The organism is Chitinophaga deserti (assembly GCF_003149455.1).
Classification (GTDB): domain Bacteria; phylum Bacteroidota; class Bacteroidia; order Chitinophagales; family Chitinophagaceae; genus Chitinophaga; species Chitinophaga deserti.
Map to the genome: position 1 here is coordinate 1 of NZ_QFFK01000011.1, position 177258 is coordinate 177258.

General features: G+C 50.4%; 156 protein-coding genes, 2 tRNA genes and 1 riboswitch. Of the genes, 80 read left to right on the forward strand and 78 right to left on the reverse strand.

The features are described from left to right. Positions 1-587 precede the first annotated feature (587 nt). The 4 genes from ispE to DEV76_RS22030 all read right to left on the reverse strand — a co-directional run bounded on the left by ispE (position 588) and on the right by DEV76_RS22030 (position 3928). Positions 588-1394 (reverse strand): 4-(cytidine 5'-diphospho)-2-C-methyl-D-erythritol kinase, encoded by an 807-nt coding sequence (gene ispE, locus DEV76_RS22015; RefSeq protein ID WP_109700114.1) that lies wholly within the window; start codon positions 1392-1394, stop codon positions 588-590. Between the two features lie 6 nt (positions 1395-1400). Then, positions 1401-2003, reverse strand: coding sequence for a bifunctional nuclease family protein (locus DEV76_RS22020; protein WP_109700115.1), 603 nt, complete (start codon positions 2001-2003; stop codon positions 1401-1403). 161 nt (positions 2004-2164) lie between these two features. Next, positions 2165-3136, reverse strand: a complete 972-nt coding sequence (locus DEV76_RS22025) for an electron transfer flavoprotein subunit alpha/FixB family protein (protein WP_109700116.1) — start codon at positions 3134-3136, stop codon at positions 2165-2167. 51 nt (positions 3137-3187) lie between these two features. After that, the gene (locus DEV76_RS22030; protein WP_109700263.1) at positions 3188-3928 is read right to left on the reverse strand and encodes an electron transfer flavoprotein subunit beta/FixA family protein; all 741 of its coding nucleotides are present in this window, start codon (positions 3926-3928) and stop codon (positions 3188-3190) included. 114 nt (positions 3929-4042) lie between these two features. Between DEV76_RS22030 and DEV76_RS22035 the strand changes: the two genes are divergently transcribed. Continuing rightward, complete coding sequence (locus tag DEV76_RS22035; RefSeq protein WP_109700117.1) at positions 4043-4348, forward strand: tetratricopeptide repeat protein; 306 nt, start codon at positions 4043-4045, stop codon at positions 4346-4348. After that, positions 4335-5702 (forward strand): tRNA lysidine(34) synthetase TilS, encoded by a 1368-nt coding sequence (gene tilS, locus DEV76_RS22040; RefSeq protein ID WP_109700118.1) that lies wholly within the window; start codon positions 4335-4337, stop codon positions 5700-5702. The genes DEV76_RS22035 and tilS overlap by 14 nt, the downstream gene beginning before the upstream one ends. On the opposite strand, the gene DEV76_RS22045 is transcribed toward tilS, so the two are convergent. Then, positions 5703-6305: a rhomboid family intramembrane serine protease gene (locus DEV76_RS22045; RefSeq protein ID WP_109700119.1), complete on the reverse strand. Its 603-nt coding sequence runs from the start codon at positions 6303-6305 to the stop codon at positions 5703-5705. 31 nt (positions 6306-6336) lie between these two features. Then, complete coding sequence (locus DEV76_RS22050) at positions 6337-6810, reverse strand: 23S rRNA (pseudouridine(1915)-N(3))-methyltransferase RlmH (RefSeq protein WP_109700264.1); 474 nt, start codon at positions 6808-6810, stop codon at positions 6337-6339. 127 nt (positions 6811-6937) lie between these two features. Between DEV76_RS22050 and DEV76_RS22055 the strand changes: the two genes are divergently transcribed. Further along, a tRNA-Arg gene (locus DEV76_RS22055) sits at positions 6938-7011 on the forward strand. An 85-nt stretch (positions 7012-7096) separates the two neighbouring features. On the opposite strand, the gene DEV76_RS22060 is transcribed toward DEV76_RS22055, so the two are convergent. From DEV76_RS22060 to DEV76_RS22095, 8 genes are all read right to left on the reverse strand, one after another. Next, the gene (locus tag DEV76_RS22060) at positions 7097-7306 is read right to left on the reverse strand and encodes a hypothetical protein (RefSeq protein WP_109700120.1); all 210 of its coding nucleotides are present in this window, start codon (positions 7304-7306) and stop codon (positions 7097-7099) included. A 109-nt stretch (positions 7307-7415) separates the two neighbouring features. Next, entirely contained in the window at positions 7416-7886 is a 471-nt protein-coding gene (locus DEV76_RS22065) for a DUF5018-related domain-containing protein (RefSeq protein WP_109700121.1), read from the reverse strand. Positions 7887-7911: 25 nt separating this feature from the next. Then, positions 7912-9777, reverse strand: a complete 1866-nt coding sequence (locus DEV76_RS22070) for a RagB/SusD family nutrient uptake outer membrane protein (RefSeq protein WP_109700122.1) — start codon at positions 9775-9777, stop codon at positions 7912-7914. Positions 9778-9804: 27 nt separating this feature from the next. Next, positions 9805-13095: a TonB-dependent receptor gene (locus DEV76_RS22075; protein WP_157963039.1), complete on the reverse strand. Its 3291-nt coding sequence runs from the start codon at positions 13093-13095 to the stop codon at positions 9805-9807. Between the two features lie 185 nt (positions 13096-13280). After that, entirely contained in the window at positions 13281-14339 is a 1059-nt protein-coding gene (locus DEV76_RS22080) for a FecR family protein (RefSeq protein ID WP_109700124.1), read from the reverse strand. Positions 14340-14411: 72 nt separating this feature from the next. Beyond that, the gene (locus DEV76_RS22085; RefSeq protein ID WP_109700125.1) at positions 14412-14984 is read right to left on the reverse strand and encodes an RNA polymerase sigma factor; all 573 of its coding nucleotides are present in this window, start codon (positions 14982-14984) and stop codon (positions 14412-14414) included. 361 nt (positions 14985-15345) lie between these two features. Then, a complete protein-coding gene (locus tag DEV76_RS22090; RefSeq protein WP_109700126.1) occupies positions 15346-15987 on the reverse strand; it encodes a response regulator transcription factor in 642 nt (213 codons plus the stop codon). After that, complete coding sequence (locus DEV76_RS22095) at positions 15968-17929, reverse strand: ATP-binding protein (protein WP_109700127.1); 1962 nt, start codon at positions 17927-17929, stop codon at positions 15968-15970. Before DEV76_RS22095 ends, DEV76_RS22090 begins: the two co-directional genes overlap by 20 nt. 365 nt (positions 17930-18294) lie before the next feature. Between DEV76_RS22095 and DEV76_RS22100 the strand changes: the two genes are divergently transcribed. After that, positions 18295-18368 (forward strand) — tRNA-Arg (locus DEV76_RS22100). A gap of 171 nt (positions 18369-18539) precedes the next feature. On the opposite strand, the gene DEV76_RS22105 is transcribed toward DEV76_RS22100, so the two are convergent. From DEV76_RS22105 to DEV76_RS22145, 7 genes are all read right to left on the reverse strand, one after another. After that, the gene (locus DEV76_RS22105) at positions 18540-18782 is read right to left on the reverse strand and encodes a hypothetical protein (RefSeq protein ID WP_109700128.1); all 243 of its coding nucleotides are present in this window, start codon (positions 18780-18782) and stop codon (positions 18540-18542) included. A 460-nt stretch (positions 18783-19242) separates the two neighbouring features. Continuing rightward, a complete protein-coding gene (locus DEV76_RS22115) occupies positions 19243-19839 on the reverse strand; it encodes a hypothetical protein (protein ID WP_109700130.1) in 597 nt (198 codons plus the stop codon). Positions 19840-19848: 9 nt separating this feature from the next. After that, entirely contained in the window at positions 19849-20679 is an 831-nt protein-coding gene (locus DEV76_RS22120; protein ID WP_109700131.1) for a hypothetical protein, read from the reverse strand. 81 nt (positions 20680-20760) lie between these two features. Beyond that, on the reverse strand, positions 20761-21474 hold the full coding sequence (locus DEV76_RS22125) for a DUF2589 domain-containing protein (protein ID WP_198652172.1): 714 nt from the start codon (positions 21472-21474) through the stop codon (positions 20761-20763). 43 nt (positions 21475-21517) lie between these two features. Then, entirely contained in the window at positions 21518-21979 is a 462-nt protein-coding gene (locus tag DEV76_RS22130; RefSeq protein WP_109700132.1) for a DUF2589 domain-containing protein, read from the reverse strand. A gap of 324 nt (positions 21980-22303) precedes the next feature. Further along, positions 22304-26800: an alpha-2-macroglobulin family protein gene (locus tag DEV76_RS22140; protein WP_109700134.1), complete on the reverse strand. Its 4497-nt coding sequence runs from the start codon at positions 26798-26800 to the stop codon at positions 22304-22306. A gap of 3 nt (positions 26801-26803) precedes the next feature. Continuing rightward, on the reverse strand, positions 26804-29356 hold the full coding sequence (locus tag DEV76_RS22145; protein ID WP_157963040.1) for a hypothetical protein: 2553 nt from the start codon (positions 29354-29356) through the stop codon (positions 26804-26806). 131 nt (positions 29357-29487) lie between these two features. Here DEV76_RS22145 and DEV76_RS22150 point away from each other — a divergent pair, with 131 nt between their 5' ends. From DEV76_RS22150 to DEV76_RS22160, 3 genes are all read left to right on the forward strand, one after another. Beyond that, positions 29488-31263 (forward strand): response regulator, encoded by a 1776-nt coding sequence (locus tag DEV76_RS22150; RefSeq protein ID WP_109700136.1) that lies wholly within the window; start codon positions 29488-29490, stop codon positions 31261-31263. 88 nt (positions 31264-31351) lie between these two features. After that, positions 31352-32260 carry a UbiA family prenyltransferase gene (locus DEV76_RS22155; protein ID WP_109700137.1) on the forward strand — a complete coding sequence of 303 codons (909 nt, stop codon included), beginning with the start codon at positions 31352-31354 and terminating at the stop codon, positions 32258-32260. 95 nt (positions 32261-32355) lie between these two features. Then, positions 32356-32538, forward strand: a complete 183-nt coding sequence (locus tag DEV76_RS22160; protein WP_109700138.1) for a YtxH domain-containing protein — start codon at positions 32356-32358, stop codon at positions 32536-32538. A 79-nt stretch (positions 32539-32617) separates the two neighbouring features. Here DEV76_RS22160 and DEV76_RS22165 read toward each other — a convergent pair whose 3' ends face one another. Beyond that, entirely contained in the window at positions 32618-32977 is a 360-nt protein-coding gene (locus DEV76_RS22165; RefSeq protein WP_109700139.1) for a DUF6496 domain-containing protein, read from the reverse strand. Positions 32978-33057: 80 nt separating this feature from the next. On the opposite strand from DEV76_RS22165, the gene DEV76_RS22170 reads away from it, so the two are divergent. Further along, positions 33058-33489 carry a DUF2141 domain-containing protein gene (locus DEV76_RS22170; protein WP_109700140.1) on the forward strand — a complete coding sequence of 144 codons (432 nt, stop codon included), beginning with the start codon at positions 33058-33060 and terminating at the stop codon, positions 33487-33489. A gap of 91 nt (positions 33490-33580) precedes the next feature. Continuing rightward, entirely contained in the window at positions 33581-34354 is a 774-nt protein-coding gene (locus tag DEV76_RS22175) for a DUF2490 domain-containing protein (RefSeq protein ID WP_109700141.1), read from the forward strand. 1 nt (position 34355) lies between these two features. On the opposite strand, the gene DEV76_RS22180 is transcribed toward DEV76_RS22175, so the two are convergent. Next, a complete protein-coding gene (locus DEV76_RS22180; RefSeq protein ID WP_109700142.1) occupies positions 34356-36779 on the reverse strand; it encodes a cation-translocating P-type ATPase in 2424 nt (807 codons plus the stop codon). 85 nt (positions 36780-36864) lie between these two features. Here DEV76_RS22180 and DEV76_RS22185 point away from each other — a divergent pair, with 85 nt between their 5' ends. Then, complete coding sequence (locus DEV76_RS22185; RefSeq protein WP_109700143.1) at positions 36865-37908, forward strand: NAD(P)-dependent alcohol dehydrogenase; 1044 nt, start codon at positions 36865-36867, stop codon at positions 37906-37908. A gap of 115 nt (positions 37909-38023) precedes the next feature. Then, a complete protein-coding gene (locus DEV76_RS22190) occupies positions 38024-39307 on the forward strand; it encodes an acetyl-CoA hydrolase/transferase family protein (protein ID WP_109700144.1) in 1284 nt (427 codons plus the stop codon). A gap of 63 nt (positions 39308-39370) precedes the next feature. Here DEV76_RS22190 and DEV76_RS22195 read toward each other — a convergent pair whose 3' ends face one another. Next, positions 39371-40207 (reverse strand): alpha/beta hydrolase, encoded by an 837-nt coding sequence (locus tag DEV76_RS22195; protein ID WP_157963041.1) that lies wholly within the window; start codon positions 40205-40207, stop codon positions 39371-39373. 80 nt (positions 40208-40287) lie between these two features. After that, positions 40288-40489, forward strand: a riboswitch (cobalamin riboswitch). A 172-nt stretch (positions 40490-40661) separates the two neighbouring features. Here DEV76_RS22195 and DEV76_RS22200 point away from each other — a divergent pair. The 6 genes from DEV76_RS22200 (at position 40662) to DEV76_RS22225 (ending at position 47903) form a co-directional block, all read left to right on the forward strand. Continuing rightward, entirely contained in the window at positions 40662-41978 is a 1317-nt protein-coding gene (locus DEV76_RS22200; RefSeq protein WP_109700146.1) for a DUF5074 domain-containing protein, read from the forward strand. Positions 41979-41980: 2 nt separating this feature from the next. Beyond that, positions 41981-43975 (forward strand): TonB-dependent receptor, encoded by a 1995-nt coding sequence (locus DEV76_RS22205; RefSeq protein WP_109700147.1) that lies wholly within the window; start codon positions 41981-41983, stop codon positions 43973-43975. Positions 43976-43989: 14 nt separating this feature from the next. Beyond that, entirely contained in the window at positions 43990-45126 is a 1137-nt protein-coding gene (locus DEV76_RS22210) for a YncE family protein (RefSeq protein WP_109700148.1), read from the forward strand. A gap of 36 nt (positions 45127-45162) precedes the next feature. Further along, on the forward strand, positions 45163-46338 hold the full coding sequence (locus tag DEV76_RS22215; RefSeq protein ID WP_109700149.1) for a PKD-like domain-containing protein: 1176 nt from the start codon (positions 45163-45165) through the stop codon (positions 46336-46338). Positions 46339-46405: 67 nt separating this feature from the next. After that, positions 46406-47311, forward strand: a complete 906-nt coding sequence (locus tag DEV76_RS22220) for a mechanosensitive ion channel family protein (protein ID WP_109700150.1) — start codon at positions 46406-46408, stop codon at positions 47309-47311. Between the two features lie 43 nt (positions 47312-47354). Next, positions 47355-47903 (forward strand): hypothetical protein, encoded by a 549-nt coding sequence (locus tag DEV76_RS22225; protein WP_232827022.1) that lies wholly within the window; start codon positions 47355-47357, stop codon positions 47901-47903. Positions 47904-48009: 106 nt separating this feature from the next. Here DEV76_RS22225 and DEV76_RS22230 read toward each other — a convergent pair whose 3' ends face one another. From DEV76_RS22230 to DEV76_RS22240, 3 genes are all read right to left on the reverse strand, one after another. Then, positions 48010-48792 carry a hypothetical protein gene (locus DEV76_RS22230; protein ID WP_157963042.1) on the reverse strand — a complete coding sequence of 261 codons (783 nt, stop codon included), beginning with the start codon at positions 48790-48792 and terminating at the stop codon, positions 48010-48012. Positions 48793-50030: 1238 nt separating this feature from the next. Further along, complete coding sequence (locus DEV76_RS22235; RefSeq protein ID WP_157963043.1) at positions 50031-51011, reverse strand: DUF481 domain-containing protein; 981 nt, start codon at positions 51009-51011, stop codon at positions 50031-50033. A gap of 179 nt (positions 51012-51190) precedes the next feature. Further along, positions 51191-51448 (reverse strand): hypothetical protein, encoded by a 258-nt coding sequence (locus tag DEV76_RS22240; RefSeq protein WP_109700153.1) that lies wholly within the window; start codon positions 51446-51448, stop codon positions 51191-51193. Positions 51449-51702: 254 nt separating this feature from the next. Here DEV76_RS22240 and DEV76_RS22245 point away from each other — a divergent pair, with 254 nt between their 5' ends. Both DEV76_RS22245 and DEV76_RS22250 read left to right on the forward strand, forming a co-directional pair. Next, positions 51703-53883 (forward strand): S9 family peptidase, encoded by a 2181-nt coding sequence (locus DEV76_RS22245; protein WP_109700154.1) that lies wholly within the window; start codon positions 51703-51705, stop codon positions 53881-53883. Positions 53884-53979: 96 nt separating this feature from the next. Continuing rightward, positions 53980-54372 (forward strand): hypothetical protein, encoded by a 393-nt coding sequence (locus tag DEV76_RS22250; protein WP_109700155.1) that lies wholly within the window; start codon positions 53980-53982, stop codon positions 54370-54372. Between the two features lie 71 nt (positions 54373-54443). On the opposite strand, the gene DEV76_RS22255 is transcribed toward DEV76_RS22250, so the two are convergent. The 3 genes from DEV76_RS22255 to DEV76_RS22265 are packed head-to-tail and all read right to left on the reverse strand — an operon-like array spanning position 54444 to position 56580. Then, positions 54444-55079 (reverse strand): VIT1/CCC1 transporter family protein, encoded by a 636-nt coding sequence (locus DEV76_RS22255; RefSeq protein WP_157963044.1) that lies wholly within the window; start codon positions 55077-55079, stop codon positions 54444-54446. Further along, positions 55076-56311 (reverse strand): ornithine--oxo-acid transaminase, encoded by a 1236-nt coding sequence (gene rocD / locus DEV76_RS22260; protein WP_109700157.1) that lies wholly within the window; start codon positions 56309-56311, stop codon positions 55076-55078. The genes DEV76_RS22255 and rocD overlap by 4 nt, the downstream gene beginning before the upstream one ends. An 8-nt stretch (positions 56312-56319) precedes the next feature. Then, complete coding sequence (locus tag DEV76_RS22265) at positions 56320-56580, reverse strand: acyl-CoA-binding protein (RefSeq protein WP_109700158.1); 261 nt, start codon at positions 56578-56580, stop codon at positions 56320-56322. Positions 56581-56755: 175 nt separating this feature from the next. On the opposite strand from DEV76_RS22265, the gene lepA reads away from it, so the two are divergent. Then, on the forward strand, positions 56756-58549 hold the full coding sequence (gene lepA / locus DEV76_RS22270; RefSeq protein ID WP_109700159.1) for a translation elongation factor 4: 1794 nt from the start codon (positions 56756-56758) through the stop codon (positions 58547-58549). Next, positions 58542-59201, forward strand: a complete 660-nt coding sequence (locus DEV76_RS22275; protein ID WP_109700160.1) for a Dph6-related ATP pyrophosphatase — start codon at positions 58542-58544, stop codon at positions 59199-59201. The genes lepA and DEV76_RS22275 overlap by 8 nt, the downstream gene beginning before the upstream one ends. A gap of 72 nt (positions 59202-59273) precedes the next feature. On the opposite strand, the gene DEV76_RS22280 is transcribed toward DEV76_RS22275, so the two are convergent. Then, positions 59274-59867 carry a DUF6580 family putative transport protein gene (locus tag DEV76_RS22280; RefSeq protein ID WP_109700161.1) on the reverse strand — a complete coding sequence of 198 codons (594 nt, stop codon included), beginning with the start codon at positions 59865-59867 and terminating at the stop codon, positions 59274-59276. A 35-nt stretch (positions 59868-59902) separates the two neighbouring features. Then, positions 59903-61117, reverse strand: a complete 1215-nt coding sequence (manA, locus tag DEV76_RS22285) for a mannose-6-phosphate isomerase, class I (protein WP_109700162.1) — start codon at positions 61115-61117, stop codon at positions 59903-59905. A gap of 39 nt (positions 61118-61156) precedes the next feature. Between manA and DEV76_RS22290 the strand changes: the two genes are divergently transcribed. Next, positions 61157-61513 (forward strand): YraN family protein, encoded by a 357-nt coding sequence (locus DEV76_RS22290; RefSeq protein WP_109700163.1) that lies wholly within the window; start codon positions 61157-61159, stop codon positions 61511-61513. A 208-nt stretch (positions 61514-61721) separates the two neighbouring features. Then, positions 61722-62009 (forward strand): hypothetical protein, encoded by a 288-nt coding sequence (locus tag DEV76_RS22295; protein WP_157963045.1) that lies wholly within the window; start codon positions 61722-61724, stop codon positions 62007-62009. Between the two features lie 424 nt (positions 62010-62433). On the opposite strand, the gene cdaA is transcribed toward DEV76_RS22295, so the two are convergent. Together cdaA and folP are read right to left on the reverse strand one after the other, a co-directional pair. Beyond that, a complete protein-coding gene (gene cdaA / locus DEV76_RS22300; protein WP_109700165.1) occupies positions 62434-63243 on the reverse strand; it encodes a diadenylate cyclase CdaA in 810 nt (269 codons plus the stop codon). A 29-nt stretch (positions 63244-63272) separates the two neighbouring features. Beyond that, entirely contained in the window at positions 63273-64133 is an 861-nt protein-coding gene (gene folP / locus DEV76_RS22305) for a dihydropteroate synthase (protein ID WP_232827023.1), read from the reverse strand. A 92-nt stretch (positions 64134-64225) separates the two neighbouring features. On the opposite strand from folP, the gene DEV76_RS22310 reads away from it, so the two are divergent. The 7 genes from DEV76_RS22310 (at position 64226) to DEV76_RS22340 (ending at position 69263) form a co-directional block, all read left to right on the forward strand. After that, positions 64226-64756, forward strand: coding sequence for a DUF1599 domain-containing protein (locus DEV76_RS22310; RefSeq protein WP_109700166.1), 531 nt, complete (start codon positions 64226-64228; stop codon positions 64754-64756). A gap of 20 nt (positions 64757-64776) precedes the next feature. Continuing rightward, positions 64777-65865, forward strand: coding sequence for a BT_3928 family protein (locus DEV76_RS22315; RefSeq protein WP_109700167.1), 1089 nt, complete (start codon positions 64777-64779; stop codon positions 65863-65865). A gap of 5 nt (positions 65866-65870) precedes the next feature. Beyond that, positions 65871-66929, forward strand: coding sequence for an ABC transporter permease (locus DEV76_RS22320; RefSeq protein WP_109700168.1), 1059 nt, complete (start codon positions 65871-65873; stop codon positions 66927-66929). Between the two features lie 115 nt (positions 66930-67044). Next, a complete protein-coding gene (locus tag DEV76_RS22325; protein ID WP_109700169.1) occupies positions 67045-67560 on the forward strand; it encodes an RNA polymerase sigma factor in 516 nt (171 codons plus the stop codon). Next, the gene (locus DEV76_RS22330) at positions 67547-68041 is read left to right on the forward strand and encodes a hypothetical protein (protein ID WP_109700170.1); all 495 of its coding nucleotides are present in this window, start codon (positions 67547-67549) and stop codon (positions 68039-68041) included. Before DEV76_RS22325 ends, DEV76_RS22330 begins: the two co-directional genes overlap by 14 nt. Positions 68042-68097: 56 nt before the next feature. Then, positions 68098-68655 carry a DUF4252 domain-containing protein gene (locus DEV76_RS22335; protein WP_109700171.1) on the forward strand — a complete coding sequence of 186 codons (558 nt, stop codon included), beginning with the start codon at positions 68098-68100 and terminating at the stop codon, positions 68653-68655. Beyond that, on the forward strand, positions 68652-69263 hold the full coding sequence (locus DEV76_RS22340; protein ID WP_109700172.1) for a DUF4252 domain-containing protein: 612 nt from the start codon (positions 68652-68654) through the stop codon (positions 69261-69263). Before DEV76_RS22335 ends, DEV76_RS22340 begins: the two co-directional genes overlap by 4 nt. On the opposite strand, the gene DEV76_RS22345 is transcribed toward DEV76_RS22340, so the two are convergent. Further along, positions 69260-69547, reverse strand: a complete 288-nt coding sequence (locus DEV76_RS22345) for a DUF721 domain-containing protein (protein WP_109700173.1) — start codon at positions 69545-69547, stop codon at positions 69260-69262. The two genes, DEV76_RS22340 and DEV76_RS22345, sit on opposite strands and share 4 nt — an antisense overlap. Positions 69548-69582: 35 nt before the next feature. After that, positions 69583-70020, reverse strand: a complete 438-nt coding sequence (locus tag DEV76_RS22350; protein ID WP_109700174.1) for a DUF6841 family protein — start codon at positions 70018-70020, stop codon at positions 69583-69585. Positions 70021-70100: 80 nt separating this feature from the next. On the opposite strand from DEV76_RS22350, the gene DEV76_RS22355 reads away from it, so the two are divergent. From DEV76_RS22355 to DEV76_RS22365, 3 genes are all read left to right on the forward strand, one after another. After that, positions 70101-71039, forward strand: a complete 939-nt coding sequence (locus DEV76_RS22355; protein WP_109700175.1) for a carboxylesterase family protein — start codon at positions 70101-70103, stop codon at positions 71037-71039. A 54-nt stretch (positions 71040-71093) separates the two neighbouring features. Continuing rightward, a complete protein-coding gene (locus DEV76_RS22360) occupies positions 71094-71678 on the forward strand; it encodes a PhnA domain-containing protein (RefSeq protein WP_109700176.1) in 585 nt (194 codons plus the stop codon). Positions 71679-71766: 88 nt separating this feature from the next. After that, complete coding sequence (locus tag DEV76_RS22365) at positions 71767-72186, forward strand: DUF3995 domain-containing protein (protein ID WP_109700177.1); 420 nt, start codon at positions 71767-71769, stop codon at positions 72184-72186. A 21-nt stretch (positions 72187-72207) separates the two neighbouring features. On the opposite strand, the gene DEV76_RS22370 is transcribed toward DEV76_RS22365, so the two are convergent. After that, a complete protein-coding gene (locus DEV76_RS22370) occupies positions 72208-72963 on the reverse strand; it encodes a class I SAM-dependent methyltransferase (protein ID WP_109700178.1) in 756 nt (251 codons plus the stop codon). Positions 72964-73084: 121 nt separating this feature from the next. Between DEV76_RS22370 and DEV76_RS22375 the strand changes: the two genes are divergently transcribed. Further along, entirely contained in the window at positions 73085-73861 is a 777-nt protein-coding gene (locus tag DEV76_RS22375) for a nuclear transport factor 2 family protein (protein WP_109700179.1), read from the forward strand. Here the strand turns inward: DEV76_RS22375 and DEV76_RS22380 are convergent, their stop codons facing one another. The 3 genes from DEV76_RS22380 to DEV76_RS22390 form a co-directional block, all read right to left on the reverse strand. Further along, complete coding sequence (locus DEV76_RS22380) at positions 73862-74254, reverse strand: DoxX family protein (protein WP_157963046.1); 393 nt, start codon at positions 74252-74254, stop codon at positions 73862-73864. A 19-nt stretch (positions 74255-74273) separates the two neighbouring features. Next, positions 74274-74813: a GNAT family N-acetyltransferase gene (locus DEV76_RS22385; RefSeq protein ID WP_109700181.1), complete on the reverse strand. Its 540-nt coding sequence runs from the start codon at positions 74811-74813 to the stop codon at positions 74274-74276. 131 nt (positions 74814-74944) lie between these two features. Continuing rightward, positions 74945-75334: a hypothetical protein gene (locus tag DEV76_RS22390; protein WP_157963047.1), complete on the reverse strand. Its 390-nt coding sequence runs from the start codon at positions 75332-75334 to the stop codon at positions 74945-74947. A gap of 253 nt (positions 75335-75587) precedes the next feature. On the opposite strand from DEV76_RS22390, the gene DEV76_RS22395 reads away from it, so the two are divergent. Then, entirely contained in the window at positions 75588-76223 is a 636-nt protein-coding gene (locus tag DEV76_RS22395; RefSeq protein WP_109700183.1) for a response regulator transcription factor, read from the forward strand. A gap of 72 nt (positions 76224-76295) precedes the next feature. Here DEV76_RS22395 and DEV76_RS22400 read toward each other — a convergent pair whose 3' ends face one another. The 5 genes from DEV76_RS22400 to DEV76_RS22420 form a co-directional block, all read right to left on the reverse strand. Continuing rightward, positions 76296-81356, reverse strand: coding sequence for an HYR-like domain-containing protein (locus tag DEV76_RS22400; RefSeq protein WP_157963048.1), 5061 nt, complete (start codon positions 81354-81356; stop codon positions 76296-76298). A 538-nt stretch (positions 81357-81894) separates the two neighbouring features. Then, on the reverse strand, positions 81895-83067 hold the full coding sequence (locus DEV76_RS22405; RefSeq protein ID WP_109700185.1) for a TlpA disulfide reductase family protein: 1173 nt from the start codon (positions 83065-83067) through the stop codon (positions 81895-81897). A 12-nt stretch (positions 83068-83079) separates the two neighbouring features. After that, entirely contained in the window at positions 83080-84324 is a 1245-nt protein-coding gene (locus DEV76_RS22410) for a TlpA family protein disulfide reductase (RefSeq protein ID WP_109700186.1), read from the reverse strand. Positions 84325-84345: 21 nt separating this feature from the next. Next, positions 84346-85671, reverse strand: a complete 1326-nt coding sequence (locus DEV76_RS22415) for a RagB/SusD family nutrient uptake outer membrane protein (protein ID WP_109700187.1) — start codon at positions 85669-85671, stop codon at positions 84346-84348. A gap of 11 nt (positions 85672-85682) precedes the next feature. After that, positions 85683-88736 carry a SusC/RagA family TonB-linked outer membrane protein gene (locus DEV76_RS22420; protein WP_109700188.1) on the reverse strand — a complete coding sequence of 1018 codons (3054 nt, stop codon included), beginning with the start codon at positions 88734-88736 and terminating at the stop codon, positions 85683-85685. 223 nt (positions 88737-88959) lie between these two features. Between DEV76_RS22420 and DEV76_RS22425 the strand changes: the two genes are divergently transcribed. Genes DEV76_RS22425 through DEV76_RS22440 form a run of 5 tightly spaced genes read left to right on the forward strand, consistent with a single transcriptional unit; the run spans position 88960 to position 93289 of the window. Further along, positions 88960-89949 carry a histidine kinase gene (locus DEV76_RS22425; protein WP_109700189.1) on the forward strand — a complete coding sequence of 330 codons (990 nt, stop codon included), beginning with the start codon at positions 88960-88962 and terminating at the stop codon, positions 89947-89949. Beyond that, complete coding sequence (locus tag DEV76_RS22430; protein ID WP_157963049.1) at positions 89933-91027, forward strand: sensor histidine kinase; 1095 nt, start codon at positions 89933-89935, stop codon at positions 91025-91027. The genes DEV76_RS22425 and DEV76_RS22430 overlap by 17 nt, the downstream gene beginning before the upstream one ends. Then, positions 90996-91691, forward strand: a complete 696-nt coding sequence (locus DEV76_RS22435; RefSeq protein ID WP_109700191.1) for a LytR/AlgR family response regulator transcription factor — start codon at positions 90996-90998, stop codon at positions 91689-91691. The genes DEV76_RS22430 and DEV76_RS22435 overlap by 32 nt, the downstream gene beginning before the upstream one ends. 43 nt (positions 91692-91734) lie before the next feature. Next, positions 91735-92130, forward strand: coding sequence for an MFS transporter (locus DEV76_RS26300; protein WP_262509834.1), 396 nt, complete (start codon positions 91735-91737; stop codon positions 92128-92130). Then, entirely contained in the window at positions 92087-93289 is a 1203-nt protein-coding gene (locus DEV76_RS22440) for an MFS transporter (protein ID WP_262509835.1), read from the forward strand. The genes DEV76_RS26300 and DEV76_RS22440 overlap by 44 nt, the downstream gene beginning before the upstream one ends. Here the strand turns inward: DEV76_RS22440 and DEV76_RS22445 are convergent. The 3 genes from DEV76_RS22445 to DEV76_RS22455 all read right to left on the reverse strand — a co-directional run bounded on the left by DEV76_RS22445 (position 93274) and on the right by DEV76_RS22455 (position 96687). Beyond that, positions 93274-94335: a hypothetical protein gene (locus DEV76_RS22445; RefSeq protein ID WP_109700192.1), complete on the reverse strand. Its 1062-nt coding sequence runs from the start codon at positions 94333-94335 to the stop codon at positions 93274-93276. The genes DEV76_RS22440 and DEV76_RS22445 overlap by 16 nt on opposite strands. A 610-nt stretch (positions 94336-94945) precedes the next feature. After that, positions 94946-96082 carry a serine hydrolase gene (locus tag DEV76_RS22450; RefSeq protein ID WP_109700193.1) on the reverse strand — a complete coding sequence of 379 codons (1137 nt, stop codon included), beginning with the start codon at positions 96080-96082 and terminating at the stop codon, positions 94946-94948. Between the two features lie 167 nt (positions 96083-96249). Then, a complete protein-coding gene (locus DEV76_RS22455; protein ID WP_109700194.1) occupies positions 96250-96687 on the reverse strand; it encodes a VOC family protein in 438 nt (145 codons plus the stop codon). A 129-nt stretch (positions 96688-96816) separates the two neighbouring features. Between DEV76_RS22455 and DEV76_RS22460 the strand changes: the two genes are divergently transcribed. Next, the gene (locus tag DEV76_RS22460; protein WP_109700195.1) at positions 96817-97293 is read left to right on the forward strand and encodes a DinB family protein; all 477 of its coding nucleotides are present in this window, start codon (positions 96817-96819) and stop codon (positions 97291-97293) included. A gap of 89 nt (positions 97294-97382) precedes the next feature. Here the strand turns inward: DEV76_RS22460 and DEV76_RS22465 are convergent, their stop codons facing one another. Further along, positions 97383-97958, reverse strand: a complete 576-nt coding sequence (locus DEV76_RS22465) for a hypothetical protein (protein WP_109700196.1) — start codon at positions 97956-97958, stop codon at positions 97383-97385. A 56-nt stretch (positions 97959-98014) separates the two neighbouring features. Next, entirely contained in the window at positions 98015-98776 is a 762-nt protein-coding gene (locus DEV76_RS22470) for a hypothetical protein (protein ID WP_109700197.1), read from the reverse strand. 155 nt (positions 98777-98931) lie between these two features. Here DEV76_RS22470 and DEV76_RS22475 point away from each other — a divergent pair, with 155 nt between their 5' ends. Next, entirely contained in the window at positions 98932-99576 is a 645-nt protein-coding gene (locus DEV76_RS22475) for a response regulator (protein WP_109700198.1), read from the forward strand. Between the two features lie 76 nt (positions 99577-99652). On the opposite strand, the gene DEV76_RS22480 is transcribed toward DEV76_RS22475, so the two are convergent. The 3 genes from DEV76_RS22480 to DEV76_RS22490 form a co-directional block, all read right to left on the reverse strand. Next, entirely contained in the window at positions 99653-100975 is a 1323-nt protein-coding gene (locus DEV76_RS22480) for a DUF3472 domain-containing protein (protein ID WP_198652173.1), read from the reverse strand. Positions 100976-101157: 182 nt separating this feature from the next. Continuing rightward, a complete protein-coding gene (locus tag DEV76_RS22485; protein ID WP_109700199.1) occupies positions 101158-102387 on the reverse strand; it encodes a hypothetical protein in 1230 nt (409 codons plus the stop codon). A 180-nt stretch (positions 102388-102567) separates the two neighbouring features. Further along, on the reverse strand, positions 102568-105111 hold the full coding sequence (locus DEV76_RS22490) for a TonB-dependent receptor (RefSeq protein WP_109700200.1): 2544 nt from the start codon (positions 105109-105111) through the stop codon (positions 102568-102570). A 491-nt stretch (positions 105112-105602) separates the two neighbouring features. On the opposite strand from DEV76_RS22490, the gene DEV76_RS22495 reads away from it, so the two are divergent. Further along, the gene (locus DEV76_RS22495) at positions 105603-106475 is read left to right on the forward strand and encodes a DUF6624 domain-containing protein (protein ID WP_157963050.1); all 873 of its coding nucleotides are present in this window, start codon (positions 105603-105605) and stop codon (positions 106473-106475) included. A gap of 16 nt (positions 106476-106491) precedes the next feature. Then, a complete protein-coding gene (locus DEV76_RS22500) occupies positions 106492-106956 on the forward strand; it encodes a hypothetical protein (RefSeq protein WP_109700202.1) in 465 nt (154 codons plus the stop codon). On the opposite strand, the gene DEV76_RS22505 is transcribed toward DEV76_RS22500, so the two are convergent. Next, on the reverse strand, positions 106934-107329 hold the full coding sequence (locus DEV76_RS22505; protein ID WP_109700203.1) for a barstar family protein: 396 nt from the start codon (positions 107327-107329) through the stop codon (positions 106934-106936). The genes DEV76_RS22500 and DEV76_RS22505 overlap by 23 nt on opposite strands. 157 nt (positions 107330-107486) lie before the next feature. Between DEV76_RS22505 and DEV76_RS22510 the strand changes: the two genes are divergently transcribed. After that, complete coding sequence (locus DEV76_RS22510) at positions 107487-109877, forward strand: ABC transporter permease (protein WP_109700204.1); 2391 nt, start codon at positions 107487-107489, stop codon at positions 109875-109877. A gap of 224 nt (positions 109878-110101) precedes the next feature. Here DEV76_RS22510 and DEV76_RS22515 read toward each other — a convergent pair whose 3' ends face one another. The 3 genes from DEV76_RS22515 to DEV76_RS22525 form a co-directional block, all read right to left on the reverse strand. Continuing rightward, positions 110102-111109, reverse strand: coding sequence for a bestrophin family protein (locus DEV76_RS22515; RefSeq protein ID WP_109700205.1), 1008 nt, complete (start codon positions 111107-111109; stop codon positions 110102-110104). A 137-nt stretch (positions 111110-111246) separates the two neighbouring features. Continuing rightward, positions 111247-114840: a TraB/GumN family protein gene (locus DEV76_RS22520; RefSeq protein WP_157963051.1), complete on the reverse strand. Its 3594-nt coding sequence runs from the start codon at positions 114838-114840 to the stop codon at positions 111247-111249. A gap of 23 nt (positions 114841-114863) precedes the next feature. Then, the gene (locus tag DEV76_RS22525; protein ID WP_109700207.1) at positions 114864-116105 is read right to left on the reverse strand and encodes a hypothetical protein; all 1242 of its coding nucleotides are present in this window, start codon (positions 116103-116105) and stop codon (positions 114864-114866) included. Between the two features lie 191 nt (positions 116106-116296). Here DEV76_RS22525 and DEV76_RS22530 point away from each other — a divergent pair, with 191 nt between their 5' ends. From DEV76_RS22530 to rph, 12 genes are all read left to right on the forward strand, one after another. Beyond that, entirely contained in the window at positions 116297-116590 is a 294-nt protein-coding gene (locus tag DEV76_RS22530; RefSeq protein WP_109700208.1) for an Rrf2 family transcriptional regulator, read from the forward strand. 149 nt (positions 116591-116739) lie between these two features. Then, the gene (locus DEV76_RS22535) at positions 116740-117210 is read left to right on the forward strand and encodes a hemerythrin domain-containing protein (RefSeq protein WP_109700209.1); all 471 of its coding nucleotides are present in this window, start codon (positions 116740-116742) and stop codon (positions 117208-117210) included. Between the two features lie 225 nt (positions 117211-117435). Beyond that, positions 117436-119712 (forward strand): catalase/peroxidase HPI, encoded by a 2277-nt coding sequence (gene katG, locus DEV76_RS22540; RefSeq protein ID WP_109700210.1) that lies wholly within the window; start codon positions 117436-117438, stop codon positions 119710-119712. Between the two features lie 139 nt (positions 119713-119851). Continuing rightward, the gene (locus tag DEV76_RS22545) at positions 119852-120175 is read left to right on the forward strand and encodes an ArsR/SmtB family transcription factor (protein ID WP_109700211.1); all 324 of its coding nucleotides are present in this window, start codon (positions 119852-119854) and stop codon (positions 120173-120175) included. Positions 120176-120181: 6 nt separating this feature from the next. Beyond that, complete coding sequence (locus DEV76_RS22550) at positions 120182-120652, forward strand: SRPBCC family protein (RefSeq protein ID WP_109700212.1); 471 nt, start codon at positions 120182-120184, stop codon at positions 120650-120652. Positions 120653-120660: 8 nt separating this feature from the next. Next, positions 120661-121044: a DoxX family protein gene (locus DEV76_RS22555; RefSeq protein ID WP_109700213.1), complete on the forward strand. Its 384-nt coding sequence runs from the start codon at positions 120661-120663 to the stop codon at positions 121042-121044. A 10-nt stretch (positions 121045-121054) separates the two neighbouring features. Further along, on the forward strand, positions 121055-121636 hold the full coding sequence (locus DEV76_RS22560; protein WP_109700214.1) for a YdeI/OmpD-associated family protein: 582 nt from the start codon (positions 121055-121057) through the stop codon (positions 121634-121636). A gap of 541 nt (positions 121637-122177) precedes the next feature. Beyond that, complete coding sequence (locus tag DEV76_RS22565; RefSeq protein WP_109700215.1) at positions 122178-122330, forward strand: hypothetical protein; 153 nt, start codon at positions 122178-122180, stop codon at positions 122328-122330. A gap of 91 nt (positions 122331-122421) precedes the next feature. Continuing rightward, entirely contained in the window at positions 122422-122919 is a 498-nt protein-coding gene (locus tag DEV76_RS22570) for a GNAT family N-acetyltransferase (RefSeq protein ID WP_109700216.1), read from the forward strand. Positions 122920-123040: 121 nt separating this feature from the next. Beyond that, complete coding sequence (locus DEV76_RS22575; RefSeq protein WP_109700217.1) at positions 123041-123622, forward strand: helix-turn-helix domain-containing protein; 582 nt, start codon at positions 123041-123043, stop codon at positions 123620-123622. A 79-nt stretch (positions 123623-123701) separates the two neighbouring features. After that, positions 123702-124649, forward strand: coding sequence for a hypothetical protein (locus DEV76_RS22580; protein WP_109700218.1), 948 nt, complete (start codon positions 123702-123704; stop codon positions 124647-124649). Between the two features lie 229 nt (positions 124650-124878). Continuing rightward, positions 124879-127476, forward strand: coding sequence for a rifamycin-inactivating phosphotransferase (gene rph / locus DEV76_RS22585; protein WP_232827024.1), 2598 nt, complete (start codon positions 124879-124881; stop codon positions 127474-127476). A gap of 45 nt (positions 127477-127521) precedes the next feature. Here rph and DEV76_RS22590 read toward each other — a convergent pair whose 3' ends face one another. Further along, positions 127522-128460 carry an alpha/beta fold hydrolase gene (locus DEV76_RS22590; RefSeq protein WP_109700219.1) on the reverse strand — a complete coding sequence of 313 codons (939 nt, stop codon included), beginning with the start codon at positions 128458-128460 and terminating at the stop codon, positions 127522-127524. A 250-nt stretch (positions 128461-128710) separates the two neighbouring features. On the opposite strand from DEV76_RS22590, the gene DEV76_RS22595 reads away from it, so the two are divergent. After that, positions 128711-129049, forward strand: coding sequence for a winged helix-turn-helix transcriptional regulator (locus tag DEV76_RS22595; protein WP_109700220.1), 339 nt, complete (start codon positions 128711-128713; stop codon positions 129047-129049). A gap of 98 nt (positions 129050-129147) precedes the next feature. On the opposite strand, the gene DEV76_RS22600 is transcribed toward DEV76_RS22595, so the two are convergent. The 3 genes from DEV76_RS22600 to DEV76_RS22610 all read right to left on the reverse strand — a co-directional run bounded on the left by DEV76_RS22600 (position 129148) and on the right by DEV76_RS22610 (position 134910). Continuing rightward, the gene (locus tag DEV76_RS22600) at positions 129148-132516 is read right to left on the reverse strand and encodes a chondroitinase-B domain-containing protein (RefSeq protein ID WP_109700221.1); all 3369 of its coding nucleotides are present in this window, start codon (positions 132514-132516) and stop codon (positions 129148-129150) included. A 140-nt stretch (positions 132517-132656) separates the two neighbouring features. Next, complete coding sequence (locus tag DEV76_RS22605) at positions 132657-133310, reverse strand: alpha/beta hydrolase family protein (protein ID WP_109700222.1); 654 nt, start codon at positions 133308-133310, stop codon at positions 132657-132659. Between the two features lie 85 nt (positions 133311-133395). Continuing rightward, on the reverse strand, positions 133396-134910 hold the full coding sequence (locus DEV76_RS22610) for a choice-of-anchor I family protein (protein ID WP_109700223.1): 1515 nt from the start codon (positions 134908-134910) through the stop codon (positions 133396-133398). A 511-nt stretch (positions 134911-135421) separates the two neighbouring features. Here DEV76_RS22610 and DEV76_RS22620 point away from each other — a divergent pair. Beyond that, a complete protein-coding gene (locus tag DEV76_RS22620) occupies positions 135422-135784 on the forward strand; it encodes a response regulator (RefSeq protein WP_109700225.1) in 363 nt (120 codons plus the stop codon). Between the two features lie 73 nt (positions 135785-135857). On the opposite strand, the gene DEV76_RS22625 is transcribed toward DEV76_RS22620, so the two are convergent. Beyond that, on the reverse strand, positions 135858-136865 hold the full coding sequence (locus tag DEV76_RS22625; protein WP_109700226.1) for a DUF6528 family protein: 1008 nt from the start codon (positions 136863-136865) through the stop codon (positions 135858-135860). Positions 136866-137272: 407 nt separating this feature from the next. Here DEV76_RS22625 and DEV76_RS22630 point away from each other — a divergent pair, with 407 nt between their 5' ends. After that, positions 137273-138463 (forward strand): hypothetical protein, encoded by a 1191-nt coding sequence (locus DEV76_RS22630; RefSeq protein ID WP_109700227.1) that lies wholly within the window; start codon positions 137273-137275, stop codon positions 138461-138463. Between the two features lie 126 nt (positions 138464-138589). On the opposite strand, the gene DEV76_RS22635 is transcribed toward DEV76_RS22630, so the two are convergent. The 4 genes from DEV76_RS22635 to DEV76_RS22650 all read right to left on the reverse strand — a co-directional run bounded on the left by DEV76_RS22635 (position 138590) and on the right by DEV76_RS22650 (position 140639). Then, the gene (locus DEV76_RS22635; protein ID WP_109700228.1) at positions 138590-138985 is read right to left on the reverse strand and encodes a VOC family protein; all 396 of its coding nucleotides are present in this window, start codon (positions 138983-138985) and stop codon (positions 138590-138592) included. A 52-nt stretch (positions 138986-139037) separates the two neighbouring features. Next, entirely contained in the window at positions 139038-139424 is a 387-nt protein-coding gene (locus tag DEV76_RS22640; RefSeq protein WP_109700229.1) for a helix-turn-helix domain-containing protein, read from the reverse strand. A gap of 20 nt (positions 139425-139444) precedes the next feature. Beyond that, positions 139445-140002 (reverse strand): hypothetical protein, encoded by a 558-nt coding sequence (locus DEV76_RS22645; protein WP_157963052.1) that lies wholly within the window; start codon positions 140000-140002, stop codon positions 139445-139447. A 70-nt stretch (positions 140003-140072) separates the two neighbouring features. Continuing rightward, entirely contained in the window at positions 140073-140639 is a 567-nt protein-coding gene (locus DEV76_RS22650) for a Crp/Fnr family transcriptional regulator (RefSeq protein ID WP_109700231.1), read from the reverse strand. A 165-nt stretch (positions 140640-140804) separates the two neighbouring features. Here DEV76_RS22650 and DEV76_RS22655 point away from each other — a divergent pair, with 165 nt between their 5' ends. Together DEV76_RS22655 and DEV76_RS22660 are read left to right on the forward strand one after the other, a co-directional pair. Beyond that, entirely contained in the window at positions 140805-141647 is an 843-nt protein-coding gene (locus DEV76_RS22655) for an oxidoreductase (protein ID WP_109700232.1), read from the forward strand. Then, positions 141631-142443: a helix-turn-helix domain-containing protein gene (locus tag DEV76_RS22660; protein ID WP_109700233.1), complete on the forward strand. Its 813-nt coding sequence runs from the start codon at positions 141631-141633 to the stop codon at positions 142441-142443. Before DEV76_RS22655 ends, DEV76_RS22660 begins: the two co-directional genes overlap by 17 nt. A gap of 9 nt (positions 142444-142452) precedes the next feature. Here the strand turns inward: DEV76_RS22660 and DEV76_RS22665 are convergent, their stop codons facing one another. Next, positions 142453-142788 (reverse strand): four-helix bundle copper-binding protein, encoded by a 336-nt coding sequence (locus DEV76_RS22665; RefSeq protein ID WP_109700234.1) that lies wholly within the window; start codon positions 142786-142788, stop codon positions 142453-142455. A gap of 272 nt (positions 142789-143060) precedes the next feature. Between DEV76_RS22665 and DEV76_RS22670 the strand changes: the two genes are divergently transcribed. Beyond that, on the forward strand, positions 143061-143819 hold the full coding sequence (locus tag DEV76_RS22670; RefSeq protein WP_109700235.1) for a DUF72 domain-containing protein: 759 nt from the start codon (positions 143061-143063) through the stop codon (positions 143817-143819). Between the two features lies 1 nt (position 143820). On the opposite strand, the gene DEV76_RS22675 is transcribed toward DEV76_RS22670, so the two are convergent. Next, positions 143821-145086 (reverse strand): Na+/H+ antiporter, encoded by a 1266-nt coding sequence (locus DEV76_RS22675; protein ID WP_109700236.1) that lies wholly within the window; start codon positions 145084-145086, stop codon positions 143821-143823. A 320-nt stretch (positions 145087-145406) separates the two neighbouring features. Between DEV76_RS22675 and DEV76_RS22680 the strand changes: the two genes are divergently transcribed. The 3 genes from DEV76_RS22680 (at position 145407) to DEV76_RS22690 (ending at position 150004) form a co-directional block, all read left to right on the forward strand. Next, the gene (locus DEV76_RS22680) at positions 145407-147647 is read left to right on the forward strand and encodes a trypsin-like peptidase domain-containing protein (RefSeq protein WP_109700237.1); all 2241 of its coding nucleotides are present in this window, start codon (positions 145407-145409) and stop codon (positions 147645-147647) included. 422 nt (positions 147648-148069) lie between these two features. Then, positions 148070-148975 carry a lysophospholipid acyltransferase family protein gene (locus tag DEV76_RS22685; protein ID WP_232827025.1) on the forward strand — a complete coding sequence of 302 codons (906 nt, stop codon included), beginning with the start codon at positions 148070-148072 and terminating at the stop codon, positions 148973-148975. Positions 148976-148984: 9 nt separating this feature from the next. Further along, positions 148985-150004: a fatty acid desaturase family protein gene (locus DEV76_RS22690; RefSeq protein ID WP_109700238.1), complete on the forward strand. Its 1020-nt coding sequence runs from the start codon at positions 148985-148987 to the stop codon at positions 150002-150004. 78 nt (positions 150005-150082) lie between these two features. On the opposite strand, the gene DEV76_RS22695 is transcribed toward DEV76_RS22690, so the two are convergent. Then, positions 150083-151171: a hypothetical protein gene (locus DEV76_RS22695; RefSeq protein ID WP_109700239.1), complete on the reverse strand. Its 1089-nt coding sequence runs from the start codon at positions 151169-151171 to the stop codon at positions 150083-150085. 5 nt (positions 151172-151176) lie between these two features. Beyond that, positions 151177-151542 carry a hypothetical protein gene (locus DEV76_RS22700; protein WP_109700240.1) on the reverse strand — a complete coding sequence of 122 codons (366 nt, stop codon included), beginning with the start codon at positions 151540-151542 and terminating at the stop codon, positions 151177-151179. Positions 151543-152044: 502 nt separating this feature from the next. On the opposite strand from DEV76_RS22700, the gene DEV76_RS22705 reads away from it, so the two are divergent. The 3 genes from DEV76_RS22705 (at position 152045) to DEV76_RS22715 (ending at position 156688) form a co-directional block, all read left to right on the forward strand. After that, complete coding sequence (locus tag DEV76_RS22705) at positions 152045-155662, forward strand: M43 family zinc metalloprotease (protein WP_109700241.1); 3618 nt, start codon at positions 152045-152047, stop codon at positions 155660-155662. Between the two features lie 41 nt (positions 155663-155703). Further along, positions 155704-156093: a hypothetical protein gene (locus DEV76_RS22710; RefSeq protein WP_109700242.1), complete on the forward strand. Its 390-nt coding sequence runs from the start codon at positions 155704-155706 to the stop codon at positions 156091-156093. 79 nt (positions 156094-156172) lie between these two features. Beyond that, the gene (locus DEV76_RS22715; protein WP_109700243.1) at positions 156173-156688 is read left to right on the forward strand and encodes a putative immunity protein; all 516 of its coding nucleotides are present in this window, start codon (positions 156173-156175) and stop codon (positions 156686-156688) included. Between the two features lie 6 nt (positions 156689-156694). Here DEV76_RS22715 and DEV76_RS22720 read toward each other — a convergent pair whose 3' ends face one another. From DEV76_RS22720 to DEV76_RS22730, 3 genes are all read right to left on the reverse strand, one after another. Beyond that, entirely contained in the window at positions 156695-158038 is a 1344-nt protein-coding gene (locus DEV76_RS22720) for an SWIM zinc finger family protein (RefSeq protein WP_109700244.1), read from the reverse strand. A gap of 64 nt (positions 158039-158102) precedes the next feature. Beyond that, positions 158103-158858, reverse strand: coding sequence for a LytR/AlgR family response regulator transcription factor (locus tag DEV76_RS22725; protein WP_109700245.1), 756 nt, complete (start codon positions 158856-158858; stop codon positions 158103-158105). Beyond that, positions 158821-160647 carry a tetratricopeptide repeat-containing sensor histidine kinase gene (locus DEV76_RS22730; protein WP_198652174.1) on the reverse strand — a complete coding sequence of 609 codons (1827 nt, stop codon included), beginning with the start codon at positions 160645-160647 and terminating at the stop codon, positions 158821-158823. The genes DEV76_RS22725 and DEV76_RS22730 overlap by 38 nt, the downstream gene beginning before the upstream one ends. A gap of 170 nt (positions 160648-160817) precedes the next feature. Between DEV76_RS22730 and DEV76_RS22735 the strand changes: the two genes are divergently transcribed. After that, a complete protein-coding gene (locus DEV76_RS22735) occupies positions 160818-162017 on the forward strand; it encodes a vWA domain-containing protein (protein WP_109700247.1) in 1200 nt (399 codons plus the stop codon). A gap of 94 nt (positions 162018-162111) precedes the next feature. Here DEV76_RS22735 and DEV76_RS22740 read toward each other — a convergent pair whose 3' ends face one another. Then, positions 162112-163368, reverse strand: a complete 1257-nt coding sequence (locus DEV76_RS22740) for an NAD(P)/FAD-dependent oxidoreductase (RefSeq protein WP_109700248.1) — start codon at positions 163366-163368, stop codon at positions 162112-162114. A 151-nt stretch (positions 163369-163519) separates the two neighbouring features. Further along, positions 163520-165946 carry a glycoside hydrolase family 95 protein gene (locus DEV76_RS22745; RefSeq protein ID WP_109700249.1) on the reverse strand — a complete coding sequence of 809 codons (2427 nt, stop codon included), beginning with the start codon at positions 165944-165946 and terminating at the stop codon, positions 163520-163522. A 271-nt stretch (positions 165947-166217) separates the two neighbouring features. On the opposite strand from DEV76_RS22745, the gene DEV76_RS22750 reads away from it, so the two are divergent. From DEV76_RS22750 to DEV76_RS22765, 4 genes are all read left to right on the forward strand, one after another. Further along, positions 166218-166838 carry a Crp/Fnr family transcriptional regulator gene (locus DEV76_RS22750; RefSeq protein ID WP_109700250.1) on the forward strand — a complete coding sequence of 207 codons (621 nt, stop codon included), beginning with the start codon at positions 166218-166220 and terminating at the stop codon, positions 166836-166838. A 206-nt stretch (positions 166839-167044) separates the two neighbouring features. Beyond that, entirely contained in the window at positions 167045-168214 is a 1170-nt protein-coding gene (locus DEV76_RS22755) for a hypothetical protein (RefSeq protein ID WP_109700251.1), read from the forward strand. A gap of 20 nt (positions 168215-168234) precedes the next feature. Beyond that, positions 168235-168969 (forward strand): hypothetical protein, encoded by a 735-nt coding sequence (locus DEV76_RS22760; protein WP_157963053.1) that lies wholly within the window; start codon positions 168235-168237, stop codon positions 168967-168969. After that, entirely contained in the window at positions 168911-169564 is a 654-nt protein-coding gene (locus tag DEV76_RS22765) for a P-loop NTPase family protein (protein WP_109700253.1), read from the forward strand. The genes DEV76_RS22760 and DEV76_RS22765 overlap by 59 nt, the downstream gene beginning before the upstream one ends. A gap of 61 nt (positions 169565-169625) precedes the next feature. Here the strand turns inward: DEV76_RS22765 and DEV76_RS22770 are convergent, their stop codons facing one another. Both DEV76_RS22770 and DEV76_RS22775 read right to left on the reverse strand, forming a co-directional pair. Further along, the gene (locus DEV76_RS22770; protein ID WP_109700254.1) at positions 169626-169832 is read right to left on the reverse strand and encodes a hypothetical protein; all 207 of its coding nucleotides are present in this window, start codon (positions 169830-169832) and stop codon (positions 169626-169628) included. Positions 169833-169877: 45 nt separating this feature from the next. After that, a complete protein-coding gene (locus DEV76_RS22775; protein ID WP_109700255.1) occupies positions 169878-170636 on the reverse strand; it encodes a hypothetical protein in 759 nt (252 codons plus the stop codon). A 15-nt stretch (positions 170637-170651) separates the two neighbouring features. Between DEV76_RS22775 and DEV76_RS22780 the strand changes: the two genes are divergently transcribed. The 3 genes from DEV76_RS22780 to DEV76_RS22790 all read left to right on the forward strand — a co-directional run bounded on the left by DEV76_RS22780 (position 170652) and on the right by DEV76_RS22790 (position 171959). Next, positions 170652-171029, forward strand: a complete 378-nt coding sequence (locus DEV76_RS22780) for a hypothetical protein (protein ID WP_109700256.1) — start codon at positions 170652-170654, stop codon at positions 171027-171029. Between the two features lie 249 nt (positions 171030-171278). Further along, positions 171279-171458: a hypothetical protein gene (locus tag DEV76_RS22785; RefSeq protein ID WP_109700257.1), complete on the forward strand. Its 180-nt coding sequence runs from the start codon at positions 171279-171281 to the stop codon at positions 171456-171458. Between the two features lie 6 nt (positions 171459-171464). Next, positions 171465-171959, forward strand: coding sequence for a hypothetical protein (locus DEV76_RS22790; RefSeq protein WP_109700258.1), 495 nt, complete (start codon positions 171465-171467; stop codon positions 171957-171959). Positions 171960-172024: 65 nt separating this feature from the next. Here DEV76_RS22790 and DEV76_RS22795 read toward each other — a convergent pair whose 3' ends face one another. Next, a complete protein-coding gene (locus tag DEV76_RS22795; protein WP_109700259.1) occupies positions 172025-172363 on the reverse strand; it encodes a helix-turn-helix domain-containing protein in 339 nt (112 codons plus the stop codon). Positions 172364-172555: 192 nt separating this feature from the next. Between DEV76_RS22795 and DEV76_RS22800 the strand changes: the two genes are divergently transcribed. The 3 genes from DEV76_RS22800 to DEV76_RS22810 all read left to right on the forward strand — a co-directional run bounded on the left by DEV76_RS22800 (position 172556) and on the right by DEV76_RS22810 (position 177150). Beyond that, a complete protein-coding gene (locus DEV76_RS22800; RefSeq protein WP_109700260.1) occupies positions 172556-172795 on the forward strand; it encodes a SymE family type I addiction module toxin in 240 nt (79 codons plus the stop codon). Between the two features lie 241 nt (positions 172796-173036). Then, complete coding sequence (locus DEV76_RS22805) at positions 173037-176162, forward strand: sacsin N-terminal ATP-binding-like domain-containing protein (RefSeq protein WP_109700261.1); 3126 nt, start codon at positions 173037-173039, stop codon at positions 176160-176162. Beyond that, positions 176140-177150: an AlbA family DNA-binding domain-containing protein gene (locus DEV76_RS22810; RefSeq protein ID WP_109700262.1), complete on the forward strand. Its 1011-nt coding sequence runs from the start codon at positions 176140-176142 to the stop codon at positions 177148-177150. The genes DEV76_RS22805 and DEV76_RS22810 overlap by 23 nt, the downstream gene beginning before the upstream one ends. Positions 177151-177258: the final 108 nt, after the last annotated feature.

A 177258-nucleotide genomic window follows, 5' to 3' on the forward strand; every position in this document is an offset into this window, starting at 1 on the left:
TATCGCTATGCGCTCTGAATCTGAATATTGGCTTTTTCTGCCCTGCGTCTTCTTCATAAAGGAAATTTAATTTAAACGTTATTAAATCCCTAAACTGTAAAGCCAATTTTGAAATAAGACAGGAATCGAAGTTTAAAGTTGCCCGAACAGCCATTTCCATGCTATCGCTTCAGCAGGATTTGACATAAAGGGCGTTAAGCCATATCATGACCAGGGCAGGTATACAAAAGCACCACTACTTCAGGGTTACTCCGTAGTTACTTCACGTTTACTTCAGGGTTACTCCACAGTTACTTCAGGGATACTGTACAGGTAATGTACCTTTTCGGCATTTGCAAGTTTTTAGAAAAACGAAAACCAGCCACAGTAGCTGGTTGCGACAGAAAACTTCGAAATTATACACGGAAAATGGTACACTCCCGACAAAAAACCGGCAAAAAGTGGGACACGGGAACACTTAGAAAAGTACTAAACACCTCTCAAACAACAAATTATGCAATAAATGATGGTGGAAAAAGAGAGTAGAATAAAATGGTAATATAGTATCATAGTGAAGTAGACAGCCGTAGGATTCCTGTAAAATGAATTTACCCCCTGAACACCGCGTACCCTTCCTGCCATTTAAGATCCGGTACTTGCCCCGCCTCAAAGATCCCGAATACCGCGGAACCACTCCCGCTCATACTGGCATAAACTGCCCCTGCATCATACAGCCTGTCGCGTATCGCAGCAATCTCCGAATGTTTCGTAAAGACGGGCGTCTCAAAATCATTCTTCAATCTCCCTTTCCAGCTTTTTACATCCTTCCAGTTGATCTCACTCAACGGTACTTCCGGACTACCGGGCTGCAGCTGGCTAAACGCCCATCCCGTGTTCACATGAATCCCGGGATGCACGAGCAATATCTCATAGCCGGATAAATCTACCGTAAAAGGCTCCAGTATCTCCCCGCGGCCTTTGGCCAGGCTCACGCGGTTCTGAATGAAAAAGGGGCAATCACTCCCCAGCTGCGCCGCATATGCTTCCAGCCGGGCATCGGTAAGCCCCAGGTTGTATTTTGTATTGAGCAGTTTCAGGGCAAACGCACCGTCGGAGGAACCTCCGCCCAGTCCGGCCCCGGTAGGGATCACTTTATGTAAATGCAGCTGTACTGCCGGCAATTCCGGGAAGTCCTGTTTCAGCAACAGGTAAGCCCGCATGCATAAATTATCGGCAGCATCGCCGGGGATGCTGATACCAGACTGGCTAAACGCAGTTTCCTTTGAAGTTATTACCTCCAGCGCATCGCGAACGGGCAGTGGGTAGAATACGGTTTCCAGGTCATGAAAACCATCGTCCCGCTTACGCAGGATGTGCAGGCCCAGGTTAATTTTGCAGTTGGGAAAAACGATCACGTCCGGTTATTTGCTTTTACGGCTGTTGATCTCATCGCGGATGGCAATGGCACGGATATAGTCTTCCTGCTCCAGCACCTCCTGCAGGAGCGTGTTCAGCTCATCGATGTTGAGGGCTTTCAGGTCGTCTTCCACACCTTTCTCATGTTCTGAAATGGAGGGAGTGCCTGCCGCCTTGGTGGTTTTCTTACCAGCGGGATCGTCCAGCAGGATGCCGGCACTGTTGAGGATGTTCTCGTATGTGTAGATGGGGCATCCGAACCGTACGGCAAGTGCCAGGGCATCGGATGTACGCGAATCTATTTCTATGGTATCGTCGTTATTGGAGCAAACCAGTTTGGAATAGAAGATACCTTCCTGCAGGTTGCTGATCACCACTTCATGCAGCTCTATACTGAAGGCATTCATGAAGTTCTTCATAAGATCGTGGGTTAACGGCCTACTCGGTTGCATCTTCTCCAGCGCTACCGCAATGGCTTGTGCTTCAAACCCGCCAATTACGATGGGAAGCCTTCTCAATCCATTGACTTCTCCAAGTACAACGGCATAAGAATGGGTTTGTGTAATACTGTGCGACAGTGCGACTATTTCCAATTCTATTTTTCTCATACGGTCATTATGCGTAAGCGCTCACAATTAAACGTGTATAAGACGTGAAGTTAGAAAAATATTCGATATAGAAAAAGGATTGACTGCCGTAGTATGCGAAGGAAGCCGGTTTTATTTTCCGGGCATCGCCTCGCACACAGGCGGCAGTCAACAGATTATCATTAATTTCCTTTATACTTCTTTACAGCTTCGGTCAGCTTAGGCACTACATCAAATGCATCGCCTACTATGCCATAGTCTGCCGCCTTAAAGAATGGCGCTTCAGGGTCTTTATTGATCACTACGATGGTCTTGCTGCCATTAACCCCTGCCAGGTGCTGTATGGCCCCGGAAATGCCGATGGCGATGTAGAGATTGGGGCGCACGGTGAAGCCTGTTTGTCCTACGTGCTCATGGTGCGGCCTCCAGCCGGAGTCTGCAACGGGACGGCTGCACGCAGTGGCAGCGCCCAGCGTATGTGCGAGATCTTCCACGATACCCCAATGCTCGGGGCCTTTGAGGCCACGCCCGCCACTTACCACGATCTCTGCTTCCGTTAAAGGCACCTCGCCGCTAACGGTCTCCACTTTCAGGGATTTAATACGGAAATCGGCGTCTGTCAGTCCGGCTGCGAAAGCCTCTACAGCAGCGCTCCCTTCTCCGGGAGCGAGCGAGAAGGAGTTGGGCATTACGGATACGATCTTCTTATCGGTGCCGATGCTTACGTTGGCGAAAGCCTTACCGGAAAACACGTTCTTCTTCACTACAAATCCTGCGGCGGTATCCGGCAGTCCGATAGCGCCTGCCACGAATCCGGCTTTCAGTTTGGCGGAAAGCTGCGGGGCAATGGAGCGCCCGGCGAAGTTGTGGGAGAATACGATTACGGAAGCGTTCTCTTTCGCTACTGCTTCGGCAATAAGCTTTGTGGCAGCGCCTGCTTCCGGCTCATTGAGCCTTGCATCGGCCACATGGAGTACTTTGGATGCGCCGTATTGCCCCAGGGCGGAAAGCTCTGCAGCGTCTATCTCACCAACGGCTATGGCGATGGCGGGCACGCCCAGCTGCTGTGCTACTTTGGAGCCGTATTGTACAGCTTCGAGTGCTGACTTCTTAACTTTTCCCTGGAACTGATCGGCAAATATGATGACTGACATTTTCTTCTTTTTTAATGAATTTGAAATGATGGAATAGGGGAGCGGTGTGGTTTAGAATACCTTGGCTTCTTCATGCAGCAGGCGGGCAAGTTCTTCCACCTGGTCGGCCGCAATCATTTTCACGCCTGCTTTGGCAGGGGGCAGCTCAAAGGAAACCACGCTGGTAAGGTGCTCTGCCGCTACGGGCTCCACCACTTTCAGGGGCTTTGTACGTGCCGCCATGATGCCGCGCATATTGGGGATGCGGGCTTCAGCCATGCCTTTCTGGGCACTCAGTGCCAGGGGCAGGCTCACTTCCACCGTTTCCTCACCACCTTCGATCTCACGCACCAGCGTGGCGGTAGTGCCGTTTACGTCCAGCTTGCTGGCGATAGACACGAAGGGAAGCCCCAGCAGCTCCGCTACCATGCCGCCTACAGACGAGCCGTTATAATCAATCGTTTCCTTACCGGTAAAAATCAGGTCGTATTGCTCCTGTTTCGCCACCGCAGCTATCTGGGAGGCAATGTAAAAACTATCGTGGCTGTCGGCATTCACCCGGAACGCTTCGTCACCGCCCAGTGCAAGCGCCTTGCGGATAACGGCCTCCGTATCGGCACCGCCTACAGTAATCAGGTGAACCGTTGCGCCCTGCGTTTCCTTCAGTTCCAACGCTCTTACCAGTGCATACCACTCATCGTACGGGTTGATGATGAACTGCACTCCCGCCTCACTGAATTTCGTGTTGTTGTCCGTGAAAGCTATTTTTGCAGTTGTGTCTGGCGTTTTACTGATACATACTAAGATCTTCATATCCGTTTTTTCTGGTTTTGGTGAAAAATGCAGTATGTACAAATATATGGGATTTAGGGTTTCAGCCATCAGCCACGGCATCAGCTTTAACATATTGAAAAGATATCCGTCAGCATGGACAGAATAGAACAAATAAAAGCATTTCTCCAGAGTTCCCCGGGCGACAGCTTCCTCAGGCACGCACTGGGACTGGAATACGTGAAGCGCGACAATGATCAGGCAGCCCGGGAAGCCTTCGAACAGCTGCTCGCCGCCGACCCCAATTATGTTGGCTCTTATTACCACCTCGGGAAAACACTGGAGCGCCTAGGCGAACGCGACGCCGCGGCCGCCACATACGAGAAAGGAATGGAAATAGCCCGCCAGCAGCGGGATATGCACGCTTATAATGAACTGCAGGCCGCTCATGAAGACATTTAACCCTTTCGACCCCGAAAGCTTCCGCACCGCCCTGCGCGCTTATATCCATGAGGAACAACTCCTGCCTCCCGGCGCATCGGTACTGGTGGCAGTCAGCGGCGGGCTCGACTCCGTTGCCCTCGCACATATGCTCATTACTTCCGGCATCCCGGTGGAGATTGCCCATTGCAACTTCAGGCTGAGGGGAGAAGAATCGGAACGCGACGAGGCTTTCATCCGTAAACTGGCAGCACAACACAACGTCCCTTTCCATATCACCCATTTCGACACCAACGCGTATGCGAAGGAGATGAAGCTGTCCATCCAGGAAGCAGCCCGCCAACTGCGCTACGCCTGGCTCGAAGCTACAAGGCTCGAAAAAGGGCTGACCGCACTCGCTACCGCGCATCATATGCAGGACAGCGTTGAAACCCTCTGGATGAACCTTTCCAAAGGCACGGGCATAGCCGGACTGCATGGCATCCTGCCCAGGCAGGGCGCACTCATCCGCCCGCTGCTGTTTGCTACCCGGGAAGATATTGCAGCATATGCCGCCGCGGAGCAGCTCCCTTTTGTGGAAGACAGCTCCAACACCTCCGATAAATACACCCGCAATTACCTCCGCCATCACGTATTGCCTTCCCTGCGGGAAACGTATCCCGATGTGGTGCGGCAAACCGGCGCATCCATAGAAAGGTTCCGCGAAGTGGAAATGATCTACAACGAAGCGCTGGAGGGCTACCGCCAGAAATTACTGGTACAGAAAGGAGCCGAGTACTTCATCCCCGTTGTGCGTTTCAGTCAGGTGCAGCCACTGGCCACTATTGCTTATGAGCTGCTGAAACCTTTCGGCTGCAACACACATCAGGCGGCACAGGTGACCGACCTGCTGCAGGCAGGGCCGGGCAAGTTTGTAAACACCGCCACACACCGGATTGTGAGAGACAGGAAATGGCTCATCATCACCCCGCTGGAAAAGGAATCATCCGCACACTTTCTCATTGAAGAAGGCCAGCGCACGCTGGATATACCGGGTTATGCTATTACCATCCGTGAAGTAAAGCACGAAGGCGGCGCCATACCAGCAGATGCAAATGTGGCATACATCAATGCGGCGGAAGTAACGTATCCGCTGATGGTGCGTAAATGGAAGGTGGGTGACTACTGTTATCCGCTTGGCCTCAATAAAAAGAAGAAGCTCAGCCGCCTTTTCATTGACCAGAAGCTATCGCTGCCGGCAAAGGAAAAGATGTGGGTACTGGAATCGGGCAAAAGAATTGCCTGGGTAATGGGCATGCGCCTCGATCACCGTTTCCGGGTTACGGAGCATACGGATAAAATGCTGGTCATTAAAATGGAAGAAACGCCCTCCTGATTATGGGTTCAGGAGGCGGTTGAGGAAGAATGGCAGCACCTGCGGATTGATAACGATGGGAAAGATCAGACCCAGTAATGCACCATAGAAGTGGGCAGTATGATCGATCCCGTCTCCACCGCGGCGAGACATGTATACTGAATATATCAGGAACAGTACGGCGTACAGGATGAACCAGATGGGGATGATAAATACGTAAATGGTTTGCCAGGGCGCAAACAGCACACAGGAGAAAACCACGGCAGAAACTGCACCGGATGCCCCGATGGAAGACCAATGGGAATTGTTCTTATGCTTAAAGAAGTTGAACATATCCGGCAGCACCAGCCCCAGTACATACATCAGCGGATAATACCACTTGCTGCCCAGCATTACGGTAAAAAACTGCTCCACCGCATCGCCCATAAAGAACAATGTGATCATGTTGAAGAACAGGTGAATGAAATCCCTGTGTACAAGTCCGGAAGTGAGGAAGCGGTAATATTCGTTGCTGCGGTGCATCTGGTAAGGCCAGAAACTCAACTTATCGATATCGCCCGGGCGGTTAAAAGCCGTGATGGAAACTAAGCAGGTAATGATAACTATTATAAGCGTGATACTCATGGTTTGCGCGGTAATTAAGCTGTAAATATAATCATTGATGGTGATACTTCTCGTTGTTCAGGACGGTGTAAGCCCTGTAGAGTTGTTCCGTCACGATAAGACGGACGATCTGGTGGGGGAAGGTAAGGGCGGAAAGAGACATTTGTAAATTGGCGCGTTGCAGCACGGCACTATCTATCCCGAAAGCCCCGCCTATCAATACGATCAGCTGACGGGTGCCGGCATTATCGCGCTGGCGGATGAAGTCGGCCATCTGCAATGTGGTCATTGTTTTACCGCGCTCATCGAGCGCCAGCAAATAATCCTGCGGCTGTAAAAGATCGAGAATGATTTTGCCTTCCTGCTTTTTTAATTCCGGGATGGAAAGACTGGCAGCTTGTTTTACCGTAGGGATAAGGCGGATATCGAAATCCGTATAGTGTTGTAATCTTTTCCGGAAAACCTTTATTCCTTCCTCAATCCATGCATCATTTTCTTTTCCAATACTCCAAAGCTGTATTTTCACGGGTTTCAGCATTTTGTTACTGCCGTCAAATGTAAATGTAAAATCCTATTGCTGAAAAAAAGAGGAGAAAGATTTGCAGAAATGAAAAAACTCCCTACATTTGCATCCCGTTCAACACGAATGGCATGGCTCCGTAGCTCAATTGAATAGAGCATCTGACTACGGATCAGAAGGTTTCTGGTTTGAATCCAGACGGGGTCACGAAAGAGGAAAATTGTTGTAAAACAGTTTTCCTCTTTTTTTATTTGTACGCTATAAAACGAACACCGGTACCGGTAAGCGGTGGTTAATGATGCGTTTGCGGATGCAGCAATTTGAACAGTTCCTTTTTCATCTCCTCTTCTGATATCCCGTTCATTGCCTGGGATTCCACTTCATACCATTTCTTCTTATTGCCTAATACACCAATAACATAGGTGTGACCCGCCTGCACTGGCTCGCCGGTTTCGGGGTGTTTTTTAGAGAGTGTTACCACTACATCTTTATATTTTGACATTTCAGTAAGTTAACTAAAATAGTTGGTAGTGCCTGAAAGAAAGAATCGCTCCGGCTATGGGAGCGATTCTGCGGCATGGGAACCGTAATATATCAATCAGTGAACAGTATCAGAATTTCAGGTTCAGCGTCCAGTTTTTCTGCTGCCCGTTTGCTGCCGTTACCGTATACGTCAGTGATTTGGAAGCATTCGCCGGATCACCGGGAGCAGGCGTACCATTCGTACCTTTCATAGTAGCAGCCGTGGATATATCGAAATACACCCAAAGCTTATTAATACTCACTTTCGCACGCTCTGCATCCGTAAAGGAACCATTGGCAGCTGGTACAGCCAGCGTAATACTGATCGTATTCGTTGCCGCATCCACCGTTTTGGAAGCTACCGTCAGCCGCTGGTAAGCCACAACGGGCTTGCCGTTGTAGATCTGACCACTTTCGTAACGGTGCTCCACGTACACGTTGTCGATTTCGCTTTTATCCCACAGCGGATAATCCGGCAGGTCTTTCTTCAGGCAGGAAGTAAACATAAAGAGTAGCATCACAAGGCATCCTGCAGGCCATTTAAATCGGTTATTATACATACAATATCATTTTTCGTTATCAAGATTACCAGTTAGCATTCTGCGGTCCGAACTTCGGGTTCTGATCGATGTAACTCTGTGCGATAGGGAACAGGTAACGCCGCGTGTGATCGAAGTTGCGGATGTGGTTGGAGCTGTAGAACTGTCCTGTTACTATAGAAAAAGCAGTCCTGTCTTTACTGATGTCCATTACCCGGGGCACTTCCGTAAGCTCAGGAATAGTACCGCCGGCAACGATGCCGTGGTTGGCGTTGCCACCATAACGGCCCCAGCGCAGGAGGCTCCAGTAATAATCGTTCTCCAGCACCAGGTCTACCCGGCGCTCACGCTTGTAGTCCGTCCAGGCCGCCAGCGGGGTAGTTACCACTGCTGCAGGAAGTTTTCCATGTGCTTCGCGGGTTTTATTCAATGCTGCCACAGCATTGGCCACATCGCCTTTCAGCAGGTAGGCTTCCGCCAGGTTGAGGTACACACGGCCGAGGCGCGTCACCACATAATGATAATCGGTAGGGATACCTACATAGGGGCGGGGCGATACATTGGTGTACATCCCTTTGCGCCAGTACATATTGGACAGACTCACATAATACGCCATGCCGTTGATCTTCATCCAGCGGGTGGTATTACCCTTGATGCAGGTAGTGAAGGTTTCGCCATAGTGCTTGTCTGTAGAATCACTGATGATGGATGCCTTCCAGCGGGCGTCTCTGCCGATGTTGGTGAGCGTCCATACCGTTTCCGTGCTGCCGGGTTTGATCATACCGGTCTGCACCGCGGTTTCGCCACCCGCCACAGGGATCTTATCCGTAGGGATGCTCACGCCTTCGTTCATGGCCATCTTGAACTGGGAGGTTTCATCCCATGGCAATGCCTTTGCAGGATCGGCCTGATCTACCACGAGGTAATCGTCTGCAATATTCTGAGTAGGCCCGTGCTGCACCCATGCTTCAAAAGTGGTATTGGAATTGAATGCAGGGCTGCCGCCATACTGGCTGATACGGTCGTTATTCACGTTGGGCGTATACAGCTGCATGGGCGTACCATCTACCGTAGTGTTGATGGATTTGCGGTAGATGCCGAAGATGATTTCGGGGGAGGTAGCCTTCACTTCATTGAACATCCCGCCATAATCACTTTCCATTGCATAACCTCCCTGCGTGATCACAAACTGTGCGTTAGCGATCGCTTTATCCAGCAGGGGATCGTTAGCAGCCACGGCCGGAGCAGCGGGATAGTTCTTATAGGCGAGCGCCTGCAGGCAAACTTCAGAAAGCAAAGCCGCAGCGGCATATTTATTTGCCCTGCCTGCTACTTTGGTAGTGGGCAATCCTGCAATGGCGTCTTCCAGATCTTTGATGATATAAGCGTACGTTTCTGTAGGATTGGCCGTGCTGGGCAGGCGCAGGTCATCTTCCGGCGTCAGCAAACGGTCGATCCAAACGATCCTGCCGATGCTTCTGGCCACGGAAAAGTAAGACATGGCGCGGAGGAACTTGCCTTCTGCGATAAGCGCCGTTTTATCGTTCGCAGAAATCTCTGCAGACTCGGCCACTTTTGTGATGATCTGATTACACCGGCGAATGGCAGCCCAGTTGTTGAAGCCCATATCGGTGTTCCGGTCCGTCAGCTCATTGAACACGGCGGAAGCACCGCCGTAGATTCCATCGAAGCCCAGTGTGTTGGTGGTTCTGGGATCAGTGGCAGGACCTCCGGCAAAATTGTTCATGATGCTGTAGGTGGAGAAAATGAACGTTTCCGCATTGGCCTTCGACCGCCAGATAACATCTTCACCGATCTTGTCATATGGCTTGGTATCGAAGTCAGTTTTGCAACCCGGCGCAGCCGCCAGGAGCGATAATATAGTGATGGCTGTAAGTGTGTTTTTCTTCATGTTGCTATTTTTAACTTGCCGTTACGATCAGAACCCTACATTTACGCCGAGGGCAAACGTACGCTGGATGGGATATCCGTAGTTATTGGTTTCTGATTCGGGATCAATGAAATACTTCTTGCTGCCGGAACCTGTGAGCAGGTTGGTACCGGAAGCAAACAGCCTGAACTGGCGTACCGCGGTATGCTTCAGCAAACGTGCTTTAAGGTCATAGCCCACCTGCAGGTATTTAAGGCGCACAAAGCGGGATTCCAGTACCCAGAAGTCGCTGTCAGTATAGTTGTTATTACCATTCACACCTGCGGCGGAAACCTGGCGGGGATAACGCGCATCTGTGTTATCGGGCCTCCAGTAATCGGTCTGGAAACCATATACCAGGATGCCCTGTGTAGAGGAGCCCATGATCACATCACCGAGGTAACGGTCGCGTTTTCCGGAACCCATTACCACTGCACTGAACGTAATGCCTTTGTAACCCAGATCAACGGTTACGCCGTAGTTGATGCGCGGGAAGGTATTGCTGCCCAGCGGACGGAAGTCGGAACCATCAATCTTACCGTCTCCATTGGTATCCTCATAAGCGAGATCACCACCCACAACGCCGATAGATGAAATCCTGCGGGGCCCCATGAGCAGATCGCTGTTGTTCTGGTAAAACCCTCTGTTGGTATACCCCTGACGGAGGTATGAGCTTTGTCCGGATGCACGGGTGTATGGGTTCTTCATAGCCGTGGTATCTTCAATGGCACGTTCCCACAGTTCGTTGAACTTAGTGAAGTTTACGCCAATCTTATAGGTGAAGTCTTTCCCGATCCGGTCGCTCCAGGTCAGGTTAAACTCTGCACCTTCGCGGCGCATGGCGCCATCTTTAAAGTTAACGGGGGGCAGACCAATACCCAGTGTGGAGGAATACCGCGTGTCTCCCGTAACATAACCCGTTGTACGCATGTAGAAGTAATCCACCGTACCGGTGAGCCTGCTGTCAAGAGTAGCGAAGTCCAGACCGATGTTGCGGCTTTTAATGCTGTACCAGGAGAAGTTGGTGCTGGGGAGCGATCCCGGTTCGGAGCTGCCCTGTACGGGTTGCCCGTTCACCACCCAGGCGTTGGCGTTTACATTATAGCCGGGTACGTACTGGAAGGCGCCGATGCCGTCGAGGGTACCGGTATAACCATAGGAGCCGCGCAGCTTGAGGTAATCGAGGTATTTACGGTTGCGGATGCCCTGCAGGAAGTTCTCTTCGAGCAGCGACCAGCCTGCGTCAACCGCATAAAATGTACCCCATTGCTTTTCTTTCGGCAGCAGGTCGTTACCATCGTACCGCAGTGTACCATTTGCGTAGTATTTGCTGCCGTACGACCAGCCCAGTTTACCGATCCATCCCGCACGGGCATTTTCTGATTCGGAACCGCTGGCCAGCTGGTCTACCGTAGGACCGGCAACATACTGATCGAACATAAGCTGGTAGCGCTGGCGGGTAGCGGAAAGTGATCCGCTCTTATCTTTCGCCTGTTCATAACCGGCCGTTGCATCAAAGTTGTGGCCTTTAAAGGTTTTGTTATAAGTCACAAACGCCTGGAGCAGGATGGTGCTGCCATCTCCGCGGCCCGATGTAAGGGAGGGAGGATTGGCCATCAGCGGCGTGGTGCTTCCGTTGGTATATGAAGGCGCCGTGGCGTTCCAGGATTTGCTCATGGAGTTCCACATGTTAAAGTTGCCGTTCACTTTAAAGTGAAGATCCTTCAGGAAAAGCGCTTCCCAGTCCAGCCCAATGATGCTGTTAAAAACACGGGAAGTGTTACGTCCGTAACCTGAAAGGGGAGAAAGCTCCACGGCAGGATTGTCTGTGGTATTGATGGATGGAAGGCCAAACTCGTTATAGGCAAGCTGGTTAGGCTTCTTGTTCTGTATATGGGAGTAGATAGCAGAGTAGCTCCCTGCGGTAGAGGAATTGGGGATACTGTTCTTCTCCACAAACCCGTCTATCCCCGTATTCACTTTCAGCTGGATCTGGTCGAACTCACTGATGGTGTTGAGGCGGTAAGTAATCCGGTCGTTGTAGTTATTGTCCGTCCGCAGGTTGGTACCCTGGTGATAGTAGGAGCCGGATGCATAGTAGGTGAGCAGTTTAGTGCCGGAAGAAAGGGAGAGGTCGTGCCGCTGTTCATTGGCGAAATCCTTCAGGGCAAGCGCCTGCCAGTCCGTATTAGGATAAATGAAAGGCTTCGACTGATCCTTGTAAAACTGCAGGGTGGTATCGTGGGTGGGAGGAGTTTTCCCTTCCGCGATGTATACATCGTTGATGGCTTTCAGGTTTTCATAAGATCCCAGCTTTTTCTGGAAAAGGGTAGGCTGGGAGAAGATGGTGTTATAGGCATAGTTGATATTCACCTGTCCTGATTTGCCTTTTTTGGTGGTGATGAGGATTACCCCGTTACCACCACGCGCACCGTATACCGCTGTAGCCGCTGCATCTTTCAATACCGAATAGGTTTCGATATCGTTGGGGTTGATGTTCTCAAAATCGTTCTGGGAACGCAGCATGTTATCGATCACATAGAGCGGGGTGCCACCGCCACGGATGGAGATGGAGCTTTTAGCACCGGGGGCACCACTGCTGCGTGTTACGATCACACCATGTACGCGGCCGGCAATGGCATCGTTGATGGACTGTACAGGCAGGGAAGCCACGTTATCCATGGAGAGTGTGCTCACGGCACTGTTCAGCTTCCGGCGGGTGGTGTTGCCATAGCCTATCACTACCACGTCAGAAAGGCGGTCTACCGACGATTGCATCACTACCTCAATACTGGTGCGGCCATTTACGGCCACTACCTGCGTCAGGTAACCGATGTAACTGAAGGTCAGCTGCCCGTTTTCATCAACAGGAATCACGAATTCACCTTTTTCATTGGTGGTGGTACCTACGCCCTTACCGGCAGCTACCGTAACACCCGGGAGGGGAACACCTGTACTGTCCGTCACTTTCCCTTTTACGGAAATGAGGGCCAGCTGTGCACCCGAAGCCCGGATCACGATGAGCTTATTGTCCATCCGCTCAAAGTCAAGCCCTGTGTTACTGAGCATTACTTTAAGCAGTTCTTCCAGCGGTATATCCTTGGCCGACACGGATATCCGCAGGTCGTCAGAGATCACCTGGTTGCTGAAAGCGAACCGGTACTCGGTTTTTTTCTCTAGTTCTTTAAGCGCTACCGCGAGTTTCTTCTCTTTGAAATCCACATTCAGCCGCTCCTGCGAGTAAGTTTTCGCTGAAAGCTGAAGGGCGGTAAGCAACATCAGTATACCGCTGATTTTCATTGTACGTAAAATTTTTGTCCACCAGAATGGTAGAGGCGGACTGGTAAACACAGGCATTTTTTTCATACCTTCGATCTTGGTTTATTTGATAAAATACGGGCATAGCTTCCCCCTCAGGAAAACGCGCCCTGTTTTTGGAACCATGGAGGAATGGCCGGAATCCATTTCTCCATTTTTATTTTTAGTTACCTGGAAATAATTATTGTGTTACCCGCTATCTGATAATTGAAATAATAGGAGTGCTGCAATATTTTCAGTATTTCTCCAATGTTCTCATGTGTAAATGTTGCTGTAAACGTGTAATTTTCTACTGCCTTGTCTTTTATATCAATCTTTACATTATACCATCTTTCCAGTTTTCTGCGGATATCCCCGAAGCTTTCATTTACGATCTCGAGCCTGCCCATGGCCCATACGGTTTCTATGACCGCACTGTCTTTAGCGCTGTATGATAATGGCTGCAAACTGATGCGCTCAGCAGTATCGCCGTGCTGCAGATGAACGGAACCTGCTTTGGAGATGATCATTTTCTGATTAGGCGCCAGTGGCAGCCGGTGCTTTTTACCCGGCAGTGCAATTTCCACTTTACCGCGCAGCAGCGAGGTTTCGCTATAGGCTTCTTCGGGATAAGCTTTTACATTGAACAGGGTGCCTAATACGTTTACATCATATCCTTTGCTGTGTACGATGAAAGGGCGGGAGGGGTCGGCAGGCACATCGAAGAGTGCTTCTCCGCTGAGGTGTACCTCGCGGTTGGTCACAGCAAACCCTTCACATAGCTGCAGTCTTGAACCCGCACCAAGGTAAATACGGGTACTGTCGGGCAATACAAAGAACTTCCGTTCGCCCAGTCGGGTAATGTACAGGGCTGCACTGTCTGCAGATACGGCATAGCCACCGGCCAGGGAATTACTGTTACCGGAATTTTGATCCCCTGCCATATGACGGAAGAACCAGGCGAGGGCTGCCACGGTAATCAGCACTGCGGCATAGGGGAGCAGCCTGCGGTACAGGGGCGTTTTCTTTTCGCGGAACAGGGATTCAAAACCATCACCATCCTTTACTTCGTTACGCAGCATCACATGCAGGCCTAATACGATCTCTGCGGCTTCCTGCATGCGGGGAACCATTTCCGGACGGGTAAGCATCATCTCTTCCCAGAAATGAACATCGTCCGCGTTGCGGCCTAAGCAATAATTAATAAATGAATCGTTGATGACGAGCTCTTCTGTAGTATACTCCATGTTAATAACGCGGCCTTTCCCATATAGACGGATGGCCTTACCGGATTTACCGGTTTTCCCGGAAATATTTTTTTACAGCAGGGGGAGGATGGAAAGAATCGTGGAGAACTTAATGCCGGCAGCGCCCTCACTCAGCTCTTTACGGAGGAATTTAATACCCTCGTGCAACTGGTTGTATACCGTTCTTTTTTCGAGTCCGGTGCGGAGTGCTATTTCATCGGTAGATAAGCTTTCGTAGAATTTGAGGTAAATAATCTGGCGGGACCGGTTGGGTAATTTATCGAAAGCCCGGCGGATCTTCGAGATCAGTTCGGTGTTGGACTGTACCGCTTCGAGGGTATCCTGCACAGAGGGTACGGTCACTGTTTCTTCTACGGAGGCCGTGTCGCATACTTCGGTAACACGTTGCCGGCTCCGGTAGTGGTCTACCAGTTTGCGGCGGAAGGCCGTAGATAAATAAGTTTTAGGATGCTGAATGCTGCGGGGGTCAATGTTCTTTTCCAGCAGGTCAAGGAAAAACTGGGAAATGATGTCGCCCAGCTCTTCTTTTCCAAAGCCAAGCCGTAACCCCATATGGATAAAATGAGGCCTGTAGGCGCTATAACATTCCTGTACCCAGGTGGATGTGTTCACTGATGTCTCCATGTACCGTGGCTCGTTTCTACTTACATCAAATCAGACCGATAAAGATTGCCGGTCAAACTACAATGAACATACATATTTTCAAAATTAAGTGTACAGGAAAATCGGTTGCACGAGAAGATTATATGCACTTCCGTTAAATTCCGCTCAGTTTGTGAGCAGGAGAGGGGTACCAGCAGCTTTACTCCATATCAAATGCAGGGATAACTGTCATATACCGAATGTATATATTTAGGCACCTTTTGCAGTACAGTATTGGGTTTGAGTACTATTTATATACATTAACCCTTCTTTATACCTTCTTTAAACCTTTAGTAAAGCATGAATATGCCTGCCGTATAGCCCGGTTAAACCAATCTACGGACTACAACAGTTTCCGCTGTACGGCCGCCATAATCAGTTCTGCGGCATTTTTAACCTCTAATTTCTGCATCATATTGCGGCGGTGGGTTTCTACCGTCAGGGGGCTTAAATGCAGCTCTTTGGCGATTCCAGTGGTGGTTTTGCCTTCTGTTACCAGCTGGAGGATCTGTTTTTCCCTGCGGGTGAGGGCGGCAGGCGCTTTTAGTTCTGCGCGCCCCGGGCGGGCAAGGATTTCCCGTACTTCCCGGCTGAAAGCCACCCCGCCACTGAGTGCTTCTTCCAGGCAACGCCTGAACTCCGCGGCAGAGGCATTCTTCAGGAGGTAACCGCTGGCGCCGTTCTGCAGTATCTGCAGGATCATACTCCGCTCTGCCTGGTTGCTAACGGCCAGCACAATGGTTTCCGGAGCCGCCAGCTTAATATCCTTACACAAGTCCAGCCCGTTCACATCCGGGAGCATAATATCCAGCAGCACAATGTCGGCAGTATGATGCTCCAGCCAGTCCATAAACTCACCACCGGTGGTAAAGGCGTGCATGCTGGAAATACCGGGCACGCCCTGCAGCAGGGTGCGCAGCCCTTCTATGACCACAGGATGGTCATCTACGATGGCGATGGAATATTCAGCTGTCTGTTTCAACATGTAATTCTATATTGATGGCTGTGCCTTCGTTAATAACGGATGTAATGTCCAGTTTGCCTTTCAGGTAATGCACACGGTTGCGGATATTGGCAAGTCCGGTCCCACCGGATTTTTCTTTTTCGGATAATACAAACCCCTTCCCGTCGTCTTCAATGGTAATGAAAAACAGGGGGCCGTCCTGGCTGCATTGCAACAACACCTCGCGGGCTTCGGCATGCCGGATGGCATTGGCCAGTGCTTCCTGCACGATGCGGTAAACGGTCACCTGTGTTTGCACAGGCATTCCGGGTGCCATACCGATAGACTGGTACCGGATATGGGTGGCAGGGGTGGACATGGACTCGCAAAGGTCTCCCAGTGCAGTGTCCAGCCCAAATTTCAGCAGGTTCTCCGGCATCATGTTCCGGGCTATCCTTCGCAGTTCGTTCACCGAATGATCGAGCTGCCCGATTACTGAAAGGAGCGGGTTATCTTCCCCGCCGGCAGCCATACCGGATAACCGGATCTTCATGCCCGCCAGCATACCGCCCAGCCCGTCGTGCAGATCTCTCGCCACACGCCTGCGCTCGCGCTCTTCACCTTCCAGCATAGCCTGCGAAGTAGCCAGCATCTGGCTTTGCTCCATTTCCTTCAGCTTCTGCCGCGCCACCTTCCGGCTGTTGCGGTACTGGAATACGATCAGTACGGCAGATGCCAGTACGATAAAGCTCACGGCAGCAAGGAGCCAGAACGACAGCCGCGCGTTATGACCAGCCAGCTGTGCCTGCCGGTTCTCTGCTTCCAGCCGGGCAATCTGCTCCTGGTTCTCTGCATTCCGGTACCGTACTTCAAGGGCGCTGATCTCATTCTTCAGCCGGCTGGCGTGAAAACTGTCGCTAACGTTACTGTACTGCTTCTGCCATTCATATGCACTTCGGGTGTTGCCCAAGGCAAGGGAAGTATTGGCCATGCCTTCATATACCAGCAGCCGGTTGGTAACAATGCCCATCATTTCCGGCTGGCGCATGAGGTATTCCAGCAGGTGAAGGGCTTCCTTGTAGGAGCCCAGGCGATGAAGTGCATAATATTGTTGTAACTGCAGCCGCTGCTTCTCGTAAACGATGTGCAGCCTGTCGGCCACGGCAACGCCTTTTTCGAGGCTGGCGAGGGCCGACTTATAATCTTTCGCTTCGTTGAAGTAAAGTCCTTCTGCGGCATAGAAATCCACCCAGTGGTCCGACTCCGGGTAGGGGGCCAGCAAGGCGCGGGCGCTGTCCAGCATGGCGGGAACTTCATTATTCCGGTCCCATTCGCTGAGGTTTTCCGCCAGTGCTATGTAGGTGACGATCTGCTGCTCCGGCGGGGCATTTCCTTCGCGAAGTACCCTTATGGCGGTACGCATGTAACCATCCGCCACGTCGTACTGCCCGTGATTGTAAAAAACGTATCCTATACCGAGGAAGTGCTTGCCGATGAGGGTACTGTCGCCCGAGCGGCGGGCGAGGGGGATGGCTTTGTTGAGGATGATGTCTGCAAACTTCCCGGGATCATCCTGGCGGAGTAGCTGGGCGCCATAGCGGTGGAGGGCCTTGGAGCGAATGGCGAAGGCGAGACTGTCATCGAAAGGCTGGAGCAGTGAATCGGCAAGGCGGTACTGCTGAATGGCTCCCATGCCATTATTACGGGCCATTACTACGCCGGAATAGTAGGGGTTAAGGGCTTTCAGCAAAGGTATTTTCCCCGACCAGCGCTGGGCCTGATCGAGGTAATGGGCAGCCTGAACGGTATCGCGGGTAGCAAGGGTTTCCGACAACTGGAAGGCCAGTACCGCACGGGCACTGTCTGTAGTGGCGGAGGCAATAGCGGTACGCAGGCTGTCCTGATAAAGCCTGCTGTTCAGATGTTGTGCTTCGACAGATGTGCCGCCTGCAAGCATCAGGAAGCAGGCGGTGAGTGATCTCATCAAACGGGTAAATTCCACACTACGAATCTACGGTATGGAACCAAATCACCCAATACCGGTTTACCGGTAGATGAAATCACCTGTTTTACCCGATTGTCTTCCCAATGGGATGTAGCTATTTTTGAAGTCCATTCAAAAAAGAAGGTTGACAGGCGTGTAAGCCCGCCTAATTAACATCCGCAATCTCATCTGAACCGACAGTTTTGTCTTATCAGGCAAACGCTTTATGTCAGCGGAACACCCGCCTGGAAGTATCTCCGGGCGGATTTCCTGTTTCCATCCTAAAAATAAATGCACGCGATTGTAAAAAAGATTTGCGCAATTGTAAAAAATCCCTACCTTTGCATCCCATCAAACAAACAAATGGCTCCGTAGCTCAACTGAATAGAGCATTTGACTACGAATCAAAAGGTTTCTGGTTTGAATCCAGACGGAGTCACAGAAAAGGTTTTCAGCATCGCTGGAAACCTTTTTTCATTTAGTCCGGGGCGCACGGTAAATGTTGCCGTCGAGAACCTGATCCATTTTGAGAAGGTGTATAAAACGCAGCGCCCGCAGGGTATTTATTCCCGCGGGCGCTGACTTTATATAGATGATGTATGATGCCTGTCTAATTATAAACCGGGCGCTGATGTACGATCTCGCTACCCAGCATATAGAGGAACTGTGAATCGAAATCCTCTTCATGGTTCAAGGCTCTCAGGCCGCAATGACGGTCACGTGTGAATGTGATCTCGGTGCCGTCTACCACTACACTAATCTTGCAATAAGGGCCGGTTTGCATGATTTCCACTGGTAGTTCGAAAGTTCGGCCGTCGTATTGCACGCGTATGTGATATTGCTCGCTTTTCATAGAAAAATGGTTTGAATTTTTAAATGTCAGGCATCCCTCATCCCAGGAACATCCAATATAAACGCATCAACAAAGATGCCAGCAGCTCACGCAAAACAGGGAGCGCTAAATACAACAATACAAGTGTAACAATCCACGAAACAGTGGAAGAAGATAAAATCCAGCGGGCCGGTGAGGCATGTGCCTTAGGAGGATGTGCGTAAATCATGGCTGTCGGGTTTACTGGTAAAGTAATCGGCTAATGATTCACTGGAGCATATACAGTTGCAGTTCAGGTCTATCCAAATATAACCCGATTTCCCGTCAATTCCATGTAAAAAATAAGCGCCCCTCAAAATCAGGACGCTATCTGATAGCTTTTATACGTATGTATAAATTCCGCATGTTTGGTTTTGTGGAAGGTTTTCCACGTCTCCACAGTTGTACCGTGTAATGTTGCGGACAATACCCTTACTGCTGATTACCGTAATACCGCCACACCCTTCACCATCGGGGGCACTACCTCTTCCAGTAACAGGAATATGTCCGGCATACTCACCATAGTTAACAGCCGTTTTTGCCCGAGGGCAATGTTAGGATCAGCGCCCAGTAGTTTCCAGAGCTGCAGGTATTCGGTTTCAGTATTTACAGCCTGTAACAGCTTATCGTTTAAAATCCCTTCCTGGTACCCGGCAACAATAATCTGCCCGATCATGGCAGCAGCTTCTTCCAGTTTAGCGCGGGAGGTGGTATAATCTTCCCGCAATACGGTTTCCAGGCCGCGAAGGATCTTCAGCATGGCGGAGGCTTTCATTTCTCCCCTGCGTACGGTCACCTTTTCTCCCGAGCAGGGATCGATGCCTTTCTCCGCCGCACTCCATTCTGCACGCAGCAGCTGTAACTGGCTTTCACGGTCGGGAAGGCCCTTATCTTTATAATCGGCATTTACCTTATCCAGCAGCGAGCGCAGGGCGGAATCGGTATCAAAGTCTTTACGGCTGTATTTTTCAGTCACGGTATTGAGTGCGCCTAGCAGAACGGCCAGGTCTTGCCGGATCTGATGATGGAACCTTTGCATGAGGGCAGTTTATTCGAATTCTACAATTTGCTGATCGGCACCCGTTTCTTCGTTGCGCACTGTTCTAACGAACAAGCCTTCTTCCTGGATCTTCGCTTTAATGGTAAACACGGTGGCATCACTGCTTCCATTTTTTACAACATTCGTTTCGGGGTCTACCAGCAGGTTCTCCATTTTACTCTGGGTCACCATCGTATACTCTTTAATACGCGCCACTACTTCGGCCACCATCTGGGTAAACAATTCGTTGCCGGGATATTGTTCTTTATAAAAAGCCACGAGGGCGTATTGTTCAAGTTTAAGGTTGAAGATCTCGGCCAGACAAACCTGGGCAATGTTCTCCGGTTTTGAAGGCTCACTGTTCTCTTTCAGGAGACGGTAAAACTTATCGAGGGGATCTTCAGCAGGTACCGCCGCAGCCAAAGCCTTCCGGCTGGTTTTGCTTTTACGCACCAGTGAAGTTTCGTAGTTGGTGGGCTGGCGGAAGATGGGAATATCAAAGATATCGTCTTTCACATTAACCGGGCTCTGATCCAGCTTCGACTTGCGGATGATAAGCGTCTGGATAGCAGAATTAACGCGGTTATTGATATACTTCTTAAAGTCTTCCGCCGGCATGGTAAAAGACATGGCGTTGGAGAACTTGGCGGAAGAAATGAGTACGGGGATGGTGAGCTCCATTTCCGGGATCTTAAACCGGGGAACGGAGAAATGTTTCAGCACTTCGTCTTTGGAATATGCGATAGCCATATCTTTCGCCACACGGTCTGCATGATCGCGGGCGCGGGTGATCTCGGAGAAGATGAAGCCGACGTAGTCTGCCAGAGTGATGTTTGACATGTTGCGGTAGGTTGAAAGCAATGGGAGTGGAAAAAAGCGGCGCCCGTAAGCCGCTTTCCGGAAACGGGCGCCGGTATGATATTATGCGGAAAGCATACCGAGGATTCTTTCCAGGCCGGCGGGCATTTCGTCCTGCACGGCTTTTACATTTACGTTGATCGCGAATTCTTTCTTCACTTCCACACCGGTAACTGATTTACGCTGGTAGGAGGCGGAAACTTTGAAGTTTACCGGTCCCCAACCCACTTTCAGTTCGGCATTCACACCAATATCTTCACTCACTTTGGAAGATTCCACGGAGTTCAGTTTGGCGTTGAAATCGATCACCACGTGTTCGATGCGGAGGCTCGGAACGGGGAGCATGGCGATGAGGGGTACTTTTACGTACACTTTCTTTTTCACTTCTTCACCGGCATCGTTCACATCGCTTCTTTCGTGGGTGAAGTCTACCATGATGAGTTCTTTCTCATCGCTGCCTTCTGCCTTGCTGAAGCCTACTTCGTTGATGAAGTTTACGGTAGCGAGGGCGCTGGCAACCTGTGCATCTACTGCTGCCTGGAGGGGGCCGCCGATCATCTTCTTAAAGTCGATGTTGTTCAGCTGGGAAACCAGGTCGGTGTTGATACCTTTTGCCATGGGGGCTCTTCCGGAGGATACTGCCCGGCCGAGTTTACGGGCGGAATCTGCAGCTACATCTGCTGCTTCGGCTACTGCGGGTACTGAGGGGGTAACAGCGCTTGCGGGCGCTACGCGGGGCCGTGGGGTTGTGCGGCTCTTCGGATTAATCTTTGCCATTTTTTGACATTTAATTATTGAATAAATAGAGGGTACGGAGGGGTTAAACTGGCGTTACGCCCAGTTCTGCAAGGAGGGATGCGGGCAGCTCGTCCTGCACGGCAGTTACCTGCATATTCATTTCAAAATGCTTCCTTGTTTCACCGCTGCGCTGATAGGCAGGCATGGCTTTTACACGGCCGTTATGCTTTTCGATCTGCACCATTTTTACATTGAAGGAAAGCTTTGCTTCCGCGATGCGCATGGATTGTACCGGCACCAGCGAGATAAGCGGAACACTGATCTGACGGGTTTCTCCGTTGCGCTGGTGACTGAAATCCGCCATAGCCATTTCCCGCCTGCCGGGCTCGGGTTCATAGAAGCTGATCTTCTTTACCAGTTCTGCAGATGCCAGTGCCGAAGAGGCCTGCGCTTCCATCATGGCGCTGAGGGGTGCTGAAATCATTTGCTGCAATGCCAGTTGCGAAACGGGCAGCGCTTGCGCGGGTTCGTTTACCGGGGTCATAACGGTGTGTTTACAGGGAGCCTGTCTTGCAGGCCGGGGTTACTTTCTAAATACGCTCATGCGCTCATCCGTGCATACAAATTGTTGCATGCGATATGGGCCGGACGGCTGATGAAAAATAATGTGCTTAAACGATATCAGTATCTGGACGGCGCTCACTTGTTTGGGGCTTACTCACTATATTCCGGGGTTACTGTATTGATGTGCGCTACCGCCGTATTTCGAATGCAAGTTTACAGCGGAATTTTGAATCACGCAAAAATAAAATCTACGAGAAAAGGAGCGGCCGCGGCCTGAAAGCTTTACCGCAGCCGTCCTTCTTTTCTACCGTGCGGGCAGCACCGTAATAACGGTACCCGCCTGCCAGTTTCTTTGTTCAGGTGTATAATACAATCCCGCACAACCCGCCTGTGCATTGTATTTGCCGGCGAAGTTCGCTTTCAGATCAAGATACAGCACCTTCTGTTCTCCGGCTGTAAATTCTCGCCAGTACAATACAAGATACCCGTCGAATATTTCGTAATACGCTACCTGGTTCCTCTCGGTCCATTCCTTCAGTTGCCAGGGCTGCAGTTCCAGTCCGCCGGGTATTCCCACCTTCGCAATTACCATGGGCTGGGACTTTGCGGCTGTATTGCGCAGGGTGATTTTCATGCGTACGGTAGAGCCGGTGGATACGGTATCCTGCTCCAGTAAAGTATTGAACTGGATGGGAGAGGAGCCTTCACTTTCCGGAGTCAGTGAACGCCAGTCGGCTTCCAGTAAATAGGTTTTCCCTTCAGCCGTACCGGGATACTGAATCCGGAAGATATGCCTGCCATCTGCAAGCGATGCTTTCGTTTCTGGTAATTCCATCTTTGCCCCGTCCATATCTGCAGATAATGGATCTGCCTGTGGGTGCTTCAATAGTTTTGAATAAGCCATGAATGCTTTCAGGGCCATTACGGTAGCCTGTGTGGAGCCATAACCCCAGGAGCGGCGGCTCTTCATTATAGCCGCTATTTCCCTTGCTATTTTGGCTACCGGAGGTTCCGGCAATTTACACATGGCCAATGCACGGAGTGCAGACACTTCCACATCGAGAGACATGCCGGATGAATAGAAAGCGGAGACATTATCTGCTGCAGGCTGTTCCAGCAATTTCATGAGGCGAAGATAATCATCCGTTTTACCCATTTTATGCGCCGCCAGTGCCATCATAGCGGTTTGATAATCGCTTTTAGCCGAGAGCGCATATCGCAGACTGGCTTCGTATTCTTTCAGAATGGAATCTCCCATACCCGCCTCAGCCATGGCATACACGATGTAGGTATTGCTGGCACCGGTAAATGAAGTGTTCTGTTCCGGATTCCAACTGTGCCGGAATCCGCCATTTCCGTTACGGTGCGAAAGGAGGTAATCCCGCGTGCGCTGCATCATTTTAGGGTCTACATCCACATACCGCTGCATCTCTGCAAATTCCATCAATCCTAATGCGGTAAGGCGCAGGTCTGCAGGCGATCTGCCAAACCATTCAAAGCCACCTTCGGTAGTTTCGTATTTAATCAGTTTCTCATAACCATCTTTCAGGTAGCGTATGGCTTTACGACGTACACCATCACGGGCATTGCCGGTTTCATCGAGATAGCGGAGGATAAGGGCATTGGGATATGCCGTGGCAGACACCTGTTCGAAGCACCCGTGCGGCTCACGCAGCAAAGCGGTCATCCCTTCCTGCAACTGCTCGTCGGCATGCTGGAACACCTGTAAACTGTACCGCATACTTCCCGGCACTATACTGCCCGGATTAATGGTATGAGTGGCAGACTGCGACCCTGAAATACTCAACGACCGGGGGAAGCCCCGTTCCCTTGCAGTAATGGGAAGTGTGTAATGCCCGAGGCGGATATTGTGGCGTAAGTAAACAATTACATTTCCATATCCCGCCTGCAGCACCTTTACCGGTATCTCCACCAGTTTTGATGCTCCCGGCAGGAGGGTTTCCCGGTATTCATTTTTCTGCAGCTCCAGGAAAGAAGGCACTTCTATTTTGAATTCGGCATTCACTTCCTGCGCCCCGTTATTCTTCATGTGCAGCTGAAGCACGGTGAGATCTCCCGAAAGAAGTTCCTTAGGCAGCACTAAGTTTATTGCCAGCCGTGGAATGGCAGCATAGGTAGCTTCTGCCCGGCCGGGAACACCATTATAACCGATGCCTTCTGCCACCATGCGGAAGGTGGTGGCCGCGTCAGAATTGTGGAAGGAGATTCGGGCTTCTCCTTTTTCATCAGTGAATATATCCGGCTTCCAGTAGATGGTTTCCCTGAAATCGTCGTGCTCCCAAACTCCACCGCGGGAATAGCGCGGTTCGTAGAATTTAGTTACATAGGTGAACTGCTCATTCGCGTATATATTATCCCACACTACAAGATTGGCTGGTTTAGTGAGAGGTAGGGAAAACGAGCGCTGTCTCCAGTACCGGTTATTGATGAATAATACGCCATTTGCAGACCGGGCGCCATACCGGGTAGTGGATACATTATCCCTGATGGCATATGCATCCATGATTTCCGGTGCAACAAAATCCAGATCCGCCATCGATGAAAACATGCCATTGTAATACACCTGCGGCTGACCATTACCTGCCAGCGAAGCAGTACCCCGCATATGCAGTAAACTACCCGTAAGCGGATTGGCGGCCTGTTGTATTAAAATACCGGGTGCTTTGCCCTGTAACTGTCCGGCGAACCCATTTCCAATGGTAGTGGTGGTAACAACATGGACCGCACCGGTGAGCATTTCCTTTTTCTGCGAAACACCATAGCCCAATGTTACCACTTCCTGCAATTGCTGTGTTCTTTCCAGGCTGAGAGAAAGATCTCCGGATAGGGGTACTGTTGAAGGAGCTGCAGCCGGTGCAGAAGCAACCGTATCCGCAGGAGGTACAATTACAGTGCGCACATTTGCTGTATCCGCTGCTGCAATGGCCTCCCATGCCGCTACTTCACTTTTCTCCATCATACGTATGACCAGGTTTTCCGCATCCTTGCCCGGTGCCGCCACCACGGTGTAATACCTGTGAAGCGATAAACCTTCAAACCGGAAGAACCCATTTGTATCTGCCATTGCATACGCCACCTTTCCGGGCTGGTAAGTATCGTACAGGTATACAGGGAAGCGCAGCGGGAACTTCACCCGCCTTCCTTTCTTATCTATCACCATCCCTGCAATACCGTGATCATCATAATAACTGTATTCCAGCTTTCCCGACTGCATTACGGAAGGGATGGGCGCAAAGTAACGGTAACCATGCGTGAGCATAACAAGATCCAGCGCCGGGAGCGCCTGTGGTTCATCATCTTTGAAATAGAAGGAAGGCTCTTCCACCTTACCGATTAGCTCGGAGCTGAAGAGTAACCACGACAGCAGATTGTTCTGCCGGTCGTCTGCAAAAGTCCACAGCTTATCATCCACCACTGCCAACGATACATTGGCAGGCAGAGGCTTCCCATCCGGCCCGGTGGTACGGATCAGCAGCTCCACCTTTTCCCTCGGGGCATATTTATCTTTAGCGGTTTTTAATTCAATTTTCATTTGCCGGTTGTGCCGGACAAATACCAGCCTTTCCGCCAGCGGGGTCCCTTGCATAGAATGCAGGGAAATACGTACTATGCCTGCAGGCAAATCATGTGTTGGGATGGATGCAATTTCATTACCACCTTTGATCTGTACAATCTGAGAATTCACTTCCCTTTCCCGGAAATGCACACTCATCCGGCAGGGCAGACCATTGTTTGCAGCCAGGTAAACAAACACCTGCCGGTCGTCCTGCCAGCAACGCATGCTTATTCCATTGGGTGATGCAGCGGGCAGGGGGTATTGCCGGGTGATGCCTGCAGGGGCCATTATCCGTGCAGTGTATCGTTTCCCTGCCTCCGGTGTGAATCCGAATTGCCCCATACCAAACCGGAGGGCCGTAAAGCGGGCTGCTATTGTACCGTTCTGGTCCAATATCTCACCCTGCACATCCGCAGGCTTGCCATGCTCGTCTACGGCACGGAATGCTATATTGGAAGGGATTCCGGTAATCAGGGAGCCGCCTTCAGGCATAAACTGCAGGTCAATATCATTCAGCACTACCGGCACACTGCGGGAAATACTTTCGGTATACTGGTCGTGCTTCATCCTTATACGCAACAGCACATCGGTAGTATGCAGGGAATCCGGGAGTCGGAAGCGGATAGTAGCTTTTCCGGTAGCATCCGTCACGAAGGTGCTTTCATTAACCGGCTTTCCGCTGACCAATACTTCATAACGTACCTCACGGCTGGCAAGGGGCTGGTCACTGATGCTGCGTACCTTGAAATTGGCCATCACTTCACTGCCAGGGCCATAGCCTTTCTGCGGAAAATCGAGCTGTAACAGGATGCGCGGGGCTACTACCTTTTGCAGTGTGATATCTTTCGAAAACCAGGTGGAGTCCGATTCGTTGCGCATGTACTTTGTATAGGCCTTCACTTTGTAAATACCACCCTTTGCCTTGCCATCGAAGTAAAAAGAGCCTTCCGCAAATCCGTCTTTTACCCGAAACCGCTGCTCCTTCATCTTTTTACCATCCGGCCCATACCAGTCCACATACACCGCAGATGCCTGCAGTGAAGGCCGCAGATCGCTGCCCCGGGTAATATATGCCTTGAAATACACCAGATCGCCCGGCATAAAAAAATTATGGTTGAAATGGATATATACTTTCTCTTTTGATGCCGCATATTCCTTCAGCTGCCCGGTACTATTGCCGGCAATCAGGATCAGGAATGTAATGAGATATAAGCAGTGACGCATGCTTTAGAATTGAAGGTGAAGGGAACCGCCGTATTGCCTGTTGGAAGGAAGCCGGAAATAATCGAGGCCGGAGAAGCGCGACTGGTCATAAAGCTCCAGTCCGGGTGCTGACCCTGAATAGGCCTGCCATAGGAATATGTTCTCCGCAAAAAGGGAGAAAGTAACCTTGCACAGTTTGTATTGTATGAAAATCCAGTCGTAGGAAATGGCCGCTTTGCGCAGGTTGAGGAAAGAATTGTCTTCTATATAATTTTCTGCCACACCGCCCGGCCCATATCTTACCCAGCGGTTATCTTCCACCGGCTGCTGCGGGTCATAGAAACGTACTGCCTGCTTATTTGGATGCCCTGATAATGTGACACCGGGAAACACATAGTCCGTCACTTCCCGCATTTCTCCTGATTGGGCAGAGCGCCCGTAATAGTCCAGTGTAGCGACGGTACCATTCCATACATCTCCGCCTTTCTGCCATTCTAATACAGTTTCCAGCCGGATGTTCCGGTACTTCACACCATTGTTCAGCGTAAATACGAAATCCGGCTTTGCATTGGCGATGATGCGTGTACCCGGCCCCCGTAGCGGGAAGCCGTCTTCCCCGATCACCATTCTCCCGGCACCGTCGCGCAACCGGTAGCTGCCTGCAATGGCATCAATAGCATAGCCTTCCGCGAATATTTTATATACATCCCTGAACCCGGCCACTGGCAATTCATTACTCCCGGGGTAGGCTTTAGTGACCAGGTGTTGCCAGGTGGAGAATGTTAGCGTATGGTAGGTAACGGGCTTTCTCTTCTCCCAGTAATCATATGGGTTGTGGTTGTAGGAGATTTCAATATCCAGCCCTTCGCGGGTATGATTACCCAGTGTGCGGAGTGCCAGTGCTCCGTTTAAGGGTATGGCCGCCACATCTCCTTTCGTTTGTAACTGCAGCAGGGTAACCCCGAGCCTTAATTTGTGCTCTATGTTCACCGTCAGCTTACCGATCCATTCCGATTTGCGGATGGCTGATTGTCCGTCGAACGCAGGCACTTCCGTGCCGGCGGTAAAAGCGGCGGAGTTGTAACTTTCATATGCCAGAAGCCCCCCGGCTGCCAGCGACTCACTGATGTTCTTCTCTGCTGCGCTGCGGCGGTGGGAGAGGGAGGCTTCAAATACTACTCCGTCGGGGTCCCATTTAACGAACCCTTTAAAGAAGGGCAGCAAGGGAGCACGTTTGGCCAGTGTATTAGACCCGTACATTTCAACTCCCGCATCCAGTCCGCCGTTTAATTCATATCCTTTGAACTGAAGATGAGTAGTGGCTGCCGCCTGATGTGTGCTGCGCTGGTATTCATATAAACCGGCCGGTGCATTTCCCTGATAAGCGATACGGGTTTTATCATCATTAAAAGTATAGTTAAGCCGGAACTGCAGTCCTACGGTTTGATAAGACGCAATGGCTTCGAAATGCGCTTCGGACCTGAACTGCCAGCTCCTGTCGCGCTGATTGCGGTAAAGCGACTGACCACCGGGGAACACCACGCTCCCTGCCTTCCATATTGCTGCATTGGTATCGTCTCCTGAGCTGTATATCTGATCGGCCTCCACGGTAAACTTCCCCATTTTGCCCTGTGCCATTACATTGGCCGACTTGTTATGATACCAGGCATACTGTCCGTTATCCGCCAGTAAAAACCAGGGGTTATCCATTCCGGTGCCGGGTGCATTGTTTGTGGCGGTAATTCCGTGGCGGAGATCGAAGGTAGGCGGGGAGAGGAGGCTTTGCCGGTATACATGCTGCAGGAAGCCATGGCGGTTGGGATTGGATTGCCGTCCGCCGGAATACATGAATCCCGCCCCCAGTGTCCAAAAACGGGGATATACCGAAGCGGCAGCCATAAACCTGTTATGGTGGTTGCTGTTTTGAGGAATAACCAGCGCCTCAGCCTCCTGCTCAGCTTCAAGTGAAAAGGAGGCTATCCGTCCACGGGCGGTTTGCAGTAAACCATCGGCTGTTAGACGATGGCCAATAGCTGTGCCTGTTCTGAATATTCCGTTATCATATGTCCGGGCAGGCATTCCATTCCCTGTACCTTTAGGTACCAGCCTGCCGTTACCATCGTAAGGATAGGGAAGGCCATTGAATTCCAGTGTACTGATAGCAGGACCGTAGCTGAAAGGTTCCCCTGTTTCGGCTCCCTGCCATCGGAGGCTTCCGCCGGAAGCACTGCCCTGCGCATATTTGGTTTGCAGGGCAGGCTGCCTTCCGGCACGGCGGATACCTGCAGTAATGAGGTAACTGCCGCCCAGCGAGAGAGTATAGGGATGAAAGCGGTCGAAATGTATGGTACTGTCCACCACCTGGATGCGGCGTATTTCCGAACCCTGCTTCAGCTTCAGGCGGTATGGACTAAAGCGCAGGTTGGAAGGATCACCCGCCGGTTGTTGGGCTCCCACCGTATCCTGCCTGATGAGGCGCAGGTAAGCCGGGGTTTTATCCTGTGCCGTGGCCAACACAGGAAATAGCATTAATATGTACAGGGCACGCATGGTCAGGGAGTTAGTTATTGGTTGCATCCTGTGGATGCGGGTAATTTCCCGTTTCCATAACCGCAGTTAAAAAAGATTTGTATCTTGTACGGAAATGTTACTACAACTGTTTACCGGCATTAGCGAGACAATTGAGCCGACTTTTTAACCCTCAGTGAATGAAAAACTGGATCCCTGGCCGACGATCCCTCCTGAAGAGAATCCTGCAATATTGGATCAACACAGGCACAGAAGGGGTAACCAATCCCCGTGTGCGTCGTGGTATCGTCATTATCAATACCCTGTCGCTGCTCACTGCATTTCTGATTGCCGTGATAGCTTCCCTGCTGTACTGGTTTACCGGTTCGCTACTGATACTGATACCTTCGGGTATTGAATGCCTGTGCTGGCTGGGCGTTATATACCTCAATCACCTGGGCAGGCACTCCCTTGCCAGCGTTGCCACCCTCGTTATCCACTGTACATTCGCAGTTTATTTCGGAGCCGTACTGGGCAATGCCATGCCAATTGAGATGATCACGGCATTCCTGCTGACCTTCCTGATAGGGGCTTCCTTTATCGTATTTAAGCAGAAGAACCTCCGGCTCATTACCCTCTGCTCCGCCATTGCCCTCCTTGTGGCCGTGGAAGCCAACTACTTCTTCAATATTGTAACGCCCATATACGTACTGCCCGCCAACATGCCCATCCTCAAAATGGCCTGCTGGGCAGGGATGCTGGCATTGATGGGATATGTTACTTTCTTCATTATCCGGCAGAACGATATGTTCCTCCGGGAAAACGAAGTACTCCTTTCTGCCTTACAGAAGGCGGATGCTGCCAAAACCAAGTTCCTCCGGGAAACCAGCCACGAGATCCGTACCCCGCTCAATGCAGTATTCGGCATCGCCCAGCTGCTGAACGAAAGGAAGATGCAGATAGGAGACCCTGCTCTGCGGGAAGAGATCGAATACCTCTATGCCGCCAGTTACCTCTCGAGGGAAATCATCAATAACGTGCTGGACCTTGCCAAGATAGAGGCCGGTATGCTCGATGAGCCCCATCCCGCACCGCTACGGCTGCGCGACTCTCTGGAAGCCAGCGTGGCCATCAACCGCTACGTGGCCAATACCCGTAATGTGCGCATCCAGCTGCAGATAGACGCCGCCCTGCCTGAATGGATCATTTCCGACCGTATATTCCTCGCCAAAATCATCAATAACCTCCTTTCCAATGCCGTGAAGTTCGCCCCCAACGGCTCCCCCGTGGATGTGCGACTTACCCTGGAAGATGGCCGTATTGCAGGTACCATCCGGAACGAAGGCACCATCCGCCCCGATAAGCTAGCCAGCATGTTCCAGCCCTTTGTAGCGGAAAGGAATGGCGAAGTGGAAGGTACCGGCCTCGGCCTGCAGATCACCCGGCAGCTTACAGAGCGCCTGGGTGGTGAGGTATCTGCCCGTAACAACGGAGACCATACCGAACTATGCTTCTTCCTGCCCCTGGTTACCGCCAATGGCGCTGCCAAGGAACATGAAGGCAACAGCCGCAGGGCAGCACGCTTTGAGGGCTATACCGTACTGGTGGTGGAAGATGATGTGATCAGCCGACATGTGCTCCACCGGTATTTATCTGATGCCGGAGCCACCGTGCTTGTTGCAGAAAACGGAGAGGAGGGCCTCCAGCTGCTGGGCGTCACCATCCCCGACCTCGTAATCTCCGACAGTCACCTCCCCGGCATACAGGGGGCCGATGTACTGCAGCATATCCGTAAACAACCCGCTTTAAGCCACCTCCCCGTCATCATCGCTTCGGGCGATGCCTTTAATGAAGCCCGCGAAAGCATGCTGGGCCTGGGTGCCAGCGATTATCTCGTGAAACCTTTCCTGTATACCGACCTCCAGTCTATGCTCGAAAAACACCTTCCGGCCCGCAAGCGCCAGGCCGTAGGATAGCCGATTCCACACATTCCCAATGATTTGCTGCTGAAATATTCTAATTTTAGTGAGACACTTTTTTCTCCACCTGTCTATCACTAATATTATGATTTACCTATGCAAATCGGCGGTTTCCGCCTCCATGCGCGAATTGTACCTTATCTGGCGCTTCATCAATAATGATATCTGGGACACCGTCATCCCCTGTATGATCACCTTTATTGCGGCCTGGGTATACGTGGGAAAGCCCATGTCGGAGTTCCCCCAGTATTTCTTTTATTCGGCCGTATATACACTGCTGTATATTCTCACTTTCTGCATCGCCAACCAGGTGAACTCTGTGGAAGAAGACCGGATCAATAAGCCCGACCGTCCGCTGGTACAGGGTCTTATCTCCGAAGCAGAAACACGCAAACGCCTCCGGATCTATAATATCCTTTTCCTGATAGTGGCCGCCTTTCTCCACGTGCTGCCCCTGGCCGCCGCCTGGATGGTGGTTACCCAGATGCTATGTAAATGGGGCTGCAGCAACCATTGGTTCACCAAAAACGTGGTTTGTATTTCCCTCGGCACCGTTACCCTGCTGGCTGCGGAATGGAGCATTGTAGGGGATGTGGGCGCCAAAGCCTGGTACTTCATTATTGCCATCAGCCTGTGGGCCGGCTTCGGCCTCCCTGTTCAGGATATGCGTGACCAGACGGGTGATGCCATCATGGGCCGTAAAACACTCCCCCTGGCCGTAGGCGATAAAATGGCCAGGGTATTACTGAGTGCATGGTTCTTAGCAGGTTCTCCGTTCGTGTACTTCTGCATCTTCTGGTCGCAGGCGCCGCTGAGCGAGATCTTCGGGAGCATTGTGCTCACAGGCATCCTCATCGCACAAACCTTATGGCATTGGGGCATAGCCCTCCGGCTCTGGCTCTATAAAACACCGAAGGCCGATGATCAGACGTACCACTGGTTCGTGTACCTGTTCATCGTCACCATTCCCATGATATGCCTGTTCCCGCACTGACGAAGATCATCTGCCGGCTGTCCGTAATCATTCCCGGGCAGGGCAGGGGGCTGTACTTTTGTGTTATCAATATGAACGATTAAAAACGCAACACTATGAAGAAGACTTTGAAAACTGCAGCCGTGCTGAGTGCCGGTATGATAGTAGGAGCAGCATTAGGTGTTTTGTACGCCCCTTATAAAGGCGCTAAATCGCGCAGAAGGATTGCAAAATGGACGACAGAAAATAAGGATCTGCTGATGGCTAAACTCCGCCAGCACGATCTGTCACATAACTAGCATAATATTTCGGGGTTTGTTTTAAACAAGGATCGCCGGCCTGAGAAGGTCGGCGATCGTCTTTTCATGGGATAACGGCTCAGGATGCGGCAGACGCTTTCTTAGCGGTAGCGCGTTTAGCCGTAGATTTCTTTGTGCCGGATTTTGCGGTGGACTTAGTACTACCTTTCTTAGGGCCCGGTTTAGATGCTGCTTTACGCGTTGTTTTCTTAGCACCGGTTTTAGCAGCAGCCTTTTTAGGAGATGCAGCTTTCTTTGCAGCGGCTTTCTTCTTAGGAACTTTCCCGCCTTCTTCCCTCGCTTCGCTTAAACCGATAGCGATGGCCTGTTTAGGGTCGGTTACCTTCTTGCCGCTACGGCCGCTTTTCAGCTTGCCTTCTTTCATCTCATGCATGGCCCTTTCCACCTTCTCCACACTCTTTTTACCATACTTTGCCATATATTTGAGTTTAGGGAATCCGCTTCAAATTACAGGCCATATCGTGGCATGCCTTTTTCTTTACTACCCAAAATTCATATATGACCCAAAAAAGTTACTTACTCACCGGAATCGCATCCCTGCTGGTTCATATCGGCGCCTCCGCACAGGCCATTTACAAAATCAAACTCACGAATCTCGAAAACAAAAAAGGTGATGTCTATATAGGATGGTACACCAATTCCTCCGACTTCATGAAGCCCGCAAAGGCCACACTGGCGAAGATAGTACCGGTTAACGGGAAAGGGGAAGTAACCGTAACATTCGATAAAGTACCCTCCGGCAAATATGCCATCAGCGCATTTCTGGATGAGAACGGCGACAAGGATCTCAACCTCAGTTTCTTCGGTAAACCTGTCGAAAAATATGGTTTCTCCAACAGCATACGCCCTTCCATGCGGCCCGCGTTTTTCAGTGAAGCGGCCTTTGATGTGAATGGCAAGAACGGGGAAATGACGATAGAGCTGAAATAAAGGCTGTGGAAGTATCACCCCATCCTGCGCAGGATTACCGCAACCAATCTGCCCCAATGGTTGTTGTAATGGGTAAACCCGAACTTCTGTTATGCGAAATGCCGTTCTCTGGCTCTTTATCTTTTGCTATCTGCCCGCGGCCGCCCAAACGCCCGCCAAACAAATCACGGACAACCAGCACGTGTGGCTCTCCGTAAATTCCACCATGCGTTTCAGCGAACGCTGGGGCGCCATTGCAGACGTTCACGTAAGGCGTAACAATTACATCGCCGATCCTTCTTTTTACTTCGTGCGCGCAGGCGCCAGTTACTGGTTGGTCGATAACCTCACACTGGTTGCAGGCTATGGCCATATGTGGCTCGCATCCAATGTGGGCGGGAAAACAGGATATGCCGATGAGAACCGTATTTACCAGCAGATCATCTACAACAGCCGTATGGGCAAAGTAAGCGTGCTCAACCGCTTTCGTAATGAACAACGCTGGCGGGAAACACTGGCTAACCAACAGTCCACCGGCGATTTTACTTTCTCCAACCGGCTCCGTTATCTCATCAGCCTCGGCATCTCCGTTTCAAAGAACCCCAGGTTCCCGCAGATCAGTATTGCCAATGAAGTAGCCATTCAGTTCGGGAAGTCTGTCGTCTATAACACTTTCGACCAGATCAGGCTTTTCGGGGGCATAAGGCAGGGCTTCGGCAAAGGATGGTCTTATGATCTGGGATATATGCTACTCTACCAGCAGGGCACCGGCGGCAATTCCTATTCCCGCAACCATACCGTGCGCCTGTTCTTCTACTACACCCTCGATACCCGGAAGAAAGCCACCCGGCAGCAGGAGCCGGCACACCATTTCGAAGACGAGTGAGTCAGGACAGATCAAATGGCCTCCTGATAGTCTTATATACTTCAAACCAGGCTACACTGATAAAAGCTGTACCGAGACAAATCAATCCATCCTTCAGAGTGATCTGCGTCATGCCGAACAGATCCCTGACTGCAGGTATAAAATGTATGACGGAAAGGAAAAGTACGGAAGCAATTAATACTACAGGTGTCAGGTTATTTTTATAACGGATTGTATGGAAGAAATTTTCAGAGAATGAACGGTTAGCAAATGTCAGGAAAATATTGGCCATCACCAGGGTTGTAAATACGATGGTTCTGGTTGCCTCAAGGGAATAATCAGGCATGTAATACCAGTATAGTCCCAACACCCCGGCAGCAATCATCAGTCCCTGAACAACACTGATCCATAATTCCCTTTTTTCAAACAGGCTGGTATGCGCTCCGCCGGATGGGCGCTCCATCAGGTTTTCTTCGGCAGGTTCCCTTTCATAGAAGATGGAACATGTGGGGCCCATGATCAGTTCAAGAAATATAACGTGGATGGGCGTGAAGATGTTAGGATATGCCCATCCCAGTATTAATGGGAGAGTAGCAGTAAGGATGATAGGGATATGAATAGAAATGATATACCGGATGGCTTTCCTCAGGTTGGTAAATACTTTCCTTCCCTGCTGAATAGCTACGCCTATGTTAGCGAGGTTATCGTCAGTGATTACAAGATCTGCTGCCATACGGGCTATGTCTGCTCCTTTTTTACCCATGGCGATACCTATATGCGCAGTTTTGAGTGCCGGCCCGTCATTCACGCCATCTCCCGTCATGGCAGTAATATTTCCTGCATTTTTAAGTGCTTCCACCACTCTCACTTTTGCATCAGGGAACATCCGTACAAAGAGGTTTACTGTCTTTACTTTCTCCTCCAGTTCGGTATTACTCATGGCCATTACCGCTTCTCCCGATTCAGCATTTTCCAATTCCCGGATGCCTGTTTCCCGTGCAATATACCGGGCTGTGGCAAGGTAATCGCCCGTGATGAGTTTTACACTGATGCCTGCACGATATAACATTTCAATTACCTCACGGGCATTTTTCCGGGGAGGGTCCTGCAGGCTTACCAGCCCTTCGAACTGCCAGTTGAAATCATCCTGTTCTGCCGGGAATTCACCGCCTGTATGCACCGCGCTGGCTACTCCCAGCACACGGAATCCTTTCTCTGCCATCCGGTTGGCATATGCTGTTATTTCAGCATTCTTCTTATCGTCTAACTTACATACACGGGTGATCCGCTCCACCGCACCTTTAGCGGCGGCGGTAATAACACCGCTTATTTCATAAACATGCGTCATCATAGGGGGGCGGCCACCCAGCGGATATTCATGGATCATATCATCTACCGGCCGGCCATATGCTTTCAGTATAGCTTTCTCCATACTGTCGAACGGATGCTTTTCGCTGGCGAGTGCAGCATAATACAGTGCTTTTTCGCCAAGCACATCGGATACTTCCATAATATTCTCCGTAATGGTACCTGTTTTATCGAGGCAAAGCACATTAATGGCTCCAAGATTCTCTATTACCTGCGGGCGGCGCGGGATGATACCCCGGCGGCTCATATACAGTGCGCCCAATGCCATAAACGATGAAAAAGCCACCGGAATTTCTTCAGGTATGGCGGCCATCGCCAGCGTAAGCCCCATGAGGAGGCTTTCAGCCCAGGCGCTCGTACGGATGTAATTGAGGATACATACCATGGCAAAGGCTAACAAACCAAATACGGCGAGGCGCTTCACATAACCGCGGGTCTGTTGCTGTATAATAGTTTCCGGATTGGCGGTTTCGCTTACTTTCTTTCCCAGTTTGCCAAGTTCCGTTTCGTTACCGGTGGCAGTCACTTTGGCAACGCCATACCCGGTATTTACCTGGGTACCCCTGAAAATCTGATGGTTTGCATCCCTCGCAACGGGTAAAGACTCACCGGTTACCACTGATTCATTGATCGTAAAATCGTTTGCCAGCAGCAGGGTGCCATCTGCCTGCACCAGGTCACCTTCGCTAAGTACCAGCAAATCTCCCGGTACTATCAGTTCCGTATCCACTTCCTGAAACCCGCCATCCCTTATTACCCGCGCGCGGGGAGCGGTAAACTGTTTAAGCGCCTGCATGGCCCGGTTACTGCGGGCTTCCTGGAATATTTCAATGGCAGATACCAGCAGGATAGCCCCCAGCATCAGCATTCCTTCGGAAATACTGCCAAGGATAAAGTAAAGCAGGCAGGCCGCCAGCAATAACAGGAACATCGGCTCCCTCACCATGCTCCAGAGCATTATCAGGAACCGCGGCGGCTGTTTTATCCGGAATATGTTCTTCCCGTACTGACCCAGCCGGGCTGCCGCTTCTGCGGATGTAAGCCCATGCAGCCCTCCTGTTTCCGGAACTTGTTTCATCTTGCTGTATTTAGTTATCTTTAAATATTCTTCTTCAACAAACCTAACCAATCCATTGTTAACTTTATTCTAATCAACATACCGTATGACTACAGTTAAAGCTTATGCCGCTAAGGACGCAGCTGCCCCCGTGGCACCCTGGCAATTCGAACGCCGTAATCCCGGTCCGCACGACGTGGAATTCGATATCCTTTTCTGCGGCGTATGCCACAGCGACCTTCACCAGATCCGTAACGAATGGGGTAATTCCATTTACCCCATGGTGCCCGGCCATGAGATCGTAGGCCGTGTTACCCGCGTGGGCGATAAGGTAACGAAGTTCAGGGTGGGCGACCTTGCCGCCGTGGGATGCCTGGTAGACAGCTGCCGTAAATGTACCAACTGTAACGACGGCAACGAGCAATATTGCGAGAACGGCTCTTCCGGCACCTATAACTCCTACGAGCAGGATCATACTACCCCTACTTACGGCGGCTATTCCAGCATGATCGTGACCGATGAGGCATTCGTCCTCAAAGTATCCGACAGGCTGCCTCTCGCCAATGTAGCCCCCTTACTGTGCGCCGGCATCACTACTTACTCGCCGCTGCGCCACTGGAAAGTAGGCAAGGGGCATAAGGTAGCCGTAATGGGCCTCGGTGGCCTCGGCCATATGGCGGTGAAGTTTGCCGCCGCTTTCGGGGCGGAAGTTACCATGCTCAGCACCAGCCCAAAAAAGGAAGCCGATGCCAAAGCGCTGGGCGCCCATAAATTTGTACTCACTTCCGATAAAGCACAGCTCAAATCCGTTAGGGGATACTTCGATTTCATTATCGACACCGTATCCGCCCCGCACGATTATAACATGGCGCAGAGCCTTCTCCGTACCAACGGTGTGCAGATCTGTGTTGGCGTGCCTCCCACACCTATGGAGATAGCAGGCTTCAGCCTCATCGGCAACCGCCGCAGCATCGCAGGCTCCATGATTGGAGGCATCGCCGAAACACAGGAAATGCTGGACTTCTGCGCCGAGCATAACATTACCTCCGACGTGGAAGTGATCAATATGGATTATGTGAACGAAGCATATGAACGCATGCTGAAAGGGGATGTGCGGTACCGTTTTGTGATAGATATGGCCACTTTGTAAATTAATTCTGCTTTTCGTCAACTCCCTGCATGATCCCGGCCATATTCCCGGCAACGGAAATCATTGCGGCAGCACAGGCCTTCGCCTACTTTTGTTTAAAATCTTCACACTATTCATGGAACTACGGTATACCGACGCTGCCACTGCTGTGGCACCCATACAATCCGGACAGCGCGTTTTCATTCACGGCAGCGCAGCCACTCCTGAATTACTCGTTAAAGCCCTGCAAAGCAGGCATGCCGAACTGAAAGATGTAGAACTGGTGAGCATTACCACCCTTGGCGATGTACAGTTCGACCAACCGGAGCTTCGCAACTCCTTTTTCTTCAACTCCCTCTTTGTTTCCGCCGCCACCCGCGCTGTGGCCAATAGTGAGTCCGGCGATTATGTGCCCATCTTCCTCAGTGAGATCCCCCAACTCTTTTACCGCAACATCCTCACGCTGGATGCCGCCTTCATACAGGTATCGCCTCCTGACGCGCATGGCTATGTGAGCCTTGGCACATCGGTAGATATTGCCCGTGCGGCAGTAAACACCGCCAAATATGTGGTGGCACAGGTGAACCCCAATATGCCCCGCACACATGGCGACGGCTTCATCCACATCAGCCGTATCCACAGCCTCGTATGGCACGAAGCACCGCTTCCCGTGGTAGATTACTCCGCAGGCGTTACCCCGGCCGTGGAAAGCATCGGAAAGCATATTGCAGCCCTCATAGAAGATGGGGCTACGCTTCAACTGGGCATCGGCACCATACCGGACATGGTATTGCGCAACCTGGTTCACCACAAGGATCTGGGATTGCATACCGAAATGATGTCTGACGGCGTAATACCTCTCATCGAAAGCGGGGTGATCAACAACTCCCGCAAGAGGCTCAATGCCGGCAAAACCGTTACCTCGTTCATGACGGGCACCGAGAAGCTGTATAAATTCGTGCACGACAACGTATCCATCCGCGTGATGGACATCGGGTATGTAAACGATACCTCCGTGATCAGGAAAAACCCCAAAGTGGCAGCCATCAACAGCGCCATAGAGATCGACCTCACCGGGCAGGTATGTGCGGACTCAATCGGTGCTTATCAGTATTCAGGTATTGGCGGGCAGATGGACTTCATCCGCGGCGCATCCCTCTCCGAAGGCGGCAAACCCATTATTGCATTACCCTCCGTCACCAATAAAGGCATATCGCGCATTACGCCCTTCCTGAAAGAAGGCGCAGGCGTTGTAACCACGCGGGGGCACATCCACTGGGTGGTAACGGAATACGGATCAGTTGACCTGTTCGGGAAAAACCTGAAGCAGCGTGCCAAAGCACTCATCAGCCTCGCTCATCCCGATCACCGGGAAGCGCTGGAGCGTGCGTACTTCGACAGGTTCGTAAAAGGGAAATAATCAGTTGAGCATAGCGGTTGCTGCTGCACCATGCCCCCGAGAGATCGTATGGAAAGTAACAGATCAATCCAAAGGATGCAGCTGCACCGCGCTCAGCCAGCCCGCCATAAACTGGAATACTTCCTGCCGCTGGGGCTCGTTATGCATTTCGTGGTACAAGCCTTCCCACTCTTTATACGTCACTAATTTATCCGGCGCTTTGGCTGCAAACTGCCGCGAGCCGTCTACACTCGTGAACTCATCGGCATTGCCATGCATGAGCAGGGAAGGGATCTGCAGCCTGTTGGCATGCGATAGGCACCATTGCCCGTTGCTGACGAGGATATTCATCAAACGGAGGCTGGCATAGGGATGGCGCAAAGGGTCGTTTTCAAACTTTTCCACTTCACTTTTATCGTGCGAAATCTTATTAATATCCAAAGGTGTCTTTACACGCAGGCGGGGCAGGAGAGATGCGCCCGCACGCAATATCCCACGGAGGAATGCATTGGGCTTACTGGCTACCAGCAGGGCAGGAGCGGATATAATTGCAGCCTGCACATCGGGCTGGCGGCGTAAGAGTAACCCGGTGAGCAATCCGCCTCCCATGCTGTGCCCGTATAAAACCATGGGCGCGGGGTAGCGGTCCCACGTTTGCTGCAAAAATGCTTCGAGGTAATTAAAGATTTCTTCCAGCTTCAGTATATCTCCTCTTTTACCATCGCTTTTGCCGTGGCCGTAATGATCGATCCCTGTTACGAGATAACCTTCCGCATTAAAAAATGCTGCCAGCGGCGCATATCGTTCCACATGCTCGCCGATGCCATGGATGATGACCATTACACGCTTGTAATGTTCCGGCTGCCAGGTGATGCCATGGAATTTATGGCCGTTGAATTCCCAGGAGAAATCGTGTTGCATACCTAAATATAACCCCCAATCTGCAAATTTGTTGGAGAGGGCGATAACTGGAATCATTTGTTTTATTCCAACCATAAGCGTAGGTTTGCATCGCATTTGGTTGCAGACCCCTCACCAGGGGCGCGCATTAAAAGGGAATCCGGTGCAATACCGGAGCTATCCCCGTAGCTGTAATCCTGCATTCGTTTTTATCGGCACACTTCAGCCACTTTCCAGTCAGGAAGGGAAGGCCAGCCGGTAAAGCAGGAGAGCCAGAAGACCTGCCTCATGTATTTTACCATTCAACGCTTTCGGGTGAAAAGCCAGGAATGTAAAGCCTTTCAGGCGTTATATTCTCATTAGTCGAACCCACTTTGCGCCAGTGGATTGCTATGCGCAGTTGTCAGCAACGTGATGTTGCTTATCAATGCATTTGCATCCCGGATGGGTGTTTTTGCTATAAAACGACCTACATATGAAACTACATGTACGCATTGCGCTCGGAATGGCCATGATGGCCGCCGTTGCCGCCTGTAACAAATCGAACGATGTAAAGCTCTCCGGCCCCAAAGTACACGCCGCCAAACCTGAGCAAACCATCGCCATGGGGCAGTCCCTCGAACTGAAACCTGAATTCACACAGGAATCAGGCATCTCTTTTAAATGGACCGTTAACAACGAACCCGCAGGCACCGAACCCTCCTTCACTTTCAAGCCCGGCAAACTGGGCGACTACAAGATCACTTTCACCGCATCTACCACACGCGGCAAGGATTCTGCCGTATACCGCATCAATGTACTGGGCCAGTATGCCAATGGCTTCTATGTGCTCAACGAAGGCTGGTTTGGTACTGAAACCGGCAGCGTATTCTTCTACACCTATGGTGCAGACACCCTGCTACCCTGGGTTTACCATGCCGTGAACCCCGGTAAAGACCTCGGCGGCCTCGCTAACACCCTGCAATACGGCGCCATCCACAACGGCAAACTGTATATGGTAGTTAAAGCCGGCGGTCCGCTGGTAGTGACAGACGCTACCACCCTGGTAGAAACCGGCCGTGTAAACAACGTGGTTTCCGGCAAAGGCATGTCCTTCACCGGTCTGGATGCTACCCGTGGACTGATAGGTGCAGACGACGGCATTTATCCCATCAATCTTACCACCCTCGCCATAGGCGCTAAAATAACCGGCGTTAGCGGCGCAACCGGCAATATGGTGAAAGCGGGCAACTACGTGTTTGCGCATAACCAAACCAGCGGCATGGTGGTACTCAATGCCACCACCTATGCAGTGGCAGGCAATCCTTTCAAAGCCACTATCGGTTTTGTTCAGGGGAAAGACGGCAGGATATACGGCGCGAAAGACTCCCTCCTCATGTCTGCCCATCCCACCACACTGGCCATCGATTCTGTAAAGATGCCCTTCAAAGCCGTAACACCTTTCGGCGCATGGAGAAGCGTACAGATGACGGCTTCCACCATCAATAACCACATCTTCATCGCGCAACCCGGCGCAGGATGGGCTTACGGCACCAGGCTGTACCGCTATACCATCGGTACGCCTTCCACACTGGCAACACCGTTTATCACCCTGCCCGCAGGCCAGTACTTCTATGGCTCCGGTGTAAACTATGATCATCATACCGATGAGCTGGTGATCACCACCATCAACGGGCCCTTCTCCGGCAACGTGAACCGCGTATTGTTCTACAACGCTCAAACCGGCGCCCTGAAGAAGACAGTAACTTATAACGGCTGGTACTTCCCTGCCATGACTGTGATGCAACCATAACTATGATATCCTCCTGGAAAATCCGCTGCTTCGGAGCCTGCCTGCTATTTGCAGGCAGTGCCTCCGCGCAGCAATTGTCCGATTCGGTGAAGATCCGCGAGCTACAGGAAGTGAGGGTATACGCCCCACGACCCGTCCGCGAGATCTCACCCGGACAAACATTACACGGCAAACAACTGCAAAGACTGGGTGGCCAGTCAGTAGCAGATGCCATCCGCTTTTTTTCCGGTATGCAGATTAAAGATTACGGTGGCGTAGGCGGCCTCAAAACCGTTGACGTACGCAGTATGGGCACCAACCATACCGCTGTATTCTACGACGGCATACAACTGGGTAATGCGCAGAACGGGCAGATAGACCTTGGCAAGTTTTCTCTTGAAAACATGCAGGCCGTTTCCCTTTACAACGGGCAAAAGAGCAACACCTTCCAGCCCGCCAAAGACTACAGCGCTGCTGCCGCCATTTACCTCACACCCCTTAAACCGGTGTTTGCGGAAGGCGAGCATATGCACCTCAAAGGAACCGTGAAAACAGGATCGTTCAGCCTGTTCAACCCATCCGTCCTTTACCAGCAGCAACTCACCAAACGCACCGTGATGGCCCTCAATGCCGAGTGGCTGAACACAAACGGGCAATACAAATTCAGGTACCGTAAAATAGGCGGATACGATACTACGGCCATGCGGAAGAACGGAGATGTAAACGGCTACCGTGCCGAAGCATCGTTCCATGGCAATATCCCTTCGGGCGACTGGCAAACGCGCTTCTACTATTACAATTCCGAACGCGGCCTGCCGGGCTTTGTGGTGAACGGGGTATTCGGGCATATCGACCGGCAGTGGGACCGTAACTTCTTCTGGCAGTCGCAGTTCCGGAAAGACCTTTCGCGCCGTTACAGTATCCTCATCAATACCAAATACGCCAACGATTACACGCGGTACCTGGCGCCGGATACGCTGCTGCTGTATGTAGATAATAACTACCGCCAGCGGGAGGCTTATGTATCACTGGCGCAGGAATACAAGATCAGGAACTGGTGGACGGCCGGGCTTTCCACCGACTATCAGTACAACACCCTGCATGCCAACCTCCGGAATTTCTCTTTCCCGAGGAGGCACACCCTGCTGGGCGCACTCAGCACATCGGCTACCCTGCAGCGCTTCAGCGCACAGGCGGCCTTGCTGATGACGCTCATGAACGAAAGCGTAAAACTGAATACCGCATCGGAACCTAAAAAGGAATTCACGCCTTCACTGGTATTGTCGTGGCAACCGCTGAAGAACGAAGACTTCAGGGTGCGGGGCTTCTACAAGCACATCTTCCGCATGCCTACGTTCAACGATCTGTACTATACCGAAATCGGCAACTCACGTCTTGATCCGGAATACACCCGCCAGTATAACGCCGGCCTTACCTATAACAAATCTCGCACAGGCCATACGCTGGAAACTATTTTCCTCGAAGCTGACGCATACTACAATGAGGTAACGGGTAAGATAGTGGCCGTGCCTACGGTAAGCCAGTTTCGCTGGACGATGATGAACCTCGGCTTTGTAAAGATCAAAGGAATGGATGTTCGCGCCGGGGCCTCGGTAAGCTTATCCGACCGCCTGAAAACAAACGCCCGCCTGAGTTATACCTATCAGCAGGCGCAGGATCTCACCGATCCCTCAGACAGTTTTTATGGCGATCAGATCGTTTACACCCCCAAACATTCCGGGTCACTGATTGCAAGCGCCGATTATGGAGACTGGGGCATGAACTACAGTCTTATTTATACCGGTGAGCGTTACAATGCCAAAGCAAATATTCCGGAGAACTATCTGCAGCCCTGGTATACCAGCGATTTATCGTTAAGGCGGGCCATGCGTTTCGGTAAAACGGAGCTGTCGGTCACCTGCCAGGTCAATAATGTTTTCAACCAGTACTACGATGTAGTGCTCAACTATCCCATGCCAGGAAGGAACTACAAAGCCATCCTGAGCGTGCAACTGTAATAAAATAACGAACCATGCATAAAATACTGTTCCGGATACTGTGCTGCCTGTGGCTGCTGGCTACGGCCTGCCGCAAGGGCGATCATATTGTGCCTCCGGTGGTAACACCGGTAGATGAAGCAGGGGAAAACGGATACCTCGGGTTCTACCTGCTCAACGAAGGCAATATGGGCAGCAACAAGGCTTCCCTCGATTATTATGACTACACCACCGGTAAATACAACAAGAACATCTACGCCACCATCAACCCCAATGCCGTAAAGGAACTGGGAGATGTGGGCAACGATATCCGCATCTATGGCAGTAAAGTATACGCCGTAATTAATGTATCCAATAAGGTGGAGGTGATGGATGCCCTTACCGCCAAACGCATCGGCCAGATCGATATTCCCAACTGCCGGTACCTCGCATTTGCCAATGGTAAAGCCTATGTGAGTTCTTATGCCGGTCCGGTAGAAATAGATCCCAACGCACCCATCGGGTATGTGGCGGAAGTGGATACCGCCACGCTGAAAGTGATCCGCAAAGTAATAGTAGGCTACCAGCCGGAAGAAATGGCCGTAGTAGGGAAGAAGCTGTATGTAGCCAACAGTGGCGGGTACCGCGTGCCGGACTACGACCGCACCGTTTCCGTTATTGACCTGGAAACGTTTAAAGAAACCAAAAAGATCGATGTGGCCATTAACCTCCACCATGTGAAGGCCGATTCTTACGGCGATCTCTACGTAAGTTCCCGGGGCGATTATTACACCGTACAACCTTCCCTGCATATCATTGATACGAAAACGGACCAGGTAAAGAAGATGTTTGACCTCGCTGTCAGCAACCTCTGGTTATCAGGAGATACCGCCTATATCTACGGCTCCGCCTTCAACTACAACACCGGCGACTGGACCATCAGCTACAACATGCTCAACGTTAAAACGGAAACCGTTTTACCCGGCAGCTTCATTACCGACGGCACAGACAAACAGATCAAAATGCCCTATGGCGTTGCGGTTCACCCCATCACGAAGGAGATCTATGTGACCGATGCACGCGATTATGTTTCGCCCGGAACACTTTACTGCTTTGATAAAGCGGGTAAGAAGAAGTGGTCTGTCGTAACCGGAGACATCCCCGCACATATCGCTTTCCTCCCTGTACCATAAAGCAATAATTATTTATCAAAAAACAACCTTAAACATATGAAAAGACATTTATCATGGCCCACGCTGGCACTGATCCTCGGTGTGGCCGCCTGTTCAAAGAACGACGACGCCACAGAACTGAAAAAGATCCCTGCTATTGACCTGAAAGCACCGGCAGGCGGCTTCACCATCGACCAGTCGCAGTGGCTCCGTATTGCTCCCCAGCTCACGAATGCCGACGGCGCCACCTATGTATGGCTTTCCGGGGCAGATACCCTTTCCACCTCCCGCGATCTGCTGCATGTATTTGCTGCTCCCGGCGAAACGAGCCTCGAGCTGAAAGTGAAAACTGCAGCCGGTGAAGCAAAGCAAACCGTGAAAGTTACCGTGAACGCTCAGGTTTATACCAACGGAGTATTCAAAGTATTCGATTATGTACCCGCCCCCGGCCAGTTCACAAACGTACTCCCTTCCTGGGCTGAAGGCGACGATGCCGCGAAAATGATCGCTAAAGCAGAGGAATCCCTGAAGAGCAACCGCGCCATCTCTCTCGGCGGCTTCGGCGGTTATGTGGTAATGGGCTTCGACCATACCATCATAAACATCCCCGGCGCTTATAACTTCCAGGTTACGGGCAATGCTTTCAATAACTGGGCAGAACCCGGTGTGATCCAGGTATCTGCAGACGTGAATCGCAACGGTTTGCCCGATGATACATGGTACGAGATCGCAGGATCGGATTACAACCACGAGAAAACCGTGCATAAATACGAGATCACGTATTACAAACCGGCTGCAGACAAAGTACCTACCCCCAACAACGATTATCCCTTCATCACCGATTCCACTTACATTAAATGGACCGACAACCAGGGCAAATCAGGCTACTACTCTAAAAACTCCTTCCATGCCCAGAACTATTTCCCTAACTGGAAAGGAGATAAGCTGGTACTAAGCGGCACCAAGATCCGTGAAGACCATCTCAGGGACCAGTCGGGCACCGGTTCCTATTACGTACTCCCTGCGCTGGATTTCGGATATGCCGATAACTGGAGCAATGGCGACGAGAAATCCGGTATCAAAATCAGCTGGGCGGTTGACGATAAAGGCAAACCTGCCAACCTGAAAGGCATCGATTTTATCCGCGTACACACGGGTATGCGGGCTGAAGGCGGATGGCTCGGCGAAGTGTCTACCGAGGTAGGCGGCGTGAAGGATCTCAATCTGAAATAATATTTAACAAATTGTCCCGGTGGTATTTTGCCGGGACAATTTCCATTTTGCGTAAATTTGTAGCCGAATGGTAATAGATCAGGCTACATATAACAGGAAGAAAGTCCGCAGACAGGTATTGATATTCATCGCCAAAATACTGGTGTATGCGGCCGTTGTTTATATTAATCTTACACAGAAGAAGCTCTTCGACAAGTATGAAGTACTGGGCAGCATCTCCAACGCCCTTTCCCTTTTCCTGGGGGCTAACCTCCTGATTTCCATTGGCTGGCTGGTGATGATCAGCTGGTATCTCAAGAAAAACCACCTCCAGCGCCTCACCCGCGACAACTTCGTGCTGGGCATCAACCGCATCAGTTCCGTACTCAATACCATCATGGCCCTCGTATCGGTCATGGTTCTTTTCGGGGTAAACCCCGTGAACATGTTCGTGAGCGTCAGCATCGCCGCGGCTGCCTTTGCGCTGCTGACGAAAGATTATGTAACGAATATGATCAATGGCCTCATCATCATGTTCTCCGACCAGCTGTCGCTGGGCGATCAGATCAGGGTGGGAGAGTATCGTGGTAAAGTGCTCGATATTACCCTCATCAACGTAGTGCTGCAGAACGATGATGATGACCTGGTGCTCATTCCCAACTCGGTCATATTTTCGACCATGGTGCTGAACCAGAGCAAGCAGAATATTAAGAAGCTCACCATCGAGTTTGAGCTTGATCTCAAGTACCAGTCGTCGCCCGACGAGCTGGAGCAATCCCTCAAAGCCGTGTTGCGCCCCTTTGCCTCCAATATCACCGAAAACAGTTTTTCGCTGAAGATCCTGGAGATCAAAAAAGACCTCGTGCATTACAAGGTGCAGTTCCTCATACCGCGGCCCGATAAGGAAACGGAGCGTAAAATGCGCCGTAAGCTGATCAATACCATCCTTTCTTTTTCCGGACGGGAAGTGAATGCCACTGAAAACGACGGTTGATATCCGGGCATTTATTATCTTAGGCCACCTAAAATCAAATGACATGATGGAAGAACTGACCGCAGGCATCGGCTCGCGCGTGCAGCATGCGCGCTACGGGCCGGGCGTGATCATCGGCGTGAAATACGCACAGTATGTTGTGACATTTATCAATGAAGGCGTACTGGAAGTAGATAAAACCGATCCTAAGTTTGAAGTGCTCTATTCCGAGAACCGTACCGCCGAAATAGAAACCGCTTCCGAGCTGGAAACCTCCCTGCTCAAGATCCTCCGCCTCTGGAACGGATTCTCCGAAGTAGTACCCCTTGGCGACCGCTGGACAGGCGGCACCATGACCCTCACGCCGAAAGACAGCAGCCAGAAAGGGAAGGATGTGCCCATTGAAGTGTTCTTCCACAAGATCGTGATGGTGCGCGACAGGCTGCGCGTACTGGAGCAGCAGATCAACGCTCACAAACTCCTCAGCGATGAAGACAAGGTGAATATGCAACAATACATCACCCGCATATACGGCTCCCTTACCACCTTCAACGTCCTGTTCCGGGACAAGGAGCATTGGTTTACGGGAGAGAAAGGGGGGAAAGAAGATTAAACAAAAAAGCCTGCCGCTAAACAACGACAGGCCCTGGATAACACAATGGATACCGGCCCGGGCGATTAAAGTCCGGGCCTATCTTTTTCATGCAAAAAAAACAAGATCAAAATACCCCTAACACCTTCGCACTACCCGCCCTCTTCACGGTCCGGGTTTCGTTGAACGGGTCTTTTCTGCCCATTTCAACGCCTATCGCCAGCAACAGTGACATGCCTTCTGTCAGTTCCGTTTCCAGCTGCAGCTCAATATTAGTGGCCGGAAATGTGGCGCCGCGGTTGGTCCAGTCGGTATAGTGAATCTGCACCTCCTGCGTGTCTTCCTTCACTGGCATGCCGTGCTGAAATACCACATCGCTCACAATCCCCAGCGACAAAACCAGCCGGTAATAGGGGTCTTTCGTAACGGGGAACAGATTTACCTCCGGAATGAGGGCCGGGATGCTGATGCCGGAAGAACGCTCTTCGCGGTTATTCCTTACCGTTACCGGGTGGCGGACGATGCTGTCGAACACCTGGATATCATTCAGAGAGAAGCCCTGCAGCATGTGCCTGCAACGGGAGAAATACATATTCCTTTTACCGCGATCACTGATGGTGTCCTGTACCTGCACGCGTTTTCCCAGTGCATTGAGGCGCCCGGTAAACTGCGGGTCGCCCAGGTGCATTACCGGGAAAAGGGCATGGCGGATGCTTCCGGTCAATAGCATACCGGCCTGATGTTCGGTATTCAGCTCACGCGTCCGCACAAACGCAGGGTCATTTTTAATCTGATCCCTGGTGGGGCCGCCTTTCTGGCGGAGAATTACTTTGTCGGAACCATACATCTTATAGGCCGACATACCGCCCAGCGGTCCCTCGAAGTCAAATGGTCCATTTATGCTTGCCATATAATAAAAGGTTTAAGCCATAGATGCATGAACCTGCGGAAAGGGTGAACCGCCTATATCACTATTTTTTTCCGGGGATATCCCGGGGATAAGCCGCCCTTATATAGGGGCGGCTTATGGGCGGCTTAAGGGCGGGATATAGGCGGCTTAAGGGCGGCTTATCTCTACCGGAAGATAGCCGCATCTATGAAGAAAGACCGGGGAAGTGATGCATGAAATCTGTGGAAATTGGTAATCAGACTACCTGGTTATATACTCCAAACCGGTAAATAGTAACCACTGGAACATCGGAATAGAAGAGTGACCTCTTATGTGAGGTAGTCGGGCAGTACAGGTAATTGGGGTTTAACCCATCATTCCCTTCGATAGGAGTACTGCATTTATAGGGATGACCTCTTTTATGAGGTCGCTTCATAAGGTGGGAAATTGGGTTATATCCCAGCTGCCTACCGGGAACAAATGCTTCTTTTGAAAGGATGACCTCTTTTGTGAGGTCACTTAATACTGCAGGAAATTGGTCTTTGACCCAGCGGACTTCCGGAAACTGACGCTTCTCTTGAAAGGGCGACCTCTTATGTGAGGCCATTTAATACTGCTGGAAATTGGGGGTTGACCCAGCGGACTTCCGGACACTGATGCTTCTTTTGAAAGGATGACCTCTTTTGTGAGGTCACTTAATACTGCAGGAAATTGGGTATTGACCCAGCGGTCTTCCGGAAACTGATGCTCCTTTTGAAAGGGTGACCTCTTTTGTGAGGTCACTTAATGCTGCTGAAAATTGGGGTTTGACCCATCGGGCTTCCGGAAACTGACGCTTCTTTTGAAAGGGTGACCTCTTTTGTGAGGTCACTTAATAATGCCCAAAAATGGGGTTTGGCCCATCGTTTTTGATCCGGACCATCTGTCATTACACCATAATTGAAGGCTCAGAAACTGGTCTTTTCAATCAGGGGAAACCTCAATTTCAGTTCTTCGAACCGCCCGCGTCCCCCTTTTTTCCCGGAGCTTTAGTGAGAAATAAACCACCAGGCAGCTGAAATACGCATCTAAACAGGGGAAAGGGGCTTTTCTCCCTCAAAACCCTATTTGTGTAAATATTCCCGGAATAGGCAGGGGAATTCACCAAGCAGGAAGTCAATTCGTTATGTATACGTACTAACGGCAAAGGGTACACTCCGCTGAATAATTTGCGTAAAATGGACGGAATTATAAAACCCCATGGTAAGGGGCGAAATACGTCAGAAAGTATAGCCAATACCGAACACCATACTCAGATCGGAGGTGCCGTTGGCGGATACCGACGGACGGCTGTCGTACGAATTATACACCGCGATATTGACGTTGAAATCCGTGATGATTTCCCAGGCTAAACGTGTTTCGCCTTCCAGGCGCGTTCGGCCATGTTGGCGGATACCGAAGTAGAGGGTTTGGGTGGTGGCGAGGCTAACGGCCGGCGCGGTGTACTTGAATGCATTGAAGGTAAAAGCAACCGGCACTTCGGCAATGTTACCGCTTCGGCGGCCGTCGATATAACGCTCCTGGTTCATGACGATGCCCGCTACTACCCGGGCATGGAGGTGGGGGCTGAGCAGTACTTTGGTGCCTAGTCCCACGCTTTGGGAGAAGCGGCGTATCAGTCCGAGTTGCAGGTTTCGTTCATAAGCCACCGTTATGGCGGGGAAGATGAAAGGGGTAAGATCATAGAGCACCTGTATGTTCACATCCTCCCGTTCCCGGCTCACGGAATCATCCTTATTAAAGCTGGTGATGCTGGAAATGGTAGGGCGTACCTCGTAGTGGCGCTCCTGCATCCGGAGGGCGGCGTCGGTATTCAGGCGGCCCGTGCCGGAGTTCTTCGTGAAAGAATACCCTGCTGAAAAGCTGCCCTGCACCTGCCTGAAGATGCCGCTCCGGAAGTAATACAGGGTAAAGATCTCCGTGATCTTTACATCCTGCCCCATCATATGGATATAGCCGCTTTGGGCGGAAGGGAGAATTTTACCGAAATACATCTCGCCGTTGAGGGTTTCCACTTTAAAGTCGTGAACCGTGGCGGAAAGGGTGCGGATGTTGTGACGGCGGATGTTCAGCACGGCACTGCCATTGGCCTTAAACTGAACGATGCCCACGGTGATGCTGCGCAGTTCCCCTATGATACGGGTGCCGTTAACCATCCACAGCGTGTCGATCCTTTGGGAATGGGCTTTAAAGCAAAGCAACAGGAAAAGGGTAGTGGCGATATGTATGCGGGTGAGGATAGCTTGCGGTTTACAGTATTACAAGCAGGCCCCGGAAAAGGTTCGTAAACAGGCAGTTGGGAGAAACAAAAAGCGGCGCCATGGGAGGCGCCGCTTCATATCAGTAGTTAAATTGTAGCGTATTCAGTGTTCGGAAGGGATCAGTAGTATTCAAGCTCTTCCCCCCTTAAAGTGCATTCGATCTGATGTTTGACAGGCGCACTAAAACCTTCCAGTTCAATGTTTGGCCGCTCATCGAGGCAGATACGGATCTTACCGTTCTCCTGTACAATCACTTCGTGGATTGGCTCGAGCAACGCAAACAACATACGCCGGCCGCTTTCAGCGATCTGGTTCATGATGGAATCTTCCAGGTTCACGAACTCTCGGTTTTTGTAAGAATAAGATACTGTTACCATTTTCTTAGTTTTTCAATAGGATCAAAGTTTCATAAAAATACGACAATTTATAAATTGTCAAAATTTATTATGAATAATTTCATTAAAAGTCATGCTTCTATGTCACAATAGCAAGCTCCTAACTGATCAAATGACATTTTACACCCATGGAATGCAATAACCGGGCCGGTCAGTTGCCGCTTACATAATTGCTTCTGGCGCATTAGCCCGGAACCCTTATTTTTATGGCTTCAACAATTACCTCAAACCTATCTATGCGTCCCATTCGTTACTTTTTATTGATCGGCGTCTGCTTCCTTTACAGCGCCGTAACCTTCGCGCAAAAACTACAGTGGAACAAAGCCGGCACTGCCTTTTACCAGGAAGAAGGCCACCAGATCTATTCCATCCCCGTTCCCGGCCTGGAGCCCGCTCCGTTCATCACCGCGGAACTGCTCACGCCCGCAGGCACCCAATCACCCTTATCGGTTAAGAGCTTCCAGCTGTCAGACAACGAAAAGCTCGTGCTCCTTTTCACCAACACCAAGCGTGTATGGCGCTACGAAACCAAAGGAGACTACTGGCTGCTGGACCGTACCACCCGCAAGCTCCGTCAGCTCGGGAAAGGGCTCCCGGAAGCTTCTCTTATGTTCGCCAAATTATCGCCGGACAATAAACAGGTGGCATACGTAAGCGGGCATAACCTCTATACGGAAGACCTCGCCACCGGTAAGATCTCCCAGCTCACCAAAGACGGTAACCGCCGGCTTATCAACGGTACCTTCGACTGGGCTTATGAAGAAGAATTCGGCTGCCGCGACGGTTTTCGCTGGAGCCCGGACAGTAAAAGCATCGCCTACTGGCAGATTGATGCCCGGCAGATCCGCGACTTCCTCATGATCAATAACACCGATTCCATCTACTCTTTCACCATTCCGGTGGAATATCCCAAGGCAGGTGAAAGTCCTTCCCCCTGTAAAGTGGGTGTGGTAAACCTCGCCACCAAAAAAACCGTATGGATGCAGGTACCCGGCGACAGCCGCCAGCACTACATTCCCCGTATGGAATGGGTGCCCGGCAAGCAGGAGCTCATCATCCAGCAACTGAACCGCAAGCAGAATACTTCCAAAGTAATGCTGCTGCAACCCGCTACCGGTGCCGCCAAAACCATCCTTACTGAAACCGACAATGCCTGGATCGATGTGAAATCGTACTGGGATGATGGCGACATCACCGGCTGGGACTGGCTGCAGGGCAATAAATCCTTCGTATGGGTGAGTGAAAAAGACGGATGGCGCCACCTGTACCGCGTCTCTGCAGACGGTACGCAGGAATCCCTGCTTACCCCCGGCGATTATGATGTGATCTCTGTTTCGAGCATCGATGAAGCCAACGGCCGCATCTATTTCCTCGCTTCTCCTGAAAACGCTACGCAGCAATACCTGTACTGGGTACCCATCGCAGGCGGCAAGGCTACCCGTCTTACCCCCGCCAGTCAGCCCGGTACACATGCTTACGATATTGCACCCGGTGGTAAATATGCCGTGCATGGTTACCAGAACCACCAGTTGCAGCCCGACAGAGAAGTGGTTTCCCTCTCTTCGCATGAAAGCCTGAGCAAGAAAACCGACTTCGCAGCAAAGGCGGCCGCCGCTATAAAAGAAGGCAGCCATCTCCGCTTCTTCCAGGTAACTACGGAAGATGGTGTAACACTCGACGGATGGATGAGCCTGCCCGCGCGGTTCGATTCCACGAAGAAGTACCCCGTGGTATTCTATGTATACGGAGAGCCTGCTTCCTGCACCGTAAAAGACACTTACGGCAATGGCATCAACCCGCTCTACGGCGGCTCCATGCCCGACGACGGATACATCTACATTTCCCTCGACAACCGCGGCACACCAGCTCCCAAAGGCCGCACCTGGCGCAAGAGCATCTACCGCAAGGTGGGTATCCTCAATGCCCGCGATCAGGCGATGGCTGCCAAAGAGATCCTGAAATGGAACTATGTAGATAAAGACCGTGTGGCAGTATGGGGCTGGAGCGGCGGCGGGTCCATGACCCTGAACCTGCTTGGCCAGTATCCGGAGATTTATAAAACCGGTATTGCCGTGGCAGCAGTTGCCAACCAGCTTACCTACGATAACATTTACCAGGAACGTTATATGGGTCTGCCGCAGGAAAACCGGGAAGATTTCATACAGGGATCGCCCATCACCTATGTGAAGAACCTGCGCGGAAAGCTGCTGTACATCCATGGAACGGGAGACGATAACGTGCATTACCAGAACGCGGAAATGCTCATCAACGCGCTGGTGAAACACAATAAGGTTTTCCAGCTTATGAGCTACCCCAACCGTTCGCACGGTATCTATGAAGGAGAGGGCACCTCAGAGCACCTCTCTGCCACCTACACAGAATTTTTACGGAGAAACTGCGCCCCCGGGGCACGTTAACCGTATAATGATAAAAATCACCTTCCGGTATCCGGGAGGTGATTTTTCTTTTTCGGAGATAACCGTTTACTTTGCGGGCTAATTATAAACCGGAACATGAGAAGAAACGCCATTATCGGCCTTATTGCCATCGTCATCGTTATCATCTGCGCCTGGCTGCCCTGGATCACCGTACAGGCCGATGAAGGGCTGCGTACCTACACAGGTATGCAGAGTGAAGGCTCCAGCTTCGGGGAACCCGGCAAGCTGAGCATCCTCGTTGCGGGGCTGACGGGCATCCTCTTCCTCATTCCGAAAGACTGGGCAGCCCGCGTTAACCTTTTTACGGGTGGCTTTCTTGCTGCATGGTCGTTCCGGAACCTGCTGCTCTATTCCCGTTGTGAAATGGGGCTTTGTCCGGACCGCCACATTGGTCTCTGGCTTTCGCTCATCGCATCACTCACCGCATTTGTATGTGTGCTGATGTACCGTAAAAAATATGTGAAGTAATCAGCTTCTGCTAATAAGAAACAGCCGGCACAGGGAATCCCTTGCCGGCTGTTTTGTTTGTATCAGTTTGTCTATATCGCGGAGCCAATGAGGTAGGAGGCGAGTACTACAACGCCCCCGGTAAGGAGGTAGCGCATGGTCATGCCCAGGAGGTGCTGGCCGGTGATGCGGGACTTCATCCATCCAAACACCAGTAAGGCCAAAAGACTGATTATCATACTGGTTCGCCCTGCTGCTGAGAAATCTTCCTGCATCAGGAAAGGCACAAAAGCGATGAGTCCGCCAAGGAAGAAGAAGCCTCCCGTGAACAGGGTGCTGCGGAGGGCATGGCGGAGGCCAAACTCCTGCAGGGGTACTTCTTCGGCTTTGAGGGTGGCTTCCCACTGTGCCTGGTCTTTTTCCATTTCACCGGCAATGTGGGCGATGGTAGGCTGGGGGATGTCGAGGTTGCGGAGCTTCTGCTCTTCCTCGGGCGTCATCACACCTTCCTCATCTTCGCCCCGGTTAGCCCTGAACACTGCAATCATCATCAGGAGCGTGGCAACGCCGAGGATGATGAGGTGGAGGGTATAGAAGGCCTGCACCGTGAGGCTCTTCGTGTAAAGGATCTGAGTGGTGAAAAGCAGGAGCAGCACGCCGTCGGGGAACCCGATCATGAGGTCGGTTTTCCAGCCGGAGCTGCGGATGGCTTTTTGCGGTTTACTCATGACAGCGCTTCGAGGCTTTGCTGAATAATGCCCACACATTCCTTTACCTGGGCGGCAGTAATGGTGAGGGGAGGTGCGAAGCGGATCTTATCGCCATGCGTGGGCTTGGCGAGCAGGCCGTTCTCCTTCAGTGCAAGGCAGAGATCCCATGCAGCATCCGGATTATCATGTATAATTTCAATAGCGTTGAGCAGTCCTTTCCCACGGATATCGCGGATATAGGGCGATTGCAGGTTGCGGAGGCCCTGGCGGAGGAGTTCTCCCATTTCCCGGGCGTTTTCTGCCATATGCTCGTTACGTAACACTTCCAGTGCAGCCATGGCCACTTTGCAGGCAAGCGGGTTGCCGCCGTAAGTGGAGCCATGCTCGCCCGGTTTAATGGTGAGCATCACGGCATCATCCGCCAATACGGCTGAAACGGGGAGCATACCGCCGGAAAGGGCTTTACCTAGGATGAGCACATCGGGGCGAACATTCTCATGATCGCAGGCCAGCATTTTACCCGTACGGGCAAGACCGGTCTGTATTTCATCGGCAAGGAAAAGCACGTTCGCATCCGTGCAGTATTGCCTTACGGTTGATAAATATCCTTCGTCGGGCACTTTCACCCCGGCTTCGCCCTGTATGGGTTCGAGGAGGAAACCGGCCACATTGGTATCCTGCAGGGCGCGGGCCAGGGCAGGAAGATCGTTGAACGGGATCACTTCATAGCCCGGCATATAGGGGCCGAAGTTGCGCCGCGCAACGGGATCGGTACTGAAGGACACCACGTTAAGGGTACGGCCATGGAAGTTTTCGGCGCAAACGATGATCTTGGCCTTGTTTTCCGGGATGCCTTTCACGACATAGCCCCAGCGGCGGCAAAGCTTCAGCGCGGTTTCCACGGCTTCCACGCCGGAGTTCACGGGCAATACACGGTCGTATCCGAAGTAACGGGTGATATAGGCGGAATATTCGCCGAGGAGGTCTGAATAAAATGCGCGGGAAGTGAGCGTAAGGCGGGAAGCCTGTTCTACAAGTGCAGCCACTATCTTCGGGTGGCAGTGGCCCTGGTTTACGGCAGAGTACCCCGACAGGAAATCGTAGTATCTTTTCCCGTCCACATCCCATACAAACACGCCTTCCCCTTTTGTGAGCACCACCGGCAGCGGATGATAGTTATGCGCGCCGAACTGATCTTCAAGGTCAAGGAAATGTTGTGCTTTCTCCGTAATCGTATAATTGGGTACCATATTCAAAATTACTTATTCTTCAGCTGATTCACGAGATCTATATAGTCCTGCATGGCGGTCTCCTTCGCTTTGCCTTTCAGGTTATTCCAGGCATCATACTTGGCTTTACCCACGAAATCGAACATATTGGCAGGAGGCTCCACATTTATATCGCCTTCGGTAGCCTGTTTGTACAGGGAGTAGAGCTGGAGGAGAATGTCGTTATCTGGTTTAGTGTCAAGCGTTTTGCTGGCTGTTACGGCCGCTTCGAAAGATTGTTGCAGTGCCATGGTCTGTATTTTAGCTTTAAAAGTAAAGAAATACCCGCAAAAGGCGGTTTGCCGCTTTAAAGAAGATTAAAATTTAATACCTTTGCGCAAATAATCAATTACGGATTGCCTGCCGCGGATAACGAATGATTTACGCGTAGCGCGCGGTGGTACGGTTCGTAATTTTGTCTTTTATATGAAGAATATCCGGAATTTCTGCATTATTGCGCATATCGACCACGGAAAGAGTACCCTGGCCGACCGTTTACTGGAGTTTACCAAAACGATTTCTGACCGGGACATGCAAGCCCAGGTGCTGGACGACATGGATCTCGAACGGGAGAAGGGCATTACCATCAAGAGCCACGCCATCCAGATGAGCTATACCGCCAAAAACGGCGAGCAATATATCTTTAACCTGATCGATACCCCCGGCCACGTAGACTTCTCTTACGAAGTATCCCGTGCACTGGCCGCCTGCGAAGGCGCCCTGCTGCTGGTAGACGCCGCCCAGGGCATCCAGGCTCAGACCATCTCCAACCTGTATCTCGCAATGGAGAATGATCTCGAGATCATCCCGGTTATCAATAAAATCGACATGGCAGGCGCCATGATCGAGGAAGTAAAAGACCAGATCATCGAACTCATCGGTGTGAAAGACGAGGACATTCTCCTTGCTTCCGGTAAATCCGGCATCGGCATCGAGGAAATCCTCGAAGCCATCGTTACCCGCATCCCGGCACCCTCCGGCGATGTGCAGGCACCTCTCCAGGCTTTGATCTTCGACTCCGTATTCAACTCCTTCCGTGGTATCATCGCATACTTCCGGATCTATAACGGTTCCCTCAAAAAAGGCGATAAAATACGCTTCGTCAACACCGGCGAAGAATATGAAGCCGCCGAAGTGGGCATCCTGAAACTTGGCCTTGAACCCAAGAATGAAGTATTCGCCGGAGACGTGGGATACATCATCACCGGTATCAAAACTGCCAAGGATGTGAAAGTGGGTGATACCATTACCCGCGCCAGCAACCCCTGTAAAGAAGCCATCCAGGGCTTCGAAGAGGTAAAACCCATGGTATTTGCCGGTATCTTCCCCGTAGTAACCGAAGATTTCGAGGAGCTGCGCGATTGTATGGACAAGCTGCAGCTGAACGATGCCTCGCTTACCTACGAGCTGGAAACATCCCAGGCACTGGGCTTCGGTTTCCGTTGCGGCTTCCTCGGTATGCTACACATGGAGATCATCCAGGAAAGGCTGGAACGCGAGTTCAACCAGACCGTAATCACCACCGTTCCCAACGTAGGCTTCATTGCTTATGATACCAAAGGGGTGAAGATCATCGTAAACAACCCTTCCGAAATGCCTGATCCTACCAAGATGGAAACCATCGAGGAACCCTGGATCCGTGCACAGATCATTACCAAGCCCGATTACATCGGTAATATCATGACGCTCTGCCTCGGCAAGCGCGGCATTCTCCTGAACCAGAGCTACCTCACCACCACCCGCGTGGAGCTGATGTTTGAACTGCCACTCACGGAGATCGTGTTCGACTTCTACGATAAACTGAAAAGCCAGACCCGCGGCTACGCCTCTTTCGATTATACCCCGATAGGCTTCCGTGAATCCGATATCGTGAAAATGGACATCCTGCTCAACGCAGAGAAAGTGGATGCCCTCAGCGCCCTTATCCACCGCACCCGTGCGCAGGACTTCGGCCGTAAGCTTTGCGAAAAGCTGAAAGAGCTGCTGCCCCGCCAACAATTCCTCATCGCCATCCAGGCTGCCATCGGCGCCAAGATCGTAGCGAGGGAGAACATCAGCGCCATGCGGAAAGACGTTACCGCCAAATGTTATGGTGGCGACATTTCCCGTAAGCGTAAACTGCTCGAAAAGCAGAAAGAGGGTAAGAAGCGTATGCGCCAGATCGGTAACGTGGAAGTACCGCAGGAAGCATTCCTCGCCGTACTTAAACTGGATGACTAATCCCCCTGAAAATATCATTTGTTCCTGGAGTGGCGGGAAAGACAGCTGTTTTGCGCTGATGACCGCCGTAAAGCAGGGCCACAGGCCTGTTGCACTCCTGAACGTACTGAACGAGAACGGGCAGATATCCCGCTCCCACGGCCTGCCGCCTTCCTTACTGGAACAGCAGGCCGCGGCGCTGGGACTGCCCGTTTTGCTGCAACCCTCTACCTGGAAGGAATACGAAACCCATTTCGTGCAATCCCTCCGCCAGCTTAAATCCACTTACAACGCTACCGCCGCCGTATTCGGCGACATCGACCTTCAGCCGCACCGCGACTGGGAAGAGAAGGTTTGTTCCGCCGCTGGGCTTACAGCACTATTGCCCCTCTGGCAGCAGGAACGCAAAGTTCTGGTATACCGCATGCTGGAACAGGGGCTTAAATGCCGCATTGTTTCCTGTAATACCGTGCTGGGAGAAGAATTTCTGGGCCGGGAAATGGATGATGTACTCATTGCTGACCTCGAGGCTGCAGGAGTGGATGTATGCGGGGAAAACGGGGAGTTTCATACGCTGGTAACGGATTGCCCTTTGTTCAGCGTACCGGTGAAGCTGCCGGATTATAAAAAGGTACGGCATGAAGAATATTGGTTCCTGCAATGGGAGCATTAAGTAGTTGCAGGAAATAAAAAAGCGGTCCGGGAATTAACCAGACCGCTTTTTTTATGTGCCTTATGCAATATGCTATGCGATGGAAGTTTCTTTGCTTTCCTTGCGCACGAACACCGGTTTCAGTACGGCATAGGCGCCGAACAGGAGGGCGCTGTAAAATACGTTGCCCATGATGGTGTTGAGGAAGAAGCTGCCGAAGAGGTCCTGTTTGTAGAACGGAATGGCAGACCAGTAGCAGGTGAGCAAACCGGCGAATGTGTGCGGATACAGATCACGGAAAAGGAACGTGCCGAGGTTAGACATCAGGAAGAAGATCAGTCCGGATGCTACCGCGCCGAGGAATACACGGCCGGCAGTTACTTTACGGATGCGGGTACCGATGAAGGTTACCAGCATGAACCCTGCATATACGAACAGCATTTCGCCGCCATAGATACCCTGGATATTGGTAAAGAAATGAAAGAAAAGATCGCTCAGGAGGAGAGAAACAAGGGGCACTGCATATGCGTACTTCTTGTCTTTCAGCATTACACCTGCGAACAGCGCACCAGCGCCAAGGGCGGTAAAGTTATAGATCTCGAAATAATTGGTCACCAGCCGTCCCAGTATGCTGATGAAGATCAGCACGGTTACGAGGATAACGTTGGATAAATTTTCTTTCTTCATAAATGCGCTCGTTTGCTTGTTACAAATATAACCAATTATGGGATTGCCGCCTTGAAAATCACCAGATCCACACCGGATACAATCCTGTATGCGGCTTTATATGCGGCGAACACCGTGGTGCCTTTGGCAAGGTTGAGCGTGTTGCCACCCGGGCCTTCCGCACGGCCGGTGCCATCCAGCACGATCCATGTTTCGGGCGCTTCGGCAGTGTGGCTATACGTTTCACCTGCACGGAGGCTGATACGGCTTAACACGAAATCGGGTGCCGGGGTGGGGTATATGCGTTCCTTTCCGTCGTGGATAAGATCGCCTTTCAGGATATTGGGATGTACGGCTTCGAAGCGGGTATGCTTCAGCAGCTCGGGCACATCGATATGCTTGGGGGTGAGGCCACCGCGGAGCACGTTATCTGAATTCGCCATCAGTTCTGCGTTCTGGCCTTCGAGATAGGCATGGGGGATACCTGCGTCCTGGAACACGGCATCACCGGGAGCCACGTTCATAATATTAAAGAAGTAGATGGAGAAGATGCCGCGATCGAGACGGTCCATTCCCTGGGGATCGTTATCGATGGCCCTGCCGGTCCAGAATGCGGGATCTTCTTTTGAGAGTGAGCCTGCGCGGTATGCAGGGAGGGCTCTTTCTGCGAGGGGGCGCAGGAGCGTATTCACCTCTTCCTGTGGCATTTCCATCACTGTTTTGTAGAGGCCGAAGTAGCCATCTTTTTCAAACACCGGCAGGAGGGATGCGAACTCCGGAACGGAGGACAATACACTGCGGAGGCGTGGTTCTGGGAGGAAGCCGTGCAGGAGCCAGAAGTCGCTCAGCGCCACCATGATCTCCGGCTTGTGGTTCGCATCTTTATAATTACGGTTTGCAGCATTGAGGGGTACGCCGGCTTCGTTCTCCCGCGCAAAACCTTTTTCTGCTTCCGTTTTGGTAGGGTGTACCTGGATGGAGAGCATATCTTTCACATCGAGGATCTTGAAGAGGTAGGGCAGTTCTCCGAAGCGGGAAGCTGCGGCGGCGCCAAGGGCACCTGCGGGGTCTTCAGCAATCCAGGCATTGAGGGGCTGGTTATTGCCATCAGACCGGAGCATGGATGGAGCGCTCTGATGTGCGCCCATCCAGTATTCGGCACTGGGCTGATCGGTAACGGGCAGACCCAGCAGTTCGGGAATATACCGGAAGCCGCCCCAGGCGTAATGTTGGACTTTTCCTGTCAGGTAAAATAAATTCGGGTCTCGCATACTTTTCCTTTATTAAGCCGTAAAAATAGACAAAAACGCATGTCTTGCGACCATACACTCGGGAAATTAGGGGAACAGCTGGCTGCAGAGCACCTGGAGGCAGACGGTTACCACATCCTGCACCGTAACTGGAAGGCGGGGAGGAAGGAGGTGGATATTATTGCCGGGAAGGACGATACCATCATTTTTATGGAGGTAAAAACCCGCAGCTCGAAGTATTTCGGGATGCCGGAGGAGGCGGTTGGGTGGAAGAAGGAGGAGCATATGCGGCGGGTGGCGGAGCAGTGGCTGGAAAGGTATGGGAAAGGGGTGCGACAGATACGGTTCGATATACTGTCGGTTTTCATTATTCCGGGTTGTACGCCGGAGATCCTTCACCTGGAAGATGTGTTCTGATAACAGGGTATTTACCTGTTAAAATGCCTATCGATTGCAGGGTTTCAATTCTGCCTGAAACCCGCCGCAGGCGTGGCGCAGGACCGCTTAACACTGAGTTAACAAAATTGAAATATGAAAGAATTTAAATAGTTGTATATTTGACCATCTTATCCAATAATCATCTCCTGTACAAGAACCTGCCGTCAACCAAGTAAAAAGGTTCTTTATGCAATACTGGAGTATTTTAGTTTTCATCCATACATACCTAACCGCGCCGTCACTGTTGACTGTGAACAACGACAGTATACGGTTGAAGATCTCTACGCTGGAACGTCAGGCAGGCATGATACCCTGTACCATCTATAACGGGCAAAACATGCCGGTTAAGATCATCCCGCTCGATGGAGGCCACTGCCACGGCGAGTACACCATCCGGCTTTCCGCCCTGCCCGACGGCGAATACAAGCTCCGGGTAAGCGATTATCAGACAACATTCCGGCTCAGCCGGCACTAACATAATTCGATCATTACTATCATCATCCCCCCAAACATAGATCCTCCCGGTAAAACGGGAGGACTTTGTATTTATAGAGGCTACACTTCCATAAATCCCCCCATCAACCGTATTATAACCGTATTGTTACCGTATTAAAATTGTGCAGAACCCTTATTATTACTGCATTCTACGTGCTCTAACCGTATTGTAACCGTATTAAAACCGTAGTCTAACCGTATTACAACCGTATTGTTACTATATGGCTGTAGTATAAGCATAGTAAAAGCTTAGCAATAATATAGTACGGATACCGTAATAGTTTTTTAAGACTACTGCCGGTAAATAAGTGCTGCTTTTAGTGCCGGCAGGATTGTATATACTTAGAAAAAAAATCCCCCCGCGGCTGCGGAGGGATGTTAATGTTTTATGAATAACCGGATCCTTACAATCCGTCTACCAATACTTCATACAACTTCACCTTCAGTTCTTCCAGCGATACGTTTTGTACGAGCTGTCCGTCCTGCGCATAAGAGATCGTTCCCCGTTCTTCCGAAACAATAATAGCCAGGTTGTCGCTATGCTCCGTAATACCTACGGCACTTCTGTGTCGCATCCCGATACGGGTTGGCAGGTTAGGGTTCTCAGACATGGGCAGGATCACCTTGGCAGCGAGGATCTTGTTGCCGACAATGATCAGCGCACCATCGTGCAGGGGACTGTTCTTCTCAAAAATACTTTCCACCAGCTTGGCACTCACGTTACCATCAATGGCGATGCTCGATGCGGTATCGAACTTCACACGGTAGGTGGTTGAGATCACGATGAGTGCGCCGGTTTGGCTGGCAGCCATATGTCCTACAGCTACAATGATCTCATTGATGATATGCTCTTCTTCCTTATAGCTTTTGAAACGGTCGGGCAGGAAGAGCTTGGTGAGGAAAGAATCTTTACTGAGCGGCGTCTTTTTTCCCAGTACCAGCAAAAACTTCCGGATCTCGGGCTGGAAGATGATAATAATGGCGATGAGGCCGATGTTGATGAAATTCTCTAAGATATTGGTGAGGATCGGCATCTGCAGGGAGCGTACGGCAAAATATGCTGCATACACCATGAGCAGTCCGATAAAGATATTGAAAGCGAGGCTGCCCTTCAGCAGGCGGTACAACTGGATAACAAGGAAAATCACTATCAGCAGGTCCACAACATTCAGCCATCGAAACTCAAATCCGTAAAATTGGTATACATCCTTCATATGTCTGTAAAAATAGAAATATTTGGCAACTACGCGCTTTCCATGAAAGAAACAATCCGCACTGCCTCCACCGCTTCTTTTACATCATGCACCCGGAGGATGGATGCACCCCGCTCCAGTGCGGCGGTATGTAACACCGTGGTTCCATTCAGAGCTTCCGCGGCACTGGTTCCCAATAATTTATACACCATCGACTTGCGGGATACACCCGCCAGTATTGGCGCCCCCACAATATGGAGCATCTCCATCCCTCGGAGCAGCTGGTAGTTGTGTGCCAGCGTTTTACCGAATCCGAAGCCGGGGTCGAGGATGATATCATGGATACCGGCGGCGCGGCAGGCTTCCGTTTTCTGAATGAAGTAATCCAGCACTTCCTGCACTACATCCTCATACTGAGGGTTTTTCTGCATGGTGGCAGGCGTGCCCTGCATATGCATGGCTATGTATGGCGCACGGAGGGCTGCAACGGTAGGGATCATTTCAGGGTCCATATCCCCGGCACTGATATCGTTTACGATAGCCGCCCCCGCCAGGATACACTTCTCGGCCACGGAGGCGTGATAGGTATCGATGGAGATCACGGCTTCAGGGAACTTATATAATATAGCGTGGATGGCAGGGATGAGGCGGGCGGCTTCTTCGGCGGCGCCCACTTCAGGCGCACCCGGCCGGGTACTCTGGGCACCGATGTCGAGGATGGCGGCGCCTGCTGCCAGTAAGTCTTCCGCACGGACAACGGCATCGTGCAGCTCACGGCTGCGGCTGTCTGCATAAAAGGAATCATCGGTCACATTAATGATCCCCATTACCAGCGGCTCTGCGAGGCTCAGCAACTTTCCCCGGCAGCTAATGGTGAAATCTTTCCGTAATGATGTATTTTTGAAACGCAAGAGGCAGTGATTATTAAAGTGATATACGGCCAAATTTACCGTAATTCCTTCATTTCCCGCCGCCTTTACACGCAATTTAAATCAGCAATTGAATGACATACCAGCAGGTGATCGACAGCAGTAAGGACATTTTTCTGAAGAAGACGAAAGACTACGGTACTTCCTGGCGCGTATTGCGCCCCATTTCCATCGTAGACCAGATATTCATTAAAGCCCAGCGCATCCGTACCATCCAGGAAACGGGCGTGCAAAAGGTGGCAGACGATATTGCCGGAGAATTCCGCGCCATCATCAACTACGGCGTTATCGCCCTCATTCAGCTGCAACTGCCTTCCGACGACGTATACACGGACCTCCCCGTAGAAAAGGTTACCACCCTTTACGACGAACAGGCCGCATTCATCCGCACCGTTATGGAAGCCAAGAACCACGACTATGGCGAAGCCTGGCGCAGTATGAGCCAGGAGTCTTTCGTGGACCTCATCCTCACCAAGCTCCTCCGTATTAAACAGATACTCCGTAACGACGGAAAAACACTTATTTCCGAGGGGATCGACGCCAATTACGTCGACATCGTGAACTATGCCGTATTCGCGCTTATTCTCCTTGAAGAAAAGCCTTAACATTCCTATCTTTAACCACTATGAAACCAATCATCGCTATTTTTCGCATCGTAGTAGGGGTGCTGTTCATCTTTTCCGGATTGATCAAAGCCAACGACCCTTTAGGCCTCAGCTACAAAATGGACGAGTTCTTTGAAGTGCTGCATATGCATTTCATGATCCCGTTCTCCCTTACCCTGTCCCTCATCATGAATGCTTTCGAGATCATCGCAGGCTTTGCCGTACTCATCGGCTACCGCATGCGCTTTTTCTCGTTCCTGCTTCTTTTGCTCATCATCTTCTTCACTTTCCTGACCGGCTTCGCCCTCTTCAGCGGCCTCATCCGTGAATGCGGCTGCTTCGGTGACTGTATCAAGCTCACCGCTGATCAGTCGTTCTGGAAAGATATCATCCTGCTGGTGATGATCCTCGTGATCTTCATCTATCACAAGCGCATCCAGCCGCTCTTTCCACCGCGCATCAATGCCGGTATCATGATCTTCGCCGTGCTCTTCCCTATAGTGCTGCAATGGTATACCCTTTCGCATCTGCCGGTGGTGGACTGCCTTCCTTACAAAATAGGCAACAACATCCCTGAAAAGATGCAGGCTCCTCCCGGCTCCACGCCCGACGTGTATGAAACCGTGATGATCTATGAAAAAGACGGTAAGCAGCAGGAATTCACTACCGAAAACTACCCCTGGCAGGATACGCTGTGGAAGTTCGTGGACCGCAAAGACAAGCTCATTAAGAAAGGTAACGCCGAACCCGCTATTAAAGACTTCATCCTGAACGACTTTAACGGCAACAATATGAACCGCGGCGTCCTGAAAGAGTCGCTGCCCGTTTACCTCTTCCTTGTACTGGACGTTGCCAAAGCCGGCAGTGGCTGGGAGGCTAAAATGCAGGCCTATGAGAAACAGGCTGCAGAAGGCAAGATCGTGCTGATGGGTGTTACCAGCTCTAACCAGGCTGCCGTGGAGCAGTTCAAAGCCAACCGCGGTATTCATTTCGAATTCCTGCAGATGGATGGTACCGCCATCAAAACGGCCGGCCGCAGCAATCCCTGTCTGCTGATCCTGAACAGCGGCACCGTAGTGGCGAAATACCATTATAACGATATACCGTAAGCAATATGCTGCGATTCCTCTTCCGTAAAACGGGCTACGGCCTCCTCGTGCTCCTGGGCGTGGTGGTGATCGTTTTCCTGCTGTTCAACGTACTGCCCGCCGATCCGGCGCGTATGACGCTGGGGCAGCGGGCAGACGTGGCCTCGCTGGAGAACGTACGGAAGGAATTGCACCTGGATAAGCCCGTGGGGGTACAGTTCATGTATTATCTGAATGATCTGTCCCCCATAGGCATCCTTACACCGCAGCAATACCAGGAATCCGGCGGCGCCCTGCGGCTTTTCGGCGTGGGGAACGATAATTCCCTTGCCCTGAAAACGCCTAACCTGCGCCGGAGCTACCAGAGTAAGAAAGAAGTATGGGAGATACTGACGGAAGCCCTTCCCGGTACCCTTGTACTGGCCCTGGCCGCGATGCTTTTCGCCACCGTGGCGGGCATAGCGCTGGGTATCCTTTCCGCCGTTAAACAGAATACCTGGATGGACACAGGGGCCGTATTTGCCAGTGTAACCGGTATTTCCGCGCCTTCCTTCTTTGCAGGCATCGTGCTGGCATACCTTTTCGGCTTCGTGCTGGCAGACTGGACGGGGCTGCACATGACCGGGAGCCTCTACGACATTGACCCTTTCCGGGGCCGCGTCCTCAATCTCAACAATCTCATCCTGCCCGCACTCACGCTGGGCATCAGGCCACTGGCCATTATCGTGCAGCTCACCCGCAGCGCCATGCTCGATGTGCTGAGCCAGGATTACATCCGCACCGCTTACGCCAAAGGCCTCCGCCGCCGGACCGTACTGTTCCGCCACGCCCTCCGCAATGCCCTTAATCCTGTTATTACCGCTATTACCGGCTGGTTTGCCGAGCTGCTGGCAGGAGCTTTCTTCGTGGAATACATCTTCGGGTGGAAGGGGATAGGCAAGGTAACGGTGGACGCACTGGAGAAATTCGACTTCCCCGTAGTGATGGGGGCCGTGCTATTTACAGCCGGAATATTTGTGGTGATCAACCTGCTGGCAGATTTCCTGTATACCCTGATCGATCCCCGCATAAGGCTAACCTCCTGATTTTCAGTAATACAAAAAATATTTCCTTTTATTTTGTAACAAATGTAAATGGCAGTCGTCTTCTTTCTGTAACAACGAAGGAAACCGCCTCCTTCTGCCATTCTAAAACGAAACAATGACATCCAGCGCATTTCAGTCCCTCATCCTTCCGTACAGGCAAAAGCTTTACTGCTTTGCATACCGCCTGCTCGGGAATGAGGAAGATGCGAAGGATGTAGTACAGGACGCATTTATCCGGGTTTGGAATAACCGGGAGAAGATGCCCGAGCTGCAAAGCCTGGAAGCCTGGTGCATGCGTATTACGCGTAACTTGGCGCTCGACCGGCTGAAAAGCCGGAAGTACCGGGCAACAGATGATCTGGACAGAGCCGGGGAATTGCCTGCCGCGCATCAGACGCCGCTCCAGCACGCTGAAAAGAGTGATGTGATGCGCAGGGTGCACGGGGCCATTGCCCGGCTGCCGGAGAAATTCAGGACCGTACTGCAGCTCCGGGATATGGATGGACTCAGTTACCAGGAAATTGCCGACACGCTTGAAATAGGCCTGGCGGAAGTAAAAATTAACCTGCACCGCGCCCGTAAACAGGTGCGTGAGCAGTTACAAAACCTGCAAGTATATGGAATACAATGACATCAGGGCCCTGCTGGGGAAGTATTGGGCCTGCGAGAGCACAGAGGAAGAGGAAGAGGCGCTGCGCGTATTTTACGCCGGCCATGAAGGAGCGCTGCCCGCAGATCTCCAGGAAGCCGCTCCATTGTTCCGCTACTTCCACGATTGTAGTGACGTTCCGGAAATGCCGGAGCTGTTTACCGACCGCCCCGCTCCATGGGATGAACCACCTGCCATCGTACGCCCCATCTGGCAAAACTGGATGAAATACGCCGCGGCAGTACTCGTAGCTGGCGGGCTGCTTTATTCGGCAGACAGCTTCCGGGATAAGCAATCAGATGAACTGGCCTTCAGGGATACCTATTCCGATCCCAAACTGGCTTACGAACAAACACAACGCGCCCTGCAGCTGCTGTCTAAAAACCTGAACCGTGGTAAAACACAAATGGAAAAGATCGGGTACTTCAGCGAAGCCACCGAAAAGGTACAGGGTAAAAACTAACGGCCATTCCAGATCCGCATATTATAACCTTGATTGATCACTAATTCAAATTGAACATGAAACGCATTATCCCACTGGTCGCCTTACTATGCATTCTGTGCAGCAGCCAGCTGGCCCAGGCGCAAACCACCATCGAAAAATTCTTCCAGAAGTATCAGAACGACCAGTCTTTCACCGTCATCAACATTACACCGAAAATGTTCTCCATGTTTTCGAAAGTAAGCTCTGATGACCCCGATGCCAAAAAGGTCATGAACCTCGCCAGCAAACTGAAAGGCCTCCGGATTCTTATTAAGGAAGACACGAAAGAAGGGCAGAAGCTTTACCGCGAAGCTGCGCAATTCCTGGGTACCGGCATGGAAGAGCTCATGAGCCTCCGCGACAAAGACTCTGACCTTAAATTCATGGTGCGCGAAAACGCCAAAGGCAACATTGCAGAGCTGGTAATGCTCGTAGGCAGCTCCAACGAGTTCCTGGCTTTACTGGTATTGGGCGACTTCAGCATCAGCGAGATCTCCGAGATCGCCGGAAACATGAACATCGACGGTTTCGACAATCTCGGTAAGCTCGGCGAAGACACCAAAGGTCCAAAGGGCAGAAAAGGCCCTAAATGACACAACTAACGGACAAGCCGCCGTCCTCCATCCGCGGCCGCTTATCCTTTTCCATCCTTTACCTGAAAACTTATATCAATATGATCCGCTCCCTGTTTATCGCTACCATCTTCATCCTGTTTGCCTCCACTGCCAGCGCGCAGCGTAAAACACTCCGGACTTTTATGGTCCAGCACTACGACGTAGCCACCACCCACCGAATAGGACTGGGCTTCCTTACCTTCCGTGTGGTAAGCTGGTTCATACCCGACCGTGCTTTGGACGGACAGATGAAAGACATTAAATGGGCTCTGAAGAAAGTGAGAAGAATGCGCGTATACGCCCTCGAAATGGACAACGGGGTATTTTCCAGTGAAACCGTTAGTGCTTTAAAGGAGAAGTTAGAGAAGGATAATAAATTTGAACCCCTTGTGGAAGTACGCCACAAGAACGCCAATATTCACCTGATGAGTAATGGTAAAAATGAAGACAGGATTGATAACCTGGTAGTATTGGTGCAGGAAGAAGGGGAGATGATGATGCTGCACCTGCGTACGAAACTTTCTATGGATGATATTACGCGTATTGTGAATACCATTTCTGACGAAAGGAAGCTGACGAAGAACTAACGGATAATCACTTCCGTTACCACCTTTTCTCCCAGCATATCATTCACCAATCCCGCTATACGATCTTTCGAATAATTCAGCTCCTGCTTAAGGGGCGCCACAGTCGTAACAATCACCAGTTTGCCATCGTACAGGTGAACGCTCTCTGTGTACCGCGCGATGGTTTTACCCACTACCTGTTCCCAGTTTTCCTGAACACGTACTTCCATCAGCCGCGGTTTCAGGCGGCTTTTGTTCAGGTATTCTTTCAGGGCATCACCCAGGCTGACCATGTTGTTTCGCATGCTGCAAATGTAGCGACATTTTTCCGCTGCCGCTTTTATTTTTCCGGAATAAGTCCGTTATCCCGCATCGCTTTTTCTTCATCACCAGTTACATATGCAAAAATCTTAGGTTCTCCGGAAATGGTGGTTAATATGTACCATACATCGAATTCTATGCGGATGGTTTTCCCGTCTTTATCGTAAGCAGAATCCCAATGCACCTTTGCCATGCAGTGATTATCATCGATTTTGGTGACATCCAGCCCCGCCACGCGCATGCTCTTTGTACCGATCTTCCGGTAATGCTCGTAGCCTTCCTTCATCGCTTTAATGAATGAGTTATCGTTTTTACCGCATTGCACACCTGCGGGGGTAGATTGTACGAAGCAGTCGGCAAACACACCCGCAAAGGCCTCCAGATTTTCCGCTTTGCCCTGTATGGCATCATTGAACCGTTGTTCGTATGCCTGGAAGAAATCTTTGATCTTATCCATGGTTATAAGGTTTACAGGAATTTCACAATATTCAGGCCACCGGTGGCAACAACCGTAGAAAAATCCCGTAAATTCCTGTTATGAAAAGTCTATTTGTTCCCCTCTTACTGCTGCTCGGTTTCACCGCCGCCGCGCAGCAAACGCCTGCCAGGTTTTCGCTGGACGTGCGTTACCTCTTATCCCTCCCGGAAGGATATAATAAGGATACTACAAAGCAATGGCCATTGCTGATCTTCCTGCACGGTTCCGGCGAAAGCGGGATGGAACTTGCCAGGGTTGCTGCACATGGGCCGCCCATGCAGATAGCAGCGGGGAAAAAATTACCCTTCATCGTGGTATCTCCCCAATCCGATTTCGGTGGCTGGGATGCGGGCCTGTTGCACCGCCTGCTGCTGGACCTGAAAGGGAATTACCGGGTGGATAACGACCGTGTGTATATGACCGGCCTGAGCATGGGCGGTTACGGCACCTGGGAGTTTGCTTCCCGCTATCCTAACGAGCTGGCAGCCATAGTACCTATCTGCGGCGGCGGCAGGCCGTCTGATGCCTGGAAGATGCGGAATATACCCGTATGGTGCTTCCACGGGGCATTGGATAATGCCGTACCCCTCAGCGCCAGCGTAAGCATGATAGAAGCCCTGAAGCCTTACCAGCCCAATATCAAATTCACCATTTACCCCGAAACGGGGCACGACAGCTGGGTGGCTGCTTACAATAACGACAGTTTGTATACCTGGCTGCTTGCCCAGCGCCGCCACCGGTACAAGCAGGTAGCCATTGCCCCGGCAACCCTCGCTAAGTATTCCGGCACCTATGTGCGAAATAAGCGCGACACCGTGGTGCTTACTGCAGGAGACGGGGTTTTACAGATGCAGGCAGGCCAGCATAAAGAAACACTGAAGCCCGCCAGCGACTCGGTATTCTTCTGGGTGGAGCAGGCGCCTGCCGATGTTTTATTCAATAAAGAAGGCTTTATGATACGCGTTCGGGAGCAGGAACAGTTTAAAAAAGTGAAGTAGTCTGGCAACGCCAAATGAAAATCGTACCTTTGCGCCCTTGAAAGCAAGACGCATATGAAACTGCCCGATGATCTGAAAACACGCAGCAACAGCAGCTGCGAACTGTGTACCTCCACGGAGGACCTGGCTGCATACGAAGTACCGCATGCGCCCGAAGCCATGCGCAACACCGCAATTGCCACCTGTGGCAAATGCCGCGCACAGCTGGAGCGTAAAGAGCCCCTCGATGCACAACACTGGCAATGCCTCACCACCGCCATGTGGAGCGAGGTACCTGCCGTACAGGTGGTAGCCTGGAGAATGCTCAACCGCCTCCGTAACGAAACATGGGCTGCCGAACAGCTGGACATGATGTACCTCGACGATGAGCTGCTCGCATGGGCGAAAGCTTCCGGCGATCATGATAACGACGATGTGGTGGAACTGCACCTCGACAGTAACGGTACCCAGCTGCAACATGGAGACACCGTGGTACTCACCAAATCCCTCGACGTAAAGGGTACTTCCCTTAACGCTAAAATGGGTACCGTGGTGAAGAACATCCGGCTGGTGGAAAACAATACAGAACAGATCGAAGGCAAAATCGAAGGACAGCTGATTGTGATCCTCACCAAATACGTGCGCAAGCAAAACGCCTGATCACAATACTCAGAATATAAAAGGCGTCCTTCCTGCGAAGGGCGCCTTTCTTTTGCATAGTGCAATTACTTATCTAATTTGCCGGAACATGATCCTGTTTCTCCTCACTATCAATACGCTCATATTTACCGCCCTTTCCGCGCTGCATATATATTGGGCTGCCGGAGGCAAAAGGGGTATGGAAAATGCCGTGCCGCAGCGGGCAGACGGTGCTAAAGCCATGCAACCCGGAAAGGCAGCAACCTTTGGAGTGGCGGTTGTATTATTATGTTTTGCCTGGGCACATCTGTCGTGGCTGGTCCCTGATTTATCCGGTCTCCGTTTTCCCCGGTATGTTTTTTACCTGATCGGCGCCCTGTTTTTCCTCCGGGTGATGGGCGACTTCCGGTATGTGGGCCTGTTTAAAACTATCCGGAACAACGGCTTTACCCGGCATGACGACCGGCTTTACATACCCTTGTGCGCATACCTTTCCCTTGCTGCTGCAGGCTGTGGATGGCTGGCATAACGATACTGCTGAAAAATTTGGTTATTGCAACTTCCCAATGTAGAGCCGCGTGGTGTACATGAATTTCACCATTCCGTTAATGGCATATTTGGCGAACAGCACCGCCAGTTCCGCGGTCATTTCTTCATACCGTGGGTGGCCGGGCTGCGGGGCATAGGATGCAGACAGTAATCTTCCCTTCAAACCCTGAAAATCCAGCTGCTGGGCATTGCGGAACACATGTGCACGGTAAACGGCAGGAGAGTAGAAGGCCGACAGCTGCGCAGGGCCTACGTTGCGGTGGTTGGTTTCCCTATAATCAACGGCATACTTCTGTAACAGTGTTTCATACTCTTTCCCCAATGCATCATGTACATCCCGCTCGTTCCACATCAGTACGGTACAGGCTCCCGGTTTACCGATACGCAGGAACTCCGTACGTGCCGCGCTGCCATGGAACCAGTGAAAGGCCTGTGCGGCCACGATAATATCTGCCGAACCATCGGGGAGGGTGGTTTTCTCCGCTGTGCCCCCAATGGCATGAAACCCCGGGTGGCCATGCAGCAACCTTACGGATGCTTCCCGCATCTCCTGATTCGGCTCTATCGCATATACAATATTGCCGTTTTCCAGGAAAGGCAAACAGGAGATACCCGTTCCGGATCCAATATCCGCCACTACAGATTCCTTCGTTAAACAGGCTTCCTGCTCCAGGCAGGAGATGATGGCATGCGGGTAATGCGGTCGGAATTTAATATAATGCTCAGCTCGCCCGCTGAATCGTTCTGTGTTTTTCATAATGCTGGTTGTCCTTTGGTTATCATGTCTGATGTTTCTTCAATTCCAATTACAGTAACAAATTAAAGTACGGGATGTTTGGTGTAATATTATAACATCAACTTAAAATTTTCGCTTTCCCATGAAAAATAACCCTTTCAGCTTCAGATACATCCTCCTGCTTCTTGTTGTTTCTGCCAGTGCCCGTGCACAAACCGATGCTGCTGTTTCACAGCAGATACTGGAAAAGGACAGTCTTTTCTGGCATGCCTATAATACCTGCAACCTTCCGCAAATGGCATCCTTCTATGGTAAAGACCTGGAGTTTTACCACGACAAAGGCGGCATAACCCTGGGAGCGGATAAACTGAACGCCAGCTTCACCGCAGGGCCATGCAATCCCGCAGGCGATTACAGGCTCAGGAGAGAGGCTTTGCCCGGCACCGTGACGGTTTACCCCATGCGGAAGGCTGATACCGTATACGGGGCCGTTATCAGCGGGGAACATTACTTTTTCATTGTGAAGAACGGGCAGTCGCGCCGCGAGGGGCATGCGCGGTTTACGCACCTCTGGCTGCTGGAGAACGGGGAATGGAAGATGACGCGCATATTAAGTTTTGACCATGGGCCGGCACCATATGATAATGAGAAGAAGGCCATTACCCTCACAGCCCAACAATTGCAGGCCTGGGCAGGTAAATACAAAGGCCCGCAGTCGGAACTGGAGGTTGCCGTAAAAGATGGAAGACTGGAAATGATATCCGGTAAAAAAACGGCTGCATTCTTCCCCGAATCTCCGGATACATTTTTTATGAAGGAGCGCGCACTCACTTTTACCTTTTCCCGGAAAGAGCAGGCTACGGAGCTGACCGTCCGGGAAAACGGACAGGTAGTGGAAGTGCTGGTACGCCAGCCCTGATCAGTTATCGGTACGGTCGGCCGCCGCCGCTACCATGAGGGCTACAATCAGGATAAAACTGTATTCACAGCCGCCGGAACCATGCTCGCCTACAAACCAGCCCAGTTCGGCATGGATGAGGATAATCCCCACCAGCAGCAGCAATACGAAACCCGCGCTTACCCAGCGTACGTATTTACCGGCAGCCAGTAAGAGGCCGGCCACAATTTCAAACACGGTAATAGCCCATACCAGCGCCTCGCCGGCAGGGAGCCCCCTGCTTTCGAGGAAACCACCAAATTGGGGAATGGTGCCATTGGCAATACGCACCACGGCATGGGCCATGAAAATAACAGCAAGGGATAAACGGAGAATTAGCAGGCATAGCCTGAGTGACAGGAAAGGGAAGTGCATGACAGATTTGTTTGGTTGCTCAGGAAGCAGCGGGGTGAAGCTTTTTCCAGAAAATGATTGTGCCGGTAAGGCCGCCATGCGGCTTTAGGGCGAAATCCGGGATGATGCCGGTGCGTTGATAACCTGCTTTTTCGTAAAAACCGGCCGCGCCTTCATCTTCCGCGGTATCGAGGGTGAGGAGGGTGCGCCCGTGCCGGAGGGCCAGCTTCTCCGCTTCCGCCAGCAATGCAGCGGCAATTCCTTTACCACGGTGAGCTTTTGCCGTCATCATCTTGGCGATCTCTGCACGGTGGGGCTGGTTGGGTGGCAGGTCGAGCAGGAGTGTAACAGTGCCGGTTAAAATGCCCGTAGCATCAAAGGCGCCTAATATAATCCTTCCGCCCTGCTCTGCAGCTGCCAGTGAGCCCTGCCAGAAAGCACGGGCATCGGCTTCCGAAAGGGGGTGCATGAAACTGACGGAACCACCATGGGCCACGGTTGATATCAGTAATTCAGACAGCGCATGCAGGGTGGGCGCATCATTTTTAAGTGGGGTAATCTGTACGGTTGCGTGTTGCATATGACAGGGTTCAGTTCCTGAAAATACACAAAATCACGCTGCCGTATTCACGGGCAAAGAAAAAACCGGCCGTACCCGGCCGGCTGTTCTATAGACCGACTGCACCGCGGCAGTTACCCCTGAATTCAGGATTAAAATACTACAGAAGTGCCTGCAGAAAGCGTTGTACCACTGGAGGTACCTGTTTTCTTCAGTTCACCATTGATATACATTTCTACTTTCAGTGTGGAATTGGCATCCACTCCTATAGCGCCTACCACACAGGTGCCGCCCATTGCGGAAGCAGGTACGTCGAGTACGGGGCTTGTCCAGGTATTGCCTGGTATGGAAGATACGGTGGTAATCGTCTGATCGTACCCATACAGCGCACTATGGAGTTTCACACCGGTGCTGCCGATGGCTTTGTACTGTACTTTCTTGGCGGAACGGCCCGGAGCCGGATCATCATCTTTACCACCGCAGGCTGAGAATCCAATGGAGAAGGCCAGCACGGGCAACAAAAGCATTTTCAATGTCTTCATATAATAGTTTGTTTTTGACGCCTACTCTGAATTAACACAGTTTTCGGCTTCCCTGTATGATAATGGTTATGTATGCTGCTGAATTATGGCTATGCTGCACGACACAAAAGTAAAGGGATGCCCCGCGCGCTTCAATACCCCTATCCGGGTGAAATTTTCTACTGGTTTTCCGGTAGATAGGGCTGTAGATTTCGAACGGTAACGAATAAATGATACTTTTGCGGATGCGGGCAACATCCATCCCGCCGATACCATGTCCGGACAAACCATACACCTCGCCATTGTAGATGACCACCCGCTTATTCTTGAAGGCTTACAGAAACTGCTGGAAGGCGCTTCCGGTATAGAAATCACAGGTACTTTCGGGAATGCCCGCGATTGCCTGGCTTTCCTGGCCACCGGCCGTGCCGACATCCTCCTGCTCGACATTACACTGCCCGATGCCAGCGGCCTCGACCTCTGCCGGGAAATCAAAGAGATATCACCCGCCACCCGCATCCTCGCCCTCAGCAACCACTCTGAGCGCAGCATGATCTTACAGATGTTGCAGCAGGGTGCTTCCGGTTATATGCTGAAGAACGTGGCGGCCGATGAGCTGATCCGCTGCATCCGGGAAGCACATGAAGGATTGCTCACTTTCAGTAAAGCAGTACGGGAAATCATGGCTAAGCCCTCCGCGGCAGAGTTGCGGGAAACTCCCCGGTTAACCAAACGGGAAAAGGAAATCCTCCTCCTGATCGCAGATGGTAAAACCACCGCCGAAATTGCCGGCATGCTCCACCTCAGCCCCCTTACCATAGAAACACACCGTAAGAACCTCCTCCAAAAGTTCGGGACGCCTAATGTGGCTGCAATGATGAAAGCGGCCCTGCAACACGGACTGATGTAACAGGTAAAATAGGCGGAGGCGCCCCACGGGGAGCGCCTCCTTTGATCTTCCATATCCTCCAGTAAAAAAAAACTAGTGTTTGATGTAAATCAGCTTACCGGTGGCTTCAGCCCTGCCTACAGACAGCTTGTAAATCAGCGTTGACCTGTGGGCATCCGGAACTGCATACCTGATCTGCTGTACACTTCCTTTCTGAACCGTACCCTTATTGAGCACATCTACCTGCTGGCCTCCAAGGTTGTAAATCAGCAATTGTAATGTACCGGTTTCAGGTGCGGTGAAGCGGAACGTTACCACATCCCTGTACGGGTTCGGGAAGGTTTCAACACGCAGTGTGTTTGTTTCCGTTTCATTGCTCTTCAGCTTATTGTTATCCTCACCAGCAGCCATTACCTGCTGAATGGTGCTCAGCTTATTATTAGACCAGCCTATCAGCACAGCACACTTGTCAAATCCCCTGTTGATGGCATCCACAGCTGCATTCACATCTGAAGCGGTTACGCCTGTTACGGTCTGGCCACCCAGATATTTATTCGCCAGGTTGTACAATCCACCCACATTCGCCTGTCCGATAGATGTAAGATAGTTTACTACAGACTTCGGCAATTCGAACGAATCTACCTTCGCTACCGGTACAGTACTGCCGCATGCTGTCAGCTTCGAGGTCATCAGGAGCGTACCTTCGATCGGCAATCCTGACAGGGCCGGTGTTACCCTGAAGTTGAAGAACAATGTCATAGTCTGTGACAGCAGTACATTTTTGATCTTACCATAGGTGCTTGCAGCTGCTGAGAGCGGAACAAGCGGCCATGTGGCAGGCTTGCTGAAAGTAGCATATCCCTTCAGGGCTGCAGGCGTACCACCACCAGGCAGCATCTTGAAGATGTTATCGTTCGATACATCCGCCAGGAAGAGGGTAAAGAACTTACCGGTGGCTTTGAGTCCGAAGAGGACAGAATCACCCGGCTGTGCATCCACAGCACCCAGCATAATAGCTTTGGCAGTTGTTGTACCACCGCCCGGGAGACAGGCCTTTCCGTTCACGTTTCCATAATAACCCTGTGTATAGCTGCAGTAGCTGGCGCAGCAGAGTACTTTCACTCTCTGTTCTACCCATACACTGTTACCGCAGGCATCAGTGGCTGTCCACCTGCGAACATAAGTTACAGGGCAGCTGGTGCCTTCCTGACGGTCGGCCACTACTACGGTTACATTACCACCACAGTTATCATTGAACGATGGTGCATTAAACGACGGTTGTGAACCGCAGGGCAGTGTTTTATCTGCCGGTTTATTAGATACCTCTGGCGCTACGTTGTCGTATACGGTTACTTTCTGATAAAGGGTGTCGGATGTGTTACCACATTTGTCTTTCGCCCACCATTTGCGCAGGAGTACGAAGCGGTTGACGCATACCACGTCTGTCTTCGTTTCGCTGGAGTACACTTTAGGTGTACCGCAATTGTCACTTCCCGTGATTTCAGGCGGTGCGGGCACATCTTTACTGCATACCACGGTTGCATCTGTAGCAGTACCATTCAGCGTAGGCCTGATGAGGTCTTGCAGATGGATGGTTTGGGTGGCAGTTGCAGAATTACCACAGCCATCAGTGAATACCCAGGTGCGCACGATAGTGCTGTCGCAGGCAGTTCCGGAGCCTTCTTCACTGTAATCCGGTTGCAATACTCCTTCACAGTTATCTGTAGCGGTAAGTGACGGCGGTGCCGGAATATCTCCCACACAGGCCACATTCACGGCTTCTTCATATGTGCCGGAAATGACAGGTTTCACATCGTCGTTCACTGTAATGATCTGGATCAGCCTGTCGGAGGTATTTCCGCATCCGTCTTCAGCCCACCATACACGTTGAAGTCTGAACTTATTCACGCAGGTGCTGTCGAGCACATCTTCGGTGAAGTTGATCTTCACATCAGCCGGACAGTTATCACTTGCCGTGATCACCGGCGGTGCAGGAATATCCTTAGCGCAGGTCACATTCACATTCTCTGCTGTACCGTTCAGCGTAGGCGGAACGAGGTCTTGCAGGTGAATGGTTTGTGTAGCGGTAACAGAGTTGCCACATGCATCGGTGAATACCCATTTGCGCAGAATGGTGCTGTCGCAGGCCGTGCCGGAACCTTCTTCACTATAAGCAGGCTGCAGGGCGCCATCGCAGTTATCAAAGGCATTAACGGCTGGTGGTGTCGGGATATCCCCTACACATTTCACTTCTATCTTATCTTCATAAGAAGCTTCGATGACGGGTTTCACATTATCATTCACAATGATGGTCTGTGTCAGCACATCGGATGTGTTACCGCAACCATCTACTGCCCACCACTTGCGGACGATCTTAAACTTGTTCACGCAGGTACTGTCGGAAGTAGTAGAGGTGAATTCCACCTTCACTTCTGCCGGACAATTATCATTGGCAGTGATCACCGGCGGTGCGGGCACGTCTTTACTGCAGGTCACATTCGCATCCTGTACGGTGCCAACCAGCGTAGGCGCTACGGCATCTTTGAGGTGGATGGTTTGTGTTGCAGAGGCGGAGTTACCGCAGGCATCTGTAAATACCCAGGTGCGCACGATGGTGCTGTCGCAGGCAGTGCCGGAACCTTCTTCAGTATAGGAAGGTTGCAGCGGGCCGTCGCAGTTATCGTTGGCGGTGAGGCCCTGAGGAGCCGGAATATCGCCTACACAGGCTACGTTCACGGTTGCTTCGTATTCACCGGAGATGACGGGTTTCACATCGTCGTTCACAATGATGGTTTGTGTCAGCACATCGGAAGTGTTTCCACAACCATCTACTGCCCACCACTTGCGGACGATCTTGAACTTATTCACGCAGGTGCTGTCGGAAGTAGTGGAGGTGAAGTTCACCTTCACTTCAGCCGGACAATTATCATTCGCAGTGATCACCGGCGGTGCGGGCACGTCTTTACTGCAGGTCACGTTCGCATCCTGTACGGTGCCAACCAGCGTAGGCGCTACGGCATCTTTGAGGTGGATGGTTTGTGTTGCAGAGGCGGAGTTACCGCAGGCATCTGTAAATACCCAGGTGCGCACGATGGTGCTGTCGCAGGCAGTGCCGGAACCTTCTTCAGTATAGGAAGGTTGCAGCGGGCCGTCGCAGTTATCGTTGGCGGTGAGGCCCGGAGGGGCCGGAATATCGCCTACACAGGCTACGTTCACGGTTGCTTCGTATTCACCGGAGATGACGGGTTTCACATCGTCGTTTACGGTGATCACCTGCGTAAGGGTATCGGAGGTATTGCCACACAGGTCAACTGCCCACCATTTGCGGACAATCCTGTATTTGTTGATGCAGGTACTGTCTAAGGTTGTGGAGCTGGACTGCACGGTAATATTGGCCAGGCAATTATCTGTGGCGGTAATTACCGGTGCGGCAGGTACATCTTTACCACAGGCAAGTGCTGCATCAGGAGCGGTACCATGTAATACAGGCTTTTCGTTATCCTGAACCTGAACGGTTCTGGTACAGGTATCTTTCACCTTACCATCGGGTGTGGCGGTGATCAGCTGAATGGTGTAGGGGCCGCAGGTGTTGCCGGCAAGGATGGTTACGGTACCCTTGTCGGTATCACCGGTAATAGTACCATTGCCGGTAACGCTCCACTGGAAGAAGCTTACATCTGCCGGAGGCGGTCCGGTGTAGATGTTGGAAGACCCCGGGCACACCGGATCGGGACCATCAATAATGCAAGGCGGGTCAGCATGCTGCGTTACAGTGATAACCACCGTATCCTTGTCAGTACATCCCGCTGCATCCGTAACGGTTACAACAAATTGGAAGATACCGCTGGATGGGGGTGTGAATGTGGGGTTATGCAAGTTGGGATCAGACAACCCTATAGCCGGAGACCAGCTAAAGGTATAGGGAGACTTCCCGCCTGCAACCGTTGCATTCAGTGATGCGATGTCGAGATGCGTAATGCTGACGTCTGCACCTGCGTCCACCACCGGCTGATAAATGGTGACAGGCAATCCCGGCGCTACATGAGAGCCGGCATAGCAGGTATCTGACAGTCCGTTGCGGGTAACGATCAACCTCAGGTTGAAGGTGCCCGGGGTGAATGTGGCGCCAATGGGCACCACACTTATATTAGCTAAAGTATTGTTGACGATTTTGGCACCGGCAGTGTTACTGCCTATGATGCTCCATAAATAGGTAAGCCCCGTGGCATTGTCTACCGTAGAGGTAAATGCCAGCGAGGCGGTGGATACGCATGCTTCCTGCGGGCCGCTCACTTCGCAGGTGGGCGGGATGAATACCGCATCCGTTTTCAGGGAGCGGTCCTGGTTACCGATGCTCACTACCTGGCCGTTGATGATCCAGTTCTTGAGCCGCATATGGTATGGGGAACCATTAATGGCGGAAGCGGAATTGGTTTCACCCGTTACCGGGTCGGAGCCCCAGTCTGTTTCAGTGGCAATATGGCCGCCCCACGACAGCACCGCCGTTTCCTTCAGGGCCTTAAAGGTGATGTGGATCACCGTTTCGGACTGGGAAGCGGTCAGGCTGCCGTGCGAAGCGTACGTTACACTTAACAGATCTGCATTATAGCCGGTCATAACTCTTTCGGCCGGAGGCAATGCATTAAAACTGGCGGAAGGCTGGCCGGGAACAGGAGATCCCGCGCTGGAAGGCACGGGGATGGGTTCCGTATCAGTACTGGTAAAATAAGCAGGAGGGAAGCCGGTGATGTTCAGTAAAGGACTCACCGTTTCTGCGCCATGAAGGAAAATACCGTGCGGTTCCAGCCGCTGATAATGGGTGATGTAATCCAGGGCGTGTTTGCCACTGTTCTTTACATCCAGTGCAATCACCAGTGTGTAGTTCTGGTTTACGGTAAGCCCCGTTAAAATAGCACGGTAAGGAACGGAGTAACCTTCAAGGAAGTGGGCCTGGTTGGCATTGAGGTTCCCGTTGATCCAATCCACCGGAGAATCCGGGGCGGTAGATTTACCATTGGCGCCCTGATCGAGGTTGGCGGCCTGCCCGCTCACCTGATTCAGCCAACCTGCTGTGGTCAGAATTATCAGCAGGAGCCATACACGCAATAAAAAAGGAATTCTCTTTTCGTAACTGTGTAAATACATTGCTCTCATAAACGCAGATTTTATATAGCAACAATGGTATACCGGTACGTGCAGCTGCACGTACATCAACATCAGGCAAGGGATATGATATTCACCAGCGGCCGGAGATGCGGCTAATGCATATCAATTCCTTAGCAGGAACTGCGATTAATCATGAATACAGTTAAAACGAAAGAGGATAATGGAAGGGATGGAAAGATAGGCTGCGTTGGAGTAAATTCAATTCCGTAAGAAAGAAAACATTCAATAGTGAAGAATCCAGGTTTGAATAGCAGATTTTGGTACAGGCGGTAGAATAAAAGCCAATAATTTGCTACAAAGGTTGGAGATTTCCCGGAAATAGCGAAAAATATTTTCGTGATTCTGCCGCTTATCATAAATTTCTTCGTATCCGCACATTATCAACCGCCGAATACATCATTTTTGCCATTTAACGTTCTGCCTTCCATGTTATTGCAACCGGTTTCATAAGGCAGTACAGCCCTACAGGCATAAAAAAGGGACGCTTCTCAGCGCCCCTTTCTTTTTTGCTTATCACACGTAAAAATCATTCACCGATAACTTCCTTCAGCTTCGCGTCCAGCTCGTCTTCGCTTTCCTTACCGCCGCCCACGAGCTTGAAGATGATCTTACCCTGCGGATCGATCAGGTATTTGGTGGGGAAGCCGGTAACACCATACTTCTGCACCAGGTCAAAGTCCTGCTTACCGTAATTGTTCATTACATGCAGCCAGTTGATGCCATCCTTTTCAATGGCGCCTTTCCAGAATTTCTCCGCATCAGCGATCTTCTCCGTTTTCTCTTCGGATACACCTACGATCTCAAAGCCTTTGGATTTGTACTTGTCGTACAACTGCCGCATGTGCGGGTGGCTTGCCCTGCAGGGACCGCACCAGCTGCCCCAGAAGTCTACCAGTACATACTTCCCTTTGAGCGACGACAGCGTGAAATTATTCCCGTTAATGTCTTTCTTCGTGAAGTCGATAGCCGGCATGCCAAGGGCAGTAGCTTTGGTACTTTCGATCTTGTTGGCGATCAGCTTACCGTAAAAGGTGCTTTTCCAGGTGCCGGCCAGTTTACCATAAGCTTTCGCATAATCTTCCGGGGTGTAATCTTCATACATCAGGCTCAGCAGGTACATGCTGGTAAATGCGCCCGGATTTTTTGCGATATACGCCTGGCGAATGGCTTTCTTTTTCTCTTCCAGTTCGTTCCCTTCTTTTCTGTAAGCCGCTGCTTTAGTAGTATCACCCGCTTTATAAGCAATGGCGCCTGCTTTGGTAGCTTCCCATTTTTTATCGATAAGGGGAAGCTCCGGTGTATGCAGTTTCGCGAATTCCGCGTTGAGCTTACCGCCTTTTGCCACGGCGAGGAACGACTTTTCAGAGATGCCCTTAATGGTAATTTTCCCGTCTTCCAGCACAAACTCCATGATCGGGCCGGGTATAAACATTCCGCCGCCGTTCATCTGGTGCCGGCTGCCGGGGTGGCTATTAAACAGTACCGCCATCACAGGCTCAGCCACCTCACCGCTGAAGCGGAGCCCACCATCGGGGAGCTTCTGCGCAGTATCGGAATGGCGTGCGCCGTTCTTTACATAACTCAGCGTGAGCTTATGGTTATCCTGGCCTTCGAGGTATACGTCTACCGTATACTTCTGCTGGGCCGATACTTGTAAGGCCGCTGCCAGCGCTAATATTGATAAGATTATTTTCCGCATATGGTGGTTTTGTTACATAGACATGGCGCGCATCACTTTCTTTTCTGCTGCCGGTTGTCCGCCAAGGCCTTTCTCAATTACTGATTTAATCTCTTTTTCCGCTTCAGGGCTGTAACCGGTGAACCTGGTCACGATCTTTCCTTCACGGTCGATCAGGTACAGCGTGGGGATACCGGAAAACTGATACAATGCCATGGTTTTATCCTTATCGTCGCTCAGCAGCTGCTCCCACGGCATTTTCTCTTCTTCCATGGCTTTCTGCCATTTTCCTTTATCCGTGTCAATAGAGATGCTCACTACTTCCAATCCTTTGGCTTTATACTGTTCGCTCAGTGCTTTCACGTGAGGGATAGCCTGACGGCAGGGTCCGCACCAGCTTGCCCAGAAATCTACCAGCAGGTATTTGCCTTTGTACTTTTCCAGTCCCTGTATTTTACCGAGGTGGTCGGGGTAGGAGATGGAAGGAGCGGGCTGTCCGGGCTGGAGCTTCATCATCTGTGCGCGGTTGTTGATGATGGTGGTCTTCAGGTTCTTCGCCTCAGTGAGCCAGGGGTACAGCTTAATCAGGTGATCCAGTTGTTTCAACGTAGAGGCGTACTGGGTGGTATCGTGCGGACTGCCGGCGCTGCGGAGTGCATAGATCAGTACCGGACGGTCTTTATACACTTTCATCAGCAGTGCTTCCCGCTGGTCAGCATCCTCGTTACGATCGTTGTAACGGCGGCGCCCATTCCAGTAGTTAGCCCAGGCGGAATCACCGGTTTTCGTTTTATGCTCTTTGGCATAATACTCCTGATTATATTCATCAACAGAACGGAGGTAAGCATTGGTGTTGTTCAGGTCCATCTGGTTAATGAAGTTGTTGTCGCTGGAGCCTTCCACGAAATAGAAATGCGGGATTTTTATTTTCATCTTTGCCGTATCATATCCGCGGGAAGCCACAGTAACATTGGCATCGCTCCAGAAAGAGATATGTTCCCAATGCATCACATTCAGTTTGTAGATACCGGGATGATCCTGATTAATGCGGAAGGAGTAGGTGAGATCAGACCCCAGTTCAACAGAGTCCACGACGGTGGGTTTGCCGGTGCCGTTATCGCGGCTCAGCCATATTTTGCGTGGCTGCCCTTCGGGTGTGGCGAATTTAACGGATCCTTTAACCGTAATTTGTTTTGGCAGACCGGCCTTCTGGGCCATCAGCCCTGCCGGGCTCATCAACAGCGCCAGTAAAGCAGGTTTCAACATTGCGTTCTTCATTCCTGTTTGGTTTATATTTTACTAATAATCGTCGTTTTGCTGCATGGTGGGGTTCAGCGTAAAGAGCCTTTCAGGGATCGGGAAAAGCACATGCCCTGCAGGCTGCTGTAAACCCGTCAGCCAGGGAATTGCTTTACCGAAACGGCGCATATCGCTCCAGCGGTGGCGCTCTCCTACAAACTCCCTGCGGCGCTCCCATTCAATGGCTTCGAGGAAAGCGGCCGGGGAGGCAAAGTCACTGTTCGCCGATACGGAAGCTTTACGCATGGTACGCAGTTCGTTATAACGTGTTACATCCACGGTGCCGGTCCGCGCTTTGGCCTCGGCAGCAATGAGGAATGCCTCACTATAGCGGCATACCGGGTAGGAGGGCTGCGCTTCTTCCGGGAACTTGATGAGGAACCATACGAGATCACTGATATCCCGGCCCTTTACTTTCACATAAAAAGCCTTGCGTATGTCGGTATCTTCATATGACTTCACGAGGTTGGAATCGATCCAGATAGTACCACCTCCGGCACTACCATTACCAGGACCAAATACCCCGGGCAGGCCCTGTTTGGTATTATTCGTACCGGCAGATACTTCCGCGATGGCGTATACCACTTCTTTAGTTGTGGTGTTGTACTTGAATACATCTTCGTACTTATTATCCTGCAGCGAGAATTTACCGGAACCTATCACGGCATTGGCCAGCGTGGCCGCCTCCGTGTTCTTGCCGTTATTGAGGTAATGGCGTGCCAGCAGGAGTTGTGCTGCCTGCTTACTGCCTTTCATGGATTTGCCTTCATAATCGGGCAGGAGCTCTGCTGCCTTCAGCAGGTTGTCTTCTATCTCCGCTTTTACTTTCTCCTCGGGCTGCCTGTCGGGGTAAGTAAGCGGGTCCTCCGTGCCGTCCATAATCGCCACTTTCCCGAATTGCTCGTGCAGCAGCATATAGGCATAAGCCCTGAGCAGGTAAGCCTCTCCCGCAATGGGCCGGAGTGCTGCTTCCGTTGAATGGGCATTAAAGTAGCGGATCACCATGTTGGTGTTGTTGATACACGCGAAAGGATAGCGGTAAGCTATACCAGCCGAGTTATCATTCACAGGGATGTTGCACAGCTCATAACCCTGCAGGCCCGCCGTCTGCACATCATCTCCCATGATTTCAGGGAGGATGTAGTAATTGTAGAATGCGTTATTGGTGAGTGCGAGTTTGCTTCCGTTAAGCACAAGCCCAACGTTGCTGCTGTTCACCTGATCGGGAGACACCAGTGTGTCTGGCTGAACATCCAGTTTATTGGAGCAGGAGGCCAGCGCTAAAGCAGCGCAGGCCGATATATGGAGGAATATTGATTTCTTCATGACGATAAATTTTAGAATGACAGGTCTACCCCCAACACCATACTTCTGGGATTGGGAAGATTAGAAGAAAGAATGCCGGAGTTGTTGGCAGATTCCGGATCAAAACCGATGTATTTGGTGATGGTGAACAGGTTCTGCGCAGCCACATACACCTTGCAACGGCTGATGGTTGCCTTGTCCAGCAGGCGCTTCGGCAGCATATAAGCCACTGTCAGGTTGCGGAGGCGGAGGTACGATGCATCGTAGATGAACTGTGTGGAAGGACGGTAGTTCCAATCAATCGTTTTACCGGCACCATGCACACCTGCAATGGCACGGGGTACATCGGTAGCATCTCCCGGTTTGCGCCAGCGCTTGTTTACGATATCGAACTTGTTGGGCATAGCGCCAAACCAGTCGAGGTCATAGTTGCGGAGCGACTGCTCATAGTAGTCATAGATCTTGTTGCCTACAACATAAGAGAACAATGCTTCCACGGAAACGCCTTTATATCCGGCAGAAAGAGTGGTGCCGCCGGTGAACTTCGGCAGTGCAATAGGTACGTAGATGTAATCCTTGCTATCCCATTTACCGTCTTTATTCAGGTCTTCATAGATCATGTCTCCCGTTTGCGGATCTACTCCGAGGGAGTTATACACCTGCACGGAACCAACAGCCTGACCTACACGCGCCTGCGATTGCGGGCCGCCGAAGATGAAGGTGCCATAGCTCAGTACAGAGTCGGAGAGGGCCTGAATTTTATTGCGGTTGAAGTTCAGGTTGGTTTCCACCTTCCAGCTGAGGGCTGCATTGCGGTTGCTGCTAACGGCCAGCTCCACGTCGAAGCCTTTGTTGCGGATATCACCGATGTTGTAAGGCATGGTTTGCGCGCCGAACTCCCAGGGTACAAAGCGGGTACTGAGGAGGCCTGTGGTGGATTTATTGTAATAATCCACGGTGAGCGTTACCCGGTTGTTGAACATCCCTACGTCGATACCGGCATCGAACTGTTTGGTTTCTTCCCAGCGGATGTTGGGATTGCCGATCACATCGCGGAAGCGGAGGGCGGGCTCTCCAAGGTTGGAGGTGGCCTGCATCAGGTGCTGCGTGTTAAAGTTGCTTACCGCACGGATGTTGCCGCTGATACCATAGCTGCTGCGGAGCTTGAAGAACTGGAAAAGCTGCTGATCCTGCATAAAGGCTTCCTGCGCCACATCCCAGCCTGCAGAAACTGACGGGAACCAGGAGTAACGGTTATCTTTCCGGAGTTTGGACGACCCGTCTGTACGCAGACTGGCACCCAGCATGTATTTGTTATCCCAGTCGAAAGCCAGGCGGCCGAAATAAGCTTCCGAAGTTTCGAGGTAGTTGCCGTTGAAGGAACCGATGGAACCCGTGTTGCCGTAGGCAGAAGCTGCCCCGCCGCCGGTGATCACATCCACCCTGGGGAAGTTATTCACTTCATAACCAAAGCCATTGGTTTCAATACTATAGAAAGTATAACCTGCAGTGGCATTCAGCCCCAGCTTACTCCAGCGGTTGGTGTAGGTGAAATAGCTGTCGAAGTTATAATTGATATTATCAGAACCGCTGGTTCTCAGATACCCTTTCTGGAACTGGCCGAGGTAGCCGAGGGGCGACTGGTAATCGCGGTTGAAGGTATTGTATTTGTTGGCCGCGAAAGCAGAGCGGAACTGGAGGTTCTTGTGCAGCTTCAGTTCTGCAGCGAGGTTACCAAACCAGGTTTGTGTGCGGTTCTTATTCCTGTTCTCCGACATATCGCCCAGCGGGTGCTGCTGCTGGCCTACGTAATAACCGAGGGAACCATCTGCATTGCGCACAGGCTCTTCGGGGGTATCGGGGCGGGCATTGAAGGCGTTTACGAGGGGGTAGGAGTTGTCTTTACTTACCGACTGGGTGAGGTTGATGTTACCCATGATGCGGAGCCAGTCTTTCACCTGCTGCGACACATCAATTTTGGCGGTATACCGCTCAAAGCGGCCGGTACCGATGGAAGCGATCTCGGAGTAGCGCCCCAGCGACATGTAATAATTGGTTTTTTCCCCGCCGCCGCTCATGCTGGCCTGAATGTTATTCAAAGGCGCATTGTGATGCTTTACTTTATCGATCCAGTCGGTGCTGCGGTCGGCCATTTTGAGGCCGGTTACCTGGCCGTTAAGGCGGGTACGCTCGTTCTGCAACTGGCTGATCTGAACCGGGGTGAGACCACCGGGGTTGGCCAGCTGTGCGTCTATATCGGAAATGCGGTTGTTACGGGAGTCGTTGAAAGCGGAAGCATATTCCGTAGTGTTCAGCATGCGCCGTGTGGTGGGCACGTTGTTGAAACCGGTATAAGCGTTCACGGAGAAGAACGGCTTCTGGCCCTGCTTCCCTTTTTTAGTAGTGATGATAATAACGCCGGAAGAGCCGCGTGCGCCATAGATAGCGGCAGAGGCAGCGTCTTTCAGTACATCGATGGTTTCAATGTCCTGCGGGTTGATGGAGTTCAGAGAGATGCCCGAGCCTTCCATTACCAGTCCGTCGATCACGATAAGGGGATTGGCATCCTGTGCGCGGTTGGATTGCACGCCGCGGATGAGGATATTGGGCGTACTGCCGGGTGCTCCGGAAGAAGTAGCCACGAATACACCCGCTACACGGCCCTGCAGGGCTTTACCCACATCGCTCACGATGTTGTTTTCCGGAGCCAGTTTACGGGAATCGATAGAGGAAATACTGGTGGTAACGGCGCTGCGCTGGCGGGTACCATAACCTACCACCACAGGCATCTGGAGCATCTGGGCGGCTGTGGTCAGCATAATAGGCTTTACGACGGCTGCCGCGGGGATCAGTACCGCTTCGAAACCGATGGAGGAGATACGCAGCTGTGCGTTGGCAGGCACCCTGAGCTCGAATTCCCCTTTATCATTGGCAGTTACGCCGCCGGTTCCGTTGATCACCTTAATGGTGGCGCCGGGGATAGGAGCTTTGGTAAGCGAGTCGCGCACCGTGCCCCTGATAACCTGTTGGGCCAATGCCCCTGTGCTTAGCATACAGGCAAGAGATAGCAGATAAATTTGCTTCATAATACACTACTGTTTGGCAGATGAATGGTTGATTTGGTCGAATATCAGCTGATTGATATGTGTCAGATTGAAATGAGTCCCATGCTCGTCCGAAAATATGGTGGCTGCGCCATTTCCGGGATTAAAACTGTACGTACCGGCTCCCGGCATGTACAATCCGGCACAGGGGGAGGACGAAAAATATTTCACCTCAAATGCCCTGTTATAGCGTATCTTAGCCCTCATGCCGATCCGGAAAACATATCGATACTGGGTACACCTCGCCGTCTGGATGGCGTTGGTGCTTATTTACGTTTTCCCGGTACTGAAAACGAATTTCTCCAGCCCCTTTGGCCTCCGCTGGGTGCTCACCCGCTATTTCCTGTACGGGTTCCTCAACTTCAACCTGTTTTACCTGCTCGTTTTCTACGTATTCCCGCAATACGGGCAGAAAGGCCCCTGGCGTACCACCGGCCTCGTGGCCTTCGTACTTTTCACCTCCTGCATCATTAAATTCGGGGTTGGGCTCATCTTCCCCGACGAGATCCTCCAGAAAGCCATTGCCCTTATCGGGTTTAAGAAAACATACCTCTCTTTCTGGGGATATTTCCGCATCAGCCTGCAAACGGGCATCCTGGTAGCATTGGGCGCCTATGCCTATTACGTTTTCCTCATGTGGCGGGCGGGAGATAAAGAAAGCCGCCGGCTGGAGCTGGAAGCCGCCGCGGCACGAAAGCAATTTGCCCAGATGCAGCTTTCCACCAGCCTGCTGCTCCGTAAGCTGAAAGCCATCAAATCCATGCTGGAAAACGAATCCAAAAGGGAAGGGGAAGGTGCCGAATCCATCCTGCAGCTGTCGGAACTGCTCCGGTATATGCTGTACGATAAAGGCGTGAAGCTGGATAAAGCCCCGCTGGACAAAGAGCTATACTACTTCAACATCTACCTCAAGCTGCATAACCAGTTATTCCCCCGCCAGCAGGTGAGCCTGCGGATGACGGGCCCGGCATCAGGGAGGTACGTTACGCCCCTGCTGCTGCAAACCGCAGCTGAAAAGCTGCTGGCCCGGCAGGACGATGGCATGCCTGTAGTCCTGAAGCTCGATATCGGAGAAGATGCGCTGGAGCTCAGCTCCACGGCTCCTGAGCCTTTCCTCAAACGCCTGGCCCGCATCATTCCCGGTTACGGTGATTTCCGCAGCTTTAAAACTCCGCTCTATGCCGGGCCAGCATGATTTTATGCGGCGCCTCCGCGAATTCATGGTACTGTTCGTGGTATGGATGGCCGTAATGTACGGCCTCAGCATCCTCGGCATGACGCATACCTTCACGGCACAAACCTACCGCAACCTTCACATTACCCGCGGCCTCTTCGGTTCACTCAACTTCCTGCTGTTCTATTCCGCAGTAAGACTGGTATTCCCCCAATTCCTGGAATCCCGGAACTGGGTGCGCCTCGTACTGTCCGTTATTCTCCTCATTTTCTCCGCCTCTGCCATCAAATTCTTTGTTGCCGATCACTTCTTCCGGGAAGACATCCTGCTGATGGGCTACCGCGACGGCGGGAAGCTGTTTAAAACATTCTGGCAGTACATTCGGTCGGACAGTTGGTCCAGTGCCCTGGTGCTTTGCGCCGCATTCGCTTATGTACTCTTTTTTGCATGGCTGGAAGAGGATAAGCGCCGCAAGCAGCTCGCCCTGCAGAAACAGGATTCCGAGCTGGCCATCCTCAAAATGCAGCTCAACGCGCATTTTCTCATGAACAGCCTGAACAGTATTTACAGTCTTGCCCTCGTAAAATCCCCCCAGGTGGTGGATGCCGCACATACACTGTCGCAGATACTGGAATATATGACGGAGCAGCCTCCTGTTGCGGGATACCGCACCCGCCTGTCTGACGAGCTGCGGTACCTGGAAGATTTTATTGCCATGCAGCGGCTGCGCACAGGCTGCCCCGATTGTGTGCAGCTCCATGTTTCCGGCAATCCCGAAACACATGAAATAGCACCGCTCATGCTGGTGCCTTTCGTAGAAAATGCTTTCAAACACGGTGTGGCCAACCGCCCGGCACAGCCCGTGCAGATAAAGGTGGAATGCAACGACCGGGGAATGGATTTCAGCGTACATAATTTCAAAACACGTAAGCGGAAAGACCAGACCGGCGGCATCGGCCTCATGAACGTGCGGAAGCGGCTGGAACTGGTGTATCCCGGGCAGTACGCACTCACCATCAACGAAACCGAACACGAATATTCAAGTAACCTGCAAATAAACTGGGACAATGGCCTTGCAATGCATAGTGGTGGACGATGAGCCGCTCGCCATACAGGTAATCACCGAATTCATCCGGAAAATGCCCGAGCTTTCACTGGCCGGCACTTTCAACAATCCCATAGAAGCGCTTACCTTCCTGCGCCGGGAGCCGGGTGTTAAGCTCGTTTTCCTCGACATTCAGATGCCGGAGCTTTCCGGCATAGAGTTTATGCAGCTGCGGCAGGCCGATGTGGATGTGATCGTAGTATCTGCATACGATGAATATGCCCTGGAAGGCTTCCAGTACGATGCGGTAGATTACCTGCTTAAACCGGTACCGTTCGACCGGTTCGTGAAAGCCGTGCAGAAAGTAACCGGCAGGCAGGCACAGCAGCCCGCCATCCCCCCGCAGCCCGATTTCATCTTCATTCGTACCGATAAGCGCATCATCCGCCTCAATTTCAGCGAGATCCTTTTTGTGGAAGCGCTCCGCAACTATGTGGCGATTCAAACTACCACTCAAAAGATCCTCACGCTACAGAACCTCCGCAGTTTCGAAGAAGCATTGCCGCCAAAGCAGTTCATCCGCGTGCACAAATCCTTTATTGTGGCCATGAACAAAATAGACAGTGTGGAGAAGCAACGTATTTTCATGGGCACTCATATGGTGCCCGTGGGCGATACCTACGTAAAGCAGTTTTACGAGGCCATGCGCATGACCTGATGCCTGCGGAACATTTCCCGCCTTCGCCTGTTAATATGGGACGATGGCAACTTTCCCCCTTTCTTCCAGATCCGGAAAACATGTGATGGCCGCCACCATCCTCGCATCTTCCATGGCTTTCATTGACGGCACCGCACTGAATGTGGTATTGCCCTCATTACAGCAACAGCTGCACGCCACCGCAGCCGGACTCTTCTGGGTATTAAATGCCTACCTGCTCATGCTGGCCGCATTGATACTGGTTGGCGGCGCGCTGGGCGACAGGCTGGGCCGCAAGCGTGTTTTTATGGCAGGAATCCTTGTTTTTATTGCCGGATCAGCAGCATGCGGGGTGGCCGGAACGGTAGAACAACTGGTGCTCTTCCGCGCCATCCAGGGGGGGGGGCGGAGCGCTCATGATTCCGGGAAGCCTTGCACTGCTGTCGTCTTCCATCCATGAAAAGGAGCAGGGCAAAGCCATCGGCACATGGTCGGCCGCCACCACACTGGTAACCATGGGTGGGCCGGTATTGGGCGGGGCGCTGGCTGATGCCGGATTGTGGCGTTACATCTTCTTCATCAATATTCCGCTGGGTTTACTATCGCTCCTCATACTCCGGAAACATGTACCCGAACAGCGGGATGAAGCTGCCACCGGGGGGATTGATTACTTAGGCGGGTTACTCACCGCAGCCGGACTGGCACTCCTTACCTTCGGCTTCCTGCGGATGCCTGAGTATGGATTTGCGCACTGGCAATCCTGGGGCACTATTGCGGCAGGGGTGCTGTTGCTGGGGCTGTTTGTGGTAGTGGAGCAGCGCGCAGCTAACCCCATGTTACCCTTGCACCTGTTCCGCAACCGTACTTTCTCCGGGGCCAATCTCCTTACATTCTTCCTGTATGCCGCGCTGGGCACCGGTATGTTGTTCCTTTCGCTGAATATGGTGCAGATACAGGGGTATAGCCAGTTGCAATCAGGGCTTACTTTTCTGCCATTTACCGTGCTCATGATATTTCTGGCGCGCCCTGCAGGCAGCTGGGCCGATAAAACGGGGCCTAAGCCATTTCTCATAGTCGGCCCGTTACTGGCAGGCACAGGGCTGCTGTTGCTTTCGCTGGTAGGTGAAACGAAAGGCCCGTCTGCCTACTGGACCACCTTTTTCCCGGGGATTGTAGTGTTAGGCCTGGGCATGTCACTAACGGTAGCGCCGCTCACGGCAACGGTAATGAGTTCGCTGAGTACACAGTTATCAGGCACTGCTTCAGGCGTTAATAATGCGGTTACAAGAATTGCGAGTGTATTTGCCACGGCTATTTTCGGAGCGCTGGCGGTGATGCTGTTTGCAGGGGATGTAAAAAGCGGGTTGAAAGAGATGACGCTGACGGAAGCGCAACAAACTGCAGTGGTAGCAGAAACCGTTAACCTTGGCAATGCCCATCCTCCGGAAGATATCCCTGCCGGAAGTGCTCCTGCAGTTCTAACGTTGTATAAAGAAGGCTTTACTGCTGCCTGTTCCAACATCCTCCTGATAGCGGCCGTATTGGGCTGGTTATCGGGCTTAATGGCATGGTGGCTGATCCCGGGCAAGGCGAAACTGCCGCATCAGGAACGGGAGTAAGCCGCTGCCGCCGCTTCTCTTTTAAGCGCTACTTCTACCGGGCCATCGGAATGGGTGAGGTTTGCAAGTTCACAGGTCTTTTTTACCAGCGCCCATTTGCAGGCCATGCCATCCAGATCATATACCAGTCTTTTCCTTCCCAGTAATGCGAGTTCCGTTACATTTTGCACGCCCCTTGATTCCTGCCGAAGGTTACGGAGCGCCAGGGCGCCCATGGCATGCAGGGCATGAATGGTGAGGGCATATTGCTTACGGCGGGCGGCGGGGTATTGTAAACGCGCCAATGCCTGATTGAAGCGTGCGCTTTCTGCGGAAAACCTGCGCTCAAGGCGGCCATAGCGGCGGTAAAGAATAGGGATGGTGAAGATGCCGGAGCGTATATCTTTCCAGATATCAAATACATCATTTGTGAGCTGCACCAAACCGGCCATAGGGAATGCCATGGCGGTTTCCGATGGGGAGGGGTAGCGGTCGAAAGCCGTGTAACACAGCAGCACGGCGTGATAGCTTTTATGATATGTAATGCGGAATAATTCCGCTTCCCCAATGCCGGCGCTTTGCTGCCTGCGCGATACTTCCTGCCAGTAACATACATCATTGAAGTGCGCAACTACCTTGTCTGGATCAAGCGTACAATCCAGCAGGCGCAGGTAGGCAGCTTTCAGCAATGCCTCACCTTCATGCTGCGGGATGTACTCCTGTGGCGTACGGGTAAGCTGGCGGATGAGGGTAACCTCGGCATTTCGCGCTTCGAACATTTCGTCATACAGCGGACTGATGACACTTAGTAAAAGGAGCCTTTTTTCTTCAGCCTCGGTTAACTGGCGGCCCTGCAGTCCGGCTAATGCACCACATACTGCATAATGGGCCAGCTGCCAGTATCTGAACATCTTTTCGAAAGTATCGGGGGAGGGCGCTGCTGAACTGAGGGTTGCCAGCATTTGCTGCAGTCTTCGTCTGCCATCCCGTTCTTCCCGGCGCATCCGGAAGTATAAGCGGGACAGGTGCAGGGTAGTTTGCGCCAGGTTTACTTGCTGATTAAGCATAACGGTTAGGGATATAGGGATTTCGTCCCCTAATATAAGGATTTCCTGCTATCTGTTACCGGCAAATATTCGGCGCCCTGGTTTTGCCCGGCTAAAAGGGATATTACAATGTGCTTTACAAATATTCACATCTATAAACTTTACACTTTATCTTATTTCACACTTTCCAGCGGTTTTGATCTTGAGGAATCAGCGTTGGAAAAATCCGGTTTCAGGGTTTTGCAAAACCTACTGACATCCTACTGCCATCCTTCAGTGATCCTTCAGTCACGTTCAGTCGCAGCAAGGGTTTGATGAAGGTTGACCGAAGGATCACTGAAGGATCACTGAAGGATTGTTGAAAAAGGACAGATAGTTTTCCGGAGACAGAGCCGGCATTTGCCATGCCCTCACTCAGCATTTAACCCCACATCCCCGCATTTTCTCAAACTTCACCTTACCCTGCATCCAATTTGTCTGATTATCGAAATTTGAGCCTCTTTTACGCTTTAAACATTGCGGTCGGAAAACAGAATTTGAGATTGCTGAATATTCGGGGAAACGCTAAATAAAAAATGCCATCTCACAAACGGAGATGGCATTTTACGATAAACAGGAGGGTATCCGGCCACTATTTTACCCAGGCGTTGTTATATGCCAGGGCTACAATATCGTAAACCTTCCGCCAGCCATCGCCGATGGAATTAATGCCAATGGCCAGCTCTACTTTTGCGGGCAGGCGGATGATCAGGGTCTGGATGCCCACATCTCCGGCATTCACGCCATCGATCTTATTACGATCTACCATGAGCGCCCCATCATGACCATATGCCATGCCGCCGGTAACAGGGAATACCCCTATCCAGCCAAGCCGGTTTTTGTCCATCAGCTCGCGCTCTTCGGGTGAAAGGATGTTATTGGTATGCGTGAGATACGTAATGACGCGCGACATTTCCATCGTAGTGAGCACCCATCCGCCGCCACCGCATTTTTCGGTCCAGTCGCTGAAGTCGTTGCCGATTAAACGCTCCGGCGCCTCGGTCATCATCATAAACATCTTACCCGTTACCGGCGCACAGCCCCTGGTGGGGATGCCTGCTTTTGACAGTACATGGAAGTTGACCAGGCGGATATATTCCTGGCTCATCCATTTCCGGAAATCTGCAGGCGCCATATGCAATTCCTTTGAACGGAAAGCGGCGGAATCATGCAGTTTGGGAAGTATGGCGCGGAACAGCGCAAAGTTGATGTTGGAATACTTACCGGTTTTAGGCGCTGAGATGGTGGTTGCCACCGTGTTCATGAGCGATTCCCATTCCGACTGATCGCCCCGGATGCCGGAGGTATGCGTCATCAGCTCTTTGAAAGTGAGCTTGCGGATGGTATCATGGATCTTCCATGTTGCAGGCAACCACGGACCGATCTTTGAATCGATGGTTACATCTTTTTGCAGCATGTACTGCACCACCGTGGCAGCGGTCAGTGTTTTGGTAACGCTGGCGATGTTGGTGAAGGCATTCAGGTCAGATTTAACACCATCTACCGTACCAATACCATACACGGCAGTATCTGCTACCTGTCCGTTTTGTGTAATCACAAACTGGTAACCACGGGCACCGCTCAGTGCCTTCTGAAGGTTTTGTTTGAAGAGGGAGGTGCTGAACTTTTTGTCGTTCGACTGAATAGGTAGATCGTTTTTCTTACAGGACTGGAATCCGGCCACTGCGGCCAGCATTAAGAGTGTGAGGGGTTTTGCAATGTGTTTCATTTTTGAGGTTTTATAGTGATGGCACCAAAGGTAATATCACACTGCTCCGGCATACCGGCCATTTCATGAAACGCCTGATTGGGTTAACAGAAACAATAACCGGTTTCACCGGGCACAAAAAAAAGCGCCGGCATACTCGCCGGCGCAGCTATAATAAAGAAACGAATTTAAGGCTTTACCTGATCAAAGATATCGAGGTAATGCTGATTAAACATAACACCCAGTACGTTCCCGAAGGGATCAACAACAGATGCAGTTACGAATGTATTTTTACCGCCGCTGTGATCCGTTACAGGCTGGTAAGGTGTGGCGCCCAGTGCTATTAACCGGTCGAGCGTAGCCTGCAGGTCGTCCACATGCCAATACAGCACTGCACCGCCCGGTCCGGGTTGCGCCAGCTCCGGCTGAAACTTACGGCTGATAATACCTACTTCATTTTTATAATCGCCAACACGGTATTCTATATACGCAGGAGTATCAGCATTGGGCATATGAAAGTAGGGCTCAATACCGAATACCTCGTTATACCAGTTGCGTGCAGCAATTACATCATCGGCCCAGTAACTTACATTGGCCATTCCGCGGAGAGAAAGGGGATTTTTCATAAAGATGTGTTTTTTGTGTTTGATAAAGTAAAGGTACGGGGGTGGATTGACAACCGTATGTCAGCAGTGACGAACCTTTTTTAAAATAAATCTCTTCTCCCCAATGCTATTTATTGCTAATTTAATGAAATGACCCTCAATCAACAGATCGCACAACACTTCCGCAGTGTGCATTCCGGTGGCAACTGGACTGCTGTTAATCTGAAAGACATACTTTCAGGTATTACCTGGCAGGAAGCCATTACGCCCGTGCAAAATCTCAATACGATTGCCGTACTGGTGTTTCACATGAATTACTATGTGAGTGCAGTTTTAAAGGTACTCCGGGGGGCCCCGCTGCAGGCAAGCGATAAATTCAGCTTTGACCTTCCGCCCATTACGTCAGAGGCCGCATGGCAGGCACTGGTCACCAAAGCCCTCAGTGAGGCGGAAGAATTTGCCGCAGCCATAGAACAATTGCCGGAAGAGCGGTGGATGGAAGTATTCACCGATGAAAAGTATGGTAATTATTACCGCAACATTCATGGCATCATTGAGCACACGCATTACCACCTTGGCCAGATCTCCCTTATCAGGAAATTACTCCGTGGCACATCAGAAGAATGATGAGCCGCACGGGCCACAACGGGCCCGCACGGCTCTCAGCGCAGGATTGCGCAGCATCAACAATTCCTGCTTATTGTATATACCCCAAATTATTCCGCCATGCCGTACACGAAGATTGCGTTTTCATGGCCTGTGTCGCGTTCGTCATAGGTATAGAGATATTTTCTGCCGTCTATTACTTTAACCTCCCAACGGTATTTATGCGGCTTCAGATCATCTCCCGCAGCAGCCCGCTTAGTGGTACCGTTGCCTGTTGAGCATTTATCTTTTATAGTCTTATACTCACCTTTAACGGGATAGAAAGTGAACAGATCTCCTTCAAACACTACCGACCCTTCCAGCCGGGTGTAATGTTCCGTTACACAGCTGCCGTAGGTACGGAGGCCGAGGTATTGGAAGAATAGCATACGGCCTTTGCCGTCTTTCTCCGTAAACTGATATTCGCGGCCCGCTTCATAGTCGTTGCCAAGTTTATGCCCGTCGCGGTCGAAGTAGGAGATGGCAGACAGGGTTCCACTGAACCACAACTTACCACTTAACTCCGCTGGTACGTGGCTGGCAGGGACGTTGGCATAGGGATCCTGTTCCGGGTTATCGTCTTTTTTCTTACAGTTCTGAAAACTGAGGGACGCTAAGAAGCTGAGCAGCAGTAGTGCTTTTTTCATGTTGAGGGGTTTATGAATTATTATGGTTGTAAGATGCAGGGGATTTTACCTGATCATCATTGTAGGCTTTTACCAATGTAAGCAGTGAGGGAAGCAAGGTTCATGGTGCGGATGAAGTAATCCGCCGCTTCGGGTACGGCAGTAACCGTAATGCTGATATTATGCAGGGTAAAGGGGCCTCCGCCGGTGAGCTGTCCTTCGCCGGATACGGTGCCGCTCCGTTCATCGTTCATATCCGTGCGGGGCCTGGAGAACTTCCCGAACAGGAGCATAGTGGCGGCCTCGCAGCCGGCGCCGTCTTTCAGTTCTGCAGGCACCCTCACCATGGCGGTAGCACCGGGGTAGGCGGGGAACGATGGCTTCCCGGCGCAGAAGGTAACCGCGCTGTAGTTGAGGTTGAACTGCACTTTGATCCTGCACACCGCCGCCGCCCGTACCTTCTCCATTTCCAGCAGCAGCTCATTGGCTTTGCCGGGAGTATCATTCACCTTCTTTGCGAGGGCATCCAATTCGGCAGCTACCAGGTTCTCCTTACGTACATAAGTTATCTCGAAATCATAGCTGTAAGGCCCGGTATCGGGTTTACGGGATACTACCGGCTGGAAACCGCTGTCATCTTCCGTACCGCCCGCCATATCCCAGCCTATGGTAGTTTCATGGGGCACCGCCTGCCGGATGATGGCATCGGCCTTTTTCCAGAAACGTTCTTCCGCAGGGGTACGGGGCCTGAATTCCTCCTGTGCAGCGCACAACAGCGGTATCAATCCGAGTATCCCTGTTATAAAACCAGCGGCCATCCTTATGCGCAACAGTTTCATGCTGAATAATTTTATGCAAAGGAAGCATAAACCCTGTGGCGGGAACAGTGGGGCACCACGCATTTATATTTCTAAGTAAATCACGTATTTTTAGCCGGTTAAATCGCAGTAATATTGTCCCGGTTTAGAAGCATAACACCCAAAAAACGAATTCAATGCCCGATACCATCACTTTAGCCATAGCAGACGACCATCTCATTGTAGTAAACGGCCTGCGCGCCATGCTGGCCCGCCGGAACGATATCCGCATCCTCTTCGAAGCCGCTGATGGCGATACAGTGCTGGAACAGCTGCAAACCCAGCAGCCCGACATCCTGCTGCTCGACATCCAGATGCCCGGACTTGCCGGTCCGGAGCTCTGCCGGAAGATCCACCGCCAGTTCCCCGATATCCGCATCCTCGTTCTCACCAGTCATGATACACCCGCTTACGTGAAGCAGATGATGCGTAACGGCGCCTCCGGCTATCTCATCAAGAACTCCGGTATGGAAGAGCTTTTCAATGCTATCAATAAAGTGATGGAAGGGGAGAAATACATCGATAATTACATCCGCAACGGACTGGTACACGAAGCGCTCACCGGCCAAACCGTGAGCCGCTATGAGATACCGCTTACCCGCCGGGAGAAAGACATCCTACAGCTTATTGCTGAAGAGTTCTCCAACCCGGAAATAGCCGCGCAACTCTGCATCAGCCTGCGCACTGTGGAAACACACCGCCAGAACATCGTGCATAAACTCCGTGTAAAGAATACCGTTGGCCTTGTAAAAGAAGCCATCAAACGCGGACTGATCGATTAAATACAACATATACTATATAAATAAAATCCGCCCGGGTACTCCCGGGCGGACGTGTTATATGCTCCCCATAACACGTTTACGGTAAAGTAGTGAGGTTCACTGTGGGCGCTACGCCCAGTGCGGGCCGCGTGAAGGTGGAACCATATGCAGTGCTTATGGCAAAGAAGCCGCCGTTCTGCAGGTAGAAGCTGCCAGCGTCCAGTCCGCCAGCATAATCGCGGCGCTGATCATTTGAACCCGTGGCATCGTAAGTGAACCGGCCCTGCGTGAGCTCCACCCAGGTGCCTGCCGTATTGCGGATCCACTGGTTGTTGTAACGCACCTTGCGGCCGAGGTAACCGCGGGTATCAATAAAGTTTTCGAGGAAAGAGTGTGCGCCGGTGTAATAGCTGACTGTGTTAGGCCGCTTCCAGGTAGCCAGGAAGCGCCAGGTACCCGTTTCGGGGGTATAGATCCAGCTGGAGTATAAAGAAGCCCCGGTGCCGTCGGGCTTGATCTGGGTGAGGAATTTGTAGGTAGTGCCGGCCGTCCAGTTGAAGAGCAGGTAGCTTTGGCCGCCGGTACCTTCTCCGCCAAAAGTATTATCCACCACATTCGGGCCTTTGCGCACGAGGGTGGTTTTCCCGGAAGCGGGGTCCCATACTGAAAAGAGTACCCTACGCTCGGTAGCACTGTTGACCTGAATACCGAAGTAACCACCGCTGAAGCCGTTGCTCATAAAGTAAGAACCGATCTTGTCTTCGCCCGCCGGCACCGTCATTTCATTATAAAACCATTCCGCAGTATTACCGGCAGGGATGGTATAACCCATATGTACAGAAGGCCCGCGGCGGCTCCAATAATAGTTGGCGGCATCATTGGCATACACCACATCGCTTGCGGTGGAAGCACCGCTGATGATAACGTGGGATACATCACCGAAGTAACTGCCGGTTTTGCTGATGCCCTGCAGATCTACCCGCACATATCCGGCAGCGCCGATAGTTACGGAACCAATGGAATGGGTGGCATAAGCATTACCGGAAATGCTTTTCGTAAAAACAGTTCCGTTTACAGTGATACGGATACTGCTGGTGCCGGAAGGCACTTTAGCGCGAAGCGATACATTCAGCGCCCCGGTTTGTGATACCCGGAACCATACGCTGGTAATGCTGTTGGCATTGGTCCAGTTACCAAGACCATTGGATGTGATTACTTCCGCACCGCCGGAAGCCAGGGTGGTGACATAGCCATTGCCGGCAAGGTGTACAGAATAGGAAGAAGCAGGCGGAACTGCGGATAACGTGTTGTCGTTGGTAAGTCTTTGTGCAGCAGGAGACTCGACTTTTTCCTTGCTGCAGGAGAGGAACAGGGCGCTGAGGGTAATGGCGCACCCGCTCATCATGTGCTTGATTTTCATGATTTTGGCATTTTGGGTTTCGGATAAGTTGTCAGATATGATAAAGAGTAGCCGGGTTACCGGTGGAGCATCAACACAGTAACAGGACAACGCGGCCCGGGAAAAGGGGCTATTGGGGACACATACATACAAAAAAAGGAGCTACCGTTACAGCAGCTCCTCATGTTGATTAACAGGGGTTATTAAGATACCAAACTGCCGGATGAAGCCGTCTTTGCAAGGGCAAGCCCGTTTACAATAGCGTTGCGGTATGCCGTGGCCACCGTAGCCACACTGTCGCCGCTTTCGCCACAGGGGCCGGAAAGCACGCAGTCTACAATAGAATCGTACATCCAAATAAAGCCTCCGTTTACCGGGTATTTACCGTTAGCCCACTTGGCATATTGCGTTTGAAGATCGGAAGGACAGGCGCCTCCCTGATTGTAAATATTGGAGCAGCCGTTTGCCAGTGCATAACCTTCACATTGCGGTGCGGAACCCCATTGCGGGAGCCCTCCGAAGAAAACTGCATCGCCTGCATTGAATTGCTTACCCGGACCCAGATCGAGGTAACTGTTGCAGTAAAAGAAGAATGTTTCTCCACCCACACAGCTTTGCATGGCCGCATCCGCAGAGGGATAATTACCCTGCCGCAGGAGGGATGACCAGTCGCCGCCGCCATACTGCGCTACAGCCGGGTATGATTTAACACTGCTGCCAGGCTGGCCGCTGTTCCACCAGCCACCGGGCCCTGCCTGGTTGGTAGCAAGCCCCGGAATGAGCAGGGCATTACTGCCCGATGCGGCAATTACCTGGCCCCATTCCTGCGGATCGTTATATTCCCCGCCGGAGTAGCATTGCAGGTGAAGGGCGCTTACGAAATCAGGACCGAACTTCTTCACCAGCTGGGTGAGCGCATCCTGCCATACTTCTGGCAGGCAATATGGGCAAAACGTTACGGAAGCATAACCGATAGCCTGCAGCATGATAGCGAAATCAACCATAACACCGGCTTCGAGATTGTCCTCATTATCGAAATCAATAGCATCGATATTGCCGCCTGCATTCACCATGGCAGCTTTTAACGCAGCCATATTAGTGTATAGCGGATTATCGGAACCGGTTCCATACTTTGAAATAAGACTGGCGATGTTGGTGAAATCACTCGTTCCACCGGCACCTACAGAGAAAATGACAGAGATACCGTTCTGATACAAGGTAGCGAGGCGGGAAGGCAGGTTCATGGTTTGCGCTTCCTGGTACACACCATTTGAAACGATCTGAGTGTTGTTCATAATGAGATCGCCCGAAGCATTCACATGCAGCGACCAGAGAATAACGGCCGGGTATTGTGCCGCCAGAAGATTGTTGACAGCCACGGACTCTCCGAAACAGAAGGAGCCGCTGGCGTAGATTCTAGCCTGAGGTGACATAACAATTGGGTTTTTATGGACAGGAATAAGTTAACGGAGACAAAATTCCGAAGACGGGGAAACAGTACAATAGCTAATATCCACTTTGACTGGGGGGTAAAATTATCTTTCCGTGGTGGGTATAAAAAAGAAACGGCCCGCTATAACAGCGGGCCGCCAGCAATGAAGCTTTATCGGACTTTACAAACCATAACGTAAGGTAACGCCGAAGGTTCTGGGATCTCCCAGCACACCGGCATAGTGCCCTGCATTGCCCGCACCGGGCAGCAGCTGCTCAAAATAATCCTTATCCAGCAGGTTGCGTGCCCAGAGGAAGAACGATAATCCGCTGTTAGCCTTGAAGCCCGCACGGGCATTCAGGAGGAAGTAACCATCTACCCGGAGGTATTTAGACGGGGAGGGGTTGGAGGAGAAGTCGGAGCGGTAGTAACCGTCAACCGCAAAGAAGAAGCTGCCTTTCTGCCCAAGTGCGCTGCCGCCTTTGGTGATCTCACCACCCAGTGATCCTACCCATTTGGAGATACCCGGCAACTCGCCGCCGGAAACGTCTTTAAAGGTAGGTCCGCCGGTTTCTTCCAGCGGGGGAGGTGCATTGGTAAAGCTTACATATTTGCCTTCGGTATAGGCCAGGGCGCCGTAGAAGGAAAGGAAGTCTTTCACCTTCACATTACCATCCAGTTCCACACCACGAACGCGAACCTTTTCGGCATTGGCGAGGTAACCACGGTTTACGGAGAGGTCGGCCGCCTGTACCTGTGTCTGGTAATTGGAGATATCGGTATTGTATACAGTCAGGTTGAGTATGGCATTTTCTCCCGGAGATGTTTTAACACCTACTTCATAATGGCGCACTTCTTCCGGTTTGATCACCGCGAGGTCGAGCATGGTTTTGCCGGCTGCAGTGGGCAGTCCGCCGAGGTTAAGGCCCACAGGTTTGAAACCGGTAGAGAAGGTGGCGAAGGTATTGATCTTCCGGTTGAACTTATAGGCCAGCGTTACCTGTCCGGATAAATTGGTATCGTCGATATCAGTTTCGAAAGCCTGAGAGGTGTAAACACCGTTCTTCAGTGCAAGGAGGGCAGGGTCTTCCGTTTGCAGGCCGCCATATGCTTCGCGGCGGAAGTTCACTTTCTTGTCATCATAGTTGAAACGCAGGCCGGGTAAGAGGCTCAGGCGGTCGGTGATGGCCCAGTCTACCTGTCCGAATATTGCACCGCTGAAGGTTCGCAGGCTGGGATACGAGCGTATACCGAAGCCTTCGAAAAGTCCGGGTGTTTTCCAGAGTGCGCTGGTAGAGCTTTGGGAGAAGCGCCACTGGTCGCGGCCCGATTCTTCGGTATGCGAACCATCTGCATCCAGCTTCTGACCAAAGGCGAATACACCAAATACGGCGCTAACCTTCGGTAATATAGAGCCTGCCCAACGTACTTCCTGCGACCATTGTTTGTGTTTGGAAGGCGCCTGAGAAAGGGCGAGCGCCTGCAGACCGGTAAAATCGCGGTCGTTGGAAGGGTCCCAGTTCCAGTAGCGGTAAGCGGATGTGGCTGTAAGCCTGCCCGATCCCAGTTTGAAATCGAAGTTGAGGGAGGCACCGCCCAGGTCCTGGAACGAGCGCCATGGTGTATCGTGATCGATCACACGGTCGAAGGGATTATCGCTGGGGAACTTATAATTGAGATCCGCCGCAATAGCAGGGAACTGGCGATAAGAAGCCCGGAGTGTGGGGGCAGTACCGGCGTATACCTGTGCATAGCCATCAGGGCGCTGGCGCGATGCATCTGCCGCCAGGGTTATTTCCAGCTTCTCGGAAGGTTTGAAGAGGAGCTGTCCGCGTACCCCCAGGTTATTGAGAGTATTGGTATGCTTATCGGTTTTAACATTGTAAATGGTACCATTACGGTGCGTACCGGAAAACGAAATACGGGCAGCGAATTTATCACTGAGGGGGCCGGTGATTGAAGTCTTTGCCTGTATGTAACCATAGTTGCCGTAGCTCACTTCGAAGTTGGCGCCCGGTGTGAATTTAGGCTTGCGGGTAGTAACGTTGAATGTACCTGCCGTGGTGTTTTTCCCGAAGAGGGTGCCCTGCGGGCCACGCAGTACTTCTATCTGTTCGATGTCGAGGAAGTCGATGGTGGTAGCAGCCGGACGGGCATAATAAACCCCGTCCACATAAAAGCCCACACCGGGATCGATGCCATCGTTGGTGAGGCCGAAGGTGGTACCGAGGCCGCGGATACTGAGGCCCGTGTTACGGGGGTTGGAGGAATACAGTTGAACGGAAGGCACCAGTTCTTTGAGGCGGTTCACGTTAAAGAGGCCCGCATCTTCGGCCTGGGCGCCGCCCACCACAGAAATAGGGATGGGCACGGCCTGCAGGGATTCCTTTCTGCGCCTTGCGGTGATTACCACTTCGGAGAGGGCATCGTTTTTCTCGAGGATCACATCCAGCTCAGGCCCCGTATTGCGGCCGATGTGTGATTCATTTGTTTTGTATCCCACATAACTGATGGTGATATAAAAGGGAGGCTCGCGGCGGGCTTCGAGCAGATAGCGGCCGGTTGAGTCTGTCTGGGCAAAGAAAGTAGTGCCTTTGATGCCGATAGTGGCGCCGGGCAGCGGGGAGCCGTCTTTCGAGCGAACGAGCCCCTTTAATGTAAACTGTGCCGATACGGCATAGGAAAGCAATAGCACTGGCAAAGCCAGCAACAGCATTTTTTTCATGGTTGATAATAATTTTAAGCTTGCGGAATGGGATGCTTTAGCGCAGGACAGACATGTCCGGCTGGTTGGTGAAGCCGCAACAATAAGGTCTGATAAATAATATGCGTGTTTTCATTACCCTGGGATTATGAACATCACGAAGGTAGAATACTATTTTCTTATTTCCTACTGATTTAGTAGACTAATAGAAAAGTAGTAGATCAACTTACTGATAACCTGTGTATTAAGACAGGAAAATATTGATGCATGACGGTCAGACAGGTGATTTTAATGGGGATTTAACAAATATTTAGGTGCTTCCTGCTGCGTATTGATAGCATTCTGCACAGAATTCTTTTATTTTTCATTGCTGTACTTAAAAAATAGCCCTGTACCGGAAACCCAGACTTAGAATCAATACCCATTTAATGTTCCACATTTTCAGCAATAAAGTAATACCAACAATATTCGGAACGTTTTGTTGTGTTGCAGCATTGGCACAAAACAAACCGGTGATACTACCGGAGGAATTCAGCAAACATGTTCGTGTGGCCGATTCACTGATGACGGCGGGTAATTATGCACTGGCGGCAGATAGTTACAGGAAGGCTTTTAGTGATTATAAATGGAAAGGCCCGGTACCAGACCGTCTCAACGCCGCGCGGGCGTATGCTTATACCGGGCAAAATGAATCCGCCTTAGCTGCACTCCAATTGCTTTGTGAAACTGAACGTTTCTTTGATCACCCTTCAATATTGAAGGATAAGGCTTTTGAAGGGTTAAGGAACGATCCGCGATTTAAGCAGGTGCTCCAATGCATCCGGGCCAGTCAGCAAAAACATGCTCCTAAATTTAATCCGGAGTTGAGGGATCAACTGCTGGCGCTTAAAAAGGAAGATCAGGAAGTAAGATCTGCGCTCGATGCGGCTGTAAAAAGGAATGCACCGGCTGTGACAATCAATGAAATATCCACACGCATGCTTGCGACAGATTCGGCCAATATAGCTTTTGTTGCAGATCTGCTGGACCATAAAGGCTGGCCGGATAAGTTCACAGTTGATTTTACCGGTTGCGATGCCATCTTCCTCATCATTCAGCACGCACCGCTGGAAACGCAAAAGAAGTACCTGCCCATGATACAGCAGGCAGCCAAAACGCTGGATATCCCCCCGCCCAACCTTGCCCTGCTTACCGACAGGATATCCGTGCGAGAAAACGGCACTCAGTTGTATGGTACTCAAATCACGATGGGGCCTTCAGGGGAAAAGATTCCTTTCCCTATTACAGATGAGGCAGGCGTAAATAAAAGAAGAAAGGCAATAGGCCTCCCGCCATTGGAAGATTATCTGAAAATGCTGGGCATTACTTATGTTCCGAAACAATAATATATTTCAACCCGCAATGAATCAACATACCTATACCACTTCAAAGGAATTCATCACTAAGTTTGAATTCGATTTCATGGAAACCTATTCGTTCTGCAGAGATTATGAACCCGGTTTTAAACCCAATGGCATTGAGTATATTCTGCAGGCCGATGGCTCACTCCATCCAACGGCAGATCATACACACACTTTTCAGCGTACCGACCCACAGGTGGCGGAGTTCTTACAAATTATGCAAACGGAAATAAAGGAAGTGCCAGCCTGGATGTGTGCCCCTTATTACCGGGATGCCGTACTATTTTATGACAGTAAGGGCACATTAATAACCGCATTGAACATCTGTCTTAGTTGCGAGTATATGGAAACTGCTCCACGCGCACATATCAATGCGGATGCCCAAACATATGTATTGCTAAAACAGTTTTTCCTTTCGCTGGGGCACCATGTGGAAGATATATTCAGTCCACTGCCCGCAAAGTGATATTGGGGTGTTCTGCAATGATCTCCAGCAGGATGTCGAAATAGGTTTGTCCGGTTCCGCTTTCGAGGGCGGCCAGCTTATCGCGGGCCAGGTCTTTATCGTATGGGGAATCAGTTAAGAGCTTGTCTTCGTAAAAACGCTTTGTGACCGCGTAGCCCAGCGCTGCACGGCTTTGTTCCATGTGTTGCCAGAATAGCACCACAGGTTCATTGATTTGGAGCAGCCCGAACCCTCCGTACAGGAGATCATTGAAGGCATCCAGACTGTTACCCAGCTGCCAGTCTTCCCCGGACATAAACACCCGGTTGATCTCCGCATAAAAAGAAGGGATATCCGTAATACGGCTGCCATCTATGGTTACAAGCTTTTCCATATAGTAATACGGATAAAGATACGGCTATGTCCGGTTACGGGCGCAAAACTGTCCGATTCCGGACGTTTCTTCCCCGTTATTATCAGTAAAACCCGCTACAGGTAAGCCTCTTCAATTCTGGCAGGGTGCTTGTCCATGCAGGGCATATCTTTACATTATGGTCTACAATTACTTCAAGATAGCTTTCCGCAACCTCTGGAAGCACAAGACCTTCTCCGCGATCAATATCGCCGGACTGGCAGCAGGCCTTACCGCCTGCTTCTTCATCCTGTCATACGTCCGGTTTGAGCTTAGTTACGATACCTTCCATAGCAAGGCCGACAGGATTGTACGGCTGCGCGATGATGTGATAACACCCACTGAAACGATCCCCAACGCCATTTCCGTATACCCTGCAGGGCCCGCCATCGCAGCAGAATTCCCGGAAGTAGAATCGTATACACGCGTTACGGTTACGGAAGCCATTATGTTAAACGGCGACAAAAAGTTCCGGGAACCCAATTGTATAATCGCAGACTCCACTTTCTTCAACATATTTGATTTTAAGCTACTGGAGGGTAAACCTTCTCAGGTGTTAGCTGCCCCTAACAGCGTGGTATTATCTCCCGCAGCAGCTACCCGGTATTTCGGAGATGCATCACCCATAGGTAAAACAATTCAAATCCCGAATAACGAATCCCTGCTTACCTTAACCGTTACCGGAGTAATGGCCGTCATGCCGGAGAACTCCCAGCTGAAAGCGGATGTGGTTATTTCCATGTCCACCTTCAGAGAGCTGTATCAGCAAACGCCCGACAGCTGGACCAACCATGCTCCTTATACTTATCTGTTACTGAAACCCGGTGCTGACTATAAAGCCCTGCAGGCGAAGTTCCCCGCCTTTCTTGAAAAAAGGATCGGGGAAATGATGGACAATTACCAGATGCACTATACCTATCACCTCACCCCATTGAAAGATGTATACCTCAACTGGGGGCATTTCACCTATGCAGGTATTACCGGTAACAAGGTCAATGTGCGGATCTTCACGCTGGTAGCAGTGATGATCCTGCTTATCGCATGCTTTAACTTCATTAACCTGAGCACCGCCCGCGCCGCAGAGCGTGCCCGGGAAGTGGGGGTAAGGAAGGTAGTGGGGGCAGGGCAGCGGCAGCTGGTGATCCAATACCTCGGAGAATCTGTACTGCTGTGTTTGTTTGCTTTCGTATTATCAGTAGTGCTTTGCATATTGCTGGCGCCACTGTTTAATCAGCTGGCGGGTAAAACCATTTTCCAGTCTCTGCTACTAGGTAACTCCGGCCTGCTGTATTTATTTGCAGGGGCGGTGGCTACGGGTGTGCTTGCCGGCACGTATCCCGCCATGGTATTGTCGTCCTTTAAACCCGTTAAAGTCCTGAAAGGCAGGGTAACGGTGGGCAGGAAAGGGGTTACTATGCGCAGGGGGCTTGTAGTGGCGCAGTTTGCCATTTCGCTTTCGCTCATGATTGCCACCATCGTTGTATATAAACAAATGCGCTTTATGCGGCAGCAGGATCTGGGATTCAAGCCGGATCAGACTGTTGTGGTCACCACAGGCACGATCCCCGCTGCGGAATCTTTCCGGCATGCGGTGAGTGGACTGCCCGGCGTGCAATCCGTCAGCCGCAGTTCCAGTGTTCCCGGGCGGGAGCATACCAGCGCCTATTCGGAACTGGAAAACGTACATGGCGATTTTCAGAAGTCTAATGTGGATCTCTACTTTACAGACTTTGATTTCATTCCCCAATACAAATTGCACCTGGTAGCAGGCAGGGCGTTTAATACGCAGTTCAGGACAGATTCCACGCAGGCTATGTTGCTGAACGAAGCAGCGGTTAAAATGCTGGGGTATCCGTCACCTCAGGCTGCTATCGGCAGGCGCTTCAAACAATGGGGGCGCGAAGGCACAATTGTGGGTGTACTGAAGAATTTCCATTATCATTCCCTACAGCAACAGATACAGCCCCTCAGCATGCGTATTGAACCGGGTGCCTTTGAGCTCATGTCTATTAAAGTAAAACCCGGGGAACTGAAAGAAACGCTGGCGGCCATCGAGAAAACCTGGAACGCACAGATAGGCGGCAGGCCGTTCGTATACCAGGTGCTGGATGAGGGTTTTAATCTTCAGTATCAGCAGGACGAGCGTTTCGGTACCTTATTCTTCTACTTTTCCATCCTTGCTATATTCATATCGTGCCTTGGCCTGTTAGGGCTTGTGGCTTACAGCACCATCCGCCGTGCCAAGGAAATCGGCATCCGCAAAGTGCTCGGTGCTTCTGCTGCCGGAGTGATGATGCTGCTTTCCAAGGAATTTATCGTGCTTATCGGTCTGGCGGCTTTGATTGCCGTACCGCTTGTATGGTTCGGCATGCACGAATGGCTCAATGGCTATGCATACCGTACTACACTTTCCTGGTGGGTGTTTGTACTGGCAGGAGGGTTCACTTTAGTAGTGGCGCTGCTGACGGTGAGCTTCCACTCCCTGAAAGCCGCCTTCACCAACCCCATAAAATCTTTACAAACGGAATAACCGGCCTTCTATTTCAGCTTCAGGCGCCTGTACTAACATACAGGCGCCTTTTTGTTTGTATGACAGTACAGGACAAATACCACCGCACAGGCGCATATACCCAAACAATATGCAGGTAAAAACGCAAAGCTGACAGTGAACGGGACTACCGTTAAACTCCAAAGAAATGGAGCCATTAGCCTGCCAAGCGGGCAATACACACTGGAAGCGGTAAAATAGAAATTCTACAACACGATATTGTTTACAGGAACGATGGGGGCGGGGAGTGCCGGTTCATCCAGCATATCGCGCATATCGATTTCAATCGTGCGGCTGATCTGTGTAATGGGCACATCGTTGGCGCTGCCTTCAAACGGGTTAACCGAGCTTTCACCTACAGTGTCCAGCGTATGGAAGGCCCAGGCCACCATGGCAGAAAAAGGGATATTGAGCCAGATGGTATAGCCTTGCAGGAAAGTACCATCGCCCAACCGCGCATACTCCTTCAGCAAACCAAACGGCAGCAGGAAGATGAATATGAACATGAGGTAGGTGGCTACCGATGCAAAGTTGCGGGGATAAGGGAAGTTCTTGATACGCTCTGCCTTACCCTGATCGTCCGTAAACCGGATGATGCCGTTCTGTAATTCCTTCCACTGAAAATCATTGATAACACCTTCCTGCCTAAGCCCCGCAAGCGTTTCGGACTGCAGGGCTATCAGCTGAGTGGCGCGGTTCTTCTTGGAGAGGATGTATTGCAATTCATCCCCCGTTAAATATCCTGCCAATTCATCTTCGAGTTTGGATTGCTTCTCGGGAATAACATAATGATCTGCCTGAAACGACTGGTTACTGTGCCGTTGCATGTTTTCCCAGCTGCGCGGCTCCCTGAGCTGGAAGCGCAATGCCGTTAACCAGGCAAAGTGGCGGTAGAACATTTGCTTCACCGTGGCTGATTGCTTTCCTCCCAGTGCGTCCCGCAGGGTATAGCCGAAACTGCGGCTGTCGTTGATAATGGCTCCGTATATCTGGCGGGCCTCCCAGATCCTTCCGTAACTGGCATTGTTCTTAAACCCGATGATAAAGGCCAGTCCGGTTCCAAGGAATGCAACCGGCTGCCAGGGTAAAGCGAGGAACGACATACCGGCGGCGTACAGCACTGTGGGAATGGCGGATATCGCCAGCAGGAGGAGTGTATCCCTTAACGTCCAGGTAAAGAATTCAAGCGGGGTGTAGCGTTTTCCGGTATGCATATGGTGTTGGATTGAGGTGATATCCTAAATTAATGCATTTCAGGTAATTGTGTTACAGGCTGTGCCGCCTGCGGAAACAGAAAAGCCGCGTTCATCATGGACGAACGCGGCTTTTGGGTAAGATAGAAATAAAAGGATTAGTCGGTTTCGGCTACTTCCGCTTCTTCGAAATATTCAGTGTACAGGCGTTGCGCCTCTTCAGAGAGCTTCGCCTTGTCTTCGGCAATTTCCTTTGAAACATCGTAGAACTGGTCCGGCTCATAGTTTATTTTTGTGGTATCCAGCGAGCAGGGGCCTATCAGCAGGTAGGACCATTCGTCGTCAACATTGATGTGGTATAACAACATAGACTCCGTCTGGTTATTGCGTTTCACATTATGACGGGAAATAAACTTACAATCCTTCACTGTATAATCATCCGAATAGTAATTGGCAATATACGCACCTGCTACTTTCTCCTGCGACAATAAATGGCGGATATGCTTTTCCGTACCCTGTTCTTTCAGTTTGGAGATAAAACTATAACCTGCATTATAATCTTCAATGATTGATTTCAGGTCTTTATCTGCCACTTTCACCCCGGAATTAATGAGGCCCCTTGCACCGAGGGCACGCATCGCAGCGTATTTGCCAGCCATAATTTCCCGGAAAATCTGTTGTGAATTATGTTTGATACCGGGAACAGCCAGCACATATGCGCTTCTAAACAGATTGGTGTTCCAGCCCAGATATTCATCTTCGTCCTTTTTCTTCTTCCATTCAGCCACCAAACGTTTAATGTTCCGCTCTACACCCGGCACCAGCCTCTGCAGGTTATACCGCGCGAAATCCGGAGCCTGCCAGATAGAGTCAAAATAGTAGAAGGCAACGAATTCCTGCAGGAACACATCAGACTTTGCAGCAAGGTCAATCAATTGAGGAAGGTATTTCTTAAATGAGGAATCTCCCTTCAACTGAAGGCTGATAATTTGTCTTTCGTTGTTGAGGTCTTCCGGCAGATCAACCGCCAGCTTCAGGAACGACTGCATACCTTCGTCGGTTCGAAGCAGGCTCAGAACACGCAGCAATGTTTTACGATGATCCACATCCGGAACGCTCCTGTACAGCTTTTCCGTGAAAGGAATAACCACATTGCCTGCAGAAGGCGGGAGGCTGGCCAGTAGCATAACTTTCGCATTTACCTCGCCTGTATCGAGCGGGAACGGCTTTTCAAGGGTCTTCAATACGAGGGGGATATCAGCACTGTCTACATCAAATTCCATGAGGTAAGCTTTGGCCTGATTGAAAAGAGCGGTATCCCTGCTTTGAAGGTCCGTCATCAGCAATGGCACCTTGGGTGAGGTGACGGATTGGGTATCCTCCAGTGCTTTTGCTGTGGGGCGGAAAGAAGAGAGGAATGTTTTGGCATAGTCCGTTTTAGCCAGCTCCCCGGGAGCTATCAGGTTAATACTAAATAAAGTATGGCCTGCCAATACGGATTTCTTATACCAGTGCAATCCGTTCGCCTCGCTCTTCAGCTCAGCTTCGTATACCTTTAGCTTACCATCGTTATAAATCCGGCGTCCGGTTTCCTTAAATGTGGTATCATTTATTTTCACCAGGTACTTGGCAAGGGAATCAGGTACCCGTTCGAAATACCTGTCGAATTTGACCTGCTCGATGAAGTACATGGAATAGTTGGTGCTATCCATCGCGGTATAAATCCGCTCATTATTTTGGGAATCCTTCGCAACATCACCACCACTGAACTTTTCTGGTCCAAGCAGTGTAAAGGTGCCGTCTTTCGAAGTAAACGGCACGGATACAGGCTTGCTCCCGATAGGCAAAACCTGCAATGAACGCAGGTAGCGGCCGGGGAGGAGACTGTCTGTCTTCTTCTCATCATAAGTGCAAAGCATGGAATATGCCAGGTTACCACGGGCCACGTAATGCAGTTTTGATGTATAACCATTACTATGGCGGAAAGTGAACTCATGGCGGGGCAGGCCTGCATAAGTCACAACACTGGATTCAATCAACCGTGCCGTGGAGTCCTGCGAGGTAACCAAAACACGAAGATTGCGGATGATTGTTGCATCACTGGTATTGTAATACCCCCTTTTTGTTTTGATAATGCGGAAAATATAAGTGATCTGATTAGGCTTATCCAGTGCCGAATATATTTCTTCCGGCCGTTCGGTTTCCAGTCCCGCCTTCACCTGATTAGCATCAGATGGCAGCATCACCGACACACCAAAATCAGGGCGGCTTACTGTTTCATACACTGATGCCTGCCGTACGATGTCGTAGAAGCGGACAGACTCAAAAAAGTCGTTACGCCCCTGTTCATTGGCTTCCTGCGCACCATACATGAATATCAATGCGCGGTTATTCTGCATGAAAATACGCAGGTGAAACTGAATCTGGGATTGCGTCATCACTGCTTCCACACCCTGCATATTGCGATAAGTGATCGGGTACGACTTCTCTACCTGGGCGTTCCCCTGGCGGGCCATACCATCGATAAGGCCCTTTACGATCTGGCTTTCATCACGGGTAAGCTGGGGAATATCGATAGAAAATGCGAAACCTGCTTCTCCCATGGTACTGGTTCCGATGTACATCTTCCGGTTCATATTGGGAATAGGCATAGTGCTGGGGGATCCCGGAAGCGTTACGCTATAGCCGTCTGTAAGGCGATTGAGGGGGTATCCCTTCAGGCTGTCGAGCGTTACACGCTCGCGGGCAGCCACTCCGGTAAAGGAAGCAGGAACGGCCTCTACAGTGAAGCCTTTCTTCCGTAAAAGTTCCACCATACCCAATTTACCGGGCAGGTGTGCTACCCCCACGGCAGCAAACACACTCCCTTGGCTGACCAGGGCAGCGAGGTTATCCGCCATTTCACGGTTGCGGGGGATCATTGAAAAGTCGGCCCCCGACTTGTTGAAGTCTTTAATGATTTCATCGGGGTTACCTCTGTAGTACAGGTCTACCAGTTTGAGCAGGTAACTTTTTTTCAGGCTTTTCATGGATTCACGGCCACCTTCACCATCAGGACCGTCGCCCCAGTAACCGATATCCCACAGGAAGCGGTCTTTCTCAAAATTGCCGTCATTCATGAGCAACTGGGTCTGGTTCTTTAATTGTTCAAGACTATGGACGGGCTTCCCCATCCGGGTGGCTTTCTGATGGAACCAGCCATCGAGGAAGGCGCTTTCTTTTCTGTTGGCATTAGCAGGTTCACCGTTCTCCTCTTCATCAAGCATCGCTTCTTCGGAATCGGTGAGCAGTTTCTCGATAAACCAGAGGCTTTTCATCTTCAGTTTTTCGATAGGCACCCCGGTTTTGAGGACAACCAGACTATCTACAAACCGGTATTCATCCTCACTGAGGATCTTACGCATTTCGTTCGGTGTTTCCTGCATGAAGCCTTCCGGGGAGAGGAGGAAGCTCATGAGGGAGTCCAGGTCCACTTCCATGGCAAAAGACTTCACCTGCTTCAGGGCGGTGAGCACAGAGTCGCTGAATTCGAAAACCCGTTTATCGGCCAGGTGCATGGTGCCGAAAAGATAGGAGGGAGCCGCAGTTTTAGGGCCTGTGATACGCCAGAGTAACTGGTAATCCGACCTGTTGGGCTGCTGCTGCTGGGCGCTTGAAGCGAAACCAGCCGTCAGCAGGGCAAAGAGTAATATTGTACGGGATAAACAACGGAGGGGCTGGCGCTGCCCCCGTTTGGTACGGGATGTAAACATGGCGCAAAGGTACATAAGCCGGTTTATTGAAAAATGGAACGGAGGTTGTATTTGGCGGTCCGTAGGTTAGCCAGATTGATCACCCCTAATCCCACACATATAAGAACTGAAACGGCCAGCAGCAGTTCGTTAATGGCCGGAATAGGGAAGCTTACCAGTGCCCCGATGCCCTGGGCGCCGAGGAGCAGCTCATTGAGCAATACGCCTGTGGCGAAGAAAGCAATGCCGGCTTTAATTACACGGTTCACCGGTAACAACCCCTCTGCCACCACGAGCCCCAGCAGGAGCAGACTGATCCCTACCAGCAACACGAGATGGAGATAGGCTATTACTACCGTACGGTACCCAAAAGCCATGGTGTTCAGGGCAGGTATGGCCGAGCCAAACTGCAGAATGAACTTGATGGAGAATGCCAATGCCACGATCACCAGTAACACAACAGGGAGCCGCTGCATCCCGGAAACTATTACCTGCCGCGACTGCCATAATGCTACTACGAACCGCGCCCAGCCTAAGACCTGTAACAACGCGGAAGCTCCGGCAATGGCAACGAGATACCATGGCAGATGCAGCCATAAAACCGATAATCCGTAAGCTGGCAAACAGCTGAACAAAAACACCCTGAATATGTAACTTTCCCCCGGCAAACGGATGTTGCGGCCGGCGAGGTAATGGATCATCAACCCCATAGCTGCGAAAAAGAACCAGCCGTTATACTGGAAGTGGAGATACCAGTAGATGGAAGCCAGGTAAGCATGCTGTGTGGCGGTATGCGTGGCCATCATATAACTGAGGCAGCAGGTACCTATGGCAGAAATCATATTCCATATCAGCGCTGCCTTAAACCAGTTACTCCCAGCAAATGGAGCTATGCCCCGCACTGCCCGGAAATACACAGCAGCATACAGGAAAGAAAGCACCATAGACGCGGTAGAGAAAGCAATCGACCAAAGGGCATATCCCTGTAACGTGAAAGTAATCAGCATACCATATGCGCATAGTAAAGAAGCGGAGAGGAGGAGGTTAAACTTCCGCATAGTGCCTGCAGGAACAGGCTGCGGCAAAGCCCTTACCATCAAAACCATCAACAACATAGTAACCCACCCCCCAAACGCAAAATGGGAGTGGGCATGCAGCAGGTTCCGCTGATCGGCCCAGGGCAGGGAAAAAGCTATCTTATACCGTATCAGCACCCCCCAAACTGTCACTAACAAAAGGTTCAGCAGGCATATACGCACCCAGGTCACGGCCTGATTATTATTCATTATTACCGATTATTACCGTGTTAAATACTGATACAAATCTACGCACAACCACACCGCATTATCCTTAATCAACACCCATAAATAGCATACCCTTCGTCATTATTCCACCTGATAAAAATCATATCAAAATAATAGAGGATAATATTGTCCTATATAGAATTAGGAATTACATTTGTGCCATAAATCTTAAGATGCTATCCAAAGCTTGTGAATACTGTATCAAGGCGGTCGTTTTCCTCGCACAGCGGTCGAAAGAAGGGAAGCACGCTATCGTAAAAGAGATCGCCAGGGCCATAGACTCGCCGGAAGCATTTACCGCCAAAGTGTTACAGCAACTGGTAAAAGGTGGTTTCATCAGTTCCCCACACCGCTATTGCAGACCATGTTCCATGAATAATCAGGACAACAATCTCAGGTATATGCAGGTATCCCTGAATGCATCACCCATTAAATCCCGCCGCAGCTACAACGTGTTGCCGCAATAAACTTTATACTGGTTACCTGTGGGAGCCTGCGATTCCGCTGCCGGCTGAAATATTACCGGCAGCGGCCAGGCTAATAAGTTTTGTGTTACAGACTACATTGCCCTTTATAAATAACCAGGAGTTATCCTTGTGTCATAATATCTAATGTCATGAAACGCGCACCAGAGTTAATACAGTTGTCCAGAGACCATCACAGCGGGTTATTACTCTGCTGGAAGATCAGGTACGGATTGAATCATAAGATAGCGTTAGACAGGATTGCGGCTTATGTGCGGCATTCTTTCACCAACGAACTGGAACCGCATTTTAAACTGGAAGAAGATTTCGCATTTATACTCCTGCCCGAAACGCACCCCATGCGCCTGGAAGCACTTGGCCAGCATGCATTGCTCCGCAAACAGGCAGAGCAGATGGGAGAGGAGCCGGTAACGGAAGAAATGCTCAAAACATTCTCCGACCTGCTGGAACTGCATATCCGTTTTGAAGAAAGACAACTTTTCCCTTTGATAGAATCCTCCACGCCTCCCGAAGCACTGAAAGCTTCCGGGGAACTCATTAACAGTGAATGGGAGAAGGACAATACCATCTGGAGTGATGAATTCTGGATAATTAAAAACTAACGATACCGATATAATTCCTCCGTTAACATTTTCTAAACCTATACGAACGGCCGGTGGTAAATTATTTAGTTTATCTTCCGGCTGTTGGCTTTTAATTGATGCATAGAGGGAAGCAATCAACATATAGATTCAATCGATCTTGTTTATATCTTCAATAACTTAATTTTATACCCTCAACTACTATACGCTAACAATTGTTCATTCAAGACCATAAACTTTCAACAAATGGGAACAGAATCCAACGACATCAGTAAATGCCCCTTTCATAACGGGAGCCTCAAGCAGAATATCGGCGGTGGCGGCACCAGGAACCGCGATTGGTGGCCGAACCAGCTGAAGCTGAATATCCTGCGCCAGCACTCGTCTTTATCCAATCCAATGGATGAAGGGTTCGACTATGCCGAAGCCTTCAAATCCCTCGATCTCGCAGCCGTGAAAAAAGACCTTCACGCACTGATGACGGATTCGCAGGACTGGTGGCCGGCAGATTTCGGGCATTATGGTCCCCTGTTCATCCGTATGGCCTGGCACAGCGCCGGCACTTACAGAACAGGCGATGGCCGCGGTGGTGCCGGTTCCGGACAGCAACGCTTTGCCCCGCTTAACAGCTGGCCCGATAACGTAAGCCTCGATAAGGCACGCAGGCTGCTCTGGCCCATTAAACAGAAATATGGCCGTAAAATATCCTGGGCCGATCTCCTCATCCTCACCGGCAACGTAGCCCTCGAATCCATGGGCTTCAAAACATTCGGCTTTGCCGGCGGAAGGGTAGATAAATGGGAAGCAGAAGAAGATGTATACTGGGGCTCGGAAACTACCTGGCTGGGTGGCGATATCCGGTATGCCGACGGATCGCCCGGCGTTCCCAAAGAACATGGTGTGGTATCGTCTGACGATAAAGCTGATGGCCACATACACTCCCGCAATCTCGAAAAGCCCCTCGCTGCCGTGCAGATGGGTCTTATATATGTAAACCCCGAAGGGCCCGATGGCAATCCTGACCCCATCGCCGCCGCTAAAGATATCCGTGATACTTTCGGCCGCATGGCCATGAACGACGAAGAAACCGTTGCCCTCATTGCAGGCGGTCACAGCTTCGGTAAAACCCATGGCGCCGCACCCGCTACCCATGTAGGTAAAGAACCGGAAGCAGCCGGACTCGAACAGCAGGGCCTTGGCTGGCAAAACAGCTACGGCACCGGAGTAGGGGCCGATACCATTACCAGCGGCCTCGAAGTGATCTGGACAAAAACACCCACCCAATGGAGCAATAACTTCTTCGAGAACCTGTTCGGCTTCGAATGGGAACTCACGAAAAGCCCCGCAGGCGCTCACCAATGGGTGGCGAAAGGTGCAGATGCCTTCATCCCGGATGCATACGACCCTTCCAAAAAACACAGGCCTACCATGCTCACCACCGATCTTTCCCTGCGGTTTGATCCAATATATGAGAAGATCTCGCGCCGCTTCCTCGAAGATCAGGATGCGTTTGCAGATGCCTTCGCCCGCGCATGGTTTAAACTGACCCACCGTGATATGGGCCCCCGTGCCCGCTACCTCGGCCCTGAAGTACCGGCGGAAGTTCTCATCTGGCAGGATCCCATCCCTGCAGTAAATCACGCACTGGTAACGGATGCAGATGTAACTGCACTGAAAGATAAAATCAATGCCTCCGGCTTAACGGTAAGTGAACTGGTGTCTGCAGCATGGGCTTCGGCATCTACCTTCCGCGGGTCAGACAAGCGCGGTGGCGCCAACGGTGCACGTGTACGCCTCGCCCCCCAGAAGCACTGGGCTGTCAACAATCCGCCGCAGCTGCAAAAAGTGATCGCTAAACTGGAAGACATTCAGAAAGAATTCAACGGCGCACAGAAAGATGGCAAACAGATTTCCATCGCCGATCTCATCGTACTCGCAGGAAACGCTGCTATTGAAAAGGCCGCCAAAGCAGCCGGACAAACAGTTACCGTTCCCTTCACACCCGGCCGCATGGATGCCTCGCAGGAGCAGACCGACGTTGAATCCGTTGGCTTCCTCGAACCCATTGCAGACGGTTTCCGTAACTACCGCAAATCCTCCTACACCGTAACTACCGAAGCACTGCTGGTAGATAAGGCGCAGCTGCTTACGCTCACCGCACCCGAACTTACCGTACTGATAGGCGGCCTCCGCGTACTGGATACCAACTTCGACGGTTCCAAACACGGTGTGTTTACCAGCAAGCCCGGTCAGCTTACCAACGATTTCTTCGTGAACCTCCTCGATATGAACACCGCCTGGAAGGCAGCTTCGGAAGACAGGGAACTGTATACCGGCAGTGACCGTGCCACCGGTAATGCTAAGTGGACCGCCACCCGGGCCGACCTCGTGATAGGTTCCAACGCAGAGCTGCGCGCTATTGCCGAAGTATACGGCAGCAGCGATGCACAGGCCAAGTTCACACAGGATTTCGTGGCGGCATGGACCAAAGTGATGAACCTCGACCGGTTCGATATCAAATAGCAAGTATTATGTAGGAATAAAGCAAAAACGGCTTCCCCCTGTGGGAGGCTGTTTTTTTTATGCCCATTTCCCCCAAATCCAAAAATAAATTTGCGTAGCTAAATAACTACATGTACATTTGTAGTCAAATAGCTACACAATGAATCTAAGACGTGATGTATTCCAGGCAATAGCTGATCCCACGCGGAGGGCTATTTTGCTGCTGGTAGCCTCCCAGGCCATGACAGCGGGGGCAATAGCCGCCAACTTCGATACTGCGCGGCCTACGGTTTCCAAACACCTGCAAATCCTCACCGAATGCGAATTGCTGGAGCAGGAGCAGAACGGGAGGGAGATTATTTACCACCTTAATCCTCAAAAAATGAAAGAGATCGCCGATTTCATTGAGCCGTTCCGCAAAATGTGGGACGACCGCTTCAACAAGCTCGAAGCCATCATGAAAAACTATAAACCTAAAAAATAACCTGTAATGGAAAGAAAAACCAAGATCACGGCGGAAGACGGCAAACAGGAGCTCGTCATCACCCGCGAGTTCGACCTGCCGCTCGAACTGCTCTTTACAGCCTATTCCGAACCCGAGATTATCGAACAGTGGATGGACAATGAAGTGGTACACCACGAAAGCAAAAAACACGGCAGCTGGCAGTTCCGCAAGAAAGACAAAGACGGCAATGTTGTTTTCTCCGCCAACGGCGTATACCACGCCTTTGTGCCCAACGAAAAAATCACCCGTACTTTTGAAATGGACAACACCCATTTCCCCCCTCAGCTGGAATTCTTTACTTTTGAATCACTGACGGAAGATACCAGCAAACTCACGATGCACGTCATTTACAAATCAGCAGCACTCCGCGATGAAATGGTGAAAATGGGCATGCACTGGGGCATCAATATGGCCCACGACCGATTACAGGAAATCCTAACTAAAACCGCTAAATAACTCCCGTTATGTCTAAAAGAAACAAAATCATTTATTGGGTTGCCACCATCTGGATGTGCCTCGGCATGGCATCCACCGGTATCGTACAGATCATGCAGGTGAAAGAAGAAGTGGATATGATGAACCACCTCGGTTATCCCGCTTATTTCATGACCCTGATCGGTGTCTGGAAATTGCTGGGTGTGGTGGTAGTACTCATCCCAAAATATCCGGTGTTGAAAGAATGGGCATATGCAGGTTTCTTCTTCACCATGTCTGGCGCCACTATTTCACACCTCATAAAAAGCGACCCGATAGCAGACACTCTTCCGCCGGTATTCCTCCTCCTGCTCATCGCACTTTCTTATTTCTTCCGTCCGGCAAACCGCAAACCTGTTACTGTAGCAGCATAATTAAATCTTTATGAACCCTGCCGTAGATGCATATTTCGCGAAACTCGACAAGTGGAAGGATGAACTGCTTGCCATCCGCAAAATAGTCCTCGACTGCCAGCTGGCGGAAGAACTCAAGTGGCACTCGCCCTGTTACGCCTATAACGGCACTAACATCGCCATCATCGGCGGACTGAAAGACTATTGCGTACTCAGTTTCTTCAAAGGAGCGCTTTTGAAAGACGAGCACCATCTGCTGGAAGCACCGGGCGAAAACACGCAATCCGGCAGGGTAATTAAGTTTACCAGTACAAAGCGCATCGCCGAGCTGGAACCCATCCTCAAAGCATACATCTTCGAAGCGATAGAGGTAGAGGAAGCAGGGCTGAAGGTGGATTTCCGCCAGCAGGCGCCACCGCCCGTCCCGGAAGAGCTGGAGAATAAGATGAAATCCAACGCCGCCCTTAAAAAGGCCTGGAATGCACTTACTCCCGGCCGCCAGCGGGGATACCTGCTCCACTTTACCGCTGCCAAACAACCGAAAACCCGGGAAGCCAGGATCGATAAGTTCATCCCCAAAATCCTGGAAGGGAAGGGGATGAACGACTGGTAAACAATTGTAAACCTGCCTGTACACAACTCCCGGGTTACTCCGGCGCAGAGGCACCACTACTTCAGGGCTGCTTCAGGGCTACTCCGTAGTTACTTCACGTTTACTTCAGGGTTACTTAAGGGTTAATGTAGGGGTAATGTAGGTATAAGGTTTTCAAAAGCACCTCTAACCCTTTACTGCACAGGGTTTCACAAAAAGGGTACCTAATGTTTAGTACACTCTGACGCACTACCAACGCAAAAAAGCGAACATAATATCAGGATAGCAGCAATAATGTATCAGAAAGAGGTAATTTGTTTAGTCTACCTAATTTAACCTGGCCTTACATATTGCGTATATCAGTATTAAGGAAGCAATAAACCAAACGGCCGGATCAATTATCCGGCCGTTTGCACGTAAATCCATCATCACGACGGACGACGAAAATCAATTTTATTGTTTACACCCATAGGCTCGTCATTTTCTCCGCCTACTATTCCAATAAAAGCTTCGTAGCAGGGGTGCTTTGCAGACCGGGGCATTTTACTTCTGCCACTTCCGCATGGGATACAACGGACAGGCAAAAGGCTTCCGCTGGCAGCTGAACGCGGGAGTAGAGAACATCTTCGACGCTTATTACTGTGAGCACCTCGACTGGGGCAACATTGCCCGGCAGGGCCGCAACTTTTACCTGCAGCCGGGGATAGGTTTCTAAGTATCTGGACTACCAACTTTTATTCATTTTGGACCAGTAAAACGAATTGGGTATTGGAGACATTTGTGGCAGTTTTAAAAACACGCAACATATGTCAACACCCACAATGGAAACCAGTTCACAGGTAGTGAATGTTAAAGGAGGAAAAGCAACCCTCGTAAAAGCCACGCTGGAACATTTAAAAGATGCCAGTTTGCTTTTTGACATGTACCGGGTATTCTACCGCCAGCCGGCAGACTACGAACGGTGCAGGCGCTTCCTGCAGGAGCGCCTGCAAAATGAAGAATCACACATCTTCCTGGCTTATGTAGATGGGCAGCCCGTAGGTTTCGTACAACTGTACGAACTCTATCACTACATTAAACTGGAAAAGCAATGGCTGCTCAGTGACCTTTTCGTACATCCGGATTACCGCGGCATTGGACTGTCCGTTCATCTCATTAACCGCAGCAAGCAATGGTGCGATGAAACCGGCGCCTGCGGACTGATGCTGGAAACAGAAAAAACCAACGATATCGGCAATACGCTGTATCCCCGCTGCGGCTTTGAATACGACGGGAAGCATAATTATTATCAGTGGTGGAAATGAGATAGTAGCAAATCCTGATCATCCCCCGTTAGTAATCGATATGATTATTAACGGGGGATTTTTTAGGTCTGGGTCTGTTTTCCTACCTTGCAGTAAGTACTTTCCCCTAAAGCACTACCGGATGGACCTACACCAAAAAATCACCATAGCCAGAAAAGAAAAAGGCCTCACACAGGAGCAGCTGGCAGAGATGACCAATATCAGCGTGCGCACCATTCAGCGGATAGAGGGAGGGGAAAACGTTCCGAGGGCTTTCACCCTGAAGGCCATCGCCACCGCACTGGATGTTCCTTTCGAAGAATGGACGGCTATCCCGGCTCCCCCTGCATCGGAAAAGGTCTATGCCGGGGAAGAAGTACATGCCCTGCAGATGATATGCCTTTCCTGTTTCAGTTACCTCGTAATACCGCTTGTTCATTTTCTCATACCTGCCTGGTTACTGAAAAGATCGGGTATTCAGCGTCAGGAAGCGAAGGCTTTTGCCCGGCAGGTTATCAGGCGGCAGATCTACTGGTCTATAGCACTTTCAGGGTTGATGTTACTGACCATGCTGTTCAATTTTATCAGCCGGTCCATCTTCCCCCAACCGTTTCTCCTCAACTACATGTGGCCCCTGTTTATCATGTTCGGATGGAATGCCGTACAAATTTTACTTTCTGCCAGACAAATAAAGGCCGTAAATAACCCATTGATTACCAGTTAATGTCGCACAAATGTCGGGTAAATGACGTGCTATTGGTTACCTGCCGTTGATAGCTTTGCAGGCAAACAATACACCCATTATGCAAACTATCAGGCAGGCTATTTTGATCTTAATCCTGGCCATTACTTCCGGCAGCATCATATCTGCATTAGCGCAATCCTTTCCCGCCAGTCAGCTTACATTTCCTCCCGGCACCCATGAAATACCCTTTCTCTGGCAGGGGGATACCGTGCATGCCAAATGGGAACCTCATGCCGCCATGCTCATTCCGGTGAAGCTAAAGGGCTGCCCTAAGCAGTTCTACATGCAGTTCGACCTTGGCGCCCCCACTACCATACTCTACCTTCACAAAATGAACGCCATACGGGAAAAGTACCCGCAGGCAGTACCGGATAGCCCTCATACGAGCTTCTCTTTTACAACAGGGAACACCCCGGTAAACGCCCACAGCATCTCCCTCATGCAATCTGACAACAGTGGTATAGACTGGACCGCAAAAAACAAAGTAATCATAGGAACCATCGGGACTGACTTAATAGACGGACGTATAGCAGTTATAGATTATCCCCGGCAGCGGCTCACACTTGCAACGGAGGTTCCTCAAAAGATAGCACGCAATATCAGAATGGAATCATTCGTGTACATGGGCAGGAAGGTACTATTACCCACCACCATTCTTGGTCAGCATAAGCTGCTGTTCTTCGATACCGGTTCCAGCATGTACACTTTACTGACAGACAGGGCCACCTGCGAACAAATGGCCATCCCCGGCACACCGGTAATGCAAAGCAAATCATGGTCATGGAACAAATGGCTGACCACCAACAGCATGGCTACCGGCGATAGTATAGCAATAGCTTCATTGAAAATCGCCATCAGAACCGTCACATATATAGAAGACGCAGATCCCGCGCAGGCAGCGCACATGAAGCGCATGGGCATAGGAGGGATGACGGGGAATAAACTATTCCTGCCATACAAGCTGGTACTGGATACGAAGAACAAAATGTTTGGAATTATGCGTTGAGGAAGGGAAATGAAAAAGCCCGGTAACCGGGCTTCTCTTGAAACGAAGTTAGGAAAAAAAGCTGGTCTCCGCATCAACCCCGCCCGGAAAACAAGGTGTTTTTTTAGCATATGAAATCACTACTTTTATGCCTTCATTATCACACGGCGTACATCTGCCATAACCCTGCTACAGTAAGCTTTACAGCCATATCAACAGCAGATGCCGCACACTATTCTTAAACCCGGAAATGAAGGAACACATGCATAAATGGATCATTGGTTTTCAGGACACAGACCGCTCAATGGGTTGGCTCACCGGCGGCAAAGGCGCCAATCTTGGTGAGCTGTCGCGCATCCCTGGTATTCGGGTACCCAAGGGCTTCAGTGTAACTACCGAAGCATATCAGAAAGTAACGGGTCAAAACAACCAGCTGCAGACACTGCTGGAAGCGCTTACCCAATGCAAGGCTACAGACCGGGAAAGCATCCGGACTATCAGTGCCCGCATCCGCTCCCTCATCGAAGGCATTCCCATCCCTGCGGACATAGCCGCCGAGATAACTGCTTACATAGAAGAACTGGGCGCAGAAGGGGCTTATGCGGTGCGTTCCAGCGCCACGGCTGAAGACCTGCCCAATGCATCCTTTGCCGGGCAGCAGGATTCTTTTCTGAACATTACTGGTGCAGATGCCATCCTGCAGCACATCTCCCTTTGTTGGGCTTCCCTGTTCACGGAAAGGGCAGTTTTATATCGTATGCAGAACGGCTTTGATCAACACCTGGTACACATTGCCGTAGTGGTGCAGCAAATGGTACATCCGCAGGCGGCAGGCGTTATGTTCACGGCTGCCCCTGTTTCCTCAAACAGGAAAGTATTATCCATTGACGCCGCACCCGGCCTCGGCGAGGAGCTCGTTTTAGGGATCGTGACCGCTGAAAACTATGAAGTACTTGCAGATGGAACGGTAAACATACAAAGTAAAGCCAGGTTATCAGTAGAAGGTAACAGGGGATGGTATGCAGCTAACCCTTTTAGTAACTCGTCTAACTTTCTGCTTACAAAGGAACAGATAACACAGCTGGCACAAACCGGGCGGCAGATAGAAGCACATTTCGGAGCACCCCAGGATATTGAATGGTGCCTTGCAGATGGAGAGTTCTATATCGTTCAGAGCCGCCCCATTACCACCCTGTTTCCTATCCCGGAAGCAAACGACACCGGCAACCATGTATACATTTCCGTTGGCCACCAGCAAATGATGACCGATGCCATGAAACCGCTGGGCCTTTCAGTATGGCAACTCAGCACCGGCGCTCATATGCGCGCTGCCGGAGGCCGGCTCTTTGTAGACGTAACGCCCATCCTCCAAACCGCCGCCGGCCGCAGGAAGCTGATAGATACACTGGGCCAGTCGGACCCTTTGCTGAAAACCGCACTGACGGAGATCGTCCATCACCGCAGCTTTCTGCAGTTAGAACCTGAAGACGAAGCCAGTCTGAACGCACCCACACCACTCGATTATCTCTCCCTTTCAGCATCCGATCCCGCCATCGTACCCGTGTTAATCAACCGCACACAAGCATCCATTGCAGCACTGCGGGAAGAGATCAATACAAAATCAGGCACCGGTGTGTTCGATTATATCGTTGAACACATCACGCAAATGAAGCAGGAAATGCACGATCCGCAGAACATGGGCGCCATCATGTCCGGCATGAATGCCAGTGCATGGATCAATGAAAAAATGCTGGAATGGCTGGGAGATAAAAATGTGGCCGATACCATTACACTGTCTGCCCCCAACAATATCACCTCCGAAATGGGCCTTGCACTGATGGATGTGGCGGATGTGATACGGCCATTCCCAGCTGTAGTAGAACTCCTGCAACAGTCCGGCGACGATGATTTCCTCGATATATTACCTCAAATAGAAGGAGGAAAGGAAGCCAGTGAGGCTATCGTAGCCTTCCTCGATAAATTCGGTATGCGTTGCGCCGGAGAGATTGATATCACCAGAACACGCTGGAGCGAAAAGCCCGCCATCCTCATTCCGATGTTACTCAATAATATCAGGAACTTCACCCCAGGCGCCAGTGCCCGCAAATTTGAACAGGGAAGGCAGGATGCCTTGCAAAAAGAAAAGGAGATACTGGAAAGACTACGGCAATTACCCGGCGGGGAAGAAAAGGCGGCAGAAACAAAACGGATGATCGATCTGGTAAGGGGTTTCATCGGCTACCGCGAATACCCTAAATACGGCATCATCAACCGCTATTACCTCTACAAACTGGCCTTGCTGAAAGAGGCACGCGCCCTTGTGCAGGCAGGTGTGTTAAGGGAGCTGGAAGACATGAACTATCTCACTTTCTATGCACTCCGCGAAGCAGTGCGTACGCATGAAGTGGATTATGAAAGCATACAGCGGGAGAAAGAATTATACAAGACCTATGAAAAGCTCACCCCGCCAAGGGTTATCACATCAGATGGGGAGATTATTACCGGCGCCTATAACCTGGATCACCTCCCGGATGGTGCCATCCCCGGTCTCGCGGTATCTGCCGGTACTGTTGAAGGCCGCGCACGTGTAATTCTAAATATTGAAGAAGCTGATCTGGAATCGGGAGATATCCTGGTTACCACGTTCACCGATCCCAGCTGGACGCCCTCCTTTGTTTCCATCAGCGGACTTGTTACCGAGGTAGGCGGCCTCATGACCCATGGCGCTGTAATTGCCCGGGAATATGGACTGCCGGCCGTAGTAGGCGTTAACGGGGCTACCAAACTTATTAAAAACGGGCAACGCATCCGGGTAAATGGTACCGACGGATACATAGAAATACTATAGCCGGAGAAACACTTCCCCGGCTATAGATATATCACTAAAAAGATGTTAGAAAGAAGGAGGAGGCGCATTCAGATCGCCATCGAGGAAATCGGTCACCATTGGCACCCAGAGATTCGCCTTGTGCATCATACCAATATGAGTGGTACCTGGCAGGATGGCCAGCCGTGAATGAGGCATGCCGTGCATGTCACCCATCTTGCCGCCGCCTTTGGCACGGAACAGCTCCAGCGCATGTTCGTAACGCACCCCATCAGCGTCACCAATAGCCATGAAAACCGGCATCTTTAAACTTTTCACTTCCTTCGACCAGTCATATGGCTTCAGGTCTATACTCAATACCTTTTTCAAATACGCAGGGAACTGGGTAGAATCATTACCCTGATCAAGGAATTGCTGTTCTATGGGCGAACCTTTGAACATTTCTGCGTTCATGGTGGAATACATGGCTTCCACTTCAGGCCACCAGCCATCGTGCGTGTAGGTACCTGAGAGCACTACCAGCCGGCGTACCTGTTCAGGATGACGCACCGCCATTTGGAAGGCCACACCACCGCCCATGCTGTATCCAAGGATATCTGCACTGTCGATCTTCAGATGCTTCAGCAGGCCGGATACATCATCAGCCATGTATTCATAGCTGAACTCACGTGCAATATCCTTTGTACGGCCGTGTGCCTGCATTTCTGCCACTATCACTTTACGGTCTTTCGCCAGCAGGGGTATAATCTGCGCCCAGTTCAGCGGTATGTTCATAAAAGAACCATGCAGAAGAACAATGGGTTTTCCTTCGCCATATACTTCATAGTAGAGGTTGAGACCGTTAACGGCGGCAAAGCCGGTGTCTTTCGGTTGCAGGGTTTGTGCTGCTGTTGAGTCTTTGGGCATGGCGGTAGTGCTTTGCTCTTCTTTAGGGCCAGACTGGCAGGAGCTCATCACCGCCAGCACTACGGCCACTGCAAAGCCGGATAACGAATACTTGTTCATATCGTGAGGGTTTATTATGTCACAAATCTCGGCAACAATATCCGGCTTCCTGCAGTGCAATTGCGACAATGTTAGGGGTTAAAAACGACACCTTTTGCCGAACTTTCTGGTAGCCCGGGTGACTAAAATCCTACATTAATTTTTAAGTTGAATAAGTACATTTGAAGCATTAAGAAACCAACAAATGAATTCTCATTTCATCAGTTACCATTTTGTAACCGGCAAAAACTGGTAATCAAAAAGTAACCAAATGGCACACTTCAATGACGATATTATAGGCCCTGTAGCGGCCACGCTGGAATATATCGGCGGCAGATGGAAAACTGTGATCCTCTATTACCTTACCACCGGTAAAAGGCGCTTCGGTGAAATAGCCGCCCGCATTCCCGCCATTTCAAGAAAAGTACTTACACAACAACTGAAGGAACTGGAAGTGGACGGGCTCATTTTCCGGGAAGAGTTCAAAGAGAAACCACCCCGGGTGGAATATTCACTGACGCCGTTTGGTGAAAGTCTTTCCGGTGTATTCCGTGAAATGTCTCTTTGGGGGAAAGAACATGTATCAGGAAAACGGCAGGTAGCATCCTGATCAGAAAATATCCATATTGCAAAAGGCCGTCTCAAATGCATGAGACGGCCTTTTGTTTGGTGTACCTGCAAGTACGTTAGTATCGTACCTATAATTCCTTACAGTTTCATAATCATCCGAACGGTCTTATTCAATCCATCCGATACGTGGATGAAGTAGAGATCGTGCCGCAGATGGGAAAGGTTGAGGCTTACGGTAGATGTACCCGCACCTGCCGGAACGAATGCATATGCGACCCGGTTGCCCATCCTGTCTATCACATGGAAGGTATACGGCCTGTCGAGCTTCTTATTCAGCCGCACGGTTATGGGGCCACGGGTAGGGTTGGGGTAGATGGTAATATCTATAGGATCGCGCACCAGTTCTACACCCAGCACCAGGATCACCTGTTCCGCAGTAGCCGTGTCGTAGTTTTCATTCCCTGCCTGTATTGCACGGATGGTAACCAATCCTTCATCCAGCAGCTTCACTGTATTACCGGTAATGGTTGCTACACCGGATACTACTTCATAAGTAACAGGCAAACCCGTGGAAGCAGTGGCCTCCAGCGTTACCGTTTTCAGGCGGCGTTGCGGTTCTATTACCGGGAAAGTGATGGTTTGTGACGCCTTCCGCACCGTGAAGGTTTGCTCCACGGAATCCGCTTCATAGAAATCATTTCCGGGCTGTATGGCACGTACAGTAACCTCTCCGGCTCCCAGGATCGTTACAACGGAATCCTGCAAAGCAACCGGTCCGGAAACAAGGTGGTAAGAAACAGGCAAACCAACGGAGGAAGCTGCCTGTAAAACAAATGCCGTATCACCGAACGTTTTATCGCCAACCGGAGTAAAATTCAGCTCCTGCAGGCCTTTCAGCACTTCAAATGTTTGAACGGTATCCGCTGTGAAGTAATTATCGTTTCCGGCAGCCGTAGCCTTTACGGTAACCATACCAGGCGCCTGCAGCTGCAAGCCATTACCCGTTACTATTGCGGGACCATCCGTTACACTGAATGTTACCGGCAAACCCGTTGAAGATATTGCATTGAGCACTACATCTCCCGCTCCATAACGTTGTGCAGGGATACTGTCGAATGAGATGGATTGCTGCTTCTTCTCTATCAGCTCCCATTCGGCCAGCTGTGTATTAGCTTCACCGTTGTTGGCTGTAATATCCAGCCTGAAATAAGTATATGCCTTCATCTGTACATCGAGCGGGTAAGATTGATTGAGACCCCTGGTTGCAAAGGTTTCCCCGCTGCGTACATCGAGCGTATCCCAGGTGGTGCCATCATTAGATCCCAGCAGCCGCCAGTCTTTCGGGTCACGAGCCGGCCGGTCGTTTCCTGAAGTGAGTGTATACCGCACGAGTATTGCGGGAGTAGCAGAAGCATATTGTATCCAGAGTGCCGTTCTTCCGCTGCGGTAATACTTTGTAGCGGGGTTGTTATCGATGAGGGCGGGCAGGTCTTCCGTAGGTTTGGTTGGATTGGGATACTGGCCGGTAATCACCCCGCCATTATCTGTAACATCGAACTGGCCATACCTAACGCTGGTACGCACTTCTGTTGAAAAAGCCGTATCGCCATTGGTATTAACCGACCGTGCCTGAAGCACCAGGTTACCAGCAGGAGGGCTCATCCAGCGGTAACTATAGGGCGCTGCACTATCTACAGCCACCAATGTACCATTACTGTAAAAGGCCACTGCACGCACTGCAGAAATGGAATCAACTGCCATGGCGGAAAGGTCTACATAAACCGGACTAACATGCGTGGAGCCTTGTAGCGGTGCTGTAAGTGCCACGGATGCCCCGGCGGGGTTGGCGCGTACCTGTACTGAAACCGTATCACTGATACGCCCGCTGGCATCTACCGCATAGGCGGAAAGGATGTGACTGCCATAGGAAGCCTGCCATTCAATGCTATACGGCCGGCTGCTGTCTGCCGCAATCTCCACACCATCCACCATGTACCGTACGAAAGTAACGGTATCTGTGAGTGAAATAGCCGCCACTGTGAACTGTACAGGCATTCCCGCCTGCAGGATGGAACCGGGCAGGGGAGACTGTATCCCCACTACGGGGTTGCTGCCACCGGCATGGGTGCCAACATGGGTGCTGTCTATCAGCAAAGCCTTAACCGGTGCAGCAGACAGTTGGTCCGCCCCCGCATCAAAAGGCATGCTGCGTGGCTGGCCATCCATATCCACTGCTATGCCCGGCATTTCTTCCGTTGCCATGCCAATAGCAGGACTGCCCGGCTGCAGGTGGAAAGTACCCGTTATATCACGCGCCAGCAGCGGGTCAGCAACGATGTAGGAGGTATCAGGCATGTCGCCCGCATTGTTCGTGAGGTTATGGATGATATTGCCTTTCCATACCGGGTTGAGGCAGGGCCCCTGAATCTGTACTGCCTGCGCTGTACTGTTGGTAATGATATTATACGCCCCGGTGATGTAGGTAGAACCCAATCCGTTTGTACGGGGAGCCTGGCGAATGTTGGTGGCATTGTTCACGAGGGTATTGAAAGCGATCAGCACACGATCCGGACGATCGTGCGAAGTGAGCGCCCCGCCTTCAGATACTTCTGCTGAACCGTTACCGATGTTGAGCGCAATGCTGCAGTTCTCGAAGTGATTGCTGTGAATGGTATGGTCATCACCGAAAATGCGGAGTCCGGGTGTGTTGAGGAAATAGTTGCCATACACTTTCGCAAAGTTGCCATGACGTAGTGTAAACTGTGCCGGACTGTTCAGAAAAGTATTGTACCGGATGGTGATGCCCGATACTTTCACTGACAGGGATTCGTTCTCCCCGTCGCATTTCTCGAACAGGTTGTATTCGATGATGCTGTTGGTGGTAGACAGGCTTAGGCCGCTCAGGCCAAACTGCACCGTTTCCGATCCATTGCCGCCACCGGGCCGCTGGTTATAAAACCAGTTATGATGCACCCAGATGCGGCGTGCAGCCTGGCTGCCCGATGTGCCCGGTCCACCCGAAACATGGATGGAAAGGAACTGACCCAGCGCCGCTTTATCGCGGAAGGTGTTGTAAGCCAGCTCATGATCATCGCCCTGTACATTAAGGTTATCACCTTCACCGGGCGTCTTGTACACGTTGCGGATGAGCTTACAGAAGGAAGTACCTCTGCCAATGGTGGCTTTTCCTGCACTGTGCGTAAACAGGAAGCCCGAGATTACAATGTGTGCGGCAGGGGATGCAATGGCAAAGCCTCCGGTGCCGGTGATCTCCGCACCGCCCACAGTTTCTGCAGTGATGGTGATGGGCTTTGCGGCAGTGCCCTGCCGGTTGATGGTAATGTTGGAAGTAGCCGTGTACACACCGTTGGCCAAAACAATCACATCGCCGGGAGAGGCGTTGTTGATAGCTGACTGCAAAGCAGGAAGCGTGTTCACGGGAATGATGGCTGCCATCGCTGAAGCAGCCCATAGCAGCAATGCTGCAAGGGGTAAAGTTTTCATCATGTGGAATCGAGGTTTAATAAAAGCTTTCATAGCACCGGAGGGCGCCGGCTGCAGAACGTGGAATAGACATATGTAATTTCCGGAATTGGGGAATGCCGGAATGATAGGATTTTCGCTTTAACCGTTAGGATATTGTTATGCTATAAGATACCTCCCATCCATTCCTTCGTTTCCGCCGTAAGCAGAGAGATCACATCTTTCTTACCGGCTTTGAACGAATGATCAGCCCCTTCCAGCTTCACCAACGTGGCCGTGGGCAATCTACTGCAAACTTCTTCGATAAGATCCCAGGTGGCCAGGGCATCTTTTGAGCCCTGCAGGAACAGCATGGGGATGCGGATGGCCTGTAAATGTGCAGCCCGGTCAGTAGAAGGCTTACCGGCAGCATGCAGCGGGAACCCGTAAAACACAACGCCTTTCACGGGACTTTCGGGATGTTCTGAAAGGTATTGGGAGGTCATTCTCCCTCCGAATGATTTGCCTGCAGCAAACAGGGGAATACCCGGTGCTATGGATTGTGCCTTTTCAATAGCGGCTGCAATTGTAGCATAGGCTACAGCCGGAGTATCAGGCCGCTTCTTCTGCTGTTCGGTAAACGGGAAGTTGAAACGGAGGGTGGAAATACCAGCACCGGCAAGTGATGCAGCCAGTGTTTCCATAAACACATGATCCATATTTGCCCCGGCACCATGTGCCAGTGTAAGAACACATACCGGTTTGGATGACGCCATGTATCTGGCAGAAACAGAACCGATGGCGGAGGACACTTTGATCTTCAGGGTTTTGGTGCTCATAGCGGAAAATTACTGTGTTTCCCCCAAAAGAAAAAACCGGCCCCGCGTAATGCGAAGCCGGTAACTGATATCATGGCAAGGGATGTTACTTTTTAGGAGAGAATACCCTGATCACGCCATCATCTTCACTGCTCACAATGAGAAGGCTCTTCTTCGAAGGACTACTCTTCGCATCCACGAACAGCACACCTTCAGGTGCATCGCCCGTTTTCACGATATGGAGGAAGGTGGGAGCGAGGGGATTGGTTACATCATAAATGGCTACTGCATCCACCCGTTCCATACCAATAAAGGCGATAGACCTGTTGCCCATGATGCCGATAGCGATGCCTTCCGGCTCAACGCTTTTATCATCACTGCGGGCATCATCATAAATACCGGCTTCTTTGGCTTTTACATCCAGCTCGTTCTTGCTGTCGAACAGGAGGGCTCCGGTATTACCGTTCCATACGGAGAAGGAGCGTGCCCCAAAGGAATAGAGGGCTTCGTACAGTCCGTCGTTATTGGCATCACCGAGCGTTTTGGTAACCGTGAGCCTGCCGAGGGCGCTTTCTGCTTTCAGGGCGGCAGCATCGGGGAACACAGCGGGATCAAGCTGCAGGTCTTTTACCCGGGCGTTTTCCGCGTAAGCATCCCATTCGCGCACATCTCCCTCATTTACCGTGAAAAGGTGCGGTATGCCGGCGGAATTCAGCAATACGGCCATGGCATCGGGCTGGTACATCCCTTTTACCGGTACTTTTTTGAATACGATGCCACCGTCTTTATCGGACACATCTACCGCGTTCGCATCCGTATTGTAGTCTTTAAAACCAAGGGGGAATATCTCCGTGATGGTTTTACCGGTGAGGTCGATCTTAGCAATGCCATTGTTTTCCTGCAGCGTTACCCAGGCGGTTTTGGAATCAGGAGCCACGGTGATGTATTCAGGCTCTACATGCTGAGCGAAGCCAGCACCCGGACCGAAGATACGGAAGCCTTTCAGTGCAAGAGCCACCTGCTGGGGAGCAAAGCCGCTGAAGTCGAGGGTAGTTACAGTGTAGTTGTCAGTAACATTAATGAGTGAAACGGAACCAACGGGATCGGCGGAATAATCGGTAGCAGGTTCGCCTTCATTGGCGGTCAGTATCCATTTACCATCGGGGGAGAAAGTCACCATATCGGGCATGGCGCCAACGGTGATGGTTTTGATGAGGGAGTTGTCGCTGGTATTGTACACATCTACGCGGCCGGCGGAAGTTTTATTAATACCTTCAATGGCAGCGGCCAGTTTGCCGTTGTAAACGGCCACACTGTTCACCACGCCTCCGGCAGGGAGGATGTCTTTCTTCAGGTCGGTGATTTTAGCGGGATCGGAGAGGTCCAGCACTTTGATCATGTTGATGCCGTCGTTCTTTACCACAAACAGGCGTTTGGTGGAAGGATCGTAGGCACTGATTTCGGCAGCACCTTTAGCCCCGATATCGATCATCCCGATTTCTTCGAAAGAAGCGGGGTCTTCTATCACCGGGGTATCGGGGTTCTTAACATCATCTTTGGAACAGGCGGCAAATGCCAGGCTTGCAGCAACCGGCAACAGGAACTTGATTTTAGTACGCATGAATCTATGTAGGTTTTAGACCGCGCAAGAGTATCAAGTTCCTGTGACCGCATTGTGACCGGAAGGTTATCAGATTGTTATGTAAGTGAGAAGGACCATTGGGTGCGCATTGAAATGAGTAATAGCGTAGCGGCACACTCTTATCCGGCCGGCAAGAATAGCCGGCCTTTTGTAATCCGGCATTAACAGCAGTAGTAACAGCCATAATGTTATGATTTGGTATTTGCCCGTAACCTGTTTACCTTTAGTAAACACAGTGCTGCCCATCCCAACGGTGTTTCAGTAAAACTGCACTTGAATCATGCAGTTTTTCATCACCGCCTGTTAATACCCGAAAATCGAAAGGAATATTATTATTGAAGACAATGGCGACAGGACGTACGCAATCTTGCCATGGTAGCCTGATCTGGCGATTCTATGGAAAAAACTTTTCAACCTGCAGATGTTAAGGGCAGTGGTCCTTAGCAAGCATATGTCCTGCAAGGACTAAGCCTGCCGCAAAAAAACATACATGAAAAAGATCTTACTGGTTGAAGACGACCCTGCCATTCAGGAAATGTTCAGCATGGTATTTAAGGAACCGGAATACACTATCACATGTTACATGAATGGTCAACTGCTGCTTAAAAATAACTACCCATTACCGGATATTTTCATACTCGATAAGCAATTATCCGGTAACGATGGATTGGATATATGCCGCCATCTGAAGAGCCACTCCCAGACATGCCTTATCCCCGTGGTGATGATTTCCGCCAATCCCCTTATTCTTGAACTCGCCCGGGAAGCAGGCGCTGATAATGTATTGCTGAAACCTTTCCGGCTGGCCGCCCTGAGGGAAATGGTGAGTACATTTGTATATGGTATTTATTGAATATAGCCACATACCTCAATAAGAAAGCCGGGCCTCAACAGCCCGGCTTTTTCATGCAGCCCATATTCCCCTGTTAGTGCGTGCATTCATGGAAACTGTCACCAGCCGGGTAGCTGAACAGGTTCACGAGGCGCCAGCGGGCTTTATACAGTCCGATAGAAGTATTTTTATATACCAGTGCATTGTTGATATCGATGACCTGATCCGTACGCCAGGTTTCTCCTCCAACGCCGGTAGCTCTCGCCAGAATAGTGGCATAGCCCGACGGACCGGAAGTAACGGATTTCACCGCTGTGAGCGTTTTCTGCAGGGTGAATGCACCCGTTACCACATTGAACTTATAGATGTAACCGGAATTGGTGAGCCAAAGATCGGTAGTACTGCCATGAACAGGGAAAAGGTCGTGCGCGTTGCCCTGTGGCATAGTCCAGGTTTTCTTCAATGTCAGGGCCGGACTGCGGCAGCTGTTGTTGTAGGAATAAACACGGATGATGTTCTTACCTGCGGCATACAACTGCTGGCGGGCGTGGTCCCACACTACATTATGTACATCCGGGAAGGCGATGGGACCGGTCTGGTCAGATGCATCGTTGATATATGAATCCGTTACAAAGATCTTGAGGTAGCCGCCTGTGCTGGAGGCTGTCACGATGTTGCCATTGGGCAGCAGCTCGGCAGAGTGGGTGTTTCCGCCGGCATAGTCGAACCAGATGGCTTTTTTGGAGCTGACATTGATAAGTGCAACACCGCCGCCGGAGGCAGTGGCGAGGATGTAGTTGCCATTATAAACCAGTTTGGCTTCGCTAAGGTTAGAAAACCAGGATTGGGCCGTGGTGTGGATCATGGCATAAGAAGCATTGGCCTTCCATTCCCAGGTGATGGCGTTGCCATTGGCTACATCTACCATAATGATGCGGGCATTCTTCTGATCGCAGATAATGATCTCTTTTGGAGTGGCCAGGGCTTCTTCCGTTACAGAAAGCGTTTCAGGCCGGTTGACTGCGGGCGCTACAGGGTTCGGGTCTTCTTTACAGGATACTGCCGCCAAAGCAAGCGCGGCGGCTAAAAACAGTGATTTCATGGGTGAATTGCGTTTAGGGTGGAAACTTGGTGATAGATTAAATGGAACCGGGCTGCACAACGGGAATCTCTATCAAGATAACAATTTCCAACAAAACGAAACTATTTAATAATTATCCGTAACCTTCTTTGTAATACTTTGAAACTATTTTATCGCCCTATTTAAGCAATGAAATACGCACAGGTCCAATCATTACATTTGAATATCAACTAATTAAGTTAAAGATATACGCTGAAGAACATGAGCAGTCAAAAGAAATGAAACCAAACAATCGCGCATTAAGTGAAGGTTTTGGCCAGGCGCTCCGAAATTCGTAATATTATAGACATTCAACCCCGGTAGATTCAGCCTCATTTCAGGAATAAGCCCCAATAGCCCCGTTCATTCCTCCCGTCATCGTTCCAATTATGAACAACAAATCAGCAGCCGTCCCGCAACAGGTTAAAACCGCCCCGTCCTTTTTCCCGGCACCGGAAGCTTCGTTTTTCGCTCCGGCCCCTCAGCCTGCTGTGCAAAAAGCACCCACTCATGTTCAACCCGCACGCATACAACGCACACCTGAAGATACCGGCGCCATGCATGAAGATCTGGCGGATGAATACCGCAGCTCCCATGGCCTAACGGAAGAAGAAGGCTTTTCTACAGGACGCATCGTTTACCAGCTGAGCGATCCCGTGTTTGTCCTGAATAATGAACCACATACTTCCCGATTATATTCCGCCACTGTAGTGGCATGGTCCAATACCCGCGCCATCTGGCCGGTACTGAATTCCCCCGGCGCAAGGGTCACTTTCGTCCGCTACATCCTTCAGTTCGATCAAACGAACTGCCGCCCGTACCACACGGGAGACGCCAGCGGTGAAGCCAGCTGCGAAGCCACCGCCACAGCCCTGCAAACCTTTGAGAACGTATGCCAGGGCTATGCTACGCAGATGTACACCCGCTATACCTCCGCTCCCCGCGCTGATGCAGACACCTCATCACGCCTATCATCCATAGCACGTATAGACGTAGGGGATGTTCCTGTAAAGTTCCATATCCCCATCTTCATCGCCTCCGTACCCGGCCATGCATTCAATGCCGTACAAATCGCCACCGACCCCGCAGATATTCATTCCTACATCTTCTTCGAACCACAAAACGATGAGGTATTCACGGGAGACAGCGCCACACTTCGCTCGGGCATCTATGCCAGCGCAGGCATGGTTACCCTCAGCCGCTTAACCAGTTTCAATGAAACCGGCCAATATGATCAGCAGGATACCCATACCTTTATCATTGACAGCAACAATACCTTCACAGGACTGGTCTTAAGCCTCGAGGAACGCTTACCCATTTCCCGTATCATGGGAAACATATTTATTGCAGACGACATCGCCACATGGAGAACGCTGCAGGCCAGCCGTCCGGGCACCACCTACGAAACCATTATCAGCGAAACCATCAGTAATATATCAGACGCCATACTGGCGCGGGTGTTCCCCTTCCTTAACGGCAGGCGCTTCCGCCGCACCCCGGGAGGAGTGCTCGAAACGATGGACAGAACGATCTTCCTGTCTCTGATGAACAGGCCATCGCTGGAGAGTTTGATTCCGTAAAGGGAGGAGATTATTTTTATGCCGGTTTCGCAATGGTTAGTTTCTTCAACTGCTTTTTGATCCCCCTAAACCAAAAAGCCGCGCCCATCTAATACAGCGCGGCTTCTTATATATCTAAAGCATTTATCACAACATCTCCACCATCTGCAGGTTATTCCCGCAGGTATCATCAAACACCGCGATCTTCACGGTCCCCATTTCGGTAGGCTTCACACTGAAGGCTACGCCTAAACTCACGAGCCGGTCGTATTCTGCCTGTACATTGTCTACATTGAACTGGGTGTAGGGGATGCCGGCATCATATAATGCCTTCTGGTATACTTTGGCGGGCTCAAAGTGTAGGGGAGCGGGCTCCAGCAGCACTTCGGTACCATCCTGTTCTTCTTTGGATACAATGGTAAGCCAGCGGCTGGATTCACTCACGGGTACATCCACTTTCTTGATGAACCCCAGTTTCTCCGTGTAGAATGCTAATGCTTTGTCCTGATCAAGGACGGGTATGCCAATTACTTTTACGCGCATGTTGCAGGTGTTTTAGTGTTACAGGATGCAAGATCCGCCATCCGGCTGTAAATCACTTTGCGAAAATTGCTCTTTTTTGAAACTCCCCGGGTGCCATGCCCGTTTTCCGCCTGAAAAGCGTACTGAACGAAGCCGGACTTTCAAACCCCACGGCAAAACAACTCTCTGATACACTCATGCCCCGCCTGAGGTAATGCTTGGACTGCTCAATCCTCCGGTCGGTCATGTACTGCCTCGGGGAAAGACCATAGTAGCGCTTAAACAGGCGCAGCAGGTGAAACTTAGACGTATAACGGATGTGAGACAGCATATCCAGGTTCAGCTCCTGATCGAAGTGCTGGTCAATATAGTTTTTGGTACCAATCACCGTTTGCAATTGGTGGGTATTGGAATAGCATAATTCCCTGATCCGGATGATTTCGCTATGGTAAAACGTCATAATACTAAGATACGAAATGCTCAGCGCTTCGCATACCTGCGGAAAAAGCCCTCCAGCACCTTGCCCTTCTCCCGGTCGAAGTAAATCATGGGCAGGAGGTAGGCAAAACGGCCGTTACCATTCATGCACACATCGAGGACAGGATAAAACGTCCCGGCAATATGGAACGTAACGAAATAACGCCGGTCAATGTCAAGCGTATCATATGGATTGGCTTCTCCATAGCGGTTGTAATAGTAAGCAACAGGCATGGCTACTATGGAATCGGGCGGAAAATGGTCAACACCGCAGTCTATGGAATACAGCACCTGGTATTGCAGCACTGGAGAAATATCCCTTTGCCGGAATTTACTGCCCATGGCAGCAGTATCAAAATACCGCTCCAGCGCCTGACCGTACAATGGGGTGCTCTTTATCAGGTCTTCAGAAAGACTACAATTTGTTGGTGCCTCTTTAAAATAACGATACAAACTGTTAACTGCCGGGGGCAACGCACCGGGGCCTTCAAACTTTACCTGGGCGGTAGTATGCAGGCTGGCGAACAGGAGGGCCAGACTTAAAAGGGGTAGTGTTTTCATTTGTTGTAGTATATGCAGGCAAGATAACGGGTAAACACAACCGTGGAAATTGATATAAATCAAATTCGCTTCACATAGATGATCGTATACGGCTCAGCGTTTCCATCGTGATGCCGAGGTACGATGCGATGTGCTTTAAAGGCGCCCTGCGCACGATCTCGGGCTGGGTATTGAGCAGGAAGAGGTACCTATCGCGCGCCCGTTCCCTGCGCAGGTAATACAGCCGCTCTTCGCTCTGCATGTAATATTTGGAAGTCAATACCCTGCCCGCCACATTGAACTCAGGGAACATCACGTAAATATCCTGCAGTTCCTGGAAACTGATGCCATGCACCACCGTATCTTCCAGCGCTACAATACTTTCCTCGCCGGGAATTTGCAGGAAGAAGCTTTTGGCGGAAATGATCACATCGTTTTCCTGCATGAACCAGGCCGTGATCTTAACATCGTTCCGCTCATAGAAGCAATGCAGCATGCCGCGCTCCACGAAATAGATATGGCTGCATACCTGCCCCCGTTTCAGCAACACTTCATTCCTGGCTATTTCACGGGAAACCAGTACCGACGACAGGTGTGCTGTTAATCCGGCCGACATGGGAGAAATGCTATTCAACAGCGTAAACAGCGCATCATTCATTTTGGGGTAGTTTCTTTAAAAATATGCAAAAACCATGAATCCGGTCAACTCCAACATGCTTGCATTTCCGTATTTTTGAGCCTCACAGCAAAGCAAATTTGAGCCCTGCAGCAAAACGCCCATTTATCACCCGCAGTACCTTTGTACTACAAAATCACTGATAAAATGAGCAAAGTAGTTTTAGTAACAGGTGCCTCCGCGGGCATTGGCAAAGCAACCGCGAAACACCTGGCAGCAAAGGGATACACCGTTTACGGCGCCGCCCGCAGGGTACAAAAAATGGAGAGCTTAAAAGCATTGGGCGTAAAAGTGCTGGAAATGGATGTAACCTCCGAACCCTCCATGGCCGCAGGCATTAAAGCCATCCTCGATGCGGAAGGCCGCATAGATGTACTGGTGAACAATGCCGGCTTCGGATCGTATGGCGCTTTCGAAGAAATTCCCCTGGCGGAAGCAAAGTACCAGATGGAAGTAAACGTGTTCGGCGCTGCAAGGGTTACACAGCTGGTATTACCCTCCATGATCGCAAACAGGTTTGGAAAGATCATCAATATCACATCTGTCGGCGGTAAGATCGCCAGCGCCTTTGGAGCCTGGTACCACGCCAGCAAGTTTGCACTGGAAGGATTGAGCGATAGTCTCCGTAACGAAGTAAAGCAGTTCGGGGTAGATGTGATTGTGGTAGAGCCGGGGGGCATTAAATCAGAATGGGGCGGCATTGCGGCGGAAAACCTGCTGAAAGTATCGGGCAACGGCCGCTATAGCAAAACTGCCAGGGATTATGCTGACAGGCTCAATGCCATCGAGCAATCCGTTGGTATGGACCCCGAGGTAATCGCGGAAGTAATTGAAACCGCCATTACGGCAAAAGAACCGGAAACCCGCTATGCAGCCGGGTATATGGCTAACGAAATTCTGGCATTGCGGAAAACTATGACAGACAAAGAAATGGATAACATGCTGCACAACGAATTACTGAACACCATCAAACATGACGCCGGAGTATAAGAAGATACCGATAGACAATATCCTGTATTCCTGCGGCACAAGGCAGGAGCGCAGCACGGAAGATTTCCTGGGCATACATGTGGTCACTTATGTACTGTCCGGCGAAATGCAGCTCACCCTTTCTGGCGGCACCCGGCACCTGAAAACGGGTACACTTGGACTCATGAAGCGCAACCAGCTGGTGAAGGCGGTAAAACTGCCTCCCGCAGGCGGTGAGTTCAAAGCGATCAACATCTTCCTCAACACGGATATACTCCGGAAATACAGCACGGAGCACCATCAGCATGCTGCCGGCCATAAAAACGAACAAGGCTTTTACGAACTGCAGGATGATGCGTTCGTAAAAGCCTTCTTTGCCTCACTGGAGCCATATTTCACACAGCCGGAACGTATGACGCCGCTGATGACGGAACTGAAAACGAAGGAAGTAATTGCACTGGTGCTGGACATTAACCCTGCACTGAAAAATGTACTGTTCGACTTCTCCGAACCGCACAAAATAGACCTGGAAGCTTTTATGCTGCAGAATTATATGTTCAACGTATCTATCGATACCCTGGCAAAGCTCACCGGCAGGAGCAGGGCCGGGTTTAAACGCGACTTCGAAAAGGTGTTTCAGTCTACCCCGGGCCAATGGCTCAAACAGAAGCGCCTGCAGGAAGCCTACCGCCTTATTAAAGACATGCACATCAAACCCTCTGACGTATACCTGGATGTGGGGTTCGAAAACCTCTCGCATTTCTCCCTATCTTTTAAACAAGCCTTTGGCGTAAGCCCTTCAACGCTGTACCGGTAAACAATTACCTCAACGGTCGTTCATCGCACGGCAAGCCTCCGCACATTTATGGCAAATGGCTGCGCACTCCTGGCAATGCTCCGAGTTGTGTTTACTGCACTCTGCCGCACAGGAGTCACAGGCATCGGCACATATCACGCATAAACGGGTAGCGTGCCCGCTGCCAAGGCTCATCAGCTGGGCTGTAGCATAACAAAGGGCAGCGCATTCCATATCGAGCTGTATGCAGCGTGCCATATGGGCTACATCAGGCTCCTGCGTACAGGAACTGGCACAGTGGTTACAAACTGCCGCGCATTGCAGGCAGAGGTCTATACAGGCTTTGTCTTCATGATATCCGGACATAAGATTGCGTATTAGTGGTGAAGAAAATCGCTTAACTGGTCTTGTTACAACACACCTGCTTCAGCATGGTTCATCCCCATAGCACTAAAAAAGGACCATATCCGGCAATCTCCGGCATTCCAATTGTGTATCAACCGGTTGTATTCCAACAACTTTACCTGCCCAAATGGGGATTTCCCGCACCAAAGCGGGAACTGCCATGGCTTCAGCCTCCCGCAGGTGGCCTGAGGTATAATGTTTGCATTGTATTAGATGGATGTAAACCAATCGTTATGAAGGAAATACGGACAGGGATATATCATTCCGGCACCAGCGGACTTGTGTTGCCGGTCCCCAACAAACAGGCGTTTCCCCCGGAATACAAAGACAAAAGCAGGCTTACCTATTACGCATCACTCTTCAACAGTATCGAAATCAACCGTTCATTCTACACCGTGCCCATGGCTTCCACCGTTAAACGCTGGACGGAAGAAGTGCCCGATGGCTTTACGTTTACCTACAAACTCTGGCGGGGTATCACCCATGTGAAGGATCTGGCGTATAAAGACGAAGATGTAATCCGATTCATGTCGGCAATAGGAGAGGCGGGGCAGAAGAAAGGCTGCCTGCTCATTCAGTTGCCGCCCTCCGCATCCATTCATTTATTAGAGAAAACCGTTCGGCTGCTGGAACTGGTGCGCTCTGCTGATGCTTCCGGCAACTGGAAGATAGCTCTTGAACTGAGGCACGCATCGTGGTATACACCGGAAACCTTTGCCATGGCAGACGCAACCGGATGCAGTATTGTACTGCACGATATGCCCCGCTCCGCCAACGGACGGCTGAACGCCGGGGCGCCATTTGTATATCTCCGCTTTCATGGCCCCGCAGGAGATTATAAAGGTGGCTATGGCGTAGAGCATTTACGCTTCCGGTGCAGGCAGATACGCGCCTGGCGGCGGGAAGGGAAAGATGTATTTGTGTATTTCAACAACACGATAGGCGATGCGATAAAAGACCTGCTTGAACTGAACAGGATGGTGGAACAGTAACCTACGATTCCTTCGCATCCATCTTCCGGATGATCATTGGCAGCACCAGGCCCTGTCCAAGGATGGAGATCAATACAACCACGGTAGTAATAAAAAGAATCACATTGCGCATGTGCGGGTCCAGCCCGCTTTCAGGCGTATGTGGCAGGGCAATGGCCATGGCGAGGGAAACAATGCCCCGCATACCCGCCCAGCCTATCACCCACGATTCCTGGATGCTCAGCATGATCGATTGCAGGAAGGTATAATGGGAATGATCCGGCTTCAGCCTGCGGAACACCCCTTCGAGATTGCGGCGGATGAAGAACAGCCTGATAAAGCGAACGATCACGGTTACCAGCACGATCAGCAGGGCATAGAAGCAATAGGGGAGTATCTTGGTATGTTCGATAGACTCAATCACCAATGGAAATTCTAAACCAATAAACAGGAAGATCAACCCGTTCAGGATAAACACCAGCACTTCCCATAAGGTCTTCGATTGCGCCCGTACCGTTTCAGGGAAGCGCTCCACTGCTAATTTAGAGATACCGAATGCCAGCACCACCACTGCAATAACCCCCGAAAAGTGAAACGCCTCCGCCAGCAGGTAAGTAACGAAAGGTGCTATCAGTATCACACTAAGTACCGCCAGCAAATGGCCCCTGATGTAGCGGAGCATTAAGCCGGCCAGAATAGCCATGATCAGTCCTGTTACAAACCCGCCCACCAGCAGCTTAATAAAAGTACCGATGGCGTTCACCCATATAAACGCCCCTCCGGCCACAGCCGCCAGCGCAAAGCGGTAAGCCACCAGTGCCGAAGCATCATTAATAAGACTTTCCCCTTCGAGGATCGTCATGGTATTGCGGGTGAGTTTCAGGTTCTTGGTAATTCCTATAGCCGCCACGGCATCCGTGGCTGAAAGGATGGCTCCCAGCAGGAAAGACAAAGGCCAGGTCATCTCCGGGATCAGGTAGTAAGACATTACGGCGATGGCAGCCGCAGTCAGGAAAACGAGCCCTATGGCAAGGGAACTGATGGTCCGGAAGTGGCGCTTGAAATCATCGAAATGCATGTTGTAAGCAGCATCGAAGAGAAGGGGTGGCAGGAATAAAAGGAAAATGATCTCCGGATTGATCTGTATCACCGGCATACCGGGAATAAAACCCACGGCAATTCCAGAAATAATTAATAAAACCGGAGAGGCGAGCTTGTTCCGGTCGGCGAATGCGCTGATCAATATCATGATGCCCAGCAGCAGCAGGATGATTTTGTAATGCTCCATATGTGTGATACAATCCGGGGTTCCTTCCCGTTACTTAAATATATAAAGATACCCGTACATCCCGATTATTAAGCACCCCAAAGCGAAAAACCGACACCATAAAACGGTTATCATTTTAGCAAAATGATTAGCTGCCGGCCGGGTGCTTTAGATTAGAATTATTATTTATATTGCAATACGACCTGATTAATTATATTGCTTAGACTGCCCTTTGAGCCCTGCCCTTGTGACCCTGTTATGCCCACAGTCTGCACCCTTATTCAAAACCCGTTTTCACTATCCACGCATGTACCTATTTTTTCATACCCAATCCAAAACCCATGACACAGTACTACAAAAAACTATTCCTACTGGGATTGCTTTGTTGTTGCATCCCCCTTATTGCATTATCACAGGTTAAAACGAAGTACTTCAAAGAAGGTATCCCTACCGCATTGACATCCGCCAGAGTGGCCGGCATTACGCCCCATGTGATTCCGGCACCTGCTTCGTTCGATCAGCTACGGACCAGTGCTGAGAAAACAAACGGTGAGTATGTCGGAAAATTCGCCACCCCGGTAACAGTTTCAATTGACGTTCTGAAAACTGCAACCGTGGTAGAAGATAAGCGCTATACAACCTACCTATTACCCCTGAGAGGAGAAAAGGCACTGAGCCTTTCCCTGCATTTCGGGAAGTTCTCTTTATCAAAAAACGCCGTACTCAGTATTTATAATCAGTTTGAACTGACAGACAGTATCACTGCTACTGAAAACAATCCCTTGCAGCAATGGGCTACGCGCGCATATCTGGGCAGCGACCTTACCATTAGCCTGAAAGTGCCTACATCAGAAGCGAAAAATAACAGTCTCCTGATTAACAGGGTTAACTTCGGCTACAAAGCCCTGGGAGGGGAATACTTTGGCAGTCCGGGTGCATCCGCTTCATGCAATGTGAATATTGCCTGCCCAACGGGAAATGGTTGGGATAATGAAAAAAATTCCGTTGCCCTCATCCTTGGTGATGGTATTATCTATTGCACCGGTGCAATGGTAATGAATACCGCGAACACCAATACGCCATATCTCCTTACTGCCAACCACTGTTATTTAGGTGCCACCAATGTAGCGGGCTGGGTATTCCAGTTCCAGACATGGAGTATGGTGTGTAATGGTAACAGCGGCTGGTCTGAAACGCATCAGTACAATGGTGCTACCCTGAGAGCCAATGATGCTGCCACAGACTTTGCTTTGCTGGAGCTGAACACAACACCATCCGTCAATTCAGGTATTAATTATGCAGGATGGAGCAGATGTGCCACACCAGCCACATCTGCCACTACAATACATCATCCGAGCGGAGATCTGATGAAGATCAGCCAGGATAATCATCCGCTGGTTTCGGTATCATGGCTGGGAAGCCCTTCTAATCACTGGCGCGCTACTTTTGATGCCGGTATTGTTCAACCCGGTTCATCGGGCGCTCCTTTGTTTGATCCCAGTCACCGTATAGTGGGCCAGCTGCATGGCTATCAGGCCAATGCCTGTGTAGGCCCCAACAATACTAATGCCTGCTATTGCACTCAGCCAATAGGTGAATACGGCCGGTTCGACCTCTCCTGGACAGGTGGCGGCACCAATGCCACCCGCCTCAGTAACTGGCTGGACCCCGGAAATACCAATGCCTTTACCACCAATACCTCTGCAGTTTACAGGTTAAACGGCCTTCCCGGCCAGTTCGATCTTGAAGGCGATCCTAATCTGAACTCACCTACGCAAAACTTTACACTGAAATATAATGGCCTCCCTTACTTCGGCAATGTTTCCTGGACATCCTCCAATACCGCTGTTGCCACTGTTGCAGGTTCAGGACATACCGTAACAGTTACCAGAGTAGGCGGATGTGGCTTTACTACACTCACCGCCACAGAAACAAACTGTGGCACAAGTTCGACAGCCATCGCAAGACCATTGGGCGTAGCAGGCCCACAACTGAATGGATTCGACTTTACCAAAACCGGTAACCCATGCTCGCCCTCATTCGGAGTTACCTATAACGGCAACGGAGGCTGCGCGCTGCGTACGGATGCTAATGTGCAGGAAGTGGAATACTGGTTCTCAAGCCCATATTCTTACAGCATCAATTATAACTCCGGAAGCTTATCATGCTACAGCACCAGTATCGTGAACAAGGCTGGCTTCACAGGAACATTCCCCACACAATCCCAGCCATATGTGGTAACCATCCGGTTCAGGGTGAGGAATAATTGTGAATGGAGCGAATGGTCGCCCGGGTATTACCATTTCGTGCAAAGCTGTGGTTTCGCCTTTACAGTTACGCCCAATCCTGTCACCAGCAGGGTAGAAGTGGCGCTGGATGAAGCAACCGTGAAGAAAACTGCAGAACGTTTCATCAGGGAGGTACAGATCTCTGACAAATCAGGCCGAATTCTGCGGCAAACAAGATATGGCACCGGCACCCAAAGACTCACTCTGGACATGTCAGGCCTTAAACCGGATGTGTATTTCCTCCGGGTGTTTGACGGGAAGGAGTGGAGAAGTGAATCAATTATCAAACGATAATTTCATATACAACCATAAAGCCACCCGGACAAAAATCCCGGGTGGCTTTATTATTTCCCCAATTCATCAATTATTTCATGTGAATGAATCCCGGTTGCAAACAGCAATAATTTCAGGCACAAAATCAGGTAACACCGCCACATTTTCACCTGTAACCCATTGATTAGTAACCATAAGCTCCCAAACAAAGCCACCTTACCGCTGCTTACAATCAGGGCATTCCGTTCATACCTGTTTATGCCCGGTGAAGTAATCCTAATAACTTATTGGCAATGAACACTATGATAGTGAATAACTTTATTATATATTTACCGCCAAATTTAACAGAACATTATCTAGGGGATTAACCAAAAAAGACCGTCTATCCTGATATAAACTGGTAAATTTGTACTTTATTACGCATCCAACAACTTATGCCATTTTTGAGTATAATTCTATATTACTTACTCCTTCCGGTGGTTTACTTCATCAGTATTCTTCCATTCCCAGTGCTTTATCTGCTGTCGGATGTGTTTTTCGTATTACTGTATTATGTAGTGGGATACCGTAAGAAGGTAGTGAGGGAGAACCTGGCCAATTCTTTTCCGGGTAAGTCTGAACAGGAGATTGAAGTGATTTGCCGGGATTATTACCGGTATTTCTGTGACCTCTTCCTGGAAACTTTCAAAACGCTGACCATCAGTAAAGCTTCCATGCTCAGGCATTGCTCCGTAGCACCGGAAACTGTGGAACTGTTTAAACGCCTCCATGCCGAAGGCAGAAGCATCATTCTGGTAATGGGGCATTATGGCAACTGGGAATGGGGTGGCAACTCTTTCAGCCTGCTTTGTCCGCAGCAATTGTATGTAGTATATCACCCGCTGGCTAATAAACATTACGACGGTCTCATGTACAGGATGCGTACCCGCTTCGGCACCAAACTCATCCCCATGCAGGAAACTTTCCGTGAAATGGTAAAGCTGAGAGGAGAAATAAATGCCACGGCACTGATCGCCGATCAGTCGCCCCGGCCCGATACCGCGCAATGGGTTAACTTCCTGAACCAGGATACGCCCGTATTTACCGGCACCGAGCGCATTGCCTCTAAAATGAACTACCCGGTAGTATATGTATCCGTTTCCCGCGTTAAACGGGGCTATTATACGGTTACTGCAGAAGTACTGCTGGACAAGCCCGCAACCGCAGCTCCGGGCCAGATCACAGAAATTCATACCCGTCGGCTGGAAGCCGATATCATCCGTCAGCCTGCCACCTGGTTATGGTCGCACAGGAGATGGAAGCATAAGAGAATCAACACACCAACACCAACCGAAACAGCAACAGCTTAAACCAACGCGATGTTAGAAGGAAAACAACTCATATTAGCCACCAAACCTTACGCCCAGGAGAAACGTGCACTTAGCTGGCGGCATACCATATCCACTTTAGTCCTGCTCATTGCTTCGCTCACCGCTACCATGGTGATGCCTTATCTTGCTTTACGGATTGCTTTCAGCCTGCTGTCGGGCCTGTTGATCATGCGGATGTTCATCATCTATCACGATTACCTGCACCATTCCATTCTTAAAAACAGTAAAATTGCCGAGGCCATTATGACGGTGTTCGGTCTTTATATACTTGCGCCCAAAAGTATCTGGAAGCGCTCACACGATTACCACCACCAGCACAACTCTAAGCTGTACAGCGCCAGCATTGGCTCTTACCCGGTGGCTACCGTTAAAGGTTTTGCTGCCATGAGCCGCGGCGAGCGCAGGATGTACCTGTTTACCCGCCATCCGCTCACCATCCTGTTCGGCTACCTGTTCATGTTCATCATCGGCATGTGCGCCAACTCGTTTATTGCCAGTCCAAGGCGCCACTACGATGCCCTGATCGCCCTGTTCCTCCATGCAGCGGCATCGGCTATCGTGATCATCTTTGCCGGGGTAACCGCCTGGGCACTGCTGGTACTGGCCCCTATCTTTATCGCTACCTGCATCGGCACTTACCTGTTCTATGCACAACATAACTTCCCCGGTGTGGTGTTTAACACCAAGGAAGAGTGGTGCTACGACAAAGCAGCCCTTCTGTCTTCCAGCCACATGGTAATGGGCCCTGTTATGCGCTGGTTCGCCGGCAATATTGGCATGCACCACATCCACCACCTCAACGCACGCATACCTTTTTACCGCCTGCCTGAAGCCATGGCCAATATCCCTGAGCTGCAGCATGCCGGTACTACCTCGCTTCACCCAAGAGATATCCGCGCCTGTCTTAAACTGAAAGTTTGGGATCCGGAACAGCAAATGATGGTGGGCGTAAAAGGTATCCCCCGAGCAGCATCCTTCCAGGGTAAAGTGCAAACCGCCGCCGGCTGAAAAGATAAAAAGGCCGGCCCTGATGTATAATAAACTTCCGGACCGGCCTGATACTTCTACCGCAGCTATGCTCCGCTGCTATGCTACATTCTGCGCAATCAGTCTTACTTTCATGGTATACTCCACATTATCCAGCCCGGATGAGTAATCCTTCGTGCTGTTGAAGATGACGCTCTCGTTCAGCTTCAATTGGGACAAAATGATACTGAAATAACCCACCACATCATCATCGTTTCCCGCATCTTCATCATACACCGTTACCGCCACACTGCTGTTAAACCAAACTGACCGGCCACAGGCCCAGCTTTCGCCTTCTTTCATGGAGAAATTGCTGTAGGTAGGGTATGGGTACACTGTATCACCATCGGCCTGAAACGTGAAATAGACCTCATTCTCATCACCGCTGCCGTCGTTGGAAGGGTGAACGCATTTCAGGCTTTCAAGGATAAGGAAGTTATTCTTGCGCGGCTGCACTACCGGCTTGAGGTAGGGATCCACCCCCTGATCGCCGAGGATGTAAGTGTAGTATTCCACGATAGATATCCCGTCTTCTATACCAGCTCCCAAAGTGATCGCAATACCCCGCCGGCCGGAGGTATTGAAATAGAACCCTGCACTGAACTCTACTTCCGCGCCTAAATCTATTTCAACGCCCTGCAGGCTCCCGCCAAGATCTGCCGGCGCCTCGTTCCACAGGCCAAATTGCGCCCCAATCATAGTACCGGCCTGCAATCCAACATCCACCGCCACCGTCAAAAACTCCGCAGCCTCCAGGCCTTTGGATTCACCAATCCCCGTGGCTATACCAATGGTGCCGGAGAAACCTATGATTAACTCCGCTTCCACGGTTATACCTATGGTAAAACTGCTATCCGGCAGATCCAGTGACCTGATCCAGCTGATCAGTTTAATGAATATTGGCTTATCAGGCAGCGAAGCTACGTATGCCCGGAGGGTGGGGAGGTCCATGTTCTCCACTTCCGCCAGTTCTTTTTTACCCTCAGGCGATTCACTATATGCCTTCCAGGCTTTTTCGGATTCAATAAACACCTGCTTCTGATTTTCCGTCAATACCGGTTTTTCAGGCACGGGAGCAGCAGGCGAGGAGGGCATGGATGTAAAATCCGCCACATAATTTGCAAGTTGGATTTTCAGGAGTTCTTTCATGATGGTTAATCTAAGTAGGTGAAGGTAATAGTGTAATCGGCCCCGTTATGGTTCTTGAGGCGTACAGACCCGCCGCCGGTGCCGGGCAAAAAATCGTGGCTCTGCAGGTAGGTAGCCAGGTTAGGATCGTAATTAAGATCGTGGTCCCAGAGGGTCACCAGCACTTCATACTCATAGTTGAGTACCAGGTTGGTAAGGGTCCATACGTCTCCGTCCTGCATCTTTTCACTGGCATTTACGCCCACAGGAACGCGGATGGGCAATCCGCCATCAGACTGACAAACAAGATACAGTTCATCATAATCTGCCACGCCACCTTCTGAGGTTTCCGTGCAAATGATGGAATTGATCTGAATGGAATGTTTACTCATGGTTAAAATTTATGTGTTAACAATAGATATGGCCAAACAGCATGCAGCCCGCTCCGGCAGGCGAATGCACGAAATTTCCCCCGCAGGGGACGAAAAAAGATGGTTTCCCTGCCGGATAACAGGAAATGAATTGCTGACGGTGGTTCTTTCTTATTAAATGATGGGCCGGGTAAACAGACCGTATATACTGGAGCTGCGGTTGAAGGAATGAAAAACAGGGCTCATTTATCTCACAACAAAGCGATGGGCGCTTTTATGGGCAGCTATGCCAGATTCGACTCTCTGGAACGAATATACTAAAGTACTTTCAGCCGGGAGCAATAATTAAATACAAACCAATAAGTGTTAAGTATTTATACCCCACGCAATCCTGTTTGCATTATCAGGATATATTAGTATTTTTACGCTGCTATTTTTTATTGAGACTTAGAATGCTATTGTCAGTGAACACGTCGAGCGCGCAGCATACATTCTTATATTAGACTAAGCCGAATCACAACCTATGCTATCATGTCCTTCCGGATCTAAGAAACTGTGGAGTTTACTTATATGTATCACTTTTGCCGCGCAGTTATTTGCGCAGGTACCTGAAAAGGCCGGCGCTGCATACTCCTGCGGTGCGGATGTTATGCTGAACAGCATGCGGAAGAACAACGCCTACCGCAGCTTTGAAGCAGAAATGAACCTGCGCATCCGGCAACAGGGCATGAAGAAAATGCCGAAAGGTCCGCTGGCTCCGGTATATACCTTACCGGTAGTATTCCATATCATTTTAAAAGACCCCACCAAATATTCCGACACGGATGTAAAAAACGCCCTCCAGGAGCTGAACGACATCTACGGACAAACAGGTGCCTTCATTGGCAGCAGAACCGATACCAAAATACAGTTCTGCCTTGCCAAAACAGACCCCAACGGCGCCAGCACCACGGGCATCCTCCGCTCCAAAAGCTACCTCGGTGAATTTGATGCCGATATGGAAGGCGGAGACATCACCAATATGGGCAAATGGGACGGCTCCCGGTATATCAACATCTGGGTGGTGGAAGATATCAAGTCGGAATTCATGCAGCAATTTGAATGCGGCACCTGGCGCAGGCTCAAGATGGGTGGCTATGCCAGCGCCGGGGGCGACATCGTAGTGGCGGGCCTCGGCGTAGGCGTTCTCGCCCATGAAATGGGGCACTACCTTAGCCTGCTCCACACCTTTGCAGCCATGGACTGTAAAAACGACGACTGCACCACCGATGGCGACATGGTATGCGATACCCCACCCGATAAATCCATCAACGGCGGCTTCGCCTGCTCCGATCCCGAAAACAGCTGCGACACCGATACCCTCTCAGGCTTTACCACAGACGTGCCCGACCTCCCGGATAACATCATGGACTACGGCGGCGGCACCGGCTGTATATCCTCCTTCACCGAAGGACAGGCAGAGCGCATGCGCAATTTCATTGCCAGCTCCCTGACCGGCATGATCGGCAGCACCGTATGTAATGATCCCTGCCCCGCAGGCTCCGTTACCACAAGCTTCACCCGCAACATCGATTACCCCATAACCGGTAATACCATCCTGTTCACCAATACCACCACCGGCGCCACGAACTACGAATGGTGGGTGAACGGTACAATGGAAGCCACTACCACCGATTTCAGCTATACCGTAACGGAGAAAAAGAACTACTACGTGGAGCTGCGCGCCTTTACCGCCACACCCGGCTGCTTTGCATCGTTCCACAACACAGTGCAAGTGAGCTGTGGCGTAGTAGCACGTTTCTATCCCGATAAGCGCAAGATCGCTTCGAAAGAAGATGTAGAGATGGACAGCATCCTGTTCACCAACCAATCCGAAAACGCTACCGCTTACCGCTGGCTGCTGAGCAATAACAAGGGCATGGCCGAGCATTCCGCAGGCACTTCCAAAGATCTGAAGTACCTCTTCAAAGAGCCCGCCATCTATACCATCCGCCTCGAAGCCACTAACGGCAGCTGTACCGATACTACCAACTCCTTCACCTTTACGGTAGACGATCCCACGGCAGACGGTATCATCTACGTAAGGAGTGTGGACTGCTATAAAGAAGACCAGGTACGCATTTCGCTCTATTTCCATAACAGCGGCTACCAGGCTTTCCCCATCAACACACCCGTTGCCTTCTACGATAAAGACCCGCGCCTCCCGGGCGCTAAGCTCCTCGGCACCTACAAGATTCCTTACGTACTGAAAGGCAAATGCACCTCATACCTCGAAACCACCATCATCAACCCCGGCCGTCATGATTTCGACACGGTAGTGGCGGTGATGAACGATAACGGGAGTGCGCTGCCGCTGGTACTGCCCAACACCGGATTTGAAGAAAAATCTTATGGCAATAACTTCAGGATGGTGAAGCAATTCCGTTTCAAAACCAAACTGACGCCGGATGTATACACCCTGCTCCCCGGCGAAAAAGTAACCCTGGCACCGGAAAAGGACAGGGGTGGGGATATCAAAAAAGTAACCTGGAGCAATGGCGACTTCCTGAGCTGCACCGATTGTCTTTCTACAGAATTCACGGCACCTTACCGCAAAGGAACGGTTACCACCAAAAAGATGATGGCTGAAAGTGAATACGGCTGCCACGATTCGGCTACCGTAACCATTAATCTGCCCCCGGTAGATGATTATTCCCTCGCGGTTAAAGCCGCAGAATGCGCTGCAGGCGATAGTGTGGAGCTACGCTTCTCCATTTGCAACGCCTATGCCCCCGGCAACATCCCATCCGGGCTGGATGTTGCTTTCTACGATGGCAGCATGGCCGCCAGGCCTATAGGTGCAACGTTCATTACTACTACCAATAGCGCAGCCGCCTGCGGAGAATACCGCATCCGCGTGCAACGCCCGCTTTCCGGCCGCTTCTTCGGCATGGTCAATACCATTACCCCGCAACCGGAAGCTTATTCGGGCAACAATTCGCTTGATACCCTGTATCATGCTTCCACCATGTTCATTTCACCGGCAGATACCACGGTGATGCGCAAACTGTCTTATCCGCTCAAATTCACCACCGCGCAGTTCACACCCGCTTCATGGAAATGGAGCGTGCCGCAGGGGCAATCGGTATTGAGTTGCACTACCTGTCCGGCCCCGTCGCTGAAAGTGATGGACACCTCACAGGTGAAGCTGATGCTCACCAACCCTTACGGCTGCGTACTTACATCCACCGCTTGGTCTAAACCCATGCCGCCGGATTTCATTATACGGCTTACCAAAGTGCAGTGCTACGATAATACCCGCAACCTCCTCACTTTCGAAGTAAATATGCAGAACGGGTACGACTCTGTATGGGGCGGTGTTCCGGTGTCCTTCTATGATGCAGACCCCGCCACTGCAGGGGCCAACCTGCTGACCACGGTACATACCTCACCCACAAAAGCCGGCGAGTGGGTGAAATACACCACACTGGTAACCACACCCGCCACCACGCGCATCTATGCAAGGGTAAATGATGAAGGTCCGGGTGCACCAGTTACACCGGCCTTCCCCGATACTGACAACACCAATAACACTGCCGAGGCAGAGCGCTTACCCTTTACGGTAACCCTGGCACCGCCGGTAAGCAGCACAGTACGCCCTGCCACCTCCATTAAGCTGCAGCCCATCGTTACAGGCGGCGTGGTAAAGCAATGGGAGTGGAGCCCGGGATACGGCCTGTCCTGCACCAGTTGTGAACAGCCCGTGCTGAACCGCAGCGGCTCTTCCATGCAGTACCTGCTCAAAGTGACCAACGAGTTCTACTGTACCGATACTGCCGCCTTCGACAGCCGCACCTATATCAACAAACGCGTAGAGATGCCCACCGCCTTTTCACCGAATGGAGACGGGGTGAATGATGTGTTTTATGTGATTGGCAGTCCGGATATCGCCATCGTGAAAGATTTCATTATCTACGACCGCTGGGGCACCCAGCTCTTCGAGGTACACGATGTACCTGCCAACGACCGCCGCTATGGATGGGATGGCATGGTGAACGGCAACCCTTCCTCCGGCGGCCAAACCTATGTGTATTTCATCAACCTGAAAATGAAGGATGATACGATGGAGATGTATAAGAATACGGTGGTAATTGTGCGGTAGGGATTAAAAGAAAAGGCTATTTTCACACATAACTTTTAGATATGTGGTCTGTCCATTGCTGGTATTTTGCTATTCGTGCAAATCAACATTTTACTGTTGCGCACCCAACAGCGACAATTATTGAACTGTTAAATAGTAAAAATCTATTCATACAGACGGGATCACATACCTTCAAAGAAAAACCAGGCCAGCCGTGGGTTAATATTAAATGTATCTATACAAAGAATGGCAATTTCGGCACTCCGGAATCGCTGGAAAATAAACTATGTACATTGCTGTATATCCAGGCTACTAAAACTCTTCCTGACAGCATACATTACTTCCGGGAATTGCTGACACCAATCGCCCGCGAACTGAACTGGGAATTCATTCTGGAATGTGATGATGAGGAAAATGAAGATGTTGTACTTTATAGATTAAATGACAGATAGATAGCATATTACCTCTCCAAGCCTGTGCTATTAATAATTTGCTTATTTTAAAAGTTCGATTTAAATAGTTGGCCAGAACATGATCCTACCCAAACAACGAGACACACGCTTCATCACCATCCGCCGCGGCGGCACCTTAACAGACGAAAACCATCACTTACTGGCATTATGGGCCGCCAAATGCGCGGAGCATGTACTGCCCCTTTTCACAAAGGCCAATCCTGCCGATAAAAGACCCGCTGAAGCCATCGAACTCACCAGAGCATGGGTAAGGGGAGAAATCACCATGAAAGAAGCCCATAAGGCCGCATTTGTCACCAATGCCGCCGCCAAAGGAATGCCAGAAGCAGCCAAACTGGTGGCGCTGGCATCCGGACAGGCAGTAGCCGTAGCCCACGTGGCGGCCCATGAACTGGGCGCTGCAGCGTATGCTATCAGGGCAGTTATGGCTTCGGTAGAGGAGAAAGATAAAGATGCGGCAGGAAGAAAAGAATGCCAATGGCAACGAGACCAGCTTCCGGAAGCCATACGCGACCTCGTACTGGATGATCAGGCATTAAGAAACCCCATCTGCTGGGATGTATTTAATGTGTAGTTGGAACTATTTGATACCCGACACCAGCGTCTCCCAATCCTTGTTAGTATAGGTGCTTTTTATGGCTTCATAAAAATACAGGTCGCCGTTCTCTTTATAGAACCGGGTGCCAAATAAGCGCACGCCGTAGATATCATTGTTCTGCTGCATGAGTACGATCAGTTCTTTCTGCGTTTGCTGATACTGCTTCTGCGGACCTTCCTTTTCCAGCTCCGCCAGTTGCGCCTCCAGATCCGCTCGCTCTTTCATGTATGCGAGCTTCTTTTCGGTTGGCGGGGTAACTTTCTTCTTCTCAGCAGGTGGTGCTACTTCAGGAATAGGGAGGAGCTTCTTCTTTCCGGAAGTGGCTGCAGGCGCTTCTTTGATCACTTTTTCCGCCTGCCCTTTTCCGGCGGCAATGGCTTCCCGGGCTGCCATCAGGCGGGCGTAGCTGTCGCCGTATTCTTCCTTTTTGGCGTTATCCGCAATACTGTCTATGATCCGCAGCACCTCTTCCTTTTCTATCATGGATTGCCCATGTTTTACAAGGATGTCGAGCCAGTGAATACTAAAATCCTCAATGGTATAAAACTCGCTCCACAAGCCCTGTGCCGCCTTCCGCGCCAGCCTTCTCAGATTAAACCCATCCAGTTCTGTGGTGGTACAGATCTCATCCAGCAGAATGAAAGCTTCCTCTACAACCGTTTGGTAATGACCAGTCTCATCCTGCTCATCCGTATTGAATGCAGGCAATTTGGAAATTACGGCAAATATGATGTCTAAGGCGGTGGTAACATCACCTGTCTGGTAAGCCGTGCGGGCCTTTTTCAGCAGGTGCTCAGTGGGAGTGGAGGCCTTGGAGCCCGGGAGGTTACTACTGTATTTATCGTACTTCTCCGCTTTAGTAAATAAAAACGACTGGTTAATGGCATCCACATGCCTGTATACCCCATGACTGTCGATGGCCGTTTCCGCAAACTCCATCAGCTGCTCGGCCAGCACTTCATCTTCCAGCAGCGATTTTTTCAGAAACAACCGCATATCATCGGCAGACAATTTATCCAGCAGCCCCATCAGGTATGGATCAGCCTCATCTATATCAGGCAGCGCTTCATCGTACATAGCATAGAGAACGGCTACTACATGCTTGCAATGATCGTGATAATCGAAAGCCTTACAGGTACAGGAGGTATGGGTAATATAATTGCCCGCGGTACTGATGTTTACCACATATTCCTCCCTGCCTTCCACAACAGCACTGCATTCGCCATTGATCTCCAGCACGTCAGATACTTTACCCTTCAGGTAATAATCTTTCCCGCTTTTTAAAATAGCCTGGGGCAATTGCTCCTGAAAATCCAGAATGGTCATTCGCTAAGAGGTTTAATACACTATAATATAGCTAATATTCCTGACTTAAGTAGTATCGCCCCCCTTACTGGAAAGCCCTGAGCAAACTTTCCTTATATGCGGGGGAAACCTCTACTTCCGACCCGTCGTTCAACTGCACATAGCCACCCGCACCTTTGTGGTACGACTGCACGTAGTGAATATTGATGATGTGCGATTTATGGACTCTTACAAACGGCAGGGGGAGCATTTCCGAGAAGTGCTTCAGGAAGCGGCATACCATTTTTTTGCTGCCACCGGCCAGGTATACATCGGTAAAGTTGCCATTGCCTTTGAGGCGCACAATCTCCTGCATCTTCACCACATCAAACCCATCCAGCGTGGGCAATATCACCTGCTGCATTCCGGGGTTATGCTCCCGGGCGTTTTCGGTGATAATACGGTTACGGTCTATCCATTGCTTTTGCTGCAGTTGCTGCTGCACCTTGTTTACGGCAAGGATCAACTCTTCAATACTAACGGGTTTGAGCAGGTAATACGCTGCGCTCTGATTAAGTGCCCGCAGGGAATATTCAGAGAAGGCGGTTACAAAAATAGTTTCGAACCGCAGATCCTGACAACCTTCCAGCACATCGAAGGCATTACCGAATGGCATTTCCACGTCGAGAAACACAAGCTGGGGCTGCAGTTCATGCAGCACTTCAACGGCCTCGCGGCTGTTCTGGGCGGTACCTATCACATCCACCTGCGGACAAAACTTCCGCAGGTAGTTCTGTAAAGCCACTATAGCGGCGGCTTCGTCTTCAACGATTACTGCTGTAATCTTTGCGGTTAAATTCATGCTTATCCATTAAAGGGAGTTGCAGCACCACGCGCGTACCCGTGGCATCGGCTTTGGTTATATCCTGCATCTCCAGTTGTATGTGGAGATGGTAAATATCATTCAGTAAACTGATGCGCTCCCGGGTATTGGTAATACCCCGCGACTGATGTACTTTCTGATGCGCGGTCTTTAATTCCTGGCTCTTTGCAAGGCCGATTCCATCATCTTCTATCTCCACAATAATGTGCCTGTCCTGCTTCCGGAAGCTCACGCGCAGCAGGCCTTTAGTATCCTTATACCGCAACCCGTGCCATACCGCATTTTCAAGATGGGGCTGGATGAGCATATTAGGGATCATCACCGTATCAGGGTCCAGCGCGTCATCGATATCGAGGATGTACACGAACTTATCGCTGAAGCGCAGCTGCTCCAGGTCGAGGTACCGTCTCAACTGCTCGGCTTCCACAGTAAGCGTGACAAAATCCCGGTTGGAATGTTCCATTACATTCCGCATAAGCCCGGAGTAGGAGGTGAGGTACTTATTGGCTTCCATCTCGTTGTTCTCCGCGATGTATTGGTTCACGCTGTTGAGACTATTAAAGATGAAATGCGGATTCATTTCCCGGCGCAGGGATTGCAGGGCTATCTTCTTATTCTTCACCTTAATGGCCCGCAACGAGCGTACTATAAAAAAGAGCAGTACGCCCATCGCCAATACGAATGCGATCAGGAAGTAATTGAGGGTGTTCTTATTATCGATCAGGGCCAGCTGCAGGGCTTTCTCCCGCTCGAGGTCTTTGATCCTGCCTTCGGTGATATCGAAAAGACTGGCATCTACCAGTGAACTGTCTGTCCGGATCAGGGAATCGAGGTTCTGCAGGAAATCGTCGTACCGGGAAATAGCGATCCCTTCCTGCCGCTGGCGTTTGTAGTAACTGGTAAGTGCCAGCAGACAATCTTTCGCTTTAGAGGTATTCCCGCTTTTAAAGGCCAGCAGGTATGCTTCTTCGAGGAGCTTACCCGTTTTATCGGGCTGTTGGCTGGTGGTGTATAAGCGGGCCAGATCCTGCAGCTGGTTAATCTGCAGTTCTGTGTTATTATCTTCCCTTGCTTTCTGAAGGATGCCTTCACTTACCTGAATGGCCTCAGCCACGTTATTATCTTCCACATATGCGCGGGATATCTCTTTGCTGAGCACGGATATATCCCCCGTTTTATCGGTATTCTCTAATGCCTTTTTAAAGCTGCTGATGGCGCCGGTATTATTCTTTTGGTTCAGCAGGCTGTTCCCCAGGTTCCGGTAAGCATCTGCCGCTTCATCCTTTTTACCTTCCTTCTCGAAGATCTCGACGTTGGATTGTGCCAGATCAGACTGGCGGCCCGGGTTGTTAGGGTTCAGCAAGCGGTTGGCATCGTTGAAGTTGGCACGTTCAAGGGTCGTATCTGCAGACAGGCTTCCGGCAGACTGGTAATTACTGATAGCGGGTTTGATCTTATTCTGCAATTCCTGCACCTTGGCTAAAGCCCTGCTGGCAGGGGCGGCGTTGCGGTGTTTTAATCGGAGGTAGATGTCGAGGGCTTTCTTCAGGTATTCTTCTGCCTTGGGGTATTCCCCTTTATCCGTCAGTTCCTTACCGAGGGCCTCGTAGCTACGGGCGGTAACCAGTTCGTTTTCGTCGGCATACAGGGATTCCTGCAACTCTCTGGCTGCTTTGGACTTCGGGCTGGGAACAACTTTTTTACTCCTGGAATCTCCTTTCGAATCCTGGGCAGTCAGCGTTCCGGAGGAACCTAATAATCCGGTCAATAGCAGTATAACAAAACCGTAGCGTACCATGGCATTATATTCCCCTGCAAAATAGGACTTTTCCCTGCCGCAAGGGAATATTTCACCCAGTGGACAAGCCCTTTCACCAAGTGGGCCGATTTCGAAGGGAAAAGGCGGCTAATTTCAGGTCATCATCTAACTCAAGCATTATGAAAACAGTTCTGTTTACCGGCCTTGCAATAGCAACCGGCCTCCTTGCCTGGAAATACGATATCAAAGCCCTCCACCGGGAAAATAAGGTTACACCGGCCACCCAAACACCGGCTACCCATATACCGGTGCCCAAAGTGACCACCCCAACAGACAATACCCGTATCCAGGTGGCGCTGTTACTCGACACTTCCGGCAGTATGGACGGACTCATCGACCAGGCCAAATCCCGGTTATGGAACATCATCAACACCCTCACCACCCTGAAGTACCATGGCATAACGCCGGTCATCGAAATTGCGCTCTATGAATACGGGAACGACGGCCTTTCATCCGCCTCCGGATACATCCGCCAGGTACTGCCCCTCACCACCGACCTCGACCTCCTTTCTGAAAAACTGTTTGCTCTTTATACCAACGGCGGACAGGAATACTGCGGCGAAGTGATCAGCACCGCCGTAAAAAAACTGGAATGGGGAAAGGACGAAGCCGACATGAAACTGATATACATAGCAGGCAACGAGCCCTTCACCCAGGGCAATAAGCCATATAGCTCCGCTGCGGAAGAAGCACTGCGTAAAAGCATTTACATCAATACCATTTTCTGCGGCGACAACCGCGAAGGCATCGCCACCAAATGGAAAGACGGCGCCGACCGTGGAAAGGGCAAGTACTTCAACATCGATTCCGACGAGAAAGTAGCCTATATCGAAACACCCTACGACTCCCAAATCGAAGCCTGCAACGACCGCCTGAACGATACCTATATCAGCTATGGCGCACAGGGCCGTATGAAGAAAAGCAATCAGGCCATGCAGGATGCCAACGCCAAATCCATCTCCAAATCCAATTCCGTGGAGCGTACCGTAAGCAAATCCAAAGCTGCCTACAGTAACGAAAGCTGGGACCTGGTGGAGCGCAGCAGGAAAGATGCATCTACACTGAAAGTAATTGACAAGAAAGAGCTGCCGCAGGAGCTGCAGGGTAAATCGGATGCAGAAATCCAAAAAGTGATAGCCGTGAAAAGTCAGGCGAGAGACAGTATTCAGAAAGAAATTGCCGTATTGGGTAAAAAGCGCCAGGCTTACATTGATGAGGTGAACCGGAAATCCGCCACCAACAAAGACGACCTTGGTTCTGCCATCAACCAGTCTATCCTCCAGTTTGCCGCCACAAAGGGCTATACTGCTGAGAAATAGCTGTCCTTATATCCCGATGCATGTATTGATTTGAAACGCAAAAGCCGCTCCGTCTTACTGATGGAGCGGCTTTGTTTTATGTAATGTGGAAACCTTACCGGGTAACAGTGTCTCTTCGGACAAACAGCAACCGCAGGTAAAATTGCGGCTTGGCCAGCTTCTTGCGAAGGTCCACTTCATGGAACATGCACGACAGCAGCTCCTGCAGCTCTTTGTTCCGCGCGCTCAAACGCATCAGCATATTGAAAAGCCACGGGAAGCGGATGAGCTTCTGCAGCCGGGTGCTCATTTTCAGTTCTGGCCCCAGTACGCGGTACACTTCCGCATCGTAGGCCAGCATGGTGGCGGCAGAGTAATCGTTCGCCTTAATACAGGCCGCAGCCTGATGGGCCGCCATACGGGCGGAGTACATGGCATTGCCGATGCCTTCGCCTGTGAAGGGGTCTATCAGGAAACCGGCATCGCCTACCAGCATGTACCTGTCTCCGGAAAGCCGCCTTTTCTTACTGCCGAGGGGCAGGCCATAGCCGTCGATGTTACCTTGGAGGATGGCATCTTTAAAACGTTCTTTCAGTACCTCATCATGTTCTACTGCATCCAGCAGCAGCTGCTTCAGGTTAGCTTTCCTTTTACGGGCTATTTCACTAAGCATACCTATGCCTACATTGGCTTCGCCATTGGGCAGGGGGAAGATCCAGAAGTAGCCGGGCAGTATGTTTTTCAGGAAATGCAATTCAATGAGGTTATCGGGGTGCAGGCCTTTGATGCCGCTGTAATATGCGCGGATGCCGGCCACATAATGCGCAGGCTCCATATGGATATTAGCCACCTCTTTGGTGAAGCTGGAATGCGCCCCGTTAGCCGCAATCACCAGTTTGGTTTTGATCTGCAACGCGCCGCTTACATCCGCCAGCAGGTACCCGTCGGGCAGGCGCTCGAATTTGGTAACGGCCTTACCTTCTATGAGCTGCACCTGCGGACAGCGCTTCAGTTCCTCTACCAGAAAGTTATCGAAGTGGATGCGCTTGCATACGAATCCCCGCGGCTCATCAGGCAGCTTCTGGTAGCCCGGCTTGTAGGGGATGTTCATACTCATGCGGTTGGCGGCCACGAAGGTAACGCCCCAGCTGTCTTCTTTAAAAACATAGGCCTGCAGGCGTTCTGCAATGCCTTTATCGATACGGGAGAGCAGGGTGAGCACTTTGCCACTGAGGCCATCGCCACATACTTTATCACGGGGAAATACGGCTTTGTCCACCACCACGCAGGGGATGCCCATATAAGCAAGCTGGAGGGCGGTGGTTGCACCGGCAGGGCCGGCACCGAGGATACAAACTTTGGTTTCGAGCATAGATGCACAATTTAGGAAAATACCCAACAACAATATGTCATATTTTCCGTCTTTGCGCTTCACAACCAAACGCTTACAGGCATGAAGGCATCCTGAAAACACGAAAGGCCCCTGAAAAGAGGCCTTCCTGATAGTTGATTGTTCCTTAGCGTTAATTTAAATATTTCTCTATAGACACTTTCTGACCTTTCTTCACCGGCACATCTACGGTTTTACCCGCATACCTCACTTTACAGGGCGCACCGGAGCGGGAAAGCACCTGCGCTTTCTTCAGTTTTCCGCCTGCCCATTCCATATCCACTACAAAGTTCCCTCTGGCAACAAGTCCGCTTAAACGGCCGTTATTCCATGCGGATGGGAGGGCGGGGAGTAGTTGTATGTAATCTTCATGGCTTTGCAGCAGCATCTCCGCCATACCGGCAATAACCCCAAAGTTGCCATCGATCTGGAAAGGCGGACAGGCATCAAACAAATTATAGTAAGTACCACCGCCACCGCTGTACAGCGTGCCGGTTACATGGGTAGGCCGCAGCTGGTTGTTCAGGATAGACAGTGCCCTGTCGCCATCGTGCAAACGCGCCCAGAGGGCTATCTTCCAGGCGTAGGTCCAGCCCACACCGGCATCGCCCCTGGCTTCGAGGGATTTCTTTACGGCAGCAGCCAGCTCAGGCGTTTTATCGATGGTGATTTCGTTGCCGGGATAAAACGCAAACAGGTGAGACAGGTGGCGGTGCAGTGGCTCCGTTTCTTCGAAAGGCTCTGCCCATTCCATCAACCTGCCATCGGGCCCAATTGCAGGCCTTGCCAGATTGTCTTTCGCTTTTTGTACCGAAGTAAGGAAAGCTTCATCCTTCAATCCCAGGAGCTTCGCACTGAGCAGGGTGTTTTCAAAGAGATTGAATATAACCTGCTGATCGTGCGAAGGGCCCATACTGATTTGCGCGTGCGTTCCATCGGGTGCCTTGAAAGTGTTTTCGGGAGAAGGCGAGGGGCCCGATACCAGTTTGGCGGTTACGGGGTGCGGCACGAGCCAGTCGAGGTAAAAAAGACTGGCATCTTTTAACAGCGGGTAAGCCTTTGCGAGGAAGGCCTTATCGCGTGTGAAGTTATAATGCTCCCAGATGTGCTGCATGATCCATGCCCCGCCGCCGATGTGCATGCCCCAGCTGGCGCTTTCACCCGGAGAGGTGTAGCCCCATACGTTGGTGATGGGGTGCAATGCCCAGCCTTTCATGCCATACTGAATGCGGCCGGTCTTTTTACCCGGTTCAGACATGGAAGCGATCAGATCCATTAACGGAACATGGCTTTCAGACAAGTTTGCCACTTCCGCCGGCCAGTAATTCATCTGCACATTAATGTCTGTATGATAATCGCCATTCCACGGCGTTTGGATCTTATTGGCCCAGATGCCCTGCAGGTTGGCGGGGAGGCCGCCGGCGCGGGAAGAGGAAAGCAACAGGTACCGGCCAAACTGGAAATACAGCGGGTAAAGGATCTGTTCATTCTTCGTTTCAAAGTTTTTCTGCAGCAGCTCATCTGTGGGCATCTTGTCCGCAGCACCATCCAGCCTGAAATCCACCCGCTTCATAAACCCGCTGAAATCTGCGATATGCGCTTTCTTTAAAGTGGCATAATCCTGCGCTGTTGCTTTACGGGTGATGTTATCCAACTCGTTTGCATAATCAGGATTGATGTAATCAGGATAATGCTGCCTGTAATTGGTTTTTACGGTAACGATGAGGGTTACCGCAGTAGCGTTGGCTATCTGCAGGCTATTACCGGTTGCTTTCACTGTGCCTCCGGAAAGTACGGGTGATACGTAGGTTTTGTACAGCATACCATCGCCGCCTCTGCCATTGTTCAGTATACCTTCCATCACGAGGGCATTCCCCTGAGTGGAGGTGGAGAAACGTTCGGGCCGGTTAATGGTCACATCAAAATGGATAGCCCCGGGCTTGCTGGCCGTTAACCTGATCACAAGCGCCTTTGCGGGGTGACTGGCAAACACTTCCCGCGTATAGGTTACACCGTCGCGTGTGAACCTGCTGAGGGCAATGCCGTTGATGAGATCCAGCTCGCGGTAGTAACCGGAGTAGGGCAGGGAGGTTTTAAAATCGAGCCAGAGGTCGCCCAGCGTTTGTGAGCATCCGAAAGGTACATTGGCGCCATTGCCATGCCCGGAGCCTTTGCCGCTGGTGATCTGGGTTTTATTGGTCAGTTCCGTAGCCTCTTTGTATTTCCCCTGAAAGAGCAGCTCCCGGATTTGGGGCAGGTGCTTCGCTGCTTCCGGATTATCGCCTTCATCCATGCTGCCGCTCCACAGCGTCATTTCATTGAGCTGAATACGTTCCCGGTTCACATCACCAAATACCATGGCGCCGATGTGCCCGTTACCTATGGGCAGGGCTTTCAGCCATTCGGCATCGCTCACCCAGCCATCGGGATTGTCTTTTACGGAAGCGTCTGCCGGTTTGGTATACCAGATTTTTGCAGTCGCACTTGTTTGTGCGGCAGCGGAGGATGCCTGTACGAGGCAGATCAGTAAAGTAATAACGTGTCTTTTCTTAGAAATCATGCACCTGTCTGTTTTATAGGTAGTCTTATAGTTGGATGAATAGCTTATTGGAAGATAATAAAGAGTAGCATCACCTATAAAAATAAGTTAAACCCGGGGGGCTACCTACAACTGCATTGACCAGTACTTGCCGGATATTAGCAATTCAGGGGTGTATTCTGATAATTTAATTTTCATGCTGTTAATTTTTCAATCACAATAATTCCTATTTTCGATTTTCTCTTATTTAGCGCCCCACTAACAAGTTTGTTTAATTCATCAACCATATCCCATGCACCCACACCAAAAGGATATTGATATGCTTATGGCCGCATTTGCCCGTACAGGCCAGCAAATGACGGAAGCCTTAGAACAGGACCTGCTTGCATCAATAGAAATTCTCGAATTTGAAAAAGAAGAAACGGTACTGCGACAAAATGATGTTTGCGAATACGTCTATTTTATCACAGAAGGCAGCCTGATGGTAACGGAGAAAATTAACCAAAAAGACTACCCTCATTGGTTCTTATTAAAGAAGGATTTCTGTATATCACCCAAAAGCTTCTTCGAACAACAGCCAAGTAAATTTGCTATTGTGGCACTGGAGAATACCAGATGTATTTCCTTAACTCAAAAATTACTGCAGGAAATGTGCCTAAGCCACCAGGAACTAAACAATATCCAAAAGGCCGTGATTATTCATTACTATATAGAGTCGGATGAAAATAAAACACATCTACATTTAACCGCCGCAGAGCGTATTGCTTTCTTGTATGAAAAGAAACCTCACTTCTTTGATCACATAAACGACTATCACCTCGCTGCGTATTTGGGGATGGCAGGTCCCACTTTCAGCACTTTAAAAAAAGAAGTTTTACCAAAAAACCGATCTTCAGATATCTTAAGTTTTTGAATATATTTTGTATCCTATTTTCGTTTTGACATTTAAAAATGACACTATCATTCTCCCGGAATGAAGTACAAAAAGTGACTGTGAAAAACCCCGGATAAGCAACGCTTATCCTCCAAATTCCAGTTATCATCTTTTGCACAGCAACTGCCTGAAAGGCGGGAGGGGAATGTATTGTCTTAACATTTAACAATCAAAATCGAAATCTAATGGATTACAAAACCATTTTTACAAAAACAATCGGATTCATTGGCGGGTCAAAATCTCACCGCCGCCAGTTTACGGTAGATTTCCCGGAAGGTTCTGCCACAGAAATGCTCGCTACAACTAAAGCGGAAGCCGCTGCCTGCAAGACTTTTCTCGAAAAGCTCTTCAGATCGCCACGGATCGACAAGGCCATGTGCAGGATCGTACAGTACCTGCAGGAGCAAATCGAAGACGTTATTTTCGCATGCGCCTTTCATAGCGGAATATCCACGGAGGTGAGCCCGTTGAGTAATGATGCATTCAATTACTGTCATTTTGCTTCTGCGATTTTATGCGAAGTGCTGGAGCAGATTTCCGATCTATTCGCACCTTTCATGAACAGGGAAATGATCATGCCCGATTTTTATATGGATATCCGGTTCCATGAATTTGAACAATTGTGGGAGCTCGTGTTTCGTGGCATAGTTTACCCACAAGAGGTTATGGATGAGTTGATGTGGCTGAAACACAGCTTCAGGATTGGGGATGATACATTGCCATATGCCGATCTGCGATACCGCGAGTTCAATGACCTGATGATGATACTCGCCGGGGCAGACACTATCATCAATGAATCACTACCTGAAGAGGAGATGGTCAAAAAGCTGCGGCAGCACATCTGGAACCATAACTTCAATGATCCGGATTATGCAAGATTCGTGGCAGACAGGGAGATTGAGCCTATTAAGGACCTCCCTGTGGAAGAGCAGATTCCCGCACTGGTGAAAGTCATCAATCGCGTAAGGCGCCGCAACAGAAACGCACAGGGTGGCTTTATCCTGGAAGACCCGCTGAAAGATGCTGTGATCCAGCGGCTGAATAATCATCTAGACGGTCTTAAACTCAAACTGAGCATTGCCCGGTTCATGGGAGAGGCATTACCGCCCAAAGGGAAAGTGAAACGCCTTCAGCTGAACATGCCCACCCAGAAGCTCGGCTACCTGCTACGATACCTGCACGAAAAGGAGATTATTAAAGGGATGGAACCCGGAGTACTGCTGAACTTTGCATGCACATTCCTGCAGCCACCGCTTGCGCAAAAGCATAACTACGATATCCTTTCCGCATCCTTCCATGCCGAGCCCGTTATCTCAGAGTATAACGTTAAGCGAATACTCGATCCAAAAGTATAACCATTAAACTATCGTTCAATTTGCAAAGAAGTTTTATGCCGGAGCACCTGCCGGCCAATTACCTCACGCACATGAACGGGTTCATAGCAACAGCTTCTGCAGACAAGCGGTTGAAACCGGCACACATCAGTTTGTACCTGACGCTGTTTGGTATCTGGAACCGCTATTTTTTCATGAACCCGTTCCCCATTAGCCGTATCCATGTAATGCAGGCCAGTCACATCGGCTCAAAGGTAACTTATATACAGGCCCTTCGGGATCTGCATGCCTTTGGATACATCCGCTACTATCGCTCAGAGTCGATTGGAGCAGCTCCACAGATCAGTATCCTGCCGATCAAAATCAGTCCTGTCGCAGGCTCGAAAATGCTCCCGGACAGGCCCGGAAATGATCCCGCACCGGGGTCAGAAATGGCCCCCTTTAATAAACAAATACAAAAATCAAACAAGGAAAACGGCGCACCCCCAACAAAAAAGCAGAAGAAAGTGACCCCGGAAAAACCGGATATGCCCGAACATCCGGAGGATGTGGTCATTTTCTTCCAGCAAATGCGGTTCGATCCCCGGGAGGCACCCCGCTTTTTCAATCACTACGAAGCCAATGGCTGGCACCAGAGTAACGGATTACCTATCCGCAACTGGAAAGCCGCCGCGGAAAAATGGGTTTCCAATACCCCTCACTTCAAAATCAGAAACAATGCATCACCCAACAACCGGCTCAGCTCCGGACCTTCAAATTACACAGACCCGCTTTGACTATGTGCAGTTGCTGCACATGGTCGAAGAAAAGGGGCAGGCCCTCTACGGGCCCCATTACGCCATCCAGGAGGTAGACCGCGCCCTTGTTATGAAGATCATCACCTATTTCACAGCAGACGAGGCCCTGGCTCCCAAAGAAGGCATTATGCTGCACAAAGGGCTGCTCCTCTGCGGGCCTATAGGCTGCGGTAAAAGCTCCCTGCTGAACATCATGCGCAGTCTTTCAGGAGATCCAAAGTCATTCGGCATGGTATCCTGCCGCAACTTGGTCACGCATTTCAACGAACAGGGTTACGGGACGATACATCGCTACAGCAGCATGCCCGGTTCCCTGATAACGGGTACCTATTGCTTTGATGACCTGGGCCTTGAACCTAACGGCAGCTATTTTGCGAACAATTGCAACGTATTGGCCGAGATCCTCTTCAACCGCTACGAGGCCTTCGTGCACAAGGGCATCCTTACACACGTAACCACCAATCTCGGTCCGGCTGAGCTGGAGGCTACTTACGGCAACCGGCTCCGCAGCAGGATGCGTGAGATGTTTAACCTGCTGGCGTTCGACGAACAATCGCCCGACAAGCGGCGGTAACCACACAAAAAAGGCCCCGGCATAACGCCGGGGCCAGTAAGGGCCGAAGGGCCAGTCAGGATTATTCCTGTTCCACCGCAGTTTGACTCACACCAGAAAGCACCGCACCTGCAAGGGCCATGTATCCCGCAATGGCGCTCACCGTTTCCGGGAGCGGGGCGGGCAGGCTCAGCACGGTGATGCCTACGCCGGTGAGCAACAGTCCCCAGTTCCGCAGGGCCTGAAAAAACCGCGGAGTGGGGGATTTGATTCTTTCGAAAATGCTCATTGTAAAACCGTTTTAAAGATGAAACAAAAAACAATTCAAAAACCGTCAGGCTGCCTTGTCCACCGCAACCATACTCATGGCGTTGAACTGCCCCGTGCTGAGGCCATAGAACCGGCCGTTCACTTCCTGCACAAACTCGATACACAGCGCCAGGAAGAGCGGTTTGGTGCTGTTGGGCGGCAGGTCTATCACGAAATTCACGGGAGGCATTTCCTGTCCGCTGATGGGCATTTCACCGCTGGACGACAGCGCATGTACGCTGGTGCCATTGTCGAAATCCACTTCCGCGCCGATGGCGGTGAGGACGTAATGGGTGGCACCCGTTGGTGTAGCCAGGTACTTTTCCGGCACGAAAGCCGGGATAGTGACTGTAGCAGCGCCGGAAGCCCGGTCGATGGCGGCCGTAACAGCAGCATAGAGCGTGGTGCTGAGGGGGCTGTTGGCATTGAACTCGAAGCCCTTGAAGAAGCCCAGTTCCCCTTCGGGCACCTTGCGTTCGCCTCTGTTGTTGAGGGTATCGGTTTTGATGACCCGGTTGAAGAGGCTCGCCAAACGGTTGCCCACCTGGTTGTCTGCCACCTGTTTGAGGACCGAATTGAGCGCATTGCGGAGCAATTTGCCGGCGGCCGCGGCTCTCCCGAACTCATGCCCGTTTTCACGGGTGCGGATGAAAGCGGGATCGTTCTGGATGCGTTTAGCGTCTACGCCACCTTTGGCCCGCATACCGAAGCCATTTTTTCTTTTGTAGAAGGTGGTGTTTCCGGTAGTACCTCTTACGGTAATGATACCTGTTTGAGAAGGCATGATTTTAAATTTTTAATGATTAAACAAAGGGGGCCTTTACATCGCCAGACCCTTGAGGCGTTTGCACTGATCAGTGACTGGTTTGTAATTACCCTTCGAAACTACCGGACCCGAAAAACCCGCACAAACAACCTTGCCGGTTTTGCCGGAATTTGCCGGAATTATGTTTTTAATCCACACTTTATGGAACGTTTATTCCCAGAAAGAATAGTTATTTATCCGCGGGATGTGGAGATCCTGCTATCAAAATGCGAGCGTTCTGCGCAGGACTTCCTGCGGCAGATCCGCGATGCCCTGGGCAAGCCACCAGGGGCTTTTATAACCGTAAGAGAGTTTTGCTACTTCACCCAAATGGATGAAGATGAAGTGAGGGAACAGCTGAGGAAGGGGTGAGGTTGAAGCCATATCCATTCACGTTTCATTCGGGTATGAAGCACTATTACTTCACATATACTTCAGGTATACAGCACAGATGGTGTACTGATAAAGTAGGTTTCAATAGAATTGTAATTTTTGTTGGGGCCCGGTTTCTACCGGGGCCATTTTATACCCCTTGTTTAATGAATGGACGTTATTGCAGGTAGCCCTTATTGTAGATTACTCGTTTTAAAGGCGGGATTATTAAAGTAAAATATCAATGCTATGACTGAAAAGAAGAATGCTAAAATAAAGCCTGTGACGAAGGCAATGTTCATTGGAGCTGCAGAGATGGAACGATTGAGGAAAGATGTTGATCGTTCTGATGAGGAGAAGTTTTTGTCGCTTCTCTGGAATATTAAATTGAGTAACACTTTAAAAAAAATGAAAGTAACACACAAATAAAGCATTATGGATACACTGTATGAAGAGATACTGAATTTCTGGAAGGTTATGGAGAAGCACGATGTTCGCTACATCATGGCAGGTAGTTTTGCCACCCGTTTTCATGGCTATAACCGCCTCACGGACGAACTGGATATTTGGGTCGAGAATAACTATGAAAATCGTGAAAAACTTTTAAAAGCATTAGAGGAGCTTGAATTAAAAGCTGATGAAGATCCTTCTAGAAAAATGAGCTTATTTGCCATATGTACGGCTTTTAATTTGAAGTGCGGTCTGGTAGTGAAAGTTATGTATGAGATAATGGGGTTAGAATACTTCCCTTTTACAAAGTGTTTGGAAATGGCTTCCATTGCGGAGATACATTCAGTGAAGGTGCCTTTCCTGCATATTGATCACCTCATTATGAATAAAAAAGACATGAACCGATCCAAAGACAAGGTAGATGTGATTTACCTTAAAAAGATCAGGAAATTAAGAAAAGGGAGTAAGCTGGCTAAATGATTTTTTAGAATTGGTGAATAAAAACACATACTATGAAAGAGGGCCTCATTTATTGAGGCTCTAATTTATTGGAAGAGTTCTTGTATTTTCTGTTTAGCGCTGAATGCTTCGATTACGGCGATGATGTGGTCGCGGTTTTCGGGGGATAGTTTCTCGAGCCGGCGGGCAATCTGAAGATAAGCGTCTTCGCCTTCAGCAGGAGGGAGGGCATCCCCTAATATTAAGTAGTCGAGCGAAACGTTGAGTGCTTTGGCGAACCTGGCGGCCACTTCAATTGAAGGTACCATCTGATCCCTTTCATATTTACTTACTACATCCTGAACGATTCCTAAGGTTACTCCGAAGTCTTTTTGGGTTAAGTTTCGTTGCTTGCGAACTGCTGCAACGCGTTTTCCGAACGTCATATAAACAATGGTTTAAAGTAAAACACTAAACTAATACAAAACTGAGAAACTAGCCGCATTATAAGATTTATTAATATTAAATAGGTGTGATTGTTAGTAAATATCAGTAGTTATGCACACTAAATAATGACGAACGACAATCGCTGTTTCATTACTATTATGTAATTTTAAGTCATAATAATTGTTAACCTCATGAAACAGTCTTCTTCTAAACGCAGGCTTACCGTAACCCGTAAGCCCTCAGAGAAAATAGTACCCTTTATCAATGTTTCAGGCCAGTGGCTTGAGAAAGCAGGCTTCAATATCGGAGATATTGTGGAGCTCGAAGTGAGTGAGGGGCGGATTATTATTAGGAAAACGCTTTACCGGTGGAAGGAGGAGGTTGTGACTAAGAGGTATATGGTGGATTTTAATGGGGATAGGGTGGCTTAATATATACCTGCATGCTACTTCTCTATTATAAATTTTTATGTTCCAATATTAGAATGCAAACACATTTTAGAAATGAATAAAATACTTTGAGGAATCACATAGTACATCACCATTATTAAGGATTACTTAGTTAAAATGTTTGAATTTTATTATATTCGAACACATCAACCCTACTATACCCAAGTTACTATACTGATTCAGAAAAAATGAGCCCTCAAGGAATCTGCAAACATTCGATCATATGAGTTATAAAGATTTACTAAAAAATTCGAAAGCCAAAGCAGCTGATCATCTCTTAGCAACTAAGATTCGTGATCTAATGGATAAATTGCGAATGGGCAATACTCCCAATGCTGCTAGGCGATGGATTTGGGAATTAATACAAAATGCAAAAGATGTAGCAATTGATGGGAAGCCAATTAATATCCAAATAGATTTATTAGGTGAAAGTTCTAAAAAATCATTGACATTCCGACATAACGGGAAGCCCTTCACTACGGACAATATATATTTCCTTATTCAACAAGTTTCAACAAAAGATAGACAGGAAGCTGGCAAGCCAGAAAAAAAATCTACAGGAAAGTTTGGAACTGGATTCTTGTCTACTCATTTACTGTCTGAGATTGTAACAGTTGAAGGGATCATTAAAGACGAAGAGCTACCGTACAAAGAATTTAAAGTAGTTTTAGATCGAAGCCCATTGGAACTACCTGGAATCATAAATTCCGTCAACAACTCTTTACAGTCAATTGAAAACGTTCTAGAAAGTGATATAGTTTGTAATAATTATGTAGAGGGTAGTTACAATTCTAGTTTTACCTATGAATTACTTAAGGAAAAAGAAGATATTGCTCAAACAGGAATTACTGATTTGCACTTTTCGTTGCCATATACAATGGCCTTCTCAGGCGATATAGGTGAAGTTGAAGTAGTCCATACTGCAACTACTTTCAAAGTCAAAAATTGTTCGATATTGGACAAAAATGGACTGGAATTAGTTGAAATACAAGAAGAATCACTAATTGATGATATACCTCGGTACTTCTGTGTAAAACGGGGAACAAATGCTGCAATAGCAATTGAAGTAGATAAATTAGAAAATGCTTATAGAATAAAGAATATTAATGAAAATATCCCAAGGCTCTTTTGCGATTTCCCTTTAGTAGGAAGCGAGAAATTTCCTGTTCCAATTATCATTAATAGTGCCAATTTTAATCCTAATGAACCTCGTAGTGCTGTTTGGCTTACAAAATCAGATGACTCACGTGTCCGTGAAAACAAAAATATTATTTCGGAAGCTATTACCCTCTACATAAGTTTACTTGAATTTGCAAGTAATCAAAAGTGGAAAGGAATGTACGAATTAGTCAGAACTGTGCAAGCAACAGATACAGAAACTTTATCAGCTGAATGGTTTAATAATCAAATTCTTACAAAATTTCGTGAAACAATTTTAAGCACTCCAGTAGTAGATACAACTCTTGGCCGAGTAAAACTATTGGGAAATGAGAAAGGTAGCGGACCTGTCTGGTTTCCTACTCATACTAATCATATTATCAGTGAGCATATTTGGGATTTAGGAAAATCTTGGGTACCAAATCAGCTTCCACCTAAAGATGAAATTAAACAGTGGAACGAAGTTCTTTGGGAGAGCTGTAAATTTCTAACATTAGAAATACTTGCAAGCAATATTCAATCTCAGAAAAACCTAACTACCTTATCTTCGATCCTTCAAACAGATGAAGCTTCCACTATTTCATGGCTAAATTGTTTTTATGGAGTGGCATCGCTGGATGAGACATTTGAAGACAAACTCATAAACGGAACTTATTCAATCTTTCCCAACCAAGAAGGGAATTTTAAAAAGCGAGAGGAACTTTTTGAAGATACAACGCTAGAAGTAGATGAAGCATTTATGAATGTAGCGAAAATTTTAGGGGCTAATAACTGGGCATTATTTTTAGATCGGAGAATAAAAAAAAGCAAAAGGATTATTTTCCATACACGCAACTTGCAATTTATTCTGGATGAAATTAACCTGCGTTTAAAAGATTCAAAAATTCCGTTACAAGATCGCTTGAATGCTTCGACTTACCTAGTAGAACTTTTCAGTAAACAGTCAAGTACCGACCCTATTCGCTTAAAGTTATTTAAGTTTTCAAAAGTATTATTTCCAGGGGATAATAGAAATAAAAAAGAAATTACTACTCACAACCCAGATATTTGGAAGGAGGCAGATGGTATACATATCAAATCAATGGTTAAATTCATATCTGCTAAAGAAAACGTCACAGAACTGCAAAAAGAGCTTAAACTACCAGATGAAAAGACAACAATAGATTGGATAAGTGAGTTTGTTAGCTTTTTAAAGATTGTAGATTATGAAGATCAATTAGACAGGCACCCCATTTTACCTAATCAGCGTGGAACTTTCTGTAAGAAAGATGCATTGTATGCTGATGCTACAATTCATGAAGAACTAAAAGATATTATGAATAATCTTGGGCATGACTATCGAACAGAAATGTTAAATAAAGGTATATTTCTTATGTTACCTCCAATTAGAGAAATTTCTGATACCAATATTTCACTTCGTATAACAGAAAGTGTTAGGATGCAATTTTCAGAATTGGAAAAGACTGACTTGGTCAAAGAAGCATTTCGATTACTGCTAAAATTCTTTTCAAAGAATAGCGAAATATCATCGGTGTTATTCAATGAACTATATGCTAATAAACATAAATTGTACGACGATGAAGAAATTGCTAGAGACATGGATAGAGTAGATAAGTTTGATCAATTTATGGAGGAGTACAACTTTGAAAATTTGGATGATCTTAGAGCTGCAGTAAAAAATGGACTGTCTAACAAAAAGGGTAATGAATATAGTGAAATAAAACAGGAAGTGACTCAACAAATGCTTGCAGGGTGGGGAGTAACAAACGCAGAAGATTATGAACAACTGATTGGAAGTGATGTTAATCATGCTGTATTCCGCCATTATTCAAAAGCAGATCCTGCTTTATACGAATATGCAAATACAATTATAAAAAGGGCTTATAAAAATATTTTGACGTATCTTAAAATTCTTCCAGAGTATGATTGTACAGAAAGCCAATTATTGGCATCTACACTTATTGGTGGAATAAAAAAAGGTGGGCGTCATATATATATTGTATTTAGACCAAGCGACAATGAAGAAGTCATTATTTACTACACCTCGGAATATGAAGCATTAGATGAAGACAATACAGAATTATGGATTGAAGATGGAGTTAACGATCCTATAAACTTGACTATCGGAAAAATTTTGAAAATAACAGGAATAAATAGAATCCCATTAAATGGACATTCCAATTCAATATAAAAATGCAATTGAGAATCCAGATGAATCCATCAGGTTCTTTGCAATTATGCCTCCATCTAACCTGCTTGCTGAAACTATTTCTGCAATGGCAAATTTGCACAAAGGAGGAATTTTATTTATAGGAATAAAAGAAGGCCTTGGAAAAATATTGATTAGGGGTTTGAGCGACAATTTTAATGTGATGCCGATAATACACAAGGCTGTCGATCAAATAAATCCCACGCCAGAATTTCATTTTGGGTTTTATGAATATAACGAGAAAAAGATATTTGCACTTAGCGTCGCACCAAGTAGAACTCCTACTTTCTATAATGGGAATTTATATAAGTTTATAAACGGTCGGATAGTAGAGTCTCGTTTAATAGAAACCGGAATTTCTGCACCGAGTTATCCACGCATATTAAGCTGCTTGTCATTAATGGAAAAGCAGTTACAAGGAACTGACTCTAAGAAGAAAGTGTTATCTCATTACCAAAGTTCTTTGCGACTTATTGATGCCGTGGCTACAATGGTAATGCCTGATACTCCCGACCTTCTTACACCTTTGCAAGATGGCCGTGTGTTACTTAGAATGGTAATTAGTGCTGTTTTTGATAACTTCGAAATTTACTTGGGCAGTCTATTATCCGAAATATGGATGTCAGATCCTCGACTTTTGAAATCAGATGCACCAATTACAGTAAGAGAAGTTCTAGAATGTTCTGACATTGAAGAATTTGTCAAGTACTATGCAAGAAAGCGTGTTTCAAATATGGCTAAAGGGAGCATTAAATCATTTATAAAGGAAAATGCTTTGATTAAAGAACTAAATGTCCTTAATACTAGCGAACAGGAACGAATAGATAAAATGATGCATATTAGGCATTTGTATACTCATCAAAACGGTTTCATAGATGAACGATTTGCGCGTATCTATCAAGGGGCACAAATTGGAACCGAATATGTCTTATCAGTAAATCAAGTATTAGATGAAATAGCTACGATTTAATCTGACAGTTAGGGTTAATTTTAAGTAACCACACTTTTAATCAACCCTTTAAAACTGCCAGACATGAATGTAGCGGTAAAGTTAATTAAAAACAAAGTAGGCTTATTA

What these genes read in the sequence shown, in the direction of transcription:
- DEV76_RS22020 (WP_109700115.1), bottom strand. Translation starts at nt 2,003, where the DNA reads ATGAGAAAAATAGAATTGGAAATAGTCGCACTGTCGCACAGTATTACA.
- DEV76_RS22025 (WP_109700116.1), bottom strand. Translation starts at nt 3,136, where the DNA reads ATGTCAGTCATCATATTTGCCGATCAGTTCCAGGGAAAAGTTAAGAAG.
- DEV76_RS22030 (WP_109700263.1), bottom strand. Translation starts at nt 3,928, where the DNA reads ATGAAGATCTTAGTATGTATCAGTAAAACGCCAGACACAACTGCAAAA.
- DEV76_RS22035 (WP_109700117.1), top strand. Translation starts at nt 4,043, where the DNA reads ATGGACAGAATAGAACAAATAAAAGCATTTCTCCAGAGTTCCCCGGGC.
- tilS (WP_109700118.1), top strand. Translation starts at nt 4,335, where the DNA reads ATGAAGACATTTAACCCTTTCGACCCCGAAAGCTTCCGCACCGCCCTG.
- DEV76_RS22045 (WP_109700119.1), bottom strand. Translation starts at nt 6,305, where the DNA reads ATGAGTATCACGCTTATAATAGTTATCATTACCTGCTTAGTTTCCATC.
- DEV76_RS22060 (WP_109700120.1), bottom strand. Translation starts at nt 7,306, where the DNA reads ATGTCAAAATATAAAGATGTAGTGGTAACACTCTCTAAAAAACACCCC.
- DEV76_RS22065 (WP_109700121.1), bottom strand. Translation starts at nt 7,886, where the DNA reads ATGTATAATAACCGATTTAAATGGCCTGCAGGATGCCTTGTGATGCTA.
- DEV76_RS22070 (WP_109700122.1), bottom strand. Translation starts at nt 9,777, where the DNA reads ATGAAGAAAAACACACTTACAGCCATCACTATATTATCGCTCCTGGCG.
- DEV76_RS22075 (WP_157963039.1), bottom strand. Translation starts at nt 13,095, where the DNA reads ATGAAAATCAGCGGTATACTGATGTTGCTTACCGCCCTTCAGCTTTCA.
- DEV76_RS22080 (WP_109700124.1), bottom strand. Translation starts at nt 14,339, where the DNA reads ATGGAGTATACTACAGAAGAGCTCGTCATCAACGATTCATTTATTAAT.
- DEV76_RS22085 (WP_109700125.1), bottom strand. Translation starts at nt 14,984, where the DNA reads ATGGAGACATCAGTGAACACATCCACCTGGGTACAGGAATGTTATAGC.
- DEV76_RS22090 (WP_109700126.1), bottom strand. Translation starts at nt 15,987, where the DNA reads ATGTTGAAACAGACAGCTGAATATTCCATCGCCATCGTAGATGACCAT.
- DEV76_RS22095 (WP_109700127.1), bottom strand. Translation starts at nt 17,929, where the DNA reads ATGAGATCACTCACCGCCTGCTTCCTGATGCTTGCAGGCGGCACATCT.
- DEV76_RS22105 (WP_109700128.1), bottom strand. Translation starts at nt 18,782, where the DNA reads ATGAAAAGCGAGCAATATCACATACGCGTGCAATACGACGGCCGAACT.
- DEV76_RS22115 (WP_109700130.1), bottom strand. Translation starts at nt 19,839, where the DNA reads ATGCAAAGGTTCCATCATCAGATCCGGCAAGACCTGGCCGTTCTGCTA.
- DEV76_RS22120 (WP_109700131.1), bottom strand. Translation starts at nt 20,679, where the DNA reads ATGTCAAACATCACTCTGGCAGACTACGTCGGCTTCATCTTCTCCGAG.
- DEV76_RS22125 (WP_198652172.1), bottom strand. Translation starts at nt 21,474, where the DNA reads ATGGCAAAGATTAATCCGAAGAGCCGCACAACCCCACGGCCCCGCGTA.
- DEV76_RS22130 (WP_109700132.1), bottom strand. Translation starts at nt 21,979, where the DNA reads ATGACCCCGGTAAACGAACCCGCGCAAGCGCTGCCCGTTTCGCAACTG.
- DEV76_RS22140 (WP_109700134.1), bottom strand. Translation starts at nt 26,800, where the DNA reads ATGCGTCACTGCTTATATCTCATTACATTCCTGATCCTGATTGCCGGC.
- DEV76_RS22145 (WP_157963040.1), bottom strand. Translation starts at nt 29,356, where the DNA reads ATGCAACCAATAACTAACTCCCTGACCATGCGTGCCCTGTACATATTA.
- DEV76_RS22150 (WP_109700136.1), top strand. Translation starts at nt 29,488, where the DNA reads ATGAAAAACTGGATCCCTGGCCGACGATCCCTCCTGAAGAGAATCCTG.
- DEV76_RS22155 (WP_109700137.1), top strand. Translation starts at nt 31,352, where the DNA reads ATGATTTACCTATGCAAATCGGCGGTTTCCGCCTCCATGCGCGAATTG.
- DEV76_RS22160 (WP_109700138.1), top strand. Translation starts at nt 32,356, where the DNA reads ATGAAGAAGACTTTGAAAACTGCAGCCGTGCTGAGTGCCGGTATGATA.
- DEV76_RS22165 (WP_109700139.1), bottom strand. Translation starts at nt 32,977, where the DNA reads ATGGCAAAGTATGGTAAAAAGAGTGTGGAGAAGGTGGAAAGGGCCATG.
- DEV76_RS22170 (WP_109700140.1), top strand. Translation starts at nt 33,058, where the DNA reads ATGACCCAAAAAAGTTACTTACTCACCGGAATCGCATCCCTGCTGGTT.
- DEV76_RS22175 (WP_109700141.1), top strand. Translation starts at nt 33,581, where the DNA reads ATGCGAAATGCCGTTCTCTGGCTCTTTATCTTTTGCTATCTGCCCGCG.
- DEV76_RS22180 (WP_109700142.1), bottom strand. Translation starts at nt 36,779, where the DNA reads ATGAAACAAGTTCCGGAAACAGGAGGGCTGCATGGGCTTACATCCGCA.
- DEV76_RS22185 (WP_109700143.1), top strand. Translation starts at nt 36,865, where the DNA reads ATGACTACAGTTAAAGCTTATGCCGCTAAGGACGCAGCTGCCCCCGTG.
- DEV76_RS22190 (WP_109700144.1), top strand. Translation starts at nt 38,024, where the DNA reads ATGGAACTACGGTATACCGACGCTGCCACTGCTGTGGCACCCATACAA.
- DEV76_RS22195 (WP_157963041.1), bottom strand. Translation starts at nt 40,207, where the DNA reads ATGCAACACGATTTCTCCTGGGAATTCAACGGCCATAAATTCCATGGC.
- DEV76_RS22200 (WP_109700146.1), top strand. Translation starts at nt 40,662, where the DNA reads ATGAAACTACATGTACGCATTGCGCTCGGAATGGCCATGATGGCCGCC.
- DEV76_RS22205 (WP_109700147.1), top strand. Translation starts at nt 41,981, where the DNA reads ATGATATCCTCCTGGAAAATCCGCTGCTTCGGAGCCTGCCTGCTATTT.
- DEV76_RS22210 (WP_109700148.1), top strand. Translation starts at nt 43,990, where the DNA reads ATGCATAAAATACTGTTCCGGATACTGTGCTGCCTGTGGCTGCTGGCT.
- DEV76_RS22215 (WP_109700149.1), top strand. Translation starts at nt 45,163, where the DNA reads ATGAAAAGACATTTATCATGGCCCACGCTGGCACTGATCCTCGGTGTG.
- DEV76_RS22220 (WP_109700150.1), top strand. Translation starts at nt 46,406, where the DNA reads ATGGTAATAGATCAGGCTACATATAACAGGAAGAAAGTCCGCAGACAG.
- DEV76_RS22225 (WP_232827022.1), top strand. Translation starts at nt 47,355, where the DNA reads ATGATGGAAGAACTGACCGCAGGCATCGGCTCGCGCGTGCAGCATGCG.
- DEV76_RS22230 (WP_157963042.1), bottom strand. Translation starts at nt 48,792, where the DNA reads ATGGCAAGCATAAATGGACCATTTGACTTCGAGGGACCGCTGGGCGGT.
- DEV76_RS22240 (WP_109700153.1), bottom strand. Translation starts at nt 51,448, where the DNA reads ATGGTAACAGTATCTTATTCTTACAAAAACCGAGAGTTCGTGAACCTG.
- DEV76_RS22245 (WP_109700154.1), top strand. Translation starts at nt 51,703, where the DNA reads ATGCGTCCCATTCGTTACTTTTTATTGATCGGCGTCTGCTTCCTTTAC.
- DEV76_RS22250 (WP_109700155.1), top strand. Translation starts at nt 53,980, where the DNA reads ATGAGAAGAAACGCCATTATCGGCCTTATTGCCATCGTCATCGTTATC.
- DEV76_RS22255 (WP_157963044.1), bottom strand. Translation starts at nt 55,079, where the DNA reads ATGAGTAAACCGCAAAAAGCCATCCGCAGCTCCGGCTGGAAAACCGAC.
- rocD (WP_109700157.1), bottom strand. Translation starts at nt 56,311, where the DNA reads ATGGTACCCAATTATACGATTACGGAGAAAGCACAACATTTCCTTGAC.
- DEV76_RS22265 (WP_109700158.1), bottom strand. Translation starts at nt 56,580, where the DNA reads ATGGCACTGCAACAATCTTTCGAAGCGGCCGTAACAGCCAGCAAAACG.
- lepA (WP_109700159.1), top strand. Translation starts at nt 56,756, where the DNA reads ATGAAGAATATCCGGAATTTCTGCATTATTGCGCATATCGACCACGGA.
- DEV76_RS22275 (WP_109700160.1), top strand. Translation starts at nt 58,542, where the DNA reads ATGACTAATCCCCCTGAAAATATCATTTGTTCCTGGAGTGGCGGGAAA.
- DEV76_RS22280 (WP_109700161.1), bottom strand. Translation starts at nt 59,867, where the DNA reads ATGAAGAAAGAAAATTTATCCAACGTTATCCTCGTAACCGTGCTGATC.
- manA (WP_109700162.1), bottom strand. Translation starts at nt 61,117, where the DNA reads ATGCGAGACCCGAATTTATTTTACCTGACAGGAAAAGTCCAACATTAC.
- DEV76_RS22290 (WP_109700163.1), top strand. Translation starts at nt 61,157, where the DNA reads ATGTCTTGCGACCATACACTCGGGAAATTAGGGGAACAGCTGGCTGCA.
- DEV76_RS22295 (WP_157963045.1), top strand. Translation starts at nt 61,722, where the DNA reads ATGCAATACTGGAGTATTTTAGTTTTCATCCATACATACCTAACCGCG.
- cdaA (WP_109700165.1), bottom strand. Translation starts at nt 63,243, where the DNA reads ATGAAGGATGTATACCAATTTTACGGATTTGAGTTTCGATGGCTGAAT.
- DEV76_RS22310 (WP_109700166.1), top strand. Translation starts at nt 64,226, where the DNA reads ATGACATACCAGCAGGTGATCGACAGCAGTAAGGACATTTTTCTGAAG.
- DEV76_RS22315 (WP_109700167.1), top strand. Translation starts at nt 64,777, where the DNA reads ATGAAACCAATCATCGCTATTTTTCGCATCGTAGTAGGGGTGCTGTTC.
- DEV76_RS22320 (WP_109700168.1), top strand. Translation starts at nt 65,871, where the DNA reads ATGCTGCGATTCCTCTTCCGTAAAACGGGCTACGGCCTCCTCGTGCTC.
- DEV76_RS22325 (WP_109700169.1), top strand. Translation starts at nt 67,045, where the DNA reads ATGACATCCAGCGCATTTCAGTCCCTCATCCTTCCGTACAGGCAAAAG.
- DEV76_RS22330 (WP_109700170.1), top strand. Translation starts at nt 67,547, where the DNA reads ATGGAATACAATGACATCAGGGCCCTGCTGGGGAAGTATTGGGCCTGC.
- DEV76_RS22335 (WP_109700171.1), top strand. Translation starts at nt 68,098, where the DNA reads ATGAAACGCATTATCCCACTGGTCGCCTTACTATGCATTCTGTGCAGC.
- DEV76_RS22340 (WP_109700172.1), top strand. Translation starts at nt 68,652, where the DNA reads ATGACACAACTAACGGACAAGCCGCCGTCCTCCATCCGCGGCCGCTTA.
- DEV76_RS22345 (WP_109700173.1), bottom strand. Translation starts at nt 69,547, where the DNA reads ATGCGAAACAACATGGTCAGCCTGGGTGATGCCCTGAAAGAATACCTG.
- DEV76_RS22350 (WP_109700174.1), bottom strand. Translation starts at nt 70,020, where the DNA reads ATGGATAAGATCAAAGATTTCTTCCAGGCATACGAACAACGGTTCAAT.
- DEV76_RS22355 (WP_109700175.1), top strand. Translation starts at nt 70,101, where the DNA reads ATGAAAAGTCTATTTGTTCCCCTCTTACTGCTGCTCGGTTTCACCGCC.
- DEV76_RS22360 (WP_109700176.1), top strand. Translation starts at nt 71,094, where the DNA reads ATGAAACTGCCCGATGATCTGAAAACACGCAGCAACAGCAGCTGCGAA.
- DEV76_RS22365 (WP_109700177.1), top strand. Translation starts at nt 71,767, where the DNA reads ATGATCCTGTTTCTCCTCACTATCAATACGCTCATATTTACCGCCCTT.
- DEV76_RS22370 (WP_109700178.1), bottom strand. Translation starts at nt 72,963, where the DNA reads ATGAAAAACACAGAACGATTCAGCGGGCGAGCTGAGCATTATATTAAA.
- DEV76_RS22375 (WP_109700179.1), top strand. Translation starts at nt 73,085, where the DNA reads ATGAAAAATAACCCTTTCAGCTTCAGATACATCCTCCTGCTTCTTGTT.
- DEV76_RS22380 (WP_157963046.1), bottom strand. Translation starts at nt 74,254, where the DNA reads ATGCACTTCCCTTTCCTGTCACTCAGGCTATGCCTGCTAATTCTCCGT.
- DEV76_RS22385 (WP_109700181.1), bottom strand. Translation starts at nt 74,813, where the DNA reads ATGCAACACGCAACCGTACAGATTACCCCACTTAAAAATGATGCGCCC.
- DEV76_RS22390 (WP_157963047.1), bottom strand. Translation starts at nt 75,334, where the DNA reads ATGAAGACATTGAAAATGCTTTTGTTGCCCGTGCTGGCCTTCTCCATT.
- DEV76_RS22395 (WP_109700183.1), top strand. Translation starts at nt 75,588, where the DNA reads ATGTCCGGACAAACCATACACCTCGCCATTGTAGATGACCACCCGCTT.
- DEV76_RS22400 (WP_157963048.1), bottom strand. Translation starts at nt 81,356, where the DNA reads ATGAGAGCAATGTATTTACACAGTTACGAAAAGAGAATTCCTTTTTTA.
- DEV76_RS22405 (WP_109700185.1), bottom strand. Translation starts at nt 83,067, where the DNA reads ATGCGGAAAATAATCTTATCAATATTAGCGCTGGCAGCGGCCTTACAA.
- DEV76_RS22410 (WP_109700186.1), bottom strand. Translation starts at nt 84,324, where the DNA reads ATGAAGAACGCAATGTTGAAACCTGCTTTACTGGCGCTGTTGATGAGC.
- DEV76_RS22415 (WP_109700187.1), bottom strand. Translation starts at nt 85,671, where the DNA reads ATGAAGAAATCAATATTCCTCCATATATCGGCCTGCGCTGCTTTAGCG.
- DEV76_RS22420 (WP_109700188.1), bottom strand. Translation starts at nt 88,736, where the DNA reads ATGAAGCAAATTTATCTGCTATCTCTTGCCTGTATGCTAAGCACAGGG.
- DEV76_RS22425 (WP_109700189.1), top strand. Translation starts at nt 88,960, where the DNA reads ATGCCGATCCGGAAAACATATCGATACTGGGTACACCTCGCCGTCTGG.
- DEV76_RS22430 (WP_157963049.1), top strand. Translation starts at nt 89,933, where the DNA reads ATGCCGGGCCAGCATGATTTTATGCGGCGCCTCCGCGAATTCATGGTA.
- DEV76_RS22435 (WP_109700191.1), top strand. Translation starts at nt 90,996, where the DNA reads ATGGCCTTGCAATGCATAGTGGTGGACGATGAGCCGCTCGCCATACAG.
- DEV76_RS26300 (WP_262509834.1), top strand. Translation starts at nt 91,735, where the DNA reads ATGGCAACTTTCCCCCTTTCTTCCAGATCCGGAAAACATGTGATGGCC.
- DEV76_RS22440 (WP_262509835.1), top strand. Translation starts at nt 92,087, where the DNA reads ATGATTCCGGGAAGCCTTGCACTGCTGTCGTCTTCCATCCATGAAAAG.
- DEV76_RS22445 (WP_109700192.1), bottom strand. Translation starts at nt 94,335, where the DNA reads ATGCTTAATCAGCAAGTAAACCTGGCGCAAACTACCCTGCACCTGTCC.
- DEV76_RS22450 (WP_109700193.1), bottom strand. Translation starts at nt 96,082, where the DNA reads ATGAAACACATTGCAAAACCCCTCACACTCTTAATGCTGGCCGCAGTG.
- DEV76_RS22455 (WP_109700194.1), bottom strand. Translation starts at nt 96,687, where the DNA reads ATGAAAAATCCCCTTTCTCTCCGCGGAATGGCCAATGTAAGTTACTGG.
- DEV76_RS22460 (WP_109700195.1), top strand. Translation starts at nt 96,817, where the DNA reads ATGACCCTCAATCAACAGATCGCACAACACTTCCGCAGTGTGCATTCC.
- DEV76_RS22465 (WP_109700196.1), bottom strand. Translation starts at nt 97,958, where the DNA reads ATGAAAAAAGCACTACTGCTGCTCAGCTTCTTAGCGTCCCTCAGTTTT.
- DEV76_RS22470 (WP_109700197.1), bottom strand. Translation starts at nt 98,776, where the DNA reads ATGAAACTGTTGCGCATAAGGATGGCCGCTGGTTTTATAACAGGGATA.
- DEV76_RS22475 (WP_109700198.1), top strand. Translation starts at nt 98,932, where the DNA reads ATGCCCGATACCATCACTTTAGCCATAGCAGACGACCATCTCATTGTA.
- DEV76_RS22480 (WP_198652173.1), bottom strand. Translation starts at nt 100,975, where the DNA reads ATGAAAATCAAGCACATGATGAGCGGGTGCGCCATTACCCTCAGCGCC.
- DEV76_RS22485 (WP_109700199.1), bottom strand. Translation starts at nt 102,387, where the DNA reads ATGTCACCTCAGGCTAGAATCTACGCCAGCGGCTCCTTCTGTTTCGGA.
- DEV76_RS22490 (WP_109700200.1), bottom strand. Translation starts at nt 105,111, where the DNA reads ATGAAAAAAATGCTGTTGCTGGCTTTGCCAGTGCTATTGCTTTCCTAT.
- DEV76_RS22500 (WP_109700202.1), top strand. Translation starts at nt 106,492, where the DNA reads ATGAATCAACATACCTATACCACTTCAAAGGAATTCATCACTAAGTTT.
- DEV76_RS22505 (WP_109700203.1), bottom strand. Translation starts at nt 107,329, where the DNA reads ATGGAAAAGCTTGTAACCATAGATGGCAGCCGTATTACGGATATCCCT.
- DEV76_RS22510 (WP_109700204.1), top strand. Translation starts at nt 107,487, where the DNA reads ATGGTCTACAATTACTTCAAGATAGCTTTCCGCAACCTCTGGAAGCAC.
- DEV76_RS22515 (WP_109700205.1), bottom strand. Translation starts at nt 111,109, where the DNA reads ATGCATACCGGAAAACGCTACACCCCGCTTGAATTCTTTACCTGGACG.
- DEV76_RS22520 (WP_157963051.1), bottom strand. Translation starts at nt 114,840, where the DNA reads ATGTTTACATCCCGTACCAAACGGGGGCAGCGCCAGCCCCTCCGTTGT.
- DEV76_RS22525 (WP_109700207.1), bottom strand. Translation starts at nt 116,105, where the DNA reads ATGAATAATAATCAGGCCGTGACCTGGGTGCGTATATGCCTGCTGAAC.
- DEV76_RS22530 (WP_109700208.1), top strand. Translation starts at nt 116,297, where the DNA reads ATGCTATCCAAAGCTTGTGAATACTGTATCAAGGCGGTCGTTTTCCTC.
- DEV76_RS22535 (WP_109700209.1), top strand. Translation starts at nt 116,740, where the DNA reads ATGAAACGCGCACCAGAGTTAATACAGTTGTCCAGAGACCATCACAGC.
- katG (WP_109700210.1), top strand. Translation starts at nt 117,436, where the DNA reads ATGGGAACAGAATCCAACGACATCAGTAAATGCCCCTTTCATAACGGG.
- DEV76_RS22545 (WP_109700211.1), top strand. Translation starts at nt 119,852, where the DNA reads ATGAATCTAAGACGTGATGTATTCCAGGCAATAGCTGATCCCACGCGG.
- DEV76_RS22550 (WP_109700212.1), top strand. Translation starts at nt 120,182, where the DNA reads ATGGAAAGAAAAACCAAGATCACGGCGGAAGACGGCAAACAGGAGCTC.
- DEV76_RS22555 (WP_109700213.1), top strand. Translation starts at nt 120,661, where the DNA reads ATGTCTAAAAGAAACAAAATCATTTATTGGGTTGCCACCATCTGGATG.
- DEV76_RS22560 (WP_109700214.1), top strand. Translation starts at nt 121,055, where the DNA reads ATGAACCCTGCCGTAGATGCATATTTCGCGAAACTCGACAAGTGGAAG.
- DEV76_RS22565 (WP_109700215.1), top strand. Translation starts at nt 122,178, where the DNA reads ATGGGATACAACGGACAGGCAAAAGGCTTCCGCTGGCAGCTGAACGCG.
- DEV76_RS22570 (WP_109700216.1), top strand. Translation starts at nt 122,422, where the DNA reads ATGTCAACACCCACAATGGAAACCAGTTCACAGGTAGTGAATGTTAAA.
- DEV76_RS22575 (WP_109700217.1), top strand. Translation starts at nt 123,041, where the DNA reads ATGGACCTACACCAAAAAATCACCATAGCCAGAAAAGAAAAAGGCCTC.
- DEV76_RS22580 (WP_109700218.1), top strand. Translation starts at nt 123,702, where the DNA reads ATGCAAACTATCAGGCAGGCTATTTTGATCTTAATCCTGGCCATTACT.
- rph (WP_232827024.1), top strand. Translation starts at nt 124,879, where the DNA reads ATGAAGGAACACATGCATAAATGGATCATTGGTTTTCAGGACACAGAC.
- DEV76_RS22590 (WP_109700219.1), bottom strand. Translation starts at nt 128,460, where the DNA reads ATGAACAAGTATTCGTTATCCGGCTTTGCAGTGGCCGTAGTGCTGGCG.
- DEV76_RS22595 (WP_109700220.1), top strand. Translation starts at nt 128,711, where the DNA reads ATGGCACACTTCAATGACGATATTATAGGCCCTGTAGCGGCCACGCTG.
- DEV76_RS22600 (WP_109700221.1), bottom strand. Translation starts at nt 132,516, where the DNA reads ATGATGAAAACTTTACCCCTTGCAGCATTGCTGCTATGGGCTGCTTCA.
- DEV76_RS22605 (WP_109700222.1), bottom strand. Translation starts at nt 133,310, where the DNA reads ATGAGCACCAAAACCCTGAAGATCAAAGTGTCCTCCGCCATCGGTTCT.
- DEV76_RS22610 (WP_109700223.1), bottom strand. Translation starts at nt 134,910, where the DNA reads ATGCGTACTAAAATCAAGTTCCTGTTGCCGGTTGCTGCAAGCCTGGCA.
- DEV76_RS22620 (WP_109700225.1), top strand. Translation starts at nt 135,422, where the DNA reads ATGAAAAAGATCTTACTGGTTGAAGACGACCCTGCCATTCAGGAAATG.
- DEV76_RS22625 (WP_109700226.1), bottom strand. Translation starts at nt 136,865, where the DNA reads ATGAAATCACTGTTTTTAGCCGCCGCGCTTGCTTTGGCGGCAGTATCC.
- DEV76_RS22630 (WP_109700227.1), top strand. Translation starts at nt 137,273, where the DNA reads ATGAACAACAAATCAGCAGCCGTCCCGCAACAGGTTAAAACCGCCCCG.
- DEV76_RS22635 (WP_109700228.1), bottom strand. Translation starts at nt 138,985, where the DNA reads ATGCGCGTAAAAGTAATTGGCATACCCGTCCTTGATCAGGACAAAGCA.
- DEV76_RS22640 (WP_109700229.1), bottom strand. Translation starts at nt 139,424, where the DNA reads ATGACGTTTTACCATAGCGAAATCATCCGGATCAGGGAATTATGCTAT.
- DEV76_RS22645 (WP_157963052.1), bottom strand. Translation starts at nt 140,002, where the DNA reads ATGAAAACACTACCCCTTTTAAGTCTGGCCCTCCTGTTCGCCAGCCTG.
- DEV76_RS22650 (WP_109700231.1), bottom strand. Translation starts at nt 140,639, where the DNA reads ATGAATGATGCGCTGTTTACGCTGTTGAATAGCATTTCTCCCATGTCG.
- DEV76_RS22655 (WP_109700232.1), top strand. Translation starts at nt 140,805, where the DNA reads ATGAGCAAAGTAGTTTTAGTAACAGGTGCCTCCGCGGGCATTGGCAAA.
- DEV76_RS22660 (WP_109700233.1), top strand. Translation starts at nt 141,631, where the DNA reads ATGACGCCGGAGTATAAGAAGATACCGATAGACAATATCCTGTATTCC.
- DEV76_RS22665 (WP_109700234.1), bottom strand. Translation starts at nt 142,788, where the DNA reads ATGTCCGGATATCATGAAGACAAAGCCTGTATAGACCTCTGCCTGCAA.
- DEV76_RS22670 (WP_109700235.1), top strand. Translation starts at nt 143,061, where the DNA reads ATGAAGGAAATACGGACAGGGATATATCATTCCGGCACCAGCGGACTT.
- DEV76_RS22675 (WP_109700236.1), bottom strand. Translation starts at nt 145,086, where the DNA reads ATGGAGCATTACAAAATCATCCTGCTGCTGCTGGGCATCATGATATTG.
- DEV76_RS22680 (WP_109700237.1), top strand. Translation starts at nt 145,407, where the DNA reads ATGACACAGTACTACAAAAAACTATTCCTACTGGGATTGCTTTGTTGT.
- DEV76_RS22690 (WP_109700238.1), top strand. Translation starts at nt 148,985, where the DNA reads ATGTTAGAAGGAAAACAACTCATATTAGCCACCAAACCTTACGCCCAG.
- DEV76_RS22695 (WP_109700239.1), bottom strand. Translation starts at nt 151,171, where the DNA reads ATGAAAGAACTCCTGAAAATCCAACTTGCAAATTATGTGGCGGATTTT.
- DEV76_RS22700 (WP_109700240.1), bottom strand. Translation starts at nt 151,542, where the DNA reads ATGAGTAAACATTCCATTCAGATCAATTCCATCATTTGCACGGAAACC.
- DEV76_RS22705 (WP_109700241.1), top strand. Translation starts at nt 152,045, where the DNA reads ATGCTATCATGTCCTTCCGGATCTAAGAAACTGTGGAGTTTACTTATA.
- DEV76_RS22710 (WP_109700242.1), top strand. Translation starts at nt 155,704, where the DNA reads ATGTGGTCTGTCCATTGCTGGTATTTTGCTATTCGTGCAAATCAACAT.
- DEV76_RS22715 (WP_109700243.1), top strand. Translation starts at nt 156,173, where the DNA reads ATGATCCTACCCAAACAACGAGACACACGCTTCATCACCATCCGCCGC.
- DEV76_RS22720 (WP_109700244.1), bottom strand. Translation starts at nt 158,038, where the DNA reads ATGACCATTCTGGATTTTCAGGAGCAATTGCCCCAGGCTATTTTAAAA.
- DEV76_RS22725 (WP_109700245.1), bottom strand. Translation starts at nt 158,858, where the DNA reads ATGAATTTAACCGCAAAGATTACAGCAGTAATCGTTGAAGACGAAGCC.
- DEV76_RS22735 (WP_109700247.1), top strand. Translation starts at nt 160,818, where the DNA reads ATGAAAACAGTTCTGTTTACCGGCCTTGCAATAGCAACCGGCCTCCTT.
- DEV76_RS22740 (WP_109700248.1), bottom strand. Translation starts at nt 163,368, where the DNA reads ATGCTCGAAACCAAAGTTTGTATCCTCGGTGCCGGCCCTGCCGGTGCA.
- DEV76_RS22745 (WP_109700249.1), bottom strand. Translation starts at nt 165,946, where the DNA reads ATGATTTCTAAGAAAAGACACGTTATTACTTTACTGATCTGCCTCGTA.
- DEV76_RS22750 (WP_109700250.1), top strand. Translation starts at nt 166,218, where the DNA reads ATGCACCCACACCAAAAGGATATTGATATGCTTATGGCCGCATTTGCC.
- DEV76_RS22755 (WP_109700251.1), top strand. Translation starts at nt 167,045, where the DNA reads ATGGATTACAAAACCATTTTTACAAAAACAATCGGATTCATTGGCGGG.
- DEV76_RS22765 (WP_109700253.1), top strand. Translation starts at nt 168,911, where the DNA reads ATGCATCACCCAACAACCGGCTCAGCTCCGGACCTTCAAATTACACAG.
- DEV76_RS22770 (WP_109700254.1), bottom strand. Translation starts at nt 169,832, where the DNA reads ATGAGCATTTTCGAAAGAATCAAATCCCCCACTCCGCGGTTTTTTCAG.
- DEV76_RS22775 (WP_109700255.1), bottom strand. Translation starts at nt 170,636, where the DNA reads ATGCCTTCTCAAACAGGTATCATTACCGTAAGAGGTACTACCGGAAAC.
- DEV76_RS22780 (WP_109700256.1), top strand. Translation starts at nt 170,652, where the DNA reads ATGATTAAACAAAGGGGGCCTTTACATCGCCAGACCCTTGAGGCGTTT.
- DEV76_RS22785 (WP_109700257.1), top strand. Translation starts at nt 171,279, where the DNA reads ATGACTGAAAAGAAGAATGCTAAAATAAAGCCTGTGACGAAGGCAATG.
- DEV76_RS22790 (WP_109700258.1), top strand. Translation starts at nt 171,465, where the DNA reads ATGGATACACTGTATGAAGAGATACTGAATTTCTGGAAGGTTATGGAG.
- DEV76_RS22795 (WP_109700259.1), bottom strand. Translation starts at nt 172,363, where the DNA reads ATGACGTTCGGAAAACGCGTTGCAGCAGTTCGCAAGCAACGAAACTTA.
- DEV76_RS22800 (WP_109700260.1), top strand. Translation starts at nt 172,556, where the DNA reads ATGAAACAGTCTTCTTCTAAACGCAGGCTTACCGTAACCCGTAAGCCC.
- DEV76_RS22805 (WP_109700261.1), top strand. Translation starts at nt 173,037, where the DNA reads ATGAGTTATAAAGATTTACTAAAAAATTCGAAAGCCAAAGCAGCTGAT.
- DEV76_RS22810 (WP_109700262.1), top strand. Translation starts at nt 176,140, where the DNA reads ATGGACATTCCAATTCAATATAAAAATGCAATTGAGAATCCAGATGAA.